Raw genomic sequence first — 207,545 nt, 5'->3', positions numbered from 1 at the left:
GGCATGGAATGCGCCAGAAATGGCGCGAAGATGGCGCAACAAGCACGCCCGGAGATCAGCCGAAAATCATCTCATTCAGGCAGCCACGCGCTTCTGCATCACGCGCTCGACTATGCTCATATAGTGATCGAGACCCGGCGTCGCGCGGCTCTCTTCTTTCGCGCGATCGTCCCATCTGCGCAGGCGCAATGCGTCTTCCGCGTAGGGCTTCTGCAGGAATGCCTCCGCCTCTTCCTTACTGAAGATGCCACCTTGCAACTCCAGACTCCGCACCGAATCGGCGGAAAGCTGGCCGAAGTACGTATCGTCGATTGCACACAGGCAGCGCTTGGCGTCGACGTGCAGCCGGATCGGCTCCAGCACCGCATCCGACAACACCGGCCGCAAGAACGGCAGCGCGAAATACTGATGCAGATCGTCGATGCCCCGCCCCGTCGGCGTCTCGCCCTGCAGATTCAGCAGATGCCCGAGGTCGTGCAAAAACGCAGCGGCGACGAGGTCGTCGCCGGCGCCTTCCTGTTCCGCCAACGCACCGCTCTGCAGCGCATGCTCGAGTTGCGTCACAGGCTCACCGCTGTAGGCAAGGCTGCCGTACTTCTCGAATAACGAACGGATGTCGTTCAAACTCAGTGCCACGCTCTTACTCCCACGGTAATGAAAAGGTCTTCAGGTTGGTGAAGCTCTTCATCGCTTCCTGAACGCCTTCCTTATAGCCGAGCCCGGAATCCTTGATGCCGCCGAACGGCGTCAGCTCGATCCGGTATCCCGGCACTTCCCACACGTTGACCGTCCCCACGCGCAATTCGTTGATGAAGCGCGTGATGGCGTCCTGCCGGTTCGTGCACACGCCTGACGACAGCCCGAACGGCGTGCCGTTACTGATCCGGATGGCGTCGTCGAGCGTGTCGAAGGTGATGATCGGCGACACGGGCCCGAAGGTTTCTTCACGCACCAGCGCCATCGACGGATCGACGCCATCCAGCACCGTCGGCGCATACAGCGCGCCGACGCGCTCATTGCCGATCCGCAAGCGCGCGCCGGCCGCGATCGCTTCGTTCACACGTGCCTCGAATAGCTGTGCGGCGGCGACGTCGATCACGGTGCCCATCTGATTTGATGCATCGAACGGATCGCCATAGGTCCATGCACGCGTCTTCTCCACGACCAGATCGGTGAAATCCGCCGCGATACTCTTTTGCACCAGGATCCGCTTGACCGCGGTACACCGCTGGCCGGAGTTCTTATACGAACCTTGCACGGCAAGCGTCGCCGCGCGATCGAGATCGGCATCTTCGAGCACGATCAGCGGATCGTTGCCGCCCAATTCCAGCACGATGCGCCGGTAGGCCGCCTTTGCCGCGATATATTTGCCGATCGCCACGCCGCCCGTGAACGTGACGAGCTCGGCCAGCGGATGCGTGATCAGCTCATCGGCGATTTCGCGCGGATCGCCGGTCAGCACCTGCAGCATCGGCGCCGGCAAACCCGCTTCATAAAGAATGTCTGCCAGATACAGCGCCGACAGCGGCACCTTCTCCGACGGCTTGAGCACCACACGGTTATTCGTCGCGATCGCAGGCGCGATCTTGTGCGCGACCTGGTTCATCGGATGGTTGAACGGCGTAATCGCGACGATCACCCCAGCCAGCGGCTCACGCTGCGAAAACACACGACGCTTCTTGCCATGCGGCGTGAGATCGCAGGAAAAACTCTGTCCGTCGTCACGCAAGGCCTCGATCGAGGCAAACTTCAACACATCGGCAACGCGGCCGATCTCGTAGCGCGAATCCTGCTTCGACAAACCCGACTCGAGCGAAATCAGGTCCGACGCGTCCTCGGTGCGCTCCCGCAGCAAGGCCGCGGCACGCTCGAGAATCTGCGAACGTTCGTAGCGCGTGAGCGTCGCCTGATACGCGGCGGCATAGTCGAACGCGGCGCGCACATCGTCGATGCTCGCCAATGGGACGGTGCCCACCCGCGTCCCCGTATAAGGATCGAACACGTCGAGCGTGCGCGAGCGCGTCGCGCGCTCGCCTTTGAGCCGCAGCGCTTCCGCCCGAAACGCCGGATGGTCCCGCAGCACGGCGTTCATGATGCCGACACGTGATTCAATGCAACGTCGAAAATATCGAAGTTGCGCAACCGCTTACCGGCGGGCAATCCTTCGACGCGGCGATTGAACAGCAGCGGCACCTCCTGCTCCGAAATCCCGCCGTGCGAGCGCAACGGCACGGTCAATCCGGACAGATCATGTTCCTTGCGACGCGTGCCGAGCACCACGTGTTTGGTGCTGACCACCACGATGTCGCCGACGCGGTCGTTCGGCAGCTCGAAGCGCTCGCAGGCGGCGCGATTGTCGAGCACGACTTCAATGCCCGGCAAACCACCGATCCGCTCGATCACCTGCCCGACGCTTACATCGTGCGGCAGGTACACCGTCGCGAACGAACCGAGCGCGCCGTGATGCACGACATACGGATCGGTGATCGGCAGAATCACGCGCGCTTTGCTGGCCCCAAGCCAATCGTCCAGCACATCCTGCAGATAGATCACATTCGGCTCGCCGGTTTTCGGCTCGTGCTTGGCGTTCATGCCATGGTCGGCGGTCAAGCCGATCACCCAGCCGAGCGCGTCGAGCTTGGCGAGGTAGCCGTCCATCATGGCGTAGAAGTCGTTCGCGCCCTGGGTGCCCGGCGCCCATTTGTGCTGGATGTAGTCGGTGGTCGACAGATACATGAGGTCGAGCTTGCGGGTTTCGGCAAGCCGCACGCCGGCGGCGAACACGAATTCGGACAAGCCCGCGCTATACACGTCAGGCACCGGCAAGCCGACCAGATCGAGCACTTCGTCGATGCCGTTTTCTTCGCGCGTCACCTTGTCGGCTTTTTCCGCCGAGAAGCAGATGCCCTTCAGTTGCCAGCCGAGCAGCCGGCGCAGCTTGTCTTTCGCGGTCACCACGGCCACCGCGGCGCCTGCTTCGGCCGCGGCCGCCAGCAAAGTCCCCGCGCGCAGATAGGCCGGATCGTTCATCATCACTTCCGCGCCTTCCCCGCCGTTTGCGTCCGGGTCCCAGAAGTAATTGCCGCAAATGCCGTGCACCGAGGGCGGCACGCCGCACACAATCGAGAGATTGTTCGGGTTGGTGAACGACGGAATCACACAGTCGCCCTTGAAGACCGCGCCGCCCTCGATCATCTTGCCGATGAAAGGCGCGACGCCCGCCGCGACCGCAGCTTCGAGGTAATCGTATTCACAGCCATCGACGCACACCACCACGGTCGGTTGCGAGGGCAGCCGGTAGCGGCGGCCGTTGACTTCGATCGTACGTTCGCTTGCGCTTGCGTTTGTATTTGCGTTTTCCATCGTTATCTTCCATGCGTGAAGAGCACACGTGCTCCAGTCAATCCGTTGCAACCAGTCTCAATCATTCGATGCCACCGCCATCCGTACCGCGCTCAACGGCCCCGCCGGTTCGCACGCCTCACGCGCGCGCCGCAGGCCGCCATTCACGTGCGCATGCATGAGCGCCGCGGCATGGTCGGCGTCGCGCGAGGCCAGCGCCGTCAGGATCGCGCGGTGCTCGGCTAGCGAGCGCTCCATCGCGTCGGCATGCACCACCAGCGCGGCGCGGCGAAACAGGCTCAGTTCGCTCACCAGCCTTCGATACGTCTCATACAGCTTGACGTTGCCCGATGCCGCCACGATCGCGTCGTGAAACGCCACATTGGCACGCGCGTAGGCATCGTGGTCCTGCGCGTCGAGTGCCGCGCGCATCGCGTCGAGCCACTCGCGCAACGCCGCCAGTTCGCGTGCATCGATACGCGCCGCCAGCATCCGGCACGCCGCCTCTTCGAGCACCGCACGCACCGCATAAATCTCGTCCGCTTCCGCCAGCGACACCGTGCGCACGAACACGCCGCGGTTTTTCTCGGTGCGCACAAGGCCGGCTTGCTCCAGCGCGCGGAACGCCTCGCGCACCGGCCCGCGCGACACCTGCAGACGCGCGGCCCAGTCGGCTTCGTTGAGTTTGTCGCCGGGCTCGAGCGCCCCTTCGATGATGTGCCGTTCGATTTCGTCGCGGACCAGCGTCGTCAGCGAATGCCTGCGCACAACCTCAATCGGATCGACAGAAGCAGTTTGCATATATTCGGTCATTCTGACAAATTTTGCCACATCGATATATGTTCGCACGCCGCTTGCCACGCAAACACAACATTCAGAAGATGCGCGTCAGTCCACCCGACGGCGCGGGACACGCGCCGCGATCAGCAGCAGCGCGGCAAGCGAGACCATCAGCAGAATCAGCGACAACGCGGAAGCCGGCAGGTAATAACCGCGCTCCACCTGACCGACCACGACGATCGGCACCGTCGCGAAACCCGGCGGATATACGGTGAGCGTGGCGCCGAGTTCGCCGAGCGACAGCGCGAAGCCCAAAGCGAGGCTCGCGCGAATGGCGGGCACCAGTTGCGGCAGCACGACGCGGCGCAGCACCATCGACGGCGGCGCACCGAGACTCGCGGCCGCTTCGCGCAGAACGGTCAATTCCGGGCGCAATGCGGCGGCCGCGCACCGGTAGCAGAACGGCAGCACCAGCGCGAGCTGCACGAACACGACGATCGCCGCCGAGCTCGACAGATCGAACGGACGCTTGTGGTACGCGATCAACACGGCCAGCCCGAGCACGACGCTCGGCACGCCGTTAGGCATCATCGCGATGGTGTCGACGAACGCGCCGAGACCGCGCCGGTCGCGGCCTTCGAGCGCCAGCGCCAGCCAGAGCCCGAGAATCGTGCCGAGCACGGCGACGCCCATGCCGATTTCCAGGCTCGTGGTCAGCGCGTCGAAGTCGCTGGACCCCAGCCGTTCGAACCAGCGCATGCTGAGACTGTCCGGCAAGATCGTGCCCGACCAGTGCCCGGCCACGCTCGATAACGCGACCACCAGCACCGGCAAGACGAATAGCCAGAAGCACAACAACGCGGCGAAGCCGAGAAACAGGCCGCCGAGCACGCGCACCGGCAGACTGCGGCGCACCGGCCGCGCCTTCTTGTGCATGACCGGCAGGACGGTCGGGTCGAGTTCAACGGCCATGGCCCGCTCCTTTCACCTTGCGACGGTTGACCTGGCGGTACAACGCATACAGCGACAACGACATGATCAGCATGACGACCGCGCCGGCGGCGGCAGTTGGCAGATCGAGATCGACTGTCGCGGAACTGTAGATCGCGACCGGCAGCGTGATCAGATGCGCGCTGCCGAGCACCAGCAGAATGCCGAACTCGTTCAACGTCAGCAGGAAACACAGGATCGTGCCCGCGGCGATACCCGGCCACGCGAGCGGCAGGATCACCTTGAACGCGACCATCCAGCCGCTTGCGCCGAGACTGCGGGCGGCTTCGATCAGACGCATGTCGAGCGTGGCGAACGAAGCCAGCGTCGGACGCACGACGAACGGCGCGTAGAACACCACTTCCGCGAGAATCACGCCGCCCACGCCGAACAGAAAATCGAGCGGCGGCGCCTCGAGATGGAACAGCCGCTGCAAGCCGATACTGACCGAACCTTGCGAGCCGTACAGAAAAATCAGCGTGAAGGCGACCAGAAACGACGGGAACGCGACGAACAGCTCAAGGAAACGCGTGATCATCCGCGCGCCGGGAAACGGCTTGAAAAACAGCATCGACGCCAACGCGACGCCGAGCAAGGACGCGAGCCCCGCACTGGCAAACAGAATCCACAGCGTCGTGCCGACCACGCCGCGCGTTTCCGGATTGCCGAAAAACGCGGAGTAGGCCTGCAGGCTCAAACCATGCGGACCGGTGAGACTGAGCAGCACCAGACGCACCAGCGGATAAATAACCAGTGGACCGAGCACGACCACCGCGAGGAACAGCAGGTGCCATTGCGCCGCGCGTTCGCGGCGCTTCACCGCTGCCGTGTGCGAGGCCGCGCTGGCCGTGCGGCGAGCGTCGGCGGCGGCCGTCGCGCTCATCGAATCGGGCGTATCAGGGGTTGATAAGGACGACATCGTCAGCCTCATAACGCAGTGAAACACGCGCGCCCTTCTCCGGCATCATGCCGTGGCCGCGCTGCATGGTGACCAGCACAGGCTCGTTGGGCATCGCGTCCAGAGCGACCGACACCGACAGCACCGCGCCGTACCATTCAACCGACGTAATCGCGCCATGCAACTGCCCTTCGCCGAGCGGCACGATGCGCAGCGCTTCCGGACGCAGGCAGGCCACCTGGTCACGTTCGTTGTAGCGCACGTCGCCCATACCGAATGCGACCTGCGGCGGCAACAGATTGGCCGCGCCCAGATAACGCGCGACGAAGCCGTCGTTCGGCGCGTCGTACAACTGCTGCGGCGTGCCGAGTTGCGCGATGCGGCCTTCGCGCATCAGCAGCGTACGGTCGGAGAGCACCAGCGCGTCGTCCTGATCGTGCGTCACGCAGACGATCGTCAGATTCGGCAGGCGCTCGTGCAACGCCTTCAGTTCGGAACGCACCGAGGCGCGCAAATTGGCGTCGAGTGCGGAAAGCGGTTCATCGAGCAACAGCACATCGGGCTCGATCACGAGCGCGCGCGCCAAGGCCACGCGCTGCTGCATGCCGCCTGACAATTGCGCGGGCATGTGATGCCCGGCGTCGCCCAGTTGCACGAGCTTCAACGCATCGGCGACACGGCGCGCGACATCTTTCGACGGCGTGCGGCGGGCGCGCAACCCGAAAGCCACGTTATCGAACACCGACAGATGCGGGAACAGCGCATAGCTCTGAAACAGCAAGCCGAGATTGCGCTTGTGCGGCGGCACATGCGTCAGATCGTGACCGGCGACCGTCAAGGTGCCGGCCAGTCCGTCCGCTTCAATGAACCCGGCGATGAAGCGCAACAGCGTGGTCTTGCCGCACCCGCTGCGGCCGAGCACGGTGAGCAGTTCGCCGCGCTGAATGGTCAGCGACAGATCATCGAGCACGGTGCGCGTTCCGAACCGCACGGTCAGATGATCGATCTGCACGCCGCCCGGCGTGTTCGAACGCGCGGCGTCGAGCGCGTCCGGCGAGGCGCCGAGCGCGCCGGGGTTAGCGAGACTGGCCGTATTCACCGGGTTCATCCTCCAACTGGATTAATGCTGACGCGGCGCCCCGCACGAACACGGGAAGCGCCGCCTGACTCAATGACGAACGGTCCGGCTTACTTCGGCTTGACGACTTCGAGCTGCTTGCCCGACGAACCGATCACGTCGTTCTTCCAGCGTGCGGTCCAGTCAGCCTTCTTCGCCATCACCTGGTTCCAGTCCACCGGAATCAGCGTCACGCCGGCGATGGCCTGCTTGACGGCTTCGCCGTTCTTGCCGGTGAGCGGCACGTCGGTACGGGCCGGGATACCGAAGATGTCCGGCACCTTGGCCTGCACGTCCGTCGACATCAGGTAGTCGATCAGCTTCTTGCCTTCTGCCTGGTTCGGGCCGTTCTTGATCAGGCCGATCGCGTACGGCAGCTGGAAGGTGGTCGGCTTACCGCCGGCGCTGGCTGCGAGGAAGATCGGCTTGAGCGACAGACCGCCGTTGGCCGCATCGTCCAGATCCATCTGCAAGTCGCCGTTGGCGAAGGCGATTTCGTTACGCGAGAGCAGCACGTCGAGGTAGCCAGTGCCCTTGGTGTGGAACTTGGCGCTCTGTTCGAGCTTCTTCAGGTAGTCGAACGCCTTGTCTTCGCCCATCAGCGCCGAGGTCAGGATGATCACGGCCATGCCGTCGCCAGCCGTGGCCGGGTTCGAATAAGCGATCTTGCCGCTGTAGTCCGGGTGCAGCAGGTCGGCGAAGGTCTTCGGCTGGGTCTTGACGACGTCCGGGTTGATCGCGAACGAGAAGTAGTTGTTCACGAACGTCGCCCATGCACCGTTCGACGCCTTGGCGATGGCCGGCACGTTCTTGTAGTTAGCGCTCTGATAAGCCTGCAACAGGCCGCTCTGGTCGGCTTGCTGGATGAACGGCGGCAACGTGACGAGCACGTCGGCCTTCGGCTGATCCTTTTCGATAGTGGCGCGGTTCACCACTTCGCCGCTACCCGCCGTGACGATGTTGACCTTCACGCCTTCCTTCTTTTCGAAGGCCGGCAGCACATCCTTGTAGAGATTTTCGAGGCCGTCGGCGGTGTACAGCACCACTGCGTCAGCCGCGTGCGCTTGCATCGCCATGCCACCGAACGCTGCGGCGGCGACCAATGCCGGCAATAGCTTGCGTGCGAGGCCCGCCGTGGCGTGAAGGGAATTCGTCTTTGTCATGTCGCTCTCTCCGAAAGGCAAAAAACCAGACGGTCGGGATTTTCCCGATACCTGTTGTGATTGAACGGCGATAGCGCCGTGCCGCTTGCGTGTTGCCCGCAGCCAGCTGTCGTGCAGTTTTCGTATCGATTGCAGATTGCCGACAACTTTGCCGCTTCTTCTCCAGCCTGACTTACAGCCCATCTACGACACTCGCGCTGCCTGCCATGCCTGATCGGGCACGGCAAGGATCACAGGTTTCCATGACAACGCCATGACTATTCTGTCGGCTTCCAAAAAATGACACAATTCGCCAATAATATCCAAACCAATCTTTTCGTCACCCGGCGCGGGCGACGAACATTCATCTGCTGACGGAGGCTGTGTGATCCTTGGAAACGACCCAATCCTGTTGACGCCGGGCCCCCTCTCCACTTCGCCGCAAACCCGCGAAGCAATGCTGCGCGACTGGGGTTCGTGGGACGCTGCGTTCAACCGCATGACTCACGGCGTATGCGCCGAGCTGGTGAAGATCGTACATGGCGAAAATGACTATGTATGCGTGCCGCTTCAAGGCAGCGGCACGTTTGCGGTGGAAGCGGCGCTCGGCACGCTGGTGCCGCGTCAAGGCTGTGTGCTGGTTCCGAACAACGGCGCATATTGTGCCCGTCTGGTCAGAATCTTGCAGCGAATGGGGATCGCTTATGTCGAACTGGCCCTGCGCCAGGACGAGCCGGTCAGCGCCGCCGCGATCGAAGACGCCTTTAATCGCAATTCGCGCATCACCCACGTCGCGCAGGTGCATCTGGAAACGAGCGCTGGCCTGCTCAATCCGCTCGACGATATCGCCGCGGTGTGTCAGCGACACGGCAAGTCCCTGATCGTCGATGCGATGAGTTCATTCGGCGCGTTGCCGATCGACTTACGGCGCGGTGGCATCGACGCGCTGATCTCGGCGAGCGGTAAATGCCTGGAAGGCGTGCCGGGAATGGGCTTCGTGATCGTGCGGCGCAGCGTGCTGGAAGCGAGCGAAGGACGCTCGCCATCGCTCGCGCTGGATCTGCACGATCAGTACGTTTATATGGAGAAGACGACGCAGTGGCGCTTCACGCCGCCGACTCACGTGGTCGCCGCGTTGCGCCGGGCACTCGATCAGTTCATCGCGGAGGGCGGACAAGCGGCGCGCGGCGCACGCTACAGGCGCAACTGCGCGGCGTTGGTGGACGGCATGAAAGCGCTCGGCTTCGAGCCGTTCCTGAAGCCTGAAGTGCAGGCGCCGGTGATCGTCACGTTCCACGCGCCGCGCGACCCGGCGTGGAACTTTGCGGACTTTTATGCCGCGGTGCGCGAGGCGGGCTACGTGCTCTATCCGGGCAAGCTCACTGAAATGGAAACGTTCCGCGTCGGCTGCATCGGTGCGATCGATGAGAACGAACTACGCAACGCGGTGGCCGCGATCGGCCGTACGGTCGAGAAGTTGGGTATCCGTGTGAGATAACGCGCGGCGCGATGGCGATCAGACTGGGGGGACTGGCCCGCTGATGAGAGCTGGTGGGGCGGGAGGGCTCGCGTTCGGCGCCTCCCCCGGTTTCCGACGCCTGGACCCATTTCCGCTTCAGGCGATCAGGATTTCCGGCCCATGCGCCGTGATCGCCTTACCGAGCGTCTTCTCCGGCGCCAGTTCGGTGACCAGATAACGCGCCGACTCGATGCCGTTGATACGCACCGGCGTCACGCGCCCAAACTTCGAGTGATCGGCGACGACCACCACCATGTCGGCCGCGGCGATCATGCGGCTGCGCACTTCGGCGGCCATGCGGCTGTAGTCGGTCAGGTAGCCGTCCGGCGAAATGCCGCCCGCGCCGATAAAGGCGAAGTCGGCGTGGTATTGCGTCAGCTGGTGGACTGTGTCGAGCCCGAAGGTGGCGTCTTCGATATCCGATAGTTCGCCGCCGAGCAGTGTTACGCGGTTATCGTTGCGGCGGCCGAGCAGCAGCGCGATACGCCAGTCGTTCGTATAGACCGACAGGCGATGCCGGTCGAGCAGCGCGCGCGCCACCGCCTGAGTGGTGCTACCCGAATCGATGATCAGCGAAGCGCCGTCCGGCACGAACTCGGCCGCGCGCTCGCCGATCGCCCGCTTCGCGCCAGCGTTGGCGGCTTCACGCGTATCGAGGTCGGGCTCGCGCCGGTCGCTCGACAGCGCGCCGCCGTGGGTCGTGACGAGCAGACCGCGCCCGGCCAGCGCATTCAGATCACGGCGGATCGTCTCGCGCGACACATTCAGTTCGCGCACCAGTTCAGCGACCGAGAGCGCGCCGGTTTTGGCGACTTGCGCCAGGATATATTGGTGACGTTGTTCTGCGAGCATCTGTTGAGGGCCGGAAGCCGGCACGCTTGGGTTTCGCCACAGGTGAAAGGCCGGCGTATTGTATTACGCGCGGCGCGGGGATGCTCCTCCTGACGCGCTTACCTGCTAACCTGAACGCCCTGGCCGCGCGCCCACGCCTGTCGAAGCCGCTTAGTCCGTCAACCGAACTGCCGATGCCGCCACTGTTTCGCCGTTTACTCCTGTTGTTCCACGCGTTGCGTTATGGCGCGCGCCTGATCTGGCTTGCTGCCCCGCCCGACCACAAACTGCACTGGATGATCGAGCTGGTCGGCCGTGTGCATGCGTCCGGGCGCAGCAGCGAGCGCCTGCACGGTGTGCTGCCCGCGCTCGGACCGCTCGCGAGCCGCTTCGCGCAGACCCTGGTTGAACGGCCCGAGCTCGCGACCGGCACCCTGCACGATGCCATCGACGCGATCGATCATCTCGAAGCCCCGTTGCCGCCGCAGGCATCCGAACAGGCGTTGGCGCGTGCATTCGGCCGGCCGCTCGCCAGCCTCTTCAGCGCAGTCGACCTGGTGCCGGTGCGCGGCGGCTTTGCCGAACAGACGCATCTCGCGCGGCTGCTCATACCGGTCAACGGCCATAGCGAAGTGGCCATCAAGCTGGTGCGCGCCGAACAGCTACAACAGATCGGCGACGAGCTCGCGCTGTTGCGCTGGGTCGCGCGCTGGCTGGAGAAGCTTTCCGGATCCGCCCGGCGGCTGCGACTGCGGACGTTGGCGCAGACCTTCACCGACGACATCCTGCGCCGCTTCGATCTGCGCGCCGAAGCCGCCAATCTGAGCCAGACCGGCCATCATTTCGACGGCGACACGCGCATCGTCGTACCGGACGTCATCTGGGACCTGTGCACCAGCCACACGCTGACGATGCAGCGCGTCAGTACCCTGGCCGCAAGCGACCTGCCCGGCCTGCACGCCCATCACGTCAAGCTCGCGCCGCTGGCCGCGCATATCGTCGAGGTGGTGACTGAACAGGCGTTCGAGCACGGCTTCTTTCACGCGACGCTCGATGCACGCCGGGTGCGCGTGAGCGTCGAGCCGGACACGCTGGGACGCCTCGTGCTGGCGGAGTTTTCGATCATGTCGAGTCTGTCGACCGGCGAACGCGAGTTCTTCGTGCACGGCGCGACCGCGCTGTTCGACCAGGACTACGGCCGGCTTGCCGAACTTCATCGTGAAGCGGGGCATGTGCCGCACGACACGCGTAAGGAAATGCTCGAAGCCGAATTGCGCACCCGCGCCGAAGCGCATTTCGCAGCCGAACCGGAAGACCGCTCGGCGGGTTCGCTATTTCATCATCTGCTGCACGCGGTGCACCCGTTCGACGGCACCGTGCCCAGCCATCTCGCCACCGCGCAGCGCTCGTTCCAGCAGGCGGAAATGCTGGCTCGCGCGCTGCATCCGGGCGTCGATACGTGGAATGTCACGCGCGGCGTGCTGGCGGGGATTGCACGGCGTGACATGGATCACCGCGGCTGGATCAAACGCATCTCGCGTGAGCTGCCGCATCTGGCGCATATGCTGCCACGCGTGCCCCAACTGGCCGTGCGCTACCTGCAGCACGAGCACGACCGCGCCCGCACGCCGCGGCAGAATGCACAGCTGATGCTGGACATCGGCCGTGAATATCGTCGCACGCGTGTGCTGCTGTGGGCATGCGCGGTGTGCGGCGGGGTGCTCGGCGCGGGGACGGTTTTGTTGATGTGGTGAGGTGCGGTTGATGGCAATGCCGGCGGGATGCTGATGCCGCTGATGTGGCGATGCCATCGGGACGCCGATGCCGCTGACCTGATGGCTGATAAGGAGAGCACGCTCCAAAGCGAGACTCGGGCAATCCGCCATCGAGCAAAACACCCGCGATTGCAGCTTCGAACAAGACGCGCGCCGCGTGTCCCGGCAAGATGGCCGCTTTCCCCTCCGACCGTCTCCGATGCTCGCTTCGTCAATCGCCGCCGTATTCGTCGTATTGTGGTCGACCGGTTTCGTGGTCGCCCGGGCGATCACACCCTACGCCGATCCCAATCTGTTCCTGCTCGCGCGCTTTGCCGGCACCGCGCTGATCTTCGCGCTTGCCGCGTTCGCCGCACGCGCCGCCTGGCCGACCGGCCGCGATCTCGGCAAACATCTGCTCGCGGGCGCCCTCCTGCAAGGCGTCTATCTTGGCGCGGGCTACTGGGCCGTCGCCCAGGGCTTGAGCGCCGGCGTGATGGCCTTGCTCGGCGCGTTGCAGCCGCTCGCAACTGCCGCCGTCGCAGCACCGCTGTTTGGCGAGCGACTATCGCGGCGCGGCTGGATCGGCATGGCGCTCGGCCTGGCCGGCGTCGTGCTGGTTCTCGGACCCAAACTCGCTGCGGGCGCGCCGCCCACCCAACACGGCCACGCGCCGCCGTGGCTGGTCGTGCTCATCTCGATCCTCGCGATCGGCGCAATCACCGCGGGCACGTTGTTCCAGAAGACTTCGCTGGCCAAGGCCGATATCCGCAGCGCAAGTGCCGTGCAGAATTTCGGCGCGGCGGTGGTTGCGGCAATGCTTGCGCTGGCGCTCGGCGAGCATCGTTGGATTCCATCGGCCGCTTTGTGGGCGTCGCTGGCGTGGGGCATCGTGATGCTGTCCGGGATCAGCGTGACCTTGCTGGTGTGGATGGTTAGGCGCGGCGATGCCGCGCGTGCCACCGCGTTGATGTTTCTCGCGCCGCCGCTTGCCGCCCTCGAGGGGTATGTCGGCTTCGGCGAAACGCTGTTGCCGGTGCAGCTCGCTGGATTTGCGTTGGCGCTGGTGGGCGTACTGCTGGCGAGGTCTTGAGAGTTTGAATGGCGTACACGGGCCCGCTCCAGCCAACGGGCGTTCGTCAGGCGTGGCGGGCGGTACATTTTGCTCGTCAACCGTAGCTGAACCTGGTGCAGACTGGCCTGGCCGATTGGGGTGGTTCATCGCGTATTTGCGCAAACCTGATTATTATTGACTGCTCCCCGGCTCGGGCAACGCTCGGAACGCGGATGTTGCTAAGCACATTGGCATCTATCGATCAAGACGCGGCCATTCACCCCTATCACGGCATTGACAGTCCATATCTAACGTTCCGCGCGGCTGATTAAAGGCCGCGCAAAATGAATTTAAAGCCAATATCCCGCGATAAAGCCGCGAGATTGATTTGTCACATCATGCCCGCAGAACCGGTGCGTTCGTGGCGCTGCCGCTCCTGCAGCCGCACGGGCGTTAAGACATCGAGATGCGCACCACTCCACATCGAGGAAAGACGAACATGACGCAACATGACCCAGCCGCACGCCAGGCCAGCATCGCAGCGGAAATGCACGTCGCCGCCGGGTTCGACGCCGCACAGGAAATCGAGCGCCGGGTTGCTTTTCTGGCTAACTATCTGCGCAGCAACGGCCTGAAAACCTACGTGCTCGGCATCAGCGGCGGCGTCGATTCGACCACCGCCGGCCGGCTTGCGCAACTCGCGGTCGAACGGCTGCGCGCCGAACATTACGACGCGCGCTTCGTCGCGATCCGTCTGCCCTACGGCGTGCAAAAAGACGAAGCCGACGCGCAGCAGGCCCTGAGTTTCATTCGGGCGGACGAAAATCTCACCATCGATATCAAACCTGCCGCCGATGCAATGCTCGCCGCGCTGAACAACAACAGCAACGTGCGATTTAACGACGACTCACAGCAGGATTTCGTGCACGGCAATATCAAGGCACGGCAGCGGATGATTGCGCAGTACGCGCTCGCCAGTGCGCGGGCCGGCGTGGTGATCGGCACGGACCACGCGGCCGAATCGGTGATGGGATTTTTCACGAAGTTCGGCGACGGGGGCGCCGATGTGCTGCCGCTCACCGGCCTGAACAAGCGCCGGGTGCGGGCACTGTCCAAAGCCTTGGGCGCGCCCGAGGCGCTGGCGCACAAAGTGCCGACCGCCGACCTCGAAATGTTGCGCCCACAACGGCCGGACGAAGACGCCTACGGCATCCCTTACGACGACATCGACGACTTTCTGGAAGACAAACCGGTGAGCGACGCCGCGCGCGAAACGATCTTGCGTTTCTACGATGTCACGCGGCACAAGCGGGCGCTGCCTTACACGCCGTTCGACTGGCCGGTGAAAGCAGGCGGGGAATGAGAGAAGACGTGCAATAACGAGAATGCGGGGAGAGGATGCACGTCAAAAATGCGCCAGACGCCGCGTGCGCTCCCCATTCGACGCTTTGGCGCGCGCCCTCGCGACAAGACGCCCCGTCGCGACGAGTTCAGTGAGCAGGCGGCGACTCGTCGTCGCTGAACAGATCGGCACTCGCCTCAAGCGTCAAGCCGCCCAATTGCTTGCCGTGGATCTGACGCGCGATCACCTCGCCCACATAGGGCACGTCCGCGTCCAACTCGACCGTGGCGTAGGCGGTAGGCTTCCCGGCATCGACCACCTCGATATTTTTCGCGTAATGCCCAAGCTCATGCTTGAGAAAATCCCGTACTTCCTGCTCGCTGCACGATTCCGCGATATTGCGCACGATCAGGTTCATGCGGCCTACCCTCGGCGAGAGCCGCGATCCGCGGTATGCACGCGCACCGGGCGCAGTGCGGCACGCTGTTTCTCCTGAGCGGCAGCGAGTTGGCGAATCAACGCAGCGCCAGCCGCACCCAACGCAGCCAATGACAGATAGAAGGCAATCATTTAAATCTCCCCTTCGAATTTCGTCCTGTTTTCAGGATAGTCACAATCGACAACAAAAGCGATGCGACACAATGCCGTAAAAGACGGATCTTAAAATCTGCCGTTAGTGCACTGTACCTGAATAAACAGCAGTAAAAATAGCAAAACACATGTTCATTTAGTGATGCAGGCCCGCCACGGGCGTCAGACGCAGACGCTGGTCGCAAAAACCGGGCTGCGCTACGCATCGCCCACTGACATCCTCCGGGGACGTGCGCAAAGGCGCGCTGACCGTCTGGATCAGTCCGCCGCTTGCACGTTGGCGGCGCTCACCCACCACGCATTCTTGCCATGCGGCACCTGAACCAGCACGGCGGACGGATCGTCGACGCCGTCGTCGGCAACTTCGCATACCGCGAGCCCGTCCGGCAGGCGTTTCACCTCCCCGGCTGCCTGGAACAGCGCGACCCGCTGCGCGTTCAACGGCCGCAATTGCCGGTACACGTCGAAACTGATTGCCGCGGGCACATCGCCGCGGATCTGCAGCGAGCCGGCACCGCCGCAGCGCACGGGTTCGGCGGCAAGCGCCGCGGCGCTGCCAAACAGACAGCCGACAGTGAGTGCCAGTGCGGCAAGGCGTGAATGCGTCATGGTGATTCTCCGAGAATAAGTAGGGACAGCGCGCTGCCAGAGGCGCGGCTGGAAGCATGCGAATCAACCACCTGATCGACGCGGACTGAGACAGGCAGCCTCATGGCACACCGTCGCGGCCGTCGCTTCGTGCGTTGCTCTCGCCGGTCGCGACATCGAGACGGCTCACGTCGCAAGACGTCTGGCTGAAGCCCGAATAGACCACCGACCAGTTACCGACAATCGCGGCTTGCGCCTCCGCGAGGCTCAGTTTCCCCTCGCAAACGCAGCGCTTGAGCATGACCGCGGCGCGCGCCTTGCGGCGCTCGCCCTCGTGGCCTGCCCACGGCAGAAGATCGAGATTGGAGGGTGCATCCGGCGCGCCGCCGAGCACAATGGGCACGCGCCGGTCCAGCGCGAAACCCTGACCTCTGCCGGCATCGATGCCACGCGCGGCCAGCATGCGGTCCTTGTGTGCCATCAACTCGTCGAACGGCGGTGCGACCGTGTCCGCATAGCCGGGCCGGCAAATCGTTTCGCCGACCGACTGCTGCGTGACGCGCTCGTCGAGCATTGCTGCATCCTGGGCCCGGACTGCACCGACGCGCAAAGCGAGTACGACAGCGAAGCCGAGCAGCATCGCAACGCGCGTTGTGCGGGCGATGCCGCCACGACGCGCGACGACGCGCCCACGCGGGTGCGTCGGTGGAGTGGCCTGATATGTCATGCTGGTTGCGTCGCGGTAATGGATGCCGCGACGCGTGTCTGCATTGCCTGCGTTCATTCTTCGGCGCGCCGGTAGCGGCGCGCAATAGTTCAATTCGCAGACTAATTAAAACACATCCAATATCCCCCGCGCGAAATAGACGCATTTGCGCGGGTTCATGCCGACGCCTTCTGGTGCGCTCAAGTTGTCTGCCGGCGCGGTCTTGCCATACGTAAATGCACGTTGCAAGGCCGCGCCGAAGCGCTGCTTAAAAAGGCAACGCGCCAGCCTGCGCGCCGCTCGGGCCCTGCGCCAGCAGCGCTTACTTCGGCTTGCTCGCCACTCGCGCCTGCAACGCACGGATACGCCCGAGCGCCTGAGTATTGGACACCGTTGCGTCATACATACTGGCGAGGTCCGCCTTGAGCGCAGTACGCGAGCCGCCGTCGAGATAGACCATATGCCCCGACGGATAAAAACGCGCCGACAGATTCTGCCGCACCTGCTGGCTGAGAAGCGGCATTTCCTGCAGATCGATCACGGTCTGATAGAACGGCGTGACGTAGTCGAAGAAACCGTTCGCCGACAGGACCTTCAGGTCGGGATTGAGCGCCATCACCGCGGCAAGGTCGCCGGCGGTGTACAGAATGATGTTGCCCTTCGCGTCGAGCCCCTTCTGCGCGCCGGTCGGATCGATGTGGCCGAAGTCCCAGTACTTGAATGCCTGATCGTTGAGATCGGTAAACGCCGAATTCGACGTGTATTTCAATTGTTCGTTGAGATACACGTTCCACATGGTCGTGTACACGCCAGTTACCGCCGTCATGGTCGGATCGTTGCCGCCGGAATTCGGGTCGATCTTGCCGGCAATGCCCGTGCTGATTGCCGTCACGCGACCGTCATACTCGCCGAGCGCGAGACCCTGCGATTTCAGCAACGTGGTCAGGAACAGGGAATTGCCACGGCTGTCGTATGACGCGACATCGAGGCTCCAGGCAAGCAAGGTCGTCTTGTCGATACCGGTGTATTCGCTGAGTTTCTCGACGGTTGCGGAATCCGTGGTGGGAAACTTGCGCAGCGCCGCCAGATAGTCGGTACGCGCAAATTGCGCCACTTCTTCGGCAAACACGCCGAGGTCGGTCGGCCGCGGCGCGATACCGAGTTTCTTGTGATACCACGCGTCCGCGGCGGCGGTGGGCAACACGCCGACCGGGTTGCCGGATTGCGTGTAATCGAGAATCGACGATTGCAGCGTGACGCCGTTCAGGTCGACGCCGTCTTCATGCAGACGGTAGGCAAGGACACAGCTGCGGGCCGTGCCATAAGACTCGCCATACAGATACTTCGGCGAATTCCAGCGATTGTTTTTGGTCAGAAAGCGCTTGATGAACTGCTTGATCGAGTCGGCATCCTGGTCGACGCCCCAGAAGTCGCGGTTCTTTTTCGGCGCAATTGCCGCCGAATAGCCGGTGCCGACCGGGTTGATAAAGACGAGGTCGCTCTTGTCGAGCAGGCTGTCCGGGTTGTCTTCCATCGCGTAGGGCGCGGGCGGCGTAAAGCCCGGCATCGATGTCTTGATGCGGCGTGGCGCGAACGAGCCCAGCAACACGAACACCGAGGACGAGCCCGGGCCGCCGTTGTAGAAGAAAGTCACCGGGCGCGTTTCCTCCTTCTGGTTGTCCTGCGTGAACGCGACGTAGAACATTTTGGCGTCGGGCTGCGAACTGCTCGGGTCGACAATGACGAGGTGCCCCACTGTCGCCGTGTAGTTGATCTTGTGGCCGCCGATCGTGGTGGAATGGTGCGTGAGCGCGGCTGCTTCAGCGGTGTCGGTAACGGAGTCGTCCGGACCGTTGCCGTAAGCAACCGGATCGAAAAACGGCTGATCGCCGGCTTGACGCGACGTGCCGACGGCAGCCTTTGCGGACGAAGCATGCGTACTGTCTGACGACTGCGGACTAACGGAAGCTGACTCGGGGTTCGTCATGATCGCTCCATGGGTTCGTTAACGTCTTGGTGTCTCGTGTGTGTCTCGCGGTGCCTGTGGCGTCTGTGGCGCCCGTGTCTCCTGAAGCCTTGCACCGTGCCGCCTGCGGCCTGAACGCGGCGCGCCTTGGGACCCGCCGCGAACGACCGGCGGTCCCTCAGCCGACAGCCAGCCAGGCTCGCCGCGAACCGACCGGCGGCTCATCAGACTATAGTGCCGCCGCCACCTTCTGGCCATTGGGGCTGCCGAGACCCGTGCATGCATCCCAGCCCTTCGACGCGGCAAAGCTGCCGTTGTTGCCTTGCGTGATGTCGTTGCACGCGCCCGGCGCCTTGTACAACTTCGGGTTGATGAAGCCGGCCGGCTGCCCTTTCGCCGCATTGACCCGCGCAATCAACGCCGCCCACAGCGGCGCGACCGCGCTGGTGCCGCCGACCACCGTCTGCGTACCGTCGATCAATACGTTATAGCCGGTGACAGGCGACGCATCGCCGGCCACGTCGGGCACGCCACGCCCGCTGAGCGCCTTCTTGCCGCCGCTCGATGAGGTGACCGACAGGCCCTTTTGCCATACCGGCACAGGAAAGGCCTGGCTCACGCCACCGCCGCCCGCGCCGCCCTCCTCGCCGTCGTTCCACACCACCTCACGCGAGATCGAAGTGCCCGACGCCGTCAGGTTCGTGCCGCCGCATGCCAGCACATAGGGGCTCGACGCCGGAAAGTCGACCTGATCGCCGCCGCCAGAACCATCGCTCGAACCGCTATCACCGGATGCCGCGCACACAGTCACACCCAGAGCCGCTGCTGTTTGCAGCACGCTGTTGAAAGCCTGGATCGACTGGCTGGTCCAGCTCGACTCCGGCGCGCCCCAACTGATCGAGACAACCGACGGTTTGTTGGCCGTGTCATGCACCGCGCGGCTCACCGCGTCGATAAAGCCGGCGTCGCTGTTCTGCGTGAAATAGACCGCGATCGCCGCGCCAGGCACGATCGCGCCGACGATCTCGATGTCGAGCGTGACTTCGCCGTCTGGCCCGTTCGGGTCGCCGCTCGGCTGATTGCTGCCCTGATCGACGCCCACTGATTTCACCGTTGGCGAGGCAACCCCAAGGCTCCCAAAGTAAGTCTTGAGGTCGGACGTGTTATACCCTCCGCCGAGTTCGATGATGCCGACACATTCGCCCTTGCCGTCGCTTTGCGGAAACTGATACAACGATGCGAGCTGCAGCGGCGTAAAGGACGCCTGATGCCCCTTGGCCGGCTGGAACGGCGGCCGGATGCGAAAGTGCGGCCGCGCCTGAGGCCGGTTATCGAGCCCGAGCACGGCCTCCACGACACCATGCAGATCGTCCGGCACGCTGATCGTGCCGGTGCGGCCACGGAACTGGCCCGCGTTGTGATGCTGGTAATGCTCCAGTTTCACGCCGAAGGCCGTCTGAAACTGTGCGATCGTGCCGCTCAACAACACCTGGCGCGCCGCGGGATCCTCTCGGACCACCGTCAAGCCGTGGGCGGTGGCAAAGGCTTTGACCTTGGCAATGTCTTCCGGCGCGGCGCCGTAATCTTTGGCGAATGCTTCGCGCGAAAGGGGCTTGACGCTCGGGTCGCCCGCTTCGATCTTGCTCATCAGTGCGTTGAACTGCGCCTGCTGCTGCCGGCGCAGCATCACGAAAACCTCGATCCGTTCCGCCGGATCGCATTGCCCGATAACTTTCGAACCTTGCTCTACCGTGCGCTCGCTGCCCGGCAGCGTTTGTCTATTGACCATGGTGTCGATTCTCCTGTTAGCGTGACGGCGCGAGCCGCGAGGGGGACCCCAAGGCACGGCACGCGCCTGCACGAACTCACCGCCGCGCGACCCGCGCCGGCTCGTTGTTTCAAGGACTGCGCCAAATCGTCCGACCCATGCATTCGAACACAGTTCCGGTGCGGGCGGCAGTTGTCCGAATGGCTAACGCCTGGCTGGATCAATGCGCATCGTGCAGCGCGCGCGCTATGATGCTGAAGCGGCAATCCAGCCGTTGCAGCGCCTCGCGCGCCACCCGCGCGCACGATCGGAGAATCAGAGGAACCCATGTCAATTTCGATGTATCAAGCCTCATTGCCCGTGCTGGTGCGCGGCATGACCAACCTGCAAGTCATTCTCGGCAAGGCCCAGGCGCACGCTGCCGAAAAACAGATCGACCCGTCCGTGTTCACGAACGCCCGGCTCGCGCCGGACATGCTGCCGCTGGTGCGCCAGGTCTATATCGTGAGCGATACGGCAAAGGGCTGCGCCGCGCGTCTGGCCGGTGTCGAAGCGCCGAAGTTCGACGACGTCGAACAGACCTTCGACGAACTCCATGCCCGCCTTCAAAAGACGATTGATTATCTGAAGGAATTCAATGCGCAACAGATCGACGGATCGGAAGAGCGTGAGATCACGCTGAAAATGCGCAGCGGCCCGATCGAATTCACGGGGCTGTCGTATCTGCTCGGTTTCGTGCTGCCGAACTTCTATTTTCACGTCACGACGGCGTATGACATTCTGCGTCACAACGGCGTCGAACTCGGCAAGCTCGACTATCTGGGCGGTATCAAGTAAGTATGTGGGCGTGCTATCGCGTGTGCTATTGATCGAGCGGCACGTGAATGCGGCATGAGCAGCACGCGGGCCACATGTGGTTCACGCGCCTCGCGTGAACCACTCTGCGGTCGCGTGTGAACCGCGCATGATCCATACATGAGCCGCGGATAAGGTACGCATGAACCGCTCACGCCCCAAAGCATAAGCCACCCATAGGCTACGCACAGGCCATGCACGACGAGCATCAAACGCGTGGTTGGAACGCGATGATCGCCATGCCCGCCAGAGTGAACGCCACGCCGGCCGCATCCCACAGCGTGGGGCGCACTTTGTCGACGCACCATAGCCACGCGATAGCCACCGCCACATACACACCGCCGTAAGCCGCGTATACGCGGCCTGCGGCGGTGCCATGCAGCGTCAACAGCCAGGCGAACAAAGCGAGGCTGAGCGCGCCAGGCACCAGCAGCCAGACCGAGCCGCCCTCCTTTATCCAACGCCAGGGCAAGTAGCAGCCGACGATCTCGGCCACGGCGGTCACGGCATAAAGCAGAAAAATTTTCATCGAAGATAGAAGCGAGTGGTTGTGTTGCCGCGTGACTGTGCGCAGCAGTCTATCGGCTTTATTAACACAATCACTTTGCGCGCGGGCATGACGCATGCGAGAGTCGTCGCAACTTTCCCCCTATTGCCTGCCTGTCATGAGTATCGCGTCCCCCTGTATCGACATCTGCAAGTTCGACGATAAAACCGGCCTTTGCATCGGCTGTCTACGCACTCGCGACGAATGTAAAAGCTGGAAGAAGATGAAAGACAAGCATCGCCGGAAAATCATCGAGGATCGTTCGCGCCGGGAGCATAAATTGCGAAAGTGAGCAGCGGCGCGTGATCTTGGAACGGTTTGGCCTCGTGGCTTAAGCGATCGTCCGTTTAAGCGATCCTCGAACCCAACCCGGCGCGCCATCATCACCGCCGCACGTCAGTCAAGCGAGAGCCGCAGCGCGAAGCCGATCAGCGCCGCGGAGAAAGTCCAACGCTGCAGTGTCTGCGCAAGAGGATGAGCCCGCATCCAGCCGGCGATTCGTGCGGCGCCGATCGCGTACATGGCGTCGAAACACGCGCCGATGGCGAGCAGTACCAGACCCAGTTCGACCATCTGTAGCGCAACCGGTCCGCCCTCGGGACGCACGAACTGCGGCAGCAGCACCGAACAGAACAGCAGCGCTTTCGGGTTCAACAGATTGGTTAGCAAACCCTTGACGAAAGCGGCATGCAAAGGCCGCGACTCGACACCCACCGCACCGCCCTCAGGCAACGCGAACACAGGTGAGCGGAAGATCTGAATGCCGACCCACGCCAGATACACCGCGCCGCCGTAACGCACCACGTCGTATAGCCAGGGCGCACTGCGCAACAGCGCCGCCACGCCACATGCCGACAGCGTGACGTGCGTCGCACGCGCGACGCCCAACCCGCCCGCTGCCGCGAAGCCACTGCGCATGCCGCGCCCGATACTGGTCTGTAAAACCAGCGCCATGTCGGGACCCGGCACGGCATAAACCACCAACAACGCAGCGATATAGACGACTAGAAGGTGTGCGGAAATCATAGAAACCTCTTATTTTTAAGGGTTCTATTTTGCTATCGTCGGCGGAGGGTTTACTGGCGAAATGCAGTGCATCGGCGCTTCAGCCCTGGAGGAATGCGCTAATATCCCATCCCCCAGCCATGTTTTCCGCTAATACAAGGAAGCGCACAGGTAAGCGCCCCCAAAGTCATGTCAACCGACCTCGATAAAACAGATCGCGCGATCCTCGCCGCGTTGCAGAACGACGGCCGCATGTCGAATGCACGCCTGGCCGAAATGGTCGGCCTGAGCGAGACGCCTTGCGCGCGCCGCCTCAAGCGCCTCGAGCACGACGGCTATATCGACCAGTACCGCGCGATGCTTTCGCGCTCCGCCCTCGGCCTCGGCGTGGTCGCGTTTGTTTACGTGCGTTTTGCCGTGCACGACCGCGCGGTGGCGACCCGTTTCGAGCGCGAGGTGCAGGCAATCCCGCGAATTCTGACATGTCACAACGTATCGGGCAGCGCCGACTACATCTTGCAAGTGGTCGCGCGCGATCTCGACGACTACGGCACTTTTATGCGCGACGAGATGCGCAGCCTGCCTGGCGTGACGTCGGTGGAATCGGCGTTGTCCCTGCGGGAAGTGAAGGCTAACGGCGGGCTGCCGCTGTCCTGAATGCAGACATGGCATAGTCACCCATTTGATACGGCGCGAGCCGACCAGACGAGCACGGAGTTTTCATGGATCACGAAAAGGCAAGAGCCGAAGAAACAGCCGCGATGGAGCGCGTATTGACCGCAACCAAACGGGTCCAGGCGGCCTTCGCATCGCTGCAATCGCAATTTCCGCCGGCCGGCCCCGGCCAGCCTTCGCAGTTCGCGCTGCAAACCTTCGACGCTGCCTTGCAGGAACTCGAAGACGCTCAAGCCGCATTCGACGAATTGCTCGGCGATCTGCTTGACGGCAATCGTTGAGTGGCTTAGCGGTTCTCTTCACTGCATAGCCGCTGAGTAGCACGCGAGCGGTGGCCGTCATCGGTTTTCACTGAGGCGGTCGTCGCGCTATTCGGAGGTGCTTGCCGGACTTGACCGTTAGTTGCGTATCAACGTCTTTGACGTGGAATCACCGCAAGGCCGGTGCGTCCCTACCCGCTCCGCACGGCCCTCCCGTTTCAACGCGTTGCTGCGTTCAGAAGCGCGGTGGGTCAATCAACCCTGGCTACTCAAAACCGCTCTTGGCCCACATCCGACAATCGTTTCGTTTCCGACGCGCTGCTTCGGCACACTTATAAAATCGCGAGCACAAGCCGCATAAGAGCAATCGCACTCCGAAGTTTACGGCCGCCCTTCGACCGACACCGGGCCGTCTTAGTCCCGCTACACCTGTGCCCTTCATCCACCTGTCCTTCCTGTCATTTCTGAAAGACTCAGGCCGTCCAGAGACGACTAAGCGCGCTGTCCCACGCATAAAAGAAGAATATTTGCTTCGTTTAACGAAGCATGTTGACTTCTGATTGCGGGAGTGCATAAAATTCGCCCGTCATCACAAACGGGGCCATTGCCTTGGACACCAGCAGTAGTCGATTTTCGAACAGCTTCACTGCCTGACCAGCCCGACGCCCGCGCTCTCTTTTTAGCCGCCGTCTTGCCAGCAGGCAGACGGTGCGCGCCGTAATCACTCTCTCCGTGCACCTTAAGCAGCGCCATTCGGTCGCGCCGCGCTCGACGCATGTCTTGCGTTCGTGCGTCCCCGCGTCCGTATGGCATGGCGTCGCGAGCATCCACTCGCGGCTGCGTTCGCTCACGCCGGTTCGATCCGTTCGAACTCCGGCGCGGCCGGGCGCGTGGATAAACACGTGCGTACTCAACGTGGATGAGCAACGTCGATAAGCAACGTCGATGAACAACACCGATCCACCAATAAGCAACACCAATAAGGAGCCGCGATGCCGGACAGTGACAGTTACCCCTTATGCCGCTCAATTGCCGCGCAGTCTTTTTTTTGCCCGAGGAAAGTGAGTAGACCTTCGCCGCCACGCGCATAGCGCCGGCCGCGCTCCGTGTCTGCTGGCTTTCCGCGATCCGCGTAGAGCCATACGCACGGAGAAATACCATGTACATCGCCATCCTCGTACCACCCCGTCAGCAAACGCATATCCATAGCGACGCCGCACTCGCGCTTCACAGCGTCAAGCCGCACTGGCTCGCCGTGTCCTGGCACCGCGTCAAAGCGCTTTTCCCGCACTCCGTTCCGCCCTCGGCTTCGTAACGACCCGCTGTCAGTACCCGCACGCTTTCGCAACCGCATGCAGCGCCGTCGCTCGTCCCCATTCGACGACACGTGCGCTGCGGATCCCGAAGGCGCGCCACTGCACAAAAATCAGACCTACTCAGGCGGCTGGAAATGTCCACTCCAATCAACGTCTCACCACCACGCAGCGCCGTTCTCGACGAAGCTCATCTCGGCGACATCAAAGGCGCGCTCGGCACTATCGCGCATCACGACACCGCACCGCGCAACAACTGGTGGGCCCGCATCCGAACGCTGCTCGCGATTCTCGGACCGGGTCTCATCGTGATGGTCGGCGACAACGATGCCGGCGCCTTCGGCACCTACACGCAGGCGGGGCAGAATTACGGCACCGCCTTGCTGTGGACCATGCTGCTGCTCGTGCCCGTTCTCTTCGTCAATCAGGAAATGGTGCTACGCCTCGGCGCGGTGACGGGCGTGGGCCATGCACGACTGATCTTCGAACGCTTCGGCAAGTTCTGGGGCGCATTCAGCGTTGTCGATCTGTTCATATTGAACGCGCTCACCATCGTGACCGAGTTCATCGGCATCACGTTCGTGCTCGGTTTCTTCGGCATTTCGAAAGTGGCTGGCGTCTGCATCGCCGCGGCAGTGACGATGGCCGCGGTCAGTACAGGCAACTTCCGGCGCTTCGAGCGCTTCGCGGTCGCGCTCTGTCTGTTGAGCCTGCTGCTCGTCCCCGTGCTCGTATCGATTCATCCGCCTGTCGGCCAGATCGCGCGTGATCTGGTGATTCCGAACTGGCCCGCCCATTCGAAACTGAGCGATGTGATGTTGCTCGTGATCGGCATTGTCGGCACCACGGTCGCGCCGTGGCAGCTGTTTTTCCAGCAGAGCTATATCGTGGATAAACGCATCACGCCGCGCTTCATGAAGTATGAGAAAGCCGATTTGTGGATCGGCATCGTCTTCGTGATGATCGGCGCGGTGGCCATGATCTCGTTTTGCGCCGCGCTGTACGCAGGCAAACCGGAGTTCGGCAATTTCACGGATGCGGGCGGCGTGATCGCCGGCCTCGAAAGATATGCCGGCCGCACTCCCGCGGTGCTCTTCGCGATCGCGTTGCTCGATGCCTGCATCATCGGCGCGGCGGCCGTCTCGCTGTCCACCGCTTACGCAATTGGCGACGTGTTCAAGATTCGCCACTCGCTGCACCGCGGTGTATCGGACGCAAAAGGCTTCTACCTCGTCTACTTCGGCATTATCGCGGCCGCGGCGGCGCTGGTATTGATTCCAGGCAGCCCGCTCGGACTCCTGACTGAAGCGGTGCAGACACTCGCAGGGGTGCTGCTTCCGAGCGCAACGGTGTTTCTGCTGCTGTTGTGCAACGACCGCGCCGTTCTCGGCCCATGGGTGAACTCGAAAAAGCTCAACTTTTTCACCGGCGCAGTTGTCTGGGTGCTCGTCATGCTCTCGATCATCCTGACTGCGTCGGTGATGTATCCGGACATTACCGGCGAAGCGATTCTCGAAGTGCTGGCGGGCGGCACGCTACTGGCCGTTGTCGGCTACGCTGCAACCGTGACGCTTCGCAGGCTGCGGCCCGCAGCGACGAATGCCGGGGCTCCCGCGGCTTCCGCTCGCGAGCAACCGCTTTCGAAAGATGTGCGCAATACGTGGCGCATGCCGCCGCTGGAACAACTGCCGGCGCCGCAACTGACGCTGTCCAAACGCGTCTGGATGGGTGTGCTGCGCGGTTATCTGATCGTGGCCGTCGCGCTTGTCATCGTGAAGGTCGTACAGATGACGTTGCTGCATTAAGTCAACGCCGCGCGCGCATCATGCTGCTTCCGCTGCAATTTCCGGTTCGCACAAAACAGGAAAGTTGACGGAGTTCGCGATATAGCACTTCTCATGCGCGACATGGTGCAAACGCGTGGCCAGCTCGACATCGCCGCCCCGAATGACGACGTGCGGACGCAGAACGATCTGCGAAAAGCGGCCCTGCTCCGGCGTATCAAGCATTGTGCCTTCGGCGTTGTCGCGATAGCTCACAACAACGATTCCCGCATCCGAGCAAAGATGCAGATACCAGAGCTTGTGGCAGGCAGATGCCGAGGCGACCAGCAAGTCTTCCGGATTCCACCGGTTCGCGTCGCCGAGAAACGCCGCGTCCGATGATCCGGGAATCTCGGGCTTGCTCCCCGCCGCGATGATGTGGTCCCGACCGTAATCACGATATCCCGAGGTGCCGCTGCCGCGATTGCCTGTCCACTGCACCGATACCGCATATTTGTGCTCACCGTGCGCCATGCCACTCTCCTTTCCATCAACCAGGATTCGAATTAGCCACGCATGCATTCTATACGCACGCACCGGTTTTGGTATACCATTATTCCAAACGACAAGTATCCAAGGACTCACCGCAGATGGACCACAAACTGGATTCGACAGCCGATGCCATCGCCGTCTCACTACGAGAACTGATCGCGGCGGGTGAACTGGAGGACGGTGCACGGCTGGTCGAGCGCGAACTCGCCGATCGATTCGGCGTGAGCCGGGTACCGATGCGAGAGGCCATACAAAAGCTCGAGGGCGAAGGGTTGGTCGAACTCATGCGCAATCGCGGCGCCGTTGTGCGAACCCTGACGGAGTCCGATCTCGACGAGATCTACCGCCTGCGTATGTTGCTCGAAGGGGACGCCATCTTTCACGCAGTCAAGCGCATGGACACCGAGACGTTATCGCGCGCCGAACTCGTTCATCGGCTGCTGGGCGACGCCGATACGGCGCAAAGACAGGGCGAACTGAATCGCGAGTTTCATGAATTGCTATACCGCCCGTGTGAGAACGGCCGGCAATTGAAAGCGATCCGCGAGTTGCGCGCTCAGGTCGAACGTTACGAACGATTGCAAAGCACGCTGCTCGCCGATACGCCGGCCTTCCAGGACGAGCATCTGAAGATTCTCGAAGCCTGCGAGGCCGGCAACGCGCGCCTTGCGCGATCAATGACGGTGGAACATCTTGCATCGGCAAAGCGTATTGTTGTGCAACTGATTCGGGCTGAGTGACTACTGCGATCCGAACGCTCTACCCGTTACATTCGGTGCACGAGGATCCGGATTCATATTCAGGCTGGTGCCGTTCGCCCGCATATTGTTGAGCGCCGGGCTCGAGCCAACGCTGCCGGTTGCGCCGATCGCAGTGGAACGGCCCATCGTACCCGCGCCGGGCATCGGGCTCGGACTTGCCGCGCCCGTGCCCAAACCCGTCCCCATTCCCGTCCCCAGCCCCGTCCCCGCGCCGTTGATCCCAGCTGCCTGCAAACCGACCATGCCATGGGCGCCCAGGTTTGCCGACTGCGCATAAGCCGCACCGGTCAGCCCGATTACCAGCGCCGACATCAAAAAACTTTTTGCCACGATTTTCATAATCCACTCCGTCATACCGTCAAATTGTGGACCGAAGTACTCACACCATCGTCGCGATGTCGAGCAAACGTCGCTCGTGAAGAAGCCGGTCAAATAGTCAGACCGGTCGCCGGCCAGGTTTGTTCATCGCTGAAATTCAGGGTTTGATCGACGATCGGCCTTTGGACGTAAAGTTTCGCGCCGCCAGGCCACCGGGTACTGGTTTGCAGGAATGTCGGGCAACGCCGTGCGCGTTATGATCAACCGTTACGCCAGAACGGCCGATCGCGCACGATGGAGCACGCCTACATCCACCTTTTGCATCAGCTTGCCGGCCATCCGGCCTGGACGCTCACGGTCGTCTTTCTTGCCGCCTTCCTGGAGGCCATTGCCGTCATCGGCACCTTCATCCCAGGCAGCACTGCCATGTTTCTCGCCGGCGCGCTGGCCGGCACCGGTGCGCTGAGCCTCGGCTGGGTGTTCCTGTGGGCGATCGTCGGCGCGATCGCCGGGGACGGCATGAGCTTCTGGATCGGCTCACGCTACAAACACAGGATCGTCCAATTGTGGCCGTTCCGCACCCACCCGCAGGTACTCGGCGCCGGCAAACGCTTCTTCAAGAAACATGGCGCCAAGAGCGTCGTGTTCGCCCGCTTCATCGGACCATTGCGAGCGATCGTGCCGGTGGTGGCGGGCATGCTGGGCATGCCGCCGCTGCGCTTCTACGCGATGAACGTGTTGTCGGCGCTGCTATGGGCGCCCGCGCATATCCTGCCCGGCGTGGTATTCGGCGCCTCGGTGCTGCTGGCCGGCGCCGTGTCGTTCCGCCTCGTCGTGATCATCGCGTTGCTGGTGGGGATCGTCTGGCTGAGCTTTCGCGCGACGGGTTTCCTGCTCTCGCATGCCAGTGCGTGGTCGGGCGCGGCGGGCCGCTATCTGGGAAGCTGGGCGTGCCGTCACCCGGGCCCGTTCGGCCGTCTCGCGCGGCGTCTGCTGGACCCCGAACAGCCGGATGCCACCAGCGTGGTGGTGACGTCGCTGATCGTGCTGGTGTCGGGCGCGCTCTTCTTTGGGGTTCTCGAAGACGTGATCAGCGGCGATCCGCTGGTCAGCGTCGATCTGTCCGTCTATCACTTTTTGCAATCGGTGCGCACGCCCTGGAGCGACACCGTGCTTGCAGGATTGGCCACGCTTGGCAGCGTCGTCACGCTGACGGCGCTGGTCGTGACCGTCGTGATATGGATGCTGTTGGAGCGGCGTTGGCGCACGATCGGTTACTGGCTCGCCGCGGTCGTATTTTCCCAACTGCTGATCTTCGCTTTGCAATTCGCGATGCACCGCGCGCCGCCTAACGAACTCCTGTCAGGCGCCTACGTGTTCCCGAGCAATCACGTCGCCGCGACGGTGATCGTCTACGGCTTCCTCGCGTTCCTGCTGGCGCGGCGCGTCGGCATGCTGGAAGGTTTGCTGGTGACGACGGTGAGTACGGTGGTCGTGATCGTGGTCGCGCTGGCGGGACTTTACTTCGGCCGGTACTGGGTCTCCGACGCGATCGGCGGCGCCGCGCTCGCGTATATCTGGGTGGCCATCGTCTCGTTGACAGCCATGTTGCGGCATCCCGAAGTGCCGCCCACACGCAGCTTCATGCCGGTCGTGATTCTGCTGGTGATGCTCGTGAGCGTGGGCGTGCAGCTGAGCATCAAGCCACTGGCGCCGCCGCAGGATGCCATGTCGCGGCCGCCACCCGTGCTGGTCACGCAGACGCAATGGACGATGTCGCTGTGGAAGCGACTCCCCTGCTATCGCTCCGATATGGGCGGCGACTATAAGGAACCGCTGACGCTGCAATGGGTGTCGAATCTCGCTTCGATTAAGGGGCAACTGCGCGCCCAGGGATGGATCGAAGGCACGGACCTGTCCGCGCACAGCCTGCTCTCGCTTGCCTCGCCGAATGTCGCGGCCGTGTCGCTGCCGGTCTTGCCGAAGCTGAACAACGGCGTGCCTTCGTCACTGGTCTTCATGCGTCCCGGTGACACGCGCGACGAACGCGACGTCCTGCGCTTCTGGCCGAGCGGCTATGCGGTGGAAAACGGCGTGTCAGCCACCCCGTTGTGGGTTGGGGCGTTCGCCCACGAACGGCTCTCGCGGCGCTCGTGGCCGATCAACATTCTGCGCGTCGAAAAGGAAGTGTCGTCGTTCGACGCGCATACAAAAACCAGCGCGGGCCTCGGCGCGGCGCTCGTCGCCAGCGTAAGTTGCCATGGCGTGCCGGTGTCGCTGCTGTCCTCCCCAGAGGAATGAGCGGCGTGTTGCGCTCGCCTGTCCAGTTGGCTGCCTGGAGACGCGTGTTGGCCATACCAATCGGGAAATCGCCCTGCGCTCAATCACTTGGCGGAATTGGCCAGGACTTGTCCACAAGGATATGAACATTTTCTGTGGATAACCTCGGCCATGCGATCCACGCAAGCCGAGGCTCGGCCCGCATTTACCCGCGCTTACCTTCAGTCGAGAAAATCTGGCCGCCACCCGGCGGTGGCGGCGCACGCCCCGAAGCCGATTGGCCTGCCCGGGCTTTGCCAGGTTCAGCGAGTAGCCGAGTCCGACTCGCCGGGAGACATGTCCTGCAATTGTTCTTCCGGCGCGATCCTACCCGCGCGCTCACGCTCCGCCGACTGGTCGACGCTGAGCTCGGGTCGCTCCCCTCCATCATCGCCTTCCGCTTCGATCTGCCTGCGCGCCTCCTCCCAGTGCTGTTCTGCATTGCCACCCGGCGACGGGTCGTTTTCCCAGATTTGATACGCCCGGGTGCGAATGCGGGCTTCGAGATTGCTATCCATGCTCCGTTTCTCCGTGAAAATACGCGCGACGCTCGGGGCCATCGGAACAATCGGAACAATTCGAATAATCAGGCCGCGCCGTCTCGCACATTTCACGCAGCATCCGGCATGCCACGACGGCGATCGGCGCCTCCTGGGTGGATTCCGGCCGATGCCGTCACCGCCATTGGCCGGCCTGGCTTCACTGACCGTAGACGTCGAAGTCGAAGTACTTTTTCGCGATCCTGTCGTACGTGCCATCCGCGCGCGTGTCGGCGATCGCCTTGTCGATCTTCGCCTTCAGGTCGGTGTCTTCCTTGCGCAAACCGATCGCGGTACCGCTTCCCAGCGTCTTCGCGTCGTACAGCGCATTGCCGGCGAACGCAAAGTCCTTGCCGCGCGGCGTGCGCAGGAAACCCACATCAGCCTGCACGGCATTCTGCAGCGATGCGTCGATGCGGCCGGCAAGCAGGTCCGAGTACACGAGATCCTGATCCTGATAGGCCACGATCACCGCGCCGACCGGCTCCCAGTAGGTCTTCGCATACGTTTCCTGGATCGAGCCCTGCTCGACGCCGATGTGCTTGCCCTTGAGCGCTTCCGGCGTCGGCGTGATGGTCGAGCCTTTCTTCGCGACGAGGCGTGTCGGGATGCGGAATACCTTCGACGAGAACGCGATCTGCGCCTGACGCGCCGGCGTCATCGACATGGTGGATAGCACGCCGTCGAACTTGCGTCCCTTCAGTGCGGGAATCATCCCGTCAAAGGCGTTTTCGACCCACACGCATTTTGCGTCCAGGCGGCGGCAAATTTCATTGCCCAGGTCGATGTCAAAGCCGACCAGCTTCCCGTCGGCGGATTTTGATTCGAACGGCGGATAGCTCGCGTCGACACCGAACCGCACGGTCGACCAATCCTTCGCGGTTGCGCTGGCGGACGATACAGCGAGCAGCGCAATCGTCAGGGTTGCAAGCAGGGGTTTCATGTTTCTCCTTTTTTATGACTCTATTAATCAGATGCGCAGCGTAAAAAAAACGCGAACAACGACAAACCGGCGCTCAGCACGTCGGCGCCGGTGCGCCAAGGCGCATCGCGGCGGCCGCCCAGGACGCGCAGCGCACACTATAGATGATCGGAGGGATGCAGCAGGGCTTTGCCGACGGGGCTCAGGTCTCAACCGTCACGCGATGCATTTCGCGCCGTTCGCCGTAATAGTCGTTGATCGGCAGATGCTGGGTGCTGCGATTGTCCCAGAACGTCACGGTGCCCGGCGCCCAGCGCACGCGGCAGGTAAACTCGGCCTGCGTCGCATGCCGGAACAGATAGTCCAGCAAGGGCTGGCTCTCCTCCACCGTCATGCCCTTGAAGTGCGTCGTATAGGTCGAATTGACATAGAGCAGTTTGCGGCCGGTCTCCGGATGCACGCTAACCACTGGATGCTCGCCGCGCGCGTTGACGAGCCGCAGCGGTTCAAACGGCAAACCGGTCGCCGGATCGACTTCCGGCACCGGTGTCTCGTGAACGCCGACGAGCGGTTCGAGCAGGGCCTTCATCCCATCGGAGAGCGTGTCGTAGGCCATGTACATGTTGGCGAACAGGGTGTCGCCGCCTTGTTTGGGCGTCTCGATTGCATACAGGACCGAGCCGAGCACCGGCCGCTCGAGAAAGGTCACGTCGGAATGCCACTTCTCACCGAACACACGCCGGTCTTCCTTCTCCTTGACCACGCGCAGCACTTCCGGATGCCCGTCGAGCGGCTTCGCCATGATGTAGGGATGCACGTGCAGCGGCCCGAATTGCCGCGCGAAATTCTTGTGCTGCTCGAGCGAGAGCCGTTGCTCGCGAAACACGATCACCTGATAGCCGAACAGCGCGCCGCGCACCGCCGCAAGCGTGTCCGGGGCCAACGGCACCGACAGGTCGATGTCGAGAATTTCGGCGCCCAGCGCGCCGACCAGCGGTTGAATGTTCATGCCACTCTCCAGTCTTCCGGCACGGCTATCGCCGTCCAGCCTATAGCCTGCCAGCTTCGATGATCCGCTGCAAAAAGGCCCGCGTGCGTTCGCTTTGCGGGGCATCGAAAATCTGCACCGAAGGGCCCTCTTCGTGCACGCGGCCCTCGTACAGGAAACAGACCTTGCTCGCGACTTCGCGCGCGAACGCCATCTCATGGGTGGCGAGCAGCATGGTCATGCCTTCGGCGGCAAGGTCGCGCACCATGCGCAGCACTTCGGAAACGAGTTCGGGGTCGAGCGCCGAGGTGATCTCGTCGAGCAGCATCACGATCGGCCCCATGGCCAGCGCGCGGACGATGGCCACGCGTTGCTGCTGCCCGCCCGAGAGCCGGTCGGGAAAAGCATTCGCCTTGTGTTCCAGCCCGATGCGCTTGAGCAGCGCCAGCGCCTTGGCCTCCGCCTCGGCACGGTCGATCCCCAGCACACGGATCGGCGCCAGCGTGACATTCTGCAGCACCGTCATATGGGGAAACAGATTGAAGCTCTGGAACACGATGCCGATATCGCGGCGCAGCGCGTCGACGTCGACGCCGACGCCGGTCATCCGGTCGCCGTGAATCAGGATCTCACCGCCGTCGATCGGCTCGAGCCCGTTAATGCAGCGCAACAGCGTGGACTTGCCACAGCCCGACGGCCCGATCAGGCACACCACCTGATGTTCATCGACGTCGAGCCGCAGACCGTCGAGCACCGTGTGCTCGCCGTAGCGTTTGTGGATATCGCGGATTTCGATGAGCGGCATACTCGCCTCATGAGCCGCCGGCGAGCCGGCGGCGTTCGATCAACCGGTCGACGAGCCGCGTCTGCGGAATGGTAATCACGATGAAGATGAACGCCACGGTGCTCACCGCCGACAGGTTGAAGTGGTTGCTGGCGATGATCTTCGCCTGATTGAACGCATCCATCGAGCCGATGATATTCACCAGCGCCGTGTCCTTCTGCAGGCTGATGAACTGGTTCAGCAGAGGCGGAATCATGCGGCGGACCGCCTGCGGAATCACCACGAAGCGCAAGGTCTGTCCATACGACAAGCCGAGCGAACGGGACGCCGCGGTCTGGCTCCAGTGGATGCTGTCGATGCCGGCGCGGTAAATTTCGGCGACGTAAGCACTTGAAGTCAGCGTCAAGGCGATGATCGCGAAGGTCTCGGGCGACAGGTCCTTCAACACCGGCAAACCCGTCAGCGAAATGCCGAAGCCAACCAGGTAGATCGTGATGACGGCCGGCAAACCCCGGAACACGTCGATGTAAGTAATCGCGAGTGCCCGGATGGGGCGGCCGGCCGGGCCCGGTGTCATCCGCGCAACGGCGAACACAAGGCCGACGATCAGCACCAGGATCTCGGCCACGACGAAGATATGGATGTTGGTCCAGAACGCCTTCACGATCAACGGGAAGGTCTCGGACATCAGCGGCAGCAGGAAGAACGTGCGGCTGACGGCGAGATCGTTGGCGATCAGAAACTGGATCGCCGCCAGTAGCACCAGCAGCGCGACGGCGAGACTGATCGAGATCCAGCTGGCATCGCGCGAGGCCATGGCGGCCACGCGTGCCGCCACGAGGTCGCCGCCGGCGATCGCGCGGCGTGCCTGTCGCGCCAGTCGCAGACTGCGCAGCGCCGGCACGAATGGATACAGTGCGCCGATGCCGAGCAGCACCAGCAACGCGAGAGTTGCCCGGCCCGTCACATCGAGCGACCCCAGCGCCGCGCGCAGATCGAACAGCGTGCGCCAACTGCAGCCCACTATAACGATAGCGACTGCTATGGCGAGCGCCGCGAGCCCGGTTGTGTCTTTTGGCGGTACGCGAAAGTGCCAGCCGCGCTCGCCGGCCACCAGAGGTTCAGACTGTTGCATCCCGTGCGTTTCGCCTTAGGGCTTGAAGTAAGGGATTTTCGTCGGGTCCTGGCCCCAGGCCGCTGCCAGATACTTCTGCGTCAACATCTTGAGCGTGCCATCGTCGGCCATCGACTGGATGATCTGGTTGATTTTTCCCTCGTTGGCCGACCCCTTCGGATAGATCGCGCCGTATGTCTCGCCGGTCGTGTACTGGCCTACGACCTGCATCGTTCCGTGAGAATTGGCCGCCTGGCCGAGCACGTAGGCGGTATCGCTGAGCGCAATGTCGATCTGGTTGGCGGCGAGCGCGGTAAACATGCCCGCCGTATCGGGGAAGACCTTGATGGGCTGGGTCGGCTTGAGAACGTTGGCGGCAAAATCGGCGCCCGTCGTGCCCTGGTGGACGCCGATGCGCATGCTGCGGATATTGTCCGCGGTGACCTTGGTCGTGGTCTTGACCAGCACACCAATGTCGGAATTGAAATACGGCGTCGAAAAATCGATCACCTTCTTACGTTCGGGCGTGATCGACGCTTCAGACAACGACAGGTCGAAGTTCTTCGTCTGGCCGGCGATCAGCGACTCCCACGACACGTTCACCACGGCAACCTTGTCGAGCCCCGCGCGATGCGCGATGTTGGCCGCCATGCAGTATTCGTAGCCGTCCTTGATGGTCGCCGGGGTATCGCCGTTCCACCAGCCCGGCGCGGGCAGCGCGACTTCCACCGTCAACTGTCCGGGAATAGCCGGGGTTATCGGCATCGATCCTTTCTTGCCCGTAACTGTGCAGGTGCCGTAGGTCTGAGCCTCGGCCGGCGTGGCGACGCCGGCAAGTACCACGACGGCGGCGAGCGCCGAAAACATCAAAGCCGCGCGGTTGCCGTAAGTGCCTTTCTGCATGGATGGTCTCCGTTGTATTGATACGAACGTGTCGGCGAAATCGTGGAACGGGAAGCCCGAAGAACAGACGGAAAAATGACAGAAAAACAAATGTCCGACAAGTCGTGCAAACTCGCACCTCGCCGTTGCGCGGGCAACTAACTCAGCGCCAGGCGCGCATGCTTCTCCTAATTCTTCGCTAATTCCAGGCCGGTACGATGCGCATCATTCAGTAGCTCGGACGTGAGTCACGCCTCGAGAAATCACCCGATCTGAAGGAGCTCATCATGTCACCAGCAGCAATCATTCACGGCACGCCAGTGTGGGTCTGGGTGCTACTCGTCGTCCTGCTATCGCGCGGATTCAAGGCACTGAGCAGCGGCACGGCGCCACTCTCGAAGCTCGCCATCGTCCCGCTCATCTTTGCGGGCTGGGGTATCGCGCATCTGATTTCAGATCCGCTGGCGGGATGGTCTTCCGCGATCGCCTGGATGGCAGGCTCGCTCGCCGGCATTGCAGGCGGCGTGTTCCTCGCGAGCCGGTCGCGTTTCATTGTCAATCCGATGGCGAATACCGTCATGCTGCCGGGTTCCGCGTTGCCGTTGGTGCTGATCGTCGCCACCTTCGCCGCGAAATTCTGGCTCGGCTTTGAAATGGCGACCGCGACCGACGTTTCGTCGCTTGGAATGGTTATGCTGATCGACGCCGCGGTGTCCGGGGTCGTGGCGGGCGTGTTCGGCGGGCGCTTCTTCACTTACTGGCGGGCGATGAGCGCGCGCCCGTTATTTGCCTCCAGCAAAGCGTAGCGCGCTCAACCGCGTCGGCGACAAGCCTCGGTATGAGGAAACGGCCTCATGCCTTGGCGGAATCGCCCAGCATGACGGTCCAGCCGAGGCCGCGCACATTGCGAATGACCGACTGCCCGAACTTCTTGCGTACCGAATGAATCAGCACGTCGACCGCATTGCTCTCCACTTCCTTACCCCAGCCGTATAAGCGGTCCTCCAACTGATCACGCGAGAGGATCATGCCGGGGCGCTCGAGAAACGCCAGCATCAACGCGAATTCGCGCGCCGACAGTACCGACGTCACGCCATTGCAGCATAGCGTGCGCTTGTCGAGATCGAGATTGAGGGAATCGTCGCCGAGGCGCGACACCGCGTAGCCCGCCTTGCGGCGCAATACCGCGCGAATGCGGGCAAGCAGTTCGGGAACGTCGAAGGGTTTGAGGACGTAGTCGTCGGCGCCGACGTCGAGGCCTTGCACGCGCGCCTCCAGGTCGTCGCGTGCGGTCAGGATCAGCACCGGCACCTTGTTGCCGGCCGCTCGCGAGGTTTTCAGCAAGTCGATCCCGCTCATGCCCGGCAAGCCGAGATCCAGCAGCACGACCGTGTATTCAGCCGCCGCGATAGCCGCGCTGCCGGCATTGCCGTCGCGCACCCAATCGACGCTGTAGTCCGCGTCCTGCAACGCGCGCAGCAGGCTTTGTCCGATCTGCAGGTCGTCTTCAACCAGTAGAACTCGCATGATGTCGTTCCCACAGCAACGAATAGTGTCGTTGGCCGCGGCGCGAGGAACGGAACACGGGTTACGATTCCAGGCCGAGCCCGCCCGTGCCTGCGTGATACGGGCACGGGTCAGAACGCATCATAACTGACTCGCGCCCGGGGCAGCCACCGCCTCAGTGGCGCACGGAAAGCCGATCGACGCGACGATTCCCGACTGACCGTCATGACGATTGCGAAGACTCGCCTCGCCGCCATATTTGGTCGCGATCGCCTTGACGATCGACAGGCCAAGGCCGCTGCCCTCGATTTGCGTATTCGCTCGAAAGAAGCGATCGAACACCCGTGGCAGCAGGTCTTCCGCAATGCCGGGCCCGGTGTCGGTCACGTCGATCCACACCATCTCGTCGCGTATCTGTACGCTCAGATCGACCTTGCCGCCGTCCGGCGTGTAGCGGATCGCGTTGCTGACCAGATTGCGCACGACTATGCCGACATCGGCTTCGACCGCGCGGACAAACGCGCTGGCCATTTCGTCGGCGCCGATATCGATGCCGCGCTTCATCGCGATCGGCAGGACTTCGGCCACGGCGTCGACCACTACGGCGGGCACGTCGACGCGCGTCAGCGTGTCGGCTTGCAGAGCCGCGTCGGCCCGCGCCAGCCTGAGCAACTGCGCGATCAAGCCGCCACTGCGTCTGATACCGCTGCACAATTCGCGGAAGCGCTCCTGATTGCCGGGCACGATATGCGGCTGCAGATTGTCCGCCTGCAATTGAAGCGCGGTGAGCGGCGTGCGCAGTTCGTGCGCGGCGTCGGAAATAAACTTTCGCTCCGATTCGATCGATTGTGCGAGCCGCTCGATCATCAGATTGATCGAGTCGATAAACGGACGTATCTCGATCGGCACGCCCGAGGTCGACAATTGCTGAAAATGACTGACGTCGATCGCCTGCACTTGCGCACCCAAACGATTCAGCTTGCGCAACGAGCGGCGCACGACAAGCAGCACGGCGACCCACACCAGCGGCACGAGCACGATCATCGGCCAAAGCGTATTGACAGCACGTTCTTGCGCAAGCTCGTGCCGCACCGACGAACGTTGCGCAACCTGAATCACCATTGACGGCTCACGCAGCGTGTAGATGCGCCACTCGTCGCCGTCAACGGCGGTCGTCACGAAACCCGCCGGCGCGTCGCGTGGCAGCGCCAGCGACGGCTCGGTCGAGCGGTAAGGCGTGGCCTGATCGTCTTTCCAGATCGTAATGACAATGTCGCGCTCCGGTTGCGAGCCGCGCGCGGGAATGCTGGGCAGCGAATCCGCGAGACCGCCGCGCATACGGCCGGCAACCTGTTCGAGCCGCAGGTCGAGCAACGCGCTCATGCCCGCTTTTGAGAGCTGATACGAACTGACGCCCTGCACCACGCCGACGATGCTGGCCAGCACGCAAAGGGCGAGGACAAGCTGGTTTCTTAGAGACTTGATCATGGAGGCGCAGAAAAAGTGTTTCGTCCAACGGGTAATGTGTGGACGCCGGGACACTCAGTGCAATGCGAGAGACGGGTAAGGCAGGCTTTTTTTGTAAAGCGATTCTACTCCCGCGACGCGGCGCTTTTCTGGCGTCGAAACGACGGCAAGGGCGCGCAGCCTTTTGCTGCGCGCCCACCATTTGCAACGAGCGATAGAGACCGGCTTTAACAATCGCTCAGTGCTTGATATAGATCGACTTCAAGCCGATGTTGTTCAGCGAATGAATCCCGATGCCGCTTTGCGACGCGCCGTCGGCCTGTTCGAGTGGCGCAAGTGAAACGGTCGGCGGGAGTTGCGCGAGTTGGGCCTGCACTTGCGCGCGAGTCGCCGGCTCGTTCGACTGGGCGAACGACGCGATCGGCAGCGCAAGAAGTACGGCAACAGCGGCGGTTTGGATCAGCGATTTCATGATATTTCTCTCCTGATGTGTTTTTTGGTCGTTCCGTGAGTCAGGTGTTCTCTGCCATGGACTTCACTGTAAAGAACAAGAATTAGCGAACAATGAGCAGCCGTCTGCATGTGAATCAGCGGGTCGCCGCCTCGGCTGCGGCCTGCATTTCGTAGCGCGCGTCCTGCATCAAGCGGATCGCGCGCCCAGCATGGCCGCCCATGTCGTAGTCGTTCGCACGTTGCGCCGCGCGCATCCGTTCGATGGCCTGCTGCGCGTTGAAGTCGGCGGCCTCGATGTTCGGATGACGGCTCATGAAATAGCCTTCGTCGGCGACCGCACAGCCCGAGATCAGGGAAAGCGCGATAGCGGTTGCGGCAACCAGCGTCAACTGTTTTTGCTTCATGATGCATGCTCCATTGAGGTGAGGAACGTCCGGTATCCGGGCATGTCGCCTGCCCGTGGCGATTGATTCAGGGGTCGGCTCAGGCCTCGATTAGCGCCAGTATCCGTATCCGTATCCATACCCGTAGTGCCGGTACCATCCGCGCGGGTGCCCGTAATAACCGACGACCACGGGCGGCGCATACACAGGAGGCGGCGGCGCGTAATACACGGGGGGAGGCGGCGGTGCATAGACCGGCACGGGGGCGACGGGCACCGCGGCCACCATCGGCATAACGGGCATCACCGGCAAGCCGATGCCGACACTGACGAACACGTGAGCCTCGGCAACACCCACAAGGCCAACGCTTAATACGGCGGCGACGACCGCCTGGCGAATCCCTTTCATGTTTTTCTCCTTGAGCTCCGGTGCAGCGCATTGACTGCATCGGTTGACATGCATTCTGGCCGCCGAGAATGAGGAAAGAATGAGCGGCTTATGTCGGATCAAACGGGCGGTGGATCACAACGTGATTCATTGGCGGAGTGCTGCGAACACGGCTCATTTCCGGCTAATTGACGGCGCCTACGATTCGTTCGTCGATGCACAGGTTCAGGTTCGAACCGCCACTCGGACGCGAGAAACGCGTCTGGCACGCATCGGACTGAAGCGACGATACGGACCGCCGGCCCGACATGCGTCGCGCTACTCAAGGAGCACATCATGTTTGCCGCACTTTCCGAAAAACTGGGGTCGTTGTTCTTCTCATATCACGACGACGACCGCGAAGCGTATCTGGCGTCATCGACCGATCTCGCGGACCTCGAACGCCGCATGCGTCATCTCGACAGCGGCAGCTATCCGTTCAGTCTGCATTCGAGCGTCATGCCGCGCGACAACGAACTGTGAGCGATCAACGGACAAGGAGAACCGACATGCGTCACTATCAATGCGACAGCCCTGAAGCCGCAGCCCGCATCGTCGCGGCCTGCTTACTATCGGACGGCCACGTGGGCGTGGACGAACTCGACGCGCTCCATCGCCACGGCATCGAACAGCGATTGTCGTTGCGCCCGCGTCAGTTTCTGCCCGTCGTGCAGGCGCTGTGCGAAGACCTGACTTGCGCCACCTATCTGAATTGGGGCGACGCGTGCAGGCTCGATCCCGTCATCGTCGTGCAACTCGCGGCCGACGTGCAGGACTGGCAAATGCGGCGTGACGTCATCGAGCTGTGCAAGGAAGCCATTCATGCGGACAGGCATATCTCCGAAGGAGAAGCCGGATTTCTGCGCCTGCTGCGTGCCGCGTGGCAAATGCCGGAGCAGCCGGATTGGGCGCGTCCACGCGCGGTAATCAGACTCGTGCGTGCGCAACGGATGAAATGACTGAAGGGCCAGCCGTGCCGTATTCCAGGCTGGGGTGATTTTTCTTCGATTGCCCCGGCCGGGCCAGCGATGCGCGCATCGCTGGCGGCGCGCTTCACGGACGCGCGCTTCATTCCACCGAGCTACCTGGTCGGTACGGACTGCTGGCGATCCTGCTGGTATCCCTCTCGCGTAACCATGCGTGCGCAAGACGAAATCCCCGCACCTACCGACCCCACCGCCAGTAGTGCCTTCACACATATCGTTAAATTACGATATATAATTCGTCTTGTAGCGATGCAGATGCGATGCCCCGGCCGTTAGCCGGCGGCAAGCGTGCCTGTTGTTTTGAGTTGAAGCCCCGAAAACCGATCCACATGACGCTCGATATCGACGCGATTCACAAAGCGCTTGCCAACCCTGTGCGCAGGGAGATTCTCGGCTGGTTGCGCGAGCCGTACGCGCACTTCGCCGACCAGGATCTGCCGCTCGATCACGGCGTATGTGCCGGCAAGATCGATGCGCGCTGCGGCCTGTCGCAGTCCACCGTGTCGGCGCACCTCGCCGCCTTGCAGCGCGCGGGCCTCGTCACGTCAAAGCGGGTTGGTCAATGGGTGTTTTTCAAACGCAACGAGGCCGTCATTCAGGCCTTTCTCGAGCACATGAATACCGGGCTCTGAGCGCGTCATCCACGTCGCCGCGTTTTTTCGCTTATTTCGTTTATTTCATTGCGCAGTTTTTTAAAGGCTCGGGCCACGCGCCCGCTACCTGAGGTGAACTCATATGCCGACTCTTTTTGATCCGCTCCAGATTGGCGACATTACGTTGTCCAACCGCATCATCATGGCGCCGCTCACGCGTCAACGTGCCGAGGAAATCCGCGTGCCGAACGCGCTGATGGCGAAGTACTACGCCGAACGCGCCACGGCGGGCCTGATCATCAGCGAAGCCACTTCGGTCACGCCGCAAGGCGTCGGTTATGCCGACACGCCGGGCATCTGGTCGCAAGAACAGGTTGAAGGCTGGAAGCTCGTCACGAACGCCGTGCACGCAGCCGGCGGCAAGATCTTCCTGCAACTGTGGCACGTCGGCCGTATTTCGGACCCGCTGTTCCTGAACGGCGAACTGCCGGTCGCGCCGAGCGCCATCGCGGCACAAGGTCACGTGAGTCTGGTGCGTCCGGAGCGCCCGTACGTGACACCGCGGGCACTGGAACTCGATGAAATCGCCGGTGTGGTCGACGCATTCCGCAAAGGCGCCGAAAACGCCAAGGCAGCAGGTTTTGACGGCGTGGAAGTGCACGGCGCGAACGGTTATCTGCTCGACCAGTTCCTGCAGGACAGCACCAACACGCGTGCCGACGCTTACGGCGGCCCGATCGAAAACCGCGCCCGCCTGCTGCTCGAAATCACCGACGCATGTATCGACGTCTGGGGCGCGAACCGTGTCGGCGTTCACCTCGCACCGCGCCGCGACGCGCACGCCATGGGCGATTCGGATCCGGCGGGTACTTTTGGTTATGTGGCACGCGAACTCGGCAAGCGCAAGATTGCGTTCATCGCCGCCCGCGAAGCGCTCGGCGACGACCGCCTCGGCCCGCAACTGAAGAAGGCATTCGGCGGCCCGTACATCGCGAACGAAAAGTTCACCAAGGAAACCGCGCAGCAAGTGCTGGACGCGGGTGAAGCGGACGCGGTGGCGTGGGGTCAGCTGTTCATCGCGAATCCGGATCTGGTGCGCCGCTTCGAGACGAATGCGCCGCTGAACAAACCGAATCCGGCCACGTACTATGCACGCGGCGAAGTCGGCTATGTGGATTATCCGACGCTGGAGACGGTGGAATAAGCAGCTGAAGGCAGCTTCTCGGGTTTAAGCTGCTTCGCTAAAGCGGCTGGTTATTCGTAGCACGCTGCAACAGCACGCGGCGGGTGGGACCGGAACGATGTCCGGTCACGCCCGCCGCGTTTTTTTGCGTTGGCCGTTGCGTACAGCACGCACTGCCCGCGCTACGAGCGATCCACGCGCTCACGTCTCAGGTCCACGTCTACCCTCATGCCAGATCACGCCGCATGAACACGCGCCTGGATTCGTCGAGCCCTCGCGCGATATGCGCATCGCGCCGGGCAATCAGCGCGGCGTCGAGATCGGCCTCCTCGATATCGCAAAAGCCGAGCCGTCGATAGTACGGTGCGTTCCACGGCACCTCGCGAAACGTCGACAAGATGAGTTGCATGACCTGTTGCGCACGTGCGCGTTGCGCGACCTGCTCGATCAGTGCCGCGCCGATACGTTGCCCGGCATGCGACGTGAGTACATCGAGCTCCTGCACATAAAAACGCCCGGGCTGCGGCTCGAACATCACGAACCCCGCGCAGGCCTCATCGGCATCCACGGCGACGACAATCTCCCGCGCGTCGATCTTGCGGTTGACGAGTTCCAATTCCATGGGCGGCGCGTCGGCGATACCGGTCATGCCGACGCTGACAAAGCGCTGGCCGGCCTCGAATTCGATCGCACGGATAGCGTTGGCATCGTGCGGCGCGGCAAGGCGGAACGTGAGCTTGGAAGCATGTTGCATAGGTGGTTCGTCGCGTTCTTTAAGCGCGATTTCGGAGGACACCCCCCGATGTTGACATCAACGCCACGAAATAAACAAGTGCCCGCGCCGCCACGGGACTAAACTCCCGAACACCCCAATCCCTTTCGAACCAAGATGGATCTCATGCATGTGCTGCAGGTCGCCCTGCACTTCGACCAGCACCTGAGCGGCCTGATCGTGCAATACGGCACCGCCGTCTACGCGATGCTGTTTCTCGTCGTGTTCGTGGAGATCGGCTTTCTGCCGCTATTCTTTTTGCCTGGCGATCCACTGATCTTCATCTGCGGCGGTCTTGCCGCGACCGGCGCGCTGAACGTCTGGCTCGTGATCCCGGTGCTGTTCGCCGCTACCGTGGCGGGCAGCATCGTCGACTATGCAATCGGCCGCGCGATCGGCGAAAAAGTCTACACGGCCAACTACCGTTGGCTCGACAAGCAGGCGCTGCGTAAAGCGCATGCGTTTTACGAAGCACGCGGCGGCTTGACCTTTCTGCTGTCGCCGTTCATTGCCGTCGTGCGCACTTTCGCGCCGTTCGTCGCCGGCGTTTCGCGCATGACGTTCGCGCGTTTTGTGTCGTTCGTCACGGCCGGGGCGGCGCTGTGGATCGTATCGCTGGTGGCGGCCGGCTATCTGTTCGGCAACGTGCCGCTGGTACGCGATCATATGAGTTCGATTGTGCTGCTCGGTGTCTCGCTCGGTGTCGGATCGTTGCTGGTGAGCGCCGTGTGGCGCTTCGCCAACCGGAGGTGGCGGGCTCACTGAAAGGGGGTCGCGTTCGCACTGAACCGAAGGTCATGGCCGGTGTGGCCGCCGCTATCGCGACACGCTGAATGCCGACGCGCCAGCCTGGCGGCTTGGCGGCTTGGCGGCGCGGTGGCGCGGTGGCTATCGCTGCACGTTGATCGTCAGCACGCTGGCTTTTCAGCCTCATGGCGCAACAGCGGCTTGCACTTCAATTCGTAGCGACGCCAGCAAAGCCTGCCACCATTCGCCGTGCCGCAACAGAAACACGCGCTCGGGGAAATGGTGGCGCGCCACATGTTCTTGCGGCACGGTATCCCAGCCGCGATGCTCGACTGTCACGCGCGTTTCGTCACCCACCGCTTCGAAACGCACCTCGACATGCGTGTGCTGCGCCTCGGTGAAACTGGCCTGACGCCAGCCGAATGCCAGACGCTCGCCCGGCTCCCAGGTCGTGACTCTGCCGATCTCGAACACGCTGCCGTCCTGCTGAGTTTCGACGAGGCGTCCGGGTTCGCCGGACTCTGACGCAGGCTCGAACGACAGCACGCCCCCGCCTTTCGGCGTGAACTGAAACAGCCCGTTTGGCCGCCACCATCTACCGATCTCGCGTGTGAACACATCGAACGCGCGCTGCGGGGTGGCCGCGACGCGCAGCGACACCTGCACGCGTGAACTCATGCCTGCTGCTCCAGATGCGCCTTGAACGACAGCAATTGCTCGGACCACACGGCTTCGGTCTGTTCGAGCCATGCCTTGAGTTCACTCATCGGTGCTGATCGCAGCACGTAGAGCCTCACGCGCGCGTCGACGCCGTCGTGCGATTCTTCGATCAGTTCGCTCGAACGCAGCACCCGCAAATGCCGGCTCATCGCCTGCGGCGAGAGGCCGGTGGCTTGCGCAAGTTCGCCCGCGCGCATCGGCTGCCGGCCGAGCAGATCGACCACCTGACGACGGTTCGGATCGGCCAGCGCGGCCAACGTGCGGTCGAGCGAGACCCTGGCTGGCAGTCCCATCGGTTACACCCATCCTTCGATTTTCAGGCCGCTCACGCGTTCGGCTTCCTCGCGCGACACCTCGCGCACCGTCTGACCGAAGCTCCAGACGTGCCCTTCCGGATCACGCGCCGCGTAGACGCGGTCGCCGTAAAACTGATCCGCCGGCTCGCGCGTGATCACGGCACCCGCGGCGCGCGCACGGGCGCAATGTTCGTCGATGCCCTCGCGCAGTTGCACGTGCACCGATTGCGTATTCTTGCCGCCGATCGAAGCCGGACTCGCGGCGTCTTCCGACCATTCCCGGCAGACCATCACGTAGCTGTCGCCGAAACGCATTTCCGAATGGCCCAACTGGCCGTCGCTCTCCGTGATGACCATCTGACGCTCGAAGCCGAACGCTTTCTCGAGCCAATCGAGGGCGGCGAACGGGTCCTTGTAGTACACCGACGCACCCAGCGAAGGACGTTGATGCGGTTCGTTCATGGCTGCCTCCTTTTATAAACCTTCCGGTTGATATTTAACACTATAGTTAAACAAATCGAAAAGGCAAGGACGGCATGACGCTGCTGTGTTCGCCGACAAAAAAGGTTAGCTTGTCGCGACACAGCCACCCCGGTTAGCTCCCCTGATAGATATCGCACGACAGGCCCACCACGCACGGTTGACCGTCTCGGGTTTTGCCGTAACCATTGCGTCCACCCGGTTGGGCTCCATAGTCCTACGGACTGTCGCCGTCCATCGGCATCGCCCGCTGCGATGAATTTATCGGCTGCGAACTGGATGAGTGGCTAGCGACATTTGACGGTTGCATTTCCTGAGAGTCGGCAGCGCCGGCCGCGGTGAGCAGGAACAGCACGAGGGTTACAGCCGAGGGTTGCACTTTCATTTCTTCACCTTTTCGTCATCAACGGGATGCGTTAGCGACGCCGGGCTTGCGGCCGTCCAAATGCTCGTTATGACGCCCATTCCGCTTGCTCCGGAAGCCGTCGCGCCTCTCCGCGTGTCGAGGCACCTCCCCTGTCAGGAGGCGCCATCTGAAAGAGTGACAGCGAACTCGGTAAGCCGTACCAGGGATTTCGTCCCGTTCGCAATACGGGTATCGGGCACTTTCCAGTCATGGCTCGCGCGCCGTCAGACCTTTGTTAGCTCCCTCCGAAAAAAACGTTGCATTGTGGATCCATCCGGCACGGTCTGGCATGTTTTGCACCGCTTTGTACCTGTGTGTCGGGCGTACCGCCGTATGCTTCCATCCCCGCACTCGGGTCAGAGGCCTGTGTTCCGGCGTTTTCCTGGGGGGCGGGTTGAGAGGCTTGCGGTGTGCCTTGCGAATGCGCAACACCGGCCATGACAAACAGCACGACAGCGGATGCGACTATCAGTGGTGATTTCATGTTGGTTCCTTTATCTACGTTGAGTTTCCATTCATGCGATTCGTTAAGGCCGGTTCAGCTCATCACGACGACCAACCGCTGCGGGTGCACTCGACGAATGCTCCCTCAGCGTTGCTGTCATATTCATTCTTGGTCAGGCGAACCGCCGTCGCAACGCACATGCGTAGGCATGGGGACAGCAATCGTCGGCGAAAGATGTATGCACTGTCATCGTCCGATTACGATGACATGTCGGATACTCGCCTCCCGACGGCGCTCCTTCCTGAACTGTTCAGGTGCGGGGCGAGCGCACGTCACGTCGCTGATACATTTGTGGCTGATGGTAGGGGTGGCGAACTGTTATTTTGTTTTTATCGCGCTGTGGCTACGCACGAGGGCGTTGAGCATCGTGCTGTTAAACAAGTCTTCCACGCCAGAAAGCACGCTGGCTGAAGTCAGTCGGTTGGTTGTCCCCCAACGGCCGGAAGGCTTCGGTCAAGCGCCGGATCCGTGACCGGCGGGACGCCGAGCTTGATCCCGCTATTCGCCAGCATGACGATGAGTTCCGTACGGCGCCGCAGATTGAAATGCGCGAGCAGATGACTGACGTATTTCCGTACCGTAATGTCCTCGAGCCCCATTCTCACGGCAATGGCCTTGGACGGCAGTCCGCGCACCAGCCACGCCAACGTTTCGAACTCTCTCGGTGTGAGTCCCAGCTCGGATGCATTGCTCGTTTCCGATTTAACGCGCGGCTGTCCAGGCTGTCTATCACCAGGTCCATTTGCCGGCGCCTCATCAGTGTCCATATCACGACTGAGGCTCGCGATACTGGAGGCTGGCAGGAACACGCCCCCGGCAAGCACCGCGCTTATCGCCGCCCGAAGCGCTTCAGGCGGCGACGATTTGGGCACGTATCCCATCGCGCGAAGCTGGATGCATCGACTGATGGTTTCCACGCGCTCATCGGCCGATATCACGATCACCGGTAACGACGGTCGCGATTCCTTCAATTCGGCAAGCGCGTTGCAACCGTGGCCATCGGGCAGGTCGAGATCGAGAAAAACGATGTTCAGGAGCTCGCAAAGTGCATGATTCACCCCCTGCGACAATGTGCTCGCGTGCAGCAACTCGATGTTCGGAAAGAGTTCCGTCAGTAGAAGCGCCAATCCGGCTCTGAACAGTTCATGGTCGTCGACGATCAGTACGCGCATTCCATCGTCTCCCAGAACCGTCTTCGAGCCGAGCTGGATTACACATCGGAGGATGGCTAGATCAGTCGTGATCGTCCGATGTCTTCAGGTCGGATAGTACACACTGGCGGCTGATCTATAGGGCGTCGCCTGAAAAGTGGCGGTTTTCACCCATCATTAGACGAATCGAGCGTACCCAAAGGAGCACCGCGCTCAGAACGCCTTCAGTCACTAGTCGTTCGCGAGATCGAGATTCATCTTCCGCTGAGCGCTCACGAACCGACTGATCTCGGCCAGCAGGTCTTTGGGGGCGGAAGACTTGCGCAATAGCACGAACGGTTCGGGAAAGTCGCGAAGGATGTGATCGGACAGCAGCTCGCCGGTGATAAATGCGACGGGAATCACGCCCGCCCACGCGAAATGACGCCTGATCCGATCAGCAACCTCCTTGCCGGTGGCGCCTTCGCGCAGACGGATATCGGCGACGATGAGATCGGGAATGCGGCTGTCATCGGCAAGGATGGCTTCGAATCCAGCCATCGACTCGGCGGCGTGCACGAGCGCGCCCGCGCTTGAGAAAAGACGCCTCAGGCCTTCGAGCACGGTAGGTTCATCGTCGCACAGGAGCATGAACGTGCCAGCGAGATCGGGTATGTAGACGTCGCCATCCTGAGCCTTTGCCCCGACGGTCGGGGTTGATGCCGACACCGTCGCGTAAAGGGAAAAGCGCGATCCGCGCCTTTCCACGGAGGCGAAACTCATGCCGTGTCCCGGCAGAATATGGATCGCACGCTGCACGATCGACAGCCCCAGTCCCAGCCCTTTCGAGCGGTCGCGCCCGGGATTGTTGATCTGATAGTACTCGGAGAAGATCGCGTCCCGATGGGCGGGCGCAATGCCGATGCCGGTATCCCATACATCGATGCGCAGCCGTTCATTCAGCTGTACCCAGCCAAGCACAACGCCACCCGATGACGTGTTCTTGATCGCGTTCGATACGAGATTCGATACGGACCGCTTGAAGAGCGATCGGTCGGTCTCGATGGACGGCGGGGTCCCTCGCCGCCCCGCGATCCTTAGATCGATGCCACGCAATCGGGCCGTCTCCCGGTATTGCTCGAAGACCTCGGTCAACAGGCCGTGGGTATCGACCGGTACGACATGGGGAACATATGAGCCTAGCTCGCTGTAGTCCTGAATGTCCTTGAACATGTCGAGGATGTCGGACGCGGTCTCCTCGATGACGTCGAGCTCGCGATCCACGGCGTACCCGTCCCTGATCCTCGTCCGGGCGCTTCGGATGAAAAGGTTGATTGCGGCGAGCGGCTGCTGGATGTCGTGATACGCCGACGAAAAGAACCGCTCTTTCTCCTTGACGAGCTCTTGCATGCGTCTGTTCTGCTCGTTGACCGCACGCGACGCCGCTTCGACGCGCGCCTTGGCCGCGCGCAAGGTGCGCCGGTACATGAATTCGCGCCTTGCGGCGCGTTCCAGCGGGATGCTGAGCAGTACACCGACGACAGCCATCAACGGCAGCATCGTGGCGTGCGCAGCGACCGACTCCACGCGCAGTTCGACACTCCCGCCGACGGGTTTGAAATAAAGCATGATCAGATAGCTGACGATGCATATCCCGATCAGCCAGGCCGCCGTGATGACCCGAAGCCGAAAGGCCATGAATATCACGAAAAGCGAAAGCATCAGCACCGGATAGACTTCCCGCCAGCCAAGGTCGCCCGGATAGAACTGCAGCATTCTCAGGGTGGTGAACCAGCAACTGATCGTCCAGACACTGAGCAGCCCGACGGCCCAACGCTCATCGAGTGCGCGCGGGTTCCAGAACAGCACGGGAATCGCCATTCCGATCGCTCCGGCGACTCGCAGGAAAATGAGCTCGTTGTGGTGCAGATGGGCGGGATCGAGTACGTTTAACCGGGGGAAGTCGCGGATGGAAAATACGACCCACAACGCGGTGAAGATTGTGATGGCCAGCCTGCGCTGTCCGAAGAAGCGCCGTGCGTAGTCCGACCGGAACGCGCGTTCCTGAGCCGCCGAGCTGAACCTGCGCAGCCTGAGGCCTGACGATCTCATGACGACGCTCGATCAGGAAATTCGCCGTCCGCGGATAGGGCAGCGTGCAATTCAAACAGAATAGCAGGCCGCCATCCGGAGTCATACACACAAATGTAGCGGTCTGGAAGCGCCTGCCCGACCAGCAACGCCTACGTCTTTCCAGACCCGGTTCCGGCCGCCTGCCTGCGTGGGTGGCGACAGCGTCCGGGCCGAAACTTGCCGGATCGGGGTAACGGGGCGTCCCGGCCGATACCGATACCAGTGCAGGTGGTTTTCGTTAGAATCTGTTTTCGATTCATTTATTCGTCTATTACCGGAGGCGAACGTGCCAGGGTTACTACCCGATGTCGACCGCGAGGGACTCCTCGAATATTCAGTCGTTTACACCGACCGATCCATCAACCATATGTCGCAACTTTTTCAGGGAGTCGTACGGGATATCTCCGGCGCCCTGAAAAAAGTCTACAACGCGCAGTCGGCCGTTATCGTCCCGGGCAGCGGGACTTTCGGTATGGAAGCCGTCGCCCGGCAGTTCGCTACGGGCAGGAAGTGTCTGGTGATTCGCAATGGCTGGTTCAGTTTCCGCTGGTCGCAGATTTTCGACATGGGCGGCATTCCGTCTGAATCGATCGTGTTGAAGGCACGTCCGGTCGAACCAGGAAGGCAGGCCGCCTATGCACCGCCGCCGATTGAAGAAGTGGTCGCTGCGATCAGGGAGAACAAGCCGGATCTGGTCTTTGCACCACATGTCGAAACCGCATCCGGGATGATGCTGCCTGATGCCTATTTACGCGCGGTGTCCGACGCTGTTCATGCCGTCGGCGGAATGTTTGTACTGGATTGCATCGCCTCCGGCACGGTCTGGGTGGACATGCAGGCCAGTGGCGTGGATGTCCTGATCAGCGCACCGCAAAAGGGATGGAGCGCATCCCCCTGCTGCGCACTGGTCATGCTCAGCCCTCTCGCCCGCGAAAGAATCGACGCAACCACCAGCACCAGTTTCGCTTGCGATCTTCGCAAGTGGCTGCAGATTATGGAAGCCTACGAGAACGGTGGGTTCGCGTACCACGCCACGATGCCCACGGATAGTCTCGCGACGCTGCGCGACGTCATGAAGGAAACCGAGGCATATGGCTTCGACAAAGTGAGAGCGGAGCAGGTTGAACTCGGCACGCGCGTTCGCTCGCTCCTGAGCGCCAAGGGGTTCAAAAGCGTGGCGGCCGAAGGTTTTCAGGCTCCGGGCGTCGTGGTCTGCTATACCGACGATGACGGCATACGATCCGGCAAGAAATTTGCTGATGCCGGCTTGCAGATCGCGCCCGGCGTTCCCCTTCAATGCGACGAGCCTGAAGACTTCAAGACCTTCCGCGTCGGATTATTTGGCCTGGACAAACTGCATGACGTCGAAGGCGCGGTCGCGAGGCTTGCCAAGGCGTTGGACAGCATCCTTTAGCGCGCTTTTCCGGAGCATGTGCGCATGGCTCGTGGTCCTCGCAACCGCATCGGCAGGAGCGAGCCGGAACCTGCCGGAATAGCTATGCGCACTAGCCAGCCTCGGTATCACGCCGGTGGACGCAACGCCCTCAATGCGCAAAACTGATCGGCATGCCCCCACGCGGATGCGGCACCGTGCCCATCGTGATGCCATAAATCGCACTCAGCGTTTCGGCGTGCATCATCTCGGCAGCACTGCCGCTTGCCAGTAGCTGACCACCTTTCAGCGCAATCAGATCGTCGCAGAAACGGCCGGCCATATTGACGTCGTGCAATACCACCACGACACCGAGGCCTCGCTCCTCGCTGAGCTTGCGCACGAGGCCGAGCACGTCGATCTGATACGCGATGTCGAGCGCTGAGAGTTACCGTCGTCAGGCGAGCGCCTCGGTCACACTCTGCTCCACCACGATGGGCAAACGGAGAGTGAATTCGCTACCGGCTCCAGGACCTGCACTGACCGCCGACACGGTTCCGCCATGCGACTCCGCTACAACTTTTACGACGGCAAGACCTATTCCCAAGCCGCCTGCACTCGCTGAGATCGTTCTGCTTGATTGCGCAAAGAGATCAAAAACATGGGGCAGGAGCGCATCCGAAATACCGAGACCGGTGTCCTTCACTGAGACGATGAGAACTTCCCGGTCCGCCAGCACGTTCACGGCGATGCGACCGTGTTCCGGCGTGTATTTCACGGCGTTATGCAGAAGATTGTTGACCGCCTGAGCGAGACGGACGGGATCGCCTTCAACGCGCAACGTGCTATCCGCGATCTGCACGTCGAGAGTTTGAGCGCGCTCGGCCGCTGCCAGTGCGGCTGCCGCGAGGGGGGCAGCCAGGAAATCGGCAACGTCTATAGAAACCATGTTCGTGCGAAGTGCGCCGTGGCCGACCCGGGTTGCGTCCATCAAGTCGTCGGCAAGCCGGGTAATCTGGCTGAGTTGCCTGTCGATCATGTCGACCGACCGTAGGACCTCCGGACGATCCGCCGACGCTCTGCGGATGAAATGGCTGGCGAGTTGAATCGGCGTCAACGGTCCGCGAAGTTCGTGCGCCACCATCGCAAGAATTTCGTCCTTGCGCCGTAGTGCATCGAAGCGATAGCAGGCAGCTGAAGAGTAATTGGACAAGGAGCCGAACCCGCCCTGTGGGCGTTGCGCAACTCCGTCCGCAACATGCACACAACGCGCGGCGGGCGAGCCAATCGACCAACGGAACAACGAGGGATGATCTGACACGATGGCCTCTGTGTTGCGCCTTTCCGGCTCCAATGCCCTTGTAGTCTGCAGATTCCCGACGTCAGAACCGGAGACAGCGACGTCGGCGATCGCTGATACACGCAGATTTACACGAAGAGCATCGCGTAGTCGGGACGGCAAGTCTGTACGGTAGCGTTCGCTGAAACCGGTAAGGACTCAACTGGCCGATCGCTGCCCGCTGCCCGCTGCCCGATGCCGAGCGTTTGTGGACATTCATGAACAATCCGAGGGGACGCTCACGGGCCCCCGGTGCGAGTCACCCTGTGTCGCGGATGAATTCGTGCGCGCCGAGCGCCGTTGTGCCGCTGCCAGAATGCGCTCTCGCGTCTGTTCGGGATTGAGCAGCAAAAGACCCAGCGCGCCGCTGACCAGCAACATGCCGCCAACCGCCAGAAAACCGCGCTCGTAGCCAATCGCCGAAGCCTCATGATGGGCTTGAACAATGCCGCCCATTAGCGCGGGCGCGATCAGTCCAGCCAGCGTGCCGATCGAACTGTTGATGCCGAGCAGCGCGCCGCGCTGCTTCACCGACACGATGTCGCTGATCATCAGCGGGCCGAACGAAAAGATGAGCTGGCTCGTCGCGCCGCCGATCGCGAGACACACCACCTTCAACGCCGGGCTCAATTCCGCCGACGTCGCGATGAACATCACGCCGCCGAGCATCGCGAACGCGCTGGTCAGCACACCGCGCGCGAGCCGCGAGCTACGGCCCTTGCGAATCATGCGTTGCGACCACCACGCAAGCACCAGCGTCAACGGAATGAAAGAGCCGACGATGCAGGAGAAGAGCCAGCCGGTCACGATTGGCGAATACCCGAGACCGAGCCGCAGATACACCGCGAACCACGTGAACGCGAGCGAAATCGCTGCGTATTCGACGAAGTAGATGAACAGCACGCCGATGAATGTCTTGTTCAGCAGCAGATGCCGGTACATGAACGATGTGCTGCTTTCGTTCGCAGTTGCAGCAGTCGAAGCAGTCGAAGCAGCCGCGTCGGCGGCGGCATCCACCGCAGGGCTCGTGCTGCCGACCGTGCCATCGCGCCCGATCGCAAGCCACAGCAGCGTCCACAGGACGCCGACGATGCCGAGCGCGAAGAACGCACGATGCCAATCGTAATGCACGATCAGATAGGACAGGATCGGCCCGGCCAGCATCAACCCCGCGCTCGCACCTTGCTGCACGATCGTATTCGGCACATTGCGATGCGCATTGTCGAACCACTTGTAGCAGGCATGTTGCGCAAGCGGAAATGCAGGTCCTTCGCCGATTCCGAGCAACACGCGGCACGTGACCAGCACCGGCAGGCTCACGCTCGCCGCGACGAGCGGAAACTGCACCGCGCTCCACACGATGGCCAGCACCGCGAGCAGCCACTTGCTCTGCACGTGATTCGCAAGGAATCCGAAGCCGATGCCCGACAGCGAGAACAGCAAAAAAAAGCTGCTGCCGACGAGCCCGAACTCGCGCGGCGTGAGATTCATGTCGTGCATCATCGGCACGGCGGCGAGACCGAGCACCGCCTTGTCGGCAAAGTTGATCACCATGAACAGAAACAGCATGCCGACAATCAGCCATGCACGGATAGATGCTTTGTCATTCATGTGTGGTCTCCACCTCTGTTTTGTGTGTGTGCGAGCGCGTTCGAGCAGCCGGCTATCGGTGCCGCGTCATGCCGCCGGTGTGAGTGTCATCGCGCTTTGCAATGCGTCGAGCGCCGCGTCCGCTTCGGCAATCAGGAGCGCCATCTGCGCGGCGACTGTCGTCGGTTGCGTGATCGCGAATACGCTTTGGCCCGCCGCCTCGTAAATCAGGTTTGCGTCGTCAAACTCGTGCATCGCACTGAAGTCCGAACCGGTCAGCGCCTGCTGGAATGGCATGGGCAGCGGATCGGGCGCGCCCGTTTCGTGCCACGCGTCGATCCACGCGCTGCGCACCACGCGACACGGTTTGCCACTGTGGGCTCGCGTGATCATGGTATCGGCGCTTTGCGCATGGATCAGTCGTTCGAGCAGCGCGGGCGGCGTGTGATTCTCCGCGGCGGCGAGCCACAACGTGCCGAGCCAGGCCCCCTGCGCACCCATTGCTAGCGACGCGGCGATCTGCGCGCCCGTGCCGATGCCGCCCGCCGCCAGCACCGGCTTGCCGCGCGCCACGGCGACAATCTGCGGCACCAGCGAGAACGTCCCGATCGTGCCGGTATGCCCACCGGCATCGCAGCCTTGCGCGACGAGTCCATCGACGCCGAGATCGAGCGCCTTCTGCGCATGCCGCGGCGTTCCGACCAGCGACAGCGTGTACTTGCCCGCCGCGCGGGCGCGCGCGATCAGCTCGGGGCGGATGCCGATCGCCGTCGCCACCGCGCGTGCGTTCGACGCGAGCACGGCTTCGATCTGCGCGTCGAACAGCGCCTCGCTGCGCACCTGCGTAGTGAAAAAGCTGGGGCGCGTCGGCGCGCGCAACTGGAAGCGCTCGCGCAGGCCGTCGACGAACGCGCGATGCGCGGGCGGAATCTGCGCGCGCACGCCGTCGATATCGGCCGCCTGCGGCACGTTCGCGGGCAACATCAGGTCGATGCCGTACGGTTTGCCCGCGAGGCGCGCTTCGATGCGCTCGATGAGCTGCGGGATTTCGTGCGGCATCTCGCGCGCCAGACCGAGCACGCCGAAACCGCCCGCTTCCGCGAGCGCGACGATCACGTCGGGTTCATGCGAAAAACCGAAGATCGGATAGCGCGCGCCGAGCTCGCGGCAGATGGCCGTGGCAGCGAGGCGCGTCATAGTGCCCCCCCGTGCGACATCAGCGGCTGATGCAACTGCCGATGCCGCGCATCGTCCGGCTCGCCGCGCAGCGTCAGCTTCGCGATGTTCAGTTCGTGGATCTGCGACGTGCCTTCGTACAGACGGAACAGGCGCACGTCGCGATAGAGCCGCTCCACCGCGTTGTCCGCGATAAATCCGCCGCCGCCGTAAACCTGTACCGCGCGATCGGCGACACGGCCGCACATCTCGGTCGCGAAGAGCTTGCACATCGAAGCGGTCATCGTCACATCCTCGCCGCGGTCGCGCGCGCGTGCGGTCTCCAGCACCAGCGCGCGAGCCGCGTGAATTTCCATGTTGCTCTGCGCGATCAGCTGCTGCACGAGCTGGAACTCGGCGATCGGCTTGCCGAACTGCTCGCGTTCGCGTGCGCGCACCAGCATTTCGTCGAGCAGCCGGATCGCCGGGCCGATACACAGCCCCGCCAGATTGATGCGCTGCTTGTTGAGCGCCTGCATCGCACTGCGGAAACCGTTGCCCGGCTCACCGCCGAGCAATGCCGACGCAGGCACGCGGCAATCGTTCAGATGCACTTCGCCGACCGGCGAGCCGCGCTGCCCCATCATTTTGTACGCAGGCGATGTCGTCAGGCCCGGCGTGCCGCGCTCGATCAGGAATGCGGAGATGCCACGCACGCGGAATCGCCGGAGTCAGTGCGCGCGAATACCGTGAAGAGCTCGGCGATGGGCGCATTCGTGATGTAGCGCTTGGTGCCGTTCAGTACGTAATGGTCACCGTCGCGCTGCGCCGTCGTGGCAAGTGCGATGGCGTCCGAGCCCGCGCCAGGTTCGGTCAGTGCGAACGCGCCGGTCATCGCGCCGCTCGCGAGTTGCGGCAGATAGCGGCGCTTCTGCGCTTCGGTGCCGTCGGCGATCAGCGCTTCGGAACCGATACCCGTATTGCCGCCGAAGCGGGCACGAAACGCCGGGCCGCACTGCGAGACCACCATGTTCACGCACGCGAGTTCCTCGGTCGTGAGCCCGGCGCCGCCATACGCGGACGGAATGCTGTGGCCGAACAAGCCGAGCGCGCGCATCCGCTCGACAATCGCTTCAGGCAACGCATCATCGCAATCGACCTGGGCCTCGAGTGGAATGCACTCGTCCACCACGAAGCGATAGAGCTGCGAAAGCAGCGCGTTCAGTTGGCCGGCGTCCCGGATCATCGTGTCTCCTTGTCTGTTTTGAATTCGTGCGCCGGAAAACGGCGCTCAGCTCATGTGACCGGCGCTACCGCTTGCGTCGATCACGCCACAGGCGCGCTCGATGCGCAGCGCCGTTTCCAGCAGCAGCGGCGCGACCTTGCGTTCGAGCCAGTCGTCGGCGAGACGACGGCTCACGATCGTGCAATTCAGCGCGATGCCTTCTTCGTGCGGCGGCTGGCGTACGGGCACGGCCACCGCATGAATGTCCTTGATCCAGTCGCCTCTGCTATGCGTGAAGCCGCGCTGCGCAAACGCGGCGAAATCGGCTTCCCACACGGGCAGGTCGTGCGCGAAACGCTGCGGGTCGTTCAGACGCAGACGGTTCAGCACTGCCGTGCGTTCGTTGAGGCTCGCGCCGATCAGCAGAGCGCGGCCGAGTGCGGTCGACAGCAGCGGACGCGTGCTGCCGATATCCGGATGAGCGTTGTTGTCGCGCTCCGGGCGGCACGTATCGACGTAGACGATGTTCAGCCGGTCGCGCATGCCAAGGTTTACCGTGCAGCGCGTCTCGCGCGCGAGTCTCTCCATGTACGGCCGCGCGATCTGGCGAATCTGCATCGCCGCGAGCATCGGATAGCCGAGCGTAAGCACGCCGGGGCCGAGCCGGTAACGCTGGTACTTTTCACTGCGGTTCAGATAGCCGAGCAGCGTGAGCGTGTATGTAAGCCGCGAGATCGTCGCCTTGGGCAAGCCGGTACGGTCCGCGAGTTCGCGGTTGCCGAGTATCGGCTCGGTTGGCGTGAAGGCGCGCAGCACCTGAAGGCCGCGCGCGAGATTGATCGCGAACTGCCGGTCGGTCGAATCGTCGTCGGGCGGCGCGGGCAGCAACGGTTCGCCGGGACGCACCGTCGGCTTGAGTGCGGCGCGTGTGCGCTTCGTCGTGGCGGGTGCGTTTGCGGGTGCGTTCGCGGGTGCGTTTGCCGATGAGGTGGCCAACGCCTGCGGAGTCGCCACGGCAGGCGCGCGCGTCGCAGACGACGTTGCGGCAGCGCGTGCGGTTCGACGTTTCGGTGGCGAGATGGGCTGGGTTTGCATGTGTTTCGTGGGCGCGGCGGGCCGCTTCGACGATGACGATCCCATGGTCGGATTCCGTTCGGAGTGGGTCAAGAACATCAGGATAGTGTTTCGCTCTGCGGTATGCCAGTTGAACTGAGACACCAAGGTCGCCTACTTTAGCGCTATCCATAAACCGCATTACGCGTGGAGGAGACACCATGAGCAGACGGAATCCGCCGTCACAGGGACCGCTTGCCGGCGTACGCATTCTTGATCTGTCCGCTGTGGTAGCCGGGCCGTTCGGCACCGCGCTGTGCGCCGATCTCGGCGCAGACGTGACGAAGATCGAATTGCCCGATGGCAGTGACGCGCTGCGCAAATTGCAGCCTGTCAAGGGCGACCTGCCGCTCTACTGGAAGGTGACCAATCGCGGCAAGCGCGGCATCACGCTCGATGTGCGCAAGCCCGAAGGGCGTGAACTGCTGCTCAAGCTCGCTGAGAAGGCGGACGTGCTGGTGGAGAACTTCCGCGCCGGCAAGCTCGAAGAATGGGGACTCGACGTCGCGACGCTGCACGCGGTGAATCCGCGCCTCGTGGTGCTGCGTCTGACAGGCTTCGGCCAGACCGGGCCGTACCGGCAGAACGGCGGCTTCGCGCGCATTTTCGAAGCGATGAGCGGCCTGACGCATCTTTGCGGCGAAGCGGGACGCATGCCGCTGCACATGAACTTTCCGCTCGGCGACACCGTGGCGGGCATCTTCGCTGCATTCGCGATTTCAGCCGAGATGGTGCGGATGCGTTCTGATCCGCACGCGCAGGGCGTCGAGATCGATCTGTCGGCGACGGAAGCGCTATTCCGGATGCTTGAGCCGCTTGCGGTCGAGCACGAACAGCTTGGCATCGTGCGCGGGCACCACGGCAATCGCGCCACGTACACCGCGCCGTCGAACATGTACGTGAGCGCGGACGGCGTGTCGTTCTCGCTGGTCGCGTCATCGCAGCCCATTTTCCGGCGACTCTGCGCCATGCTCGGCATGGAAGCGCTGATCGACGATCCGCGCTTCAGCGACAACCTGAGCCGGGTCGAGCACGGCGAAACCCTCGATGCGCTGCTCGCCGATGCATTCGCGCAAATTCCTTTCGATCGGCTCGACGCGCGTCTCACCGCCGCAGGCGTGCCGCATACGAAGATCTATACGATCGAGGATATCCTCGCGGACCCGCATTTCAAGGCGCGCGACGCGGTGATCCGTCTACCCGATCCCGATCTCGGCACGATCCCCGCGCCGTGCATCGTGCCGCGCGTGAGGGGACGCGAGATGCCGGCGCCGCGCAGTGGCCCGTCGGTCGGCGAGCACAACGCGGAGGTGTATGCGGAGTTGGGGCTGGACGAGGTGACGTTGAACCGATTGAAGCGTGAGCAGGTGATCTAGCTGTTCCAGTTGACGCCGCGCGCGAGCGGCTGCATCGTCGCGCGGCGTCATGCCGGATGCGGGCATCAGAAGTCGGTGGTCAGCATGCCTTCGGGCAGACACGGATGCCGTTCCATCGCCTCGTCGCCCAGGCGTCGCACGGCGTCGCGCCCGATCACCGTGCGATGCACTTCGCTCGATCCTTCGCCGATCTGGTTCAGTTTCGCGTCGCGGAAGAACCGCTCCAGCGGAAATGCTTTCAGGTAGCCGCGTCCGCCCGACAGTTGCAGCGCGTCGGTGCAAACCTTCATGCCGAGATCGGTGGCGTACATCTTCGCCATCGACGCCTGCACCGGCGCATCTGCGTCGCCACGGTCGTAGCTCTGCGCGGCGGCGTCGACCAGAGCGCGGCCGGCTTCGATCTGCGTGAGCGCATCCGCCAGCATCCACTGCACGCCCTGATGCGACCCGAGCGTCTTGCCAAACACGTTGCGATCGCAACAGTAGGTCGCGGCGATTTCGAGCGCACCCATCGCGCGGCCGAGCGCCATCGAAGCATGGCCGAGCCGTGCGCGCACCAGCGCGTCCTGCGCCAGCGCGAAGCCCTCGCCCTCCTGACCGAGCCGCCAGGTCGCATCTACGCTTACGTTGTCGAACTGCAGATCGGCGATCGGCACGCCGAACCAGCCGAGCTTCGCGGTCGGCTCGCTGACCGATAGCCCTTGCGCATCGCGCGGCATCAACAGCGCGACGAACGGATCGTCGGTGCCGGCAACCGCGCTTTCATGTGTGCGGGCCTCTGCTGCGCCGCGGATGCGCGCGATCACCACGTACCAATCGGCGACATTGGCACGCGTGATGAACTTTTTGCGTCCGCTCACGCGATAGCCGTTGCCATCCCGCACGGCTACGGTCGCGAGATTGCGTACGTCGGAGCCCGCGCCGGGCTCGGTCAGCGCGAATGCTGCCTGGATCGAGCCGTTGCATAGCGCGGGCAACAGCCGGTCGGCGACGGCATCGGACGCACCCGCGACGATCGCGCGACACGACAGGTCCGCGCCTGTCACGAGCGACGCCGCCGCGCTGCATACGCGCCCGAGCTCCTCGACCAGCCGGATCCGCAGCCGCTGACGCGCATCGCTGCCGCCATGCCGGCGGGGAAAGGCCGTGCCGATGATGCGATGCTCGACGAGCAGACGGAACGTGTCGGCGGCGAATACGTCTTCCTGCGCGAGCGCATCGGCGCTCGGCCCGATCGTTTCGCGCACGAGCCGGCGCGTGGTGTCGACGAGCGCGCGCTCGTCGGGTTCGAGCGAGTGCAGGAAGCGCTCGCTGAAAAGTCGGGTCATGGTGTCTCCGTGGTGATTGGCGGCATCGAACGGTTCGCGTTTGCGACCCGCCGGCATTGCCGAACGCGGCAATCGGCGGGCCGGCGCGCATCGTCGCGATTCACGCAGAACCTCCGGAATGGACGAGCCGCGAATCATATTCGCACAAGGAAGCAGCGCGGCGGCGCGATTGCGCAGGCTGTTTCGCCTGTCAAAATTCGCTACCCGGAGACAGTCGGCGCCCTGGTTCGCGTCCGCAAAGGCCGTCCTCGAGTCGGCGCGAGAGGGCCCTGGTCACCCAGGTGCAGACGATGAAGGAGCATGAATGAATGAATGATGACGCGCGCAAACGGGCGTTAGCCCCTGGCAAGAAATTGATGAACCGCCTGAATGGCAGCGGCCCCCTCTCCCACGGCAGCGGCCACTCTCTTGACAGAGCCACTGCGCACGTCTCCGGCTGAAAAAATGCCGGGCCGGCTTGTCTCGAGATCATGCGGCGGACGATCTGCTGTCCAGTCTTCGCCGGTATCGGCGCCTGTCAGCACAAAACCGTTCTTATCCAGGGTGACACAATCGCCAAGCCACCGGGTATTGGGTTCGGCGCCCAGAAAAAGAAAAACATGCCGGATGGGCCTGTATTCGATTTCGCCCTGCCGATCCCACCGGATTGCCTCGAGCCGTGATTCTCCACATAACTCGACGATCTGAGTGCGCGTATGAAGGGTGATGTTGGCCGCCGCGTCGATTCGTCTGATCAGATACGCCGACATGCTCGCGTTGAGCCCGTCGCCACGAACCACGACGTGGACATGACGCGCGAACCGCGCAAGGAACACCGCAGCCTGTCCGGCCGAATTCCCCCCACCCACCACGATCAATTCTTCGTTGTTGCAGAAGCCGCCCTCCATGAAGGTCGCACTGTAGTAGATACCGCGACCCTCGAAATGCTCAAGACGGGGAAGGTCCGGCTTCCGGTAGCGCGCACCCGTGGCAATGACGACAGCACGAGCGAACACGTGCTCGTCATGATCGAGGCCAATGCGAAACGATCCGGTGTCCGGGCAATCGATCGTGAGTGCCTCAATGGGCACGCCGACCTCGGCGCCGAACTTGCGGCATTGAGACAGGCCGCGGCCGGCCAAAGCCTGCCCCGATATGCCAGTCGGAAAACCAAAGTAGTTTTCGATCTTCGAACTGGTGCCCGCCTGCCCTCCGGGCGCCTTGGCATCCAGCACCGCCACCTTCAATCCCTCAGATGCGGCATAAACCGCGGCGGCAAGCCCGGCAGGCCCCGCGCCCACCACAACGAGGTCGAAGCGCTCGCCATCGAGCCGGTCCGGACTCAGGCCGATTGCATCTGCGACGGCCCGGTGACTTGGTCGCACAAGGACGACGCCTTGCAACGTGATCACCACCGGAATGTCGGCTTCGCTAGCGCCATAGCGCGCGAGAAGTTCTTTGGCTTCAGTGTGATCGACAATGTCGAAGTACGCCGACGGTTGGCCGTTGCGGCTCAGAAAGTGGCGCAGTCGCAGCGTGGGTGCCGAAGACGTACTGCCAATCACCATCAAGCCGACTTGCTGGCCCTGAATGAAGGCGACCCGGCGCAGGATATACGCGCGCATGATGGTCTCGCTTAACTCCGCTTCGGCGATAACGAGCAAGTGGAGCGAGTCCTCATCGATGACGATGACTTCACAATCGGAAAGCGCGCGCGTCGTCGCCACCGCAGCCCGACCCGCGAGCGTGGCGACTTCGCCGGTGAAACTGCCCGGGCCATGCGTGCCCAGTACCCGGGGACCTTGAACGGAGCCTCGGGTCGCCTCGATCGTTCCGGAAAGAATGGCGAACATCCCGGTGTGCCGGTCGCCTTCGGAATAGAGGACGTCGTTGGCTTTGAACTTGCGCCGTTCGCCGTAGCGCTCCAGTATCGCCAACTGCGCTTCGTCCAGCCTGGGATACACCTGATGGTAGCGGCTGCCGCCTGACGACAGATCATGGGGCTTACCGGAAGAGTCCTGGTTCATGGCGAATTCCATCAGTTCGAGTCAGCACGTGTTACTCGTCGCGGAGCTGCTGCATCCACTGTGGATATGATATCTCCAGTTGCAATGCGCGGTTCCTGATGGACCTTCGTGTGATCGGCGCCTCCCACAATAAATGCGTAAACAACCCGCCCTTCACCGAGCAACCGCCGCCTATCTCCGCCAGCGCAACGGACGGCGCAGATGATGCCGCTCCAGCCGCACCGCGGCGCCCGCGTGAAGAAACGCGGGCATGCCGTCGTCCAGTTGCCGGCCTTCGAGCCGCTCGCGCTCCTCGTCGGCTTCGACCGTGCGGGTCGGATCGATAAACAGCGCGCCCACGATCCCCACCGCCAGCAAACCCGCGGAAATCGTGAACGGCACGTTGTAGCTGCCGGTGGTTTCGATCAGATAGCCGAACACCACCGGCGAGATCATGCCGGCCACACCGAAGCCCGTGTTCATCATGCCACCCGCCGTGCCCGCGTAGCGCCCGCCGATGTCGAGCGGCAAGGTCCACAACACAGGATTGGTGATCTCGAGAAAGAAGAACGACGCCGACAGGAACACCACCGCCATCAGCGGATTGGTCGCGGACACCATTGGCAGCAGGAATACGAGCGAGCCGCCCATGCCCACCACCAGCACCGCGCAGCGCGCAAAACGCAGCCGGCCGGTGCGCTTGTAGAGCCGGTCCGAGACGACGCCGCCGAGGGTATCGCCGATCACGCCCGCGAGCAGTGGCAGCGCCGTGAACAGCGCCAGTTGCTTGAGATCGAAGCCGCGCGCCTCCTTCAGATACGAAGGCAGCCAGGTCAGATAGACCCACAGCAGCCAGCCGTAACAGAAATCGACGAACGTGACGAGCCACATCCGCCGGACCAGTTTGCGCCACGGCGTGGCCGCACGCTTGGCGCGTTCGCAGTCGCCGGCGCGATAGCCGATCTCAGCGGTTTCCTCGGGCGTCACGCGGCGGTTCTGTTCCGGCGAATTCGTAAACACGCAGAGGTACAGCACCGTCCACGCGAGACTCGCCACGCCGAGCAGAATGAACGCGTCGCGCCAGCCGCCCGCTACCACCACCGCGAGCACGAGCGGCGGCGTGACCGCGCCGCCGAGCCGGGCGAAGCTATGGGTGATGCCTTGGGCGAAACCCCGCTCGGCTACCGGCATCCAGTAGGTAAAGGCGCGCGTCGCGGTCGGGAAGGCGCCGCCCTCGCCGATGCCCAGCGCGAAGCGCAACAGGACGAGCATGGCCACGCTGCCCGCGAAGCCGGTGGCGAGCGTCGCCGCGCCCCAGATCAGCGACAACACCGTCAACACCAGCTTCGGCCCGTACTTGTCCGACAGCCAGCCGCCGATGACCTGCATGAATGCATATGGATAAGCAAAGGCCGAGAACACGAGGCCGAGCTGAACTGTTGTCAGCCCCATTTCGTGCCGGATGATCGGACCTGCCACGGCAATATTCACACGATCGATGTACGAGATGAAATACATCAGGCACATGACCGCCAGGATGATGTGGCGCGTCTTCACACGCCGCTTGTGCGTTTGCATGCTGTCTCCGGTGTCTTTTATGTGACGCTTATGGCGTCTGTGGTCGTTCGATCCGTACTTCCTTACTGCGGCGCATTGCGGGCATTGCGGGCCTTCCTCCTATGCCTGCCACGCGATCCGCGCGCGCCGATGCGCATGCCGTCAAGTGGGCACGAGCTTGAGGCGCTGCACCTTGCCCGAAGGTCCGCGAGGCAATTCCGTGACAAAGCGGAACTCCTTCGGCGTCTTGTAGCGGCCCAGTTCGCGCAGACAGTACGCACGCAGATCCGCGATGTCGAGCGCGCCCTGCCCCTCTCCCATACGAGGCACGATGAAGGCGACAATCTCCTGCCCGTAGGCGCTATCCGGTACACCCACCACCGCGGCGTCCAGTACCCCGGGGTGTTTGAGCAACGCTTCGTCGATCTCGCGCGGCGCAATGTTTTCGCCGCCCTTGATGATCAATTCCTTCGCGCGGCCATTGATGTAGAAGTAACCGTCGCCGTCGCGATAGCCGAGGTCGCCGGTGCGCAGCCAGCCGTCGGCGGTAAAGGCCGCATATGTTTCCTCAGCGCGCTTGTAATAGCCGCGCATGACCTGCTCGCCGCGCAGCACCAGTTCGCCGCACTCGTCGGCTGCGCATTCACGTCCGTCACGGTCGATCACCTTCGCTTCACCGCCTGAGGGCAGGCCGATGCTGCCGATCCTTCGCCGCTCCGGATCATAGGGATTGCTGAACACCGGCGCGGCGGTTTCGGTCATGCCCATCGTTTCGATGATGCCGACCCCGAAGCGCGCCTCGAACGCGCGGTGGTGATCGGCGGGCAACGCCGCCGACGCACTGCGGCAGAACCTCAGCGCGGACAGATCGAACGAGCACGGCTCGTCGTTGTTGAGCAGATAGGCGACGATCGTCGGCACCACGTTGATCCATGTGCAACCGTGGCGCGCGACATCGCGCCAGTAGGTGCGCGCGGCAAACCGCGGTGTCATGACCACCGATCCTCCATGAAAGAGCGGCGCAAGCAGCGTCACGACGAGACCATTGATGTGATAAAGCGGCAACGCGGCAAAGACACGGTCGCCGCTGCCGAGGCGGTGCTCGTGCGAGATATTGCGCGCATTGGCCAGCAGGTTTCGATGATCCAGCAGGACGCCCTTCGGGGCGCCTGTGGTGCCGGACGTATACATCAGCAGCGCCACATCGCTTGCGTCCGGTTCCGCGCTCGACGACACATGGGAATCCCAGGCGGATGAAGCTGGCGCATGGAACGCATCATTCGCCGTCACCCGATGCACGGCAGCGACGCCTGCCGCTTCCACCAGCGCGGGTTCGACGCAAGCCGGCAAACGCGCAACGACGGCATCGGGCTCGGTGCGAATCAGCGCAATGGTGCGAGTGATGCCTTGCTCGCGCAGCTCCGCGATCGCGCTCGCCATCGCCGCGTGCGTATCGCCGGAAACAAACACCATGCGCGTGTCCGAATGCTCGACGATGTAGCGCAACTGCGACGGCTGGCACAAGAGATTGAGCGGATTGGCGACGAGCCCGCTGTACATCGCCGCGAGCAGCAGCCTCGCCGTATGGATGCCGTTGCCCATGAAAACCGAAACGACATCGCCGGCCTGCAAGCCTGCTTCGTGAAAGACCGTCTCGAGCGCGCGGCAATCGTCACGCAGCGCCGCAAAGGTCAACACGCCGGCCTGCGCGGCAGCGTCGCCGTCATCCGCGCTTTCAGACGCTGTCAACAGGAAGGGCTTGTCGGGATACTGCGCGGCGCGCGCGTCGATCAGCGCGCGGATGGAGTGAGGCATTTTCATTTGCCGTACCTCGCGAAGAAATCTCCGAGTACGTCATCCAGTTCGGGGACGCGTTCCTCGATCGGATAAGCCACGCGCGTGATGTTCAGGTAATGGTGAAAGTTGAGATTGCTCGAAAAATTGTTGCGGCCCCAGGTTCCGCATCCCATCGACAGCGAAAAGGGCAAGCCGTTATCGAAGTTGCCGCCGGTCGCGAGGCAATGCGCCTGATTCACGATCACGCGCGCCACCGGTAGCGTTGAACCGAGCTGCACCGCCGCCTCGGGGTCGGCGGAATGCAGACCGACCGAGTGCCCGGCTCCCATGTAGGCATAGATGCCGCGCACGATATCGGCGGCGGCGTCGAAAGTGTCCGCGCGATAAACCGTCAGCACCGGTGCGAGCTTTTCGCCCGAGAACGGATAGTCAGCGCCGAAGCCGCTTTCCTCCACCATCAGAAACGCGGGTTCGCGTGCGGCAATGTCGTTGAGTCCCGCAGCCCGCGCAATCGACGCGGCCGAGCGCGCGGTGCAGTGTGCCGAAAGCTTGCCGTCCGACCATAGGGCCGCTTGCAACTGCGCCTTTTGCGCGGCGCCGAGCATCACGCCACCGCAAGCGCCCAGTTCGGCCAGCATGTCCGCGTACACCGCGCTTTCGATGACGACACTGTTTTCGGATGAACAACTCGTGGCGTTGTCGAACGTCTTCGAGCGGGCAATCTTGTGCGCTGCATCGTGCAGATCGGCCGACGCCGTAACGATCGAAGCCACATTGCCCGCGCCCACGCCGAACGCGGGCGTCCCGCTTGCGTAGGCCATCCGCACATTGGCCTGCGAGCCGGTCGCCACGACCAGATCGCACTGCCGCATCAGTTCAGCGGTGGCCGCCTTGCTGATCGGCGCGGGCAGCATCTGGACGAGATCCGGAGACAGCCCGACCTTGGCGAATTGCGCGTGAATGAAATCGATCAGCAGCGCACAAGACGAATAGCCCTTGGGAGAAGGCGCCACGATGACGGCGTTGCCGCATTTGAGCGCGTTGACGATCTTGTTGACCGGCGTGGCCGCCGGATTGGTGGACGGCGTGATCGCCGCTACCACGCCGACGGCGCGCGCGATCTCGACAATGCCCGTGGCGTCATGACGCGCGATCACACCCGTGGTCTTCTGCCCGCGCAGATCGCGTAACAGGCCGAGCGTCTTGCGAAAGTTCTTGCGGAACTTGTCGTCCGCGTTGCCGAGACCGGTGTCGCGCACCGCCAGGTCGGCAAGCTGCCGGTTGCGCGCGGGCTCCATGATCGCCCACGCGGCGGCGTTGGCGGCGGCATCGAGCACGTCCTGTCCCGCGGCCTCGAATCCGCGCTGTGCGGCGCGCGCGCGTTCCACGATTGACGCAACGGCGCGTTCGACTTCGCTCTGTGCGCTCGCGTGTGCTGCTTCGGCTTCTGTGGCCCTGACATTCATACGGTTCACTCCGGACTGAAAAAATTGGCGTTGGTACCAATCTAGTGAGCCGCATCTGCTTCGGAGTCCCGTTTTTTGATTTATTCCCTGCGTGGGCGCAGCGAGAATCGGAAAGTGCAAAATTCGGGACTTTCCATAGTCCCGAAAACTAAACGGTCCGATGCACAATCCAACTTATAAATACGATGAGGAGACAGCGTGTCGACATCGAATCAATCGAATGCGGCGGCCGTACGCGCATTTCGGGTACTCGAAACCCTGGCGGAGGCCAGCGGCCCGCTTTCCATGACGGATCTCGTCCATGTGCTCGAACTGCCCAAGCAGACCGTGCATCGGATTCTGGTTCAGTTGATGGACGCGTGGCTGGTCACGCGCAGCGCCGGTGACCGGCTGTATGAGTGTTCGCCGCGCGTGCGGATGCTGGCGGTCAATGTGCTGATGCACGCGGGGCCGGCAGCCGCCCGCCATGTGCTGCTCGAGCAACTGGTGGCCAAAATCGGCGAGACCTGCAATCTGACCATGCTGGCCGGCAACGACGTGGTCTATGTAGACCGGGTGGAAACGGAATGGCCGCTGCGCATGCACCTTCAACCGGGCTCGCATGTGCCGCTGCACTGTTCGGCAAGCGGCAAGCTATTGCTCAGCTTTCTTCCGAAGGACAGACGCGAGCGCGTCATCGAGACCTTGCCGCTGCGCGCGTATTCCGAGCGGACCATCACGGATCGCGGCGAGTTACGCAAGGAGTTGACCGAGACGCGGCGGCGCCAGCTCGCGATCAACAATCAGGAACATTTGCAGGGACTCATCGCGATCGCGGTGCCGGTCATGCTCAATCGCAATCGCGCCTGCGCGGCCATTGCCGTGCAGGCGCCGGTGGGGCGGGTTGTACTCGATGACCTGCTGGCTTTCCTGCCCGATCTGCGTCTCGCTGCCGAGGAAACGGCCAAAACGTTCCGGCAGTAGCGCGGACGCAGGCACGTAACATTGCGCCGCGCCGCATTCCGAAAAACGGGATGATTCACGTTGAATTTGCGCCCTTCAGGCACCCGCAATGCCCTTAAAACCGCTGCCGGCAAAGGCAGCGCGTTACAATGACGCCGATCCATTTTCCGGAACGGCCATATGACTAAAGCGGATACTCCTACCCTGCGCGCGTTTGCCTTGCTCGAACATCTCGTGCGCGCCGACGGTCCGGTGTCGCTCGCCGACATTGCTCACGACGTCGACCTGCCGAAGGCTTCGCTGCATCGCATGCTGGCTTCGCTCGAGGCCGGTGGCCTGGTGATCCGCGAACCGGGCCAGAAAAACGCCTACGTGATCGGGCCACGTCTCGCGCAACTCGGTCTTGGCGTCATGATGCACTCGGGTGCGCGCCGGCTGCGGCATGCGATCCTGTCGCACCTGGTCGCCGATCTCGGCGAAACCTGCAACCTCACCATGCTGCACGAAACCGAAGTGCTGTATCTCGACCGCATCGAAGCGCCCTGGCCGTTGCGGCTCGATCTCAAGCCAGGCTCGCACGTGCCGGCGCATTGCAGCGCGAGCGGCAAACTGCTGCTGGCCATGCTGCCGCGCGAACAACGCACCGCCCTCATTCGCACGCTGAAGCTCGAGCGCTTCACGCCGAACACCATCACCGATCCCGAACTGCTCGAAGCGGAACTCGATCGCACCGCGCACAAGCGCATCGCCATCGACAACGAGGAATTTGTCGCCGGGATCGCGTGCGTGGCCGCACCGGTGATGGACGAGAACAACACCTGCATCGCGGCGATCGCCGTGCATGCGCCGGTTTCGCGCGCGCCGCTGTCGCGCGCGCTGGAGTTCGTGCCGCGTCTGCAGGAAGCCGCGCAGCAACTCGCCAGGACGTTCTAGTGGGCTTGTTCCGGTGCGTATTCTGCGGCGCTTGTTCCACCGCTGATACGCCGCTTGTTGCGCCGCTTGTTGTGCCGCTTGTTGTGCCGCGTATTTCGCAGCTCATTTCGCGGTTCATTCCACTCCTTAGGCCTCAGGCTGCTGCGCGCGCACCAGCTCCGCGAGCAGGCGTACGCCCGCATCGATCTTTTCGAGCTTGATGGCCGAAAAGCCCATCCGGAAGCAGTGGTTCTGCTCCAGTCCAGTCATGAAGAAAACCCGCCCCAGTTCGATCAGAATGCCATGCGCCTGCGCATCCGCGGCAAGGCGCGTGGCATCGAGCCAAGGCGGCCCCTCGACCCAGCACGAGGCGCCGCCGCCCACCGGCAGATAGCGAGCTTCGGGAAGATGCGTGTCGAGCGCCGTCATCAGCGCCTGGGCACGCTCCCGATAAGCGTGGGCAAGCCGCCGCAGCAGCGCGTCGTGGTGCCCAAGGGCCAGAAACGTGGCGAACGCGCGCTGAATATACGCAGCCGGATGGCGCACCATCAGACGCCGCAGCGCCCGCAGTTCGCGCACGAGTTCACGCGGCCCGACGATATAGCCCAAGCGCAGCCCCGGCGCAAACGTCTTCGACAGGCTGCCGATATAGATCACCCGGTCCGCTGTATCCAGGCTCTTCAACGCCGGATGCGGCGCGCCCGAGAAATTGTTTTCGCTCTCGTAGTCGTCCTCGATCAACACAAAGTCGTGTTTCTGCGCGAGCTCCAGCAGCGCATGGCGCCGCTCGATCGGCATGGTGGCCGTGGTCGGGCACTGGTGGCTTGGCGTCACATAGACGTAGTCGCATTGCGCGAGGAGATCGGCGTCCTCGACCGGGCGCACGCCGCCGCTATCGACCGGCAGCGGCTGCAGCCGCGCATTGCGGTTCTCGAAGATATTGCGGGCATCCGGATAGCCGGGGTTTTCAAAGCCGAGCGTGGTGCGCTCGCTCGCCAGCAGATCCGCGATCAGATAGAGCGCCTGCTGGCAGCCGATCGTCACGACGATTTCGTCCGGCATCGCGAACACGCCGCGCCGCGGCAACACGCGCGTGCGGATCTGCTGGATCAGCGTATCGTCGTCGCGCTCGATCAGGTCCGGCGCCCAGTTGCGGATCTCCATCACCGATAGCGCCTTCATGCAGCATTCGCGCCAGTCGTTGGTCGGAAACAGCGATTGATCGAATTGTCCGTAGATAAACGGGTATTCGTAACTCAGCCAGTTGCCCGGCTTGACGATGTTGCGCTGCGCGGACGGCCGCCTTCTGACGCGCTGATCCCAATCCGGCCGCGCGAGCGCCTCATTGGCCGCCTGCTCCGGGACCGTTTGCAGCGGGGCAAAGTCGTGCCGCCCTTCGAGGATGGCCGGATTGACGAAATGCCCGCTGCGTTCACGCGAAATCAGATACCCCTCCTCCACCAGCTGCTGATAAGCGAGCACGACCGTATTGCGGGCGACGCTCAACTGGTCGGCCAGCTCGCGGCTCGACGGCAGCGCGTGATGCGGCAGGAGCTGGCCGTCCAGAATCGCGGCCACCAGCATCTGGCGAATCTGGCCCTGGAGGCTCATGTTCGATTCGGGTGAACGCTGGAATCGCTGGCTCCAGAGAGCCACCGAGGTACGACTTGCCATGCTTTCTCCTCTGATTGTTGTCGGCGGAGCCCGCCCGCACGAAAGGCGGGCACCGGCATTGTGGACGCGCAAAAAAACGCGCACTAGCCACCGGGGCGGCTGTCGGGGGGAATCGGCGGCGCCGCCCATTCTGGCGCGGGGATGTGGACTCAACGATCAGCCACGTCTGGCCCTAACCCGCAACATTTTTTACTAACGATACTCGCATCAACCCATTGCCGGCGATTGGGACAAGCCCCCGTCGGCGGGGATTGGATTCACGTGTACTCGCGTACCCACAAGGCCATTCTGGAGACCTACGATGAAAAGCGACAAACAACCGAAGTTGTCCCGCTGGTTCGGCGCTCTGGCGCGCCATACGAGAGTGGCGACAGTGGCTGCACTCGCCGCGCTCGCCTGCCTCGCGGCGCAACCCGGCTACGCGCAGGACAAGGAGGTCACGATCGCCTATCAGCAGATCGTCGACCCATGGGTCGTCGCGATCGCGAGCGGCTCCATCGAGAAAGACACGGGCTACAAGATCAACTGGCGGCAATTCGAATCCGGCGCGAAGGTGGCAACCGCGATGGCCTCGGGTGACGTGAAGGTCGGCGTGATCGGTTCGAGCCCGCTCGCCGCGGCGGTCAGCCAGGGGCTCGACCTGCAGCTCTTCTGGATTCTGGACAACATCAACCAGGCCGAAGCGATGGTGGTGCGCAACGGTTCCGGCATCGCCAAACCCTCCGATCTGAAGGGCAAGACGATCGGCGTGCCGTTCGTGTCGACCACCCACTATCACACCATGTTCGCGCTACAGCATTGGGGCATCAATCCGTCCGAGGTGAAGATCCTCAACATGCAGCCGAACCAGTTGGTCGCGGCATGGGAGCGCGGCGATATCGACGCCGCCTACGTGTGGGATCCCGCGCTCGCGCAACTGAAGAAGAACGGCAAGGTCCTGATTACGTCCGGCGACCTGTCGAAGCTCGGCAAACCGACCTTCGACGGGATTGCGGTCGATCGCCAATGGGGCGAGGCGCATAAGGACTTCATGGCAAAGCTCGTCAAAGCCATCGCCGATGCGGACGATCAATACCGCAAGAATGCGGCGCAGTGGAACGCCACCTCGCCGCAGGCCGCCGCGATCGCGAAGATGATCGGCGGCTCGCCGGCCGATGTACCGGAGTCGCTCTCGCTGTACGCGTTTCCGACGCTCCAGGAGCAGGCCTCCTCGCAATGGCTGGGCGGCGGCAGTGCGGGCCGCGCGAGCTTCGCGCTGAAGGACACGGCCAACTTCCTGAAGGATCAGAAACAGATCAGCGCGGTGTTGCCCGATTACTCGAAGTTCGTGACCCCGGTGTATGCCGAAGCGGCAATGAAACTCAAATGACGTAGTCCGGTTCCGTCGCATCAGGAGGCAACATGGAAAGCATGAGAGTCAAGAATGTGAGCGTGGTCTTTCCGGGCCGCAAGCCCGGCCAGACCGTCCATGCACTCGACGACATCAATCTGACGATCAACGCGGGTGACTTCGTCGTCGCGCTCGGTGCATCGGGCTGTGGCAAGACCACCCTGCTCTCGCTGATGGCGGGTTTCATCGCGCCGACCCGCGGCGAGTTGCTGCTCGGCGGCGCGCCGATCGCGGGACCGGGCGCCGACCGTGGCGTCGTGTTTCAGAAGCACGCGCTGCTGCCGTGGCTCAACGTGATCGACAACGCCGAGTTCGGCCTGAAGCTTCAGGGCGTGCCCAAAGGGCAGCGGCGCGAGATCGCCGCGCGCAATCTCGCGCTGGTCGGCTTGCAGGACTTTCACAAGCACATGATCTATCAGCTCTCCGGCGGGATGCAGCAGCGGGTCGGCATCGCCCGCGCGCTGACCTGCGACCCCGCCATGCTGCTGATGGACGAGCCCATGGCTGCGCTCGACGCGCTGACCCGCGAAACCATTCAGGAGCTGCTGCTCGACGTCTGGACGAAGACCAGCAAGATGTTCTTCTTCATCACGCACAGCGTCGAGGAAGCGCTTTTTCTGGCTAGCCACCTGATCGTGATGTCGCCGCGTCCCGGGCGCATCACACACACCTATGAACTGGATTTCAATCGACGCTTTCTGGAAACACGCGACGCGCGGGCCATCAAGTCGAGCCCGGATTTCATCGACATGCGCGAGCGCGTGCTCAGCATCATTTACGGCGACGAGAAAATGCACGCCGCCGAAGCCGAGGTGACACATGTTTAGTTCAAAACGGGCTCACGCCTTGGCGCACGGCCAGCATGTCCCACCCGGATCCGACACGACGATGGAACCACCACGCACCCCTGGCCGCCGCCCACGGCTTCTCGCGAAGAAACCGGCCAGGCCCGGCGACACCTTCGGCGTACCGGGCCACGGCAGCAGCATCGTCACGAGCCTCGTGACGGTCGCCCTGTTCATCGGACTGTGGTTCGTCGCGACCAACCTGCATTGGATCAAGCCGCTCTTTCTGCCCTCGCCGCAAGCGGTGTATGCCAAGTTCGTCTACGTCGCCACCGAGGGTTTCGCCAATTCCACGCTCGCGCAGCATACCGGCGTCAGCTTGTTGCGCGTGTTCGGTGCCTTCGCGCTCGCCTGCGTGACTGCGATTCCGATTGGGGTCATGATGGGCGTTTCGCGCTTTGCGCGTGGCATCTTCGATCCACCGATCGAGTTCTATCGCCCCCTGCCGCCGCTCGCCTATTTGCCGCTCATCATCATCTGGTTCGGCATTGGTGAATTCTCGAAAGTCTTTCTCATCTACCTGGCCATCTTCGCGCCGCTCGCCATCGCCGCGCGATCCGGCGTGCGTTCCGTGTCGATCGAGCAGATTCATGCGGCCTATTCGATGGGCGCCTCGCGCACGCAGGTGGTGCTGTATGTGATTCTGAAGTCCGCGCTGCCGGAGATTTTCACGGGGATGCGGATCGGCATCGGCGTCGGCTGGACGACCCTGGTGGCCGCGGAAATGGTGGCGTCGACCAGCGGCCTCGGCTTCATGGTGCTCAACGCCGCGGAGTTCCTCGCCAGCGACGTGGTGATCATGGGCATCATCGTGATCGGCTTCTTCGCGCTGTGCTTCGACCTGCTGATGCGCCATCTCGAGCGCGTGCTGGTGCCGTGGAAAGGCAGAGTGTGACCGGTTCGGCGTGGACTCAGCGATTGGCGGCGGCTGGCACTACCGGGCTGACAGTGCGCTCCGCGATACTTCAGCTGTCCGTTATCGCTGGAGTGCAGCATGAATTCAATCGCGAAAGTCTGGCCCGCGCTGCAGGTTCGTCATGAAGCGCTGCGCATCGGCGGAGAACAGATCCGGCGCGCGGAGACCATCGAAGTCTTCAATCCCTACACCAACGAACTGGTCGGCACGGTGCCCAAGGCGACGCTCGCCGACGTGCGGCGCGCGTTTGCCTGGGCCCATCAGTATCGTGCCCGCCTCACGCGCTACGAGCGCTCACAGATCCTGCTGCGCGCAGCGGATGGGGTCCGGCGGCGTACTGAGGAAATCGCCGGTCTGATCACCGCCGAATCCGGACTGTGCAAGAAAGACTCGCTCTACGAAGCAGGCCGCGTTGCCGACGTGATGACATTCGGCGCCAATGAAGCATTGAAGGACGACGGCCAGGTGTTTTCCTGCGATCTCACGCCGCACGGCAAGAAGCGCCGCGTCTACACGCAGCGCGATCCGTTGCTCGGCGTCATCTCCGCGATCACGCCGTTCAACCATCCGATGAATCAGGTGGCGCACAAGGTCGTGCCGTCGATCGCGACCAACAACCGCATCGTCGTCAAGCCGTCTGAAAAGGTGCCGCTGTCCACCTATCTGCTCGCGGACATTCTTTACGCGGCCGGCCTGCCGCAAGAAATGCTGCAGGTCGTCACCGGCGACCCGAAAGACATCGCCGACGAACTGATCACGAACGAGCACGTCGATCTGATCACGTTCACCGGCGGCGTGCAGATCGGCAAAACTATCGCCGGCAAGATGGGCTATCGGCGAGCGGTGCTCGAACTCGGCGGCAACGATCCGATCATCGTGATGGAAGACGCCGATCTGGAAGAAGCCAGCACCCTCGCCGTCTCCGGCTCCTATAAGAACTCCGGCCAGCGTTGTACCGCGGTCAAGCGAATCCTGGTGCATGAAGCGGTGGCCGATCGTTTCGTCGAACTACTCGTCGAGAAGACCCGCGCCATCCGTTACGGCGATCCCGCCGATCCCGCGACCGACATGGGCACCGTGATCGACGAAGCCGCCGCGAAATTCTTCGAAGCACAGGTCAACGACGCGCTCAGCCGTGGCGCGATCCTCCTGCTCGGCAATCGCCGCGAAGGCGCGCTGTATTCGCCGACGGTGCTCGATCACGTGAGCCCGGACATGCCGCTCGTCAAGTACGAAACCTTCGGGCCCGTGTCGCCGGTGATCCGCTTTCGCGACATCGACGACGCGATCCGGATTTCCAATTCGACCGACTATGGCCTCTCGTCTTCGGTCTGCACCAATCGCCTCGACTACATCACGCGTTTTATCGCTGAACTGCAGGTAGGCAGTGTGAACGTGCGCGAAGTGCCGGGTTACCGGCTCGAGCTCACGCCGTTCGGCGGCATCAAGGATTCGGGTCTTGGCTACAAGGAAGGCGTCCAGGAAGCGATGAAAAGCTTCACCAATGTGAAGACCTATTCGCTGCCGTGGGACTGAGTGGCGTACTCGCACAGCCACGCTGCACAGCATTCATTAATTTTCGAGACAAATTGTACCGTTTACCTCGCATCACCTATTGACCACGTCAGGTGCATGCTCTACATTTTATATAACCACTTTTCGGAACGATTTGTTCCGGTTTCATTAAACAACGGAGACAGCCCTCATGAGCGATCACACCCCTGTCAGCGGCCCGCAGGCCATGACCCCTTCGGAAGCGTTCGTTGAAACCCTGGCCGCGAACGGCGTGACCGACATGTTCGGCATCATGGGTTCGGCCTTCATGGATGCGATGGACATCTTCGCGCCCGCCGGCATCCGCCTGATCCCCGTGGTGCACGAACAGGGCGCCGGTCACATGGCCGACGGCTATGCACGCGTGTCGGGCCGCCATGGTGTGGTGATCGGCCAGAACGGCCCGGGTATCAGCAATTGCGTGACCGCCATCGCGGCGGCCTATTGGGCGCACAGCCCGGTGGTCATGATCACGCCCGAGGCGGGCACCATGGGCATCGGCCTGGGCGGCTTCCAGGAAGCGAAGCAACTGCCCATGTTCCAGGAGTTCACCAAGTATCAGGGCCACGTCACCCACCCCGCGCGCATGGCCGAATTCACCGGCCGCTGCTTCGACCGCGCGCTGGCCGAAATGGGCCCGACCCAGCTGAACATTCCGCGCGATTATTTCTATGGCCAGATCAAGGCCGAGATTCCGCAGCCGCAGCGCCTCGACCGTGGCCCCGGCGGTGATCAACGCTTGAACGAAGCGGCCGAACTGCTCGCGCAGGCCAAATTCCCGGTCATCATCTCGGGCGGCGGCGTGGTCATGGCCGATGCGATCGAGGAATGCAAGGTACTGGCCGAGCGTCTCGGTGCGCCGGTCGTCAACAGCTACCTGCATAACGATTCCTTCCCCGCCGACCATCCGCTGTGGTGCGGTCCGCTCGGCTATCAGGGCTCCAAGGCGGCGATGAAGCTGATCCAGCGCGCCGACGTGGTGGTCGCGCTCGGTTCGCGTCTGGGACCGTTCGGCACGCTGCCGCAGCACGGCATGGACTACTGGCCGCAGAACGCCAAGATCATCCAGATCGATGCCGATCACAAGATGCTGGGTCTCGTGAAGAAGATCTCGGTGGGCATCTGCGGCGACGCCAAGGCCGCCGCGGTTGCGCTCACGCAGCGCCTCGAAGGCCGCACACTCGCCTGCGACGCCTCGCGTGAAGACCGCGCCGGCCACATCGCCGCGGAAAAGGCTGCATGGGAGAAGGAACTCGACGGCTGGACCCACGAGCGCGACCCGTACAGCATGGACATGATCGAGGAGCAGAAAAACGAGCGCACGCCCGGCGGCGGCCACTATCTGCATCCGCGCCAGGTATTGCGCGAGCTCGAAAAAGCCATGCCGGAAGACGTGATGGTCTCCACCGATATCGGCAACATCAACTCCGTGGCCAACAGCTACCTGCGTTTCACCAAGCCGCGCAGCTTCTTCGCCGCGATGAGCTGGGGCAACTGCGGCTACGCGTTCCCGACCATCATCGGCGCCAAGGTTGCGGCGCCTCATCGCCCCGCTGTCTCCTACGCCGGCGACGGCGCGTGGGGCATGAGCCTGATGGAAACCATGACCTGCGTGCGTCACAACATTCCGGTCACCGCGGTGGTGTTCCATAACCGGCAGTGGGGCGCCGAGAAGAAGAACCAGGTGGACTTCTATAACCGCCGCTTCGTGGCGGGTGAACTGGACAATCAGAGCTTCGCCGGTATCGCGCGCGCGATGGGCGCCGAAGGTGTCACAGTGGATCGGCTCGAGGATGTCGGCCCGGCGTTAAAGCGGGCGATCGATGCACAGATGAACCACGGCAAGACCACCATCATCGAGATCATGTGCACCCGCGAACTCGGCGATCCCTTCCGCCGCGATGCGCTGGCCAAGCCCGTGCGTTTGCTGGACAAGTACAAGGATTATGTCTGAGCGGTCCGTTGTCTGAAGGTGCGGGCGCGGGGTTATTTCTCCTCGCGCCCGGCTGGCCGGAAACGGGGCTTTCTTTGCCGTTTCCGGCCTGTTCCGTTTGCCGTTTGCCGTTTGCCGTTTGCCGTTTGCCGTTTGTTGCTCCGTTTCCTCAACCATGACCGCCGCCCCGCCCCATCCATGAAAGCCATCAACCGCATCATCGAACGCGCCCGCACCTCGCCCAGACGCATCGTGCTCTGCGAAGCGGAAGATCCCCGCATGTTGCAGGCGGCGCAGCGCGCCACGCGTGAAGGCATCGCCCGCATCGTGCTGGTGGGTCAAGGCGCGCGCATTCGGGCCGCGGCCGCCGGGCAGAACATCGACCTGGCCGGCATGGAGCTGGTGGACCCCGCGACTTCGCTCCTCACCTCATCGTTTTCCGAGGCGCTCTTTGCCCTGCGCAGCAAAAAAGGCATGACGCGGGAAGAAGCGCAACAGGAAGTCCTCAAGCCCCTCTGCTTCGCCAACCTGATGGTGCGGCTCGGTCACGCCGACGGTTCGGTGGCCGGCTCCGTGCACACGACTGCCGACGTGGTTCGCACGGCGATCCAGATCATCGGTATCCAGCCATCGTTCAAGCTGGTCTCGAGCTTCTTTCTGATGATGCTGTGCGAACCCTTCCACACCCTCAAAGGCGGCCTGATCTTTTCCGATTGCGGACTAGTGGTGGACCCGGACGCCGGTGAACTCGCGCAGATCGCGATGGCGGCGGCCGACAGCGCGCAAAGCCTGCTGATGGAGCAGCCGCGCGTGGCCATGCTGTCGTTCTCGACCAGCGGCAGCGCCCGGCACGCGGCGGTCGACAAGGTGGTCGAAGCGACGCGTCAGGTGAGAGCTGCGCGCCCGCATCTGGCGATCGACGGCGACGTGCAACTGGACGCGGCACTCGTCTCCGAAATCGCGCTGCGCAAAATCGATCATTCGCAGGTGCAGGGGCACGCCAACGTGCTGATTTTCCCGAGCCTGGAGGCCGGCAATATCGGCTACAAACTGGCTGAGCGGATCGGCGATGCGAAGGCCATCGGTCCGTTGTTGCAAGGACTGAACAAACCGGCGAACGATCTTTCGCGCGGCTGCAGTGCGGACGATGTCTACTACGTAATCGCAGTGACGGCTGTGCAGGCGCAGGCCGCGGCTGAGCCGGTGAGTGCGCATGGGATGCCGCACCACGCTTCATGAGCAGTGGGAAGATGCAACGTCAACTCGCGTTGACAGGCGCTACCCTTTTCCGCCCCGCCCACGCGCCCCCAGCCACCCGACGATCTGCGCGAACAGCTTCATATCCGGCGGCACGGAGAGATCCACGGCGAGACATCGGCGGTAATACGGGCTGAGATCCAGGCCGACGCCCAAACCCAGCACCTCAACGTCGCGCGAGGCATCGTGACGCGCCACGACGGCTTTCAGATGGTTGTCGAGATAGAAGGCGTCGTTGGCCTGACCCGTCGCGCTGTCCATCGGGCTGCCATCGGAGATCACGATCAGCATGCGCCGCGCTTCAGGACACGCGACGAGGCGCCCGCAGGCCCAGTCGAGCGCCTCGCCATCCACGCCCTCGCGAAACAGGTCGGCCTTGAAGAGCGCCGCGATATCGGCGCGGGCGCGTCGCCAGCTCCGGTCGGCGTCCTTGAACACGAGATGAGACAGTTCGTTGAGCCGGCCCGGATGAGCTGGCCGGCCCTGCGCCAGCCAGTCGAGCCGGGCCCGGCCGCCGTTCCAGGCGCCGGTGGTGAAGCCGAGTACCTCGGTAGTCACGCCCGCCTGGTCGAGTGCGCGGGTAAGGATGTCCACCATGACCGCCACCGGCTCGATATGCGCTTTCATCGAACCCGAGCAGTCGATCAGGAAGCCGACCACGCAGTCCGCCCTGGGCGTGTTCCGCTCGAGCCGGAACAGGCGCCGTTCAGCGGGAGAACTGACCAGTTGCGCGAGGCGCCTGCCGTCGATCCGGCCATGCTCCTCACCGAACGACCAGCCATCGCGTTGCGGTATCGCCAGCGCCGCTTTCAGTGCGTGCGCGAGCCGCGCGACGTTGATCCGCTGGGCGGCGACGCGCTCGTCGAGCCGCTCGCGAAACTCATCGAGCAACGCTTTGCGGACCAGCGTACCGGCAGCGAGCTCGCGGTCATGGCGCGTCGTAAAGACGCGATAACCCTGCTCCGATGCTTCGAGCACGCGGCTCCTGCCGCTGAGCGCAACGGCCATGTCCTTGTACTCGTCGTCCTCGACATCGAACCAGAGCGAGAACGCCGTGCGCGGGGCTTTGTCGTCGCTCTCCGGCGCGTCGTCCTGCGCATCGTCGAGCGCATCGGCCCGGGCGGCGCGAATCATCCCGGCAACCAGCCGCGCCAATTCCAGTGCATGGACAGCGAACGCGTCCTGCTCCTGCCGATGCCGGCGCAGACCCGCCAGCGACACGCCGAGCACCGGCACGATGGCCGCGCGCGTGGCTTCGATCGGGCCTTCGAGCTGTTCCGGCACGGGCCAGCCGGTCAGGCGCGACCACGCGATCTGCGCCACCGTGAATAGCAGAATGCCGACAGGGTCCTCGGCGAGCCCGGCGTGATAGAAGGCTCGCGACCAGGCTTCGAAACGCTCGCGCAGGTTCTGCACGAGGCCCGGCATGCCAGGCGGCGTTTGCGTTTCGCAACGTAGTTGTTCGAGCAGTTCGAACATGAGCCGCTCGACGGGATCGGTCGGGCAGAGTCGGCTGTGCAAGGCCGCATCGGAGTGCATGAGTCGCATGGCGGCGCCATCGGCGGCGCCGCGCAGGGATGTCAGGCCGTCCTGCTGCGGGTCGGTGCGCAGATGCGGCGCGTGCAGCGGCAAAGGCCGCAGGTCGCGGCATAACCGGCCCTCGCGGTAGTGCAAGGAGGCGTCCCCCGTGAGGGCGCGCACGGCAGCCGCGCATAGCGCCTCGCGCTGCTCCGCGCGTAGTGTCGCCTGGCGCGAGAGCGCTGCGTTCAGCGTCGTGGCTCGCGTGTCTGCCTGAAGCGGGGGCGGCTGACGCAAGTCCAGCTGAGGCGGGTCCACTCGACTCAGGTCCACCTGGCGTGGGTCTACTCCCCGCAAGTCCCCATGCTGCGGGTCTACTCGACTCAAGTCCACCTGCTGCGGATCCACTCGACGCAAGTCCCCCTGCCGTTCCGACGTCATCGACTCGATTCCGCTGCGTGGTCCGCGTCACCGCCCACGTCCGCAGGCTCGAGTTCCGTGCCAAAGCAGCGCTGGAAATACTCGGCCACGATCGACCGCTCGGCCTCGTCGCACTTGTTCAGAAAGGTCAGGCGAAACGCCATCGCGGGGTCGCGGAAAATCTGACAGTTCTCCGCCCAGTTAATCACCGTGCGCGGCGACATCAGCGTGGACAGATCGCCGCTGGCGAAACCCTTGCGGGTGAGTTCCGCCACACTCACCATCGATTCGATCAGCGCGCGTCCCGCCTCGTCAGCGAGTTCCGGCACGCGCGCGAGCACAATGCCAGCCTCTTCTGCGCGCGGCAGATAGTTGAGCGTGGCCACCACATTCCAGCGGTCCATCTGCGCGTGATTCAGCACCTGGGTGCCGTGATACAAGCCGTTCAGATTGCCGAGCCCCACTGTGTTCGTGGTAGCGAACATGCGGAAATACGGATGAGGATGAATCACGCGATTCTGGTCGAGCAAGGTGAACTTGCCGTCACGCTCGAGAATGCGCTGGATCACGAACATCACGTCCGGACGGCCCGCGTCATATTCGTCGAAGATCAGCGCGACCGGCCGCTGCAATGCCCACGGCACGATGCCCTCCTGAAACTCGGTGACCTGCAGGTCGTCGCGCACCACGATCGCGTCTTTGCCCACCAGATCGAGGCGGCTGATATGACCGTCGAGATTGACGCGCACGCATGGCCAGTTGAGCCGCGCGGCGACCTGTTCGACGTGGGTCGACTTCCCGGTGCCGTGCAAGCCCTGCACCATCACCCGGCGGTCGCGGCTAAAGCCGGCCAGGATCGCCAGGGTCACCTCCGGATTGAACCGGTAGACCTCGTCGATCTCCGGCACGTGGTCGTCGCGCTCGCTGAAAGCGGGCACCATCAGGCTGGAATCGATGCCGAAAACGGTCCGTACCGAGACCATCCGGTCGGGTTTGCCAGTCGCCATATCAATCACTTCAATCTCCTCCCCGCTGCGGGGATAGTCGTTCGGCGCCGCCGGCACGATTTTCAATTTTCGGTACGATTTGTTCCGTTTTATTATAAACAGAATCGCGTGCCGTGGGCGGCGCTTCGTCCACGGCCACCGGCGGGGCGCGCTCTCAGCGCGCGGTCGCCATCTCGTCGAACGGTTTCGCGCGCCGCTCCATCGCGCGCGCCGCCCATGCCGAAAGCAGCGCCGACAGGATCACATAGACGCACACGTACCAGGGCTTGCCGCCGTCGAGGCGCAGCAGCGCCGTCGCGATGATCGGCGTGAGACCGCTCGCGAAGATGCCCGAGAACTGATACACGAACGAGATGCCCGTATAACGCACCTCCGGATCGAACAGCTCGGCAAACAGCGCCGCTTCCGGCCCGTAGACCATCGCGTAGAAGATGCCGAACGGGATCACCACGCCGAGCCACACGGCCAGCGTATTGCCCGCTTGCGTCTCCATCAGCCAGAACGCCGGCAGCACCGAGACGCCGCAGATCAGCGACCCCCAGCGATACACGCGCGCGCGTCCCATCAGGTCCGACATCCTGCCGAAGAACGGAATGAAGAAGCACATCACCATCGCCGAGATCATCACGCCGGTGAGGGCTTCCGTGCGGCTCATCGAAAGCCGCTGCGTGAGGTAGCCGATCATGAACACCGCGAAGATGTTGAAAAACACCCCGTCGATCCAGCGTGCGCCCATGCCGAGCAGCACCTCACTGCGATAGCGCGTGATCATGTCGACGAACGGAATCTTCACGGCGCGGCGGTTGCGCTTGAGCGCGAGAAACTCGGGCGTCTCCATCACCTTCACGCGGATGTAGAGGCCGAGCAGCACGAGCAGCAACGAAGCGGCAAACGCGACCCGCCAGCCCCACGAAAGAAACGCCTCTTCCGGCAGCAAGCGGGAAATGGCCGCGACAATGCCCGAGGCGAGACACAAGCCGATCGACAAGCCGATCTGCGGCAAGCTCGCGTACAGACCGCGCCGGTTCGGCGGCGCATATTCATAGGCCATCAGTACCGCGCCGCCCCATTCGCCGCCGAGCCCGATGCCCTGCAACACACGCAGGGTGAGCAGCAGAATCGGCGCCCAGATGCCGATCTGGGCGAAGGTCGGGACAAAGGCGACCCCCGCGGTCGAAATCCCCATGATGATCAACGTACAGATCAACGCGGACTTGCGCCCCACCTTGTCGCCGAAGTGGCCGAAAATCACGCCGCCGAGCGGCCGCGTCACGAAGCCGACGGCGAACGTGCCATAGGCGAGCATCGTCGACACGAGTGGATCGTGAGCGGGAAAATAAAGTTTGTTGAACACAATACCGGCGACGACACCGTACAGAAAAAAGTCATACCATTCGACCGTCGCCCCAATCACGCTCGCGAATGCAACACGGCGGATCACCCGCTGATCGATTGCCATAGCGTCTCCTCCAATGGATGGCCGCGTGCCGTCCCGGCATCGCAGCACATTTTCAGCCCCCTGTCTGTCTCCTCCTCGGGGGCGCGAATATCGTTACCCGCAGGCTGCTTTTTATCGACCTCGAATGCAGCGAGTCGGGTAGCGCTCGTTTTACTTCTTGTGGCTACTTTGCTTCGTTGGTTCTGCTTCTACTTTTGTACGTCCGCTTTCTGCGTCAGTAATGCGCTTCCATACTCCGCGATTGCACTTGCGCCGCCGGCCGGTCGCCGGCACGGGCATCCTCGAGGATCATGCTGGACGCCTTTTCAGCGACCATCACGATCGGCACATTGGTATTGCCGGAGACCAGCGTCGGCATGATCGAGCAATCGACCACCCGCAATCCCTGCGTGCCATACACGCGCAACCGTTCGTCGACCACCGCGCCCGGATCGCTCGCGACACCCATCTTCGCGGTGCCGGACGGATGAAAAATCGTCTGGCCGTATTCGCGGCAAAACTCCAGCAATTCGTCGTCGCTTTGTGCGTCCCGGCCGGGACGCACTTCACGTTTCATCAGCGCGGCCATCGGCTCGGCAGCGGCCACCCGGCGCGCGAAACGCACCCCCGCGACCGTGGTGCGGCGGTCGAGATCCGTTGCCAGATAATTCGGCTGGATCGACGGCGCGTCGCGCATGTCATTCGTGCGGATCCGCACGCTGCCGCGCGACTCCGGCCGCAACTGGCAAATCGAATAGGTGCAGCCTGGGAACGCGTGGACGTCGCCACCCGCGGTATCGGCTGAGAGCGTGGAGAAGTGGAACTGGATGTCGGGCGTTTTCGCCTCATCCGGCAATGCGCGGCAGAACATGCCGCCCTGATTGATGCCGACCGAAAGCGGCCCTTCGCGAAACAGCGCCCATTGCAGTCCCATCTTCGCGCGGCCCGTCCAGGAGTGCAGCAAGTCGTTCGTCGTGATCGGCCGCGTCACTTCATAAGTCAGCCGTACTTGCAGATGGTCCTGCAGATTCTCGCCGACGCCGGCGCGATTCGCGACCACCGGAATCCCGCACTCATTGAGTAATTTCGCCGGCCCGACGCCCGACACCTGCAGCAATTGCGGCGACTGCAGCGCGCCCGCCGTCAGCACCACCTCGCGGTGTGCGCGCACCTCGTGCTCCTTGCCGTGCTGACCATAGCGAACACCCGTGGCGCGCGTGCCCTCGAAAAGGATCTTCGATACCAGCGCGTCGGTCTCGATCTGCAGATTCGGACGGCTGCGCGCGGGCTTGAGGTAAGCGACGGCAGTCGAACAGCGCCAGCCACGTCGCGTGGTCAGTTGGTAGTAACCGACCCCTTCCTGATCGCCCTGATTGAAGTCATCGACGGTTGGGACCCCCAGGCGATTCGACGCGGCGATGAACGCATCCACGAGTTCGTGGCGCTGCTTGATCGTGGAGGCCCACAACGGGCCGCCCACGCCACGTGTGGGCGACTCGCCAAGTTCGTTGTGTTCGAGCCGCCGGAAGTAAGGCAGGCACTCGTTCCAGCTCCAGCCACGATTGCCGAGCGCGGCCCAGTGGTCGTAATCCTCCTTCTGGCCGCGCACGTAAATCAGTCCGTTGATCGAACTGCAGCCTCCCAGGGTCCGCCCGCGCGGCCAGTAGAGCTTGCGATCGTGCATGTTCGGATCAGGGTCGGTGTAGAAGCCCCAGTTGTAGACCGGATGAAACATGGTTTTGCCGTAACCGATCGGGATATGGATCCAGAGAAAACGATCCGGCGGCCCGGCTTCGAGCAGGCACACCGAGTAGCGGCCATTTTCAGAGAGGCGGTTGGCCAGTACACAGCCGGCCGATCCCGCGCCGACGACCACGTAGTCGAAACTCCGTACCATTGATGTCTCCGTGCTTATGCTTATCTTTGTACTTAAAAACGGTTCATTTCGTCCCAATTTATTGGATGGCTGTTTCGACTTCAAGAAAATCCGGTTAGGATTCAGTAATCCGGTACGAAAACCGACTTTTTCGTTTCACTATTCGATCTGTCCGCGCGCGCTCATCCGGGTTGTCACTGATCCGTTCGGACTGCATCCATCTTTATCCGCCTCGGGAAGGCCAATGAGAGACACCACGCGTTCGCCCTCACCTGCTCACGAGCCCACCGACGACACCCGCGTGCTGCGCGCCCTCAATGTGCTGGAACAGCTTGCTTCCGCGGGACAACCGTCTTCGCTGTCGCAACTGTCCTCACGTCTGCAGATTCCGAAGGCGACCTTGATGCGTCTGATCGAATCGCTCGAAGCGCGGGGGTATGTCACCCATATGCCGGACTCGCGTGGCGCCGATCGTGCGATCGCACTCGGTCCACGCGCGGCGCAGCTCGCGCTCACCACGCTCGCGAACAGCACGTTTACGCGCGCTTGCCGCTCGTTGCTGCGCACACTCGTGGATGCGCTCGGCGAGACCTGTAACCTCACCGTGCTCGACGGCGATACCGTGTTGTACGTCGAGCGCGTCGAGACGAACGAACCCTTGCGTCTGCATATGCAACCGGGCACGCGCGTGCCGCTGCACTGCACGGCGAGCGGCAAGCTGTTTCTTTCGCAGATGACAGCCGCCGAGCGCGGGCTCGTCATCAGGCGCTTGCCGCTCAAATCGATGACGTATCGCACGCTGACCGATATCGATCTGCTGGAAGCGGAACTGGACCGCCTCGCCATGCGCGGCATTGGTGTCGACAACGAAGAGTTCGTGCGCGGCATGGTGGCGGTCGCCGTGCCGGTGCGCAACGTCGAGGATGGCCGCGTGCTGGCCGCGTTGGCCGTTCATTCGCCCACGGCGCGTGCCAGTCTGGAGGATCTGTTGAAAGCGGTGCCGAAGCTAAAGGAAATCGCCGTGCGCATCGGGCCGCTGTTGCAGCCTGGGACGGCGGCTACTGCCGCTACGGCCGCGGTGGTTGCGTCGAAGTAGCGTTCTGTCGCTCCTCCGACGCACGGCTCGCACCGCTGCATTGCTGAAGATGCAAATCACACACGGGAAGCCGCCATCAATGCGTGTGCGGCCGATACTCGACGAATTCCGGCTCGGAAGAAGCCGCCCCACTCTTGCGGGCGCGCCATGCATAAGCCACGAGCAGCACTCCCAGACTCACGACGCCCAGCCATAGCGGCGTGCGCTGATCCGGTATGAACGCCATGGCCACCAGAATGCCGACCATGCCGAGAATCGCGAAACACGTCAGATACGGATAGCACCACATCCTCACGCGCAGCATCTCCGGCGCCTCACGCTCGAGCCGCGCGCGCAGTTTCAGTTGCGATACCGCAATCAGCACATAGACAAAAATGGCCACCGTCCCGTACGAATTGACGAGGAAGGCGAACACCGTATCGGGCGATACATAAGACATCACGACCGACACATAGCCGAACAAGGTGCCGACCAGAATCGCGCGAACCGGCACACCGCGACGATTGACCCTGGCGAGAGCCGCCGGCGCGTCGCCGTGACGGGTCAGCGCGAACATCATGCGTGAGGCGGCGTAGAGGCCGGAATTGAGCGCGGACAGGACCGCCGTCAACACGATCGCATTCATGACGTTCGCGGCGGCCGGAATACCCATCGCATCGAGCGCGCTCACATACGGCGTCGCCATTTTCGGCGAATCCCAGGGCACCAGCGCCACCACCAGCAGAATCGAGCCGACATAGAAAATCAGCACGCGCGTGATCACCGAGTTGGTGGCTTTGGCGACCGCCTTGACCGGCTCATGCGCTTCGGCCGCCGCAATCGTGACGATCTCCGCACCGAAGTAAAAACCTGTCGCCGCGACCGCGCCGCTCAATACCGGCCCAATGCCCTTCGGCATCAGTCCGCCGTGCGAAAGAAGCGTGGGCATCACGGCGGTGGTGTGCATCGACGCGGGCCACAACCCCAGCACATACAGGCCGCCGAGGAACAGAAACACCACGATCGCCGCGACCTTGATGGACGCGAACCAGAACTCGAATTCGCCGTAGCTGCCCACCGAGATCAGATTGGTCGCCGTCAACACGACCAGCAGCACGAGACTGATCGCCCACGCCGGTGTTTCGGGCAACCAGAACTGAACGAGTTTCGCGCCGGCCACCGCCTCGACCGCGACGACGATGACCCAGAAATACCAGTACATCCACCCGGTCAGAAAGCCGGCCAGTTTGCCGGGCCCGCGCTTGCCGGAGAAGGCGAGACGCGCGTATTCGTAGAACGAACCCACCGCCGGCATCGCGCAGGCCATTTCGCCGAGCATGCGCATGACCAGCACGATCAGCCCGCCGGTAATCAGAAACGACAGGACCGCCGCTGGGCCGGCCTGCTGGACCACCACACCGCTGCCGACAAACAGGCCCGCGCCGATCACGCCGCCTAGCGCGATCATCGTCATATGGCGTTCCTTGAGGCCGGTCTTCAGTTCACTTTTATTCGTTGATACTTGCATGTCACCTCCATATCCTGCTTATTCAGGCGCCTGTCGTGCAGGACTGCGTGTGCAGCCGCCAGACCGGGGCGCCGTCAATCCGGATCGAGCGAGGACGCTTGTGCGCCTCGCTGCTGATTGTTTTTTCTTATGACTGAATGCGCAGACCTGGCTGCCTGCGCGGTGCCGTGCGGGTGAGGCACGGTAAATGATGCGCTACGTACCGCAGTTAACGCGGGTGATGCGGACAACGCGGATAAAACCGCGGATACCGCGGTACATAAGCCGCCTTCACGGCTTTTCGTCGCGCCTGAAATAGAGCTGATAGAGCATCCGTTGTCCAAGGCGACGGAACGGTGCGAACGGATGGCCGGGCAACGGTGAAGTAAAGATCGGCAGCGTCTGCTTCGCCCCCTTACCGGCAATCCGTTCGGCGAGCCGGCGGCCCGCCTGCTGCGAATATGACACACCATTGCCGCCGTAGCCCAATGCGTAAAACACCGACTGCTTCGGATCCGGCTGGCAGATACGCGGCATCATATCGTGGCTGACGTCCACCCAGCCCCACCATGAATAATCGATCGCGACACCGCGCAACGCGGGGAATTTGCGGCCCATGCCTTCGATGAGCAACTCGTAATGCCGTGGGTTCGGCGCATCGGCGCCGGTGATCGCGCTGCGGCTGCCGATCTGCAGCCGATTGTCTGGCAGGAAACGATAGTAGAAGCGCAAAGTGCGCGTGTCCGTGAGCACCTGGGTCGTACGAAAATTGCAGGCCGCGATTTCCTGCTGCGTGAGCGGACGCGTCACCATCGAATTCGACAGGATCGGCATGACGCGGCTCGTCAGCAAAGGATGGAGGTCCGGCGCCGTATAAGCGCCGGTCGCGATGCCGACCGCGCGCGCACGCACGATGCCGCCCGGCGTGCGCAAATGATGAATACCGTTGATGGTTTCCCACCCGATCACCGGACTCGACGGATGGACGCGCGCGCCCGCTTCGCGCGCGAGCCGCAGATAGCCATACGCGAGTTTCAGCGCATGGATACCGATACCTTCCGGTTCATGGAGCGCGCCCGCTGCCTCGCTATCGTTGACGTACTCGCGGCGCAACGTAGCCTGATCGATGAGCTCGGACGGGTAACCGAAAACGTCTTTCCATACTTTGGCTTCGGCGGCGAGTTTGGCCATCATGCGCGGCCGGTGCGCAATCAGGAAGTGACCACCCGGCTGCGGATCGCAATCGATTTCAGCCACCAGCGACTTGAAGTTGTCGAAGCCTTCCTGGATCTCGTCGTGCATTTTCAACGCGACGTCTTTACCCCAACGCTCGATCCATTGCGAACGCGACAGACGTCCCGACGCATTCTGCCCTTGTCCGCCGTTGCGGCTGCTGCATCCCCAACTGGTTTTGTTGGCCTCGAGCACCACTGCCTTGATGCCATGCTCGCGCGCGAGACAAAGCGCCGTTGCGAGTCCCGTATAGCCTGCGCCGATGATCGCCACGTCCACGTCGATGTCTTTCGTGATCGGGCCATCGTCGGGCGGCGGCGTGCCGGCGGTCGCGGCCCAATAGGTGGGGGCGTATTGCCTGCCGTGGCCGGGCCCCGGCGAAACCAGCGGATCGTATCTCGGATCATATTGCGCCGCGCTGTCCCGCCCTGCGGACAGACCTTCGCCGACCCGTGTGATGACACTTTGCTCCATGTGAAGCTCCTCGTCGGCGTCAAACGTTCTGCTTCGGGCGTTCCTTGCGGAACGCGCGCTTCACGGCGATCAATCCATCGCGGAACTCGAACAGATCGCACCCTTCTGCTTCGATGCGCCAGCCTTCCGCGTGCGTCCCCGTGAACACCCATTCGGACACGCCGCGCTCGCCGATGACGTAATGACGGCCACGGCCCCAATGCGCATCCGGAAAGGTCTTGAAGACCGCTTCGAAGGCGGCGCGCACCGCGTCGCGACCGACGAAACGCGCACCGTAGACTTCGCTTCCGCCGGCGGCGTCGAACACGCAATCTTCGGTCATGAATTCCATCAGCGCCTTCGCGTCATGACGGTTGAACGCATCGGAAAAGGCGGCGAGCGTGTCCGCGGTCACCTTCGATGCGGACGTTTCTGTTGTGGCCATGCATGTCTCCTGCTTCGTGAATTGGGTGAGGCTTGTGATCGCCCGAGCGGCGATCTCTTGAGGAAAAGTGTAAGTTTGGTGGGGGGCCGGCGGTAGGGCCAGTGCGATGGATTCGCCTGGTGCAGCGCGTGGGGAGAGTACGTGGGTGGGCTGGGCTTGAACCGAGATTTTCGGATTCAGGCCATGGGTGGGCTTGGTGCGATTGATGCGCCCGGTGTAGTTGGCGTGCCTGGCACTCCTGGAGCGATGAACCCAGCACGCTGGCGAGCCTGGCACCCTTGGAGCGATGAGCCCGGCACGCTGGCGCGAAGCGCGCTGTTAATTCAACGCTTGCGCGCTTTCGAGGCAACGCTTCACGGTCCGCTCGTCTTCGTCGCTGAAGCGGCCAATCAGGACGATCGTCGACTCAGCCGCCGCGCGGCCCGCAAAAGGCGTGATCAGAATGCGGCCGCCAACCACATGGAGTTCCTGCGGAGAAGCCTCCTGGTCCAGCCAGACGATGCCCTTCGCTCTCAATAGCGGGACCGACAAACTGCGAAAAACTTGCCTCAGTTTCTTCCTGTCGAGGCGGAAGTCCGAGCGAAAGGAAAAGCTGCAGATGTCCTGATGGCGATTGAGGCGCCCTTCCGCCCGCTCACCCGCCGCGAGAAGCGGGTCGCCGGTTCGATGGCGAGGCGCGACACTCGCGTCGAAGATCAGCGCCAGTGGAATGGACCCGTTTGCCGATTCGAGCAGGATGGACGTGGTCGCGAGCGACGACACCGCGTCTATCGCCGCTGCCTTGTCCTTCTGTGCGGCGAGGTCGGTCTTGGTGAGCACGAGGGCCGTCGCGCCCGCGATCTGTCGGCGCACGATATCGCCGACGTACGGGTCGAGCAAGGTGGCGCCGATGCGCTCGGCGTCCACGGCAACGATGATCCCGATCAGCCTGAATGCCCGGTCGAGCAGGCCGATCTGCGCGATCTTCACAGGATCGGACACGCCGCTGGCTTCGATGATCAACAACTCGGGCCGCGCAGGCCGCGCGCTGATTTTTACGAGCGCATCGACCAGGCGTCCGCCGATCGAGCAACACACGCAGCCGTTTTCCAGATTGATGACATCGTCGGTGCGTTCGCGGATCAGCGCGGCGTCGATATTGATATCGCCGAAATCGTTGACCAGCACCGCCACGCGGCGCTGACCCGCATTCGAGAGCACATGGTTGAGCAAGGTTGTCTTGCCGGCGCCGAGATAGCCGCCGAGCACGACCAACGGAATCGGTGGCCGCCCGTCTGGGGAGGTGGGTGTGGTGGTCGTGGCCGCTGTCGTGGCCGCTGTCGTGGGCGTGGCCGTAGCCGTAGCCGTAGCCGTAGCCGTAGCCGCAGCCGCAGCCGCAGCCGCAGCCGCAGCCGCAGCCGCAGCCGCAGCCGCAGCCGCAGCGTCAATCATTTTTTGCCGGCGACTGAAACACGCGCCCCCCCAGAACCGTTCCCCACACTTCGACGTCCTTTAACCGTTCAGGCGCAACCTCGCTCGGGTCTTCAGCGAGCACGGCGAAGTCCGCGAATTTGCCCACCTCGATACTGCCGATCAGATGATCCATCTTGAGCGTATAGGCAGCGCCCAGCGTAATCGCACGCAATGCATCGGCCACGGGAATGCACTCGCTCGCGCCCAGCACGCGTCCCGATGCGGTCTTGCGCTGCACCGCGCACCAGGCGGTAAACAGCGGGCTCAACTGCGTGATCGGCGCGTCCGAATGGAACGCAAAGGGAATTCCCAGACGTCGGGCGGAACCCGCGGCATTCATCCGGTTCGCGCGGTCCGGGCCCATGGTCTGCGCGTAATGGGCGTCGCCCCAGTAATAGATATGGTTGGAGAAAAAGTTGATGCACATGCCGAGTTTTGCCGCGCGGGCCAATTGGCTCGCGTCAGCCATCTGGCAGTGCTGCAGCGTATGACGGTGATCGTTGCGCGGACAGGCGTCGAGCATCTTCTCGACCGCGTTCAGGACGACTTCGGTGGCTTCATCTCCGTTGGTATGAATATGCAGTTGCAGCCCGGCGCGATGAAATGGCGTGAACACATCCACCAGTTGGCCCGGCGGAATCAGCCACAATCCGTTCGCCTGGCCACCCACATAACCGGGCCACTTCAGCCGAGCCGTGAAGCCCTGAATCGATCCATCGACGATGAATTTGACCGGACCGAACGCCAATTTCTCCGTGCTGTCGTGGATAGCCGACAGCACTTTTTCGACACCGTTGTCGGGGCTTCGCTGCGGCGCAAACGCGGGCACGATCCTGACCGGATACTGCGGGTCGGCCGTGACTTCGCGCAGGTTGCGATTGCCCAGCGCCGAGAGATCGTTGACCAGATCCGTCGCGGTGGTCACGCCGGCCAGTTGCGCGACCTTGCCGAAATTCCAGATGGCCTCGGTCTTTTCGCTCGCCGCGATGGAAAGCTGGCTGCCGATCACCTGATACACCGGAAACATCGCGGCGAACTCCTGCAACTCGCCGGTCGGCTGGTCATCCTGGTCTTTGTCTATCCCGTCGATGTCGGTGTTCTCGTCGATACCGGCAAGCGCCAGCATCGCGCTGTTGACGTTCATCAGATGCACACTCGCGTGCAGCACGACAATGGGTCGGCTCGTCGAAACGGTATCGAGTTCCCTGACCGACAGGCGGCTCGCGCCGAAGAAAATCGGATCGAAGCCCCACGCCAACAGCGGCGCGGTTGCGTCCGTCATGGCGCGTTGCGCTTCAGTGAGCCGTTCGATCACCTCATCCAACGTTCTCAGACCTCGCCACAACTTGCCGTCCGGACCGCGCCGATCGTAGTAGCCGAGATACACGGCATCCCACATCGCACCTTCCATCAGATGGCAATGTCCTTCGACGAGACCCGGCATCAGCACTTTGTCCTGAAACGTGTCGACGATCTCAGCCTCGCCCCACGCACTGACCTCTTCCAGATTGCCGACCGAGAGAATTCGGCCGTCTCGCACGGCGACATGCGTGGCGTGCGGCTGGGCCGGATTCATCGTCAGAATTTTTCTGGCGACGAAGACGGTGATGGGACCTCGTTCAATCGAATTCATAAGTAAGTAAGAGTGCTTTGAGTTAGGCCACGGGTCACACAGTCAAGACAGCGCATGCACGGCCTTACGCTTCCCACCATAGTTCAGCACGGCGGTCACCGCGATATTGACCACGAGACACAGCAGGCCCAGGTTGAATCCACCGAAATCGACATGGAACATATAAAGGATGATCGCGAGTATCTGGCCGGTCACAATGCCCGTTGCAATGGCAGCCGGTTTGACTCGAAGCGAAAACAGAATGACCATGACGCCCGGGAAAAACTGGGTCACGCCGTAGTACGCGGTATTGATCAGCGTAAGCATCAGATTCGGCGTCAGCAAGGTCATCACGATCGAAACCAGCAGATAGACCACGATCACCGTTTTCGCCGTGGCTTTCTGCTTGCTCTCGGGCATCTTCGGCAACAGATTGCGCGTCACGATCGGGCCGATGGCGAGGCAGATTCCCGTCAGCACCAGCAGACCCGACAGCGAGGCGCCGGCCGCGACCAGACCCAGCAACCAGCCCGGCAGCAAGCGGATCGCCGCCGCAAAGAACGCTTCATTCGGCGAGGCAAGGTGCAGGTTCTGACTGATCGCATAGTACGAAGCAATCACCAGAAACGGATACATCAGCATGTACAGCGGCATGGCGACCTGCGTGCGGCGGATCGTATTCGGACTGGCGGCCGTGAAGAAAACCTGCACGGCGAACGGCATCACGTAGAACCCTAACGACTGGAACAGCATGGTGCTCATCGAGAACGTCAGTTGACTCGCGTTCATGCTGTTGCTGACGTGCAAGCTCGCGGCGTGAAAAACTTCCGTCACGCCGGACTCCCACGAAACCGCTAGGCCGGTGATCACAATTGCCGCGACCATCAATATGTCTTTCAGGATCGCGATGTACGCCGAGGCCCGCACGCCTGAAATGGCGATGTAGGTAAAAGCCAGCACTGCTGAAATCAGAATCAGATAAAGCGGCTCGAAATTCCAGCCGAGTCCCTTGAATGCGGCCACGAGCCCCGTGAATTGCAACTCGCCCCACGGCAGCAAAAACAGGATCGCCGAGCCGGCCACGATCAACTCCAGCGCGCGGCTGCCGAAATGACCTTTGAACAGGTCGGGCAGCGTAATGGCGTTATAGCGTTTGCCGGCCTCCCAGATCTTCGGTCCGATGAAATAACCGACGGGGTACGCCAGCAGGATATATCCGAGGAACCAGACCCCGTAAGTGGGCCCCTTGGCATAGATGCCGCCTGGAAAGCCGACCATCGTGCCGATACTGTAGATCTCGCCCGCCGCGAGGAAAAAGACCAGATAGGCGCCAAACTGCCGGGACGCGACAAAGAAGTCATGAACGCTTTGTGCACCATGCCCCTTTTTGGACCGTATCGCCAGATACAGCGAGAAGAGAATCAAACCGAGAAAGACGACGGTGGACATACGGACTCTCCTGCTGCTTCAGTGGGTTTTCGGATGTGCATCGTCGGCGCGGCGATCGAACAGACGCCAGCACACCTGCAGGCACAGCGACGTCAGGATGAACCACGCGAAAATCCACGCATAAATGAACGGCACACCCAGAACGAATCGATCGACTGACGCGACCCAGGGCAGCAGGCCGATCACGCCGATATAGGGAATGCCGATCCCAATCAGGAACTTGAGCATGGAGTCTCCGTCTGCGTTTCGTGTTCGATGAAATCATCTCTGCCGATTCCGCCTGCCCTTCAATGACCGCAGCGGATGGTGGCGCTCCGCCGCGAGCGGATAGGACATGACGGCCATAGCAGACGATTTCAGTATCGGTGGCCGAAAATGCACCTGACTAGTACCAGCGACAATAATTCGCCTGGTCCACATGAAAGAACCGGCCCAAAACCGGCCCGAAGCCGGTTCGAAGCGCAGATACGAAGCGCTGATCGGCTCGCCACGCATCGCGCGCCGACGGCCGCCAACTTGACTCCCGGCAGATATGAAGGTAACCTACGAAGGTAACCTTCATATCTGCCGGTATGTCCAGCAACGACACTCAGCCCACACGCCCCGCCGATCCCGACGCGCTGCACGCAACGGCGGAAGACCTGCGCGTCCTGGTCGGCAAATTGCGCCGCCGGTTGCGCGAAGAAGCGCATGTGGGCGATTTCACGCCGTCGCAGGTCCAGGTTCTCAGCCTGCTCGAACGCGAGGGTCCCGCAACGGTTACAACGCTCGCTCGCATCCAGGGCATGCGTCCGCAATCCATGGGCGAGACGCTTTCGGTTCTGAAAGCTGCCGGGCTCGTGAGCGGCGCACCGGACCCGAACGACGGGCGGCAAACCGTGCTTTCCCTCACGCCGGCCTTCCGCAAAAAGGTCAAGGCAAGCCGTACGGCACGCGAAGACTGGCTATTCCGTACCATCCAGACCCGCTTCAGCGCCGCCGAACAGAAACAGCTCGCGATTGGCATCGACTTGCTCAAACGCCTCATCGACTCGTAACTTCCAGGAAAACCTCATGGCTGTCACCACGCTCGACGCAAAGACCGCATTGGTCGTCATCGATTTGCAGCGGGGCATTGTTGCGCTGCCCACCGCCCACCCCACCGCCGAGGTCGTGAAACGCTCCGCCACGCTGGCCGACGCGTTTCGCCGTCACGGCCTGCCGGTGGTGCTCGTCAATGTGGCGGGCGGCGCTCCGGGCCGCGCGGAACAAGCGCGCCACAGCGGCGATTTCCCCGCTGACTTTGCCGAACTCGTCCCTGAAGTAAATCAGCAGCCGTCGGATCATCTGGTCACCAAGCGCACCTGGGGCGCGTTCACCAACACGGATCTCGAAGCGTATCTGCGCAAGCAAGGCGTCACGCAAGTGGTGCTGGTCGGCGTGGCCACCAGCATCGGCGTCGAGTCCACCGCGCGTTTCGCACACGAACTCGGCTTCAACGTCAGCTTCGCGGTCGACGCGATGACGGACCTGAACGCCGACGCGCACACCAACAGCATCGCGCGAATCTTCCCGCGTCTCGGCGAAACGGGCACGACGCAGGAGGTCCTCGATCTGCTCGAGAAATCGCGCGCATGAGTATCCGGTTGAATCGCTGCGCGACGCGCATCATCCTCCATGGAATGTCCCGATGAGCGGCACATTCCGTTCGCTGCGCACGTTCAACTACCGGGTCTGGGCCAGCGGCGCGATCGTCTCCAACATCGGCACATGGATGCAGCGCACGGCGCAGGACTGGCTCGTGCTCACAGAACTCACGCATCACAATGCCACCTCCGTGGGCATTGTGATGTCGCTGCAGTTCGGGCCGCAAATGCTCCTGCTGCCCTTAACGGGCTATGCGGCCGATCATTTCGACCGTCGCAAGCTGCTGTTCGCCACGCAGGCGGCGATGGGCACATTGGCGCTATGCCTCGGGCTTCTTACGGTGACCGGCCTCGTGCGGTTATGGCAGGTCTATATGTTTGCGGGGCTGCTCGGCTGCGTCACCGCGTTCGATTCACCGGCACGTCAGACCTTTGTCTCCGATCTGGTGGGCGAAGCCGATCTGTCGAACGCGGTCGCGTTGAATTCCACCTCGTTCAACGCGGCGCGCATGATCGGGCCTGCCGTCGCCGGACTTCTGATCGCCTCGGTGGGCACCGGCTGGGTGTTTCTGATCAACGCGCTCTCTTTCGTCGCCGTGCTCGGTTCGCTGCGCATGCTGCGCGTCAGCGAACTGAATCTGAAGCCTCGTGCGCTACGCACACGTGGCAGCTTCGTGGAAGGCTTCAAATATGTGTGGACGCGCCCCGATCTGAAGGCCGCGCTGTTGATGCTGTTTCTGATCGGCGCCTTCGGGCTGAACTTCCCGATCTTCATCTCCACCATGTCGGTCACCGCCTTTCATGCGGGCGCAAGCCAATACGGCGTGTTGAGTTCGACCATGGCAATCGGTTCGGTGACCGGGGCGCTGCTGGCCGCGCGCAGAGCCAAGCCTCGCATGGCGATTCTGATCGTCGCGGCGGCGCTTTTCGGAATGGGCTGTACGACCGCCTCGCTGATGCCGAACTATGTGCTGTTCGGACTTGCGCTTGTCGTGATCGGCATATCGACGCAGACGTTCACTACTTCAACGAACAGTCTCGTGCAAATCTCCACCGACCCGGCCATGCGCGGCCGGGTGATTGCGATCCTGCTGGCCATCTCGCTAGGCACCACACCGCTCGGCGCGCCGGTGGTGGGCTGGGTGGCGGATCGTTTCGGCCCGCGGTGGGCGCTCGGCGTCGGCGCCGCATCGGGCTTCGCGGCGGCGATCGTCGGCCTGGTTTATCTGGTGAAGTATCGCCAGTTGCGCGTGTATGTGGAGGCGCGCCGCTTGCGCTATAGCATCGACGATCCGCGCCAGGGACCGGCTTATGTCAGCCCGGCAACCGCGGTGCAGAATGCCGTGCTGAACGAGGCGGAAGAGGATTCGTCCGCCGGGGTTTAAGGGCCACAGTGCTGAGCGTAGTAGGTGGCATAGGGGACGGCCATGAGGGGGTTTGGCACCATCCAGGAGTTGTGGGGCATTTAGAAACAGGCACGCCCGCCCTTCCATAGGCGCAAGGAGCCGACCGCCTTTCCGTGGATGAAGCTCTCAAGACGATGGATCGAGACCGCCGGCTTCGAACCCGGATCCCGCGTACGCATTGCCGTCGAGCACCAGCGACTCATCATTACACCAGCTTAAAAGACGAAGGGCCGCGTCAGCGGCCCCTTCGTCTATGCAACAGTATTCCTTAGCAATCGCTTAGGTTTTGTCCAGTTCACATCGCCTGAATCTCCAACGACTCAAACTCGACAAACAATTCGGCGCCAAGAGTCGCGGTAATCGCCGCTATGTTCTTTAACGGCTTGTTGCGCCCCCAAGGATACGAATTATCCAAGGCGTCAAGCGCAGGCTTGTACTCCGCAGCATCAGCCTCCGTTATAACCTTCATTGAGTAAATAATGTTCTGTATTAGAAAGTCAGTTACGAGGCATCGCGACGCCCCTTTAAAAAATATTCGTACATGATCTTTCTTATTGTCAAACATCAAATGAAGCTCAACCAGGTTCGCGTCCAAGTCCGCCGCAATACCAAGCAAATACCAGTCGTGGAACGACTCATATTTTTTGAAAATTTCCATTGAACACATCCTTAGTCTTTAAGGTTTCCATGGACTGAACGGCACCACATCGGTCCCACCGTCTCTCACAGCACCATTCCAATTGTGAGCGTGCGGTCGAAGGCCAAGATGCTTATGGTCGAAATCCAGATCGACCACGGGCGCTCCAAGATCGCCATACAGCCGCATTTGCCCGCTGCCTGGGTTGGTGTACCACGTTCCCGGCTCACCGAGATTGGGCGTTTTGTTTTGAGCCGCCACTTGGATCGCTGGCTGATTCCCCGCAACCGTCGCCGGCATACTGAACGTTGGCGCATCAAGCCTCGCCCCACCAGTTGACGACTGAGCCGAAACATTTGCAGAAGCAGTTGACGGATAGCTTGTCGGCGATGCAAACCCCGATGCCGCAATCATCCCCGTCGGGTCCGTGAAGTTCACCGGATTGTTCTTCACGTACGCATACAGATTCAGATCATCAGCCGTCCCCACCGGATCGGTCTGCAGAAACCGCCCCAGCGCCGGCGAGTACATCCGCGCCTTGTAATAATACAGCCCCAGCCCCGCCACGTAATACTGCCCCGTGTACAGGAAGTTCGACAACGGCACCGACCCCGTAGTCTCCCCGAACGGTCCGTACTTCACGCTGTCCCTCGTCGCACCCGCAGCGTTCGCCGACGACACGATGCTGCCCTGATGGTCCGCGTACAGATACATCTTCGCGTTCGTGCCCGCACCCTCGTACTGCACTAGCGGCGCATCCACACCGGGGCCAAACACATAGCGATACTTCATCGTCCCCGCAGCATCGTACGCCGCCGCCAGATTCTGACCGTCGTACAGCAGGTTGGTGTCCACGTTGCTGTAGGTCAGTCGCACCAGTCGCCCTTCCGGGTCGTAGCCCAGCGTCGCGTTGATGCCGTTGCGGCTCGCCGTCTTCAGCCGGTTGTCCAGATCGTAGCTGTACGTCCAGATCGACTGGGCCGTCACGTTGCCGTTGCGGTCGTACGTCAACGGTGAATTGCCCCACGCCGTCGTGTACTGGTTCAGCGCGTTCGTCCTGAAGTTGCCCCCATACATCATCGGCGGAATCGCGTACTCGTGAATCGTCACGCTCCGCTTGATCTCCCCCAACTGGTTGCGCGTGAAGCTCGCCAGCCAGTCTTCCGCGTGACTGGCAAACCGGTGGTTCAGATTCGACAACCAGCCCTGGTTGTCATACGCCAGTTCCGTGCGCGTGCCGTTGCCCAGATCTACCTGCGTGCGCCGGTTGAGCGCGTCATAGGTGTACTTCGCCAGGTTCTGTGTGCCGTTCTCAAGCATCTGCGTGGGCCGGCCGTAGCTGTCGTACTGCATGGTCACGTGGAAGCCGTCCGGCCACGCCGTATCGGTCACATTGCCCGCCGCATCGTGCGTGTAACGCAGTGTCCGGCCCGAGTACGAGCATCCCAGCGGTATCCTGCGAAACACCCCTGATCCAAGGCCGGCGCAACCAGACGGACAGCCGTATTTCCCGTGGATGCAGATCGCCGACCACTGGCTCGCCACCGCCGGCTTCAAGCCCGGTGAGCGCGTCAGCTTCAGTATCGACTACCGCTACGCACGACTTACCATCATGCCCGATCACGGTTGACGGAATGACCAGGGGCCCCGTCAGCGGCCCCTGGTCTTTAATACCTATCAATCTTTAGGTATCCGATAGTACCGATATAACTCCAATAATTTATTTTTGGCGTAATCTCCAAATTTTGAGAACTTGATCTGGATTTCGCTCCTACTCTCCAACAACGACTTCGGCAGCTCCGTTGTTTGACTTCGCAGAGCCAATCCAATGATTGTCTGTAGAATTTCTGTCGCCGTAGACTCGTCCTGTTCACGCAACAGAAGATCTACAGTTTCATCAATTGCCCCAAACGCCTCTGAAGCGGACATTACGCCAACAGTCTGCTCCCTAAATTTCTCGAAGAGCCATTCATCCTCAATTTGCTCTGAATTCCACCCTTCGATTGCTTGCAATAAGGCCTTTCTGTATTCCATATTCAGTCCTTAAACTTGAAATCGACAAGCTTCCCAGTCTTGATGTTTTCAACGTAATGAATTTCGACGCCATTGACATTTTGCGTGCGCTTCACCCATCCGTCCGCATCCATAAGACCATTTTTTGTATCCGACATTTTTGGCATGCGCGGTGGAGTTGTGCCCTCCGGTTTAGCCATTACCTGCTCCATAGCCAATTTTTCCTGAAGACTATTAGGAGTCGTTCTGCCAGTACTAATTGTCTGAGTAGCTGTCGGGGCGGCTGCTCCGCTGACCGCGTTGGAAATAGTCAGCGCTATCCGTAGCCCACCTGAAACAATAGCGTCGGGATATACAGGCGTTATCGCATCGCTCTTGGCGACCCCTTGACCGAACGTATCGGACTGCGAGCATTGTGCAGCCAATCCAGAAGGAGCGCTGAAGTTGATCGGGTTGTTCTTTACGTACGCATACAGGTTCAGATCATCAGCGCCGCCCACCGGATCGGTCTGCAGGAACCGCCCCAACGCCGGCGAGTACATCCGCGCCTTGTAATAATACAGCCCCAGTCCTACTTTAAATCCCTAGCAAAGATTATTTCTTTGCACTGGAACTTGCGTCCTGTTTGGGCACCATGCCTCGGGCTTCCCAACCGCGATTCCACGAATCGATGCGCCAACGATAGTAGTAACCTAGGCCGCCGAGCCTTAGATTACTTACGTAGTAATCACCTGGACGGAGGGTTGCATACTCTTCGTCGGTAATAGGAATATTCGGTATCGTGGATTGACCATCGAAGATATATCCGGTTGCTCAAGGTTGAGCCGCGTGCCGGCGTTACGCTCGATGCGAAGCAGGACGGGAATAGTCTTCATATTTCCATTGGTAAGGCGGTAGCCGATGGCTCGCTCGCAATGATCACATTTCAGGCAGATCACCCGTCGAGTGGGCCAGTCAATCTGTCATTGCAAAACCTGAAGGTGGAGAAAGAAAACCATGCGCAGATCGCCAGCACGGTAGCCCTACCCAAACAGATCGTCGTTTCCCCTTGAAATGAAGCAGAAGCCTCTGAGTTCCGGATTTACGCTGATCGAGATGATCGTCACGGTCGCGTTAGTCGCGATCATTGCGTCGGTTGCGACAACGTTCGTCAAATTGCATGAGCAGCGTGAGAAGGAGCGCGAACTAAAAGAGGCATTGCGAGAAATCCGGACCGCGATCGATACCTATAAAAAAGCGGGCGACGAAGGCCGGATTGCACGTTCACTCGATTCGACCGGCTATCCAGGATCCCTGGACGAACTCGTGACCGGTGTGGTGAATCAGAGAGACCCGAAAGGTAGGAAGATTTACTTCCTGCGCCGAGTGCCGCGCGATCCGATGAATCCGGCGCTGTCTGGGCCCGCTCAAGACAGCTGGGGTAAGCGCAGTTACTCCAGCGAAGCTCACGATCCGCAAGATAACGGCGACGTGTACGACATATTTTCGCTGAGCGACCGGAAGGGAACCAACGGCATCCCTTATCTACAATGGTGAAATGAAGATGGCCCTGCAAAAGCAGAACCGTGGCTTCACACTGATTGAATTGCTGGTGGTACTCGCAATCGTGGCAACGCTGCTCTCGATCGTCGCGCCGCGCTATGTTCATCAGACCGACCGCGCCAAGGAGGCCGCATTGAAAGCGAATCTATCGGTCCTGCGCCGGGCGCTGGACGAGCATTACAGCGACACCGGCAAGTACCCGGAAACCCTCTCCGCGCTAACCGAGCGGCACTATCTCCGGGCACTGCCGGCGGACCCGGTGACCGGTCGCTCTGACAGTTGGGTGCCCGTGCAAGGTGCCGATGATGACGACAAAACTATTATCGACGTAAAAAGTGGCGCGCGAGGCAAAGCCCTCGACGGCACGGAATACAAGACGTGGTGATCCGCACCCCAAGCTTCGCGCGCCAGCGAGGTATGGCGTATTTCTGGGCGCTGCTGTTGGTGCTGTTCATTACACTGGGTCTTGGCAAGCTGCTGGAGAATGTGGCGAGATCGAACCAGCGCGCCCGTGAAGCGGATTTGCTCTACACCGGCAACTTGTATCGGGACGCAATCCGGCAGTACTGGCAGAGTACGCCAATCGGTGCCAAGCCTTATCCAGAGAAACTCGACGATCTGCTGCGCGACCCACGCTATCCTGTGATTCGCCGCTATATGCGCCGACTCTATCCGGATCCGATCACCGGAAAAGGCTTTGTCCCGATCCTTGCGCCAGACGGTGGCGTGATGGGTGTACGCAGCGCGTCGTCGCGCAAGCCGGTCAAAGTGGCTGGATTCAAAGGAGATCAGGCAGCCTTCGCGGCGGCGCAAAGCTACCAGCAATGGGCGTTCAGTTATGCACCATGAGGAAGCGCTTGATGCCATGCGATGCGGCAAATGGACTGATACAGGATGGCATATCGCCGTCGTGATCACCATCCAACAATCGGTATCGGGTGCAGCCCTGAGGCTGCACCGCCGCCACACCACACGGCATGCGAGTCCGCAGCAATCCTGCTCTATTGCTTACTTCGCGACCGGCATCGTAAACTCAGCGCCCTTCGCGATGCTATCCGGCCAGCGCTGCATGATGCTCTTGTAGCGCGTATAGAAACGCACGCCTTCTTCGCCGTACGCGTGGTGATCGCCGAACAGCGAGCGCTTCCAGCCACCAAACGAGTGCCATGCCATCGGCACCGGAATCGGCACATTGATGCCGACCATGCCCACCTGAATCTGCCGGCCGAATGCGCGCGCCACGCCGCCATCCGACGTGAAGAGCGATACGCCGTTACCGAATTCGTGCGCGTTGATCAGCTCGACTGCGCTTGCGAAATCGGGCACACGCACCACGGCCAGCACCGGGCCGAAGATTTCTTCCTTGTAGATCTTCATCTCGGTGCCGACCTGGTCGAACAGCGTACCGCCGATGAAGAAGCCGTCTTCATTCGCAACCGGATGCGCGCGGCCATCGACGACCAGCTTCGCGCCTTCCGCCACACCCAAGTCGATATAACCGGCCACCTTGGCCTTATGTTCGGCGGTAACCAGCGGACCCATTTCGGCGTCGAGATGTTCACCGTTCTTGATCACCAGCGACTTGACGCGCGGCACCAGGCGTTCGATCAATTCATCGGCGACATGGCCGACCGCCACCGCGACCGAGATCGCCATGCAACGCTCGCCGGCCGAACCGTAGGCGGCGCCGATCAAGGCGTCGACTGCCTGGTCCAGATCGGCGTCCGGCATCACCACTAGATGATTCTTCGCGCCGCCGAGCGCCTGCACGCGCTTGCCGCGCTTCGACGCTTCCGTATAGATGTATTCAGCGATCGGCGTGGAGCCGACAAACGATAGCGCCGCGACGTCCGGATGGTCGATCAGCGCGTCCACGGCCACCTTGTCGCCGTTCACGACGTTGAACACGCCATCGGGCAAACCGGCTTCCTTCAACAGTTCCGCAATCCGCAGCGACGCCGACGGGTCGCGCTCCGACGGCTTCAGCACGAACGTGTTGCCGCACGCCAGCGCGACCGGGAACATCCACATCGGCACCATCACAGGAAAATTGAACGGCGTGATCCCCGCCACCACGCCCAGCGCCTGACGCAGATTCCAGTTGTCAATGCCGCCGCCGATCTGGTCGGTGAAATCGGTCTTCAGCAGGTTCGGGATGCCGCAGGCGAACTCGACCACTTCGATGCCGCGCACCACTTCGCCTTGCGCGTCCGTGAACACCTTGCCGTGTTCGCGCGTGATCAGCATGGCGAGTTCATCGTGATGCCTGTTCAGCAGTTCCTTGAACTTGAACAGAATGCGCGCGCGCTTGATCGGCGCGGTTTCGCTCCAGGCCGGAAAGGCGGCCTTGGCAGCCTTGACCGCCGCGTCCACTTCCTCGACCGAAGCCAAGGCGACCGAACCGGTCACCTGGCCGGTGGCGGGATTGAACACGTCCTTGACCCGGCCGCTCGTCGACGCAACCGGCGCGCCGCTGATGTAATGACCCAACTGTTGCACCGAAAGCTTCGCTTGTTCGCTCACTGCATTCATTTCGTTACCTCGTGTACGGGATAGGCCGGCAGGATTGGCAAACTGTATCGACGGTGCCCGTCATATTCCCGATACAGCACAATAAAACCGCGCCTCACTGTATTGTTTTTCGCGTGGCAACTGTATTGGTTGGCGACGTCGTTGCTGGCGAATCTTCAGCGCCATTGCTCGGTCAATTCGTTCGCGAGCACCATCTTCTCGCGAACGAGTTCGATAAAAGCGGCGTCCGCTCCGCTCTGCGCCTTGAGGAATTTCAGCGCCGCGGAGTGCACGGCTCGCATCGACCGGCCGTCGATCCCGGCCATGCGCGCCGCGCTGCGACGCGTTTCCTCGACCAGATCACGCGCGCTGCCAAAGTCGGGCGACAAGCCGCTCCGCGCCTCGAACTCGGTGCGCAACGCGGCCGCATAGTCGCGCGACTGCCCCAGGCGATCGACGTCGATCATCAGATCGACGCCGTCCGCCATCCGCAGCACGCAGAGAATCCACAACGCGACGAACGCGCGATACGCGTTGTTGCCTTCCGCGGTGCGCGCATAGTGCTCGCACGCCATCGCATAGGCGTCGTCCGAAGTCGGCACGACAGGCGGCAAGCTCACGCCGCAGATTTCGATGGCCTGCCGGACTAAAGGCTCCGACTGATTCAGACCCAGCACGCGAAACGGTGCGGCCACGAAGAACGGATTGCTCCATTGCTGATTGAGCAACCACCCCGAGGCAAACTGCGAGGCGGGATTTCGTAGCACGGCCGCATGCGTGGCTTGCGGGAATGCGCGCTTGAGCCACGGCAAGCGGCCCGACGAACGGCAAAACTTGAAGACGGGGACGCTGCCGTGCCCGGTAGTGCGCTCGCACAGGTTGGCCAGATAGGCCTGCAACGCGGGGAATTCCGCGTCGGGGGCATTTGAGAAGCGATCCGTGCCGAAACGCTTCCGGTATCCGGCTACGCCGCGCACGCCCTCTTGCAGAAACGGCCGGTACTCTTCGAAGTACGGCGCGGCGAGCGGCGGATGTCCCGAGGTCAGCGTGGGACGGGACGCGGCAATGTCGGCGAGGCTCAGGTCAGCAAGCACGTTGCTGAGCGGTTCATAAAAGCCGGTCACGGAATCGAGTGCGCGCAGACGCGACCAGATCCACGTTCCGGCGCTGCGCCAGCCCGTGTGCAGAAATACCCCCTGTTTCAGGGCACTTTGCGCCGGGCCTTCGGCCGGACGGGAAGCTGGATCATTCGACATGCGGGTCGATCCGCCAGTGGCGCCTGACGGGTCGCTCGATGGCCCCTGTGACAACGGCATTGGACTTCTCTTCAAAATGGAAGCGACAACGAATTGATGGACGGCCGGCGCGGCCTGCCGCCACGCTGCCCAAGCGCACATTCTAGCGGCTCTGGCTTTCACCCGCGAATGCGCCGCTACCCGTGCGTACTGGAACCTCGCATCCAAACGCTTTAAGCTGCCAGACTCCCGAACTCAAAAGTTGCCGCCATGAACGACTCGGCCGATATCCGGTTTCTGCTGACCATCCGCGCAAGTGGCAGCCTGATCGCCGCGGCGCGAAAACTGGGACTGTCACCCTCGGCGGTGACCCAGCGCCTGCAGCAACTGGAAAAGAAGCTGGGCGCGCAACTGGTGAATCGCACGGCGCGCCGTTTGCAGTTCACGGAAGAAGGCACGCTCCTGTGCGAACGCGGCGCCGAACTGATCCAGCAGTTCGACTCGCTATTCGAAGACCTGCAGACTCGCCGCGGCGGGCTGGTCGGCACGCTGAAAATCAATGCGCCGCTGGGATTCGGCCGGCGCCACCTTGCGCCCGCGATTGCCGGGTTCCAGCAGCAGAATCCGGATATCGACGTGGCGCTCACTTTGTCCGACCGGCCTTTGACCGAGACGATGGACCGCTTCGACATCGTCGTGCATATCGGCGAGTTGCCGGCATCGAATCTGGTCGGTTATGCGATCGCACCGAATGCGCGCTTCGTATGCGCCGCGCCTGCACTGCTCAAGCGGTTTGGCCAGCTGGAGTCACCGGAGCAATTGAGCAAACTGCCGTGCATCGTGCTGCGCGAGAACAACGAGGACGTTTCGCTCTGGCAGTTCAGCAAGGGCCGCACGCGCCGCAGCGTGCGCGTGCCTGCCCGTTTGAGCTGCAACGACGGTGACGTGATCCGCCAATGGGCTTGCGAAGGCCGCGGCGTGATCCTGCGTTCCGAGTGGGATGTGGCCGACGACCTCGCCAAGGGCAAGCTCGTACGGCTTCTGCCGGGCTGGAAGGCGCCGGACGCCAACGTGATCGCGCTCACGCATCAGCGCGCGGGACTGCCGGCGCGTACGCGGCATTTCATGCAATATCTGCAGAGCAGATTCAAGCCGTTGCCGCCGTGGAGAAGATAGGCGTTTGCAGCGCGACGAATCGCGAGCGAACAGTCAATTCAACCAGACTGAATCTTAGAGTTACTTTGGCTGAACGCCGCGTGCCAATGAAACTCTATAATCGGTTCACCGTCCACCGCCGGTTAAATCATGACTTCCGTTTCGACCCCAAGCGCCTATCCCAAGGCCGTTCTCTTTGACCTCCTGACTGCCCTGCTCGACTCGTGGACGTCATGGAACCACGCCGCGGGCTCCGAGCAGATGGGCCGCACGTGGCGTGCCGCATATTTGCGCCTCACTTACGGCTGCGGCAAGTACATTGCGTATGAACAATTGGTGCGCGACGCAGCCGCTGAAGTTGGACTGCCGGCCTCCGCCGCGCTCGCACTCGAAGCCAACTGGCTGAAGCTTGCGCCCTGGAGCGGCGCCCTTGAGACGTTGCAGGCGCTCCGTGCGCATTGCAAACTGGCGATCGTCACCAACTGCTCCAGCCACCTCGGCACGCAGGCTGCCAACCTCTTCCCGATCCACTGGGACGCAATCGTCACGGCCGAAGAAGCCGGTATGTACAAGCCGGATCCGTTGCCGTACCGGCTCGCGCTCGCCAAACTTGGCGTGGACGCCCATGAGGCCGCGTTCGTGGCCGGCTCCAGCTACGACATGTTCGGCACAGCCGCGGTCGGCTTGCGGACATACTGGCACAACCGCGTGGGCCTGCCGCTGGTGGGGGGCGCGCAGCCGCCCGAGATCGAGGCGCCGACGCTCGACTCGCTGGTCCCATGGCTCAGCCGTTTCGGCGCGGACCCCAGCCATTCCATCCCCCGGTGAAAGCATGAAACTCGACCATATCGATACCCCTGCCGCGCTGATCGACATCCCTCGGATGCAGAAGAACATCGCGCGGATGCAGGGTCATCTGAACGCGCTGGGCGTTGCATTCCGTCCGCACGTCAAGACCACCAAATGCATCGACGTAGTCCGTGCGCAGATCGCCGCCGGTGCGCGCGGCATCACCGTCTCGACCCTGAAAGAGGCGGAAGCATTCTTTGCGGCCGGCATCAGCGACATTCTCTACGCGGTCAGCATCGCGCCTGCAAAGCTGCCGCGAGCGCTGGCGCTGCGTCGCCAAGGCTGTGATCTGAAGCTGGTGGTCGACAATCCAACCGCCGCCGCGGCCATCGCCGGATTTGTGGACCAGCACGCGGAATCCCTCGAGGTATGGATCGAGGTGGACACCGATGGACACCGCTCCGGTATCACGCCGGAACAGGACACGCTGCTCGAAGTCGGCCGGATCCTGCATGAGAATGGCGTCAAGGTGGGCGGCGTGATGACCCATGCGGGTTCCAGCTACGAGCTCCATACGCCGGAGGCGCTTGCCGCGCTCGCGGAGCAGGAACGCGCGGGTTGCGTGCGTGCGGCGCAACGGCTGCGCGACGCAGGCATTCCGTGCCCGGCTGTCAGCGTCGGCTCCACGCCAACGGCGCTCGCCGCCGGGCAACTGGAAGGCGTGACTGAGGTGCGCGCCGGGGTGTACGTGTTCTTCGATCTGGTGATGCACAACGTCGGCGTGTGCGCGCTGGAGGACATCGCGCTCAGCGTGCTCGCCACCGTGATCGGCCATCAGGCGGATAAGGGCTGGGCGATTCTCGATGCAGGCTGGATGGCGATGAGCCGCGATCGCGGCACCTCGAAACAGCAGCACGATTTCGGTTACGGCCAGCCCTGTCTGCTGAATGGCACGCCGCTTCCCGGCTATCTGGTGAGCGGCGCCAATCAGGAGCACGGAATTCTGTCTTCATCGGAAGCAGACGTGATTGTCGACGACATCGAACAGCGCTTTCCGATCGGCATGAAGCTGCGCATTCTGCCTAATCACGCATGCGCAACCGGCGCGCAGTTTCCCGAGTATCACGCGGTTTCGGCGGATGGCGGCAGCGTCGAGTGGAGACGTTTTCAGGGCTGGTGAAGGATCACCTCGCCGTCCGCCCAACGCAAATGAGCGGTTGCGTCACTCGTCTTCTTCTTCAAGACCCGCGAGCAGATCGTCGACCGCGCGATACACGCGCTCGACGATTTCCGGTCCCACCTTGCGCTCCAGTTCGCGATAGTGCGCCTCGAGATCCTTCGAGATCACACGCACCAGGTCCACACTCGTATCGGTCAGCGACACCAGCACGCGACGCTGGTCTTCCGCGAAGCGCTCCTTTGTCACCAGTTCCATGCTCTCCATGCGCGCGAGCACCCCGGCCATGCTCGGGCTCGAAATCGTGCAAATATCGGAGATGTGGCGCGGCTCCATCGGGCCGTGCTCGTTGAGAGCCCGAATCACGCGCCATTGCTGTTCGGTCAGCCCATGCGCGGTAATCAACGGGCGGAAACGCTCCATCATTTTTTCTCTGGCGCGTAGCAACAACATCGGCAGGTTGCGGTGCAAAACTCGGGTAGAAGCGGAAGCGGACATGGCGGATAAGTTAAAAGCAGCCGTCGAAACTTAAGGGAAAACCCGCAATCAGCCGACAGGCTATTGACCGTGGATGATATCAAGCGCAATACTACTAACATGTTAGTGTTTTCTCCGAGAGACAGCTAATTTATGTTTGCACTTGCCGATCACCTGCTGCATCCCGAAGGCGACGCGCTGCCTCGCGACGTGGATGCGCGCACCGCAGCCGCGCTGCTCGCGCGCGGCGTGGCCTGCCGCGCGCCCGTTTCGGGCGCCGTCTATGGAACGTTGCTGAACGACCGCGCCGCGCTGGAAGCATTGGGCGACGCGGTGCATGCCGCGCCGTACAAGGCCCCGCCAAAAGCACCGATTCTTTATGTGAAGCCACGCAATACGATCGCCGGCCATCGCGCGCGCGTCGTCGTGCCTGACAATGCACTGGGCGTGCAAGTCGGCGCTTCGTTGGGCATCGTGATTGGCCGCACGGCAACACGGGTCAGCGTGGGCGAGGCATTCGACTACATCGCCGGCTACACGCTGGTCGCTGATCTGAGCGTGCCGCACACGAGCGTGTACAGGCCTTCGGTGCGATTTCGGGCGCGCGACGGGTTTTGCGTGATCGGCCCGGTGGTGGTTGCAGCGCATCATATTGCGGCGCCAGACAATCTGACGATCAAGGTTTCGCTCGAAGGACGTGAAGCCGTTGCTTTTATTGCCAGTACTGCATCGTCGATACGCGGTGTCGCCCAATTGATTGCGGACGTCACCGATTTCATGACACTGAGCGCCGGTGACGTCATTACGCTGGGCGTGCCTCACGGTTCACCGGTGGCTCATATCGGCGACACGGCCACGCTATCGATTGGTGAAATGCCGCCGCTCGAAGTGTCGTTTGTCGACGCACAAGAACACACTGGAGAACAGCCATGATGCGCGGCCGTGTTGCGTATGCAGGCGCGATTCACGAAGCCTATCCGGACGCTCAGGGCGTGCGTCTCGCCGACGGCCGCGTGTGTCGTGAGGACGAAGTGGTATGGCTCGCGCCGATCGAGGTCGGCACGATCTTCGCACTCGGCTTGAACTACGCCGAGCATGCAAAGGAGTTGCAGTTCAACAAGCAGGAAGAACCGCTGGTCTTTATCAAAGGGCCCGGCGCGGTGATCGGTCATCGCGGCTTCACGCGCCGCCCTGCCGACGTCACCTTCATGCACTACGAGTGCGAACTGGCCGTCGTGATCGGGCAATCCGCGCAGAACGTCAAACGGGAAAACGCCATGCAGCACGTGGCCGGCTACATGATCGGCAACGACTACGCGATTCGCGACTACCTGGAGAATTATTACCGTCCCAACCTGCGCGTGAAGAATCGCGACGGCGGCACGGTGCTCGGCCCCTGGTTTGTCGATGCAGCCGATGTCGAAGACGTCACGCAACTCGAATTGCGCACGTTCGTGAACGGCACGCGGCAGCAGCACGGCAACACGCGCGATCTCGTCACCGATATCCCGGCGTTGATCGAATATCTGAGCAGCTTCATGACCCTCGCACCCGGCGACGTGATCCTGACCGGCACGCCGGAAGGCATCGTCAATGTCAATGCGGGCGACGAAGTGGTTTGCGAAATCGACGGGCTGGGCCGTCAGGTCAACACGATTGCATCCGACGCGGACTTCGGCCGCGCCTGATCGACTGCTTTGCAGGAAAGGACAACACAATGCGAATCGAACATCTGATCAACGGTAAATCGGGCGCCGCGAAAGGCTACTTCGAAACCGTCAATCCGGCGACACAAGAAGTGCTCGCTGAAGTCGCTCGCGGCGGAGCGGAAGAAGTCGATGCCGCCGTGCGCGCCGCCAAGGAGGCGTTTCCGGCCTGGGCTGGAAAACCAGCTGCAGAACGCGCGAAAATCATTCGCAAGCTCGGCGAGTTGATCGCGAAGAACGTGCCGGAAATCTCGGAGACCGAGACGAAGGACACCGGCCAGACGATCTCGCAGACACGCAAGCAACTCGTGCCGCGCGCCGCCGACAACTTCAGCTATTTCGCGGAAATGTGCACGCGTGTCGACGGTCATACCTACCCTACCGACACGCATCTGAACTACACGCTGTTCCATCCGGTCGGCGTGTGCGCGCTGATCTCGCCGTGGAACGTACCGTTCATGACGGCCACGTGGAAAGTCGCACCGTGCCTCGCGTTCGGCAATACCGCCGTGTTGAAGATGAGCGAACTGTCGCCGCTCACCGCATCGATGCTCGGCAATCTCGCGCTCGAAGCCGGGATTCCCGCCGGCGTGCTGAACGTGGTGCACGGCTTCGGCAAAGACACCGGCGAGCCGCTGGTGGCGCACCCGGATGTGCATGCAGTGTCGTTCACCGGCTCGACGGCAACCGGCAACCGCATCGTGCAAACCGCGGGCCTGAAGAAGTTTTCCATGGAACTGGGCGGCAAGTCGCCGTTCGTGATTTTCGACGACGCCGATTTCGAACGCGCCCTCGATGCCGCTGTGTTCATGATCTTCTCGAACAACGGTGAACGCTGCACGGCGGGTTCGCGCATTCTGGTGCAACGCTCGATTTACGCGCGCTTTGCGGAGCGTTTCATCGAACGCGCAAAACGTTTGACGGTGGGCGATCCGCTGGCCGACAGCACGATCGTCGGCCCGATGATCAGCCAGGGGCACCTGGCCAAGGTACGCAGCTATATCGAACTGGGTCCGAAAGAAGGCGCCACGCTCGCATGCGGCGGACTCGAAACGCCCGACCTGCCCGACGCCATGCGCAAAGGCAATTTCGTTACGCCGACGGTGTTCGTCGACGTCGACAATCGCATGCGGATCGCGCAGGAAGAGATCTTCGGCCCGGTCGCCTGCCTGATTCCGTTCGACGACGAAGCCGACGCGATCAAACTCGCCAACGATATCTCCTACGGCCTGTCGAGCTACATCTGGACCGAGAGCAGTGGCCGCGCGCTGCGTGTCGCGGCGGCCGTCGAAGCGGGCATGTGCTTCGTCAATAGCCAGAACGTGCGCGATCTGCGCCAGCCGTTCGGCGGTACGAAGGCATCGGGCGTGGGCCGCGAAGGCGGTACCTGGAGCTATGAAGTGTTCCTCGAACCGAAGAACGTGTGCGTATCGCTCGGCTCGCATCACATCCCGCGCTGGGGCGTTTGAGGCGCTTTCGCATTGAGCGCCGTGCGCGAGTGCGGATGGGCAAAAATCAGGCCTCGCGCCACATAGAATAGGAGACCGCGATGGGTAAGCTCGCGTTGGCAGCAAAAGTCACTCACGTCCCGTCGTTATATTTGTCCGAACTCGACGGTCCGCATAAGGGTTGCCGTCAGCCCGCCATCGATGGCCACCATGAAATCGGCCGGCGCTGCCGCGAATTGGGTGTGGACACGATCGTCGTATTCGACGTGCATTGGCTGGTGAACAGCGAATACCACATCAATTGCGCGCCGAAGTTCGAAGGCGTCTATACGAGCAACGAACTGCCGCACTTCATCAAGAACATGCCGTACGCGTATCCCGGCAATGTCGGGCTCGGCGATCTGATCGCGCAAGTCGCCAACGAAATGGGCGTGAAGAGCCGCGCGCATAGCGAAACCACGCTCGAGCTCGAGTACGGCACGCTCGTACCGATGCGCTATATGAATAGCGATCAGCACTTCAAGACCGTGTCAGTGGCGGGCTGGTGCATGTGGCACGACCTCGAAACCAGCGCGCGCTTCGGCCTCGCGGTACGCAAGGCGATCGAGGAACGTTACGACGGCACCGTGGCGATTCTGGCAAGTGGTTCGTTGAGCCACCACTTCGCTAACAACGGTACCGCCGAGCAGTTCATGCACAAGGTGTGGAGCCCGTTTCTCGAACAGATGGACCACAAGGTGGTCGAGCTGTGGGAAGCAGGCGACTGGAAAACCTTCTGCGAGATGCTGCCGCTCTATAACGAGAAGTGCTGGGGCGAAGGCGGCATGCACGACACCGCGATGCTGCTTGGCGCACTCGGTTGGGATCGCTACGACGGCAAGGTAGAAGTCGTCACGCCGTATTTTGGCAGTTCGGGCACCGGCCAGATCAATGCGATCTTCCCTGTGACTCCCCTGCCCGCTTAAGTCCTGAGAAAGGAGCATACCGTGCCGCATTTGACACTCGAATACAGCGCCAACCTTGCCGGCGAAGAAAGCCTTGGGCGGCTTTGCAAATCGCTCGCTGATTGTCTCGACGCACAGCGCGAGAATGAACAGCGCCTTTATCCGCTTGGCGGCATCCGTGTGCGCGCGTTGCGTTGCGAGCAGTACTGCATCGCCGACGGCAGAGCCGACGCCGCGTTTCTGCACGCGAACCTGAAGATCGGCGCCGGTCGTTCGGAAGCCGCCAAAAAAGCGACCGGCGACGCGTTGTTCGAACTGATTAAACAGCACTTCGCCGCCGAGTTTGAAAAGCACGGCCTCGCGTTATCGCTGGAGATCAACGAATTCAGCGAGGCTGGCACGTGGAAGCACAACAATTTGCACGCGCGGTTGAAAGCCTGATCGCAGATCCAATGCCTGGGGCCTGGTATCCCGGCGTGACAGCACGCTTATAGAGAATCCATCATGCTAGACGAACAGACTATTCGCGATCTCGCGGCGCAACTCGACCATGCCGAGAAAACGCGCACGCAATTGCGCCACTTCTCGGCCAAGTATCCCGAGATGACCGTACAGGACGGTTACGCGATTCAGCGCGAGTGGGTGAAACTCAAACTCGCCGAGGGCCACGTGATCAAAGGCCGCAAGATCGGCCTGACGTCACGTGCGATGCAGCGTTCCTCGCAGATCGACGAACCGGACTATGCACCGCTGCTCGACAGCATGTTCATCGAAAACGGCCAGGACATTCGTGCCGACCGTTTTATCGCCCCGCGCGTGGAAGTCGAACTGGCCTTCGTGCTGAGCAAGCCTTTGAAGGGTCCGGGCATCACGCTATTCGACGTTCTGGATGCCACCGCCTACGTGACCCCTGCCGTGGAGATTATCGACGCGCGCATCGAGCAATTCGACCGCGAGACGAAGGCACCGCGCAAGGTCTACGACACGATCTCGGACTTTGCGGCCAATGCGGGCATTGTGCTGGGCGGCCGCCCGGTGCGCCCGATGGACGTCGATCTTCGCTGGGTTGGTGCGTTGCTTTACAGGAACGGCGCGGTGGAAGAAAGCGGGCTTGCCGCGGCGGTGCTGAATCATCCGGCGACGGGCGTCGCATGGCTCGCCAACAAGATTGCGCCGTATGACGAAGTATTGAACGCGAACGACGTGATTCTGAGCGGCTCGTTCACGAGCCCAATTCCGGCGCGAGCGGGCGACACGTTTCACGTCGACTATGGTCCGCTTGGTGGTATTGGTTTGAATTTCATTTGAGTGTTCCGACATGTCTCTTCCGCAAAACACATTCAAGCGTGCATTGGCTCAGGGCACACCGCAGTTCGGCTTATGGGCGGCGCTGGCCGATGCCTACGTCACCGAGTTGCTGGCCACAGCCGGTTTCGATTGGTTGTTGATTGACAACGAGCACGCCCCGAACGATGTCCGCAGCACGCTGGCGCAATTGCAGGCGGTGGCTGCGTATGCATCGCATCCGGTGGTGCGTCCGGTGCGCAGCGATAGCGCGTTGATCAAGCAATTGCTCGACATTGGCGCGCAGACTTTATTGTTGCCGATGATCGATACAGCCGAGCAGGCGGCTGACGCCGTCGCGGCGACGCGTTATCCACCGCAGGGCATTCGCGGTGTCGGCAGTGCGCTCGCGCGGGCATCGCGGTGGAACCGGATACCGGACTACCTGAGCACGGCGGCTGAAGAATTGTGTGTGCTGGTGCAGGTGGAAACCGTACAGGGTCTGGAAAATCTTTCGGCGATTACGGCGGTGGAGGGCATTGATGGTGTGTTTTTTGGTCCGGCGGATTTGAGTGCGTCGATGGGGTTGCTGGGTAAGCCAGGAGACGCCAGCGTACGGGAAGCGATATGTAAAGGCATCAAGACGGTGCGGGATGCGGGCAAGGCGGCGGGCGTGCTGGCACCGGATGCGGGAATTGCCGCTGAGTATCTCGCGGCGGGCGCGACGTTTGTGGCGGTGGGGACGGATACGGGGTTGTTGAGCCGCGCCGCGGCGGAGTTGGCCTCTTCGTACAAGAGGAACGCCGGGGTCGTGACGACTGTTAAGGGCGGGTATTAAGAGTTGGGTTTTGGCCTGTTCGGCGGTGGGTTGTCTGTCTACGGCGTTGTTGCCTGCGCGGCGCTTGTTCGTTTGTTTGCCTACGGCGTTGGCCTTTTCCTGGTCTGGCTTTTTGGTCTTTCCTTGATCTGGCTTTTTGGCCTTTCCTTGATCTGACTTTTTGGCCTTTCCTTGATTTCTTATTGGTTTATTAGCGTTGCCCCTGTGCGGGGCGGCACTTACTTTCTTTGCCGCCGCAAAGAAAGATAAGCAAAGAAAGCGGCTCAACCCGCTAGCTCAAAAGCGGGTCCCCCGCACAGTCGCGGTAGTGGTGCATCTGGAATCCGTGCTCTCGCACATTCAGCCCTGGTGACAAGGCCGTCATACTTCCCGCCTCGCACTGCGTGCTCTCCGGAAGGAGTGAGCATGCAAACCAGTGGCTTTGTCTGAACGCGGTGGGGGCCGTCGGCTTCGCCTCGGCGAGGCTGTCAAATAACTTAGTGACGAAACCGGCAGCGAATGAGTTGGCAAGAGAATGAACGTAGCAAGGAATGAATGTCGCAAACGCGGATCAAACGAAACGAGCATGTCGTGGTTGCGGAGGAAGACAATCGCGCTGGCGGTAGCGAGAGGAGTGACCATTCGATGCGAGCCACGGTACTGGACATAACCACGAGTGTGAAACGCAGCGATCGGTTGTGGGGGAACTCTTCGGCGCGCGCAGCGCGCGCCGGAAGTATGACGGCTTTGTCACTCACGTCGAATGTGCGAGAACACAGATTCCAGATGCACCACTACCGTGGCTGTGCGGGAGACCCGCTTAAGAATTAGCGGTTTGAGCCGCTTTCTTTTGCCTATCTTTTCTTTGCGGCCGGCAAAGAAAAGTAGGTGCCGCCCCGCACAGGGGCAACGCTAATAGACCAATAACAAAGCAAGGAAAGGCCGATGCCATAAAAACACAGACAAACAAGCGCCACGCGGGCAACCAGCTCAAGGAAAGGCCAATTCCATAAAAACACAGACAAACAAGCGCCCCGCAGGCAAAAAACCAAACCTTTTATTCCCCCGCCGGCCACGGCAACCCCACCGCCGACCAATCCAACTCCACCCCAACAACCAACCGCTCACTCACAAACTGCACAGCCAGAGTAACAGCAATGCAAGGCCGCCCACTCGCCAAAGAAAGATAAGGATTACTAGACACAGCAACCCCGGGCAACAAAACCGCATTCCGGAAATAAGGCCGATGATCCCACCTCGCATCGCGAGGATTCGCCACCGGATGCAGCGAAGCCGCTTCGCTACTCCAAGCCGGCCCCAGCACCTCATGCCCAATCTGCCGCCCCGAATCGTCGAGGATAAAACAACTGATACAGCGATCAAACGTAGCCAGAGAAGCAAACGCCTGATCCATCGAAACCCCAGCCAGCAGATCATCAGCCGCATGGCTCAAAGCCACCCGGTACGGCTCGACCTCTGACTCGAACAAAGCATGCTGATGTGCCCTCCCCTGGGCAATCACATCAAAAGCATCATCGATCCGCCGATGCACCGACTCCGGCGGCGCAATCTCCGCAGCCGGCCGCCCCAGCAGATAGCCCTGCGCAAAATCCACATTCGACTCCACCGCAAGAATCAATTCCTCCGTGGTCTCCACGCCCTCAACAACCACGAGCATCCCCGCCTGATGCAACAGCGAAACGAGCTTCGGCAAGATGGGCTGCTCCGTGCCGTGACCGGTCGCGCGAATCAGTTCGCCGTCGAGCTTCACGAGATCCGGCCGGATCCGGAACAGCCGGTCAAGGTTCGACTGGCCCGCGCCGAAATCGTCGACGGCAATCAGGAAACCGTGTACACGGTACAAGGCCGCCGCCCGCGACATGTCATCGACGCTGCCGCCATGCGATTCGAGAATTTCGAGAATCACCCGCTCAGGTTCGAGTCCCACCGCCCGCACGGTCGTCGCGAGCTGGTCGGCGTAGCCTGCAGCGATAAAGGTGGCCGGCAAAATGTTGAGGAACAGCCACGCATCGGCTGGCAGCACCTTGCGCGCATTGTCCAGATGCACAGCATGGCTCGCGCGATCGAGCGCGCCCTCGTCGTTAGATGGCTTCGGCGCGAACAGCACCATGGGCGGCACCAGCGTGCCGTCGTGCTGCTCGCCGCGCAGCAGCGCCTCGAAACCCACCTGCTTCTGATGCGACAAGCTGTAGAGCGGCTGAAAATACGAGGTCAGGTAACAGTCTTCCCATCGATGCCGCGGCGGTGCCGCACCGTCCGGCACCTCGCCGGAAAGCTTCTGCAGCGACTCGAACGGTAACGCGCGCTCGACACACACGCGGTTTCTGCCCGAATGCTTGGCGCGCAGCAACGCTTCATCAGCGCGATCGAGCAGCACCATGATGCTTTCGCCGCTGCGGTGCTCGGCCACGCCGAAGCTCGCGGTCAGACGACCGTCAGGGCGCTCGATCGCCGCAATCGCGCCGCGCAGACGCTCGGCCAGCGCCAGTGCGCCGGCCAGGCCGTCGTGCAGCAGCACGGCGAACTCCTCGCCGCCGATCCGGCTCACGCTGTCGTCCGCGGAAGTCTCCTCCATCAGCACCTGGGCGACCTGGTAAAGCGCGAGGTCGCCGACTGCGTGGCCAAAGCGGTCGTTCAGCGATTTGAAATTGTCGATGTCGAGAAAAATCGCGCTGACCCGCATATCGGGCTTGATGTTTTCAAGGCGGCGCTCGGCCTGCTTCACGAACGCGCGGCGGTTTTGCAGGCCGGTCAGCGGATCGGTCGCGGCGAGCTGCGCCAGTTGGCTCTCGAGCAGAAAGTGGTTGCGCCGGAACCGGTAGAAGCCGAAGTGAAACACAGCGGACGTCGGTATGCCGATCGCCACGATCCACATCCACACGACGACGTCGACTTCATGCGTGCGTGGCTCGCCGGACAGCAACGCAAACGCGGCTGCATAAAAGAGCACGCTGCCGGCGCAAAAATGCATCGGCGTGAGCCACAGCGGCGCGGCGCAGATCGGGATCACCACCAGGGCCGGCAGGACCCACAGCAACGGTTGTTCGACACCGGAGACGTTCAACGCGAGACCGGCCACCAGCACCAGCGAGTACGCGACACCGATTGCGCCAAACGCCCAGGTCGAGCCGGCGCGGGGAATTGCCATCACCAGCAGGGCGAGCACCAGCGCGCAGGCGAGCCGGTAGGCGAGCGGGATCGCCGGGCCGTCGACCATGTTGCGCGCCCCGACTAAACAGAGGAACGCGACAACGGTAAACGCCATCGTCACCACCGAAAGCGGGCGCTGATGTTCCAGCGATCGTTGATGAAAACGATTACGCAACCCGGAATCGGACAGTTGCTTCGTTGAAGTGGAAGGCATATTGATCGCTATCAGGCTGGCTCCGGTCACTTTGCCCATGTATAACGGCAACCGTCTGACAAATATTTATGCCACGCCCGCAAATAGAATGGCGCCCCGCCCCGCCGGGACTACGCGGCCATCACGACGCGATTGCGTCCCGAGGCCTTGGCGGCATATAACGCGCCGTCAGCACGCGCCATCAACTGGGCAAGCAATTCGTCGCGCCGATGCTGGTCCACCCCAACGCTGAAGGTGTATTTCAGTCCACGCGGCAACTCGAGCGGCGTGGCCGACGCGAGTTGAACCCGCAGACGGTCCAGCAAGCTCACCGCTTCGGCGGCGGTGGTTGCCGGGCAAAGCACGCCGAACTCCTCGCCGCCCAGCCGCCCGAACACGTCGCCGGCCCGCAGGTTGCCGGCGACGAACGTCGCAAAATGGCTCAGCACCTGGTCGCCGGCGGCATGGCCGTAGCTGTCGTTGACGGTTTTGAACGAATCGATGTCGATGATCGCCATCGTCATCGGCGAGCGAGTGCGGCGAGCCGTGTTCAGCAGCGCGTCGCCGGCCGCGAGAAACGCCCGGCGCGACAGCGCGCCCGTCAATTCGTCGACATTGGCGAGCCGCTCGAGCCGCTCGGCGAGACGGTCATGCGCCAGCATCACCACTCCGATCGAAAGGGACGGCGTCGCGAGAATGCCGAGTGCGAGAAAAACGACGTTGCTCGGCGACACCTGCAGCAAGTCGGACTGCAACAACATGCCAAAGCCGTAAAAAACGCCGCGCGAAACATGCCCGATACATAACAGCAACGCCGCGACCGCGAGAAAGTAGTAGCTGTAGCGCGGCCGGTTGGCGGGGCGGTCGCGCAACATCATCATGGCAAGCATCGCATAGAGGATCGCGTGATATGCCGACACTACGGCCACGCGTGCGTTGAAGTCCGGAACCGCAAAGGTCCAGTAAATAATGCAGAGCAATACCGCAAGCGCGCCGGCGTAGGCCGCCCACGGCCGCGTGCGGCGGCCCAGAAACCGGTCACAGCCTTCGACCACCAGCAGCAGTGAGACGGCCAGCAGTTCATTGGCCGCCACGATACCCACCCAGTGCGATGTGTGGCCCTGCGAGACAAAGGCAAGCAGCGCCACGATCGCGACCGCACTGGCCGAGATCCAGTAACCGACGCCGGGAATCGCCGCGCGCCATAACGAGCCGAGCACGGCCATGCTCATGGCACTCGATAAAACCGTGACAGCCAGAATAGTGAGTGGATTGATCATTGTTATTGAGTCGAACAGCATCCCCGTGGTGCGCCGTGCTCCGCTGGTTGCGCGGTTGCCCCATTGCATGAACAGCCGGCTGCGCAAGTTCGTCAGCTTTCTGGCCCCCGACAAAAGTTGAGGTCGCAACGATTCTGCACGATTCTGCAAGAATTACCGGCAAAGGCAAATGCCTATCTCATTCGCACAAACGCAAAGCGTTGCATTTGCCACGAAATAAAACACTAGAGCAACGATAAAACCGGCACTGCCAGGGTCATGCGGGCAACGCTTAAAACGATGACGAATGCCTGGACACCGGCTAAGCGCCGGTGGGCAAGACCAAAAGCGATTCACACAGGAAAAATTACGCCGTGGATCTGCATCCGCCACAAATGTCTGCACGTATAAACCAGACGAATGTAAAGTTGGCTTAAAGTTAATCTCTTAAGTAGACTTCTGCGAAGTGTGGCGGAAAGACTAGACAGTCCGGTAAAAATAACCTAAGGCGCGTGCAATGCGCGGCCTTCCCTACCGCGTTCATTTGTATTCGTCGGCATCCATTTTTTACACGGCCCACGCATGGGCCATTTCCCGGAAAACATGGTCCCAATTCTCGATTACCTGCTGGAGCGCCAAATCTCGCCACAGTGGCGCGGCATGCTGACTGCGCTTGCGACAGAGTTCGAAGCGCAGATCGGTCGCGACGAGCTGCGCCAACTGATGTATCGCGTCGGCTGCCGGTTCGCGGCAGTGCATCAATTGCCCGCATGCGGGTCAACGGCTGAGCTCGCTCAGGCATTAAATCTGTACTGGCATGACATGGATTGGGGCTACGTCGAGTTGTCCGACGAAGCCGAGTCCTTGCGCATCGTTCATTACTGCGCGCCGCTGCAGGCATTCGGCCACACGGCGCTCGCATGGACCCCGGCGTTTCTCGAAGGTGTCTATCAGACCTGGTTGAGCGCATTGGGCGCACAGGGCTTGTCGGTGGTGCAAACCAGCGAGTACGGCGCGGACACCGCGATCGAGTTTCGGCTAGGGCGGCATTCCGTCTGAGCGGACCGGCAAGCGAAGCCGCCAGCCGAACCGGGTAGGTGGTTCGAAAAGAGAAGAACCGCCCTCAGGCATGCGCCGGCAGGACCGGCTCGCATCCGGTGAAGAGTCGCCAGGCAACAGGCAGTAGAGGAACGCGCCAGACCGGTGCGCGTGATGTGGCAATGCCAGCATTCCAGCGCCGCGCATAAGTAAAGGGATCGGAGCAAAACAAGTCATGAACAAGACGGCGGCACTATGAGTTCATCAAGCGACATCGAGAAACTGTTCGATCATTTCGGCGGCGACGCGAACGCGTACCAGGAAATCGGCCGCGAAAACGAAGCGCGTTCGGCGCGCACCCGTTGGCCGCTGCTGGTGACGCTGGACCTGACCCAGCCGAAGATTCCCGCAATCGGACAACGCCGTGAGCCGCCTCGCGAGCCATTGGCCAGCACCGCGCAGGCGGCAGCCATCGACCGTCAGGACACGACGCCTAAAGACGCGGTCTCGGTGACGCGCGCGAAGGCGCCGCTCTTCACCCGCTCGCATCGACGGGACATTCCGCCGGTCGCCACCGCCGCTGCTCAGCCTGCCGCGCCGAGCGGCGCTTCGCGTTTCGGCGCGCTAGAAGCGAACGCTGATGCCGATGCGCAAGCGGCGCCATCCACGCAAGCGGCGTCGGCCCCGGCGCGGCTCGACGCGGCGGCCCCGGCGGCGACCCGTGCGGCGCCTGCCGTCGCCCTCCCACAGATGTCGCCGACCGCCGCGCAAGTCGCCCCTGCACCGGTGCCCCCGATCATGTCGCGTGCGAGTATTCCGCCGGTGGCGCAGTCCCGCGCGCCGGCCATGCCTGTCGCGCAACCTGTGACCGGCATGTCGCCAAGCGCGCCGACGCCGGCGCGCGCCGGGATCCCCGCCGTCACACCACGCGCCGCCGCTCCGACATGGACGCAAGCGCCATCGGTTCACGCTCAGGCTCACACGCACACCCCCACCTACACCACCGCGCCCGCGGCGCCGAAACCACCTGCTTCGATCCTCGGCAAGCTGTTCGCTTCGGAACCCGAACTGGCGTCGGCGCCGCAGCCCGCTGCGCCCGTGGGCGAATCCGTACCGCTGCAATCGGTGTTCGACCGTCTGCGTGGCACACCCGCGCAAACGGCCGCAGCACCAGCCGCTGCGCCGGCCACTACTGCTGGCGTCGCCACGGCCGCCGTCTCCAACTCGTGGCTGGTCAACGGCCCTCGTCGCTCATGAAAGTCATCTCGGTCGTGTCCGCCAAAGGCGGGGTCGGTAAAACCACCCTCGCCGCCAATCTCGCTTCCGTGCTGGCCGCCGGCGGCCGGCGCGTGATCGCCCTCGACCTCGATCCGCAGAACGCGCTGCGTCTGCATTTCGGCGTGCCGCTTGACAGCATCGACGGTTTGTCGCGCGCGACGTTGACGGGCGATCCATGGCAATCGGTGATGTTCGACGGCGTAGACGGTGTGACCGTGCTGCCCTATGGCGCGCTGCTTGAAGACGACCGCCGCCGCTTCGAAGCGCACCTCGACCAGGACCCGGGCTGGCTCGCGCAGGCGCTGCAAACGCTGCGGCTCGACGCGTCCGACATCGTCATCATCGACACCCCGCCGGGTTCGTCGGCGTACGTACGCACTGCGTTGTGCGCGGCCACCTTCACGCTGAACGTGGTTCTCGCCGACGCCGCTTCGTACGCGGCGATTCCGCTAATGGAACGGCTGATTGAAACGTACGCGGCGCCGCGCCCCGAGTTTGGCGGCGAAGGCTATGTGATCAATCAGATCGACCAGTCGCGCCAGTTGACCAAAGATGTTCTCAAGGTCTTGCGCCAGATGCTCGGCAACAAGCTCTTCCCGGGCGTGATCCATCTGGACGAAGGCGTGAGCGAAGCGCTTGCGTGCGACACCACGCTGATTCACTACGATCCACTCAGCCAGGCGGCCGCCGATTTTCGCGCGTGCGGCAACTGGCTGATGGCGGCGGTCGATGCGATCGCCGTCTCGCCGAGGAACGTCGCATGAGCACGCCTTCTTCGCAGGGCCTCGAAGGCGCGGAGCCGTCGCGGCTCGAACGCATCGTCGACGCGCGCTTCTGGAACAGCCGGATCGTGACGGCACTGGTCACGCTGTTCGCGCTGACGATGCTGTACTTCGTGTTCACGGTGCCGCTCGCGTTCTACGAACAACTCACGTTCGCGACCTGCTGCTTCATCACCGCGCTGTGGTTCCGCCGCCTGCCTGGCCGCTACGCGACGATGGTGATGATCATGCTCTCGGTGGTCACGTCGGGCCGCTATATGTACTGGCGACTGACTTCGACCACTTACTGGGAACATCCGCTCGACGCCGCCTGGGGCCTGTTGCTGGTGTCGGCTGAAGTCTATTCGACCATCGTGCTGCTGCTCGGCTACTTCCAGACCGCGTGGCCGCTCAAACGCACGCCGATGCCGCTGCCCGCTTCGCGCGACCTGTGGCCGAGCGTCGACGTGTTCATCCCGACCTACAACGAGCCGCTCACGGTGGTGAAGCCAACCATCTTCGCCGCGCTCGCGCTCGACTATCCGGCCGACAAGATTTCGATCCACGTGCTCGACGACGGCCGCCGCCCCGAGTTCAAGGCGTTCTGCGAAGAAGTCGGCGTCAACTGGACGATCCGCACGCACAACCGCCACGCGAAGGCCGGCAACATCAATGAAGCCTTGAAGATCACGCAAGGCGAATACCTCGCGATCTTCGACTGCGATCACATTCCAACCCGCTCGTTCCTGCAGATCGGCCTCGGCTGGTTCCTGCGCGACAAGCTGCTGTCAATGCTGCAAACGCCGCACCACTTTTTCTCGGCCGATCCGTTCGAGCGCAATCTCGGCACCTTCCGCAAAGTGCCGAACGAAGGCGAACTGTTCTACGGTCTCGTGCAGGACGGCAACGATCTGTGGAACGCCACGTTCTTCTGCGGCTCGTGCGCGCTGTTGCGCCGGAGCATGGTCGAAGAGATCGGCGGCATCGCGGTGGAAACCGTGACTGAAGACGCGCACACCGCGCTGAAGCTGCACCGCCTCGGCTACACCACGGCGTATCTGGCCATTCCGCAAGCGGCGGGTCTCGCCACCGAGAGTCTGTCCGGCCACATCGGTCAGCGGATTCGCTGGGCGCGCGGCATGACGCAGATTTTCCGGATCGACAACCCGCTTACCGGCAAGGGCCTGAAAATCGGCCAGCGGCTCTGTTATCTGAACGCGATGATGCACTTCTTCTACGGCGTCCCGCGTCTCGTGTTCCTCACCGCGCCGCTGTCGTATCTGTTCTTCGGCGCGCACGTGATCGAAGCCGCCGCCAGCACGATCGCGATCTACGCGCTGCCGCACATGATGCATGCGAGCATCACCAATTCGCGGATGCAGCGCTCGTTCCGCCATTCGTTCTGGGCCGAAGTGTATGAATCGGTGCTGGCGTCGTATATCACCGCGCCCACGTTGCTCGCGCTGATCAACCCGAAGCTCGGCAAGTTCAACGTGACGGCCAAGGGCGGCCAGATCGAGAAGAACTATTTCGACTGGGCGATCTCACGGCCGTATCTGTTCCTGCTGTTGCTGAACCTGATCGGCTTCGTCGTGGGGATCGTGCATATCTATCTGAACTGGCACATCCGCAGCGTGGTGAACACGACCATCCTGAACCTCGGCTGGACCACCTACAACATGCTGATTCTCGGCGCGAGCGTGGCCGCGGCCAGCGAGCGCCGGCAGATCCGCGCGGTGCACCGCGTGGCGATGCGCATGCCCGTGATGCTGAAGTTCTCGACCGGCCGCACGCTTGCCTGCGAAACCATCGACTATTCGGAAGGCGGCGTCGGCGTGGAACTGCCGGCCAAAATCGAAGTGCCCATGCACGAACGCGTCACCGTTTCGCTGTTTCGCGGCGACGAGGAATATGCGTTCCCCGCCACCGTCGGCTTCACGGCGCCGGGCCGGGTGGGCCTGCGCTTCGCCGCGATGACGCGCGAACAGGAGTACGAGTTCGTCAAGACCACCTTCGCACGCGCCGACGCCTGGACCGGCTGGGCCGAGGGACGTCAGCAGGACACGCCGTTGCGTGGTCTGTCGCACGTGCTCACGGTCGGCGCGCGCGGCATCGCGGGTCTATTCGAACATCTTTATGCCGACCTTCGAAGCTCGATGAAAAGCCGTCCGGTGGACGTCAAGAAGCTAAAAACCAAAGACTGATCTATGGGCAACAGGATGGCGAAGTCAAACGTCGAACGCTCGAATCACGAGCGCAGTGGGATGGACCCGGAGCCGCGTCGTTTCGGCCGTCTCCGTTCGCAACGGTTGATGCGCGGGCTCGCCTGCTGGCTCGTGTTGCAGACCGCGTTGGCGGCGCCGCTCGCGTCGGCGGCTGAAGTGGCCGCGGCGGCCATGAGCGGTGCCAGCGCGTCGCCAGCCGGCCAGGCGCCGGCGGCTCAGGGCGCAGCGGGCGCGCGCGTCGCCACCGGGGTGGGCAATGTGCCCGCGCCGAGCGCGGCCGTCCCCTATGATCCGAACACGATCGCGCAACCGCAACTGGCCACGCCGACACCGGCGCTTGCCGCGGTGTCGGTGAAAGCGCTGGGCAACAGAACGCCGACCACGGCCGAACCGGGCACGCTGGTGCCGGGTGGCCGCCGTCAAACGCTCACTTTCGCCGACCTCGGCGCACATGACCCCCTGCAACTGCGCGGCACCGACGGCCAGAACGGCGTCGCGTTTTCCGTACGCGGCGACGAAGTGGTGACCGGCGCGATCCTGCATCTGGTCTATAGCTACTCGCCCGCGCTGCTCGCGAATCTTTCCCAGCTGAAAGTGCTGGTGAACGGCGAAGTCGCCGCGACGCTGCCGGTGCCGCACGAACAGGCCGGCATGCTGGTGGCGCGCGACGTCTCGATCGATCCGCGTTTCATCACCGAATTCAATCACCTGAACGTGCAGTTGATCGGCCATTACACGACGAGCTGCGAAGACCCGGCGAATTCGTCGTTGTGGGCCACGGTCAGCAATGCCAGTTCGCTCGATCTGACCTATGCGTCGCTTGCCAGCAAGCCGGATCTCGCCGCGTTGCCGCAGCCGTTCTTCGATCGCCGCGACGTGCGCCGTCTCGAGTTGCCGTTCGTGTTTCCGCAAAAACCGGGCGCCGCCACGCTCGAAGCGGGCGGCATCGTCGCCTCGTGGTTCGGCGCGCTCGCCGGCTATCGCGGCGCGCTGTTCCCGGCGCAACTGGATAACGCGCCGCTGTCGGGCAACGCGGTGGTCTTTGCGACCGACGACCAGCGTCCGGCCGGCGTAACGATTCCTGCGATTTCCGGTCCGACCATCGCGGTCGTGGATCGTGAAGCGCCGGCGCGCGGCAAGCTGCTGCTCGTGCTCGGGCGCACCGAAGCCGAACTGAAAACCGCCGCCAGGTCACTTGGCATCGGCCAGAACGCGCTGACCGGCGCGAGCGCGACGATCACCCAGTTGAACGAACTGGTGCCGCGTGCGCCGTACGACGCGCCGAACTGGCTGCCCACCAACCGCCCCGTGCGTTTCGGCGAGCTCGCCGACGCGCGCGACCTGAGCGTATCCGGCTACGACGCCGACGCCGTGCGCGTCAATCTGCGCGTGCCGCCCGACCTGTTCATGTGGCACACCAAGGGCGCGCCCATCGACCTGCGCTACCGCTACACGGTGCGCCCGCTGCGGGATCGTTCGTCGCTGAATGTCAGCGTCAATGACGGCTTCGTGCAGGCGCTGCCGATTCCGGCCGAATCAAGCTCGGTGTTCGAGCTAAGCCATTACTTCGGGCGCGTGTTGCCGGACAAGACTGCCGAAGCGCGCCGCACAGTGCATATTCCGCCGCTGCTGCTGACGCCGCGCGCGCAAGTGCGTCTGCATTTCTATTACGACATTCCGAACACCGGCGAATGTCATGGCCGTCTGCTGGACAACGTGGTCGGCGCGATCGATCCGAACTCGAGCATCGATCTGTCGTCGTTCCCGCATTACATGGCATTGCCCGATCTCGCGGCTTTCGCCAACAGCGGCTTCCCGTTCACGCGCATGGCCGACTTGTCCGAGACCGCGGTGATCCTGCCGAACGAGGCCGATTCGAGCGACTACAGCCTGTACCTGTTGACGATGGGCCGGATGGGCGCATCGACGGGTTATCCGGTGAACGGCGTCACGGTCGGCACGGCCGACGACGTCGACAAGTACGCCAACAAGGATTTGCTGATTTTCGGCGCGCCCGGCAAGCAACCGCTATTGCAGCGCTGGGCCAGGTCGATGCCGTTCTCCAGCGACGGCGATTCGCGCACCTTCGCGCTCTCCGACGTCGTCTTCAAGCTCGAGGACTGGTGGCATGGCGAGCGCGGTGTCGAACGTTCGCCCGCGCGCGCCGACCTGACGCTCGTGAGTTCGAACGGCGCGGCCCTGCTGACCGGTTTCGAATCGCCGCTGCAGAAGAACCGCAGCGCCGTCGCGCTGGTGAGCGCGGCCGGCCAGTCGGACGCCGATCTGTCCACCGCGCTGCTCGACGCCGACGTGCTGCCGCAGATTCAAGGCGCGATGGCCGTGATTCACGGCCGCACGGTCACTATCACGTCGAACGGCGAAGCGTACTACGTCGGCCATTTGTCGCCGCAGGAATATCTGCGCTGGGCGCTCTCGTCGCATCCGCTGTTGCTGATGCTGGGCGGCGTGCTCGCGGCGCTGATCATCGCGGGTCTGTGCTACCGGACGCTGCGTTCGATCGCCGCGCGCCGCCTCAGGGACTGACAGGACTGATATGCCGGTTCGACTCAATCAGACACGCGTGGCGCTGACGCTCGGGCTTGGCTTCGGCCTTGCCCTCACGGCGGCGACGAGTTTTGCCGCGGGTTCTGCCCATCTCACGAGAGTAGCCCAGAGCACGTCGACGCCCGCCCAGACGGGGCCGTGCAACAACGATTGGCCCGCCTATCGCACGTTTGTCGAACGCTTCGTGCAGGCGGACGGCCGCGTGATCGACTATACGTCGCCGCAGTTGAAAACCACCTCGGAAGGCCAGTCGTACGGTCTCTTCTTCGCGCTGGTCGCAAACGATCGCGCCACCTTCGACCGGCTGCTCAACTGGACCCGCACCAATCTCGCGAACAATCAGTTCGATCCGCAAAACGTGCGGCTGCCGGCGTGGCTCTGGGGCAAAAAGCCGGACGGCTCGTATGGCGTGCTCGATCAGAATTCCGCCTCCGACGCCGACCTGTGGATCGCCTACGATCTGCTGCAAGCCGGCCGTCTGTGGCGTGAGCCGGGTTATACGCAACTCGGTCAGGCGCTCGCCGCACAAATCGCGCGCCAGGAAATGACCACGCTGCCGGGTGTCGGCCCGATGCTGCTGCCCGGACCGCAGGGCTTCAACGAAGGCGGCGTGACGCGCCTGAATCCGAGCTATCTGCCCTTGCCGGTGCTGCGCGCGCTGGCTCATGACGTGCCTGACGGTCCGTGGGGCAAACTCGCCGACAGTGCGTACAAGCTCATCAAGACCATCGCTCCACAAGGCTTCGCGCCCGACTGGGCGGCATGGCGCAACGGTCAGTTCGTGGTCGACCCGAAAGACGGCGACACCGGCAGTTACGACGCGATTCGCGTCTATCTGTGGGCCGGCGTCGCCTCGGCCGCCGATCCGCTTGCCAGACCGTGGCTCGCGGCCGTCGGCGGCATGCGCGCGAAGGTTGCGCAAACCGGCATTCCGCCCGAGAAGGTTTCGTCGACCACCGGCACGGCGAGCGGCGAAGGCCCGTTGAGTTACTGGGGCGCGCTCGCGCCGTACTTCAAGTCGCTCGGCGACGAGCACGGCCTCGGTCTCGCGCGCACCCATCTGGCCGCGCTCGACACCAGCGTGCCGGGCCGCGAACCTGTCTATTACGATCGTGTGCTGGGTTTGTTCGGCACCGGATTCATCGACGGCCGCTATCGTTTCGACGAAGCCGGTCGTCTCGTGCCGAGTTGGAGAAATGCATGCGATTGAGCGCCCTCGCGTTTTCATTGCGGTTCGCGCTGAGCCTCACGGCTGTCTGCTGCGTGGCGACGGCTTCGCCCGACGCATTGGCGCAGGCCTCGAAAGATCCCCTAAGCGTGCTGATCGATCAGGGCAAGTACTGGCAATCGCATCAACGCGGCGACCTCGCCGAGCAGGCGTGGCAAAAGGTGCTGCGCATCGATCCGAAGCAGCCCGACGCGCTGTACGGCATGGGCATGGTGCTCGCCGACCGCAAGGACGGTGCTGGCGCGCAGCAGTACCTCGCGCGCCTGAAGGCGGCAGCGCCGAACTATCCGAATCTGGACGAACTGGGGCGGCGTCTCGGCGAATCGAGCGTGCGCGACCAAACCGTCAACGATGCACGGCGGCTCGCGCAAAGCGGCCAAAGCGCGAGCGCGGTACAGGAATATCAGCGCGCGCTGGACGGCAAGCCGGCTACGCCTCAACTGCAACTCGAGTATTACCAGGCGCTCTCCGCTACGCCGCAAGGCTGGGACCAGGCGCGCCGCGGCCTCGAACAGCTCGCGCGCGACAACCCCGACGATCCGCGCTACGCCCTCGCCTACGCACAGCATCTGACGTATCGCGATGTGACGCGCCGCGACGGTATCGCGCGCTTGCAGAAGCTCGCCGCCGACAGCACGGTCGGCGCGTCGGCGAAGAAGGCCTGGCGGCAGGCGCTGTTGTGGCTCGACGCACGGCCCTCCGATGCCGCGCTGTACGAGGCGTATCTGCAAGGCGCACCGGATGACGCCGCGGTCAAGGCGCGCTACGAGTCGATGGTTCAGCAGGACAAGGCGGCCCGCGATCGCGCCCAGCAAAACGCCACCGTCGACGCGCGCGGCCGCATCATCGCCGACGGTTTCGCCGCGCTCGACCGTGACGATCTCGTCATGGCACGCGCGAAGTTTTCGTCAGTTCTGGCGAATAGTCCGAACGATACCGACGCGCTCGGCGGCATGGGTATCGCCGCGTTGAAGCAGGAACATTTTGCCGAAGCCCGCAACTATCTGGAACGCGCGTCGCGCGGCGGCAATCCGGCGCGCTGGAAAACCGCGCTCGATAGCGCGACCTACTGGACCTATACCAGCGACGCGATCGGCGCGCGCAGCAATGGCGAATTCGCGAAGGCGAAGTCGCTGTTCGAACGCGCGATCGCACTGAATCCGTCCGACGTCACCGCACAGGTATTACTCGGCGAAATGCTGCTCGCCAACGGCGATCCAGTCGGCGCGGAACAGGCCTACCGGATGGCGCTGCGCCGCCAGGCCGACAATCCCGACGCGATTCGCGGCCTCGTCGGCGCGCTCGCCGCGCAAGGCCGCGGTGACGAAGCGCTGCAATTCGCCAATCAGCTGAACACCGAACAGCAAGCGAAGGCCGGCGGCATCAACCGTCTGCGTGGCGAGGCGCAGGCCGCCCAGGCACGCGCCGCCGAAGCGCGTGGCGATCTCGGCAGCGCGCGCAGCCTGTTCGAAGACGCGTTGCTGAATACGCCCGACGATCCCTGGCTGCGCCTGGACCTCGCGCGGATTTACGTGCGCCAGGGCGCGGTGGCGAATGCGCGCAGCATGATGGATGGTCTGCTCGCCGCGCATCCCGACATGACCGACGCGCTGTATGCGAGTGCGTTGTTGTCGGCGGAAACGCAGGACTGGGCCACCGGTCTCGCGCAACTCGACCGGATTCCGGTCGCGCAACGCACCGATGCGATGACGACTTTGCAGCACCGCTTGTGGGTGCATCAGCAGGCCGATCTCGCGACACGGATGGCGCGCAATGGGCAGACGCAACAGGCGCTGGCCACGTTGCAAGCAGCCGAGCCGGTCGCCGGCAACAGCCCCGAACTGATCGGCGTGATCGCCGCTGCGTATCAACAAGCGGGCGACCCGGGTCGCGCGTTGAGCCTCGTGCGCGGCGCGATGAATGAGGCGCCCGGCAACACTGATTTGCTGCTGCAATATGCGGGCATTCTGTCCGCCACGCAGCAGGAAGCCGAGCTTGGCATGGTGATGCGCAGACTTGCGTCGATGCAATTGACGCCGCAGCAGCGCACGGATTTCGGCAATCTGAATCTGGGTATCGTCATCAAGCAATGCGACACGGTGCGTCAGCGCGGCGACCTTGCCAGCGCCTACGACGTGATCGCGCCGTGGCTCGCGGCGATGCCCGACAATCCCGATTTGCAAGCCGCCCTTGGCCGCCTCTATTCGAGCGCCGGCGACGACCGCAATGCGCTCGCCAGTTACCGCGTTGCGTTGCAGCGCAAGCCCGACGACCTGAACCTGCTGCAAGCGGCGATTTCCGCGGCGGCCGGTGCGAAACAGTTCAGCTATGCCGAATCGCTCGCGCGGCAAGCACTTGCCGCGGCGCCAGGCGATCCGGGCGTGCTGGCCACGGTCGGCCGCATGTATCGGGCCGAAGGCAAATTGTCGCTCGCGGCGACGTATCTGCAACGCTCGCTGGTCGCTGCCAATACGCCGCTGATGGCCAACGCGCCGCGCGCCAATGCAGCGGGCAACGTGCCGCGTGGCTGGGAAGCCGCGATGCGCCGGATTGGCGCGACGCCGCTGCCGGGCACCAATCCTTTCGAAGGTAAAACCGCAACGATCTCGCCGACCGACGCCGACAACGCCGCATTTGCCGGCGGCGGCTCCAATGCCGCGCGCGCATCGCTTCCGTATTCGCAGTCCTCCTTGCCGTCACAGACCGTGCCGAACTATCCGCCTCCCACGTCTCCCACGCCGCCCGCGCCTTACGTCGCGCCTTATATGGCGCCGTCCCAGCCGTATGTGCCGAATCCCGCGCCTGCCGCCCTTCCTTATAACGCGCCGGGTCAGGGCGCCAACTCGGGTGGCTACGGTCAGGAGACTTATGGGTCGAGCCAGTCGGGCGCACCGTTGCAGCCTTATCCCGGTCAAAGCCAGCCGCGGATGCAAGCGCAGATGCAGCAGGCTCCGCAACAGCAATACGAGGCGGGGTATCCGCAGCAATCCGGGTACTCGCAGCAAGGTGGGTATCCTCAGCCGACGCAATATCAGCAGCAGGCCGGCTATCCGCAACAAGGTGGGTATCCTCAGCCGACGCAATATCAGCAGCAGGCGCCGGACGGCTATGCGACCACACCGTGGCCGATGTCGCCCGCGGCACGCGAAGCGCAGGCCAATGCCGGTTCGACGCAAGCCCCGCGTTACACGGGCGCGGCCAGCGGCACGAAACACTCGACCAGCAAGAAGCAAAGCACGTCGAAGAGCAATCGCAACGCGCCAGCCTATGCACAGGCGCCGTATGGACAACCGCAAGGCTATCCACAGCAGCAGCAACAACAGCCCTACTACGGCCAGCAGCCTTATCCGCAGCAACAACAGGGCTATGCGCAGCAGCCTTATCAACCGTATCCGCCGCAGCCGGCTTACGGTCAGCAGCCTTATCAGCCGTATCCGAATCAGGGCTCGGGTTATTACGCGCAACAACAGCAGCCGTATATCCCGCAGCCGCCGACAGGTTACGCGCAGCCGTATTATCCGCAACAACCCGGCACGAACAGCAATGGCGGCAACTACTCACAGCCGAACGCGGCGAACGTGGCGAGCGCACAGACGCTTGGCGTGGCCGAAGAACTGGCGCAGATCAATCGCGAACAGGCGAGCACCGTGTCGGGCGGGATCGTGTTTCGCAACCGCTCGGGCGAGGACGGCCTGTCGACGCTCACCGATATCGAAGCGCCCATTCAGGGGCGCATCAAGGCGGGCAACGGCCATATCGTCGTGACGGCGACGCCGGTTACGCTGGATGCCGGCACCGCGTCGGGCAATGTCTCGACACTCGCGCGCTTTGGCGCCGGGCTGTCCAACAGCACATCCGCGTCGGCGGCGATTGCCGGCAACAACAACTATGGCAGCCAGACTGCGAGCGGCGTGGGTTTGTCGCTCGGCTACCAGGGCCGCAGCTTTAACGGCGATGTCGGCGTGACGCCGCTGGGTTTCCCCGAGAAGACCGTCGTGGGCGGTTTGCAATACAACGGTGGCATTACCGACAAGGTGTCGTATTCGCTGGCCGTCGCGCGCCGCGCGGTGACTGACAGCTTGCTGTCGTATGCTGGGGCGCGCGACTCGGGCTCCGGTCTCGAGTGGGGTGGCGTCACGTCCAACGGCGGTCTTGCCAGCCTTGCATGGGATGACGGCACGAGTGGCCTCTATGTGAACGCTGCGTACCAGCACTATCAGGGTGATCACGTCGCGAGCAACAACGCGGTGAAAGGCGGCGGCGGGGTCTACACGCGACTGTTGAAAGATGCCGATCAGACGTTGACCGTTGGTGTGAACACGACACTGATGTCTTACGACAAGAACCTGTCGTACTTCACTTATGGTCAGGGCGGGTACTTCAGTCCGCAACAGTACATGATCCTGAATTTGCCGGTGGAATGGACGGGGCGCAACGGCGCGTTTACTTATGACGTGAAGGGATCGATTGGCGTGCAGCATTATCGCCAGGACGCATCGAATTACTTCCCGCTCAATGATGGTTCTAGCCGTCAGAGCGACGCGGCGGCGGAGGCCAAATTCATCGGCACGGGTGTGGATAGTGGCGCGGTTTATCCTGGGCAGAGTAAGACTGGGGTTTCTTATTCGCTTAGCGCGGTGGGGGAGTATCAACTGGCGCCGCAGTTGGCGTTTGGGGCCACCGCTTCGCTCGGCAATGCTTATGAGTATCGAGAGTGGCTCGCGGCGGTTTATTTGAGGTATAGCTTTAGTAAACAGACTGGCTTGCAGCCGTTTCCGCCTACCGCGGTTAGTTCGCCGTATTTGTCTTTGTCTAATTAGGGGTTTTTTGCCTGCGGCGGCGGTGTTTTTCTGAGCGCCCGCGGTGGTGGTGTTTTTCTGATTTTTTTCGTCTGTTTGTGGTTGGTTTGTGGTTGGTTTGTGGTTGGTTTGTGGTTGGTTTGTGGTTGGTTTGTGGTTGGTTTGTGGTTGGTTTGTGGTTGGTTTGTGGGCCTAGGGCGTGGGCCTTTCCTTGATTTCTTATTGGTCTATTAGCGTCGCCCCTGTGCGGGGCAGGCACCTACTTTTCTTTGCCTGCCGCAAAGAAAAGTAGGCAAAAGAAAGCGGCTCACCCCGCTAGCTTATAAGCGGGTCCCCCGCACAGTCACAGTAGTGGTACATCTGGAATCCGTGCCCTCGCACATTCAGCGTGAGTGACACAGGAGTCATACTTCCAGCGGCGCTGCGCGCGCCGAAGGGTACCCCACAAACCGATCGCCGCGCTTCACACTCGCGTTTATGCCCACTATCGTGGCTCGCATCGAATCGTCACAGCCCCTCGCTACCAATAGCGATTGCCCCCCCCTCCGCAGCTACAACATGCCCGCTTCGCTTGATCCCTGTTTGCCACGTTCATTCGCTTACCATGTTCCGTCTTCCGTCTGCCGTCTGCCGTCTGCCGTCTGCCGTCTGCCGTCTGCCGTCTGCCGTCTGCCGTCTGCCGTTTGCCGTTGCCGTTGCCGTTGCCGTTTGCATGTTCCGTTTGCCGTGTTCTGCTAGCCGTGTTCTGCTAGCCGTATTCTGCTAGCCGTATTCTGCTAGCCGTATTCTGCTAGCCGTGTTCTGCTAGCCGTGTTCTGCTAGCCGTGTTCTGCTAGCCGTGTTCTGCTAGCCGTGTTCATTCGCCGGCGGCTTCGTCACTAAATTATTTGGGCGTCTTGCCGAGGCGAAGCCGATGGTTCCCGCCGCATCCAAACGAAGCCCGATGGTTCTGATGAGTCCTTCCGGCGAGCACGCAGTGCGAGGCGGGAAGTATGACTGCTTTGTCACTCGCGCTGAATGTGCGAGGGCACGGATTCCAGATGCACCACTACCGTGACTGTGCGGGGGGCCCGCTTATAAGCTAGCGGGGTGAGCCGCTTTCTTTTGCCTACTTTTCTTTGCGGCAGGCAAAGAAAAGTAGGTGCCTGCCCCGCACAGGGGCGACGCTAATACACCAATAACAAATCAAGGAAAGGCCCACGCCGTAGGCACACAGCCAAAGCGCCCGCAGGCAAACAGATCAAGGAAAGGCCCACGCCGCAGGCACACAACCAAAGCGCCCCGCTGGCAAAAAAAATCATAAAAACCCCAACCACCGCAGGCAAAAACCAAACCATTAGCATTCCTCCCGAGCATACCTCCGACAATGCTCCAAATACCCAGCCGCATGGCTACTAACAAGCTCGACAATACTCGTCCAAAGCCACCCCGGCGCATCAAGCGTCTTCGACCGATTCCTCCGCAACTCAGCAAGCCACGCCTTGCGCCCCCCCGCATCCATCTGCCGCGCATGCGCCTTCCCCACCACTAACGCCAGAAACCGCGCAGCTTTCATCGCCTCATCGCGAGTCAACTGCTCAATCGTCAACTTCATATCCTGCGGCAGCAACTCCCGCATCACAACCGCGCGATCCGATAAGCGCGCCGCCCGCATCCGCTCGCCAAGCGAAGGCGATAAATGCCGTGCACCCTCCACCACCCGCTCAGCGTTGTCCCGCGGCATACGCACACCAGGATATCGCGGCGCCGCCGCCTGCGCGGCTTCCTTGATGTCGATCAGGCAGAGATCGTCGCCATCCGCCGCGGCACCGTCGATGTCCAGCAGCACCGCATATCGCAAGCGCCCCAGCGAACTGCATCCCTTGATCCAGTACGCCGCATCGAGCACCTCGACATCCGCGTCCTCGCCACGGCCGCGCAACACCGTCGCGAGTCGCGCCAGCGTTCCCTTCTCGAACAACGCCTCGATCTCGCGCCGCTCACCCTTCGCCAACGGCCAGAAGCGCGGCCCCAGTGGAATGCTCGGCTCGATATCCTCGATCCGTTCCTCCGCCAGATGACGCCACGAACGGCGCACCGCTTCCTTCATCACCACCCTCACCGCTTCAGGCTTCTCCGCATGGATGTCGGCTTCGCCGGCTGCGTCGTCGAAAGAACGCTCGTAGCCGTCCGCCAACGCTTCCATCATGCGCACAGTCGTTACGCCTGGCAGGTCCGAGCCGCGCGCGGCCGTCGCCAATGACAGACCCAGGCGGATCAGATCGTGCGCGGGATTGCCGATCACCGTCTGGTCGAGATCGCGAATTTGAATCTCGACGCGCCCCTGCGCATCGGCCACCGGCCCGAGATTGCCGCTATGGCAATCGCCGCAGATCCAGATCGCCGGACCTTCGGGCAAGGCGTGGCTCTCCATTCCATCGAGCCATTCGTAAAACTTGCTCGTATTGCCGCGTACATACGCGTGGGCCGAGCGTGCCATTCTCGCATTGCGGCGCGTGGTCAAGATCGCCTGGCGTGCGTCCGCCTTAGGCAGTTTGTTTCGTATGATGGTTTTCTTTGGCATCGTGTGTCCGCGTGTATTGAAGTTCAAATCCGGCGTGGCGCCAATCCCACCCTGCACCCCTTGCCGCGAGCGAACACATGCCCAGAGCACGAAACACGCCCGGCCACATCCTCGCCCCGGGACATCATCGTCGGTGGCTCCCGAAGCAGTGAAGTTGCAACGCGGACTGACCCCACACGCTGTTCTTTCCGTTATGCAAACCCTACTCGACCATGTCAGGTAAAAGTTGCCAGGTCCGTTCTACGCATCTCGCGTCTAAACGCGTAAAGCCCACGGGAGCCGGTCCTCAGCATGGCGTTGTGGCCTACAATCGTTGCTGCCGCATGGCTGCTTCGCGCCTGCGGCGCACGCTAGAAGATTCATCCCGCCTCCTGCTGAACATCCACGCGCGTCGTGCGCGCCGGCAGAGTGGGGACATACTCATCGACGTGAACTCTGTGGAGCGCAGCAATGCCATTTCCGGCACATGATCACGGCTGCCCCGGCTGGAACGGGGAAATGGCGCGGCGTATCGGCGATTTCAACTGGGCTGCCACCGACCTCGGCACCATCGAAAGCTGGCCGCGCAGTCTGACCGCCACCGTTCAGATGCTGCTCGCCTCGCCGGTGCCCCTCGTGCTTCTATGGGGCAAACCCGGCTACATGATCTACAACGACGCCTACGCGGTATTCGCGGGCGGACGGCATCCGTATCTGCTCGGCTGTCCGGTCGAACGGGGCTGGCCGGAAGTCGCCGAATTCAACCGGCGCGTGATGCTCACGTGTCTCGCCGGCGGCACGCTGTCGTATCGCGACAAGGAACTGGTCCTGCTGCGCGACGGCAAGCCCGAAGACGTCTGGATGGACCTCTACTACAGTCCGGTCGCCGACGACAGCGGCGCACCCGCAGGGGTCCTCGCGATGGTCGTCGAAACCACCACACGCGTATTGACCGAACGCTGGCGCCAACGTGCCGAAGCGGAGCTGCACGAGACCAACGAACGGCTGCAACTCGCGCTCAACACCGGCGCCGTGCTCGGCACGTGGGTGCTCGACGTGCGCACCGGTACGGTCACGGGTGACGAACGTTTCGCGCGCACGTTTTCGTTTTCACTCGAAGAGGCCGCGCAAGGCGTCCCACTCAACGCCGCGACGCAAATGATCCATCCGGACGACCAGCCGCTCAACGAGCGCACGACGGCCGAAGCGTTGCGCACCGGCCAGCCGTTTCGCGCCGAGTACCGGATTCGTCGGCCCGATGGCGACTATATGTGGGTGCAGGCGAACGGCCAGTGCGAGTTCGACGAACATGGGGAGCCGACACGTTTTCCCGGCGTGTTGATCGACATCCACGAACGCAAGATCGCCGAACAATCGCTGCGTCAGTTGACCGAAACGCTGGAACAGCGGGTCACCGACGCGGTCGCGGCACGCGCGCTCGCCGAAGAGCAGCTACGCCAGGCCCAGAAGATGGAGGCGATCGGCAGCCTCACCGGCGGCGTCGCACACGACTTCAACAATGTGCTGCAGGTGATCAACGGCAATCTGCAGATGCTCGCCGCCGACGCCGACGACGATCCCGCCACGCTGCGGCGTTTGTCCGCCGCGACCGATGCCGTCAAACGCGGCGCGAAACTGGCCGCGCATCTGCTCGCCTTCGCGAGGCGCCAGCCGCTCTCGCCCACCGTGCTGAACCCGCGCCGTCTGCTGGCCGGCATGAGCGAGATGCTGCACCGCGCGCTCGGCGAGACCATCAGGATCGAAACAGTGTTGAGCGACGACCTGTGGCATGTACAGGCCGACCGCAATCAACTCGAAAACGCGCTGCTCAATCTCGCGATCAATGCGCGCGACGCGATGCAAGCCGACGGCACGCTCACCATCTGCGCGACGAACCGCGTGCTGGACCCGGCGTTTTGCCGCGGCAAGCCGGAGCTCTCACCGGGCGAATATGTGGTGTTCTCGGTGACCGATACCGGCACCGGCATGCAGCCCGGCATTCTGGAGCGCGTGTTCGAACCGTTCTTCACGACCAAGCCCAACGGCCATGGCACCGGCCTCGGCCTGAGCATGGTGTTCGGCTTCGTCAGGCAAAGCGGCGGCCATACGGTGATCGACAGCGAAGTAGGACGCGGCACCACCGTCTTGCTGTTTTTTCCGCGCTGCTGCGAGCCGGAAACAGCCGAAACAGTCGATCAAACCGCGACGCCGGGCGGCGGCGGCGAGACGATTCTGGTCGTCGAAGACGATGCGGATGTGCGCCTGACCGCGGTCGAAATGCTCGTTCAACTTGGCTATAAGGTGCTGACTGCATCGAGTGGCGACGCGGCGCTCGAGTTCATCGATAGCGATGTGACGATCGATCTGCTGTTTACCGACGTCGTGATGCCAGGCCAGGTTAAAAGCGTGGCATTGGCGCAGCGCGCGGCAGCACGCTCGCCCTCTGTGCCCACGCTCTTCACCTCGGGTTATACGCGCGACGAGATCGTTCATCACGGCAAGCTCGACGCCGGCATTACGCTACTCTCGAAACCTTACCGGCGTGACGATCTGGCGCGCAAGGTGCGCAGCGTATTGGGCGCTGGAGCCGCCGTTGCGGCCGGCATCGGTGATGGGCGGATCGCTCCTTGCGTGCCACGCACGGTCTACGATCCAACCAGTGCGACCAAAGCGTCGGAGCCGCGCGAATGCCCGCTCGAACCAGGTGCTTCGGAACAGAATCCGCTCGCCGGCACTTCGACGGATTCGTTGGCGGACTCCCTCGCGAGCCGGCCATCGCAGCTATCCAGCACGCCAGCGCGCGTGCTGCTGGTCGAAGACGACGCCGATTCGCGCGACGCGCTCAGTGACCTGCTCGGCGCGTTGGGTCTCGCTTGCACCGCGGTCGCAAGCGCCGAGGAAGCGCTGCCGCTCGTGCCCGCACAACGTTTCGACATCCTCTTCACGGACCTGACGTTGCCGGGGATGTCCGGCGACAACCTCGCGCGCGCGGTGCTGCGCCAGCAGCCGGACATTCGCGTGTTGCTAGTCTCGGGCTACGGCAAGAACGCCCAGATCGGCGACCCGATTCCCGGCGCACGGCTGCTTGGCAAACCACTCGATATCGCGCAGTTGCGGCACGAACTCGCGGAGTGGCTCGACCATACGGAGGTGGCTTCCACGCTCGCGTGCAGGGAACCGCAGCGCTAGGCTCCGCACGCGCGACGCCAGTTGCCCGGTGTCGTCCCCGTTGCCGCTGAGAACGTTCTGGTGAAGTGGCTCTGGTCCGAGAAACCACACGCGGCGCCGATTTCCGTCAGCGATAACGACGTGCCGCGAAGCAGTTCCCTGGCGCGCTGGATCCGATAGGCGCGTAACCACCGGAATGGTGGCATGCCCGTCGTACTGCGAAATGCGTCGATGAACTGGCGCACCGACAGCCCGCACACACTTGCAATATCGCTCAGGCGCGGTTCGACCAGAAGGTCTGCGACGAGCAATTCCTTGGCTATGCGCTCCTGCGTCTTCGAGAGTACCCGGCAGCGCGGAGCGGCCGGCCCGCGAAAGCGGCCGTAAGCGGTGGCGAGCCGCTCATAGATGGCATGGGCGACATGGTCGAAGAAGAGGCTGCCGGCGAGCTCGGGGTCAGCCATTGCTGGGACGAGAGCACGACCCAGATGATGTAGAACAGGATCGATCGCGCGATTGACGTCCTCCAGTTCTCCTACCGGTGGCAACGCGGACCGTTCGCAGAGTTCGTCAAAAGCAGGCCGCGGAATATGAAAAAGTATGCACTCGAACGGGTCCGGCAAGTTGGCCACGGGCTCTTCGGAAAGATGCCCCAGCATGATGGAACCCGGGGCATACGGCTCCGTCGGAACGCGCCGTCCTCGTTTCCATAACTCGGCTCCCCCCGAGTGTTGTAATTGCAAAGAGACGATATACGCATCCTCCATTGGCAATGGCGTGCTCATCCCTAGTCCATGGACGGACGAATACATGTGCGTGGCGCTCAGTTGGGCCGTCTTCAGGCTGGTCGTCGTCAACGTGTGTGCGGTGTCGACGTTGAACAGATGGGCGAACTCCCGCGCATAAGCGCCAGTCGCGACGTTCGAGGTCGCGAGGCGCACTGAGCCGTCAGCGCTGAGCGACGCCGACGAATGCCTGCCCTCACCCATTGATTCCAACTGCTTCGTCCCACCTTCTGGAGAACCAGCTGCTCTGCGCTGCGCTGCCATTGAAGCCTCCAATAACCAGCGGATAGTCCGCCGTGGACCACCGTGCACCATTGTCGCAGGCTTATCGCTTTTCGGCCGATGCTGCTCCTACCGGCAATGCCCGAGGCATTGGCTAAATTACGTAACGCATTTGTAATGTCATGGCTGCGCCGCGTACAAGCGCACGTATTGGCGTTCTATACTTGCACAGTCCAAAGGTGAAAAAATAAGCGAACGTAAAAGCATGCCTGCCAGGGCTTGAATTCAGCTCCAGCGGGAGTGTGGTGGCCAGATGTTTAATGAACTTGTCCCTCTATCCGTGAAGCCTCCTAGCACCGCTGACTGGCACGACGCTGCCGTCTACGTTGTAGACGACGAAGCAGCGGTACGCCGGGCACTTGCAACCCTCATGCGCTCGGTCGACCTGCGTGTCGAAACGTTCTCCTCTCCCGAAGAATTTCTGCAATTCCCGCGCCCGCTGGTGCCGAGTTGTCTCATCCTTGATGTACGGCTGCGCAGTAAAAACGGGCTGACCTTCCAGCAGGAAATCGTGCGGAGCGGACTCCGTATTCCCGTCGTGTTCATGACCGGACACGGTGATATCGAAATGAGCGTCAAGGCAATGAAAGCCGGTGCGATGGACTTCTTCGCGAAGCCATTTCGCGACCAGGACATGCTCGACGCCGTCGGCCAGGCACTTGCGCGGGACGCTGCGCGGCTCGAATCGGAGCGCGCTGTCGCCGGCTTACGCGCTTCTTATGAAACGCTTTCGCCGCGCGAGAAAGAAGTCATGACGTTCATTCTCGCCGGCCTGCTCAACAAGCAGATTGCCTCGGAAATGAAGCTCAGCGAAATCACGGTCAAGGTTCACCGCGGCCAGGTGATGCGCAAGCTGAACGCGCGCTCCATGCCCGACCTTGTGCGCAAAGCCGAATCGCTCGGCATCGAGCCGTTCGAGGTGCGCCACTCACAAGGACCGCATCGCACCCAGTAAGTGCCATCAGTTGCTGGCGCTTACGGAAGGCCCAGCGCAACGGAAAGCCAATGCGTCATCGCAGAAGCCTGAAAAGGCTTCTGAAGAAGAACCAGAGCGCCATTATCGGTAGCTCTTGCTTGCAGCGCCGGCGTTGGATACGCGCTGATAAAAATTGTCGCGGGCGCCGCACCCTGGGCAACCAGGCGCTCGTGCATTTCGACACCCGACATGCCGGACATCCGGATGTCCGAAATCAGGCAGGATGTAGCAGACGCTTCTCCGGACGCAAGGAACGCTTCGGCCGACTCGAAAAGTCGCGCCTCCCAGCCGAGTGAGCGCACAAGGCTGCCAAGCGCGCGACGCACGGCCATATCGTCGTCGACAATGGATACTACAGGCGTTGTCTGCAAAATCGCGGCCCCAACTCTCTCTCAAGGAATAACGGGGCGGTGGTCACGCCCGTCGGTTTATACCTTACAGGCTACCTGACGGCCCGGTCCGGCGCGATGATACGATTGTATAAGCGGGTTGCAGCACAAGCGCCATCCTATACGGACGTATAAGCGCAATGCAGCCTGGACTACTCGTTTTCCCTCGAATCCAGTGTCCACGCACGATCACGTCAGGCCAGCACGTTATACGGCTGTATACCCCGATTACGCCTTTGCGGTATTGCCGCACCCCACCGTAGAATAGATTCCCCCTTCCGCTGTACCTACGCTTCAGTCATCGCGATTAGCGCGCTACTGATGGCAGCACGGTTTTCCGCAATCCTCCGCTGCCATCCTTTTTCTCCGTTGCCGGGCTGCGATGTCTCAGGTGAGAGAGGCGTTCCCGTAAGGGATGCCGACGAAGCCGGGATTGTCGCCTTTGAGTGGTCAAAGCGTCTCCTGTGGGAGTGTTTATCTAGTACTACGCCGCCGTCATACTGTCGCCAACGTGGGGACATATCTTCTGCGGCGCCTCAAACGCCGTCATGCAATGTCCCACGACTTTCAATCTGACGGGGCGATGACGATGTTGACAAGAGAGGCGATTAACTCAGGCGCGTACCTCGAGCACTTCGAGTCGTTGCCGAACCTGTGGACGACGGAGCGAATTCAGAACTCGCTCGCAGAGACCATGCAGGCGAGGCCGGTCGATGCGACAGACACCTGGATTTTCGCCTACGGTTCCCTGATGTGGAACCCGATGATCGAGTTCGACAAACGGCAAATCGCAACGTTGCATGGCTGGCACCGAAGCTTCTGCCTGCGCATGGTCGTAGGTCGAGGCAGTCAGGATGGCCCAGGGCGCATGCTCGCGTTGCGACCGGGCGGGGACACGTATGGCGTGGCGCTGAAGTTGCCGCAGGCGACGTTGGACGAAGAGCTTCGGCTCATCTGGATTCGAGAGATGGTCCTCGGGTCCTACCGGCCAACGTGGGCGTCCGTCACGCTGGACGACGGCACGGAGACGCACGCCATCGCATTCGTTGCGGACGAAAGTCGCGACCAGTTTGAGCCGGATTCGTGTGTGGCGACAGTTGCGCCGCTCATCGGCGCCGCAACGGGAAAGTTGGGAAGCAATACCGATTACCTGCTGAAGCTTCGCGAGGCCCTGATCGAGTGCGGACTGCGGGACGCCTACGTCGAAGAACTCTGCAACGAGATTGAACGTCTGTCGCGCCGAGCTTGCTGCGATATACCCGGCGCATCCGAATGACTGCAGCGGCGCAGAGCGAGCCGCGGAGCGTTATTGCCTTAAGCGAGAATCATGGACAAACTTCAAGCGATGCAGGTCTTCACACGAGTCGTGGACACCAACAGTTTTTCCGGTGCGGCCGACTCCCTGCACATGACGCGTTCGTCGGTGACGACAATTATCCAGGGCCTCGAGGCCTATCTGAAGGTGCGCCTGCTCAATCGCACGACCCGGCGCATCAGCCTCACGCCGGACGGCGCCGCCTACTATGAGCGATGCTCCCGGATTCTCGCCGAGGTCGAAGATTCGGAGAGCTCGTTTTCCCGCGCTTCGGCCCCGCGTGGCAAGCTCAAAGTCGATATGCCGGGTTCAATCGGGCGTCTGCTTGTGGTTCCCGCACTGGACGACTTTCACGCCCGGTACCCGGAGATCGACCTCATGCTTGGCGTCGGCGACAGGGCCGTTGACCTGATTCAGGACAGCGTCGACTGCGCCATCCGCATGGGCCCGATGCAGGACTCCACGCTTGTTGCGAGACGTGTCGGCGTATCGGAGTTCGTCACCGTGGCGAGTCCCGAATATATCGCCCGCAACGGCGAACCTATGTCACTCGCGGAGTTGGAAACGCACACCGCTGTGAACTATTTTTCCAGTCGCAACGGCCGAATAGTCGCGATGGACTTCGTCGTCGACAGCAAACCGGTCGAAGTCCGGATGCGCTCGAAGCTCGCCGCCAACGATGGCGATGCATACCTGCAATGCGGCTTGCAGGGCCTCGGGCTCATTCAGGTTCCGCACTTCCTTGCACTTCCTCATCTTGAATCCGGTGCGCTAATAGAAGTGCTCGGCGAATGGCGACCCAGTCCATTTCCGATTTCAGCGGTGTATCCGCAAAACCGTCATCTGTCGCCCCAGGTTCGCGTTTTTGTCGAATGGGTTGCCGAACTGTTCGAACGCTGCCAATTGCTTCGCGCCGACAACGTGCTCCCGGCTGGTATCGCACAGTACGTCAGGCATCGCCCGCCCTCGACCGCTGCGGGCCTCGTGCTCGAATCAGCACGGGCACAGGACACACGCAGCAGGGATATGGCGCCGCTATAAAAGCCAGCACAATTCGCTGCGACCGAATTGTCTTATCGAAAGTGAGCTGTTTATCCGGGGTCCGGTTATATGCAGAATCAGGGCTTCAAACTGAACCGCATTTAACCGTGGCGCGCATAGCGCCGACTTCCGATGAAAGCCACGCTGGACATCTCCGACATCACGATTGCAGGACATGTGCAAGACATCACGTTGCGCAGTTATCACCCGTCTGCTCACAGTAGTGTGCCAATCGTGCTGTATTTCCATGGAGGGGGATTCGTCAAAGGCTCGCTTGACGAAGCAAGCAAACCTGCTTCGCTCATTGCAGCGCAGATTCCCGCATGGGTCATTGCTGTGGGGTACTCTCTCGCACCCAGATTCCCGTTCCCGGCCGCGACTGAGGATGCGCATCTGGCTCTGGAGTGGGCAGTGACAAACGCACGCGACTACCGCGCGGACTCCATGCGGATCGCCGCAGTGGGCCACGACGCCGGTGGAAACATCGCGGCGGGACTTGCTGCCATTGCGCGCGACCGAGGCGTACGCCGCCTGTCGGGCCAGGCACTGCTCGCCCCCTTGCTCGATCCGAGCATGACCCGGCTGATGGAGGGGCATCACCCCACCAGGAGCGACCTGGCGCCGGAGGACTGCGCGCGCTCATACCGCGCATACCTGCCCAGCGCTAACCAACGCATTCATCCTTATGCCGCGCCGCTCGAATCACGGCGCCTCAGCACCTTGCCGCCGACTCTCATCGCGACGGCGGAACAGGACCTGGTGCGTGCGGACGGCGAGACCTATGCAAGAGAGCTTATTACCGCAGGCGTTCCCGTTGAGATGACGCGACATGTTGGGGTATCCCATGATGAACTCATCGCGTACGCACCGGCACTCACTGACGTGATCGAGTTTCTGCGCAAGCGGCTTGCACTTGAGTGACGCAGCAAATTGTCGCTCCGACAGATACAAAGAAACCACTGTTCGCTACTTTATAACCAGAAACACGAAGCCCATACTTTCGTCAACGCTACGCACCCAGTGATGGATGTAACGCCGAGGCGGCTATGAACTGAAATCCAGACCTGTCGATTTTTTACAGATCACTTTGTATTTATAAGGAATGCTACTCATGCTCACCCATCGCAAACGGCTTACCGTCGCGCTCGGTGCGCTGGCTTTTGTCGGCGCGGCTGCAGGCATTGGCTTCACCCACGGGACCCCATCCGGTCCGGTGAGTGCGGCTCAGGCCGCTGACGCGCCGCCGCCGGCTACCGTAGTTGACGTCGCCACTGTTCTCTCGCAGACCATCACGGACTGGCAAAGCTATTCGGGACGCCTCGAAGCCATCGACCATGTCGAGGTCCGACCGCTCGTTCCCGGCACCATTGTTGCCGTTCACTTCAAGGACGGCGCGCTGGTGAAAAAGGGCGATCCGCTCTTTACGATCGACCCCCGCCCCTACCAGGCGGAAGTTGACCGTGCCGCGGCGCAGGTTGCCGCCGCCAGGGCTCGCGCCATTTATACATCGACCGATGCCGCACGTGCCGACCGCCTGCTCGCCGACAACGCCATTGCAAAGCGCGACTACGACGAAAAGCAGAATGCCTCACGCGAAGCCGCCGCCGGCGTAAAAGCGGCCGAGGCCGCACTGGAGGCCGCTCAGGTGAATCTCGGGTACACCAGGGTCACCGCGCCGGTAACGGGCCGTGTCTCACGTGCCGAACTGACCGTGGGCAACGTCGTTTCGACTGGTGCGAGCGCTCCGCTGCTCACGACGCTCGTTTCGGTGTCGCCGATTTACGCCTCGTTCGATGTCGACGAACAGACGTATCTGCAATACCTGGGCCGTGACCGGAACACGAAGGTACCCGTCTCATTAGGTCTTGCCAATGAAGATGGCTATTCGCGCAAGGGTGCCATTACATCGGTCGACAACCGGCTCGACACGTCATCCGGCACGATCCGCGTGCGCGCCACGATCGACAACGCAGATGGCGCACTCGTTCCGGGTCTCTATGCACGCGTCAAGGTCGGCGGTGGGGAACCGCATCCGGCCATTCTGATTGACGATGCCGCAGTAGGCACCGACCAGGCGAAGAAGTTTGTGCTGGTGGTGGATGGCACGAACAAGGTCGTCTATCGCGAAGTTCAACTCGGTTCCCTGCATGACAACCTGCGCGTCGTGACCTCGGGTCTCAAGGCCGGAGAGCGCATCGTCGTGAACGGCACGATGCACGCCCGTCCTAATGACACCGTCAGCCCGCACGTGGTCAACATGGCCGACGCTGCGAAATCCGAAGCCTGACAGCGCGAGAAGGTCACCATGAACATCTCAAAGTTTTTCATCGACAGGCCAATCTTCGCGGCCGTTCTGTCGGTGGTGATTGTGCTGGCGGGCTTCATCGCGCTGACAAAATTGCCAACGGCCGAATACCCGGAAGTTGTGCCACCGTCGGTTGTGGTTCGTGCCCAGTATCCCGGCGCGAATCCGAAGGTCATTGCCGAGACCGTCGCGTCCCCCATTGAAGAGCAGATCAACGGCGTCGAGAACATGCTGTATATGCAGTCGCAGGCTAACAGCGACGGCAACATGACGACGACCGTGACGTTCAAGCTCGGCACCGACCCGGACAAGGCACAGCAACTCGTGCAGAACCGCGTGTCGCAAGCCATGCCTCGTCTTCCGGAGGACGTGCAGCGACTTGGTGTGAATACCATCAAGTCGTCGCCTACCCTGACGATGGGTGTGAACCTCGTATCGCCGAACGGACGATACGACCTCACCTATCTGCGAAACTACGCGCTTATCAACGTCAAGGACCGGCTTGCACAGGTCCCGGGCGTGGGTGAAGTTGCGATGTGGGGCGCCGGCGACTATTCCATGCGCGTCTGGCTTGATCCGACCAAGGTGGCCCGCCAGAACCTGACGGCAACCGACGTCGTGAAGGCAATCCGTGAGCAGAATGTTCAGGTCGCGGCGGGTATCGTCGGCGGCGCTCCGATGACAACAAACGTTCCGATGCAACTGAGCGTGAACGCCCAGGGTCGCCTGAAGACCGAAGAAGAGTTCCGCAACATCATCCTGAAGACGTCCCCGGACGGCGCAGTGACGCATCTGAGCGATGTCGCGCGCGTGGAAATGGGCGCGGCGGAATATGCGCTGCGCGCGAGCCTCGACGGTAAGCCTGGGGTGCAGCTCATCATCTTCCAGCAGCCCAACGCGAACTCGCTGCAGATTTCGACCGATGTTCGCCGGATCACGGCAGAGTTGCAGAAGGACATGCCCGAAGGCGTTGAGGCCAAGATCGTCTACGACCCGACGCAATTCGTCCGGGAAAGTATCGACGCGGTTGTCCACACCCTCTTTGAAGCTATCGTTCTTGTCGTTATCGTCGTCATCGTCTTTCTGCAGACCTGGCGCGCGTCGCTGATTCCGTTGCTGGCAGTGCCCGTCTCGATTGTGGGCACATTCTCGCTGATGCTGGCATTCGGCTTCACCATCAACGCGTTGTCCCTATTCGGCATGGTTCTGGCCATCGGGATCGTGGTCGACGATGCGATCGTGGTGGTGGAGAACGTCGAGCGGAACATCGCCGCGGGGCTTACGCCACTCGAGGCTTCATACGCAGCGATGCGGGAAGTGAGTGGGCCGATTATCGCCATTGCGCTGACTCTCGTAGCCGTGTTCGTGCCATTGGCATTCATGTCGGGCTTGACCGGTCAGTTCTACAAGCAGTTCGCAATGACCATTGCGATCTCGACCGTCATCTCGGCCTTCAACTCGCTCACCTTGTCTCCCGCGCTTTCCGCCCTGCTGCTAAAGGACCATCACGCGCCCAAGGACAGGCTCACCCGAATCATGGACCGTATTCTTGGACCGTTCTTTAACGTGTTCAACAAGGTGTTCCATCGTGGCTCGGAGGCATACGGCACGGGTGTAGGTGGCATCATCAATCGCAAGGCCGCGATGATGATCGTCTACGGTGTCCTGCTGGGCGGCACGTTCCTGCTCGGCAAGATTGTGCCAGGCGGCTTTGTGCCGGGTCAGGACAAGGACTACCTCGTCAGCATTCTGCAGTTGCCGCCGGGTGCATCGCTGGACCGGACCGAAAAAGTCGTTCATGAGATGGGCATCATTGCCCGCAAGCAGCCGGGTGTCGTCCACTCGCCGGAATTCCCGGGTCTGAACGTTACCGGCCTGATGAATTCGTCGAGTAGTGGCCTGGTTTTTCCGGTCATGAGCCCCTCGAAGGAGCGCAGCAAGGACGAATCAGCAGCAGCGATTGTCGGCAACCTGAACAGGGAATATGCCGGCATCAAGGACGCAATGATTGCGACCTTTCCGCCGCCACCGGTGTCGGGTCTGGGCACGATCGGCGGCTTCAAGCTGCAGATCGAAGACCGCGGCGCGCTGGGCTACGAAACACTGAACAAATCCGTTCAGGCGTTTCTGGCGGCGGCAGCAAAGGCCCCTGAACTCGGCCCGTCGTTCTCGAGCTACCAGATCAATGTCCCGCAGTTGAATGTTGAACTTGACCGCGAGAAGGCCAAGCAACTCGGCGTGAGCGTGACCGACGTGTTCGACACGATGCAGATTTATCTGGGTTCGCTGTATGTGAACGACTTCAACAAATTTGGCCGCGTGTATCAGGTGCGTGCACAAGCTGACGCGCCGTTCCGCACATCGGCTGAAAGCATTCTGCAGCTCAAGACCCGCAATGCGGCCGGTGAGATGGTGCCGCTGTCGTCGCTCGTCAAGGTGACGCCGACGTTCGGTCCGGAGACGGTGATCCGGTACAACGGCTTCCTTGCGGCCGACATCAACGGCGGACCCGCGCCGGGATACTCGTCTGGCCAGGCCATGGCGGCCGTCGAACGCATCGCAGCCGAGACTCTGCCGCGTGGCATCAAGTTCGAATGGACGGACCTGACCTACCAGCAGATTCTGACTGGCAACGCGGCGTTCTGGGTGTTCCCTATCAGCGTGCTGCTCGTGTTCCTCGTGCTCGCTGCCATGTACGAAAGCCTGACGTTGCCGCTCGCCATTCTGCTGATTGTGCCGATGAGCATTCTGTCCGCGCTCTTCGGTGTCTGGCTCACGCGTGGCGACAACAACATCTTCACGCAGATTGGTTTGATGGTGCTGGTGGGGCTATCGGCGAAGAACGCGATTCTGATTGTGGAATTCGCACGCGAGCTGGAAATTCAGGGCCGCACGATTGTTCAGGCTGCCATTGAGGCCTGCCGTCTGCGTCTTCGCCCGATCCTGATGACGTCCATCGCGTTCATCATGGGTGTGATTCCGCTGGTTGTGTCGACCGGCGCTGGCTCGGAAATGCGTCGCGCGATGGGCATCGCCGTGTTCTTCGGCATGCTCGGCGTGACCTTCTTCGGCCTCGCCCTCACGCCCGTGTTCTACGTGCTTCTTCGTAAGCTCGCGGGCGGCAAGCAGCTCACGGACAAACATGGCAAGCATCCGCACACCCACGGTCCGGATGACAACGATGGCGGGCACGGCGGCAATGGTGGGAATGGTGGCAACGGCGGCGCCAACGGCGCTTCAACTGCCTCCGGCGCGAAGGTGCCGGAACCGGCACTGCAGGACTAAGGAGACCGTCATGAAAGGAATTTTTTCGATGCACAAGGGTTTCACCGGCTCCATCCTGCTGGGCGCCCTGCTGGTTCTGGCTGGCTGCTCGCTGGCACCGAAGTACGAGGTGCCGTCGACGCCGACCACCACGACCTTTAAGGAAGCGCCGCAGCAGCCTTTGTCACCCGAAGAAGCTGGCACGTGGAAGACAGCGCAACCGTCGGAAGATGTAGCCCGCGGCGAATGGTGGAAGGTGTTCGAGGACGCGAAGCTGAACGACCTTGAACAGCAGGCGCTGGATGCGAACCAGAACCTCAAAGCGGCAGCAGCCCGCGTGAAGGAAGCGCGGGCGATGAATCAGGCTGCGCGCGCGGGCCTCTTCCCGTCGCTCGACGCCGGCTTTGGTCCGACGAGGCAACGGGTCTCCGCTGCTTCCCTGTTTGAGTCGGATGGCACGAATGTGCCGCAGCAGACGTTCTGGCGCGCTCAGGCGAGCGCTTCGTATGAAGTCGACCTGTTCGGTCGTGTCGCGTCGACAGTTGACGCGGCCCGCGCCGACACCGAGCGCAGCGAAGCACTCTTTCGCTCGGTGATGCTTGCTCTGCAGGCTGACGTCGCGCAGAACTACTTTGCGCTGCGTGAGCTGGACGCGGAAGCCGAGGTGTTCAGGAACGCTGTCGAATTGCGTCAACAAGCGCTGAAGCTGGTTCAACGCCGTTACACCGAAGGCGAAATCACTGAACTCGACCTGTCGCGCGCACAAGCTGAGCTGGCCACCGCGCAGTCGGATGCAATGACCGTGCAGCGTCTTCGTGCGGCTTCCGAGCATAGCCTTGCCGTGCTTCTGGGCAAGGCACCCGCGGAGTTCTCGATGGCCGCTGACCCGATCAGTCCGGTCAATCTGCGCGTACCGCCGGGTCTGCCTTCGTCATTGCTCGAACGTCGGCCGGACATCGCTGCCGCAGAGCGCTCGATGGCCTCGGCGAACTCGCGCATCGGTGTCGCGAAGGCCGCGTTCTTTCCATCGCTCACTATCACGGGTACGGGCGGCTTCGAATCGGCGACACTTGGCGACCTCTTCAAATGGAGCAGCCGGGCGTTCCTGCTCGGACCGCTTGCGGGAACGGCGCTGAACATCCCGATTTTTGATGGGGGCCGGCGCAAGGGCAACCTTGCCAATGCCCGAGCGGTCTATGAGGAGGATGTCGCGAATTACCGGCAACAGGTACTCGTCGCTTTCCGTGAGGTGGAAGACAACCTGTCGGATATGCGCATTCTGGAAGACCAGACCAGGACGCAGAACGAAGCCGTCAAGGCATCGCAACGTGCAGCAGACCTCTCGCGCTCGCAGTACACCGAGGGCGCGGTGAACTATCTGGACGTCATCGATGCGGAGCGTACCGTCTTGCAGGCTCGCCGCGCAGCGGTGCAATTGCAAGGCGTGCAGGCAGCCTCCACGGTGAACCTGATCCGCGCGCTTGGCGGCGGCTGGGGTGACGTGGTCCCCCAACCGCCCCAGACGAGCGTAGGTCAGACCCCGCCCGCGACGCCAGTGCAAACAGCAGTCGCACAGAAGTAACAGAGCAGTGGTGAGGTAAGCAGAACATAGGCCCATCCAGAGTATCGGATGGGCTTGTCATCAGAATTGCATCGCGTACGTTACGTCACATTCGGCACAGGAGATCACAAGACGAGGACCTGATTTGCGTACTGACGCCGTCCACGATTCTCATTGCTTCCACCGTTACTTCAATGGGTGCACAGTCGCGTCGCCCGCAGATTGCGTTTGCGCCGACAAATCGCCGGCACCCTCGGCAGGCTCCTCATATGAAGGCAATGCCTTAGCGTCGTTCAGAAGATAGGCGCGTCGCTATGAGGCGTTGATTTCATTTGCTGCGGACACCGGCGCCGGCGTTTCATCACCAACGCGCGCACGCGTTAGCGGCCCCGACTGCTCCGGGGGCAGTTGCGATTGCTCAGTATGCCCGGTCTGTTTTTGCTGCTCGAACTGTGTGTTCGACAGGTGATCTACAAGGCTGGGGCCACCTACTAGCGTGACCAGAAAGCCCACCACGATTGCTGCGATAGCCATTGCGTTCTCCAAGGCAGAGGTTCATTGCCTCCGGCAAGTCTTGGCCGCCATCGTCTGGCTCAGAGATATGACCGCTGCCATTGCAAGAAGGGGCCGCGTGTCAGCGGCCCCTTCTAAACGCGTTTCTTAAACGATGTTCAGGCGCTAACCGCCACGTCGACGGTTTCTTTCTTACTCTCGCTCGCACCCGGCTCATCATCTTCCGCGGGCGTCTTGCTGAGGAACACAAAGCTTGCAAATGCCGCCAGCAGGGTAATAACAATCAGGACATGCAGCAGGCTAGTGAACGCATCGGCGTAGCTGGAAGACAGCGCGTGACGGCTCACTTCCGGAAGCACCGCGGCGGCGTGACCCATGTCGCCCGCAGTGATGCGCTGTGCTGCCTCTGCAACACGTGCGGCAATACCCGGCGCATTGTCCGGGATAATGCGCTCGAGGCTCGTGTGAGCCAGCGCTGCCAGAATCGCCGTCGCGATGGCGAGTGCAATGCCCTCGCCTGCGACACGGGTCGTACTGAAGATGCCCGATGCCATTCCCGCCCGCTCTTTCGGCACAACGCTCACGGACAGGCCGTCCATCAAACCCCATGGCATGCCGGCGCCAATGCCGATAACCAGCATCGGCATGACAAGAGCCGCCTTCGACGCGCTGAAGTCAATGAGGCTCAGCCAGTAGAGGCCGGCCGCCGCGATCAGAAACCCGATGCCCGAAAGCACACCCGGCGACATCCATCGGGTGAACGATGCGACCAGCATCGGGACAACCAGCATAGGCGCAGACAACGCGATCATCAGCAGACCCGCGTCCATTTCGCTCAGCCCTTCCGCACCGATAAATCGCAGCGGCAACATCACGATCAGCACGATGTAGCAATAGCAGGTCCCTACCGGCAGAATCTGCACGCCAACGAAGCGGGGATACTTGAACAGGCTCAGTTCCAGCATCGGGCGTTTGACGCGGCTTTCAACCACGATGAACGCGGTTAGGAAGACAGCGGAACCGACGAGCAGTGACACCACGAGTGGGCTGCCCCAGCCGCTTTCCGGCGCCTGAATCACTCCGAACGTGAAGAGCGCAAGCGTTGCGGTGAACGTGATGGTTCCCGGATAGTCCAGACCCGTCGCACCCGGGTCACGCGTCTCGCGCATGCGCGGCACACCGAACATAAACGCGACAACGCCAATCGCCGCGATCACCATGAATATCGAACGCCATCCGAAGTTCTCGATGAGTGTGCCGGCCATCAGCGGGCCGAACGCGAGGCCAATGCCGAAGCTGGTGCCGAGCATGCTGAACGCACGCGTGCGCGCATGACCGTCGAACTCCTGCGCAAGCGAAGCGCCTCCGCTCGACAACGAGGCCGCGGCCGCGACGCCCTGAGCGCCCCGAAGAATGTCGAGCCAGAGCGTCGACGGCGCAAAGCTCATCGCGAACGAAGTCACGATAAACCCGCCGAGTCCGAATACGAACAGACGCTTGCGGCCGAACTGGTCAGCCAATGCGCCAGCGGCCATCAACAGGCTGCCGAAGCTCAGCATGAAGGCGTTGGTCACCCACGTGAGCATCACGGGGCTTCCGCCCAGATCCCGGCCGATTGCAGGGGTGGCTACAGCTCCACCCGAAAACGCTAGCGGCAACACTAGCGCGGAAAGGCACACTGCCGCGAGAATCAGCAGCTTGTTGCTTTCCGCTCCTTGTGACGTTGCAGTACTCATTGATAGACACCGTATCGGTAGATTGAACGGCCCCGTAGATGAGTAACGCCACGCTACGCCAAAAGGGCCGTCGAAGCGCGCTATTGTGAAGAGCGTTTCAGTGCGGATAAACACCGCCTCGGTGTTCAGAGAGTCTCCCCCGAAGCGACAATAGGTTTGTGGAAAGACACGCAACAGCGGACGCAACGATTGTCGCTCGGCAGTCGACAGAGCGACGCTCGAACCGCAGTTTATCGAGGCCACCGTTTAACCCATACTTCATTTCAACGGTGCAGCAAACGCACCACCTGAAACCCGGCTAACACCGGTCATTCATCCTCGTAGGAAGACTCGCAAATGAAGCTCTACATCGCTGAAGCCACCTGCTCCCTCGCCGCTCAGACTATCGCCAACGAACTGGGCCTCGCGCCGGAACTGGTGCACTACGACGTGTTCGGAAAAAGCACGTCCAACCAGAAGGATTTCACCGACGTCAATTCGCTCCAATACGTTCCGGTTCTGGAGCTTGACGACGAAAGCGAACGCCTGACTGAAACCGTCATTATCACGTCCTACCTCGCTGACCAGCATCCCGAGTCGAACCTGATTCCGAAGCATGGCACGATTGAGCGCGTTCGCATGGACCAGCTACTGACCTTTGTCGCAACCGAAATCGCGCAGAAGCACATTCCCCTGATGCGCAAGCTGATGACGCCGGATGGCATCGAGTTCCACACGAACAAACTGCTGAGCGCCTATGGCGTGCTCGACAAGCAACTCTCGGACGGTCGTTCGTACCTGACCGGCGAACAGTTCACGGTTGCTGACGCGTACGTCTGGGCAACGCTGTGGCACAAGCGTTCGGGTGTCAACCTCGACCACCTCACGAACCTTGCGGCCTACATCGCTCGTATCGACGCTCGTCCGTCTGTACAAAAGGCCTTGAAGGACGAAGCTGAAATTGTGGCTGTCCACAAGCAACAGCTGGCAGCATAACGTCGCCTAAGCGACACACGCCGCCCGGTTGAATTGTCGGTTCATGCTGGATCGACAATTCCTCTCTCGCGGCGGGAAATGGACGCAAAGAGAAAGCCAAAAACCGATCGGCGCAATCGACGCAATCGACGCACCACAATGCCAGAGTCAGAACTCAAGAGTCGAACTCATCTCGAGGACCCGGCCAAGTCCGACACCCAGCTGGTTCGAGCCAGCGGCGCTCCAGTACCGCTTATTGGTAGCGTTCTCAAGGTTGGCTTGAACTGACACGCGCTTTCCGTAGACGCGTGTCGCGTAGCGCATACCTGCGGTGAAAAGGGTATAGCCGCCAATTCTCGCCTGGTCCGCACTGTTGACCGGCCTCGAACCGATGTAGTACATCCCGCCGTTGACCGAGAGTCCCGTAACCAGAGGTATTCGATACTCGGCAAACAGACTTGCGGTGACATGAGGCGTATTTTCAGGGGTTTTTCCAACCAGTGTCGGATCCGACGAGTCGAGTTGCTTCGCATCGAGATAGACCGCGGAAGCCGTCAGTGAAATGTCCCGTGTCACATCGCCCTGCACTGAAAATTCGACACCCCGGTAGCGCGCGTTGCCGTCCATCACATAAACGTTGTCGGCGTTGACTTCTGCCGACGGGTGCTTGAGATTGAACAGTGCAAGCGACGCCAGGGTATTACCGGCAATCCTCGTGCGAATGCCGATCTCCTCCTGACGGCTGACCGCCGCCGGCAGTATCTGATTGGCGTTACTCGCAGTGGCCGGTGCGCTGCCCGCTGACTCGAGCGCTTCGACGTAGCTTGCATAGACACTGGTGTTCGGCGTCAAACGGAAGATAAGGCTGCCGGACGGAGAGGTCCGGCTAATATCGGAGCTCGGTGTGCCGGCCTGGGAACTCTGATATTCCGATCGACGCACGCCGGCAACGAGTTGCAACTGCGACGTCAGGTCAACGCGATCAAACAGGTAAGCGCCACGGTTTTGCACATGCTGAGCGAAAAACTGCTTCGATGCACCACCGGGCGTCAGCTTCGTTATTTCAACCGGGTTGTAGAGGTTCTGACTGGCGGTAAAGAAATGGGTCGTGAAGTCAGGCTGAAAAAGCCAGTTCTGCACAACACCCGCGGTCACATCGTGGCCGATCGCTCCCGTCCTGAAGACTCCGTTGACCTCCAGCCGCACGTTCTTGTTCTCGTACATCTGTCCGTATTGCTGGCTTGCCTGCAAGCTGCCCGCGCCCGTCGCGACGTTGTACTTCTGGAACACCCAGGCCCATCGATCGCGTCGAGTGATCGATTGACCTGCTGTCAGCGTCGCGCTCCAGTTGTCTGAAAACGCGTAGTCGGCGCGGACCAACTGGGTCGTCGCACTCGCTCGCGTGGGCCTGTCGCTGCTGACCAGCAGTCGACTCGGGTCAGGGAGTCCAGGTAGAGTAATGACGCCGTTCTTTGGCGCGAGCGGCACAATGCCCGCCTGCTCCACGATACTGGTTTCGATGTGCTCCAGATCGTACTGGAGCTTGAGCTTGCTATTCACACGCCAGTCGAGTGCGGCGCTTACGAACTTGCGATAGCCATGGTCGCCGTCGATAGGCGCTTCTACATGCTCGTCCATCGCGTTGACGCGAATGCCGAACTGCTGGCCAGAACCGAAACGCCGGGCGATATCGACGTGAGCACCGTATGAACCGCTGGAGTCGCCGAGCAGTGTCGCGTTGGTGACAGGCTCGGAGCCGGCGCGCTTCATGACCATATTCACGATCCCGGCCGGCACGGTAAAGCCGTAGTAGAGCGCGGATGCACCCTTTAGCACCTCGACTCGCTCCTTGTCCTCCATCGGCATCCAGATGTTATTGTCGATTGGAAGTATGCCGTTGATGAAGTAGCTCGAGCGGTTATCCAGCGCGATGCCGCGAATCGAGAGGTTGTCGTAGGCAAGCCCGCTTAGCTGCTGTCTCGTCACGCCGGCCACATTGCGCAGGGCGTCGTACAGCCCGGTGTCACCCTGCGCGTCCATGACGCTGCGAGTGACGACGTTGACCGTTGCAGGCACGTCGAGCGGGTCGAGCCCCCGGTAGGGGCCCGTTTCCACGGTGGCGGGCGCAAACCCTTGCTCTTTCTGGCCGGTAATTTTAACGGGGGCAAGCTGGCCTGCTTCGTCCTCCGAACTTTCAGACTTTGAACCGGCAACACCGTCGTCGGCATTGGCGTAAGCCGACATCGTCGCGAGCCCCGCAGCGAACAACGCGTTGGCAAGCCGATTTTTTCTTTGGAGCGGGAAACCCCCGCCGGCCCTTCTAAAGGGAAGCATTCACAAACCTCAATCGAAAAATTTCAAAACGGCATGGACTCCAGTTGATGTCCCAAGGCCGCGCATCTCCGACATCTCACTCGCGGCGCATTATAATGAGAATCATTATTATTTGCATCGAGAGCCGTTACCTCCGTCGAAGCCCAAGGACCGCGCACTTTCCGTTCGCCGAGGGCCCTTCTGGCCGGCAATCCAGTCTGTGTTTTCGCCGTCGCAATCCGTCACACTGCAGCGGAACTCGCGCCTTGACACCAAGACATCATGACGTCATGATGTCTAACATGAGCACCGACCGTACCAGCCAACTCCCCCTCTACGCGCAGGTCGAAGCGGTACTCGCGGCAAGGATCGCGGACGGCACGTATCCGCCCGGCACGCAGTTGCCGAATGAAGCGAGTCTGCTGGCAAGCTACGGCATCAGTCGCACCACCCTGCAGAAAACGGTGCAGAACCTGATTACGCGCGGATTGATCGAAATCCGTCGCGGCAAAGGCACCTTCGTCACCCAGCCGCGCCTCACTCAGCCGCTTACCGAACTGAGCGGTTTCGTCGAGGATATGCGTGCGCACGGCCGGCATCCCACCGCCCGGCTGCTGGCGAGGCAGATCGAAAATTCCAGCGACGCCGTCGCCAGCAAGCTCGCGCTCGAACCGGGCACCCCGGTCGTCCACATTCAGCGCGTGCGCATCGCCGACGGCACACCGCTTTCGTTCGACGAAACCTGGCTACCGAAAGACATCGGCGAAAAGATCATCGAAAACGATCTGGAAGCGGAGCCGATCTTTACCCTGCTCGAAGAGAAGTACGGCGTCCCGCTCGTCGAAGCCGAATACCGGCTCGAGGCGATCGCCGCGAGCGAAGCCGTTGCGCAAGCCCTCGAGGTCGACGCGGGCAGTCCGATTTTCCTGATCGAGCGCACGTCGTATTGCAACGACAACCGTCCGGTCGACTACGAAAAGCTCTACTACCGCGGCGATCAGATCCAGTTCGTCACCCGTCTCGCCCGGCGCAAGCCGAACGCCCAATGACCGGCGCGGCGGCTGCAATGGACCTGCACTACACGCTGTGGCTGTTCGCGGTGTCGCTCGGCGCAAGCATGCTGGGTGGCATGCTTGGCATGGCAAGCGGCATTTTTATCGTGCCCATCCTGACGATGTTCGGTCACCTGGATATTCACCTGGCGATCGGCGCCAGCATCGTTTCGGTGATCGCCTGTTCGTGCGGCGGCGCCGCGCCATTCCTGCGCGGGCGCTTGACCAATGTGCGCCTCGCCGTGGTGCTGGAAACCGCCACCACGCTCGGCGCACTGTCCGGCGTGCTGCTGAGCGGACTCATTCCGGTGCCCGCACTGTTTTTCATTTTCGCGGCCATTCTGCTGCTGTCCGCCCGGCAAATGCTCGCCCGGCGCGCCGATCCGATCATCGGCCAGGGCGCCGACGCAGCGGGCGCGTATTCGTGGGGCACGGCGTTGCGTTTGAATTCGAGTTATCCGGATCGCGCGCTCGGCCGCGACGTCGACTATCGCGTGCAACGCATACCGCTGGCCTTATCCCTGATGTATGGAGCAGGACTGATTTCGGCGCTGCTCGGCATCGGCAGCGGCGTGCTCAAGATTCCGGCAATGGATACGGCGCTGCGCCTGCCGATCAAGGTCTCGTCGGCCACGTCCAATTTCATGATCGGCGTGACGGCGGCGGCCAGCGCCGGCGCATACTTCCTGCGTGGTGAGATCGTGACCGCCATCGCCGGGCCGGTGGCACTGGGATCGGTCGTCGGCGCGGTGCTCGGCGCGCGCGTCCTCATGCGCGTTTCGAATGACAGGCTGCGCGTGCTCTTCGTCGTGGTGCTCGCCTTGCTCGCCGTGCAAATGCTGCTCGAGGCATTCGGCATTCACCTTGCCGGAGCGTCGGCATGAGCCGCACCGTGTCGACCGGCGCGCGGCTCGAACGCTGGCTTGCGCGGCTCCTGCATTACGGCACATGGGCGGCAACGGTCACGATTGCGAGTGGCCTTGCGATTGCCCTGCCGGGCCATTTTGAAAGCGCATTACCCGGCCTGCGGACTCACCCCCAACTGCTTTCAATGCCGACAGGCATGCATATCGTGACCGTTGGCATCGCGCTTTTCATCCTGCTGCCGATAATGCGGCTTATATTGATGCTAGGGATGTTCCTGCATCAACGCGATTACCGGTTCAGCGCGATTACCGCCCTCGTGCTGGCAATCGTCGCCGCGGGGTTGCTGGTCGGTGCAGCTTGATGTGTGCGGCGCGAACAACCCCGGGTATGATTCCGGTCGCGCACGAGTCGGCGCTCGATTCATCGCCGCGCGCCGGGTAACGCATGTTGTCATTGCGTTTTGTCATGCGTTTTGAAGTCGCATTTGCAGCCGCATTTGCGCGGCACTTCTTCAGTCACGAGAACCATCATGCCCGTTCAACACGACGAAGTCCCCACTGCCAACGCCAAGCCGGGCCAGGCAAAGCGCAAGGATCTGTCCATTGTGTCGCGCAATCTTATGATGGTTGCGGTCGGCGTCATCGTCTTCGCGATCGTTGCGACAGTCGTTCTCTACGGTCCCATCACGTACGGCGACCAGATTCCCAACTTCGGCATCATTCTCATGCTGACCGTGCCGGTTATCGCGGGCGTGGCGTTCCGCGTGGGCCTGGATGCGTGGCTGGAACGGAAATGAGCGGCAGCACCACCCACGCTTCCAACCCGCCGCCTTCGCGCGCCTGAAACTGCAGGCTGCCGCCGTGCAGCCGCGCGATCCGTTCGACAATCGCCAGCCCGAGCCCGGTTCCGCCGCTATGCGCGCGAGCATTGCGGCCACGCTGAAACGGCGCCTTCAACAGCGCCAGCTCCTCGGCTGAAAGCCCTTTGCCACGATCGCCAACCGCAACGTACACGGCTTCGCTGGTAGCCCAACTGCGTACAGCGAGCCCCGTGCCGCCATACACGATCGCGTTCTGCATCAGGTTCATCAGGAGCCGCATCATGCTGATCGGCCTGTAGGCCACAGCGGGCAATACCGCGAGCGACAGCGCAAATTCATGCCCGAGTCCCGCGAAATCGCCGGCAAGCCGTTCGATCAACGCGTTCAGATCGCCAGGCTCGGCTGCCTCACGCTCGCCGCTGCCCGCGTAGTCCATGAACTGCTGCAAGATCGTCTCGATCTGATCGAGGTATGACTCGGCGGCGACCACAAAGCTGCTGTCGCTGCCATCCGGCATTGCCATGGCCATCGAGAGCCGCAATTTGGTAAGCGGCGTGCGAATGTCGTGCGAGATGCCCGCCAGCATCAGCGCGCGCGTCGCCTCTGCCTGCTGTAACGTCTGCGTCATCTGATTGAAAGCGCTGCTCACCGCGGCGATCTCGGCAGGGCCGTCGGTCGGCAACGGCGCGGGCGTTTCGCCGGCGCTCACGCGGCGCGCCGCCCGCGTCAACTGCTGAAGCGGCTGGTTGAGGTGGCGCTGGATCACATAACCGGTCAGCGCCGCCAGGGCGCCCAAACCGAGCGACAACAGGATCGCCGCGTCGAGCCCGGCGCCTTGCGCGTCCTCCGGAATCGGCAGTGCGATCCAGTATGGTGTGTGCGGCGCGTCGACCGGCGCGTGCATGCGAATCCACAAGCGTTGACCGCCTTCAAACTGCCAGCGCGTGGGCATGTCGGCAGGCAGATGCGCGCGCAAGCTCTCCAGAAACACGTTGCGCTGATAGCTGCGATAGGCGCGTAGCACACTGCGTGGCGCTTCGAGGGTGGCCTCGCGAGGCAGCTCCGCGCGTCCGTTCAGACGTGTGATCAAGCCGGCGCGCGCATCAGCCGGGGTGGCTTGAAGCAGGCTGTCGAGCGTCGCCACGTAGGTGGCGAACACCGTGGCCGCCCGTTCGACTCGAGGTCGCTGGACATAGTGCAGCAACACGCCGAGCGAGCATATCTGGCTCAGCATCACCAGCACGATCAGCAGAGCGATATTGCGCGCCAACAGCGTTTTCGGCAGTGCCATTTGCAGCATTGAGCGCGTCATGAGTCGACGTCCGCGATCAGCATGTAGCCGACGCCCCACACGGTCTTGATGAAACGCGGCTTCGACGGGTCGTCCTCGACGATCTGCCTGAGCCGCAGCACCTGCACGTCGATGCTGCGATCGAGCGCATCATGCTCACGACCACGGGCGCGCGCCAGCAGATTGTCACGGCTCACCGGCCGGTTCGGCGACGACGCCAGCGCGACCAGCAACAGCATCTGCGCCGAATGAATCTCCAGCAGTTCGCCGGCCCGCGACAACTGCTGCTTGCCGACATCGAGACTGAAATCGCCAAAGCGCACGCTCTGCGAGGTCACGGTGAGCTCACCCGAGGCGATCTTCTGGCGACGCAGCAGCGCGTTGATCCGCGCCACCAGTTCACGCGGCAGGAATGGTTTGGCGAGGTAATCGTCGGCGCCGGTTTCGAGGCCGGCCACCTTGTCGAGCGGATCGCCTTTCGCGGTCAGCATCAGGATCGGCAGCGTCTGCCCCTGGGCACGCAAGCGGGCGCAGATTTCGAGGCCGTCCTCTTCGCCGATCATCAGATCGAGCACCAGCAGATCGAACGGCTCGCGCTCCAGATAACGGTCGAGCCGCTTGCCGTCCTCCGCGATCCGCACCTCGAATCCATGGCTGCGCAGGAAACGCTGCAGCATGTTGCGCAGTTCGGCTTCGTCGTCGAGCACGATGATTTTGGCGGGGCGATCCATACGAAAGCTCCTCGGTTTAGGCGTCGGGCGGTGCTGGCCGCGCCGCGTGCCGTTCCGGCTCGCGCTGCGACAGCACATGGAACGACGGAATGAACAGCACGGCGATGCAGGTGGAAGCGAGCATCCCCGAAAATACCGCAATGCCAGGCTAATGGCGCGCGCTCATTGACACGATCGGCGCGCAGGCGTTGGTCAGGCGGCAGGACGGGGCGGGTTTCATTGCGCGTTGGGACGTCAAGGAACTTACGATCCCGCCGATGCCCGCGCGACTCAGTGCGCTGCCCCGCGTTCCTGCATGAATGCCGCGATCTGCGGCAACGTGATGTAGCCCGCTTTTTGCGTATCGATCTCGTCAAAATGTTTGGCGACCATCGGCATCCCGGCGGCGGCCTGTTCCCGGGTGAGCTTGCCGTCGTGCGTGGTATTGGCATTCGCAAAGCGCGTTTGCAGTTGTTGCGCCATGTGTTCCATGCGCTGGGGATTGCCACCCTGGGGCGCAGCCGTTTGCGCGAACACGACAGTGGATGCGCAGCACAGCAGCACAACGGCGATCAACTTCTTCATGACTGACTCCTTCGATTGAGTCATCGTGCGTCGCCTGCAAAACCGCCGCGATCCGTTCGATGACAGACCGAATTCTTGGAGAAGTGCCGGCGGAAGGCAATTTCAGAATCATGTCGCGATATGTCGTGACTTCTGGTGGCGTCAGCCTGGCGAATCCGCGTCCTTTCGTACCGGTACCCGCGAGATTTATTACCGCTCTACGCAACGCGAGACGGGCTCGTTTTTTTTGGAGTCCACGAGATATTTCGGGAATTAAAACAGGTGGAAGAGCGGTCTCCTCACAGGCCACCCTAGGTGCAAGACGCCACACGTCAGACAAATGAATGTAGTTTGAAAGCTTCGCGTTAGATTAACATCGCGAGTGGCCGGTACGGCGCTTGCTGGATTCTGCATTACCGTGAGACACATTCGTTGGTCAGACAGATCTGTCCAACCGGCGGCATCGCTTGCACCGTTTCATTGCCGATCCACTCTTCTTCTGGACTGTCAGATGAGCTACCAAGATATAGACAAAGAAATTGCCCATCTCGAGCTCGTATTCGGGCAAATTTCGGTCAACGATCGGATTCCGCTATCGTATTGGCGCAATCGTCTGCACAAACTGCCGAAAACGTCACTGATGCCGACGCAACGGGCACGCCTTGCACGGCTTGAAGCCGCATTGCGCTCGCTGGAGCAGTCCGCGCAGGAAAAAGTGGCGTCCAGGCCACCGATGCGTCCGACCGGCACCGGGTCATGACGCAAGCCGGCATGGGAAAGTGATCCGCTCAACCGCTCGCTCAGCCGATCAGAATCCGCGCGGCAAGCGCTAGCGTGAGAGCCGGCAGCATCACCACCACCCCCACTTTCAGGAATTTCATGAAGCTGACGTCTTCGCCTTCGCGGCGAATCGCGTTGAGCCAAAGGATCGTTGCGAGCGAGCCGGTAATCGACAGATTCGGCCCGAGGTCGACGCCGATCAGCAGCGCATCGATCACACGCTCAGGACTATGGGCTTGCATCACGGTCGAGCTGGCGATCAGACCCGCCGGCAAATTGTTCATCAGATTGCTGCCGATCGCGATAATGGCGCCGGCCCAGCCAGCCGTGGCGAGTTCATTGCGCTGCGTCGCGCCTTGCACCAGATCGACGAGCGTCTTGACGACGCCGGTGTGATCGAGCATTTCGACCAGCACGAACAACGCGGCGACAAGCGGCAACACGCTCCACGAGATTTCCTGGATCATCGGCAGCGGTGATTTGCGCTCCTGGATCAGCACGACCGCAGCGGTCAGCGCACCGAGTATCGCAGTCGGGAGGCCCAGCGGAATATCAAAGGCAGACACCGTGAGCAACACAACGGCCGTCACCGCAATGCCCGCGAGCGCGACACGCCCGCTCGCCGACAATTCGAGCGGCTCGAGATCGGACTCGCAGGTGCCGGCGAGCGCTTCGCGCTGGGTCCAGCGCAATAGCACATAGGTCGCCACGATCGACAGCAGCGAAGGCAGCGCGAAGCGCATCAGCCAGGCGCCGAGCGCGGGCGTGTGATTGCCGTACAACACGATGTTGGCCGGATTCGAGATCGGCAGCACGAAGCTCGCGGCATTCGCGATGAATGCGCAGACGAACAACAAGGGCAGCGGATGCGTCTTCGCTTTTTTGGCGGCCGCGAAGACGGCCGGCGTCAGCACGACCGCGGTGGCGTCATTGGAAAGGAAGGCGGTAATGACCACACCAACCAGATAGACCAGCAAAAACAGCTTTCTCGGTGAGCCTTTGGCGTGATTGACTGCGAAGACGGCGACCCAGTCGAACAGGCCTTCGCGGCGCCCAACTTCCGAGAGCACCATCATCCCGAACAGAAACAGATAGACGTCCGTACCTTTGCCGACTGCCTCGATTGCCAGATCAACGGGAAGCAGGCCCAGCGACACGAGGAGTAGCGCGCCTGCCACGGCCCACACGGCCTCGGGCCATTTGAACGGGCGGGTAATGACGCCGGCCGTGGCGGCGATGGCGATACCCCAGGAGAGAAAGACGGAATTCACCAAGCAAGTCCTGGATTCTGATTGCGCGCGAACGCGGGAGTGGCCGCAGCATAACCGATGACCGGCATGCCGCAGGCGATCAGGGCGCAAGTTGTGTGCCGCGCCATACCGCCCTGCCTGCGCTGTCAGGCCACCCGGTTGATGGCGGCAATGCAATCCCGCCCGTTATCCTTGGCGTGATACAACTGCGTACCATGGTTCGCCCAATCGACCTTCCACGGAATCGCTTTGGTCGATTCGAGCAAGGTCCTGTAGACGGCAGCATCATGTTCCAGATAACCTTCGACACCTGCCGCGGCAGGCGCCGTGTCATGCCGCAGGAAATCCGCGCCAGGCGCGACGCTGCTGTTTTCGGTCTTATTCATTGGGTCGAACCTTTTGTAGCGGTTGAGCCGGCAAATTAACACAGCCCCATCGGCGCGCCAATTCGGGCCGCACGCGTTTTATTCCATCCATATTAGCGTCGCGGCTAGAACAATCTGTTCATTTATCTCCAGCTAGTCAGTTCTCATTGGCCTCCCTACTATCCGCATCTACTCGCGACATACCGCACGCGGCAAGCACCACGACCAGTGAGCATGAATCAATGAGACCCCATCCTTCAGACATCGAGCATTACAGCGGCCCCGCGATCGCCCTGCATTGGCTCATCGCATTGCTGATCGTCTGCGGGTTCTATATCGGCTGGATCATGACCGATATCCCCGGCTTCACGCCCACCAAGCTGAAGTACTTCTCGTGGCACAAATGGATCGGCGTGACCGTCTTTGTGCTGGCCGTCGCGCGCGTGCTGTGGCGCGCCACGCACCGCGCGCCGGCGCTCGATAGCGCAACACCTGCCTGGCAGAAAGCGGCGGCCCATCTCGTGCATGGCGTGCTCTACGTCCTGATGCTGGCGATTCCGCTGTCGGGTTACTTCTATAGCTCGGCCGCGGGCATTCAGGTGGTGTACCTCGGCATCGTGCCGCTGCCGACCATCATCGGCCCGGACCAGGCGCTCAAGACAAGCCTGCGCACGGTCCACATACTGCTCAATTACACGCTGCTGACGCTGGTTGCGATGCATGTCCTCGCCGCGCTCAAGCATCAATTCGTCGACCGCGACGGATTACTCGCGCGGATGATTCCATTCCTCAAATAACACACGCGTATTACTCGATTGGCTACGGCTTGTTGGCAATCAAATTCCCAACGGTGTGCAATCCGCAAGCGCGGGTTCGATAGGATGCGTACTACTATGAAATCAAACCTTTACCACTCCATTCTGGCCGGCGTCGCCGCCTTCTCCCTGTTCAGCGCAAGTCTGGCGCACGCCGATGTCGACACGAGCAAAAGCAGCGTGATTGCCACGACGAAGCAGATGAACGTGCCCGTTGACGGTAAGTTCAAGAAGTTCTCGGCGCAGCTGAATTTCGATCCGGCCAAGCCGACGGCCGGCAGCGCCAACGTGTCCATCGACACCGGCAGCTACGACCTCGGCGCGGACGACTACAACAAGCAGGCCCAGGGCAAGGAATGGTTCGATAGCGCGACCTATCCGGCCGCGACCTTCGTCTCGAGCGCGATCGCGCCGGCCGGCGGCAATCAGTACAAGATCACCGGCAAGCTCACCATCAAAGGCAAATCGCAGACCGTGGTGGTGCCGGTCACCATCGCCAGCCAAGGCAACACGCAAACCTTCGACGGCACATTGCCGATCAAACGCTCACAGTTCGATGTCGGGACGGGCGAATGGAAAGACACGTCGGTGGTCGCCGACGAGGTCGTCATCAAATTTCACATCGTCGCTTCGAAGAAATAACTGAACACACCGAAGCGTCACAACACTTTCTGAAACCTGGAGAAGAACTTGAAGAAGCAACTTTTGCTGGCCGCCAGCGCGCTGGCCGCCGCCATGTCGTTTAACGCAATGGCCGCCGATACGTATCAGCTCGACCCGACGCACACCTATCCGAGCTTCGAAACCGACCACTTCGGCGGCCTGTCGATCTGGCGCGGCAAGTTCAAGAAGAGCAGCGGCACGGTGGTGCTGGACCGCGCCGCCAAGACCGGCACGGTGGACGTGACGATCGATATGAGCTCGGTGGATATCGGTAACGACAAGCTCGACGCGGAACTGGTCACGGACAAGTTCTTCGACGCCGCCAAGTACCCGAGCGCGACGTACAAGGGTACGCAGATCCGCTTCGACGGCGACAAGCCCGTGGAAGTAATCGGCACGCTGACCATGCATGGCATCACCAAGCCGGTCAATCTGAAGATCGAATCGTTCAAGTGCTTCATGAACCCGATGCTCAAGCGCGAAGTCTGCGGCACCGAATCGACCGCGACGTTTAACCGCGACGATTTTGGCGTCGACTTCGGCAAGACCTATGGCTTCAAGATGCAGACCACGCTGCATATTCAGGCTGAAGGCATCAAGCAGTAATACTGTGCTGCCACGCAGCTTGCGTGGAGCGCCCGCCTAAGAATGCTCACGCCAGAAACAAGCCTTTAGCCCATCGGGTTAAAGGCTTTTTTATTGCTAGTACGAGGTTCACCGCGCGGTCGAGACGCAATCCGGGCTGGCCCCGGCGGAGCAAGGTAATATGACGGTTTGACGTCGGGCGTGCCGCACACCTGTGGCGTGTTGCGAACGCCTACGCAAGCCATCAGACAGAGCGACGGCCGCGCGCATCGACTACGATGCCCGCGGCTCGCGCCGTCACCCGTTTCCGCCATCCATGAGTTCTGCAAGCCGCCGCATCGCGCATCTGGACATGGACGCGTTCTACGCGTCGGTCGAGCTTTTGCGCTATCCCGAACTGCGCGGCAAGGCGGTGGTGATCGGTGGCGGCCGCAATGGCGTGCCGCAAACGCTTGAAGACGGCAGCCGCCGTTTTGCGAAGCTGCGCGACTACGCGGGCCGCGGCGTGGTGACCACCTCCACCTACGAAGCCCGCGCGCTCGGCGTGTTCTCCGCGATGGGCATGATGAAAGCGGCCATGCTCGCGCCCGACGCGATTCTGCTGCCCACCGATTTCGAGTCGTATCGCCACTACTCGCGCCTGTTCAAAGCGGCGGTCGCCACGTTCACGGAGCGGATCGAAGACCGCGGCATCGACGAAATCTATATCGACCTCACCGATTTGCCAGGCGAGCCGGCCGGGATCGCCGCGCGCATCAAGGAGGCCGTCAATCAGGCAACCGGCCTCACCTGCTCCATTTGCGTGGCGCCAAACAAGCTGCTGGCGAAGATCGGCTCCGAACTCGACAAACCCGACGGCCTCACGATTCTGACGCCTGCGGACGTGCCGTTGCGCGTGTGGCCGTTGCCGGTGCGCAAGGTCAATGGGATCGGACCGAAGGCCGCGGAAAAGCTCACCGCGCTCGGTCTCGTCACGGTCGGCGATCTGGCGGCGGCGGATGCGGGGCTACTGCAGGATCACTTCGGGCGCAGTTACTCGGCGTGGCTCATGCAAGTCGCGCAAGGCTACGACGAGCGGCCGGTCGTGGTCGAATCGGAGCCCAAGTCGATGAGCCGCGAGACGACCTTCGAGCGCGATCTGCATCCGCGTCACGATCGGCCGGCCCTGTCGAGTTCGTTTACCGGCTTATGCGTGCGAGTCGCGGAAGATCTGGTTCGCAAGGGCTATGTGGGCCGCACGGTGGGCATCAAGCTGCGCTACGACGACTTCCGCACAGTCACGCGCGACCTGACGCTGGACGAGCCGACCGCCGATGCCACCGAGATAAGGCGCGCGGCAACCGAATGTCTCAGGCGGGTGGAATTGAACCGCAAGCTGCGGCTGTTGGGCGTGCGCGTCACGGCGTTGACGCCGGCCAACGCGCAGCCAGTGAAGCAGCGGCTACCGGTTCAGGCTGATTTGCCCTTTACCAGCGACGAGTAATCGCCCGCCTCCGCCGTCACGCCGGCGCTCGAACGCGCCGCCGCCAGGCCGTCGCCTTCCACGCGCAACGCGGTAACGGAAAACGCAAACGTGTTGATGCCGTTCGCGCTTTGCACCGACACCGTACCGCGATGCATCTCCGCAATCGCCTTCACGATCGCGAGACCGAGACCGTGGTTTTCGCGGCTATTGGTGCGCGACACTTCCGCGCGATAGAACCGGTCGAACAGATGTTCGAGCACCGCCGGCTCGATCTGCTTGCCGGGATTGGCCACCGCGACTCGCAACTGATCCGCGTCATGCGTGATCGTCACGGTAATTTCCGCGCCGGGTTCGCAGTGCTGGATCGCGTTCATCAACAGATTGGCGCAGGCGCGGCCGAACAGCGAGCGGTTCATACGCGCCACCCCATCACCGTGCAACTGCGCACTCACCCGCGCTTCTTCCAGCGGAATCTCCAGAAACTCAAGCGTATGCGCAACTTCCGCGGCCAGCGACAATTCGATCAGTCCCGTCGCGCGCTCGCCCTGGTCGGCGCGGGCGAGGAACAACATGTCGTTGATGATCGCGCGCATGCGTTCGAACTCTTCGAGATTCGACTGCAGTGTATGGCGCAAATCGTCGACTGAGCGATTGCGCGTCAATGCCACCTCGGTCTGGCCGATCAGAATCGTCACCGGCGTACGGAGTTCATGCGCCACGTCCGCGTTGAACGACTCGAGGCGGCCGTAGGCGCCGTCCAGACGTTCGAGCGCGCCGTTGAACGAGTTGGCCAGATCGTTCAATTCGAGCGGCAGCGAGGCGGTATTCAGACGTTGCGAGCGGTTATTCGGACTCACCGCGGAGGCATCTCTCGTCAGGCGCGTCAACGGTGCGAGGCCGAGCCGCGTGACCGAGTAACTGAGCAGCAGCACCGCGAGACTGCCCAACGCCGACAGCGCCGCAAGCGCGGAGCCGAACACGCGCATCGTGCGCACGTTCGGCGAATAGCTCGCGGCCACCTGCAACTGCACGGGCGGGCGGTTGGCGTACGCCGGTATCGTCACCGTGGAGGTGAGCATGTCCTCAGCGCCGCCCGGCGGCGTCACGCGCGCGTAGCCACCTGCCCAGCTCTTCACCACCGTACCCTCGACAGGATTGCCATAGTGGAAATACGGATCGGCGCTCGAGATCGAATACAGGGTGCTGCCGTCGTGCGGCGTCATGTCGGTGAGCTTTTCGCGCGCCATGCGCCACTTTTCCGGCGTCACCGAGTGATAGACGATGATGCGCGCGATCTGGGTGCGATCGTCGAGCGATTCGCGCAGGTGGTGTTCCAGCTGGGTGCGCAACACCAGAAACAGCCCGGTGCCGACCAGCGTGAAAACGAACAGCGCCACCAGCGCGAACATCGACGCAAGGCGGCGCGCGATCGAGCGGTTCATGGTTGCTCTGCCTCTTCGCGCACTTCGAGCACGTAGCCCATCCCGCGTACGGTGTGCAGCAGCTTCGAGGAAAACGGGCCGTCGAGCTTGGCGCGCAGTCGTTTGATCGCGGTTTCGACCACGTTCGTATGGCTGTCGAAATTGACGTCCCACACGAGTTCGGTAATGGCGGTCTTCGAGAGAATGTCGCCTTGCCGGCGCGCCAGCACGCTCAGCAACTGGAATTCCTTGGCGGTCAGATCGAGGCGTACGCCGTCGCGGGTAGCGCGCCGGCCGATCAGATCGACGAACAGATCGCCCACGGAAATCAGCGTGGACTCCTGCGACCGCGTGCGGCGTGCCAGTGCGTGCAAGCGCTCGACCAGTTCGAGAAAGGAAAACGGTTTGGTGAGGTAGTCGTCGGCGCCTTCGCGCAGACCACGCACCCGGTCGTTCACGTGATCGCGCGCGGTCAGCATGATGACCGGTGTGGACTTGCGCATGCGCAGCGCCTTCAGCACGCTAAAGCCGTCGCGTTTGGGCAGCATGACGTCGAGGACAATGACGTCGTAATCGAATTCGGTGGCCAGATGCATGCCTTCCTCACCGTCGAGCGCGACGTCGACGACCCAACCCTGCTCTGTCAAACCGGAGCGCAGGTAATCCACCACCTTATGTTCGTCTTCAACGATCAGCAATTTCATACGCATCCTCAAGTATTTGCATTATACGAAACGCCTCGTTTTTCCGTTTTCTGGCTGGCCGTGTCATGGTCGGGCGGCTCACTTCGCAGGAGCCATCGCCTCCTTCGTGTCCGCCATGTTTGCGGTGTTCGCGGTGTTCGCGGTGTTCGCGGTGTTCGCGGTGTTCGCGGTGTTCGCGGTGTTCGCTGCGTTCGCCATGTTTGCTGAGTCAGTCGGGTTCGCTGTGCCCGTGGTATTGCCGCGCGGCTGCGCTCCCGACATGTCCGTGCCGGCATCCCAGCCGCCGCCCAATGCCTTCACCAGTGACACCGACAGCGTCATCTGCTGGCCGTGGATCTGCACGTCCTGACGCTCGCTGGTGAGCAGCGACTGTTGCGCGGTGATCACGTCGAGATACGCGACGAGGCCGCCCGAATAGCGGTCGTTGGCGAGCGACAGCAAATGCTGCGCATCGGTGACCGCCTCGTGCGACTGCTTCGATGCGCCGTCGAGCACGGACAGACCGGTGATGCCGTCCTGCACCTGCTGGAACGCGTTGAGCACGGTTTGCCGGTAGTTCGCCTCGGTGACCTTGTAGCCTTCGCTGGCGAACTGGACGTTCGCCGCGCGGCGGCCGCCGTCGAACAGCACCTGGCCGGCGGCCGCGCCGAGCGTCCACATCAGCGTGGGCGCGCTCAGCAGACTGGCGAACTGGGTGGTTTCCCAGCCGATGCTTGGGGTCAGCGTCAGGCTGGGAAAGAAGGCCGCCTTGGCAACGCCGATCTGCGCGTTCGCCGCGGCCATCGCGCGCTCCGCCGAGGCGATATCCGGACGGCGTTGCAAGACGTCGCTCGGCAGCCCAAGCGGAATCGGCGGCACCTGCACGGCGAGTACTTTGGGTTCGATCGCGAATTGCGGCGCGGGCACGCCCACCAGCGCGGCAATCGCATGTTCGAACTGCGCGCGCTGATTGAGCAGCAGTTGCGCCTGCACGCGGGTCGCATCGAGCAGCGACTTCTGCTGCAACACGTCGAGCCCGGAGACCGAGCCGAGATCGTGCTCGGTCGTTACGTAATCGAGCGCCTTTTGCTGCAGTTTCACCGATTGATTCAGCACGTCGATCTCGGCGTCGAGCTCACGCAGCGAGAAATAGTCGGTGGCGAGATCGGTGGTGAGGACGAGCCGCGCGTTGGCGAGGTCGTCGGCCGATTGTTGCGCGGAGGCCGCGGCACCTTCCACTTCGCGGCGTATCCGGCCGAATAGATCGGTGTCGTAGTTGAGCGTCGGGCCGAGTTGCAGATTGTTCTGCACCGTCGACATCGTCGGCGTGGCGTAATTCGTGAGCGGGCGATCACTGGAGATCCTGAAGCGCGATGCCGCCGCAGTGGCATCGACTTCGGGAATCTGCTGGGCTCGCGTATTCGCGAGCGTGGCCTTGGCCTGCTCATAGTGCGCGCTGGCCGCCGCCAGCGTCTGATTCTGTGCGAGCGCCTGCGTTTCCAGCGTGCCGAGCGTCGGATCGTTGAACGCGCTCCACCAGTCCGGCGAGATCGGCGCATGCGACGGAACCGCGACGCGCCAGTACGAATCGGTTTGCCAGCTGGGCGGCACCTCGGCTTGCGGCCGCTGATAGTCCGGGCCGACTGTGCACGCGGCCAGCAAGGCCGCGCTCGCGGCGGCCGCCAATGCCCCCGCCAATGCCCCCGCCAATGCCCCCGCCTGTGTTCCTCGTGCCATGCGTATCGTGGGTGCCCGGCCAGCGCCCGCCCGCTTCGCGATCACGACGCCCCCTTACCGTTTTTCTGCGGCTGCGTGATTTGCACGTGATCGCCGTCCGCGATCGAATCGCTCGGGTTGATGATGACCTTGTCGCTCGCCTCGATCCCGCTTTCGATCTCGAGCGACTGACCGAGGTCCTGCGCGATCACGATCTTGTGCAACACCACCATGCCATTCGCATCAACCACCGCGACCCGCGGACCTTCGGCGCGAAACAGCAGGGCATTGCCCGGCACCATCAAGCGCGCGTGGGCAACCGCAGGCACTGCCACCTGCACGTACGCGCCGGGCCGCAACTTGTCGTCAGGATTCGGCAAGGTCACTTCGACCTGCAGCGAACGGGTCGGCACGTCGATCGCGCCGGACATGTGCGTGATCGTGCCGTGGAACTGCTGGCCCGGCAATTCGGCCTGCGTGACCACCACCTTCTGTCCGACCGAAACGTTTTGCGCATATGCCTGCGGCAGTTGCACATAGACCCGCAGCGGATCCGCTTGCGCCAGTGCGAACAACGCGCGGCTCGTGCCGCTGCCGGCATCGATCAGGTCGCCGACGTCGACGTTGCGCTGTGTGACCACACCGGCGAACGGCGCGACGATGCGCTTGAACGATTCGAGCTGCTGAAGGCGTTTCACGTTGGCATCGGCGGCGGCGAGATTGGCGACGTCCTGGGTGTAGGCGCTCTGCCGTTCGTCGAGTTCCTGCTGCGAAACCGCATCGCGTTGACGCAGTTGCTGCCAGCGTTCCATCGAGCTTTTGGCGAGGCCGAGACTCGAACTGGTTTGCTGACGCTGCGCCAACGCCTGGGCGAGTTCCTGATCGATCTCCGGCGTATCCAGATCGGCGAGCAGTTGTCCCTGCTTCACGCGCGCGCCGATATCGGCGTACCAGTGCAGCAGATAGCCGGTGGAGCGCGCGAAGATCGGCGATTCGACATTGCCGCGCAATGTGCCCGGCAACAGGGTATTGCCGCCGCCTTCCGTTTGCGTCGGATTCACCACGTTGACGTACTGCGTGGCGTTCTGCTTCGTCGTATCGGCGACCGAGCGGTTTTGCAGGATATCCGCGATCACGGTACGCAACGCGCCCACGGCGAGCAGCGCCAGCACGATCCAGATGGCGATTTTGGCGCGCTTCCATTCGCGATGGCGCGGCGGCAAGGCGTGGCCACCTTCAGTCTCTCGCGCGGGAATCGCCAGCGATGCATGAGTTTTTTCGGTCATCTCAGTCAGCCATCTCAGTCAGCCAGCGCAGCCAGCCGTCATTTACATTGAACGTCACGCGGGCTTGCCCGCGCCGCCGTGATCCGGCGCGGGGCCGTCATTGCCGTGGCCGCCGCCGTCGCCATGGTTGCCGTGCTTGCCCGTCGTGTCCGTGTCGTCATCGTCGTGATGGCGGCGCGCGAGGCGCGTATGGATGCCCGCGAACACCAGCGGCACGAAAAACAGCGTGGACACCGTGGCGAACAGCAGGCCACCGATCACCGCGCGGCCGAGCGGCGCGTTCTGCTCGGCGCCTTCGCCCAGCCCGAGCGCCATCGGAATCATGCCGATGATCATCGCGAAGGCGGTCATCAGCACCGGCCTGATCCGGCTGGCACCGGCTTCGAGCGCGGCCGTCAACGGCGGGGCACCGGCGGAGAGCCGCTGGCGCGCGAACGACACCATCAGAATACTGTTGGCGGTCGCGACGCCCATCGTCATGATCGCGCCGGTCAAGGCCGGCACGCTCAGATGCGTGCCGGTCAGGAACAGCATCCACGCGATGCCCGCCAACGCCGCCGGCAACGCACTGACGATGATCAGCGGATCGACCCACGACTGGAAATTCACCACGATCAGCAAATACACGAGCACGATCGCCACCGCCACGCCCAGACCGAGACCGAAGAACGAACTGCGCATGGTCTCCACCTGGCCACGCACGGTGATCTGACTGCCGCGCGGCAGCGAGGCCCGCACGTTATTCACCAGCTTGTCGACCTGATTCGCCACGCTGCCCAGATCGCGCTTCTCGACGCTCACGTAGAGGTCGATCACGGGCCGGATGTTGTAGTGGGTGACTTCCGCGAACTGAGTCTGCGGTGTAAGCCGCACCAGGTTGCCGAGCAGTTGCGTCGGTCCGTTGGCCGAAGCCGACACAGGCGTGCGCAACAATTCATCGATCGAGGTTATCTGATACTGCGGCGTTTGCACCGCGACGCTATATTCGACGCCGTTCCTGTTGTTGAACCAGAAACCCGGCGAGGTCTGCGAGCTGCCCGACAAGGAAATGAGCACGTTTTGCGCCACGTTGCTCGCGCTCAGATTGAGTTGCTGCAGGCGGGTGCGATCCATCTGAAGATTGATCGCGGGTTCATCCAGCTTTTGCTGGATGTGGGTGTCCACAGTGCCGGGAATCAGCCGCACCTGTTTCAGCAACTTGCGCGCGACGTCGAAGTTGCCCACCTGATCCGCGCCGGAAATCTGTACATCCACCGCGGCGGGCAGGCCGAAGTTGAGAATCTGCGTGACAATGTCGGCCGGCTGAAAGAAGAACTCGACGCCCGGAAAACGCTGCGGCAGGATCGCGCGCAGTTTGTCCATGTAGAGCTGCGTCGGCTTGTGGTTCTCGTTCAAGGCCAGCTGGATTTCGCCGTCGAGCGTGCCGATCGTGCCCGAGTTGCTGTACGAGAGATTGATACCGCTATACGGCAAGCCGAGGTTATCGAGGATCGTGCCGAGTTCGTCGGCCGGTATGACCTCGCGGATCACCTTCTCGACTTCGTCGGCAAGACGCGCGGTTTCCTCGATGCGCGTGCCGGTCGGCGCACGCATGTGCAGACGAATGTCGCCCGCGTCGACGCTCGGAAAGAAGTCCTCGCCGAGCACGAAAACCAGTCCCATCGAGACGACGCAGAACGCGAGAAACAGACTGCCGAAGCGGCCCCGGCGCACCAGCACGCTGCTGAGAATCATGATGTACGCGGCACGCATGCGCTCGAAACCCGCGTCGAAGCGATGATAGAGCCGCATAAACAGATTCGGCCTGGCACCCGCCTTCGGCTTGTGCGCGTGGCCCATCAGCAGCATCGCCATAGTCGGCACCAGCGTGCGCGACAGAACGTACGAGGCGATCATCGCGAACACCACCGCTTCGGCGAGCGGCACGAACAGGTACCGCGCGACGCCGGTCAGGAAGAACATCGGCACGAACACGATACAGATACACAGCGTCGAAACCAGCGCGGGAATCGCGATTTCGCCGGCACCGTCGAGAATCGCATCGTGCAGATTCGTGCCCATATGCAGATGCCGTTCGATGTTTTCGATCGTCACCGTCGCATCGTCGACCAGAATCCCGACCGCCAGCGCAAGGCCACCGAGCGTCATGATGTTGATGGTTTGCCCAAGCGCGTGCAGCGCGATCAGCGAGGACAGAATCGACAGCGGAATCGAGATCGCGATGATGCAGGTACTGCGCCAATTGCCGAGGAACAGCAGAATCATTGCGGCGGTCAGTACGGCGGCGACCAGTGCTTCACGCACCACGCCCTGCACCGCCGCTTTCACGAACACCGACTGATCGAACAACGCGGTAATGTGCAGGTCCGGCGGCAACGCGGCGCGCGCGCTCGGCAGCAGGTCCTTCAGCCTGTCCACGATCGCCAGTGTCGAGGCATTGCCGTTCTTCAGCACCGACATCAGCACGCCGCGCCGGCCGTCTTGCCGCACGATATTGGTCTGCGGCGAGAAGCCGTCGCGCACATGGGCAACCTCGCGCAGATACGTCGTCGCGCCGTTGAGCGTACGCACCGGGATGTCGTTGAGCCCGTCCAGCGTGGAAGGCGAGCCGTTCATATTGATCGTGTATTCCTTCGGCCCGATCTTGGCCGTGCCGGTCGGCAAGATCAGGTTTTGCGCATTGAACGCATTGACTACGTCCGAAGGCGTCAGCCCTTTTGCGAGCAACGCGCGCGTGTCGAGATCGACCGAGATCAGACGCGCTTTGCCGCCGTATGGATACGGCACGGCTGCACCTGGAATCGTCACGAGTTGCGGACGCAGGAAATTCAGCGCGGTGTCGTTGAGCGCCTGCTCCGACAGTTTCGGACTCGACAAACCGAGTTGGATCACCGGAATGCTGGAGGCCGAGTAGCTGATCACCAAAGGCGGTGTCGCGCCTGGTGGTGCCTGTTTGAGCTGCGCCTGTTCGACGGCCACCACCTGCGCGATCGCGGTCTGGATGTTCGCGTCCGGCTGCAGGAACACCTTGAGAATCGAGATGCCGGCAAGCGACTGCGATTCGACGTGCTCGATGTTGTTGACCGTAGTGGTCAGGCCGCGCTCGTTGCCCGACGCGATACGGTTGGCCATGTCTTCGGCCGACAAGCCCGTGTAACTCCAGATGATACTGACCACCGGAATATTGATTTCCGGCAACACGTCGACCGGCGTGGTGAGCAGCACGAACGGCGTCGCCAGCAGGATCAGAATGGCCATCACGATGAAAGTGTATGGCCGCTTAAGCGCTACGTTGACGATCCACATGAAACGCGCCCGAGAGAATGCCGAAAGGAATTGAATCGCCGTGACTGAACGGTCGCGCTGTTTCAGCATTCGAAATGCCGAAGCCGGCAGACATGCGCACATGTTTGCCGGGGCCCATGCCCGCGCCTCTCCGGTGAATCAGTGCGTATGCTAGATCGATAGCACCAACACCTGCATGGCGCCAAAATGGCGAAATTGTCAGGAAGGCTAATGTAAGCCTTGCTGGCGCTTCGAACGCTGGCTGAGTCCGAGGACGCAAACGTTTGATGACAGGGAGATGCGCGCTTTTAATGGAATGACTAAAGGCATGTCTCGCTCTCACACCGCGAGAAATACCTTTAGATTGAATTGCGCAATGCAAATACCCTACGCTCAGATTTGCATCGTGCAAAGCCCTTGCGTGAAAGTCGCACTCAGGTAATCAGCGTCCGCTTACCGGATTTGACCAGGCTCGCGGCGCCGGCATCACTTCGCAAACAACGACGACATATTCGCGAACGCCTTGAATTCCAGCGCGTTGCCCGACGGGTCGAGGAAGAACATCGTCGCCTGTTCGCCGACCTCGCCTTTGAAGCGCACATGCGGTTCGATGATGAAGTCGATGCCGGCCTTTTGCAGCTTGTCCGCCGCGGCCTGCCATTGCTCCATCGAGAGCACCGCGCCGAAGTGGCGCACCGGCACCGCGTCGCCGTCGACCTTGCTGGTCTGCCGATGGCCGGCTTCCTCGGGCGCGAGATGCGCGACGATCTGATGGCCGTAGAAGTTGAAGTCGACCCAATCCGGTGCGCTGCGCCCTTCCGGACAGCCGAGCAGTTCGCCGTAGAACTCGCGTGCGGCGGCAATGCTATGCACAGGAAACGCCAGATGGAACGGCGGCAAAACGGTTTCGGAAATGCTCATGATGGGAAAACTCGCAGAAAGGAAAGGGGCTCGCGTATCGATCCATGAAGCGGTCTATGAAGCGATTCATGAAGGAGCACGCGTAAGACAAATTCTAACCATGATTAAAAATGATGGAAAACGATATATATTTGATCTGACCATCACCAGAATCTATCAATCGACCATGCTCAACGAACTCAGAACCTTTATCGCCGTCAGCCAGTCCGGCACGTTTTCTGGTGCGGGAGCACGCATCGGCCTCACGCAATCCGCCGTGAGTGCGCAGATGCAGCGGCTCGAAGAGGAACTCGGCTTCGCGCTGTTCGACCGCACTGGCCGCTCTGCCACGCTCAACGACGCCGGGCGCGAAACGCTCACCCTGGCCGAAGAAATGATGACACTGTACAGCCGGCTCTCGGAACGCGGCGCGGGCGCGGCGGAAAGCGGCATGCTGCGAGTGGGCGCGATTGCGTCCGCGCAAGTGTCGTTTCTCGCCGACGCGCTGGCCCGCTTTCGCGACGACCGCCCCGGCTGGCGGATTCGCGTCGTGCCCGGCGTGTCGCTGGGTTTGCTCGGGCAAGTGGATTCGGGCGAGCTCGATCTCGCCGTCGTCATCAAACCGCCGTTCGCCCTGCCCTCTGAGCTCGAATGGCGCACGCTCGTCACCGAACCATTCGTGCTGCTGGTGCCGAAATCGCTAGCGCGCGGCAAGCGGTCATGGCGCGAGTTGCTCAGGAGCGAACCGTTCATCCGCTATGACCGCGGATCGTTCGGCGGCAGGCTGGTGGACCGCTTTTTACGGCGCGCGCGGCTGAATGTGCAAGACGTGATCGAGCTGGACGAGCTCCAAGGTATCGCGCAACTGGTCGCGCGCGGCATCGGCGTGGCGCTCATTCCGAATACGGCGGGACTCGGCAAGTGGCCCGCAAACGTCACCGCACTCGAACTCGGCGACGCGACGTTTCACCGTGAAATCGGCCTCGTACAGCGTCCGCGGCATAGCCGCCAGGCGGTGGCCGGCGCGCTGGCGGATTGCATCGGTAGCGCGGCGGGGGCGTGAGGTGGCTGAGTTGGGTGGTTGGCCCGAGTTGTCGAGCCGACCGGGTTGTCTGAGTAGCCAGGTCGCCTGAACTGTGCCGCAAACACCCGATTGTCCCGCCGTACAAGCCATCAACTGTATCTGTGAGAGTCGCACGCGGGCGAGCAGAATCGTTGTTCGCGCATCGATACGCGCTTTTGACCCGTACCGTTTCGAGCGGCACGGTTTGCGGCCACCCAGGTTCACAACAAGCCCATGATCGCCAGTACCTTCCTCACCGCCGACGTCCTGATCGCCTATAGCGCCTATTTCGTCGGCACGGCGAGCCCCGGGCCGAGCAATCTCGCGATCATGTCGCTCGCCATGAGCGCCGGCCGGAAATCCGCGCTGACCTTCGCGCTCGGCGTGGTATCCGGCTCGTTTTTCTGGGCGTTACTGGCGTCGCTGGGCTTGTCGGCGGTACTCGCCACTTACTCGGAATGCCTGGTGGCGATCAGGGTTGCCGGCGGACTTTATCTGCTGTGGCTAGGCTTCAAATCCGCGCGCTCCGCATTCAGCGCGAAAAAGTTGCCCGCCACAACCGCCCGCGAAGGCGAGCCGCTCAAGCGGCTCTATCTGCGTGGCCTGCTGCTGCATCTCACCAATCCGAAAGCGATTCTGGTGTGGCTCTCGATCGTTTCGCTGGCCATGTCACCTGCGAGCGGCACGTCGCACACCGCGCCCGTGGTGCTTGGCTGCATGGCGATCGGCGTATCCGTGTTCAGCAGCTACGCAGTGCTGTTTTCGACCGCATCCGCGCGGCGCATCCACGCCGCGATCCGTCGCTGGCTGGACGGTTCGCTCGCGATCATGTTCGGCATCGCCGGAATCAAACTGCTGACGTCGAAAAGCTAGCCGCGCCTGAGGGACGCGACCGCTCTGCGATACTGTCAGCCTGATGACTCGAGCGGACACGCGAACACGATGAGCGGTAGCAATGACCTGAATCCGGCAGCAAAGCGCTCGCCACTACAAAGACGGCTTTATCTGGCCGGCGCCGTCGTGCTGGCCGCCGGCCTGGTCGCCGCGGCGATCATCTATGCGATGGCGCCGGCGCCAGACAGCGCCGTCTCCATGTACAGCATCGCGGACCCGCGCTATCAGATCGAATTGCAGCGCATCGGTGGCAACGCGGCGGTGGTGATGGCGCAGCTTCATCAGTGGTTCGACGGTCTATGGCACGGCACGGCGCTCGCCTATACGGTAGCCGTACTTGGCGCGCTCTCCGCCGGCGCATGTTTTTTTATCGGCTACTTCTTTGCCGACGAAGAGCCGCAGCCCTGAAACCATCCGCCGCGGCCCCGCTAATCAGGCAGTTACGGCGCGTCTTTAACGTGCGCACCGGGCTGCTCCACGCCTGCCATGCGCAGCGCCTCATGCAGGGTGCTGAAAATACATCTTGTCTCGACGACCGGCGTGATTCCATGCCGGTCCATATCCGAGCGCAAATAGCGGTTCACGCGCGCGAAAATCACTTCGATGCCGCTGTGCTTGAGCGTCGCGCATAATTCGCCGACCGAACGCGCCGCCGAATAGTCGAGGTCGGTGATCGCGCTCGCATCGATCACGAACCAGCGCACCGCGCTCGGTGCCTGATCGATCAGACGGCGAGCGTCGTCGACGAAAAAGTGGTCGTTCGCATAGAACAGATCCGCGCCGAAGCGATAGACGATCAGCCCGGGCGCCGTCTGAAGTCCGGGCGTGGCCGGCACAGGTACCCAGACGCCGTCTTCGCCGGGCGCGAGAACCATGGTGTGCGGCCGGTAACTATGCCGCACATGTCGCAGCAGCGATAACGCCACCGCCACCAGAATGCCGTGCTCGACACCGATCAACACCACGGCCGCCGCGGTGAACACCGCCAACGTGAATTCACCGGGACTTTCGCGGCGAATCGAAAACAGCGTTTTCAGATTGACCAGGCCGACGGCGATCGTAAACACGATGCTGGCCAGAATGCAGTGCGGCAGGTACTGCAAAAACCGGCTGAAAAACAGCAAGACCACGACCACCACCACCGCGAATACAACCTGTGCGAACTGGCTGCGCGTACCCGCGCGATCGGCCATGGCGGTTTGCGTCGGACTGCCGTTCACCACGAACGCGCCCGAAAACGCCGCCACGGCATTGGCGGCGGCAAGCCCCAGCAGATCGGCGTTGGTATCGACGGTTTCGTGGTAACGCTCGGCGAATACGCGGCTCGCGGCAGCGCTTTGCGCAACGATCATCACGAAACACGAGGCGGCGACCGGCAGCAGATCGAGAATTTGCTGCCACGTGACCGACGGCATGCGCAGCGGCGGCAGGCCACCCGCCACCGGGCCGAGTACGGCAATGCCGTGCGCGGCGAAGCCGTAGATATCGCTCGCGGCAATGCCCGCCACCACCGCGACCAGCGGTACCGGCACGCGCGGCAAAAAGCGCTTGCAAGCCAGAATGGAGACCACGACCAGAGCGGAAATAGCGAGCGTCGGCAAGTTGATCCGCGTGACATCGCGCGCCACCAGCGCAAGTTGGGCGATGCTGGTCGCGGCATGCCCGGGCAAGCCGACCATGTCGCCCAGCATGGCGATGCCGACCTGGACGCCGACGCCCGCGAGAAAGCCGACCAGGACGGTGCGCGAGAGAAAGTCAGCAAGAAAACCGAGTTTGAAGATCCGCGCGATGAGGAGAAGCGCGGCGGTAAGCAAGGCGACCATCCCGGCGAGCGCCGCATAGTCGGCGCTCGAAGCCGGCGCCATGGTCGAGAGGCGGCTCGCGAAAATAGTCGCGGTGGCGGAGTCGGCCGCCACCACGAGGTGCCGCGACGCGCCGAAGAACGCGAACGCGATAAGCGGCAGAAAGACGGTGTAAAGCCCCGTGACGGCAGGCATGCCGGCAATGCGCGCATAGCCGAGCACTTGCGGAATATCCATCGACGCCAGTTGCACGCCGGCCAGCGCGTCACGCGCCGCCGCGGCACGGCTCAAAGGAAGCACGCCTTTCAGTACGCCAAGGCGCGCCGTGATGTTTGCCAGAAAATCTCGCATGCGCGATGCTGCCCCAAACTTAGGTTATCGCGCATCGTGCCGCGACTCGGCACATAAAGGCAAGGCTGGAGAGCACGCCCGGCTGAAGAAGATCGCCCAAGGCCTGCCGTTCATCCCCGCGGCATGGCTGAACCCCGAATCGTTCCAGTTTGGGTTAACGCTTGAACTGCCCGGTCTGAGGATCCACGTGCCGCGCAAAACCGAACAACGCGGCGATGCAGATCGGACAGGCGATGATGAATACGGCCAACATCTCACACCCCGTAACAAATTGTTACGGCCAAGTTTAAGCGATTGGTATGCGAAATGAATGAGGGAAAACGCAAGTCACTGTTGCGGCGTATTACGGCGACGCCCGACACCGACACAAGGCCTGCTTGCCTGCTATTTCGAGCCTGAATATGTCCGATACTTAAGTCAAAAACTCGAATTCTGCCCAAAGTATCGGACACACCATGTGTATCGGACACACCCCTTGACGGTTCCAGGTTTGATGCGCGAGGTTCGCAGCACGGCATACGAGGCATGCCGGTCACAACTGGCACCTTCGCGCCGGCGTTCCGGCACATGGCCTCGCACCCCGTATAATCCGGCATGATCCGAATTTCCCTCTCTACGCTCCAGCACGCGGCCACCCATGCGGCCACCCATGGCCACCGCGCCGCCCTCCACCCCACGGCGGCCGTATGAAAACACCCAAACGTCTGCTGCCGCTGGTCGAGGAAGGCCTGATCGACGAAGTCATCTCGCAGTTGATGAGCGGCAAGGAAGCCACCGTGTACGTGGTCCGCAGCGGCGAATCCACACGTTGCGCGAAGGTCTATAAGGACGCCAAACAGCGCAGTTTCCGTCAGGCCGCGTCCTATCGCGAGGGCCGCAAGGTCAAGAACAGCCGCCAGCAGCGCGCAATGGAAAAAGGCAGCCGCTATGGCCGCGAGGTGCAGGAACAGGCGTGGCAGAACGCGGAAGTGGATGCGCTGTTCCAGCTCGCCAACGCCGGTGTGCGTGTGCCGCAGCCCTTCATCTGCACCGACGGCGTATTGCTGATGGAATTGGTGACGGATGCGCACGGCAACGTCGCGCCGCGTCTGAACGATGTCGAGATGACCGAAGCGCGCGCGCTCGAACTGCACGCGCTGCTGCTCAACCAGGTGGTGCGCATGCTGTGCGCCGGCATGATTCACGGCGACCTGTCCGAATACAACATCCTGCTCGCCGCAGACGGCCCGGTGATCATCGACCTGCCCCAGGCCGTGGATGCCGCCGGCAATCTGGAAGCACCGGCCATGCTGGAGCGCGACGTGAACAACCTCGCCACTTACTTCGGCCGATTCGCCCCCGCTTTGCTCGACTCGAGCTACGGCAAGGAAATCTGGTCGCTATACGAAGCGGGCGCGTTGCACGTGGATGCCGAGTTGACCGGCCGGGTCGAACTGGACACCACGCCGATCGATCTCGAAGGCGTGCTTCAGGAACTCGAAGACACGCGGCTCGATGAGGAAGCGCGTCTGCGCTACGAACAGTCGCTGCGCAGCGGAACCTGATCACCCTGAGCAGCCGTTGCGCAACGCGTAAGCGGTCCACGAACGGACCCGCAGCTTGCGCGTACCTGAACGCCGCTGCGAGCAGAAACTACGAAGCGCTACTGCAACTGGCCGTCTGGGTCCTGCTCGATGAAGCGACAGCCCCAGGTGCCGGTCCCACCGATTCCCGCATCGTCACGCTCACCGGAAACTCGCGGAAAATCTCCCACGAGGTCCGGTAGCACTGGTTGACCAGCCAGCGCACCGCGTTCTGCGTCAACTCCGCCGTCGGGATATGCACCGAAGTCAGCCCAGGCGCGGCATAAGCGGCCGAATAATCATCGTCATAGCCGATCACCGAGACTTCGTCCGGTACGGCAATGCCCGCCTGGTGAAAGCGCGCTAGAGCACTCACCGCCATCGTGTCGTTCGCGCAGAAGAGTCCCGTGAAGCGCCGCTTCGAATCGAGCAGCTTCTGCGCAGCCGCGTAGCCGCCTTCCGGCGAGAAGTCCGATTCGATCAGTGTGACGTCCTCGCGGGCGATACCCTCGCGTGCCAGTTCGGCAAAGAAGCCTTCGAGCCGGATCTGATTGTCCGAGGCGCTGGACGGCCCGGAAATCACCGCGATATGCCGATGCCCATGATCGAGCAGCGTGCGTGCCGCCAGTTCTCCGCCGCGCCGGTGATCCGCGCAGAACGACGCCTCGGGCAACTGATCGAACGCGCGATTCAGAAATACCATCTTTGGATGCATGCGATGCAGCATGTCCAGATCGTCGTCGTGCAGATCGTGGCTGATCACCACCACGCCGTCGCAATCGCGGCCGATCAGAAATCGCACCGCCTCAATGGCCTGTTCGCGCGGCGACGCTTCCCCGCAGCCCGTTGCCACCACCACGTGGCGGTGCACTGCGCGCAGTTCGGTGTCGGTCTGCTTGAGAATCGTGCCGTAATAGGAGCCGAAGAAGGTCGGCACGAATATGCCGATCATGCCGAGCGATTGCGTCGCCATGGCCCGGCCGATGGACGACGGCCGGAAATTCAGCGCTTCGATCGCCGCTTTTACGCGCGCGGCGGCATCCGCTGAAATGGGCCCCTTGCCGGAAATAGCTCGCGACGCGGTCGACATGCCGACGCCGGCCAGTGCCGCGACATCTTTGAGTGTTGCCACGCGATTCTCCGTCAAGCCTTTTGTTGTATTCAACGACGCCTCATGCGGTCACGGTCACTATAGACGCGCGCCGCCTTCTTCATCGAACAGCGAAATATGTGCGCCGTCGAACCAGAACGTCGCGGCATCCCCTATCGCCACCGGCGTTTTCGTCGGATCGATCGACGCGATTTGCACACCATGATAGTCGAGCCAGATGACGCGGTGGTTGCCCATCGGCTCGACCAGTGAAATGGTGGCGCGCTCGATCATGGTCGTGCTCGAGGCTTCGCCCACGTGCACGTCTTCGGCCCGTACGCCGAGCAAGCAACGCGTGCGATCCGCGGGTGCGCTTTTGAACGGGTACGGCGATACGTCGAGCCGCAAGTGCGCCGTACAAAAGTATAGCGAGCCGTCGCGTGCTTCCAGCGAGCCCTTGAGTACATTCATCGCGGGCGAGCCCAGGAATGTCGCGACGAACAGATTGTTCGGCCGCGCATAGACTTCGGCGGGCGTGCCGAACTGCTGGATCACGCCGCCGCGCATCACGGCCATGCGCGTGGCGAGCGTCATCGCTTCGACCTGATCGTGGGTCACGTAGATCATCGTCGCGCCCAAACGCTGGTGCAGTTGCTTGAGTTCGCGGCGCAATTCGGTGCGCAATTTCGCGTCGAGGTTCGACAGCGGCTCATCGAATAGAAACACGTCGGCTTCGCGCACGATCGCGCGGCCGATCGCCACGCGCTGCCGCTGCCCGCCCGATAGTTGCGCCGGCTTGCGCTTGAGCAGCGGGCCGAGTTGCAACATCTCGGACGCCCGCGTGACGCGCCGCTCGATTTCCGCCTTCGGCGTGCCGTTGATGCGTAACGCAAACGACAGATTGCGCTCGACACTCATGGTCGGATACAACGCGTACGACTGAAACACCAGCGCAATGCGGCGGTCTTTCGGATCGGCCCAGGTCATGTCTTCGCCGGCAATCTCGATGCTGCCGTCGGTCACGTCGATCAAACCCGCGATACTGTGCAGCAAAGTGGATTTGCCGCAACCCGAGGGGCCGAGCAGCACGACGAACTCGCCTGCTTGCACGTCGAGATCGAGATTCTCGATCACCGTATTCGCGCCGAGCTGGATCTTCAGATTGCGCACCGAGACATTGGCCGGATTCGATAGACGCGCCGCATCCGCCGCATTGCCGAGGTTTGCCGCGTCTGCCACAGCGTCTGCCACAGCGTCTGCCACATTAACCGCGCCTGCTGGATGTGCCGTCGCATCCGCGGTCACATTTGCCGCCCCATTTGCCCCCGCATTTGCCGCCGCGTTTGCCACACTAGCCAGGTTTGTCATGCCCTATCCTTTGACTTATCCCTTGACGGCGCCGGACGCAATGCCGCGCACAAACCAGCGGCCCGAAATGAAGTAAACCGCCAGCGGTACCATCGAGGTCAGAATGGTCGCCGCCATATTGACGTTATAGAGCCTCTCGCCAGTCGTCGTGTTGATAATGTTGTTCAGCTGCACCGTCATCGGCAGATTTTTCGTGCCGGCGAACACCAGGCCGAGAATGAAGTCGTTCCAGATACCTGTCACCTGCATGATCACCGCGACGACGATGATCGGCGTGGACATCGGCAGCATCAGTTGCAAAAAGATGCGCCAGAAGCCGCCGCCATCGATGCGCGCCGCCTTGAACAACTCCTGCGGAATCGACGCGTAGTAGTTGCGGAATAGCAGCGTCATCACCGGCATGCCGAAGATCGTATGAATCACCACGATGCCCGGCAGCGAACTGAACAGATGCACGCTCGCAAGCACGCGCACCAGCGGATAGACCATCACCTGCACAGGAATGAAGGCGCCCATCAGCAGCACGCCGAACAGCAGCCCGGCGCCGCGTGGCCGCCAGAACGACAGCGCATAGCCGTTCACCGCGCCGATCACGATCGACAACACCGTGCTCGGCACGACGATCCGCACCGAATTCCAGAAGCCGACCTGGATGCCGTTGCAATCGAGCCCGGTACACGCGGAGTGCCACGCGGCGCTCCATGCGTCGAGGGTGAAATGCGCGGGGAAAGCGAGCAGATTGCCGAGGCGAATCTCGCTCATCGGTTTGACCGAGGTGACGAGCATCACATACAGCGGCAACAGGAAGAACAACGCGGCGGTGAGCAGGAATGCGTAGACGCCGAGGCGCGCGGGTGTAAAAGCCCGGCGGCGCCGGCGCGTACGGCTCGGCGTGCCGCCCTTGAGTGGCGGACTCAGCGTGTTCATCACACCTCCTTACGCAACGCAGCGCGGCTGCGGGCATAGAAGAACGGCGCGAGAATCGCCAGCACCGTGGCCAGCAACACGATCGACGCCGCCGACGCGAGGCCGATGTTCGCGCGGCCGAACAGATAATCCATGATGAACTTCGCCGGTACTTCGCTCGCCGTGCCGGGGCCGCCTTGCGTCATCGCGACGACCGCGTCGTAAAGTTTCACGACCATCACGAAGAGCAGCACGAAGGCGGTGGACATGGAAGGTCCGAGCATCGGCACGACTATGCTCGCATAGACGCGCCAACGCGGAATCCCGTCGATACGGGCGGCTTTCCAGAGTTCGTCGTCGATACCGCGCAAGCCGGCCAACAACAGCGCCATCACGAGACCGGACGCCTGCCACACCGTCGCGATCACAATCGTGTAGATCACCCAGTCCTGATCGACGATCCAGTCGAAACGCGCATGCACGAAGCCGAGTTTATGCAGCACGGCCTGCGCGCCCAGTTGCGGATTGAGAATCCACTGCCAGACCAGACCCGTTGCGACAAACGACATCGCATACGGATAGAGAAATACCGTGCGCAACGCGCCTTCCGCCACCACGCGCTGGTCGATGAAAATCGCCAGCAACAAGCCGATCACCATGCACGCCACAATGAAACACGCACCGTAAATCACGATGTTTTGCAGCGACAGCAGCCAGCGGTCGTTGTTGAAGAGCCGCGTATATTGCGTGAGGCCCGCGAAGTCGCCGGAAGGAAACGTGCGCGAGTTGCTGAGGGACACGCGCGCGGTCCAGACCATCGTGCCGAGATACGCGAACACGACGGTCAGGACCATGGGCAGCAACGCCAGCCACACCGCAAATGGAAAACGCTTCTTTAACGGCTTTTTCTGCGACCCCTTGCGAGACCTGGAGCCGGCGGCTGGCAGCTTGAGCGCATGCATCGCGAGCGCCTAGCTCTTCAACGCACTGGCAAACGCCTTCTGCGCGTCGTCGACCGACTGGTTCTTATTCCAGAAGTTCGTGATGACGTCGATCAACGCGCCCTGCGTATCAGGCGAGAGCAGCATTTCCGGATTCGGCAACTGACGTGACTTGTCCTTCATGATCGCCATGCCCTCCTTCGCGCAGATGTCGAGACTGCTGGCGTCCACATCGGGACGAATCGGAATCGAGCCTTTCTTCGCGCTGAATGCGACTTGCGCGGCCGGCGAGGTCATCACCGTGGCAAGCAGATTTTGCGCCTTGATCGCGTTGGCGTTATCGGTTTTCGGGAACACGAAGACGTCGCCCGCGACCAGATACGGCGAGTGCGGACCGAAACCCGGGAAGCAGCCGAAGTCCTTGCCGGCAGTCTGGTTGGCCGCCGAGAATTCGCCCTTGGCCCAATCACCCATGATCTGCACACCCGCCTTGCCGGAAATCACCAACGCGGTGGCATCGTTCCAGTTGCGGCCAGGCGAGCCCGGATCGACGAAATCATGCAAGCGCTTGAACGACGCGAGTACTTTCTTGAAGGCGTCGGACTTGACCGCGTTCTGGTCGCGATCGCGATACACCTTCAGGTAGAGATCGGGACCGCCGACGTCGGCGAAGACCGCGTCGAACGTGATCTTTTCCTGCCACGGTTGACCGCCGAGCGCGAGCGGGATCACGCCTGCCGCCTTCAGCTTGCCGAGATCGGCGAGGAATTCATCGTAGCTCTTCGGCTCGCCGGCAATGCCGGCCTTCTGGAACACCGGCTTCGAATAGAAGAACCAGGCCGGCATGTGAATATCGACCGGCGCGGCGTAGTAATGGCCTTTCACCTTGATGCTGTCGATGATCGACTGCGGGAATACGCCGTTCCAGTTTTCTTTCGCGGCGACGTCATCGACATTGTTCAGCAGGCCCTGATCGATCAGGTCGTGAAACTGCTTGGAGGTATTGAACTGCGCGGCCGTGGGTGGATCGCCGCCGACGATCCGGTTGATTGCAGTGGAGCGCGCCTGATCGGCGCCGGCTACCGCATTGTCGACCCACTGGCCACCGGCTTTGTTATACGCATCGGCGAACTGGCGGATTGCAGCCGACTCGCCGCCGGAAGTCCACCAGTGAATCACGTTGGCCTTCAAGGGTTCCGCTGCGTGCGCGACGACGCCGTACAACGCCAGTGCTGCAACCACGCCTCGCAAGACCATTTTTCTGCTGTGCATTCCGTCTCCTCCAGGCTGCGCGCCTGTGTTTCAAGTCGACATACAAACCAGCTCAACCTGCCGTCAGACCTGTGCTTTACGCTCCTTCAAGAACTTCGCCACCAGCTCCGCGCTGCGTTTGACTGTACGCTTCTGGGTACTGTAGTCGACGTGCACGACACCGAAGCGACGCTCATAACCGAACGCCCACTCGAAGTTATCCATCAGCGACCACAGGAAATAGCCGCGAATATCCACGCCGGCCTTGATCGCCTGATCGACCGCCGCGAGATGGCGCTTGAGGAACGAGATGCGCTGGGTGTCGTCAATGTGGCCGTCGATCACCTTATCATCCGAAGCCATACCGTTCTCGGTGATGTAGATCGGCGGCAGGTTGTGATACGTGCTGTGGAAGCCGGTCAGCAGATCGCGCAAGCCATCCGGGTAGACCTCCCAACCCATTTGCGTGCGCTCGACGCCTTCGAGCGGCACTTCGCGGAATCCGTGCGCGCCGTCGCTCGCAACATTGCTGCGAAAGTAATAGTTGATGCCCAGGAAATCGAGCGGCGCGGAAATGGTCTGCAGGTCGCCGTCGAGAATCAGCGGTTCGGTGCCCGGCCACAGTTCGAACAGCTCTTCCGGATACGCGCCCTTGAGCAGCGGATCGAGAATCCATGCGTTGTGCTGGACTTCGAACAGATGCGCGGCGCGCTGATCTGCGGCGCTGTCGCTATTGGGCGTGCCGCGGCCGATGTTGGCCACGATACCTTTCTGCGAAGCCGGATCGTTGGCGCGTAATACCGGGATCGCAAGGCCGTGCGCGAGCAGCAAATGATGCATTGCCTGCGTCGCGAAACGTCCATCGGCGAGGCCCGGCGCGTGGTGTCCGTTGCCGTAACCGAGATACGCCGAGCACCACGGCTCGTTGAGCGTCGCCCACGCGTCGACCGTGCCGGCCAGTTCGCGGCTCATCAGGTCGGTGTAGTCGGTAAAACGATATGCGGTGTCGCGATTGAGCCAGCCGCCGCGGTCTTCCAGATGCTGCGGCAAGTCCCAGTGATAGAGCGTCACGAAGGTCGTGATGCCCTTCTCTTTCAGACGGTTCAGGAGGCGCTTGTAGAAGTCGAGTCCTTGGCGATTTGGCGCGCCTGCTGCGTCCATGACGCGTGGCCATGCTATCGAGAGCCGGTAGCCTTCCAGTCCGAGCGAGGCCAGCATGTCGATGTCGGCTTCCCAGCGGTGATAGTGATCGCAGGCCACGGCGCCTGTGTCGCCGGCCAACACCTTGCCGGGCGTGGCCGAGAAGGTGTCCCAGATTGATGGCAGGCGGCCGTCTTCGTTTACGGCGCCTTCGATCTGATAGGAGGCCGTGGCGGCACCCAGCAGGAAGTTCTTGCGCCACAGCGTGGAGTCCGCGGGCGGGATGAAGGGATCGGCGAGCGAGCCGTTGGAAACTGCTGGGGAGCGGGTGTCGGATACAACCGATGCGTCGTTTGCCACGGATTCTCTCCTGCGCTGAGGTCATTGAACCGGGTACGGCGGACGTCGATGTGGAAGCTGTTTCCGAGCCCGTTCACGGCAGAAGTGGAAGCGCTTCCACAAGCGACCAGCGAACGATAGCAGTGGCGGATTCACCGCAGCAATCAGGGTTTGTCTGGAGAGGGCTGGCATGCGCGGCGGGAAAATGCGCCGCGCATGAGAGTGTTTGGCTGAAGCCGGATTGAACAGGCGGTTGGCGCTGTCCGGCGATCCAAGGTGAAGTGCTGCAACAAGTCAGGTGTTACGCTGACTGATCACATACCAAGGTACGTTACGAACCCGATCCGCCATACAGATGGCGCAAGTCCGCCCCGCCGACCCTCTTGTTTCGCTCGACAATCATTAACCCGTCGCCCGCCTCAGGATAGCTAGCAAGCGGCTGTTCATCAAGGCGATCAATGTTGAACGAGTCGAGGACGAGACCTGCCGAGGTTTTATCGACGATTGCGTAAATAAGCACCGGGACACCCTCGTCGACGGATATCAGTTCACGCGTCAACGTTCTGGAATTCTCCCAGCCCCCATAGCTCTCCTCGTTGTGACTGATCGACAGGCAATAAGGAACGTTGACTTCGCGCACTGTACAGGTTCGAATCTGCTCCATCCAGCGAGCTACGTCGGCGCTGTAGAGCGACGCGTTGACCGATATAAGAAACTCAAGAAGCTCGCGTTCTTGAGGTCTAAAAGTTCTTTGCATCAATACTTGAAATCGTATTCGTCCAACAAGATCGGCATTTCGAGTTTTCCGGCAACGAGTGCGGTCAACTTTGCTGGTTCAACAGCTTCCACGATCAACGGTTGGCAATCTTCGACATAGGTCACAATCACGGAATAAGGCGTACGCTTAACCATCAGTATCCTCTGCGCTGTTCGGCTCGTCGATTGGGTGCTGCGTGACGTTCAGGAGTCTCTTGATGTCAGGACGGCCCGCTGCAATCACATTGAGCACTGCAACTCCGAGCTGCCGCGCCAATTCGTCGTCAAACTTGAACTCGTCACCTTCCAAAAAAAACGGCACCTCCATGACTCCACCCACGAGCGAAGCCAGCTTGGTTGAATCTACAGCTTGCATGATCAACTGCTGAGGATCTTCGGTGTAGGTCAAAACCATGCAATACGGCGGACGATTAGCCATCAATACCCCCTACATTGTTGATATCTATCAAATGCGTTCGCTAAACACAGGCTCCAGTTTCGCTTACCCCTTGGCCCAGCTAACAGAGCGCACTCATCCCTATCATTCTCGTATTGAGCATAGCATTCACTCTCGTGGGCTTCCCTGCCACCACACTTAATCATCCCACCGCCACCGCTTCCGGCTCCGAAGAGAGCGCTGTAAAGCAGCGATCTTTTCGCAGAGCTGGTCAAGTCCGGCACAAGAGCGGGATAAGGAACCTGCAACTGATCGCTCAGCATCAGCTCTGTCGTCTCGCCCCACTTCGGCAGTGTTTCGCTCAGTTCATTACCAAAAAGCGTCCCCGTCAACTTGGCTTTCCACGCCACATAGCATTCAACGCAGAGTCGTGGGACGAAGGCCTTACCGTCGGACTGGATTCCAGTAAGGTTAGCGGGTGGCGAAACCGGATCGTTACCCAACTCCCAGTTGGTGAGCCACACGCCCAGTTCCGCGTCGCTGATCGGCTGTTGACCGCCACCATTCTTTGCCACTGTCGCTGTACGCGTCGACACCGTGCCGTTCGCAGCATAGCCGTACCGGACCACCAGTTTGCGGGCGAGTCCACCGTTGACAGCACCTGCCTTCTCGTCATACTGAAAAACAGATACGCGCCCGCGTTCGTCGTAACTGATGTCCGCCTGACCGCTATTGCCGGCTATCGCTGTTGCACGATTCGCGGCGTCACGAGCGAGCGTTCGCATCGACCAACCCGACATAGCATCTCGCGTCGTCGCGATATTGCCCCTCGCGTCGTACGTGTAGGTCCAGTCTCCTGTCTTCGTGGCATTCTGGGTGATCGTGGCCGACAGAAGACGGCCCGCGTCATCGTAGCGTGCGCCGACCGTCAGTTGACTGCCCGTCCCGACCGCCTTCAGCCCCTGTTCGCCTGTCCTGTGTATCTCCTTCAGGAGTCGTTCTCTGCGTCAGATTCCCCGCGATATCCCACTTGCGCGATATCGTTCCGGCTGGTGTAACGATTGAACCAGGACGCCAGGCGTCCGGGAAACTGAAGCTGTACGTGCTCGTGCCGTACATGTCGCTGAGTGTCGTCTTACCAGAACTGTGTGACCTTGCCCAAAGGATCTACCATGCCAACGATACGATCGCTATCGTCATACTGAAGGGTGATCCTGAATCCGTTCGGTCCTATCTGATCGACCGGCCACTGGTTGATTTGCACCATCCGCTGTCTGGAGTCAAACCCAAACTTGCGGATCATCCCGGTGCGGGTGGTCTCGGAATAGAGATTGCCGTTGCCCGAATAAACTTCAGTCATACGGAGTAGTTCGTCTGTCAGGCGGTAGTCTCCATTGCCAGCATTCGTCAAGGAGAGCCCCAGATTTCCCAGCACGGCCCACGCTTTGCCGTTCCACTTGAACGTCAAAGGTTGCTGGTTACCCCGATAAGCAACGATTTTCGGCGCGCTCGCATTAACCGCCGTCAGATCAATCCTGCGCTGCCAGTTGTTGACCCAGTTGCGGCCCATCGCTGTCTGCGAGGTGTCATAAAGCCTCGAAAGATACGTGCGCCCAAAGACGAATGGGAGCGCATCGCCGCTCGCAAAGTCAGTTTCGGAAAGCGTGACGATGCCCTCTGCCGGCAATACCGGGTCCGCTACCGGGCACGAGCCTTCCGGAGAAGGGGGAACCGGTGCGCCGCCGCAATAGTCCTTTATCCAGTCCGAGGCATTGGGACAGTTGTAGTAATTCATGCTGTTGAACGGATCGTCTGCGCCCCTCGACATAGGTGTCGTGCCTGCCACCTGGACAGCGCAGGTCGGGGTCCCGGGAGTCCCGAGAGACTTCTGATATGCCTGCATGCATTGCATGTAATCTGCCGCGTTAACATCAAACGCGACCATAAGCAGCATGAATACGGCTAGCAGGCGAGCCGCCATGCCCGCCGCCTCCTCGGCAAATCTATTATTTTTCATAGTCATCCTTATTGGTTTTACTTGCCTTAACCACAAGTAACCTATAAGGAGCATTACATCCCTGCTATCCGAAAATTCCCAAAATTACAATTTTCAGAATTCCCGCACACAATTTCACTCAGACATCCTACGTAATCCGTAGAGAATTACGAACGAGCCTGCCTGCCATCGGCGCGTCGCAGTAAGAAAAACAGAAGACTTAGACAGGCTGCACGCAGTCCCGTTGGACGCGAGATATACCTGCATGAAGATGAATGGGGACTGAGGGGCCGATCTGAGACAACTCGAAGGAAAAGACGGGGCGCGGCGACAGCCGCCCCAAAAGATCGATGCAAAGCGCCGGGCACCGCGTTAAGCGCCCGCCGTGACGCGCCGTTAAGACTTCTTCGCCGCCAGATTCAACGCGCCGCCGTCGTAGGCTTCGCAATACACCTTCCAGTCGGCGATCACCTGCGCCTCGCATTGCGTCGCCAGCTCAATCAACGGCAACTGCCAATCCCGCCGATTACCAAACGCAATCAACTCATCCGCAATCGACGACTTCTGCCGGCCACCGCTGCGCAATTGCCCCCACGCGCTCAATTCAGCCATGCTGTTGATCACTTCTTCGAGCCGCGGCAGCTTGCCGTCCCAATCGCTCAACGCCACCCTATCTTCCGAAGGCTGCAAACTGCGCAGCACATACGAGCGCTGATTGAATTCAACCGCATGCAAGAACGCTTGCGAGACCGCCTGATTGCGCCGCTGAATTTCAACCACGCGCTGCGCCTCGCTTTGCCATTTCGGCTGCGGCGTGCGCACATGCGGCGTGACCGAAGAAGGCAGCGCCTCTTTCAGATCGATCAGATAGTTGCCGTCCGGCGAGCCTTTGCCTTCGACGAGAATCACATAGCGGTCCACGCCCAGGCTGCCTGTGCCGGCAATCCGCCGCGCCACGTCGATGATGCGATAGAAGTCGGGATTGGGTTCGCCCGCGGCGAATTTATTCATGAAGTCGGTGACAGCGGCGCGCGCCTTGTCGCTGACCGGCAGCGCTTTCTTGCCGTCCACTTTCAGCACGCGGGTCTTGCCCTTGAGCACGGTGCGCCGGTCGAGATGCGCGGCGCGCGAGCGGCTCGCCAGCGCGTCGAACAGCTCGCGCACCATGCCGATCGACGTCTCCGGCTCGATCCAGCGTGATTTGCCGAAGGCGAGCGCCGCACCGTAGGCGTCGACCGCGGTGTGACACAGCGCAAGTGCCTGCGCGCGGCTCAGCTTGAGGTCGGTCGCGCCGACCAGCACGCTCGTCAGGAGCCGCACCAGTTCGTAAAGACTGGGCGCCAGACAGGCTTCATCGAAATCGTTGTTGTCGAAATAGATCAGGCGATTATCGCCCTTGTAGCTACCGAAATTCTCCAGATGCATGTCGCCGCAAATCCACACCGGCGGCGCTTCGTCGAGCACCTTGTCATGCGGCAAACGCGCGTAAAACAGGTGACAGGTGCCGCGCAAAAACACGAACGGCGAGCCGCGCATGAGCTTGTATTTCATGGCGAGCCGTTCAGGGTCCCGGCCCGCATTGAAGCTGGCGATGATCTGTGCAATATCGGACATGTGTTTCCCCTTCAGGCGGCTCGATGCAGGCCCTATCCGCTCGCCTGCGCATCTGCCTGCACGCCAAACTTCTTACGATACGCGCCTGGGCTCGTCAAGGCGATACGCCGGAAGTGCCGCCGCAGCGATTCCTCGGAACCGAAGCCCGCCAGCTCCGCAACACGCGCCATCGGCAACGGAGTCGGCGCTTCGAGCAGCTCTCGCGCGATCGCCACGCGTTCGCGCACCAGCCATTGGTAGGGCGCCATGCCGGTGGCGTCGTGAAACTGCCGCTGCAGCGTACGCGGACTCATCGCGGCCCATTCGGCCAGCGAGCGCAAGGTGTGCGGCAACGCGGGATGACTGCGCACCCAGTCCATCAGTTTCGCCAGACGCCCGCTCTCGTCTTGCGGCATCGGCCGCGGCACGAACTGCGCCTGGCCGCCCTCGCGATGCGGCGCCACCACGAGCCGCTGGGCGACCCGGTTGGCGACGGCGCTGCCATGATCGCGTCGCACCAGATGCAGCAGCATATCGAGCCCCGCCGCCGATCCCGCCGAGGTGATGATCTGGTTTTCGTCGACATACAACGCATCCGGCTGCACGTGCAATTGCGGATAGCGTTGCTGCAATTTGTCGGCGTAGCGCCAGTGCGTGGTGACGATTTTGCCGTCGAGCACGCCCGAGGCGGCCAGCACGAACACGCCGGAGCAGATCGAGCAGAGGCGCGCGCCGCGTAGGTAGGCGGCACGAATTTTCTTCAACAGCGGCTCGGGCGGCAATTCGTCGGCATCGCGCCAGCCGGGGATGACGATCGTGTCGGCCCGATCCAGCAGCTTGAGCGTGTATGGCGCGGCGACGGTGATGCCGCCGGCTGCGCGAATCGGACCGGGTTCGCTCGCGCACACCGCGAAGCGATACCAGTCCACGCCGAGTTCCGGGCGCTCGAGCGCGAACAGTTCGGTCACGCAGCCGAATTCGAAGGTACAGAGCCGGTCGTAAGCCAGCGCAACGACAAGATGATTGTGCATGGCGCAATGTTACACGGTGCTTACGCCGCCGCTCGCCGACGCCTGAGAACGGAGCCGGCGACCGATGAGAACCTCAGCATCTGTCGATGCATGGGCGCCCCGCCTCTCGACACTCCGGTCAGCTTGACCCGACGTTCGCCGATTCGCGCGACAGCCCCATGACAGCTTGCAGAATCGCCGCGCGCGCCTGTCCGAGAATCATCCCCCGCCATGCGTCGTCATCGCAATAGAAGGCTGCGCGAATCGCCTCGCGGATCGAGTTGATCTGCTGCTTCTCCGCCTGGGGATGCTGGCGCAGCCAGACATCGGCCCGCAGCATGTGCAACATGTCGACGAGTGGAATCGTGCCGTATTCGATCGCGATCGCCGTGGTGTCGGCATGCGCGCAGGTCCGCCGCAGCGTGTCGAGCACGGGTCCCGCTACGTTTGCTGCAACCGACGTGCCGTCCAGCGGACTCGTCACGTCGGCACCCCACCAGTTGCGGGCGCGCTGCAGCTCGCCGTTACCGAGCCGCCCCACGCAGATTTTCTCGCCGTGTCCGTACGGGCCCAGTCCCGTATGAAAATCGATCCAGCCAATGCTGTCGCACGCTGCGCCATGCTGCTCGAACACCCTTTGCAATACCCGCGTGCTCCAGACAGAACGATGGCCGCCGAAGAACATGCCGTCGGCATGCTGATATTGCCCCACTGTCAGCGCCCGCTGATAGGCCTGTTCACCGCGTTGCGAGATGTAGTCCGCAATGGCCGCCGCGTTTTCGTCCGACGGCGGCCAGCTCGACGGCACCAGCAATGCGTGCAGATCGTCATAGGCGGGATTAACCGGCAGCGGCTGAGAGAAATCGATGCTGTTGCGATTCAGATCGACGTTGTCCTCGTTCGTGCGGCTCAAATGCGAGAAGCCGTACGGATTGATCGCGTGGACCACCAGGATCGCGACATTCAGTTTGTCGAGTAACGCCTGCAGCGGACGATCATGCAACAACGCGATCTGCGCCGCCGAGCCGCAGAAGCCCTCGACCCCGTGTGTGCCGGACGTCAGCACGAGCATTCGCCGCGCCGTGGCGGGGCCGAGGCGCACGACATCGGTCGACAGGTCTTCGCCTTCGAGACCCTGGTGCTCCGGTATCACGTGCGTTTCCACGCGGGCCTGAATAACCTCGGCAGCCCGCCTGTAACGCTCCCGGGCGTTCGCATAAGAGCGCTGGAAATACTGTGATTCGTTCATCGGTTCTCCTCGTGAGACGTGTGTCCGGTGTGTCCGCGCGCGGCCCGGCACTTACGCGGGCGTCAGGAACGATTCGGTGAGGCGCACCCAGTAGGTCGAACCGAGCGACAGGACGTCGTCGTTGAAGTCGTAGCTCGTGTTGTGCAGCATGCAGGGGCCAAGACCATGACCGTGGTCCCGATGATCGCCGTGACCATTGCCGATGTACGCGTAGCAGCCCGGCTTCTCGAGCAGCATGAACGAGAAGTCTTCGGCGCCCATGGTCGGATCGATGTTCGTCTCCACCCGGTCCTTGCCCACGATATCCTGCATCACGTCCAGCGCGAAATGCGTTTCCTTCTCCGTATTGACGGTCGGCGGATAATTGCGCCGGAACGAGAACTCGACGCTGCAGCCATAGGCGAGCGCCGTCGCTTCGGCGAGCTGCTTCATGCGGGTTTCGATCAGGTCCAGCACGTCCACCGAGAACGTGCGCACCGTGCCGGCAAGCGTCGCCGTATCGGGAATCACGTTGACGGCTTCGCCCGCGTTGATCTGCGTGATCGACAGGACCGCCGCGTCGATCGGACGCTTGTTGCGCGTCATGATGCTCTGCAGGCCCGTGCCGATCTGCATCGCGGTGAATACCGGATCGATGCCGTTGTGCGGAATGGCCGCGTGCGCGCCGACACCCTTCACCTGAATGCGGAATTCGTTGCTCGACGCCTGCGTCGCGCCGACCCGCGCGCCGAATTCGCCGGCCGCCATACCGGGCCAGTTGTGAAGCGCGAACACGGCATCAACCGGAAAGCGTTCGAACAGTCCGTCTTCGATCATGGCCTTGGCGCCGCCACCGCCCTCCTCGGCGGGCTGAAAGATGAACACGACCGTGCCATCGAAATTGCGGTGTTGCGAAAGATACTGCGCCGCGCCGAGCAGCATGGCGGTATGGCCGTCGTGGCCGCACGCATGCATCTTGCCGGTATGCTGGGACGCATGCGCGAACGTGTTGAGCTCCTGGATCGGAAGTGCGTCCATGTCCGCACGCAAGCCGATCGCCTTGCGGCTGGAGCCGTTACGCAGCACGCCGACGACGCCCGTCTTGCCGAGTCCGCGCGTGACTTCGATTCCCCACGACGCAAGCTTCTGAGCGACGACGTCCGCGGTACGGTTCTCTTCGTAGCAGAGTTCCGGGTGCGCGTGAATGTCGCGACGAATTGCCTGGATCTCAGCTTGAGCCTGGGTAATCTCGGGAATGATTTTCATAAGGGTTCCTGCTTGCTTGAGAAGTGGTTCGTTTGGCCGGTTAAATCAGAGGTTGCTTCGAGCGATCCTTCAGCAGTGCAATCGTCACGAATCCGACGACGCAGCCGAACAGCCCGTAATAGACGACCGCGAGTTTGTCCTCGGTCACCTTGATGAGCAGCGTCGCAATCGCACCCGCGAAGCCGCCGAATATCATCACGGCAAAGTTGTAGCCGATGGCCATGCCCGTCGAGCGCACATGCGCCGGAAACAGTTCGCAGACGAACGCACAGTACGAGCCCTGAAAGAGGCCGAGCGACGCCATCAGGCAGCACTGGACAAGAATCAGCACAGGCAGTGTCGGATGGCCTGTCAGCAGCGCGAAGAGCGGATATGAGATCAGCAGGCTCAGAACGGTGGAGACCATCATCGGCTTTTTGCGGCCGACAGCGTCCGAGATAAGCCCCGAAGCGAAGGTCGCGGCGATATAGGCAATGGCCGCGCAGCACGAAGCAATCACGCTGCTCGAAAACGGGATGCCCAGCGTTCTGGTCGCGTAGCTCGGCATGAAGTAGTAGAAGATGTAGGTGCCGATCGTGCCGTACACCGTCAGACCAAAGCCGGCGAGAATCGCCCGCCAGTGAATCACGATGGACTCGAAGAACGGCGATTTTGCCGTCGGCAACCGCTTCACCTGATGCTTGAAAACGGGCGATTCATCGAGCTTCGAACGCACATAGAGCCCCACCGGCACGATCAGCAATCCGAGCATGAACGGAATGCGCCAGCCAAACTGGTCGAGCTGCTCCGGACTCAGAAACTGGGTCAGCGCCACGCCGGTCAGCGCGCCCAGCAGCATGCTGCACGCCTGACTGATCATCTGAAAGCTGCCGTAAACGCCGCGCCGTTCCACCGGTGCATGTTCGACGAGAAACGCTGTTGCGCTACCCACTTCGCCGCCAGCGGAAAAACCTTGCAGAAAGCGTCCGATCAGCATGAGGATCGGCGCGAAGATGCCTATCTGCGCGTAGGTCGGCGCAAACGCAATGATCCCCACGCCGAGCGCCATCAACGAGATCGTCACCACCAGTGCGGACTTGCGCCCGTGACGGTCGGCATAATTGCCGAGAATGATGCCGCCGAGCGGCCTCGTCAGAAAACCTACACCGAAGGTTGTCCACGCCGCCAGCAGCGAGGCGGTGGCGTTGTCGCTCGGGAAAAACTGCTTCGCGATGATCGCGGCAAAGAACGAGAAGACGGTGAAGTCAAACCACTCGAGCGCATTGCCGACGGTTGCAACGACAATCACGCGCGCGTCGAACCGCCGCGTGCCCGTGGCAGCGCGAGACAACGCCTCAGATTCGCCTCGTTGAACGGGTACATCCATGTATGTCTCCTTGAGCACGGCAAATAGTCTGTTTTTGGATAAATCGAGCGGCCCCGTCAGCACTGAAACGCAGTTGGGTCACTTTCATGCCGTGTGCCTGATACCGGTTCGTCTTCTGACTACGCATTGTCCATAGCCGTTATCATCAAAGAAAGCTAAAATTTGTTGTCATTCGCTTCAAAATTTTTGATGAATCAATCGTGTCCGATCCGTTGCGGGCGCATCCATTTCCGGTGTTGTCGAGGTTGACTTGAGCACGTTACGCTTTCTCCGTACCTTCGCGGCCGTGGCACGCCACGGCTCGTTCGCGGTTGCCGCCGAGCAGATGGCGCTTACGCAATCGGCGGTCAGCATGCAGATGCGCGCACTCGAAATCGAGTTCAAACATGAGTTGTTCGACCGCTGCGGGCGCAAGGTGATGCTGAATGCGATGGGCAAAAGCCTGTTGCCGCACGCGCAGCAATTGCTCTCGCTGTATGAAGCCATGCGGATGGCGGCGGGCGGCCTCGAAGAAGACGTCGGGCCGGTCTCCATCGGGGCGGTCGAATCGGTCGTGGGCGCACTCGCCGAGGCCGCGGCGCATCTGAAGATCGCGCGACCAAATCTCGATGTGCGGATCATGGCGGCAAAATCCGTCGACCTGGCCGCGCGCGTCGACTCGGGCGAGATCGATGCGGCCGTGATCATCGACACCATTGGGCGCCGGCCGGCCAGCGTGCAATGGACACCTGTCTATTCGGAACCGCTGGTGCTGCTCGCCAATGCGACCATGGTTCCCGAATCGGTGCCCGAGTTGCTCAAGTCGCAGCGATTCCTGCGATTTGACCGGACGCAGCGAACCGGCGTCGTCATTGATCGCGCGATACGCAAACAGCGCCTGAAGGTGAACGAATTTCTCGAACTCAACTCGCTGGAAGGCATTGCCGAACTAGTGCGCCAAGGGATCGGCGTCGCGGTGGTGCCGCTGCTGCGGCGCTCGTCGTGGATGCGCGATGACGCGTTACGGGTGATGCCGCTGCCCCAGACGGACGCGAGGCGAATCGTGGGCATGCTGGAGCGCGCGGAGCACGGCAAGATGGCTGTGACCGCGGCGATTGTGAGGCACCTGAAGGAGGTTATTTGAGGATCGTCAAGGGCTTGCCGCCTTGTTCCGGCATGTCCTTTCTTCGCAGCCGAACCGTTACGCCGTCAACGGGGGGCCGAGAAACTCGACATCCCATTTCGTACCGAAGTCCCGCAATGCATCAGGCTCGGGTTCACCATTCGCCATCACACTGCGAAGCTCAGTGAAAAAAGCAGCCGCGTCGAGTCCCGGTGTGATCAGTACCAGCATTCGGGACGCCTGGTCGTCGATGTTGGTGAACCGGTGGGTGCTGCCCACATGAGCAACCAGGGTTTCGCCCGCGCTCACAACGGTGCGCTTGCCGTCCACTTCGAACAGGTATCGACCGCACAGCACGTGGAAGATTTCGGTTTCCCGTTCGTGTCGGTGCTGGGGCGGCCCGTATCCAGATTCGTCCGTAGTTTCTATGAGTGTCGCCTGATTCCCGGTCGCTGTCGGAGCAATACGCACCTGAACCTTGACCCCGATGGCGGGGATGGCGATTGTGCTGTTCACTGTTGTTGAGTGGTTGAAATTCGGCTGCATGACGCTACTCCTCACATTGTGCACCGCGGGCATCAAGTCATGCTCGCGATCGGTATCCGGTGACGCAATGGCATGCAATCGAACCTCCGATGGTCAGCCATCAATTGTGGGGATCGTAGACTCGCAGAATTAGCTCAGAATGATTTCGTGGCGGCTTCCGGCGCGATCAATGGAGTTTCTTTTCTCGCATCCAGTCGAACACGATTTCGGCGATCAGGTCGCTGTTATTGTCGGCCATCAACGCGTGGCTATTCCCGGCGATCCCACGTGCAGGCAGATCGATCCATTGCACGTCCACGCCCGCGGCGGCCAGCGCCTCATACCATCGCCGCACGTTAGGCACAGAATTGACCCAGAAAGGATGTTGAGCCAGGAAGTCGCCCCAAAGGAACAGATGCGGAATGCCGCGCAAAGCTGCGGGGTCACACTGTTCCGGGTCGGGTGCGCCAGACGGCTCGAGCGAGATCACAGCCTTGATACGATCGGGAGCATGCAATGCGGCGTTGAGCCCAAAATTCCCGCCTTGACTGTGGGTCAGCACGATGCTGCTGTCGAGGTGGCCGATGAGTGCATCATAGGCGTGCTGGGTGAGCGTATCGTTGCCACCCCAGCGGGGCACAAACTGGTTCATGAACGCTTCCATTTGCGCCACGGGAAAGCGGAGCCCGTCGTGAGAATGACGTTGTGCAGGGTCGGCATGCCAGGAGTCAGCCGGACCGAAGCGGAAGGTTTCTTCCCAGGCTTCGCGTGCCGTGCGGAAATACGGCGCGTCCGGGTAGACGTGGGGATAAGGCGCCCACGACGCCCGGCCTCGTTCAACCGCGTCGGACACAAACACGTCAAAGCCCGCACGGAGGAAAAACATCTGCCATCCCGGGCGCCCATCTGGTGTCGTTTCCCAATTGACGCCGCTCATTCCTCCGCCATGCCATAGCAGGAGAGGATGCCGGCTGCGCGGCGCCGCGAGTTTCACATACTGGACGTACATCTGGCCAACGATCATCTCTCCATTGGGATCGATGGGATGAACGGCGCCGTGGGCCGTGCTGACACGCAGCCGTGGCGCCATGCCAGTTAGCGAAACCATCTGGCCGCCAACGTGAAAGCTGCCGATTTCACGCACCTGCAGCGGCGCGGCGAGGTCTGAAGTCACGCCGGTATTGCTTCCGATTGTGCTCATGAGATTTCCTTGCGAGTTCAAAAAGTACGCCTGCTTACCATCGCAACAAAAGATTAGTTGGCGACAATGCGCTGGTCAAATTAGCTGCGAATTAATGCCAGGCGGACAGGCGCTGGACGCAACCAATCGGGCGCGCATCCGCTCACTTTCCGCTAATTTTCACGATTCAGAATTGCGCTGTGCCATATGTGCGCCATAGCTATCTGTCGCGACACAGCTCGCGCCGCGCACTCCATGTGGCGCGAGCTGCGTCGGAAACGATGCGCTCTATGACCGTCTGAAACAACTCGTAAACTTCAGGATCCCATATGAAACTCAACGCAATTCAGCAAGCCGATTTGATCACCGCAGCCGATGGGGGCGTCGACAGTATCGATGCGGTGATTCAAAAGTTGAAACAGGAGTGCCCAACCGCTTTCCACACCCATACGTCTCTGCTTACTCGCGTTTTCTTTCACAGGCCAGCAGGCGAAACACCGTACAGGAGTTTCGTGCGTAGCTCGGCGCAAGGTTAAAAGCCCTTCGCAGCGCGGTGACCGTGGAGGCTTTCTGGCTATGGTCACCGAACGCAAGCAGATCTGAAATCGCATTGGCCGACCTGGTTGGAGTCCACTATGCGCATGCCGTTACGACAGGGTTAGGACGCGCTCACGCGGCCCATAGCCGCCGATCAGCCTGCGACTGGAAACGTGGCGTCGTTCAATGACTACGGTCAGCACTGCGGCGGCAGTTTGAATTTTTTACGTTCACAGTTAGCGTCGAATTATTTCCTCATCGACTGACCTCGCCTAATTCCCTTCTCAGAGAGAGAGCCTCGTGTTGTGCACGTGGCACATGTCACTTCAGCACGAACTGCTTCATGGTCATCCGACGCGCTCCGCGCCAGTCAACACGTTGCTCGGCAGTATCCCGCTTGCAATCTGGTATCCCTACGCGATCTATCGCGATACTCACATCGCGCATCATCGCGATGAAAGCCTCACCGTTCCGAACGTCGATCCGGAGAGCAACTACGTGCTGCCCGAGCAATGGATGAATGCAACGGCATGGCAACGTACGTTATGGCGTATGCGCAAGAGTTTCCTTGGCCGGTTGATGGTCGGGCCGCCGCTCAGCGTCGTCATGTTGCTAGTGCGGCTTCTGTATCTGAGCAATAACTTCCACCTCGTGCATCATGATCTGCCGCATCTGCCGTGGTATCACATCCCACGTGCCTACCGGATTCGGCGCGATGCTTACGCGACGAAGAACGGTGGCTTCGTGATTCAAGGGGGTATTGGGAACTACTCAAACGTTTCGCAGTGAAAGAAACGGATATTCCGGTGCATCCACGACTGGTCGGCGCGGGTGCGGACGTCGTGCGCCGCAGCGCGCCGAGCCGCGTGAAGTGATCGCGTCGGAGGACGCGAGCTAGCTCGCGGTCCTGCGGTCAAGTGGGAACGATGGGCGCTTTGCCAGATCAATGGGTTGGCAAGCCCTTGCGGCTTGACATCGTGCTGCGCGCCGTACCGTGAGAAGTTTCCCTTGGCATGACCGTCCAGCCCACACCACGGACATTGCGGATCAACGATTGTCCGTACTTCTTTCGCATTGCATGGATCAACACGTCGATCGCATTGCTCTCCACTTCTCTACCCCAACCATACAAGCGTTCTTCGAGTTGGCCTCGGGACAGGACGGTGCCTCGCCGTTCCAGAAAAGCATGCATCAGCGCGAATTCCCGCGCCGAGAGCGACGACTCCACGCCGTTATGAAAGAACGTGCGCTTATCAAGGTCGAGGCTGATCGATTCGTCGCCGATTCGCGAGGTGGAATAGCCCGCCGTCCGCCGAAGCACAGCGCGAATGCGCGCCAGCAGTTCGCGGACATCAATTGGCTTGAGTACGAAATCGTCGGCACCCGTATCGAGACCACGCGCACGCGTTTCGGGATCGTCGTGGGCGGAGAGGAGCAATACAGGGACGCTGTTTCCGGCAGCCCGCGATGCTTTTAGCAGGTCTATGCCGCAAATACCCGGAAGGCCCAGATTGAGTAACGCGACTGCGTAATAAGCATTGCCGATCGCGTCCTTGCCGGACTTGCCGTCACGTACCCAATCAACGGTGTAATCCGCACCCTTCAACGCGCAAAACAGGCTTTGACCGATATGTACATCATCTTCTACCAGTAGTACTCGCATCATTCCCTCGTGAAGTACCGCAGGCGTCCTGTGACTATGGACGGAACGCCATTGGTGTAGTGAGCTCCCCGTTCTCTTACGAACAACGTATTGGAAGAGCCATCAGACGGCTGGAATTATTACGAGTACCTTACCGATTTGTCGTGAGTGATGCGCTTTTTGTCTGGATCTCGTGTTGTAGAACAATAAAAATCTGCCGTCAAAAAGTTCGTAGAACGAGTAGCGCGTTACTACGAAGTGAGTGGATTTTAATCTCGAATTTGTTGGCGGCAATAAGGGAAAACCCTTAAGTCTGCCAAACTGTTGTCCGGCGGTCGTTGGCCGTCTGTCCGGATGGCTTTCAACGCGCGAACTTCCCCTTCTGTAGGGCGTTACAGCGAACAGGCCGTCTGTCGTCAGAACGTTTTCGGCCGGCCGATCATCGGATCCACGGGTCGGACAGGAAATTAAGGAAGCGCTTCCACATTTAAGCCAACCGATGCTGAGACAAGCCGTGTCATCAGCCGAAAAACAGTTTAAGATTATCCGTAGTTTGAGTAGCGCGTTACATGACGGAAGCTATCGCTAAAGCGCGAAAAGGTCAGTGTGCGGCGGCCATAACAATGGCAGCGGCGTCGGTACGCACTACTCTGTCGGCCTACGTAAGCCTCAATGGCATTGATCAAAAAGAGGAGCGAAATGGAACACCTGCAAGACGTCGTCGCAGGCAACTTGCGCGAGCGAGTCGTCGCCCATGTGCGCGCGGATATCGTGTCTGGACGTACGCCACCCGGCGCCGTTTATTCAGTACCGGGACTTGCTACCGAGCTTGGCGTCTCGACCACCCCGGTTCGCGAGGCGTTGCTGGAACTCACTCGCAGCGGCCTGCTGGTTGCGATGCGCAATCGTGGCTTCCGCGTTGAACTGCTTTCTCTGGCAGCACTGGACAGCCTCTTCACCATGCGGGAATTGCTCGAACGCTTCGCGCTCGAGACGCTCGCGCGTCAAGGTGTCAAAGACCGCGACGCGCTGATCGCGCTTGCTGATGAAGTATCAAACGCAGTCGCAGCGGAGAACCTGCCGAAATACATCGCATCCGATCGGGCTTTTCACGAAGCGCTTGTCGGACAGGTTGGCAACCCCTTCCTGACAAAAATGGTGATGCAATTGCGCGACGACATGCGGCTCTATGGGATCGATTCTTCCGAAGGTCGTCGACGCCAGCAAGAGTCGGTAAAAGAGCATTATCAAATGGTGGATCTGGCTGCCCAGGGGAACGCCAAAGAGGCGAGCGATCTGATCAGCCGGCACATCCTTTCGTGGAAGCCGCTTTTCGAGTCCGCACTTAATCAATATTCCTGATCAAGGCGCTAGCTATTGATAACCGTATGGCCGGTGACGAAGGCGAAACAGACGCCTGAATGGCGCCGTCGACCCCGCACAGCTACTCAAAATCTTCAGTAGCGGCGCACGTTACCCGCAATTTCAGATCGCCGCGTCACTCATACTCACGCCGCACAGTGGCTAGCGTTACCGCGGTGCCAAGCATCACGAGCTGGGCGCCGCGCTCGTCGCGTTCATCTCGATTGGCAAATGCGACGACCGAGCGCGTGCCGTCATGAGCGATGAAGCGAAGGACGTAAGGACGAATTGCAGATCTTGGTGAGGACTGTGAAGCGCGTGAGATATGAACCCGTGCGAGCGCGGCTAACGACATGGCGACTTCCTTGTTCGTTGAATGTCCCACCTGTTGAGGTATTCGAACCGAAACTGGCCTGCCAGCAGAACCTGCCCGCAGTAAGCGGGACGGTTTCTAACAAGGTACAAAAGCGAACTGCGCGCTCAGACCACGACGCTCGGGCGACATGCTTTGTCGGCCTGCCCGTGGGTCCGAATTCACCTCATTAATGGCGGCTGTACATCGCATCCCAATCGGTCGTCGAGACGACCGGGCGCCCTGCTTCCGAAGATCCCGCTGCGGCGCCACCATAACCACTTGCTACACCGTTCTCCGCGGCAACCTTGGCTTCGGCGGCCTGGATTTCAACCGGATAGGTAGTGTGGCCATCGCCCACGTGATAGCCGGCTTTCTCGAGCTGGACAAGCTCGGCGCGCACTTGCGCACGGGTGACAGGCCCGTTCGATTGGGCGAACGATACGGCTGGCATGGCCAAGGCCGAAGCGAGAACAAAGGCGGGAATGAGTGACTTGAGCATGGTGAAACCTCCAGTGATTGGTCGCGAACGGCGTTGTTGAATGCCGGACAATTGGTGCTGCGACGACAGCGGAGCTAAGTATAAACCCGCACTATTAAATAATAAGATTAAATAGTTTTTATTGAACCCATAGGTTGCCTTAAAGCGGCTTGCCGGCGAACGACCGTTCGTGGGCGGGCTGCTGCCGATCACCGGCTATCTGGCCTGTGCTGACGGGCGGACCGCACCTCCCCTGAAAGCGGCGCACCGCCTTTGCCGTGCCGGTTTGCGGCATAGTGCGGCATAATGTGGCCCTCTCAGGTTCTGGCACACCCTCGGAATAGCCAGAATCTTTAGCCGACCTTAACCGGTCGGCTTTTTTTCGACTCGACGTATCCCATGCGCTAAATCAGCGAACCGTCTGAGCAGCCGCGCCGGGCATGTTGTGCCTTTTTCAGGTTGGTGCAGGGCGTGAGCAACGTTGCCGCGCTCATGAGTCTGATCCCGTTCGGCGCACCTCAACCAACACGATCCGTGAGCCTATCCCGGGCCTCCGCCTCCATCGGAACGAGGGGTGGAGACGACCCTCAAATTTTCGCTGTGCGAAAACAAATGCGTTAGGTGAAATCACCTATTGGTAGTCGTGTTAGGCGACACTAAAGTTTCGCTTAGCGCAATAAAGAGCGTTGAGCGAAAATTACTCGGCTTAAGACACAGC

Annotated in this window: 185 protein-coding genes and 4 pseudogenes; 82 read left to right on the top strand and 107 right to left on the bottom strand. The window is 62.0% G+C overall.

Annotated features, from left to right (window positions below; translation table 11 throughout):
• Positions 1-75: 75 nt before the first annotated feature.
• The 8 genes from PQR53_RS24360 to phnS form a co-directional block, all read right to left on the bottom strand.
• Positions 76-636: a phosphonate degradation HD-domain oxygenase gene (locus PQR53_RS24360; protein WP_408459524.1), complete on the bottom strand. Its 561-nt coding sequence runs from the start codon at positions 634-636 to the stop codon at positions 76-78.
• 4 nt (positions 637-640) lie between these two features.
• On the bottom strand, positions 641-2,092 hold the full coding sequence (gene phnY / locus PQR53_RS24355) for a phosphonoacetaldehyde dehydrogenase (RefSeq protein WP_323047910.1): 1,452 nt from the start codon (positions 2,090-2,092) through the stop codon (positions 641-643).
• Entirely contained in the window at positions 2,089-3,363 is a 1,275-nt protein-coding gene (gene phnA, locus PQR53_RS24350) for a phosphonoacetate hydrolase (protein WP_408459521.1), read from the bottom strand. The genes phnY (PQR53_RS24355) and phnA overlap by 4 nt, the downstream gene beginning before the upstream one ends.
• A 57-nt stretch (positions 3,364-3,420) precedes the next feature.
• A complete protein-coding gene (locus PQR53_RS24345) occupies positions 3,421-4,155 on the bottom strand; it encodes a phosphonate utilization associated transcriptional regulator (RefSeq protein ID WP_408459518.1) in 735 nt (244 codons plus the stop codon).
• A 75-nt stretch (positions 4,156-4,230) separates the two neighbouring features.
• Positions 4,231-5,094, bottom strand: a complete 864-nt coding sequence (phnV, locus tag PQR53_RS24340; protein ID WP_408429148.1) for a 2-aminoethylphosphonate ABC transport system, membrane component PhnV — start codon at positions 5,092-5,094, stop codon at positions 4,231-4,233.
• Positions 5,084-6,031, bottom strand: a complete 948-nt coding sequence (locus PQR53_RS24335; RefSeq protein ID WP_408459515.1) for a 2-aminoethylphosphonate ABC transporter permease subunit — start codon at positions 6,029-6,031, stop codon at positions 5,084-5,086. The genes phnV and PQR53_RS24335 overlap by 11 nt, the downstream gene beginning before the upstream one ends.
• Complete coding sequence (phnT, locus tag PQR53_RS24330) at positions 6,009-7,109, bottom strand: 2-aminoethylphosphonate ABC transport system ATP-binding subunit PhnT (protein ID WP_408459512.1); 1,101 nt, start codon at positions 7,107-7,109, stop codon at positions 6,009-6,011. The genes PQR53_RS24335 and phnT overlap by 23 nt, the downstream gene beginning before the upstream one ends.
• 89 nt (positions 7,110-7,198) lie before the next feature.
• Positions 7,199-8,290 carry a 2-aminoethylphosphonate ABC transporter substrate-binding protein gene (gene phnS, locus PQR53_RS24325; protein ID WP_408459509.1) on the bottom strand — a complete coding sequence of 364 codons (1,092 nt, stop codon included), beginning with the start codon at positions 8,288-8,290 and terminating at the stop codon, positions 7,199-7,201.
• A gap of 364 nt (positions 8,291-8,654) precedes the next feature.
• Between phnS and PQR53_RS24320 the strand changes: the two genes are divergently transcribed.
• On the top strand, positions 8,655-9,767 hold the full coding sequence (locus PQR53_RS24320; RefSeq protein WP_408459506.1) for a 2-aminoethylphosphonate--pyruvate transaminase: 1,113 nt from the start codon (positions 8,655-8,657) through the stop codon (positions 9,765-9,767).
• A gap of 117 nt (positions 9,768-9,884) precedes the next feature.
• Here PQR53_RS24320 and PQR53_RS24315 read toward each other — a convergent pair whose 3' ends face one another.
• Positions 9,885-10,640 carry a DeoR/GlpR family DNA-binding transcription regulator gene (locus PQR53_RS24315; RefSeq protein ID WP_179737906.1) on the bottom strand — a complete coding sequence of 252 codons (756 nt, stop codon included), beginning with the start codon at positions 10,638-10,640 and terminating at the stop codon, positions 9,885-9,887.
• A 173-nt stretch (positions 10,641-10,813) separates the two neighbouring features.
• On the opposite strand from PQR53_RS24315, the gene PQR53_RS24310 reads away from it, so the two are divergent.
• From PQR53_RS24310 to nadE, 3 genes are all read left to right on the top strand, one after another.
• A complete protein-coding gene (locus PQR53_RS24310) occupies positions 10,814-12,373 on the top strand; it encodes an ABC1 kinase family protein (protein WP_408459543.1) in 1,560 nt (519 codons plus the stop codon).
• A 220-nt stretch (positions 12,374-12,593) separates the two neighbouring features.
• Complete coding sequence (locus tag PQR53_RS24305; RefSeq protein WP_408459502.1) at positions 12,594-13,466, top strand: DMT family transporter; 873 nt, start codon at positions 12,594-12,596, stop codon at positions 13,464-13,466.
• 460 nt (positions 13,467-13,926) lie between these two features.
• Positions 13,927-14,790 carry an NAD(+) synthase gene (gene nadE / locus PQR53_RS24300; protein WP_408459499.1) on the top strand — a complete coding sequence of 288 codons (864 nt, stop codon included), beginning with the start codon at positions 13,927-13,929 and terminating at the stop codon, positions 14,788-14,790.
• A gap of 127 nt (positions 14,791-14,917) precedes the next feature.
• Here the strand turns inward: nadE and PQR53_RS24295 are convergent, their stop codons facing one another.
• From PQR53_RS24295 to PQR53_RS24270, 6 genes are all read right to left on the bottom strand, one after another.
• Positions 14,918-15,187 carry an RNA-binding protein gene (locus tag PQR53_RS24295; protein WP_323047900.1) on the bottom strand — a complete coding sequence of 90 codons (270 nt, stop codon included), beginning with the start codon at positions 15,185-15,187 and terminating at the stop codon, positions 14,918-14,920.
• A gap of 5 nt (positions 15,188-15,192) precedes the next feature.
• Positions 15,193-15,339 carry a hypothetical protein gene (locus tag PQR53_RS24290; protein WP_408459496.1) on the bottom strand — a complete coding sequence of 49 codons (147 nt, stop codon included), beginning with the start codon at positions 15,337-15,339 and terminating at the stop codon, positions 15,193-15,195.
• Positions 15,340-15,618: 279 nt separating this feature from the next.
• Positions 15,619-15,969, bottom strand: coding sequence for a hypothetical protein (locus PQR53_RS24285; RefSeq protein WP_408459494.1), 351 nt, complete (start codon positions 15,967-15,969; stop codon positions 15,619-15,621).
• Positions 15,970-16,069: 100 nt separating this feature from the next.
• Positions 16,070-16,732, bottom strand: coding sequence for a hypothetical protein (locus tag PQR53_RS24280; protein WP_408459491.1), 663 nt, complete (start codon positions 16,730-16,732; stop codon positions 16,070-16,072).
• A 244-nt stretch (positions 16,733-16,976) separates the two neighbouring features.
• Positions 16,977-18,641, bottom strand: a complete 1,665-nt coding sequence (locus tag PQR53_RS24275; RefSeq protein ID WP_408459488.1) for a S10 family peptidase — start codon at positions 18,639-18,641, stop codon at positions 16,977-16,979.
• Positions 18,642-18,849: 208 nt separating this feature from the next.
• A complete protein-coding gene (locus PQR53_RS24270; protein WP_408459485.1) occupies positions 18,850-20,409 on the bottom strand; it encodes a S53 family peptidase in 1,560 nt (519 codons plus the stop codon).
• 306 nt (positions 20,410-20,715) lie between these two features.
• Here PQR53_RS24270 and PQR53_RS24265 point away from each other — a divergent pair, with 306 nt between their 5' ends.
• A complete protein-coding gene (locus PQR53_RS24265) occupies positions 20,716-21,225 on the top strand; it encodes a DUF1993 domain-containing protein (RefSeq protein WP_408459482.1) in 510 nt (169 codons plus the stop codon).
• A 226-nt stretch (positions 21,226-21,451) separates the two neighbouring features.
• Here PQR53_RS24265 and PQR53_RS24260 read toward each other — a convergent pair whose 3' ends face one another.
• Positions 21,452-21,772, bottom strand: coding sequence for a YnfA family protein (locus tag PQR53_RS24260; protein WP_408459540.1), 321 nt, complete (start codon positions 21,770-21,772; stop codon positions 21,452-21,454).
• A 136-nt stretch (positions 21,773-21,908) separates the two neighbouring features.
• Between PQR53_RS24260 and PQR53_RS24255 the strand changes: the two genes are divergently transcribed.
• Positions 21,909-22,082 carry a DUF1289 domain-containing protein gene (locus PQR53_RS24255; protein WP_323045829.1) on the top strand — a complete coding sequence of 58 codons (174 nt, stop codon included), beginning with the start codon at positions 21,909-21,911 and terminating at the stop codon, positions 22,080-22,082.
• 104 nt (positions 22,083-22,186) lie between these two features.
• On the opposite strand, the gene PQR53_RS24250 is transcribed toward PQR53_RS24255, so the two are convergent.
• Positions 22,187-22,816: a LysE family translocator gene (locus tag PQR53_RS24250; protein WP_408459479.1), complete on the bottom strand. Its 630-nt coding sequence runs from the start codon at positions 22,814-22,816 to the stop codon at positions 22,187-22,189.
• Positions 22,817-22,984: 168 nt separating this feature from the next.
• Here PQR53_RS24250 and PQR53_RS24245 point away from each other — a divergent pair, with 168 nt between their 5' ends.
• Together PQR53_RS24245 and PQR53_RS24240 are read left to right on the top strand one after the other, a co-directional pair.
• A complete protein-coding gene (locus tag PQR53_RS24245; protein WP_408459476.1) occupies positions 22,985-23,452 on the top strand; it encodes an Lrp/AsnC family transcriptional regulator in 468 nt (155 codons plus the stop codon).
• A gap of 65 nt (positions 23,453-23,517) precedes the next feature.
• A complete protein-coding gene (locus tag PQR53_RS24240; RefSeq protein WP_408459473.1) occupies positions 23,518-23,751 on the top strand; it encodes a hypothetical protein in 234 nt (77 codons plus the stop codon).
• A 515-nt stretch (positions 23,752-24,266) separates the two neighbouring features.
• Here the strand turns inward: PQR53_RS24240 and PQR53_RS24235 are convergent.
• Positions 24,267-24,683, bottom strand: a complete 417-nt coding sequence (locus PQR53_RS24235; protein ID WP_408459470.1) for a hypothetical protein — start codon at positions 24,681-24,683, stop codon at positions 24,267-24,269.
• A gap of 206 nt (positions 24,684-24,889) precedes the next feature.
• Here PQR53_RS24235 and PQR53_RS24230 point away from each other — a divergent pair, with 206 nt between their 5' ends.
• Positions 24,890-25,045 (top strand): hypothetical protein, encoded by a 156-nt coding sequence (locus PQR53_RS24230; RefSeq protein ID WP_408459467.1) that lies wholly within the window; start codon positions 24,890-24,892, stop codon positions 25,043-25,045.
• Between the two features lie 135 nt (positions 25,046-25,180).
• A complete protein-coding gene (locus PQR53_RS24225) occupies positions 25,181-26,848 on the top strand; it encodes an NRAMP family divalent metal transporter (protein WP_408459464.1) in 1,668 nt (555 codons plus the stop codon).
• Between the two features lie 18 nt (positions 26,849-26,866).
• On the opposite strand, the gene PQR53_RS24220 is transcribed toward PQR53_RS24225, so the two are convergent.
• Positions 26,867-27,340, bottom strand: coding sequence for an OsmC family protein (locus PQR53_RS24220; protein ID WP_408459463.1), 474 nt, complete (start codon positions 27,338-27,340; stop codon positions 26,867-26,869).
• Positions 27,341-27,456: 116 nt separating this feature from the next.
• Here PQR53_RS24220 and PQR53_RS24215 point away from each other — a divergent pair, with 116 nt between their 5' ends.
• Positions 27,457-28,098 (top strand): GntR family transcriptional regulator, encoded by a 642-nt coding sequence (locus tag PQR53_RS24215; protein ID WP_408459460.1) that lies wholly within the window; start codon positions 27,457-27,459, stop codon positions 28,096-28,098.
• Here the strand turns inward: PQR53_RS24215 and PQR53_RS24210 are convergent, their stop codons facing one another.
• On the bottom strand, positions 28,099-28,458 hold the full coding sequence (locus PQR53_RS24210; protein WP_408459457.1) for a hypothetical protein: 360 nt from the start codon (positions 28,456-28,458) through the stop codon (positions 28,099-28,101).
• A 273-nt stretch (positions 28,459-28,731) separates the two neighbouring features.
• Between PQR53_RS24210 and PQR53_RS24205 the strand changes: the two genes are divergently transcribed.
• Positions 28,732-30,738, top strand: a complete 2,007-nt coding sequence (locus PQR53_RS24205) for a bifunctional DedA family/phosphatase PAP2 family protein (RefSeq protein WP_408459454.1) — start codon at positions 28,732-28,734, stop codon at positions 30,736-30,738.
• 281 nt (positions 30,739-31,019) lie between these two features.
• Here PQR53_RS24205 and PQR53_RS24200 read toward each other — a convergent pair whose 3' ends face one another.
• From PQR53_RS24200 to PQR53_RS24175, 6 genes are all read right to left on the bottom strand, one after another.
• The gene (locus PQR53_RS24200; RefSeq protein WP_408459451.1) at positions 31,020-31,274 is read right to left on the bottom strand and encodes a DUF2934 domain-containing protein; all 255 of its coding nucleotides are present in this window, start codon (positions 31,272-31,274) and stop codon (positions 31,020-31,022) included.
• Positions 31,275-31,455: 181 nt separating this feature from the next.
• Positions 31,456-32,238: an ABC transporter substrate-binding protein gene (locus PQR53_RS24195; protein WP_408459449.1), complete on the bottom strand. Its 783-nt coding sequence runs from the start codon at positions 32,236-32,238 to the stop codon at positions 31,456-31,458.
• Positions 32,239-32,419: 181 nt separating this feature from the next.
• Positions 32,420-33,226 carry a TauD/TfdA dioxygenase family protein gene (locus PQR53_RS24190; protein ID WP_408459446.1) on the bottom strand — a complete coding sequence of 269 codons (807 nt, stop codon included), beginning with the start codon at positions 33,224-33,226 and terminating at the stop codon, positions 32,420-32,422.
• Positions 33,227-33,266: 40 nt separating this feature from the next.
• On the bottom strand, positions 33,267-34,010 hold the full coding sequence (locus PQR53_RS24185; RefSeq protein ID WP_408459443.1) for an amino acid ABC transporter ATP-binding protein: 744 nt from the start codon (positions 34,008-34,010) through the stop codon (positions 33,267-33,269).
• A gap of 7 nt (positions 34,011-34,017) precedes the next feature.
• A complete protein-coding gene (locus PQR53_RS24180) occupies positions 34,018-35,124 on the bottom strand; it encodes an amino acid ABC transporter permease (RefSeq protein ID WP_408459440.1) in 1,107 nt (368 codons plus the stop codon).
• Positions 35,125-35,139: 15 nt separating this feature from the next.
• On the bottom strand, positions 35,140-36,006 hold the full coding sequence (locus tag PQR53_RS24175) for an ABC transporter substrate-binding protein (RefSeq protein ID WP_408459437.1): 867 nt from the start codon (positions 36,004-36,006) through the stop codon (positions 35,140-35,142).
• Positions 36,007-36,272: 266 nt separating this feature from the next.
• On the opposite strand from PQR53_RS24175, the gene PQR53_RS24170 reads away from it, so the two are divergent.
• Positions 36,273-36,791: a DUF6622 family protein gene (locus PQR53_RS24170; RefSeq protein WP_408459434.1), complete on the top strand. Its 519-nt coding sequence runs from the start codon at positions 36,273-36,275 to the stop codon at positions 36,789-36,791.
• A 46-nt stretch (positions 36,792-36,837) separates the two neighbouring features.
• Here PQR53_RS24170 and PQR53_RS24165 read toward each other — a convergent pair whose 3' ends face one another.
• The 5 genes and pseudogenes from PQR53_RS24165 to PQR53_RS24145 form a co-directional block, all read right to left on the bottom strand.
• Entirely contained in the window at positions 36,838-37,512 is a 675-nt protein-coding gene (locus tag PQR53_RS24165) for a response regulator transcription factor (protein WP_408459431.1), read from the bottom strand.
• A gap of 120 nt (positions 37,513-37,632) precedes the next feature.
• Entirely contained in the window at positions 37,633-38,979 is a 1,347-nt protein-coding gene (locus PQR53_RS24160) for a sensor histidine kinase (RefSeq protein WP_408459428.1), read from the bottom strand.
• Between the two features lie 331 nt (positions 38,980-39,310).
• Positions 39,311-39,430 (bottom strand): annotated as a pseudogene (locus PQR53_RS24155) (DUF4148 domain-containing protein); the annotation flags it as partial.
• A 115-nt stretch (positions 39,431-39,545) separates the two neighbouring features.
• Complete coding sequence (locus PQR53_RS24150; RefSeq protein ID WP_408459426.1) at positions 39,546-39,815, bottom strand: hypothetical protein; 270 nt, start codon at positions 39,813-39,815, stop codon at positions 39,546-39,548.
• A 90-nt stretch (positions 39,816-39,905) separates the two neighbouring features.
• A complete protein-coding gene (locus PQR53_RS24145; RefSeq protein ID WP_408459423.1) occupies positions 39,906-40,202 on the bottom strand; it encodes a hypothetical protein in 297 nt (98 codons plus the stop codon).
• Between the two features lie 315 nt (positions 40,203-40,517).
• Between PQR53_RS24145 and PQR53_RS24140 the strand changes: the two genes are divergently transcribed.
• The 4 genes from PQR53_RS24140 to PQR53_RS24125 all read left to right on the top strand — a co-directional run bounded on the left by PQR53_RS24140 (position 40,518) and on the right by PQR53_RS24125 (position 43,003).
• A complete protein-coding gene (locus PQR53_RS24140; protein ID WP_408459421.1) occupies positions 40,518-40,703 on the top strand; it encodes a DUF3563 family protein in 186 nt (61 codons plus the stop codon).
• 26 nt (positions 40,704-40,729) lie between these two features.
• Positions 40,730-41,179, top strand: a complete 450-nt coding sequence (locus PQR53_RS24135) for a tellurite resistance TerB family protein (RefSeq protein WP_408459418.1) — start codon at positions 40,730-40,732, stop codon at positions 41,177-41,179.
• Positions 41,180-41,535: 356 nt separating this feature from the next.
• Positions 41,536-41,838 carry an ArsR/SmtB family transcription factor gene (locus tag PQR53_RS24130; RefSeq protein WP_408459415.1) on the top strand — a complete coding sequence of 101 codons (303 nt, stop codon included), beginning with the start codon at positions 41,536-41,538 and terminating at the stop codon, positions 41,836-41,838.
• A gap of 103 nt (positions 41,839-41,941) precedes the next feature.
• A complete protein-coding gene (locus tag PQR53_RS24125; RefSeq protein WP_408459412.1) occupies positions 41,942-43,003 on the top strand; it encodes an alkene reductase in 1,062 nt (353 codons plus the stop codon).
• Between the two features lie 205 nt (positions 43,004-43,208).
• Here PQR53_RS24125 and PQR53_RS24120 read toward each other — a convergent pair whose 3' ends face one another.
• Positions 43,209-43,736: a GNAT family N-acetyltransferase gene (locus PQR53_RS24120; RefSeq protein WP_408459409.1), complete on the bottom strand. Its 528-nt coding sequence runs from the start codon at positions 43,734-43,736 to the stop codon at positions 43,209-43,211.
• Between the two features lie 135 nt (positions 43,737-43,871).
• On the opposite strand from PQR53_RS24120, the gene PQR53_RS24115 reads away from it, so the two are divergent.
• The gene (locus PQR53_RS24115; protein WP_408459406.1) at positions 43,872-44,519 is read left to right on the top strand and encodes a VTT domain-containing protein; all 648 of its coding nucleotides are present in this window, start codon (positions 43,872-43,874) and stop codon (positions 44,517-44,519) included.
• 165 nt (positions 44,520-44,684) lie between these two features.
• Here PQR53_RS24115 and PQR53_RS24110 read toward each other — a convergent pair whose 3' ends face one another.
• The 5 genes from PQR53_RS24110 to PQR53_RS24090 form a co-directional block, all read right to left on the bottom strand.
• Complete coding sequence (locus PQR53_RS24110; protein WP_408459403.1) at positions 44,685-45,179, bottom strand: SRPBCC family protein; 495 nt, start codon at positions 45,177-45,179, stop codon at positions 44,685-44,687.
• Positions 45,176-45,514: an ArsR/SmtB family transcription factor gene (locus PQR53_RS24105; protein WP_408459400.1), complete on the bottom strand. Its 339-nt coding sequence runs from the start codon at positions 45,512-45,514 to the stop codon at positions 45,176-45,178. The genes PQR53_RS24110 and PQR53_RS24105 overlap by 4 nt, the downstream gene beginning before the upstream one ends.
• A 3-nt stretch (positions 45,515-45,517) precedes the next feature.
• Positions 45,518-45,979 (bottom strand): VOC family protein, encoded by a 462-nt coding sequence (locus PQR53_RS24100; RefSeq protein WP_408459397.1) that lies wholly within the window; start codon positions 45,977-45,979, stop codon positions 45,518-45,520.
• Between the two features lie 1,342 nt (positions 45,980-47,321).
• Positions 47,322-48,080: a response regulator transcription factor gene (locus PQR53_RS24095; protein ID WP_408459394.1), complete on the bottom strand. Its 759-nt coding sequence runs from the start codon at positions 48,078-48,080 to the stop codon at positions 47,322-47,324.
• A gap of 210 nt (positions 48,081-48,290) precedes the next feature.
• The gene (locus PQR53_RS24090) at positions 48,291-50,150 is read right to left on the bottom strand and encodes a hybrid sensor histidine kinase/response regulator (RefSeq protein WP_408459391.1); all 1,860 of its coding nucleotides are present in this window, start codon (positions 50,148-50,150) and stop codon (positions 48,291-48,293) included.
• Between the two features lie 307 nt (positions 50,151-50,457).
• Here PQR53_RS24090 and PQR53_RS24085 point away from each other — a divergent pair, with 307 nt between their 5' ends.
• Positions 50,458-51,585, top strand: coding sequence for an aminotransferase class V-fold PLP-dependent enzyme (locus PQR53_RS24085; protein ID WP_408459388.1), 1,128 nt, complete (start codon positions 50,458-50,460; stop codon positions 51,583-51,585).
• A gap of 130 nt (positions 51,586-51,715) precedes the next feature.
• Here the strand turns inward: PQR53_RS24085 and PQR53_RS24080 are convergent, their stop codons facing one another.
• The 6 genes and pseudogenes from PQR53_RS24080 to PQR53_RS24055 all read right to left on the bottom strand — a co-directional run bounded on the left by PQR53_RS24080 (position 51,716) and on the right by PQR53_RS24055 (position 57,758).
• Positions 51,716-51,958, bottom strand: a complete 243-nt coding sequence (locus PQR53_RS24080) for an ATP-binding cassette domain-containing protein (protein ID WP_408459385.1) — start codon at positions 51,956-51,958, stop codon at positions 51,716-51,718.
• 42 nt (positions 51,959-52,000) lie between these two features.
• Positions 52,001-52,864, bottom strand: coding sequence for a sensor histidine kinase (locus PQR53_RS24075; RefSeq protein ID WP_408459382.1), 864 nt, complete (start codon positions 52,862-52,864; stop codon positions 52,001-52,003).
• A 234-nt stretch (positions 52,865-53,098) separates the two neighbouring features.
• Complete coding sequence (locus tag PQR53_RS24070; RefSeq protein ID WP_408459379.1) at positions 53,099-54,493, bottom strand: MFS transporter; 1,395 nt, start codon at positions 54,491-54,493, stop codon at positions 53,099-53,101.
• Between the two features lie 66 nt (positions 54,494-54,559).
• On the bottom strand, positions 54,560-55,669 hold the full coding sequence (locus tag PQR53_RS24065) for a nitronate monooxygenase (RefSeq protein WP_408459376.1): 1,110 nt from the start codon (positions 55,667-55,669) through the stop codon (positions 54,560-54,562).
• Positions 55,666-56,873, bottom strand: a pseudogene (locus PQR53_RS24060) (acyl-CoA dehydrogenase family protein). Before PQR53_RS24060 ends, PQR53_RS24065 begins: the two are co-directional and overlap by 4 nt.
• Positions 56,874-56,918: 45 nt before the next feature.
• Positions 56,919-57,758 (bottom strand): IclR family transcriptional regulator, encoded by an 840-nt coding sequence (locus PQR53_RS24055; protein WP_408459536.1) that lies wholly within the window; start codon positions 57,756-57,758, stop codon positions 56,919-56,921.
• A gap of 368 nt (positions 57,759-58,126) precedes the next feature.
• Between PQR53_RS24055 and PQR53_RS24050 the strand changes: the two genes are divergently transcribed.
• Positions 58,127-59,341 carry a CaiB/BaiF CoA transferase family protein gene (locus PQR53_RS24050; RefSeq protein ID WP_408459373.1) on the top strand — a complete coding sequence of 405 codons (1,215 nt, stop codon included), beginning with the start codon at positions 58,127-58,129 and terminating at the stop codon, positions 59,339-59,341.
• A gap of 65 nt (positions 59,342-59,406) precedes the next feature.
• Here the strand turns inward: PQR53_RS24050 and PQR53_RS24045 are convergent, their stop codons facing one another.
• From PQR53_RS24045 to sauS, 5 genes are all read right to left on the bottom strand, one after another.
• The gene (locus PQR53_RS24045; RefSeq protein ID WP_408459370.1) at positions 59,407-60,669 is read right to left on the bottom strand and encodes an acyl-CoA dehydrogenase family protein; all 1,263 of its coding nucleotides are present in this window, start codon (positions 60,667-60,669) and stop codon (positions 59,407-59,409) included.
• A 335-nt stretch (positions 60,670-61,004) separates the two neighbouring features.
• Complete coding sequence (locus PQR53_RS24040) at positions 61,005-62,675, bottom strand: FAD-dependent oxidoreductase (RefSeq protein WP_408459367.1); 1,671 nt, start codon at positions 62,673-62,675, stop codon at positions 61,005-61,007.
• A 171-nt stretch (positions 62,676-62,846) separates the two neighbouring features.
• The gene (locus PQR53_RS24035; RefSeq protein ID WP_408459365.1) at positions 62,847-64,232 is read right to left on the bottom strand and encodes an MFS transporter; all 1,386 of its coding nucleotides are present in this window, start codon (positions 64,230-64,232) and stop codon (positions 62,847-62,849) included.
• Between the two features lie 141 nt (positions 64,233-64,373).
• On the bottom strand, positions 64,374-66,032 hold the full coding sequence (locus PQR53_RS24030) for an AMP-binding protein (RefSeq protein ID WP_408459362.1): 1,659 nt from the start codon (positions 66,030-66,032) through the stop codon (positions 64,374-64,376).
• A complete protein-coding gene (gene sauS, locus PQR53_RS24025; RefSeq protein ID WP_408459359.1) occupies positions 66,029-67,474 on the bottom strand; it encodes an acylating sulfoacetaldehyde dehydrogenase in 1,446 nt (481 codons plus the stop codon). The genes PQR53_RS24030 and sauS overlap by 4 nt, the downstream gene beginning before the upstream one ends.
• 198 nt (positions 67,475-67,672) lie before the next feature.
• Here sauS and PQR53_RS24020 point away from each other — a divergent pair, with 198 nt between their 5' ends.
• On the top strand, positions 67,673-68,437 hold the full coding sequence (locus tag PQR53_RS24020; protein ID WP_408459356.1) for an IclR family transcriptional regulator: 765 nt from the start codon (positions 67,673-67,675) through the stop codon (positions 68,435-68,437).
• A 159-nt stretch (positions 68,438-68,596) separates the two neighbouring features.
• Positions 68,597-69,349 carry an IclR family transcriptional regulator gene (locus PQR53_RS24015; protein WP_408459354.1) on the top strand — a complete coding sequence of 251 codons (753 nt, stop codon included), beginning with the start codon at positions 68,597-68,599 and terminating at the stop codon, positions 69,347-69,349.
• Between the two features lie 126 nt (positions 69,350-69,475).
• On the opposite strand, the gene pdxR is transcribed toward PQR53_RS24015, so the two are convergent.
• Entirely contained in the window at positions 69,476-71,002 is a 1,527-nt protein-coding gene (gene pdxR, locus PQR53_RS24010; protein ID WP_408459351.1) for a MocR-like pyridoxine biosynthesis transcription factor PdxR, read from the bottom strand.
• Between the two features lie 301 nt (positions 71,003-71,303).
• Between pdxR and tauA the strand changes: the two genes are divergently transcribed.
• The 6 genes from tauA to pta all read left to right on the top strand — a co-directional run bounded on the left by tauA (position 71,304) and on the right by pta (position 78,879).
• Positions 71,304-72,371, top strand: a complete 1,068-nt coding sequence (gene tauA, locus PQR53_RS24005; RefSeq protein WP_408459348.1) for a taurine ABC transporter substrate-binding protein — start codon at positions 71,304-71,306, stop codon at positions 72,369-72,371.
• 32 nt (positions 72,372-72,403) lie between these two features.
• Positions 72,404-73,219: a taurine ABC transporter ATP-binding protein gene (locus tag PQR53_RS24000; RefSeq protein WP_408459345.1), complete on the top strand. Its 816-nt coding sequence runs from the start codon at positions 72,404-72,406 to the stop codon at positions 73,217-73,219.
• A 61-nt stretch (positions 73,220-73,280) separates the two neighbouring features.
• The gene (locus PQR53_RS23995) at positions 73,281-74,132 is read left to right on the top strand and encodes an ABC transporter permease subunit (protein ID WP_408459342.1); all 852 of its coding nucleotides are present in this window, start codon (positions 73,281-73,283) and stop codon (positions 74,130-74,132) included.
• Between the two features lie 99 nt (positions 74,133-74,231).
• Positions 74,232-75,689 carry a phosphonoacetaldehyde dehydrogenase gene (gene phnY, locus PQR53_RS23990; protein WP_408459339.1) on the top strand — a complete coding sequence of 486 codons (1,458 nt, stop codon included), beginning with the start codon at positions 74,232-74,234 and terminating at the stop codon, positions 75,687-75,689.
• 169 nt (positions 75,690-75,858) lie between these two features.
• Entirely contained in the window at positions 75,859-77,661 is a 1,803-nt protein-coding gene (gene xsc / locus PQR53_RS23985) for a sulfoacetaldehyde acetyltransferase (RefSeq protein ID WP_408459336.1), read from the top strand.
• 177 nt (positions 77,662-77,838) lie between these two features.
• A complete protein-coding gene (gene pta / locus PQR53_RS23980; protein WP_408459333.1) occupies positions 77,839-78,879 on the top strand; it encodes a phosphate acetyltransferase in 1,041 nt (346 codons plus the stop codon).
• A gap of 39 nt (positions 78,880-78,918) precedes the next feature.
• Here the strand turns inward: pta and PQR53_RS23975 are convergent, their stop codons facing one another.
• From PQR53_RS23975 to PQR53_RS23960, 4 genes are all read right to left on the bottom strand, one after another.
• Positions 78,919-80,667, bottom strand: a complete 1,749-nt coding sequence (locus tag PQR53_RS23975) for a cobaltochelatase CobT-related protein (RefSeq protein ID WP_408459533.1) — start codon at positions 80,665-80,667, stop codon at positions 78,919-78,921.
• A gap of 185 nt (positions 80,668-80,852) precedes the next feature.
• Positions 80,853-81,842 (bottom strand): AAA family ATPase, encoded by a 990-nt coding sequence (locus PQR53_RS23970; RefSeq protein WP_408459530.1) that lies wholly within the window; start codon positions 81,840-81,842, stop codon positions 80,853-80,855.
• 154 nt (positions 81,843-81,996) lie between these two features.
• The gene (locus PQR53_RS23965) at positions 81,997-83,301 is read right to left on the bottom strand and encodes an MFS transporter (RefSeq protein WP_408459330.1); all 1,305 of its coding nucleotides are present in this window, start codon (positions 83,299-83,301) and stop codon (positions 81,997-81,999) included.
• 214 nt (positions 83,302-83,515) lie between these two features.
• Positions 83,516-85,177: a GMC family oxidoreductase gene (locus PQR53_RS23960; protein WP_408459327.1), complete on the bottom strand. Its 1,662-nt coding sequence runs from the start codon at positions 85,175-85,177 to the stop codon at positions 83,516-83,518.
• A 223-nt stretch (positions 85,178-85,400) separates the two neighbouring features.
• Between PQR53_RS23960 and PQR53_RS23955 the strand changes: the two genes are divergently transcribed.
• Entirely contained in the window at positions 85,401-86,252 is an 852-nt protein-coding gene (locus tag PQR53_RS23955; RefSeq protein ID WP_408459324.1) for an IclR family transcriptional regulator, read from the top strand.
• A 76-nt stretch (positions 86,253-86,328) separates the two neighbouring features.
• Here PQR53_RS23955 and PQR53_RS23950 read toward each other — a convergent pair whose 3' ends face one another.
• From PQR53_RS23950 to PQR53_RS23920, 7 genes are all read right to left on the bottom strand, one after another.
• Complete coding sequence (locus PQR53_RS23950; RefSeq protein ID WP_408459321.1) at positions 86,329-87,759, bottom strand: amino acid permease; 1,431 nt, start codon at positions 87,757-87,759, stop codon at positions 86,329-86,331.
• Between the two features lie 270 nt (positions 87,760-88,029).
• Positions 88,030-89,445: an NAD(P)/FAD-dependent oxidoreductase gene (locus tag PQR53_RS23945; protein WP_408459318.1), complete on the bottom strand. Its 1,416-nt coding sequence runs from the start codon at positions 89,443-89,445 to the stop codon at positions 88,030-88,032.
• 19 nt (positions 89,446-89,464) lie between these two features.
• Entirely contained in the window at positions 89,465-89,869 is a 405-nt protein-coding gene (locus tag PQR53_RS23940) for a nuclear transport factor 2 family protein (RefSeq protein ID WP_408459316.1), read from the bottom strand.
• 318 nt (positions 89,870-90,187) lie between these two features.
• Complete coding sequence (locus PQR53_RS23935; protein ID WP_408459313.1) at positions 90,188-91,300, bottom strand: CobW family GTP-binding protein; 1,113 nt, start codon at positions 91,298-91,300, stop codon at positions 90,188-90,190.
• Positions 91,293-92,954: an amidohydrolase gene (locus PQR53_RS23930; protein ID WP_408459310.1), complete on the bottom strand. Its 1,662-nt coding sequence runs from the start codon at positions 92,952-92,954 to the stop codon at positions 91,293-91,295. The genes PQR53_RS23935 and PQR53_RS23930 overlap by 8 nt, the downstream gene beginning before the upstream one ends.
• Positions 92,955-92,996: 42 nt before the next feature.
• A complete protein-coding gene (locus tag PQR53_RS23925; RefSeq protein ID WP_408459307.1) occupies positions 92,997-94,382 on the bottom strand; it encodes a sodium:solute symporter family protein in 1,386 nt (461 codons plus the stop codon).
• Between the two features lie 18 nt (positions 94,383-94,400).
• The gene (locus PQR53_RS23920; RefSeq protein ID WP_179738052.1) at positions 94,401-94,610 is read right to left on the bottom strand and encodes a DUF3311 domain-containing protein; all 210 of its coding nucleotides are present in this window, start codon (positions 94,608-94,610) and stop codon (positions 94,401-94,403) included.
• 344 nt (positions 94,611-94,954) lie between these two features.
• On the opposite strand from PQR53_RS23920, the gene PQR53_RS23915 reads away from it, so the two are divergent.
• The 4 genes and pseudogenes from PQR53_RS23915 to PQR53_RS23900 form a co-directional block, all read left to right on the top strand.
• Positions 94,955-95,419, top strand: a complete 465-nt coding sequence (locus tag PQR53_RS23915) for a MarR family winged helix-turn-helix transcriptional regulator (RefSeq protein WP_408459304.1) — start codon at positions 94,955-94,957, stop codon at positions 95,417-95,419.
• Between the two features lie 16 nt (positions 95,420-95,435).
• Positions 95,436-95,999, top strand: coding sequence for an isochorismatase family protein (locus tag PQR53_RS23910; RefSeq protein WP_408459301.1), 564 nt, complete (start codon positions 95,436-95,438; stop codon positions 95,997-95,999).
• Positions 96,000-96,051: 52 nt separating this feature from the next.
• Positions 96,052-97,392 carry an MFS transporter gene (locus PQR53_RS23905; RefSeq protein WP_408459298.1) on the top strand — a complete coding sequence of 447 codons (1,341 nt, stop codon included), beginning with the start codon at positions 96,052-96,054 and terminating at the stop codon, positions 97,390-97,392.
• A 120-nt stretch (positions 97,393-97,512) separates the two neighbouring features.
• Positions 97,513-97,632: pseudogene (locus tag PQR53_RS23900) on the top strand (SymE family type I addiction module toxin); the annotation flags it as partial.
• Positions 97,633-97,708: 76 nt separating this feature from the next.
• On the opposite strand, the gene PQR53_RS23895 reads toward PQR53_RS23900, so the two are convergent.
• From PQR53_RS23895 to PQR53_RS23880, 4 genes are all read right to left on the bottom strand, one after another.
• Positions 97,709-98,071 carry a hypothetical protein gene (locus PQR53_RS23895; protein ID WP_408459295.1) on the bottom strand — a complete coding sequence of 121 codons (363 nt, stop codon included), beginning with the start codon at positions 98,069-98,071 and terminating at the stop codon, positions 97,709-97,711.
• An 18-nt stretch (positions 98,072-98,089) separates the two neighbouring features.
• The gene (locus PQR53_RS23890) at positions 98,090-99,517 is read right to left on the bottom strand and encodes an RHS repeat-associated core domain-containing protein (protein ID WP_408459292.1); all 1,428 of its coding nucleotides are present in this window, start codon (positions 99,515-99,517) and stop codon (positions 98,090-98,092) included.
• Between the two features lie 210 nt (positions 99,518-99,727).
• Positions 99,728-100,084, bottom strand: a complete 357-nt coding sequence (locus tag PQR53_RS23885) for a hypothetical protein (protein WP_408459289.1) — start codon at positions 100,082-100,084, stop codon at positions 99,728-99,730.
• A 2-nt stretch (positions 100,085-100,086) separates the two neighbouring features.
• Positions 100,087-100,626: an RHS repeat-associated core domain-containing protein gene (locus PQR53_RS23880; protein WP_408459527.1), complete on the bottom strand. Its 540-nt coding sequence runs from the start codon at positions 100,624-100,626 to the stop codon at positions 100,087-100,089.
• 246 nt (positions 100,627-100,872) lie between these two features.
• Between PQR53_RS23880 and PQR53_RS23875 the strand changes: the two genes are divergently transcribed.
• The 4 genes from PQR53_RS23875 to PQR53_RS23860 are packed head-to-tail and all read left to right on the top strand — an operon-like array spanning position 100,873 to position 102,454.
• Entirely contained in the window at positions 100,873-101,115 is a 243-nt protein-coding gene (locus tag PQR53_RS23875) for a hypothetical protein (RefSeq protein ID WP_408459287.1), read from the top strand.
• A 1-nt stretch (position 101,116) separates the two neighbouring features.
• Positions 101,117-101,599, top strand: coding sequence for a type II secretion system protein (locus PQR53_RS23870; protein ID WP_408459284.1), 483 nt, complete (start codon positions 101,117-101,119; stop codon positions 101,597-101,599).
• Position 101,600: 1 nt separating this feature from the next.
• Entirely contained in the window at positions 101,601-101,990 is a 390-nt protein-coding gene (locus PQR53_RS23865; protein WP_408459281.1) for a type IV pilin protein, read from the top strand.
• Positions 101,984-102,454, top strand: coding sequence for a type II secretion system protein (locus PQR53_RS23860; protein WP_408459278.1), 471 nt, complete (start codon positions 101,984-101,986; stop codon positions 102,452-102,454). Before PQR53_RS23865 ends, PQR53_RS23860 begins: the two co-directional genes overlap by 7 nt.
• 159 nt (positions 102,455-102,613) lie before the next feature.
• On the opposite strand, the gene PQR53_RS23855 is transcribed toward PQR53_RS23860, so the two are convergent.
• A complete protein-coding gene (locus PQR53_RS23855; RefSeq protein WP_408459275.1) occupies positions 102,614-104,137 on the bottom strand; it encodes a CoA-acylating methylmalonate-semialdehyde dehydrogenase in 1,524 nt (507 codons plus the stop codon).
• Between the two features lie 155 nt (positions 104,138-104,292).
• The gene (locus tag PQR53_RS23850; protein ID WP_408459272.1) at positions 104,293-105,372 is read right to left on the bottom strand and encodes a hypothetical protein; all 1,080 of its coding nucleotides are present in this window, start codon (positions 105,370-105,372) and stop codon (positions 104,293-104,295) included.
• 249 nt (positions 105,373-105,621) lie between these two features.
• On the opposite strand from PQR53_RS23850, the gene PQR53_RS23845 reads away from it, so the two are divergent.
• The 3 genes from PQR53_RS23845 (at position 105,622) to PQR53_RS23835 (ending at position 108,475) form a co-directional block, all read left to right on the top strand.
• Entirely contained in the window at positions 105,622-106,527 is a 906-nt protein-coding gene (locus PQR53_RS23845; RefSeq protein ID WP_408459270.1) for a LysR family transcriptional regulator, read from the top strand.
• A 129-nt stretch (positions 106,528-106,656) separates the two neighbouring features.
• The gene (locus tag PQR53_RS23840; RefSeq protein WP_408459267.1) at positions 106,657-107,334 is read left to right on the top strand and encodes an HAD family hydrolase; all 678 of its coding nucleotides are present in this window, start codon (positions 106,657-106,659) and stop codon (positions 107,332-107,334) included.
• A gap of 4 nt (positions 107,335-107,338) precedes the next feature.
• A complete protein-coding gene (locus tag PQR53_RS23835) occupies positions 107,339-108,475 on the top strand; it encodes a DSD1 family PLP-dependent enzyme (RefSeq protein ID WP_408459264.1) in 1,137 nt (378 codons plus the stop codon).
• 42 nt (positions 108,476-108,517) lie between these two features.
• Here PQR53_RS23835 and hpaR read toward each other — a convergent pair whose 3' ends face one another.
• Positions 108,518-108,925 carry a homoprotocatechuate degradation operon regulator HpaR gene (gene hpaR / locus PQR53_RS23830; RefSeq protein ID WP_169488206.1) on the bottom strand — a complete coding sequence of 136 codons (408 nt, stop codon included), beginning with the start codon at positions 108,923-108,925 and terminating at the stop codon, positions 108,518-108,520.
• A gap of 177 nt (positions 108,926-109,102) precedes the next feature.
• Here hpaR and PQR53_RS23825 point away from each other — a divergent pair, with 177 nt between their 5' ends.
• The 7 genes from PQR53_RS23825 to hpaI all read left to right on the top strand — a co-directional run bounded on the left by PQR53_RS23825 (position 109,103) and on the right by hpaI (position 115,169).
• Positions 109,103-109,882: a fumarylacetoacetate hydrolase family protein gene (locus PQR53_RS23825; RefSeq protein ID WP_408459261.1), complete on the top strand. Its 780-nt coding sequence runs from the start codon at positions 109,103-109,105 to the stop codon at positions 109,880-109,882.
• Positions 109,879-110,637, top strand: a complete 759-nt coding sequence (locus PQR53_RS23820; RefSeq protein WP_408459258.1) for a fumarylacetoacetate hydrolase family protein — start codon at positions 109,879-109,881, stop codon at positions 110,635-110,637. The genes PQR53_RS23825 and PQR53_RS23820 overlap by 4 nt, the downstream gene beginning before the upstream one ends.
• A gap of 29 nt (positions 110,638-110,666) precedes the next feature.
• On the top strand, positions 110,667-112,124 hold the full coding sequence (hpaE, locus tag PQR53_RS23815; RefSeq protein ID WP_408459255.1) for a 5-carboxymethyl-2-hydroxymuconate semialdehyde dehydrogenase: 1,458 nt from the start codon (positions 110,667-110,669) through the stop codon (positions 112,122-112,124).
• Positions 112,125-112,204: 80 nt separating this feature from the next.
• Complete coding sequence (gene hpaD, locus PQR53_RS23810; protein ID WP_408459252.1) at positions 112,205-113,068, top strand: 3,4-dihydroxyphenylacetate 2,3-dioxygenase; 864 nt, start codon at positions 112,205-112,207, stop codon at positions 113,066-113,068.
• A 21-nt stretch (positions 113,069-113,089) separates the two neighbouring features.
• A complete protein-coding gene (locus tag PQR53_RS23805; protein WP_408459250.1) occupies positions 113,090-113,488 on the top strand; it encodes a 5-carboxymethyl-2-hydroxymuconate Delta-isomerase in 399 nt (132 codons plus the stop codon).
• A 63-nt stretch (positions 113,489-113,551) separates the two neighbouring features.
• Positions 113,552-114,355, top strand: a complete 804-nt coding sequence (gene hpaH / locus PQR53_RS23800; protein ID WP_408459247.1) for a 2-oxo-hept-4-ene-1,7-dioate hydratase — start codon at positions 113,552-113,554, stop codon at positions 114,353-114,355.
• Positions 114,356-114,365: 10 nt separating this feature from the next.
• A complete protein-coding gene (gene hpaI / locus PQR53_RS23795) occupies positions 114,366-115,169 on the top strand; it encodes a 4-hydroxy-2-oxoheptanedioate aldolase (RefSeq protein WP_408459245.1) in 804 nt (267 codons plus the stop codon).
• 1,036 nt (positions 115,170-116,205) lie between these two features.
• Here the strand turns inward: hpaI and PQR53_RS23790 are convergent.
• Together PQR53_RS23790 and PQR53_RS23785 are read right to left on the bottom strand one after the other, a co-directional pair.
• Complete coding sequence (locus PQR53_RS23790; RefSeq protein WP_408459243.1) at positions 116,206-118,533, bottom strand: EAL domain-containing protein; 2,328 nt, start codon at positions 118,531-118,533, stop codon at positions 116,206-116,208.
• Positions 118,534-118,643: 110 nt separating this feature from the next.
• A complete protein-coding gene (locus PQR53_RS23785; protein WP_408459240.1) occupies positions 118,644-119,744 on the bottom strand; it encodes a GGDEF domain-containing protein in 1,101 nt (366 codons plus the stop codon).
• Between PQR53_RS23785 and PQR53_RS23780 the strand changes: the two genes are divergently transcribed.
• The 8 genes from PQR53_RS23780 (at position 119,743) to PQR53_RS23745 (ending at position 133,686) form a co-directional block, all read left to right on the top strand.
• Complete coding sequence (locus tag PQR53_RS23780) at positions 119,743-119,913, top strand: hypothetical protein (RefSeq protein ID WP_408459237.1); 171 nt, start codon at positions 119,743-119,745, stop codon at positions 119,911-119,913. The genes PQR53_RS23785 and PQR53_RS23780 overlap by 2 nt on opposite strands.
• Before the next feature lie 461 nt (positions 119,914-120,374).
• Entirely contained in the window at positions 120,375-120,830 is a 456-nt protein-coding gene (gene bcsD, locus PQR53_RS23775) for a cellulose biosynthesis protein BcsD (RefSeq protein WP_408459234.1), read from the top strand.
• A gap of 234 nt (positions 120,831-121,064) precedes the next feature.
• Positions 121,065-122,066: a cellulose biosynthesis protein BcsP gene (gene bcsP / locus PQR53_RS23770; protein ID WP_408459231.1), complete on the top strand. Its 1,002-nt coding sequence runs from the start codon at positions 121,065-121,067 to the stop codon at positions 122,064-122,066.
• Complete coding sequence (gene bcsQ, locus PQR53_RS23765; RefSeq protein ID WP_408459228.1) at positions 122,063-122,851, top strand: cellulose biosynthesis protein BcsQ; 789 nt, start codon at positions 122,063-122,065, stop codon at positions 122,849-122,851. Before bcsP ends, bcsQ begins: the two co-directional genes overlap by 4 nt.
• The gene (gene bcsA, locus PQR53_RS23760; protein WP_408459226.1) at positions 122,848-125,052 is read left to right on the top strand and encodes a UDP-forming cellulose synthase catalytic subunit; all 2,205 of its coding nucleotides are present in this window, start codon (positions 122,848-122,850) and stop codon (positions 125,050-125,052) included. Before bcsQ ends, bcsA begins: the two co-directional genes overlap by 4 nt.
• Positions 125,053-125,055: 3 nt before the next feature.
• Complete coding sequence (gene bcsB / locus PQR53_RS23755) at positions 125,056-127,617, top strand: cellulose biosynthesis cyclic di-GMP-binding regulatory protein BcsB (RefSeq protein ID WP_408459223.1); 2,562 nt, start codon at positions 125,056-125,058, stop codon at positions 127,615-127,617.
• 10 nt (positions 127,618-127,627) lie between these two features.
• Positions 127,628-128,848: a cellulose synthase complex periplasmic endoglucanase BcsZ gene (gene bcsZ, locus PQR53_RS23750; RefSeq protein ID WP_408459220.1), complete on the top strand. Its 1,221-nt coding sequence runs from the start codon at positions 127,628-127,630 to the stop codon at positions 128,846-128,848.
• Positions 128,839-133,686: a cellulose synthase subunit BcsC-related outer membrane protein gene (locus tag PQR53_RS23745; protein ID WP_408459217.1), complete on the top strand. Its 4,848-nt coding sequence runs from the start codon at positions 128,839-128,841 to the stop codon at positions 133,684-133,686. Before bcsZ ends, PQR53_RS23745 begins: the two co-directional genes overlap by 10 nt.
• Before the next feature lie 1,315 nt (positions 133,687-135,001).
• Here PQR53_RS23745 and PQR53_RS23740 read toward each other — a convergent pair.
• Entirely contained in the window at positions 135,002-136,228 is a 1,227-nt protein-coding gene (locus tag PQR53_RS23740) for a DUF2252 domain-containing protein (protein ID WP_408459214.1), read from the bottom strand.
• A gap of 450 nt (positions 136,229-136,678) precedes the next feature.
• Here PQR53_RS23740 and PQR53_RS23735 point away from each other — a divergent pair, with 450 nt between their 5' ends.
• Positions 136,679-139,396 carry a hybrid sensor histidine kinase/response regulator gene (locus PQR53_RS23735; protein ID WP_408459211.1) on the top strand — a complete coding sequence of 906 codons (2,718 nt, stop codon included), beginning with the start codon at positions 136,679-136,681 and terminating at the stop codon, positions 139,394-139,396.
• Here PQR53_RS23735 and PQR53_RS23730 read toward each other — a convergent pair.
• Positions 139,393-140,424 carry a helix-turn-helix domain-containing protein gene (locus tag PQR53_RS23730; RefSeq protein WP_408459208.1) on the bottom strand — a complete coding sequence of 344 codons (1,032 nt, stop codon included), beginning with the start codon at positions 140,422-140,424 and terminating at the stop codon, positions 139,393-139,395. The two genes, PQR53_RS23735 and PQR53_RS23730, sit on opposite strands and share 4 nt — an antisense overlap.
• 271 nt (positions 140,425-140,695) lie before the next feature.
• On the opposite strand from PQR53_RS23730, the gene PQR53_RS23725 reads away from it, so the two are divergent.
• Positions 140,696-141,397: a response regulator transcription factor gene (locus tag PQR53_RS23725; protein ID WP_408459205.1), complete on the top strand. Its 702-nt coding sequence runs from the start codon at positions 140,696-140,698 to the stop codon at positions 141,395-141,397.
• A 20-nt stretch (positions 141,398-141,417) separates the two neighbouring features.
• Here the strand turns inward: PQR53_RS23725 and PQR53_RS23720 are convergent, their stop codons facing one another.
• The gene (locus PQR53_RS23720; protein WP_408459203.1) at positions 141,418-141,789 is read right to left on the bottom strand and encodes a response regulator transcription factor; all 372 of its coding nucleotides are present in this window, start codon (positions 141,787-141,789) and stop codon (positions 141,418-141,420) included.
• A gap of 433 nt (positions 141,790-142,222) precedes the next feature.
• On the opposite strand from PQR53_RS23720, the gene PQR53_RS23715 reads away from it, so the two are divergent.
• From PQR53_RS23715 to PQR53_RS23690, 6 genes are all read left to right on the top strand, one after another.
• The gene (locus PQR53_RS23715) at positions 142,223-143,083 is read left to right on the top strand and encodes a gamma-glutamylcyclotransferase (protein ID WP_408459200.1); all 861 of its coding nucleotides are present in this window, start codon (positions 142,223-142,225) and stop codon (positions 143,081-143,083) included.
• A gap of 51 nt (positions 143,084-143,134) precedes the next feature.
• A complete protein-coding gene (locus PQR53_RS23710; RefSeq protein ID WP_408459197.1) occupies positions 143,135-144,163 on the top strand; it encodes a LysR family transcriptional regulator in 1,029 nt (342 codons plus the stop codon).
• A 132-nt stretch (positions 144,164-144,295) separates the two neighbouring features.
• The gene (locus tag PQR53_RS23705; protein WP_408459195.1) at positions 144,296-145,084 is read left to right on the top strand and encodes an alpha/beta hydrolase; all 789 of its coding nucleotides are present in this window, start codon (positions 144,296-144,298) and stop codon (positions 145,082-145,084) included.
• A gap of 190 nt (positions 145,085-145,274) precedes the next feature.
• Positions 145,275-146,450 (top strand): efflux RND transporter periplasmic adaptor subunit, encoded by a 1,176-nt coding sequence (locus PQR53_RS23700; protein WP_408459192.1) that lies wholly within the window; start codon positions 145,275-145,277, stop codon positions 146,448-146,450.
• 18 nt (positions 146,451-146,468) lie between these two features.
• Positions 146,469-149,753 (top strand): efflux RND transporter permease subunit, encoded by a 3,285-nt coding sequence (locus PQR53_RS23695; RefSeq protein WP_408459190.1) that lies wholly within the window; start codon positions 146,469-146,471, stop codon positions 149,751-149,753.
• A 10-nt stretch (positions 149,754-149,763) separates the two neighbouring features.
• On the top strand, positions 149,764-151,314 hold the full coding sequence (locus PQR53_RS23690; RefSeq protein ID WP_408459187.1) for an efflux transporter outer membrane subunit: 1,551 nt from the start codon (positions 149,764-149,766) through the stop codon (positions 151,312-151,314).
• Between the two features lie 291 nt (positions 151,315-151,605).
• Here PQR53_RS23690 and PQR53_RS23685 read toward each other — a convergent pair whose 3' ends face one another.
• Together PQR53_RS23685 and PQR53_RS23680 are read right to left on the bottom strand one after the other, a co-directional pair.
• The gene (locus PQR53_RS23685) at positions 151,606-151,827 is read right to left on the bottom strand and encodes a hypothetical protein (protein ID WP_408459184.1); all 222 of its coding nucleotides are present in this window, start codon (positions 151,825-151,827) and stop codon (positions 151,606-151,608) included.
• Positions 151,828-151,964: 137 nt separating this feature from the next.
• On the bottom strand, positions 151,965-153,542 hold the full coding sequence (locus PQR53_RS23680; RefSeq protein ID WP_408459181.1) for an MFS transporter: 1,578 nt from the start codon (positions 153,540-153,542) through the stop codon (positions 151,965-151,967).
• Positions 153,543-153,878: 336 nt separating this feature from the next.
• Between PQR53_RS23680 and PQR53_RS23675 the strand changes: the two genes are divergently transcribed.
• Positions 153,879-154,517, top strand: coding sequence for a glutathione S-transferase family protein (locus tag PQR53_RS23675; RefSeq protein WP_408459178.1), 639 nt, complete (start codon positions 153,879-153,881; stop codon positions 154,515-154,517).
• Between the two features lie 147 nt (positions 154,518-154,664).
• On the opposite strand, the gene PQR53_RS23670 is transcribed toward PQR53_RS23675, so the two are convergent.
• Positions 154,665-156,740: a TonB-dependent siderophore receptor gene (locus PQR53_RS23670; protein WP_408459175.1), complete on the bottom strand. Its 2,076-nt coding sequence runs from the start codon at positions 156,738-156,740 to the stop codon at positions 154,665-154,667.
• Positions 156,741-157,111: 371 nt separating this feature from the next.
• On the opposite strand from PQR53_RS23670, the gene PQR53_RS23665 reads away from it, so the two are divergent.
• The 4 genes from PQR53_RS23665 (at position 157,112) to PQR53_RS23650 (ending at position 159,524) form a co-directional block, all read left to right on the top strand.
• Positions 157,112-157,858: a GntR family transcriptional regulator gene (locus PQR53_RS23665; protein WP_408459172.1), complete on the top strand. Its 747-nt coding sequence runs from the start codon at positions 157,112-157,114 to the stop codon at positions 157,856-157,858.
• On the top strand, positions 157,855-158,745 hold the full coding sequence (locus PQR53_RS23660; protein ID WP_408459169.1) for a sulfite exporter TauE/SafE family protein: 891 nt from the start codon (positions 157,855-157,857) through the stop codon (positions 158,743-158,745). Before PQR53_RS23665 ends, PQR53_RS23660 begins: the two co-directional genes overlap by 4 nt.
• The gene (locus PQR53_RS23655) at positions 158,742-159,089 is read left to right on the top strand and encodes a DUF1634 domain-containing protein (RefSeq protein ID WP_408459166.1); all 348 of its coding nucleotides are present in this window, start codon (positions 158,742-158,744) and stop codon (positions 159,087-159,089) included. The genes PQR53_RS23660 and PQR53_RS23655 overlap by 4 nt, the downstream gene beginning before the upstream one ends.
• Before the next feature lie 168 nt (positions 159,090-159,257).
• A complete protein-coding gene (locus PQR53_RS23650; protein WP_408459163.1) occupies positions 159,258-159,524 on the top strand; it encodes a hypothetical protein in 267 nt (88 codons plus the stop codon).
• Here the strand turns inward: PQR53_RS23650 and PQR53_RS23645 are convergent.
• The 3 genes from PQR53_RS23645 to PQR53_RS23635 form a co-directional block, all read right to left on the bottom strand.
• The gene (locus tag PQR53_RS23645; RefSeq protein WP_408459161.1) at positions 159,469-160,860 is read right to left on the bottom strand and encodes an ATP-binding protein; all 1,392 of its coding nucleotides are present in this window, start codon (positions 160,858-160,860) and stop codon (positions 159,469-159,471) included. The genes PQR53_RS23650 and PQR53_RS23645 overlap by 56 nt on opposite strands.
• Complete coding sequence (locus PQR53_RS23640; protein ID WP_179738126.1) at positions 160,857-161,570, bottom strand: response regulator; 714 nt, start codon at positions 161,568-161,570, stop codon at positions 160,857-160,859. Before PQR53_RS23640 ends, PQR53_RS23645 begins: the two co-directional genes overlap by 4 nt.
• Positions 161,571-161,840: 270 nt before the next feature.
• Entirely contained in the window at positions 161,841-162,134 is a 294-nt protein-coding gene (locus tag PQR53_RS23635) for an EF-hand domain-containing protein (RefSeq protein WP_408459158.1), read from the bottom strand.
• Between the two features lie 490 nt (positions 162,135-162,624).
• Here PQR53_RS23635 and PQR53_RS23630 point away from each other — a divergent pair, with 490 nt between their 5' ends.
• The gene (locus PQR53_RS23630) at positions 162,625-162,873 is read left to right on the top strand and encodes a hypothetical protein (RefSeq protein ID WP_408459155.1); all 249 of its coding nucleotides are present in this window, start codon (positions 162,625-162,627) and stop codon (positions 162,871-162,873) included.
• A gap of 40 nt (positions 162,874-162,913) precedes the next feature.
• On the opposite strand, the gene PQR53_RS23625 is transcribed toward PQR53_RS23630, so the two are convergent.
• Together PQR53_RS23625 and PQR53_RS23620 are read right to left on the bottom strand one after the other, a co-directional pair.
• Complete coding sequence (locus tag PQR53_RS23625) at positions 162,914-164,164, bottom strand: arsenic transporter (protein ID WP_408459153.1); 1,251 nt, start codon at positions 164,162-164,164, stop codon at positions 162,914-162,916.
• A 125-nt stretch (positions 164,165-164,289) separates the two neighbouring features.
• The gene (locus tag PQR53_RS23620) at positions 164,290-164,529 is read right to left on the bottom strand and encodes a hypothetical protein (protein WP_408459150.1); all 240 of its coding nucleotides are present in this window, start codon (positions 164,527-164,529) and stop codon (positions 164,290-164,292) included.
• Positions 164,530-164,750: 221 nt separating this feature from the next.
• Here PQR53_RS23620 and PQR53_RS23615 point away from each other — a divergent pair, with 221 nt between their 5' ends.
• The 4 genes from PQR53_RS23615 (at position 164,751) to dinB (ending at position 168,054) form a co-directional block, all read left to right on the top strand.
• Positions 164,751-165,305: a cytochrome b gene (locus tag PQR53_RS23615; RefSeq protein WP_408459147.1), complete on the top strand. Its 555-nt coding sequence runs from the start codon at positions 164,751-164,753 to the stop codon at positions 165,303-165,305.
• Positions 165,306-165,401: 96 nt separating this feature from the next.
• On the top strand, positions 165,402-165,965 hold the full coding sequence (locus tag PQR53_RS23610) for a YceI family protein (protein ID WP_408459144.1): 564 nt from the start codon (positions 165,402-165,404) through the stop codon (positions 165,963-165,965).
• Positions 165,966-166,013: 48 nt separating this feature from the next.
• Positions 166,014-166,592: a YceI family protein gene (locus PQR53_RS23605; protein WP_408459142.1), complete on the top strand. Its 579-nt coding sequence runs from the start codon at positions 166,014-166,016 to the stop codon at positions 166,590-166,592.
• Between the two features lie 295 nt (positions 166,593-166,887).
• On the top strand, positions 166,888-168,054 hold the full coding sequence (gene dinB / locus PQR53_RS23600) for a DNA polymerase IV (protein ID WP_408459140.1): 1,167 nt from the start codon (positions 166,888-166,890) through the stop codon (positions 168,052-168,054).
• Here the strand turns inward: dinB and PQR53_RS23595 are convergent.
• From PQR53_RS23595 to PQR53_RS23570, 6 genes are all read right to left on the bottom strand, one after another.
• Positions 168,021-169,478: a heavy metal sensor histidine kinase gene (locus PQR53_RS23595; RefSeq protein ID WP_408459138.1), complete on the bottom strand. Its 1,458-nt coding sequence runs from the start codon at positions 169,476-169,478 to the stop codon at positions 168,021-168,023. The two genes, dinB and PQR53_RS23595, sit on opposite strands and share 34 nt — an antisense overlap.
• Positions 169,475-170,161, bottom strand: a complete 687-nt coding sequence (locus PQR53_RS23590; protein ID WP_408459135.1) for a heavy metal response regulator transcription factor — start codon at positions 170,159-170,161, stop codon at positions 169,475-169,477. The genes PQR53_RS23595 and PQR53_RS23590 overlap by 4 nt, the downstream gene beginning before the upstream one ends.
• A 78-nt stretch (positions 170,162-170,239) precedes the next feature.
• A complete protein-coding gene (locus PQR53_RS23585) occupies positions 170,240-171,877 on the bottom strand; it encodes an efflux transporter outer membrane subunit (protein WP_408459132.1) in 1,638 nt (545 codons plus the stop codon).
• 41 nt (positions 171,878-171,918) lie between these two features.
• Positions 171,919-173,142, bottom strand: a complete 1,224-nt coding sequence (locus PQR53_RS23580) for an efflux RND transporter periplasmic adaptor subunit (protein WP_408459130.1) — start codon at positions 173,140-173,142, stop codon at positions 171,919-171,921.
• A gap of 54 nt (positions 173,143-173,196) precedes the next feature.
• Positions 173,197-176,448 (bottom strand): efflux RND transporter permease subunit, encoded by a 3,252-nt coding sequence (locus tag PQR53_RS23575; RefSeq protein WP_408459127.1) that lies wholly within the window; start codon positions 176,446-176,448, stop codon positions 173,197-173,199.
• 465 nt (positions 176,449-176,913) lie between these two features.
• The gene (locus PQR53_RS23570) at positions 176,914-177,348 is read right to left on the bottom strand and encodes a VOC family protein (protein ID WP_179738172.1); all 435 of its coding nucleotides are present in this window, start codon (positions 177,346-177,348) and stop codon (positions 176,914-176,916) included.
• 166 nt (positions 177,349-177,514) lie between these two features.
• Between PQR53_RS23570 and PQR53_RS23565 the strand changes: the two genes are divergently transcribed.
• The 3 genes from PQR53_RS23565 to PQR53_RS23555 all read left to right on the top strand — a co-directional run bounded on the left by PQR53_RS23565 (position 177,515) and on the right by PQR53_RS23555 (position 179,692).
• Entirely contained in the window at positions 177,515-178,390 is an 876-nt protein-coding gene (locus PQR53_RS23565) for a LysR family transcriptional regulator (RefSeq protein ID WP_179738174.1), read from the top strand.
• A 234-nt stretch (positions 178,391-178,624) separates the two neighbouring features.
• Positions 178,625-179,263 (top strand): LysE family translocator, encoded by a 639-nt coding sequence (locus PQR53_RS23560; protein WP_408459124.1) that lies wholly within the window; start codon positions 178,625-178,627, stop codon positions 179,261-179,263.
• 69 nt (positions 179,264-179,332) lie between these two features.
• A complete protein-coding gene (locus PQR53_RS23555; protein ID WP_408459121.1) occupies positions 179,333-179,692 on the top strand; it encodes a hypothetical protein in 360 nt (119 codons plus the stop codon).
• Positions 179,693-179,724: 32 nt separating this feature from the next.
• Here the strand turns inward: PQR53_RS23555 and PQR53_RS23550 are convergent, their stop codons facing one another.
• Entirely contained in the window at positions 179,725-181,437 is a 1,713-nt protein-coding gene (locus PQR53_RS23550; protein WP_408459119.1) for a SulP family inorganic anion transporter, read from the bottom strand.
• Between PQR53_RS23550 and PQR53_RS23545 the strand changes: the two genes are divergently transcribed.
• Together PQR53_RS23545 and PQR53_RS23540 are read left to right on the top strand one after the other, a co-directional pair.
• A complete protein-coding gene (locus tag PQR53_RS23545) occupies positions 181,415-181,747 on the top strand; it encodes a hypothetical protein (RefSeq protein ID WP_408459117.1) in 333 nt (110 codons plus the stop codon). The genes PQR53_RS23550 and PQR53_RS23545 overlap by 23 nt on opposite strands.
• Before the next feature lie 376 nt (positions 181,748-182,123).
• Entirely contained in the window at positions 182,124-182,981 is an 858-nt protein-coding gene (locus PQR53_RS23540; RefSeq protein WP_408459115.1) for a PA4780 family RIO1-like protein kinase, read from the top strand.
• A gap of 88 nt (positions 182,982-183,069) precedes the next feature.
• On the opposite strand, the gene PQR53_RS23535 is transcribed toward PQR53_RS23540, so the two are convergent.
• The 16 genes from PQR53_RS23535 to PQR53_RS23460 form a co-directional block, all read right to left on the bottom strand.
• Entirely contained in the window at positions 183,070-184,131 is a 1,062-nt protein-coding gene (locus PQR53_RS23535; protein WP_408459112.1) for a LacI family DNA-binding transcriptional regulator, read from the bottom strand.
• A 57-nt stretch (positions 184,132-184,188) separates the two neighbouring features.
• Entirely contained in the window at positions 184,189-185,457 is a 1,269-nt protein-coding gene (locus PQR53_RS23530) for an ABC transporter ATP-binding protein (protein WP_408459110.1), read from the bottom strand.
• A 15-nt stretch (positions 185,458-185,472) separates the two neighbouring features.
• Positions 185,473-186,384, bottom strand: a complete 912-nt coding sequence (locus PQR53_RS23525; RefSeq protein ID WP_179738185.1) for a carbohydrate ABC transporter permease — start codon at positions 186,382-186,384, stop codon at positions 185,473-185,475.
• Complete coding sequence (locus tag PQR53_RS23520) at positions 186,384-187,325, bottom strand: carbohydrate ABC transporter permease (protein WP_408459107.1); 942 nt, start codon at positions 187,323-187,325, stop codon at positions 186,384-186,386. The genes PQR53_RS23525 and PQR53_RS23520 overlap by 1 nt, the downstream gene beginning before the upstream one ends.
• A gap of 9 nt (positions 187,326-187,334) precedes the next feature.
• Entirely contained in the window at positions 187,335-188,576 is a 1,242-nt protein-coding gene (locus tag PQR53_RS23515; RefSeq protein WP_408459105.1) for an ABC transporter substrate-binding protein, read from the bottom strand.
• A 63-nt stretch (positions 188,577-188,639) separates the two neighbouring features.
• Positions 188,640-190,055 carry a GH1 family beta-glucosidase gene (locus PQR53_RS23510; RefSeq protein WP_408459103.1) on the bottom strand — a complete coding sequence of 472 codons (1,416 nt, stop codon included), beginning with the start codon at positions 190,053-190,055 and terminating at the stop codon, positions 188,640-188,642.
• A gap of 310 nt (positions 190,056-190,365) precedes the next feature.
• Positions 190,366-190,791 carry a hypothetical protein gene (locus PQR53_RS23505; protein ID WP_408459101.1) on the bottom strand — a complete coding sequence of 142 codons (426 nt, stop codon included), beginning with the start codon at positions 190,789-190,791 and terminating at the stop codon, positions 190,366-190,368.
• The gene (locus PQR53_RS23500) at positions 190,791-190,946 is read right to left on the bottom strand and encodes a hypothetical protein (protein WP_408459098.1); all 156 of its coding nucleotides are present in this window, start codon (positions 190,944-190,946) and stop codon (positions 190,791-190,793) included. The genes PQR53_RS23505 and PQR53_RS23500 overlap by 1 nt, the downstream gene beginning before the upstream one ends.
• The gene (locus tag PQR53_RS23495; RefSeq protein WP_408459096.1) at positions 190,939-191,229 is read right to left on the bottom strand and encodes a hypothetical protein; all 291 of its coding nucleotides are present in this window, start codon (positions 191,227-191,229) and stop codon (positions 190,939-190,941) included. The genes PQR53_RS23500 and PQR53_RS23495 overlap by 8 nt, the downstream gene beginning before the upstream one ends.
• Positions 191,229-192,068 (bottom strand): hypothetical protein, encoded by an 840-nt coding sequence (locus PQR53_RS23490; RefSeq protein WP_494471272.1) that lies wholly within the window; start codon positions 192,066-192,068, stop codon positions 191,229-191,231. The genes PQR53_RS23495 and PQR53_RS23490 overlap by 1 nt, the downstream gene beginning before the upstream one ends.
• Before the next feature lie 254 nt (positions 192,069-192,322).
• Complete coding sequence (locus PQR53_RS23485; RefSeq protein WP_408459092.1) at positions 192,323-193,204, bottom strand: DUF6531 domain-containing protein; 882 nt, start codon at positions 193,202-193,204, stop codon at positions 192,323-192,325.
• 375 nt (positions 193,205-193,579) lie between these two features.
• The gene (locus PQR53_RS23480) at positions 193,580-194,797 is read right to left on the bottom strand and encodes a DUF2252 domain-containing protein (protein WP_408459090.1); all 1,218 of its coding nucleotides are present in this window, start codon (positions 194,795-194,797) and stop codon (positions 193,580-193,582) included.
• Between the two features lie 32 nt (positions 194,798-194,829).
• Entirely contained in the window at positions 194,830-195,807 is a 978-nt protein-coding gene (gene ftrA / locus PQR53_RS23475; protein WP_408459088.1) for a transcriptional regulator FtrA, read from the bottom strand.
• Between the two features lie 118 nt (positions 195,808-195,925).
• A complete protein-coding gene (locus PQR53_RS23470; protein ID WP_408459085.1) occupies positions 195,926-197,035 on the bottom strand; it encodes a M14 family metallopeptidase in 1,110 nt (369 codons plus the stop codon).
• 51 nt (positions 197,036-197,086) lie between these two features.
• Complete coding sequence (locus PQR53_RS23465) at positions 197,087-198,280, bottom strand: M20 aminoacylase family protein (protein ID WP_408459083.1); 1,194 nt, start codon at positions 198,278-198,280, stop codon at positions 197,087-197,089.
• Between the two features lie 40 nt (positions 198,281-198,320).
• Positions 198,321-199,646 (bottom strand): MFS transporter, encoded by a 1,326-nt coding sequence (locus PQR53_RS23460; protein ID WP_408459080.1) that lies wholly within the window; start codon positions 199,644-199,646, stop codon positions 198,321-198,323.
• A gap of 250 nt (positions 199,647-199,896) precedes the next feature.
• Between PQR53_RS23460 and PQR53_RS23455 the strand changes: the two genes are divergently transcribed.
• Positions 199,897-200,769, top strand: coding sequence for a LysR family transcriptional regulator (locus PQR53_RS23455; protein ID WP_408459077.1), 873 nt, complete (start codon positions 199,897-199,899; stop codon positions 200,767-200,769).
• A 57-nt stretch (positions 200,770-200,826) separates the two neighbouring features.
• Here the strand turns inward: PQR53_RS23455 and PQR53_RS23450 are convergent, their stop codons facing one another.
• Positions 200,827-201,294 (bottom strand): cupin domain-containing protein, encoded by a 468-nt coding sequence (locus PQR53_RS23450; protein WP_408459074.1) that lies wholly within the window; start codon positions 201,292-201,294, stop codon positions 200,827-200,829.
• A gap of 166 nt (positions 201,295-201,460) precedes the next feature.
• Entirely contained in the window at positions 201,461-202,495 is a 1,035-nt protein-coding gene (locus tag PQR53_RS23445) for an alpha/beta hydrolase (RefSeq protein WP_408459072.1), read from the bottom strand.
• A 287-nt stretch (positions 202,496-202,782) separates the two neighbouring features.
• On the opposite strand from PQR53_RS23445, the gene PQR53_RS23440 reads away from it, so the two are divergent.
• Together PQR53_RS23440 and PQR53_RS23435 are read left to right on the top strand one after the other, a co-directional pair.
• Positions 202,783-202,989, top strand: a complete 207-nt coding sequence (locus tag PQR53_RS23440; protein WP_408459069.1) for a hypothetical protein — start codon at positions 202,783-202,785, stop codon at positions 202,987-202,989.
• Positions 202,990-203,287: 298 nt separating this feature from the next.
• A pseudogene (locus PQR53_RS23435) lies at positions 203,288-203,865 on the top strand (fatty acid desaturase); the annotation flags it as partial.
• Positions 203,866-203,933: 68 nt separating this feature from the next.
• Here PQR53_RS23435 and PQR53_RS23430 read toward each other — a convergent pair.
• Complete coding sequence (locus PQR53_RS23430) at positions 203,934-204,653, bottom strand: response regulator transcription factor (RefSeq protein WP_408459066.1); 720 nt, start codon at positions 204,651-204,653, stop codon at positions 203,934-203,936.
• A gap of 651 nt (positions 204,654-205,304) precedes the next feature.
• Here PQR53_RS23430 and PQR53_RS23425 point away from each other — a divergent pair.
• Positions 205,305-205,994, top strand: a complete 690-nt coding sequence (locus PQR53_RS23425) for a GntR family transcriptional regulator (protein WP_408459063.1) — start codon at positions 205,305-205,307, stop codon at positions 205,992-205,994.
• Between the two features lie 542 nt (positions 205,995-206,536).
• On the opposite strand, the gene PQR53_RS23420 is transcribed toward PQR53_RS23425, so the two are convergent.
• On the bottom strand, positions 206,537-206,848 hold the full coding sequence (locus PQR53_RS23420; RefSeq protein WP_408459060.1) for a DUF4148 domain-containing protein: 312 nt from the start codon (positions 206,846-206,848) through the stop codon (positions 206,537-206,539).
• Positions 206,849-207,545: the final 697 nt, after the last annotated feature.

The sequence above is a fragment of the Paraburkholderia fungorum genome (assembly GCF_046027605.1).
GTDB lineage: Bacteria > Pseudomonadota > Gammaproteobacteria > Burkholderiales > Burkholderiaceae > Paraburkholderia > Paraburkholderia fungorum_F.
This window is presented reverse-complemented; position numbering and strand designations above follow the sequence as displayed.

What these genes read in the sequence shown, in the direction of transcription:
- PQR53_RS23660 (WP_408459169.1), top strand. Translation starts at nt 157,855, where the DNA reads ATGACCGGCGCGGCGGCTGCAATGGACCTGCACTACACGCTGTGGCTG.
- PQR53_RS24015 (WP_408459354.1), top strand. Translation starts at nt 68,597, where the DNA reads ATGACTAAAGCGGATACTCCTACCCTGCGCGCGTTTGCCTTGCTCGAA.
- PQR53_RS23530 (WP_408459110.1), bottom strand. Translation starts at nt 185,457, where the DNA reads ATGACAAACCTGGCTAGTGTGGCAAACGCGGCGGCAAATGCGGGGGCA.
- PQR53_RS23525 (WP_179738185.1), bottom strand. Translation starts at nt 186,384, where the DNA reads ATGAACACGCTGAGTCCGCCACTCAAGGGCGGCACGCCGAGCCGTACG.
- PQR53_RS24050 (WP_408459373.1), top strand. Translation starts at nt 58,127, where the DNA reads ATGAGCAGACGGAATCCGCCGTCACAGGGACCGCTTGCCGGCGTACGC.
- PQR53_RS23960 (WP_408459327.1), bottom strand. Translation starts at nt 85,177, where the DNA reads ATGGTACGGAGTTTCGACTACGTGGTCGTCGGCGCGGGATCGGCCGGC.
- PQR53_RS24035 (WP_408459365.1), bottom strand. Translation starts at nt 64,232, where the DNA reads ATGCAAACGCACAAGCGGCGTGTGAAGACGCGCCACATCATCCTGGCG.
- PQR53_RS23925 (WP_408459307.1), bottom strand. Translation starts at nt 94,382, where the DNA reads ATGTCCACCGTCGTCTTTCTCGGTTTGATTCTCTTCTCGCTGTATCTG.
- PQR53_RS23545 (WP_408459117.1), top strand. Translation starts at nt 181,415, where the DNA reads ATGTTTGCCAGAAAATCTCGCATGCGCGATGCTGCCCCAAACTTAGGT.
- PQR53_RS23610 (WP_408459144.1), top strand. Translation starts at nt 165,402, where the DNA reads ATGAAATCAAACCTTTACCACTCCATTCTGGCCGGCGTCGCCGCCTTC.
- PQR53_RS23640 (WP_179738126.1), bottom strand. Translation starts at nt 161,570, where the DNA reads ATGGATCGCCCCGCCAAAATCATCGTGCTCGACGACGAAGCCGAACTG.
- PQR53_RS23540 (WP_408459115.1), top strand. Translation starts at nt 182,124, where the DNA reads ATGAAAACACCCAAACGTCTGCTGCCGCTGGTCGAGGAAGGCCTGATC.
- PQR53_RS23895 (WP_408459295.1), bottom strand. Translation starts at nt 98,071, where the DNA reads ATGGAAATTTTCAAAAAATATGAGTCGTTCCACGACTGGTATTTGCTT.
- PQR53_RS24145 (WP_408459423.1), bottom strand. Translation starts at nt 40,202, where the DNA reads ATGAAAGGGATTCGCCAGGCGGTCGTCGCCGCCGTATTAAGCGTTGGC.
- PQR53_RS24140 (WP_408459421.1), top strand. Translation starts at nt 40,518, where the DNA reads ATGTTTGCCGCACTTTCCGAAAAACTGGGGTCGTTGTTCTTCTCATAT.
- PQR53_RS23715 (WP_408459200.1), top strand. Translation starts at nt 142,223, where the DNA reads ATGCCGACGAAGCCGGGATTGTCGCCTTTGAGTGGTCAAAGCGTCTCC.
- PQR53_RS23670 (WP_408459175.1), bottom strand. Translation starts at nt 156,740, where the DNA reads ATGTCGGCTTACGCCAATGCCGACGACGGTGTTGCCGGTTCAAAGTCT.
- PQR53_RS24095 (WP_408459394.1), bottom strand. Translation starts at nt 48,080, where the DNA reads ATGCGCGTACTGATCGTCGACGACCATGAACTGTTCAGAGCCGGATTG.
- PQR53_RS23480 (WP_408459090.1), bottom strand. Translation starts at nt 194,797, where the DNA reads ATGTCCGATATTGCACAGATCATCGCCAGCTTCAATGCGGGCCGGGAC.
- PQR53_RS24130 (WP_408459415.1), top strand. Translation starts at nt 41,536, where the DNA reads ATGACGCTCGATATCGACGCGATTCACAAAGCGCTTGCCAACCCTGTG.
- PQR53_RS23915 (WP_408459304.1), top strand. Translation starts at nt 94,955, where the DNA reads ATGTCCAGCAACGACACTCAGCCCACACGCCCCGCCGATCCCGACGCG.
- PQR53_RS23930 (WP_408459310.1), bottom strand. Translation starts at nt 92,954, where the DNA reads ATGAATTCGATTGAACGAGGTCCCATCACCGTCTTCGTCGCCAGAAAA.
- PQR53_RS23645 (WP_408459161.1), bottom strand. Translation starts at nt 160,860, where the DNA reads ATGACGCGCTCAATGCTGCAAATGGCACTGCCGAAAACGCTGTTGGCG.
- hpaE (WP_408459255.1), top strand. Translation starts at nt 110,667, where the DNA reads ATGCGAATCGAACATCTGATCAACGGTAAATCGGGCGCCGCGAAAGGC.
- PQR53_RS23430 (WP_408459066.1), bottom strand. Translation starts at nt 204,653, where the DNA reads ATGCGAGTACTACTGGTAGAAGATGATGTACATATCGGTCAAAGCCTG.
- PQR53_RS24250 (WP_408459479.1), bottom strand. Translation starts at nt 22,816, where the DNA reads ATGATTTCCGCACACCTTCTAGTCGTCTATATCGCTGCGTTGTTGGTG.
- PQR53_RS23730 (WP_408459208.1), bottom strand. Translation starts at nt 140,424, where the DNA reads ATGGCAGCGCAGCGCAGAGCAGCTGGTTCTCCAGAAGGTGGGACGAAG.
- PQR53_RS23935 (WP_408459313.1), bottom strand. Translation starts at nt 91,300, where the DNA reads ATGATTGACGCTGCGGCTGCGGCTGCGGCTGCGGCTGCGGCTGCGGCT.
- PQR53_RS23580 (WP_408459130.1), bottom strand. Translation starts at nt 173,142, where the DNA reads ATGACCGAAAAAACTCATGCATCGCTGGCGATTCCCGCGCGAGAGACT.
- PQR53_RS23920 (WP_179738052.1), bottom strand. Translation starts at nt 94,610, where the DNA reads ATGCTCAAGTTCCTGATTGGGATCGGCATTCCCTATATCGGCGTGATC.
- PQR53_RS23695 (WP_408459190.1), top strand. Translation starts at nt 146,469, where the DNA reads ATGAACATCTCAAAGTTTTTCATCGACAGGCCAATCTTCGCGGCCGTT.
- PQR53_RS23790 (WP_408459243.1), bottom strand. Translation starts at nt 118,533, where the DNA reads ATGCCTTCCACTTCAACGAAGCAACTGTCCGATTCCGGGTTGCGTAAT.
- PQR53_RS24230 (WP_408459467.1), top strand. Translation starts at nt 24,890, where the DNA reads ATGTACATCGCCATCCTCGTACCACCCCGTCAGCAAACGCATATCCAT.
- PQR53_RS23655 (WP_408459166.1), top strand. Translation starts at nt 158,742, where the DNA reads ATGAGCCGCACCGTGTCGACCGGCGCGCGGCTCGAACGCTGGCTTGCG.
- PQR53_RS23970 (WP_408459530.1), bottom strand. Translation starts at nt 81,842, where the DNA reads ATGGCGACTGGCAAACCCGACCGGATGGTCTCGGTACGGACCGTTTTC.
- PQR53_RS23735 (WP_408459211.1), top strand. Translation starts at nt 136,679, where the DNA reads ATGCCATTTCCGGCACATGATCACGGCTGCCCCGGCTGGAACGGGGAA.
- PQR53_RS23465 (WP_408459083.1), bottom strand. Translation starts at nt 198,280, where the DNA reads ATGAAAATCATTCCCGAGATTACCCAGGCTCAAGCTGAGATCCAGGCA.
- PQR53_RS24195 (WP_408459449.1), bottom strand. Translation starts at nt 32,238, where the DNA reads ATGAAACCCCTGCTTGCAACCCTGACGATTGCGCTGCTCGCTGTATCG.
- PQR53_RS23425 (WP_408459063.1), top strand. Translation starts at nt 205,305, where the DNA reads ATGGCATTGATCAAAAAGAGGAGCGAAATGGAACACCTGCAAGACGTC.
- PQR53_RS24030 (WP_408459362.1), bottom strand. Translation starts at nt 66,032, where the DNA reads ATGAAAATGCCTCACTCCATCCGCGCGCTGATCGACGCGCGCGCCGCG.
- PQR53_RS23585 (WP_408459132.1), bottom strand. Translation starts at nt 171,877, where the DNA reads ATGGCACGAGGAACACAGGCGGGGGCATTGGCGGGGGCATTGGCGGGG.
- pta (WP_408459333.1), top strand. Translation starts at nt 77,839, where the DNA reads ATGAAAGCCATCAACCGCATCATCGAACGCGCCCGCACCTCGCCCAGA.
- PQR53_RS24065 (WP_408459376.1), bottom strand. Translation starts at nt 55,669, where the DNA reads ATGACGCGCCTCGCTGCCACGGCCATCTGCCGCGAGCTCGGCGCGCGC.
- bcsQ (WP_408459228.1), top strand. Translation starts at nt 122,063, where the DNA reads ATGAAAGTCATCTCGGTCGTGTCCGCCAAAGGCGGGGTCGGTAAAACC.
- PQR53_RS23505 (WP_408459101.1), bottom strand. Translation starts at nt 190,791, where the DNA reads ATGCAAAGAACTTTTAGACCTCAAGAACGCGAGCTTCTTGAGTTTCTT.
- PQR53_RS24070 (WP_408459379.1), bottom strand. Translation starts at nt 54,493, where the DNA reads ATGAATGACAAAGCATCTATCCGTGCATGGCTGATTGTCGGCATGCTG.
- PQR53_RS23945 (WP_408459318.1), bottom strand. Translation starts at nt 89,445, where the DNA reads ATGGAGCAAAGTGTCATCACACGGGTCGGCGAAGGTCTGTCCGCAGGG.
- PQR53_RS24180 (WP_408459440.1), bottom strand. Translation starts at nt 35,124, where the DNA reads ATGCAACAGTCTGAACCTCTGGTGGCCGGCGAGCGCGGCTGGCACTTT.
- PQR53_RS23855 (WP_408459275.1), bottom strand. Translation starts at nt 104,137, where the DNA reads ATGAATGCAGTGAGCGAACAAGCGAAGCTTTCGGTGCAACAGTTGGGT.
- PQR53_RS23840 (WP_408459267.1), top strand. Translation starts at nt 106,657, where the DNA reads ATGACTTCCGTTTCGACCCCAAGCGCCTATCCCAAGGCCGTTCTCTTT.
- PQR53_RS23745 (WP_408459217.1), top strand. Translation starts at nt 128,839, where the DNA reads ATGCGATTGAGCGCCCTCGCGTTTTCATTGCGGTTCGCGCTGAGCCTC.
- PQR53_RS23820 (WP_408459258.1), top strand. Translation starts at nt 109,879, where the DNA reads ATGATGCGCGGCCGTGTTGCGTATGCAGGCGCGATTCACGAAGCCTAT.
- PQR53_RS23420 (WP_408459060.1), bottom strand. Translation starts at nt 206,848, where the DNA reads ATGCTCAAGTCACTCATTCCCGCCTTTGTTCTCGCTTCGGCCTTGGCC.
- PQR53_RS24210 (WP_408459457.1), bottom strand. Translation starts at nt 28,458, where the DNA reads ATGAAAATCGTGGCAAAAAGTTTTTTGATGTCGGCGCTGGTAATCGGG.
- PQR53_RS24255 (WP_323045829.1), top strand. Translation starts at nt 21,909, where the DNA reads ATGAGTATCGCGTCCCCCTGTATCGACATCTGCAAGTTCGACGATAAA.
- PQR53_RS24110 (WP_408459403.1), bottom strand. Translation starts at nt 45,179, where the DNA reads ATGAGTTCACGCGTGCAGGTGTCGCTGCGCGTCGCGGCCACCCCGCAG.
- PQR53_RS24115 (WP_408459406.1), top strand. Translation starts at nt 43,872, where the DNA reads ATGGATCTCATGCATGTGCTGCAGGTCGCCCTGCACTTCGACCAGCAC.
- xsc (WP_408459336.1), top strand. Translation starts at nt 75,859, where the DNA reads ATGAGCGATCACACCCCTGTCAGCGGCCCGCAGGCCATGACCCCTTCG.
- PQR53_RS23965 (WP_408459330.1), bottom strand. Translation starts at nt 83,301, where the DNA reads ATGGCAATCGATCAGCGGGTGATCCGCCGTGTTGCATTCGCGAGCGTG.
- PQR53_RS23995 (WP_408459342.1), top strand. Translation starts at nt 73,281, where the DNA reads ATGGAACCACCACGCACCCCTGGCCGCCGCCCACGGCTTCTCGCGAAG.
- PQR53_RS23725 (WP_408459205.1), top strand. Translation starts at nt 140,696, where the DNA reads ATGTTTAATGAACTTGTCCCTCTATCCGTGAAGCCTCCTAGCACCGCT.
- PQR53_RS23685 (WP_408459184.1), bottom strand. Translation starts at nt 151,827, where the DNA reads ATGGCTATCGCAGCAATCGTGGTGGGCTTTCTGGTCACGCTAGTAGGT.
- PQR53_RS24165 (WP_408459431.1), bottom strand. Translation starts at nt 37,512, where the DNA reads ATGCGAGTTCTACTGGTTGAAGACGACCTGCAGATCGGACAAAGCCTG.
- PQR53_RS24310 (WP_408459543.1), top strand. Translation starts at nt 10,814, where the DNA reads ATGCCGCCACTGTTTCGCCGTTTACTCCTGTTGTTCCACGCGTTGCGT.
- PQR53_RS23680 (WP_408459181.1), bottom strand. Translation starts at nt 153,542, where the DNA reads ATGAGTACTGCAACGTCACAAGGAGCGGAAAGCAACAAGCTGCTGATT.
- PQR53_RS23550 (WP_408459119.1), bottom strand. Translation starts at nt 181,437, where the DNA reads ATGCGAGATTTTCTGGCAAACATCACGGCGCGCCTTGGCGTACTGAAA.
- PQR53_RS24175 (WP_408459437.1), bottom strand. Translation starts at nt 36,006, where the DNA reads ATGCAGAAAGGCACTTACGGCAACCGCGCGGCTTTGATGTTTTCGGCG.
- PQR53_RS24295 (WP_323047900.1), bottom strand. Translation starts at nt 15,187, where the DNA reads ATGAACCTGATCGTGCGCAATATCGCGGAATCGTGCAGCGAGCAGGAA.
- PQR53_RS24260 (WP_408459540.1), bottom strand. Translation starts at nt 21,772, where the DNA reads ATGAAAATTTTTCTGCTTTATGCCGTGACCGCCGTGGCCGAGATCGTC.
- PQR53_RS23615 (WP_408459147.1), top strand. Translation starts at nt 164,751, where the DNA reads ATGAGACCCCATCCTTCAGACATCGAGCATTACAGCGGCCCCGCGATC.
- phnV (WP_408429148.1), bottom strand. Translation starts at nt 5,094, where the DNA reads ATGGCCGTTGAACTCGACCCGACCGTCCTGCCGGTCATGCACAAGAAG.
- PQR53_RS23620 (WP_408459150.1), bottom strand. Translation starts at nt 164,529, where the DNA reads ATGAATAAGACCGAAAACAGCAGCGTCGCGCCTGGCGCGGATTTCCTG.
- PQR53_RS24345 (WP_408459518.1), bottom strand. Translation starts at nt 4,155, where the DNA reads ATGACCGAATATATGCAAACTGCTTCTGTCGATCCGATTGAGGTTGTG.
- PQR53_RS23500 (WP_408459098.1), bottom strand. Translation starts at nt 190,946, where the DNA reads ATGGTTAAGCGTACGCCTTATTCCGTGATTGTGACCTATGTCGAAGAT.
- PQR53_RS23675 (WP_408459178.1), top strand. Translation starts at nt 153,879, where the DNA reads ATGAAGCTCTACATCGCTGAAGCCACCTGCTCCCTCGCCGCTCAGACT.
- PQR53_RS23595 (WP_408459138.1), bottom strand. Translation starts at nt 169,478, where the DNA reads ATGAACCGCTCGATCGCGCGCCGCCTTGCGTCGATGTTCGCGCTGGTG.
- PQR53_RS24275 (WP_408459488.1), bottom strand. Translation starts at nt 18,641, where the DNA reads ATGACGAACCCCGAGTCAGCTTCCGTTAGTCCGCAGTCGTCAGACAGT.
- dinB (WP_408459140.1), top strand. Translation starts at nt 166,888, where the DNA reads ATGAGTTCTGCAAGCCGCCGCATCGCGCATCTGGACATGGACGCGTTC.
- PQR53_RS23940 (WP_408459316.1), bottom strand. Translation starts at nt 89,869, where the DNA reads ATGGCCACAACAGAAACGTCCGCATCGAAGGTGACCGCGGACACGCTC.
- PQR53_RS24100 (WP_408459397.1), bottom strand. Translation starts at nt 45,979, where the DNA reads ATGAACGAACCGCATCAACGTCCTTCGCTGGGTGCGTCGGTGTACTAC.
- hpaI (WP_408459245.1), top strand. Translation starts at nt 114,366, where the DNA reads ATGTCTCTTCCGCAAAACACATTCAAGCGTGCATTGGCTCAGGGCACA.
- PQR53_RS24335 (WP_408459515.1), bottom strand. Translation starts at nt 6,031, where the DNA reads ATGTCGTCCTTATCAACCCCTGATACGCCCGATTCGATGAGCGCGACG.
- PQR53_RS24290 (WP_408459496.1), bottom strand. Translation starts at nt 15,339, where the DNA reads ATGATTGCCTTCTATCTGTCATTGGCTGCGTTGGGTGCGGCTGGCGCT.
- PQR53_RS24225 (WP_408459464.1), top strand. Translation starts at nt 25,181, where the DNA reads ATGTCCACTCCAATCAACGTCTCACCACCACGCAGCGCCGTTCTCGAC.
- PQR53_RS24240 (WP_408459473.1), top strand. Translation starts at nt 23,518, where the DNA reads ATGGATCACGAAAAGGCAAGAGCCGAAGAAACAGCCGCGATGGAGCGC.
- sauS (WP_408459359.1), bottom strand. Translation starts at nt 67,474, where the DNA reads ATGAATGTCAGGGCCACAGAAGCCGAAGCAGCACACGCGAGCGCACAG.
- PQR53_RS23495 (WP_408459096.1), bottom strand. Translation starts at nt 191,229, where the DNA reads ATGGCTAATCGTCCGCCGTATTGCATGGTTTTGACCTACACCGAAGAT.
- bcsA (WP_408459226.1), top strand. Translation starts at nt 122,848, where the DNA reads ATGAGCACGCCTTCTTCGCAGGGCCTCGAAGGCGCGGAGCCGTCGCGG.
- tauA (WP_408459348.1), top strand. Translation starts at nt 71,304, where the DNA reads ATGAAAAGCGACAAACAACCGAAGTTGTCCCGCTGGTTCGGCGCTCTG.
- PQR53_RS24090 (WP_408459391.1), bottom strand. Translation starts at nt 50,150, where the DNA reads ATGAGATCGTCAGGCCTCAGGCTGCGCAGGTTCAGCTCGGCGGCTCAG.
- ftrA (WP_408459088.1), bottom strand. Translation starts at nt 195,807, where the DNA reads ATGCACAATCATCTTGTCGTTGCGCTGGCTTACGACCGGCTCTGTACC.
- hpaR (WP_169488206.1), bottom strand. Translation starts at nt 108,925, where the DNA reads ATGTTGTTGCTACGCGCCAGAGAAAAAATGATGGAGCGTTTCCGCCCG.
- PQR53_RS23950 (WP_408459321.1), bottom strand. Translation starts at nt 87,759, where the DNA reads ATGCAAGTATCAACGAATAAAAGTGAACTGAAGACCGGCCTCAAGGAA.
- PQR53_RS23485 (WP_408459092.1), bottom strand. Translation starts at nt 193,204, where the DNA reads ATGAAAAATAATAGATTTGCCGAGGAGGCGGCGGGCATGGCGGCTCGC.
- PQR53_RS24265 (WP_408459482.1), top strand. Translation starts at nt 20,716, where the DNA reads ATGTCAATTTCGATGTATCAAGCCTCATTGCCCGTGCTGGTGCGCGGC.
- PQR53_RS24120 (WP_408459409.1), bottom strand. Translation starts at nt 43,736, where the DNA reads ATGCAACATGCTTCCAAGCTCACGTTCCGCCTTGCCGCGCCGCACGAT.
- PQR53_RS23665 (WP_408459172.1), top strand. Translation starts at nt 157,112, where the DNA reads ATGAGCACCGACCGTACCAGCCAACTCCCCCTCTACGCGCAGGTCGAA.
- PQR53_RS24270 (WP_408459485.1), bottom strand. Translation starts at nt 20,409, where the DNA reads ATGGTCAATAGACAAACGCTGCCGGGCAGCGAGCGCACGGTAGAGCAA.
- PQR53_RS23910 (WP_408459301.1), top strand. Translation starts at nt 95,436, where the DNA reads ATGGCTGTCACCACGCTCGACGCAAAGACCGCATTGGTCGTCATCGAT.
- PQR53_RS24185 (WP_408459443.1), bottom strand. Translation starts at nt 34,010, where the DNA reads ATGCCGCTCATCGAAATCCGCGATATCCACAAACGCTACGGCGAGCAC.
- hpaD (WP_408459252.1), top strand. Translation starts at nt 112,205, where the DNA reads ATGGGTAAGCTCGCGTTGGCAGCAAAAGTCACTCACGTCCCGTCGTTA.
- PQR53_RS23865 (WP_408459281.1), top strand. Translation starts at nt 101,601, where the DNA reads ATGAAGATGGCCCTGCAAAAGCAGAACCGTGGCTTCACACTGATTGAA.
- PQR53_RS24205 (WP_408459454.1), top strand. Translation starts at nt 28,732, where the DNA reads ATGGAGCACGCCTACATCCACCTTTTGCATCAGCTTGCCGGCCATCCG.
- PQR53_RS23825 (WP_408459261.1), top strand. Translation starts at nt 109,103, where the DNA reads ATGTTTGCACTTGCCGATCACCTGCTGCATCCCGAAGGCGACGCGCTG.
- PQR53_RS24315 (WP_179737906.1), bottom strand. Translation starts at nt 10,640, where the DNA reads ATGCTCGCAGAACAACGTCACCAATATATCCTGGCGCAAGTCGCCAAA.
- phnY (WP_323047910.1), bottom strand. Translation starts at nt 2,092, where the DNA reads ATGAACGCCGTGCTGCGGGACCATCCGGCGTTTCGGGCGGAAGCGCTG.
- PQR53_RS24305 (WP_408459502.1), top strand. Translation starts at nt 12,594, where the DNA reads ATGCTCGCTTCGTCAATCGCCGCCGTATTCGTCGTATTGTGGTCGACC.
- nadE (WP_408459499.1), top strand. Translation starts at nt 13,927, where the DNA reads ATGACGCAACATGACCCAGCCGCACGCCAGGCCAGCATCGCAGCGGAA.
- PQR53_RS23515 (WP_408459105.1), bottom strand. Translation starts at nt 188,576, where the DNA reads ATGCACAGCAGAAAAATGGTCTTGCGAGGCGTGGTTGCAGCACTGGCG.
- PQR53_RS24170 (WP_408459434.1), top strand. Translation starts at nt 36,273, where the DNA reads ATGTCACCAGCAGCAATCATTCACGGCACGCCAGTGTGGGTCTGGGTG.
- PQR53_RS23710 (WP_408459197.1), top strand. Translation starts at nt 143,135, where the DNA reads ATGGACAAACTTCAAGCGATGCAGGTCTTCACACGAGTCGTGGACACC.
- bcsD (WP_408459234.1), top strand. Translation starts at nt 120,375, where the DNA reads ATGGTCCCAATTCTCGATTACCTGCTGGAGCGCCAAATCTCGCCACAG.
- PQR53_RS24220 (WP_408459463.1), bottom strand. Translation starts at nt 27,340, where the DNA reads ATGGCGCACGGTGAGCACAAATATGCGGTATCGGTGCAGTGGACAGGC.
- PQR53_RS23845 (WP_408459270.1), top strand. Translation starts at nt 105,622, where the DNA reads ATGAACGACTCGGCCGATATCCGGTTTCTGCTGACCATCCGCGCAAGT.
- PQR53_RS24150 (WP_408459426.1), bottom strand. Translation starts at nt 39,815, where the DNA reads ATGAAGCAAAAACAGTTGACGCTGGTTGCCGCAACCGCTATCGCGCTT.
- PQR53_RS23470 (WP_408459085.1), bottom strand. Translation starts at nt 197,035, where the DNA reads ATGAACGAATCACAGTATTTCCAGCGCTCTTATGCGAACGCCCGGGAG.
- PQR53_RS23460 (WP_408459080.1), bottom strand. Translation starts at nt 199,646, where the DNA reads ATGGATGTACCCGTTCAACGAGGCGAATCTGAGGCGTTGTCTCGCGCT.
- PQR53_RS23870 (WP_408459284.1), top strand. Translation starts at nt 101,117, where the DNA reads ATGAAGCAGAAGCCTCTGAGTTCCGGATTTACGCTGATCGAGATGATC.
- PQR53_RS23555 (WP_408459121.1), top strand. Translation starts at nt 179,333, where the DNA reads ATGAGCGGTAGCAATGACCTGAATCCGGCAGCAAAGCGCTCGCCACTA.
- PQR53_RS23635 (WP_408459158.1), bottom strand. Translation starts at nt 162,134, where the DNA reads ATGAAGAAGTTGATCGCCGTTGTGCTGCTGTGCTGCGCATCCACTGTC.
- PQR53_RS24000 (WP_408459345.1), top strand. Translation starts at nt 72,404, where the DNA reads ATGGAAAGCATGAGAGTCAAGAATGTGAGCGTGGTCTTTCCGGGCCGC.
- PQR53_RS24200 (WP_408459451.1), bottom strand. Translation starts at nt 31,274, where the DNA reads ATGGATAGCAATCTCGAAGCCCGCATTCGCACCCGGGCGTATCAAATC.
- PQR53_RS24215 (WP_408459460.1), top strand. Translation starts at nt 27,457, where the DNA reads ATGGACCACAAACTGGATTCGACAGCCGATGCCATCGCCGTCTCACTA.
- PQR53_RS24040 (WP_408459367.1), bottom strand. Translation starts at nt 62,675, where the DNA reads ATGAACCAGGACTCTTCCGGTAAGCCCCATGATCTGTCGTCAGGCGGC.
- PQR53_RS24135 (WP_408459418.1), top strand. Translation starts at nt 40,730, where the DNA reads ATGCGTCACTATCAATGCGACAGCCCTGAAGCCGCAGCCCGCATCGTC.
- hpaH (WP_408459247.1), top strand. Translation starts at nt 113,552, where the DNA reads ATGCTAGACGAACAGACTATTCGCGATCTCGCGGCGCAACTCGACCAT.
- PQR53_RS23885 (WP_408459289.1), bottom strand. Translation starts at nt 100,084, where the DNA reads ATGGAATACAGAAAGGCCTTATTGCAAGCAATCGAAGGGTGGAATTCA.
- PQR53_RS23905 (WP_408459298.1), top strand. Translation starts at nt 96,052, where the DNA reads ATGAGCGGCACATTCCGTTCGCTGCGCACGTTCAACTACCGGGTCTGG.
- phnS (WP_408459509.1), bottom strand. Translation starts at nt 8,290, where the DNA reads ATGACAAAGACGAATTCCCTTCACGCCACGGCGGGCCTCGCACGCAAG.
- PQR53_RS23955 (WP_408459324.1), top strand. Translation starts at nt 85,401, where the DNA reads ATGAGAGACACCACGCGTTCGCCCTCACCTGCTCACGAGCCCACCGAC.
- PQR53_RS23575 (WP_408459127.1), bottom strand. Translation starts at nt 176,448, where the DNA reads ATGTGGATCGTCAACGTAGCGCTTAAGCGGCCATACACTTTCATCGTG.
- PQR53_RS24280 (WP_408459491.1), bottom strand. Translation starts at nt 16,732, where the DNA reads ATGAACGCAGGCAATGCAGACACGCGTCGCGGCATCCATTACCGCGAC.
- PQR53_RS23565 (WP_179738174.1), top strand. Translation starts at nt 177,515, where the DNA reads ATGCTCAACGAACTCAGAACCTTTATCGCCGTCAGCCAGTCCGGCACG.
- PQR53_RS23780 (WP_408459237.1), top strand. Translation starts at nt 119,743, where the DNA reads ATGGCACTCGATAAAACCGTGACAGCCAGAATAGTGAGTGGATTGATC.
- PQR53_RS23440 (WP_408459069.1), top strand. Translation starts at nt 202,783, where the DNA reads ATGAAACTCAACGCAATTCAGCAAGCCGATTTGATCACCGCAGCCGAT.
- PQR53_RS24245 (WP_408459476.1), top strand. Translation starts at nt 22,985, where the DNA reads ATGTCAACCGACCTCGATAAAACAGATCGCGCGATCCTCGCCGCGTTG.
- PQR53_RS23700 (WP_408459192.1), top strand. Translation starts at nt 145,275, where the DNA reads ATGCTCACCCATCGCAAACGGCTTACCGTCGCGCTCGGTGCGCTGGCT.
- PQR53_RS23590 (WP_408459135.1), bottom strand. Translation starts at nt 170,161, where the DNA reads ATGAAATTGCTGATCGTTGAAGACGAACATAAGGTGGTGGATTACCTG.
- PQR53_RS24125 (WP_408459412.1), top strand. Translation starts at nt 41,942, where the DNA reads ATGCCGACTCTTTTTGATCCGCTCCAGATTGGCGACATTACGTTGTCC.
- PQR53_RS24190 (WP_408459446.1), bottom strand. Translation starts at nt 33,226, where the DNA reads ATGAACATTCAACCGCTGGTCGGCGCGCTGGGCGCCGAAATTCTCGAC.
- bcsB (WP_408459223.1), top strand. Translation starts at nt 125,056, where the DNA reads ATGGGCAACAGGATGGCGAAGTCAAACGTCGAACGCTCGAATCACGAG.
- PQR53_RS23705 (WP_408459195.1), top strand. Translation starts at nt 144,296, where the DNA reads ATGAAAGCCACGCTGGACATCTCCGACATCACGATTGCAGGACATGTG.
- PQR53_RS23650 (WP_408459163.1), top strand. Translation starts at nt 159,258, where the DNA reads ATGCCCGTTCAACACGACGAAGTCCCCACTGCCAACGCCAAGCCGGGC.
- PQR53_RS23630 (WP_408459155.1), top strand. Translation starts at nt 162,625, where the DNA reads ATGAGCTACCAAGATATAGACAAAGAAATTGCCCATCTCGAGCTCGTA.
- PQR53_RS23560 (WP_408459124.1), top strand. Translation starts at nt 178,625, where the DNA reads ATGATCGCCAGTACCTTCCTCACCGCCGACGTCCTGATCGCCTATAGC.
- PQR53_RS23450 (WP_408459074.1), bottom strand. Translation starts at nt 201,294, where the DNA reads ATGCAGCCGAATTTCAACCACTCAACAACAGTGAACAGCACAATCGCC.
- phnA (WP_408459521.1), bottom strand. Translation starts at nt 3,363, where the DNA reads ATGGAAAACGCAAATACAAACGCAAGCGCAAGCGAACGTACGATCGAA.
- bcsZ (WP_408459220.1), top strand. Translation starts at nt 127,628, where the DNA reads ATGCCGGTTCGACTCAATCAGACACGCGTGGCGCTGACGCTCGGGCTT.
- PQR53_RS23570 (WP_179738172.1), bottom strand. Translation starts at nt 177,348, where the DNA reads ATGAGCATTTCCGAAACCGTTTTGCCGCCGTTCCATCTGGCGTTTCCT.
- PQR53_RS23520 (WP_408459107.1), bottom strand. Translation starts at nt 187,325, where the DNA reads ATGCATGCGCTCAAGCTGCCAGCCGCCGGCTCCAGGTCTCGCAAGGGG.
- PQR53_RS23785 (WP_408459240.1), bottom strand. Translation starts at nt 119,744, where the DNA reads ATGAGCATGGCCGTGCTCGGCTCGTTATGGCGCGCGGCGATTCCCGGC.
- PQR53_RS23850 (WP_408459272.1), bottom strand. Translation starts at nt 105,372, where the DNA reads ATGTCGAATGATCCAGCTTCCCGTCCGGCCGAAGGCCCGGCGCAAAGT.
- bcsP (WP_408459231.1), top strand. Translation starts at nt 121,065, where the DNA reads ATGAGTTCATCAAGCGACATCGAGAAACTGTTCGATCATTTCGGCGGC.
- PQR53_RS23835 (WP_408459264.1), top strand. Translation starts at nt 107,339, where the DNA reads ATGAAACTCGACCATATCGATACCCCTGCCGCGCTGATCGACATCCCT.
- PQR53_RS24105 (WP_408459400.1), bottom strand. Translation starts at nt 45,514, where the DNA reads ATGGGACTGCCAGCCAGGGTCTCGCTCGACCGCACGTTGGCCGCGCTG.
- pdxR (WP_408459351.1), bottom strand. Translation starts at nt 71,002, where the DNA reads ATGGCAAGTCGTACCTCGGTGGCTCTCTGGAGCCAGCGATTCCAGCGT.
- PQR53_RS23740 (WP_408459214.1), bottom strand. Translation starts at nt 136,228, where the DNA reads ATGCCAAAGAAAACCATCATACGAAACAAACTGCCTAAGGCGGACGCA.
- phnY (WP_408459339.1), top strand. Translation starts at nt 74,232, where the DNA reads ATGAATTCAATCGCGAAAGTCTGGCCCGCGCTGCAGGTTCGTCATGAA.
- PQR53_RS24160 (WP_408459428.1), bottom strand. Translation starts at nt 38,979, where the DNA reads ATGATCAAGTCTCTAAGAAACCAGCTTGTCCTCGCCCTTTGCGTGCTG.
- PQR53_RS23690 (WP_408459187.1), top strand. Translation starts at nt 149,764, where the DNA reads ATGAAAGGAATTTTTTCGATGCACAAGGGTTTCACCGGCTCCATCCTG.
- PQR53_RS24045 (WP_408459370.1), bottom strand. Translation starts at nt 60,669, where the DNA reads ATGACCCGACTTTTCAGCGAGCGCTTCCTGCACTCGCTCGAACCCGAC.
- PQR53_RS24285 (WP_408459494.1), bottom strand. Translation starts at nt 15,969, where the DNA reads ATGACGCATTCACGCCTTGCCGCACTGGCACTCACTGTCGGCTGTCTG.